We start from the raw sequence: 228,343 nt of genomic DNA, 5'->3' as shown, positions 1-228,343 counted from the left end.
TCCTCCAGGACTATCACCTGGGCGACGGCAAGAAAAACGGCCAGCAGGTGCTCGAAGACCTGATGCTGGAAAAGCTCATCAGCCATGAGAGCGTGTTCCTCATGGTCACCGCCGAGAGCAGCCAGGCCATGGTGCTCAGTGCCCTGGAGCATGAGCCCGATGCCTACCTGACCAAGCCTTTCAACCGCTCCGGTCTGGCCCAGCGCCTGGAGCGCCTGCAGCAGCGCAAGACGTTGCTCAAACCCATTCTCCAGGCCCTTGACCGGGGCAAGCCGGTGGAGGTGCTCAACGCCTGCATCGCCCTGTGCAAGCAGGACCCGCGTTATGCGCCGTTGTGCCTGCGCTACCGCGCCGATGCCCTGCGCGACATGCATCAGAACGAGGCCCTGGAGCGCCTGTACAACAGCATCCTGGCGGACCGGCCACTGCCCTGGGCCTACGTCGGGCTGGGGCGCCTGCTGTTCAAGCGCGGGCAGGTTGGCGAGGCCAAGGCGGTCTATGAAAAGGCCTTGAAGGCCTTTCCGATGATGCCGGGCCTCTACGACGGGCTGGCAGAGGTGCTGGTAGCCGAAGGCGATACCCAGCGGGCCCAGAACGTGCTGGAAGAGGCGGTGCGCCTTTCTCCCCTGGCCGTGCGGCGCCAGGCATTGCTGGGCAAGCTGGCCATGGCCAACGAAGACTTTGACAGCGCCTCCCGGGCCTATCGCCAAGCGGTGTCCCAGGGCGCGCAGTCGCGTTTCAAGGACCCGGAAAGCAACCTCGGGCTGGCCCATGCCCTGATCAGCAAGGGCAGCGAGAGGGGCCTGGACACGCGCACCCGGCTGGAAATCAACCAGACCCTGAGTGCGGTGGCCAAGGAGAATCCCACTGACCCGGGCCTGCAGATTCGCGCGCGGCTGATGAAGGCCACGAGTCTGTTGCTCAATGATGCCGAGACCGCGGAAAAACTCACCGAGCAGGCGTTGCTGCGCCTGGACGGCATGGAGCAGTTCATGAGCCCCGAAGCGGCGCTGCTGGTGGCCAAGCAACTGCAGATGCTGGGGCAGGCCAGTGCCGGTGCTTCGATGCTCAAGAACTGTGCGGAGATCTATGGTGATGATCCGAAGGTCATGCAGAACATCGCCAAGCTGACCGACGACCCGACTATCCTCAGTTCTTCCAATGCCGCCGCCGATATCAACCGTCAGGGCGTGCGCAGCTACAAGGGCGGCAACCTCGCGGAAGCGCGGGAGTTGTTCCGCAAGGCCCTGGCCATGCAACCGAAGAACATCAGTATTGCCCTGAACATGGCCCAGTCGCTGCTGCACGGCGCCGACGCCAATCCGGACGCGGCACTCCTGGAAGAATGCCGGGCGTGCCTTAAATTGGTGGGCATGATGCCCGATACCGACGCGCGTTATCCGCGCTATCAGAAGCTGCGAAGCAAGGCGTTTGGCCAATGATCGAAAAGCAACAGGCGCTCGACTTTTCCACGGTGATCGCCTCCACCGTACATGACATGAAGAACTCCCTGGCCATGCTGATGCAGGCTCACGCCCAGTGGCTGGCGCGCTTGCCCGAGCAGCAGAATGCGCCAGAGCAGGGGGTGATCGACTATCAGTTCGCCCACCTCAACGGCATGCTGGTGCAACTGCTGGGGCTGTACAAGCTGGGGATCAACCAGCTGCCGTTGCAGCCGGCCTACCACGAACTGGATGACTTCATCGAAGCGCAACTGGTGAGCCACCAGGACGTGTTCAAGAGCCGTGGCATTTCCGCCGCCTATGAAGTCGATCCGCTGAGCCCCCTGGGGTTCTTCGATCGTGAGCTGATCGCCTCGGTATTGGCCAATTGCATCAACAATTCCATTCGCCATGCACGTCATGCCCTGCTGATCAGCGTCAGTGATGAGGAAGGGCAGGTGGTGCTGTCCATCAACGACGATGGCGAAGGCTATCCCCAAGGGATGATCGAGCGTCAGGCCGACTATGTGCAGGGCATCAATCAAAGCAGCGGCAGCACCGGGCTGGGCCTGTACTTTGCCGGGCGCATTGCCGAATTGCATCAGCGCAATGGCGTGTGCGGCCACACTCGGATCAGCAACGGCGGCCCATTGGGCGGCGGGTTGTTCAAGCTCTACTTGCCCTGAGCCGCGAGTGGTTGAAGGTGTGCCTCGCCCAGTTGCCGCCCGGCCAGGGCCAGGCATTCCAGAAAGGTTGCCAGTGCGACCTTGGGTTCCTGGCCCTGGCGGGTGATGCAGTGAAAGTGCGAGCGGTAGGCCAGGCGCTCGGGTAGCAAGGCGCGCAGTTGGCCCTTGGCCACCCAGGCCGCCGCATAGTGGCTGGGCAGGTAACCCAGGTAGGTGCCGGAGAAAATCAGCGTGGCGATGGCCTCCATGGCGTAGGCGCTGACGCTCTGGTTGAAGTGCAGGTCATGGGGGCGCTGGTGCTCCGCCATGTAGCCCCGGCTCACATAATCGGCGGCGCAGATCTCTTCCAGGGTCAGTGTTTCGTCGGTGCGCGGGAACAGTGGATGGCCATTGGCGCAGTAGAGGTTCTGTTCCTCCTCGAACAGGTGCTGATAGTGCAACCCCGACAGTTGATGGTGGAAAGCGCCGATGGCCAGGTGCAGGCGTTCGTCGAGCACGGCCTGTTCCAGTTCGTCGGGGCGCATCAGGTGCAGGTTCGGCCGTACCTGGGGCAGGCGCCGGCGCAGATGGCCCAGGGCCAGGGACAGGGGGGCATAGGGCAGGCTGATCAGGCTGTCGACACTGCCGATCTGCAACTGCTCGCGGGTGATGGGGCCGAGGCGGTTGGCGTGCTGGCGAAAGCGCTCGATGTCGGCGAACAGCAACTGTGCTGCCTCGAACAGCTCCTGGCCCTGATCGGTCAGCTGAAATCCGCTGCTGCCGCGCCTGCACAGGGAGTAGCCCAGGCGCTCCTCAAGGTCCCGGACCACCACGCTCAGTCGCGACAGGCTGGTGTTGAGCCGTGCCTGGGCTGCGGTGAACCCGCCGGCATCAACGATGGCGCAGAACACCCGCAGCATCCGCAAATCAATATCGGCAAGGCTTCCCAGCATGGGCGCTCCCTCAAGTTGGCGTAGGCGACTTGTCGAGCCTACTCCCTTGTCCTGATTGATGGACACCATGGACCTGTAACAAGGCTGGCGGCCTGCTTGCCCCGCCAGTGGGGGCAGGGCCGGGGATTTTACTCACGCCTGCTTGAAATCCTGAACGGGTGGTGCGTATTTTGTACGGGTCGCCGTTCGCGGCTCGTATAACAACAAGGATTGAGTCATGACAACCGATGGCCACAGTTCACTCGCCGAGCGATTGACGGGCATTGATGAGATCGAATGTGTCACCGCGGATCTCAATGGCGTGCCGCGGGGCAAGGTAATGACCGCCGAGGGGTTCCTCGAAGGGCGGCGCTTGCAGATGGCGCGGGGGGTGCTGCTGCAATGCATCATGGGCGGTTATCCGCCAGCACGTTTCTACGGCAGCGACGACGGCGACCTGGCGCTCAATGCCGACCCCCGGCAGATCTACCGCCTGCCCTGGAGCGAAACGCCCAGAGCGCTGGCCATCTGTGACGCCGATGAGCTCAGCGGCGAGAGTTCGCGGCTCTCCACTCGTGGGCAGCTCAAGCAGGTAATCGCCCGTTATGCCGCCCTGGGCCTGGCGCCGGTGGTGGCCACCGAGCTCGAGTTCTTCGTGTTCGCGGCCAATGACGATCCAGCGCAGCCCTTCCGGCCGCCGGTCGGCCTGGATGGGCGCCGGGAGGAAGGCTATTCGGCGTTCAGCGTGAGTTCCAACAATGGTCTGCGGCCATTCTTCAAGGAGGTCTACGAAGGCATGGCCGCCCTGGGCCTGCCCCGCGATACCTTCATGCACGAGATGGGCGTCAGCCAGTTCGAAATCAACCTGTTGCACGGTGACCCGCTGTTGTTGGCGGACCAGACCTTCCTGTTCAAGCACCTGCTCAAGGAGGTGGCGCTCAAGCACGGCCTGATCGTGGTCTGCATGGCCAAGCCCTTGGCTCACACGCCGGGCAGCTCGATGCATATACACCAGAGCCTGGTGGAGATGGGTAACGGCCGTAACGTTTTCAGTGACGACGCCGGGCAACCTACGGCGATTTTCCGGCATTTCATTGGCGGCCTGCAGGCCGGCCTCGCCGACTTCACTGCCTTGTTCGCCCCCAATGTGAACTCCTATCAGCGCTTGTGTCATCCTTACGCTTCGCCGAACAATGCGTGCTGGTCCCACGACAATCGGGCCGCTGGCCTGCGGATTCCGGCCAGTTCACCGGTGGCGCGACGGGTGGAAAATCGTCTGCCGGGGGCGGACGCCAATCCTTATCTGGCGATCGCCGCGAGCCTGGCAGCAGGTTTGCATGGCATCGAGAACGAGTTGGAGCCAACCGCTGCCATCCAGGGTGAGTTCGAAGTGCCGGACAATCTTTCGTTGCCCTGTACCTTGCATGCGGCCCTGGAGCGTCTGAAACGTAGCCAGTTGGCCAGGGAACTGTTCGGCAACGAGTTCATCGAAGGCTACATCGCTTCGAAGACCATGGAGTTGACCAGTTTCTTTGATGAAATTACTCCCTGGGAGCGGCGTGTGTTAGCGGCCCAGGCATAACCGAACCGTCGCTGGTCGGGCCCCGGTTTGCCGGGGCTCGATACCTCATTCAAGGAGCCGCTCGGAACGCCGATGCGCCAAATCTGGAAATCCTTTCGAGCGCTTTATTTCGCGTCGCTGATGATGCTGATTGGCTCTGGCCTGCTCAGCACTTATCTGGCCCTGCGCCTGGCCGCCGATCATGTCGACGGGCTATGGGTGGGGGCCTTGATGGCGGCCAACTATTTCGGCCTGGTTTTGGGGGGCAAGCTGGGGCACCGACTGATTGCCCGGGTCGGGCATATCCGTGCCTACGCCACCTGTGCCGGGATTGTCGGCGCAGCAGTGCTGGGCCACGGCCTGGTGGACTGGTTGCCGGCCTGGCTGGTGCTGCGGATGATCGTGGGCCTGGGGATGATGTGCCAGTACATGGTCATCGAAAGCTGGCTCAATGAGCAGGCCGACGCCAAGCAGCGCGGGCTGGTGTTCAGCGGCTACATGATTGCCTCTTACCTGGGCCTGGTGCTGGGGCAGTTGATACTGGTCATGCACCCGGCCCTGGGCCTGGAGCTGCTGATGCTGGTGGCGCTGTGCTTTGCCCTGTGCCTGGTGCCGGTGGCCATGACCCGGCGCATTCACCCGGCACCCTTGCGCCCTGCACCCATGGAGCCGCGCTTCTTTATCAAGCGTGTACCGCAATCGCTGAGCACGGTATTGGGTTCGGGGCTGATCGTCGGTTCGTTCTACGGTCTGGCGCCGCTCTATGCCTCGCAACAGGGCTTGAGCACCGAGCAGGTGGGTCTGTTCATGGGTAGCTGCATTTTCGCCGGGCTGGTGGTGCAGTGGCCGCTGGGCTGGCTGTCCGACCGCTATGACCGGGCGCTGCTGATCCGCTGTTTTGCCTTGTTCCTGGCGGTGGTGGCCTTGCCCCTGGCGATCCTGCCTTCGGTGCCGCTGGAGGTCCTGTTTGTTCTGGGCTTCCTGTGTTCCCTGGTTCAGTTCTGTCTCTATCCACTGGCGGTGGCGTTCTCCAATGACCATGTGGAAGGGGATCGACGGGTCTCGCTGACGGCGATGCTGCTGGTGACCTATGGCGTGGGTGCGAGTATTGGTCCGTTGGCGGCAGGCGTGCTGATGAAGTTGTTCGGTAGCCAAATGCTCTACGCCTTCTTCAGTTTCTTTGCCCTGGTGCTGGTCTGGCGGATTCGGCCGAAGGCCGTGACCAATCTGCATCAGGTCGACGATGCGCCACTGCATCACGTGGCGATGCCGGACAGCATGTCCAGTTCACCGTTGGTGGCGGCTCTGGACCCGCGGGTTGACGAACAGGTGGTTCAGGACCAGATGCAGAGCGCGCCCGCGCCGGAAGCTGCGCCTGATGAGCCTGCAGCGGATACCCCGCAGGCTGCGGACGAACCGCCTGCCGAGGAGTGCGCCCGGGAACACCTCAGCGGGGCCAGGCCTTAGCAGCAAAAAAAACGGGCAGTTGCCGCAAGGCACTGCCCGTTTTCATTGATACTTTTGAGTCAGAGGTCGTCTTTATCGAAGCGCCGCGCTTCACGCTGCAGTTGATAGACGAAGCGTTCGACCTGGCGCTGTACCAGGCCGCTCATGTTGTGGAAGCGTACGCCGGCAAAGGTGGTGTCGATACGTTCTTCGTGGTGCAGGTAACGCAGTTCCACCGGGGCCGTCATGCTGCCGAAGGGCAGGGCGGCGATAAAGCGCTCGTAAACCTGGCCCAGTTGCAGGCGTGAGGAAATATCGCCGTCGAAACGCAATTTGCAGCCGGTGGCGGAAATGTCCAGCAGCTTGCCGCTGAGGGGCGACTTGAGTTTCTCGCCGCTCAGTTCGATGTCTACCAGTTGTGCCAGCTTGAGGGCGGCACGAAAGGCGTTGCGGCGCTGGTGGTAGACCACTTCGTCCGGCAGGGTGGTGCGATAGCAGCGGCCACCGTTGGATTCGTCGAGGGTGGGCAAGCCGTTGCTTTCCCAGGCGATGCGTACGCCTTCATGAAAGCCTTCAACGCGAAACGGTTCGCCTGCGAGCAGGAAGCGTTCACCGTCGCGGGGGATCATTTCGTCGAGGGCGATCATGTTGCTATCGCGGTCCACTTCCACCAGATAGCTTTGGAAGCGCTGGCTACGCTCGTGGAAAGTGATGATCAGCGGGTCATGGCTCTCTTGCAGCAACCGCAGGTTGGAAGAGATCTCCAACGCAGTGGTGAGCACCTTGGGTGGCTGCGGAGTATCTTCCGCATTTGAGGCGTTGAACACGGTTCATCAATCTCCAGACAAAATACAACTACACGCAGGAGCCAGCATTTTGCCAGCATGTTTCACGGCTTGGTAGCGCGCGCTCATTTTTTGGGTTTAAGCCTGACTGAGTGGGCGTGGCTTCGCAAGCATTGAGGTAGAGCCGCGGGCGTCGTATAGGGCAGGAGGTTCGCCACCATTGAGGATTTTCAGCTGGTTGGCGGTGGTGGCCTGTTGGATCTGGATCGAGCGACCATTGAGCTCGTTGGCAGCTTGGCACTCGGCAAGCAATTGGGTCAGGACATTGCTCTGTTCGAGCAATTGCGCGCCCAGGCTGGAGTGGCTGGCCAGTTGCTCGAGCCCCTCGCGGTTGGTCGGCAGGTTCAGGCTGGCAAGAATTTGCGTGCGCTTACGGCCATGCTGTTCCAGCAAGATGACCAAGGCTTGCTTCTGCGCCAGGATATCTTCCAGCAGCGGCATGTCGCGGCCGTGGAGGGCGATAGACTCGGCGCGTAGCAGCTCCAGCAAGTGTTGCGCTGGAGCAAGGTCATCGTTGATCAATTGCAGTAGGTTGGTGTCGTGCATGGCTGGCCTTGGGGATTAAGCGTCCAAAAGCCTGGCGCAAGCCTGGGGCTAGCGCTGGGCTTCGAAGTTAAGCAGTTTGCTGGCTACGCGGTTGCTGTCGACCTTATAGCTGCCATCGGCAATCGCTTGCTTCAACTCGGCCACCCGGGCTTTGTCGACGGCAGGCTGATCACGCAGCTTGTCAGTGACTTTCTGCAACTGTTGAGCCTCATTGCTCAGGTGTACCGATTCCCCGCTTTTGCTGGTCTCGGCGGCGGTTGTCAGCGGCGTGGATTTGCCGGCATCACCGGTTTCCTTGCTGGTGCTGGTACGCGTACTGCCTGTCAGTGAAGGGGAGCTGTTTAAACGGCTGAAGTCGATGACCATGATGAAGTAAACCTCTGGGTATTTGGACGCTTGCCATGTTTTCGGCCATACCCTGAAAAACTTTAGGCTCGATTGTCGACAAACCAGGTCAGGTATCTGCGACCCTTTATCGGCCACAGTTTAGGGAACGCACGGCTTGAGCGCCAGCTATCTACATGGCCACTTCCACTTGCCCTGGCGCCGTGATGCGGGCCTTGATCACCCGTTGCGAATTGAGGTTCTTGACCCGGATCTGTTCGCTCATGCCGCCGTTGGACAGCGCCTCGCCCGGCATCCGTACATTCAACGTGCCGCTGCGTGCCGATATCACCACTTGATCGCCCTTGCGCACGACTTCCGCCTGCTCCAGATGGGCCAGGGTAACGAGCTGGTCGGCGACCATTGGTCGGACAAGTTTCTGACCAATGGCTTGGTCCACTGAGGTGAGGTAGCCCTGATTGTTCTGGCTGATGTCCCGTTCGCGCAGCACCACGTCTTCCGGTTCGATGATGCCGGCGCGCTTGAGCGGGCGTGCAGTGGTGACCACCTCGCGAAACAGCTTGACCTGCGCCGGCACGAATACCGTCCATGGCGAGGCGCCTTCGCAGCGCACTTTGACGGTGACCCGCCCCAGCGGTTGGGCCGGGCTTTCCAGGTTGGCTGTCAATTCCTTGTCGCAATTGGGCATGCGCATGCGCGGGTCCAGCTGGTTGACCTGGATTTCATAGCGACCTTCCGTTTGACTGGTGGCCAGGTAGTCTTCTACCGTGAATTCAAGAAACCCTTGAGTGACGCCGATAAGAAGATCAGGCAGGGTGACCGAATCAGCAACGGCAGGGTTGCCGGGGTTTAAAATGCACAGAGCCGACAGCCCGCACAGCAAAGTGCGGTAGCGGGATGTCAGGCGTCGGAAAAATGTCGTTTTGGCGTTCATAACAGTTAAAAAGCAAGCGCCGTGCCGTTTAGCAATGAGCGTGCGTCGGATCTTAAAGCTTTGGGGAGTCTGGGCATGGCTGGTGTAATGGATTCGGTGAACCAGCGCACGCAATTGGTTGGGCAGAATCGACTAGAGTTGTTGCTGTTCCGTCTGGACGGTGGGCAGCTCTACGGGATCAACGTATTCAAGGTTCGCGAGGTGCTGCAATGCCCTAAGCTGACCCTGATGCCCAAATCCAGTCCTGTGGTGTGCGGTGTCGCGAATATACGAGGGGCAACCATTCCGATCCTGGATCTGGCAATGGCTACGGGTTCTGGTGGCCTGCAGGACCAGAGCAATCCGTTCGTCATCATCACTGAGTACAACACCAAGACCCAGGGTTTCCTGGTGCGCTCGGTGGAGCGCATCGTCAACATGAACTGGGAAGAGATCCATCCGCCGCCCAAGGGGACCGGACGCGATCACTACCTGACGGCGGTCACTCGGGTGGACAACCAGTTGGTGGAAATCATCGACGTGGAGAAGATCCTGGCGGAAGTCGCGCCGACCTCGGAGGCGATCTCGGCAGGAGTGGTGGATGTCGAAACCCAGCACAAGGCTGTTTCCCTGCGGGTGCTGACCGTCGATGACTCGTCGGTGGCACGCAAGCAGGTCACCCGTTGCCTGCAAACCGTAGGTGTCGAGGTAGTGGCATTGAATGATGGCCGGCAAGCGCTGGATTACTTGCGCAAACTGGTGGACGAGGGCAAGAAGCCGGAAGAGGAATTCCTCATGATGATTTCCGACATCGAGATGCCCGAAATGGACGGTTACACCCTCACGGCCGAGATACGTAATGATCCACGCATGCAAAAGCTGCATATCATCCTGCATACTTCGTTGTCAGGGGTGTTCAATCAGGCGATGGTGAAGAAGGTCGGTGCCGATGACTTCCTTGCCAAGTTCCGCCCTGATGACCTGGCATCCCGGGTAGTCGACCGGATCAAAGCAGCAGATCACAGCTAAGGGCACTCGCCCTGGCGGACATAAGATTTAAGAGGCGGCAGCATTGTCTACGGGTAATTTGGATTTTGAACAGTTCCGGGTCTTCCTGGAAAAAGCCTGTGGTATTTTGCTCGGGGAAAATAAGCAATATCTAGTCTCGAGCCGTCTCAACAAACTGATGGAGCAGCAAGGGATAAAAACCTTGGGTGAGCTGGTCCAGCGGATTCAGACCCAGCCCCGCAGTGGTTTGCGCGAGATGGTCGTGGATGCCATGACGACCAACGAAACCTTGTGGTTTCGCGACACCTACCCTTTCGAGGTGTTGAAGAACAAGGTGCTTCCCGAAGCCATCAAGGCCAGCCCCAACCAACGCTTGCGCATCTGGTCGGCGGCCTGTTCGTCGGGGCAGGAGCCCTACTCGCTGTCGATGTCCATCGATGAGTTCGAGCGTAGCAACATGGGGCAGTTGAAGATGGGGGTGCAGATCGTTGCCACTGATCTGTCCGGGACCATGCTCAACAACTGCAAGACCGGTGAATATGACAGCCTGGCAATTGGACGTGGCCTGTCGGCCGAGCGCCTGCAGCGTTACTTCGACCCCAAGGGGCCGGGGCGCTGGGTGGTCAAGGCGCCGATCAAGAGCCGCGTGGAGTTCCGCTCGTTCAACCTGCTGGACAGCTACGCCAGTCTCGGCAAGTTCGACATCGTGTTCTGTCGCAATGTGTTGATCTACTTCTCGGCGGAGGTCAAGAAGGACATCCTGATGCGCATTCACAGCACCCTGAAGCCTGGCGGCTACCTGTTCCTGGGGGCTTCCGAAGCCCTCAATGGGCTGCCGGATCATTATCAGATGGTGCAATGCAGTCCGGGCATCATCTACCAGGCCAAGTAGCCAGCAGATCGTCGTACCGAAAAAGGAGGCCATTGGGCCTCCTTTTTTGTGCCTGCAATTATCTGACGCGCCGGCTGAAAACGGCAGGGTGGTTGCCGCTTTGCCGGTGTTTCGCGGAAATCCGTTGCCGCTTTTCTGGCATTGCCGCCTTGCCGTCGCCGGCAAACCCTTGAAATACGGGGTTTGATGACTTGGCACGCAGCTTGCTATATCCGAGTTACGAAAAATCAGGTCACCCAAAGGTTTCCGCCATGAGCATCAGCTTCGATAAAGCGCTCGGTATCCACGAACAGGCCCTTGGCTTTCGCGCCAAGCGTGCCGAAGTTCTGGCCAACAACATCGCCAACGCCGATACCCCGAACTACAAGGCTCGGGACCTGGACTTCTCTGCCGTGCTTGCCGAGCAGAATCAGAAGGCCCAGAACGGTACCTTCGCGTTGAACATGACCAACAACCGGCATATCGAAGCCCAGGGCTTGAGCAGTGGTGATGAATCGCTGCTGTATCGCACCCCGATGCAACCTTCGATCGACCAGAACACCGTGGACGCCCAGCTGGAGCAATCGAGCTACGCGCAGAACTCGGTGGATTTCCAGGCCAGCTTCACGCTGCTCAACAGCAAATTCAAAGGGCTGGTAGCAGCCCTGCGCGGAGAGTAATCCATGTCCCTCGCCAGTGTTTTCAATATTGCCGGTAGTGGCATGAGCGCCCAGACCACCCGTCTGAACACCGTCGCCAGTAACATCGCCAACGCCGAGAGCGTCTCGTCGAGCATCGACCAGACCTACCGCGCTCGTCACCCGGTGTTTGCCACCATGTTCCAGGGTGCGCAAAGCGGCGGCAGCGACTCGCTGTTCCAGAACCAGGACGCTGCCGGCCAGGGCGTGCAGGTACTGGGTGTGGTCGAAGACCAGAGCAACCTCGAAGCTCGTTACGAGCCGAACCATCCCGCCGCTGATGCCAAGGGTTATGTCTACTACCCCAACGTCAACGTGGTGGAAGAAATGGCCGACATGATTTCTGCCAGCCGTTCGTTCCAGACCAACGCTGAAATGATGAACACCGCCAAAACCATGATGCAGAAGGTCCTGACCCTGGGTCAGTGATAAGGGGCGAAGACCATGAGCGTTACTGATACCACCAACGCCCCATCCCTCAAGGATATCCTGGCGAATTCGTCGAAAACGACGAGCAATACCAGCGCCGACGGCCTGGCCGCGGCGACCAACAGCGCCACCGGCAAACAGAGCCTGGGCAAGGACGCATTCCTCAAGCTGCTGGTAACCCAGCTGAACAACCAGAACCCGCTGGATCCGCAGGACAACAGTGCGTTCGTTGCGCAGTTGGCGCAGTTCTCCACCCTGGAAGGCATCACCACCCTCAACTCCTCGGTGAATGCGATCACGGGTAACTACAAGTCTTCCCAGGCCTTGCAGGCTTCGTCCCTGGTGGGGCGCTCGGTCATCGTGCAGACCGGCACTACCCAGGTCGACACCAGCAAGAGCATGACCGGCTCGGTCACCGTGCCATCCAGCGTGAACTCGGTCACCGTGACCGTCACCGACAAGGACGGCAATACCGTCAAGACCATCGACATGGGCAGCCAGAAGGCCGGCAACGCCAGCTTTGTCTGGGATGGCACCAAGACTGACGGCACCAAGGCGGATCCGGGCAACTACACCTTCAAGGCCAGCACCACCATCGATGGCAAGGGCACTGATCTGATCACCTACCTGCCGGCCACGGTCAATAGCGTGACCATCAGCCAGACCGGCGGCGAGTTGATGTTGAACCTCGCCGGCATGAGCAGCCCGATTGCCCTGTCCAAAGTACAAACCATTGGTATCTAGAGCCGACTAACCGGCACAAGGAGTGGAATATGTCTTTCAATATCGGCCTTAGCGGTCTCTACGCTGCCAACAAACAGCTGGACGTTACCGGCAACAACATCGCCAACGTCGCTACCACCGGCTTCAAATCCTCCCGTGCGGAGTTCGCCGACGTCTATTCGGCCACCAAGCTGGGCAGCGGCACCCAGGTGATTGGTAACGGTGTGCGCCTGGCCAACGTTTCCCAGCAGTTCACCAACGGTGATATCAACAACACCGGTAATGTGCTGGACATGGGCATCCAGGGCCAGGGCTTCTTCGTGCTGAGCACCAACGGCTCCCTGACCTACACCCGTGCCGGTACCTTCAAGACCGACAAGGAAGGCTACATCACCAACAGTGACGGCACTGCCCGCCTGCAAGGTTATGCGGTCGATGCCAACGGCAAGATCATCAACGGTGTGCTGACCGACCTGCGGATCGATACTTCGAACCTGGCGCCAAAGCCAACCGACTCGATCTCCTCGACGATCAACCTGAACTCCGATTCGACGCCGATCGATGTGGGTGCGACCACTCCGGCCTATGTGTTCAATCCGACCGACAACACCACCTACACCAAGCAGTTCAGCACGCCTGTGTATGACACCCAGGGCAACAAGCACGTCATGGATCAGTACATGATCAAGACGCCGAACGCCAATGAGTGGCAAACCTACACGCTGATTGATGGTCGCAACCCGGACGGTACTGCATTCACCATGGCCAACCAGTCGCCGATCACCATGAAGTTCGACTCGTCGGGCAAGCTCAGCAGCATGACCCCGCCAGCTGCGCCTGGGACCACGCCGTATACCATTACCGGTAACAGCATTGTCATGTCGGCTGCGGCCTGGACCCCGGGTACCGTCACTAACGGCGTGTTCACTCCCAATGGCGCCAAGCCTGCACCTAACGGTGTCAGCATCGACATGACCAAAACCGGTTCGGTGTTTGGCGAAAGCACCCGCTCGGTGATCGCGCAGAACGGCTACTCCACTGGCCAGATCAGCAGCCTGACCATCGATGGCACCGGTGTGATGCTGGCCAACTTCAGCAACGAGCAGACCAAGCCGATCGGTCAGATCTCCCTGGCCAGCTTCACCAACGAGCAGGGCCTGCAGCCGGTAGGCGGCACTCAGTGGAAAGAGACCTACTCGTCCGGTATTCCAGGTTATGACGCGCCGAAGACTGGCACCCTGGGGGCGATTCAGTCCAACTCCCTGGAAGAGTCCAACGTCAACCTGACCAACGAACTGGTAAACCTGATCAAGGCCCAGAGCAACTATCAGGCGAACGCCAAGACCATCTCCACCCAGAGCACCATCATGCAGACCATCATCCAGATGACCTGATGCAGGTTGGCTGAAACGCTTTACGAAAAGCCCCTCCTCGAGGGGCTTTTTTGTGCCTGTTCGATAGTGCTGTTCGCTCTGCAAGAACCGCTGCCGCAGGGGCTGGCTTGCCAGCGAAGGCGCTCTCGGTGCAGTGCAAGGCTTCGGGCCTCTTCGCTGGCAAGCAGGCTCCTGCAGCTTTGTTGCGGGCAAAAGAAAACCCCCGATAAACCGGAGGTCTATCGGGGGGTGGGGCAGGTGCCCGCAGGCACCTGTCGGCTCAGCTTATTGGCAAGCTTCGCAATCCGGCTCGTCGATGGCGCAAGCCTTAGGTACAGGAGCTGGGCCGGCTGGAGCCGCGAGGACCGAGTCGTCACCGTGGTTGCCGCCGCTGGAAACAGCGTTCAGCTTGCCGGTGTTGATGGTGGACTTCTCGGTGCTGGTGGCGGCCAGGGCGCGGAGGTAGTAGGTGGTTTTCAGGCCACGGTACCAAGCCATGCGGTAGGTCACGTCCAGCTTCTTGCCCGAAGCGCCGGCGATGTACAGGTTCAGCGACTGAGCCTGGTCGATCCACTTCTGGCGACGGCTGGCGGCGTCGACGATCCACTTGGTTTCCACTTCGAAGGCAGTCGCGTAGAGCTCCTTGAGCTCCTGCGGGATGCGCTCGATCTGCTGTACCGAACCGTCGTAGTACTTCAGGTCGTTGATCATGACCGAGTCCCACAGACCGCGAGCCTTCAGGTCGCGAACCAGGTACGGGTTGATCACGGTGAATTCGCCCGACAGGTTGGATTTCACATAGAGGTTCTGATAGGTCGGTTCGATCGACTGCGACACGCCGGTGATGTTGGCGATGGTGGCGGTCGGTGCGATGGCCATGATGTTGGAGTTACGAATGCCTTTCTGTACACGGGCGCGAACCGGTGCCCAGTCCAGGGATTCGTTGAGGTCCACATCGATGTACTTCTGGCCACGGGCTTCGATCAGGATCTGTTGCGAATCCAGCGGCAGGATGCCCTTGGACCACAGCGAACCCTGGAAGGTCTCGTAGGCGCCGCGCTCGTCGGCCAGGTCGCAGGAAGCCTGGATTGCGTAGTAGCTGACCGCTTCCATGGACTTGTCGGCGAACTCGACGGCTGCGTCGGAACCGTAGGCGATGTGCTGCAGGTACAGCGCATCCTGGAAGCCCATGATGCCCAGGCCGACCGGACGGTGCTTGAAGTTGGAGTTCTTCGCTTGCGGCACCGAGTAGTAGTTGATGTCGATCACGTTGTCGAGCATGCGCACGGCAGTGTTCACGGTGCGTTGCAGCTTGGCGGTATCCAGCTTGCCGTCGACGATGTGGTTCGGCAGGTTGATCGAGCCCAGGTTGCAGACTGCGATCTCGTCCTTGTTGGTGTTCAGGGTGATCTCGGTGCACAGGTTCGAGCTGTGGACCACGCCCACGTGCTGCTGCGGGCTGCGCAGGTTGCACGGGTCCTTGAAGGTCAGCCATGGGTGGCCGGTCTCGAAGAGCATGGACAGCATCTTGCGCCACAGGTCTTTGGCCTGGACGGTCTTGAACAGCTTGATCTTGTTGTACTCGGTCAGGGCTTCGTAGTACTCGTAGCGCTCTTCGAAGGCCTTGCCGGTCAGGTCGTGCAGATCAGGCACTTCCGATGGCGAGAACAGGGTCCACTTGCCGTCGTCGAAGACGCGCTTCATGAACAGGTCGGGGATCCAGTTGGCGGTGTTCATGTCGTGGGTACGACGGCGGTCATCACCGGTGTTCTTGCGCAGCTCGATGAACTCTTCGATGTCCATGTGCCAGGTTTCCAGGTAGGCACAGACAGCGCCCTTGCGCTTGCCACCCTGGTTCACGGCTACCGCGGTGTCGTTGACCACTTTCAGGAAGGGCACGACGCCCTGGGACTTGCCGTTGGTGCCCTTGATGTAGGAGCCCAGTGCACGTACCGGAGTCCAGTCGTTGCCCAGGCCGCCGGCGAATTTCGACAGCATGGCGTTGTCGTGGATGGCGCCGTAGATGCCTGACAGGTCGTCCGGAACGGTGGTCAGGTAGCAGCTCGACAGCTGTGGACGCAGGGTGCCGGCGTTGAACAGGGTCGGGGTCGAAGCCATGTAGTCGAAGGACGACAACAGGTTGTAGAACTCGATGGCGCGGTCTTCACGTTGTTTCTCTTCGATTGCCAGGCCCATGGCCACGCGCATGAAGAAGATCTGTGGCAGTTCGAAACGCACGCCATCCTTGTGGATGAAGTAGCGGTCGTACAGGGTCTGCAGGCCCAGGTAGGTGAACTGCTGGTCGCGCTCGTGGTTGATCGCCTTGCCGAGTTTTTCCAGATCGAACTCGGCCAGTACCGGGTTCAGCAATTCGAACTCGATACCCTTGGCGACGTAAGCCGGCAGCGCCTTGGCGTACAGGTCGGCCATTTCGTGGTGGGTGGCGCTTTCGGCTACTTCGAGGAAGCCCAAGCCTTCGGCACGCAGGGTGTCCATCAGCAGGCGGGCAGTCACGAACGAGTAGTTCGGCTCGCGCTCGACCAGGGTGCGGGCAGTCATCACCAGAGCGGTGTTGACGTCTTTGAGTGCCACGCCGTCGTAGAGGTTCTTCAGAGTTTCGCGCTGGATCAGGTCGCCGTCGACTTCTTCCAGGCCTTCGCAGGCTTCGCTGACGATAGTGTTCAGGCGGCCCATGTCCAGGGGCGCGAAGCTGCCATCGGTGCGGGTGATGCGGATCGAAGGGTGGGCTTGTACCGGCTCTTCGCTGGTGGAGCGGGTGGCCCGTTCCTTGGCGCGGGAGTCACGGTAGATCACGTAGTCGCGGGCGACTTTCTGCTCGCCGGCGCGCATCAGGGCCAGTTCTACCTGGTCCTGGATCTCTTCGATGTGGATGGTGCCGCCCGAAGGCATGCGACGCTTGAAGGTTGCGGTGACCTGTTCGGTCAGGCGCGCCACGGTGTCGTGGATTCGCGACGAGGCAGCGGCGGTGCCGCCTTCAACTGCGAGGAACGCTTTGGTGATCGCGACGGTGATCTTGTCATCGGTATAAGGAACGACAGTGCCGTTACGCTTGATCACGCGCAATTGGCCAGGTGCGGTAGCAGACAGATCCTGAGTGGAATCGGCGGCCTGCGGCGCATTGGCCTGCGAGTTCTCGCGAGTTGTGTCGGTTTGCATGGGTGTCTCCACGTTCTCTATGTTTGTTTGGGCACCGTTTGGGTGCCCACCGTTCCGTCCTGAAGCACTACAGCCGGCATAGGCCGGGCATAACGACTTCGGGACAGTTCAGGAAGGGGGCTATAGGCGCCGCTTCCATGCCGAAGTCATGGGTGCCGAGCCGGGGCTCGGCACCTTATTCCTGGTGGGTGACAGTCTTGTTGCTGCAACACCCGTACCGCTTTCTCCTGGACAGGGTGGAAAACGATGCCATCCGCACGCGCGGTCTTGGTCTTCTGAAACAGCGATTGGTTCCACCAAACGGGGCAAGAAAAGGGCTTGAGTTTCTTGGCTGAATTGTGTTTGGTTTTTTGCGCAAAACCCTAGATATAGGGATTTTTAGCCGCCGGGCTACAAGATAATGCGTTTGGGGGGCTGATTGCAACGTACTGCCTGTGGATAAGGTTGTGCGTAAATTGTGTATGGACTGGGTAAAACTCACGCAGCCCGCAGTCCCAGTGGATGGAACCGTTTGTCACTGTTTTTTACCGTCGAAAATTGCCTTGGGCGGATTTTTGCGGGCGCGAACCCTATCACAAAAAAACGCCCTGACCGAGTCGTTTTAGCCGCTTGTGTCGGCGCCTGTGCCGGTTGCTACAATCGGCAGCGATCGACCGGGGTTTCCCGGCCTTTCCCATGGCAAACCAGCCACCTTTCCCAGAGCGTGTTATCCGCCTTTTTCATGACAGAAAGACGGGGGCTTTCCTGCTCAAGGTGGACTGGCAATAGAACAAGAAGAGGTCGTGCGTGGAACAGGAAGCCTGGCAGGTACTGATTGTCGAGGATGACCAGCGTCTGGCTGAGTTGACCCGTGAATATCTCGAAAGCAATGGCCTGCAGGTGGCGATCGAGGGCAACGGTGCCCGGGCCGCGGCCAGGACCATTGCCGAGCAGCCGGATCTGGTGATCCTCGACCTGATGCTGCCCGGTGAAGACGGCCTGAGCATCTGCCGCAAGGTTCGGGATCGTTATGACGGAGTGATCCTCATGCTCACCGCCCGTACCGATGACATGGACCAGATCATGGGCCTGGACCTGGGTGCCGACGACTATGTCTGCAAGCCGGTGCGCCCGCGGTTGCTGCTGGCGCGCATCCAGGCCCTGCTGCGCCGTAGCGAAGCGCCGGAGCCGGCGGTGGAGAAAACCCGCCGCCTGCAGTTCGGCCCGCTGGTGGTGGACAATGCCCTGCGCGAGGCCTGGCTGAGCGATGCCGGGATCGAATTGACCAGTGCCGAGTTCGACCTGCTGTGGCTGCTGGTGGCCAATGCCGGGCGGATCCTGTCCCGGGAAGAAATCTTCACCGCCCTGCGCGGCATCGGCTATGACGGCCAGGACCGCTCCATCGATGTGCGGATCTCGCGCATCCGCCCGAAGATCGGTGACGATCCGGAGCACCCGCGGCTGATCAAGACCATTCGCAGCAAGGGTTACCTGTTCGTCCCCGAAGCTGCCGCCGACATGCGCTCGTGAACTCGATCTTCCTGCGGATCTACGGCGGTATGTGCGCCGCGCTGATCCTCGTGGCGTTGCTTGGAGTCCTGGCCCTGCATCTGTTGAACCAGGTGCGCAGCGAGCAGTACCGCGAGCGGCTGGCCCACGGCACTTTTTCGCTGATGGCGGACAACCTGCAGCCGATGAGCGAGATCGAGCGTCGCCGGGCGCTGGCGGTGTGGGAGCGCTTGCTGGGCATTCCCCTGAGTCTCAAGACCTTCAGCCAGACCGACCTGGACAGTAGCCAGCGCGGTCGGGTGCTGCGCGGCCAGGCGCTGGTGGAGCAGACCGGCCCCTTCGCCGCCCGGGTCTATCGCCTGGTCAGCGAGAAGGAACAGCTGCTGCTCAGTGCCGAGGTCCAGCAGATCAGCGAGCAGTTGGCCCGGGCCACTATCTACCTGCTGGCGGATGAGCTGGTGCGTTATCCGGTGGCAGAGCAACCCCAGCGCCTGGCTGCACTCAAGGAAGCCAAGGGGTTTGGCTTCGATATGCAGTTGTCGACTCTGGACGCCGCCGACATGGACGAGGATCAGCGGCGCCGGGTGGCCGAGGGCGACACGGTGATGGCCTTGGGCAAGGGTGGCGATTCGATCCGGGTCTTCGCCGGCCTGGTGGGCACGCCCTGGGTGCTGGAGATCGGCCCGCTGTATCAGATGAATCCCTATCCGCCGCAATGGCTGGTGCTGATTGCCGTGCTGGGCCTGAGCCTGATCGGCCTGATCGTCTATCTATTGGTGCGCCAGCTGGAGCGGCGCCTCAGCGGCCTGGAGTCGGCGGCCACGCGAATCGCCAAGGGCAGCCTGGAAACCCGCGTGCCGGCCCGTGGCGCGGACTCGGTGGGGCGCCTGGCGGCGGCCTTCAATGGCATGGCCGAGCACTTGCAGCGCCTGCTGGCGATTCAGCGCGAGCTGGTACGTGCGGTGTCCCATGAGTTGCGCACACCCGTGGCGCGGCTGCGTTTCGGCCTGGAGATGATTGCTTCGGCGAGCACCGATCAGGCCCGGCAGAAGTACCTGGACGGCATGGACAACGACATTCAGGACCTCGACCGGCTGGTGGACGAAATGCTGACCTACGCCCGTCTGGAGCAGGGCTCGCCGGCCCTGAATTTCCAGCGTATCGACCTGGATGCGCTGATCAACCAGGTGATCAGCGAACTGGCGCCGTTGCGGGCCAATCTCAAGGTCCGGCGTGGCCTGTGCCTGTCTGCCGCCGAGTGTGACGGTGCGTGGGTCGAGGCCGAGCCGCGCTACCTGCACCGGGCCTTGCAGAACCTGGTGGGCAACGCCATGCGTCATGCCGAGTCCCAGGTGACGGTCAGCTATCAGGTAGGGCAGTTGCGCTGCCGGGTGGATGTGGAAGATGACGGTCCCGGCGTGCCGGAGCATGCCTGGGAAAAGATCTTCACCCCATTCCTGCGCCTGGATGACAGCCGCACCCGGGCTTCCGGCGGGCATGGGCTGGGGCTGTCGATTGTGCGGCGGATCATCCATTGGCACGAGGGCCGTGCCCTGATCAGCAAGAGCAAGAACCTGGGCGGTGCCTGCTTCAGCCTGAGCTGGCCACGGCATCAGGAACCCCGTTGAGGGCGGCCCCGGTTCAGGCCTTGATGGCCACCAGGCTCAGCAGATGATCGTCTTGCACGGCGAACTGCCCTTGCAGTTCGCGGCCGTGCTGCCATTCCTCGGACAGATCGGTCAGCAGGCGCATCCGCACCGGCCCTTCGGCAGACCATTCCAGGACTTCGGCGTGTTCGAAATAGAAGCGTTTGTGCACCAGCGGGTACAGGGCCTTGAACAGGCTTTCCTTGATCGAGAAGGTCAGGGTTACCGCCAGTGCATGCAGCTCGGCCGGCAACTGGTCGCGGCGCTGCAGTTCGGCCGGGGTCAGGATCTGCTCCGCCAGTTTGGCCGCACGTTCTGCACTGAGCAGGTGTTCCAGGTCCATTCCCAGGCCACGCCAGTGTTGCTTGTCGGCGACGATGGCCGCGGCGCGTCCGCTGCTGTGGGTGATCGAACCGCAGATGTGTTCGGGCCAGATCGGCGCTCGGTCATCGCCAATGGGCGGTACCCAGTCCAGTCGTTGCAGTTGCTGCAAGGCGGCTCGGGCACACAGGCGTCCAGCGAGAAATTCGGCCTGACGCTTGGCCACCGAACGCTGGATGCTCGGCGGTGCCTCAATGCCGCTGCGCTGAAAATCATCCGCGGCAAGTTGCCCGGGATCGAATCGGGTACTTAGCCAGAGGGCTTGGGGCAGGACGTTCGGCAGCGGCCAGGCAGCGTCCAGAGGGGTGCAGCAAGCGGGGAGGGGGGGAGAGCATTCATGGCCGCTAGTGTGCCGGGTTGCTGCGTTTGAGGGTAGTCGGGTGAAGCGCAAAGGGTTGCCGCAGCGCACTGACCGCAACCCAGGTACGGCGGCTAGCCAAACAGTTTTTTGAAGAATGCCTGCATGTCTGCCCAGGAACGCTCATCGGCGGCCTTGTTGTAGCCGATGTCCGGCCCGCCGTGTTCGCCATGGCTCAGGCGGTCGGCATCGGGATTGCTGAAGCCATGCTTGGCTCCCTCCAGGCTGACGAAGCGGTAGTCGGCGCCGGCCTTGTCCATTTCCGTTTTGAAGGTGGTGACGTTGTCCGCCGTCACCATGCTGTCCTGGGCCCCATGTTCCACCAGGATCTTGGCCTTGACGCTGCCGGGGGTAGCCGGTGTGGCGGTGGCCAGGGCACCGTGGAAACTCACCACGCCGGCCAGGGGCAGGCCCTGGCGCGCGGCGTCCAGGACAATCTTGCCGCCAAAGCAGTAGCCGATGGCGGCGAGTTTCTGCGGATCGGTCTGCGGTTGCTGTTTCAACAGCTCAAGGCCGGCGTTGAAACGTGCACTGGCAGCGGTACTGTCCTTCAGCGCGGCCTGCATGAAGGCCATGGCGTCCGCCGGGTGTTCGGTGTGCTTGCCCTGGCCGTACATGTCGATGGCCAGGGCACTGTAGCCAAGGGCGGCAAGGTCCCGGGCCCGGCGCTTGGCGTAGTCGTTGAGGCCCCACCATTCATGCACCACCACGATGCCCGGGCGCGGGCCCTGTAGGGCGTCGTCGTAGGCGTAGTAGCCGATCAACTGAGTGCCGTCGGTGCTGCGATAGGGAATTTCCTGAGTCTTGATGGCGGCCTGGCTGAGGCTGCCGAGGGTTAACAGGACCAATGCGACGAGCATGCGCATGAGGGGAACTCCGGTTGAAAAGGTGTCAGCACAGCCTAGTCGATCTGGTTCAGGCGAGGTTAAGGGTGTGTTCAGGGGGAGTTCAGGGCGGGCTGTTTACTCTAGCCCCGTACCCAAAAAGCCAATAGCGCAAAGGAAACTTCCTATGACTTCATTGAAAAAACTGTTCCTGGCCTTTACCGTCTTCGGCGCCAGCGCCGCTGCCCAAGCCGCTGACAGCAACTTCGTTGGGTTGTCCTTCGGCCAGACCAGCGACAAGATCAACAAGTCCAGCCAGCTCAACAGCAACCTGGGCCACCCGAACGCCGATGGCGTGATCGGCAAGGACAACACCTGGGGCATACGCGCCGGTCAACAGAATGACCAGGGTCGTTACTACGCTACCTACGATTATGTGTCTGGCTCCCACAACGGCATTAAACTGCGCCAGCAGAACCTGCTGGGCAGCTACGATATGTTCCTGCCGGTGACCAGCAGCACCAAACTCTTTGGCGGCGGCACGGCCGGCCTGACCAAGCTGACTCAGGAGTCTCCGGGCTTCAGCCGTGACAGCGACATTGGTTACGCGGTGGGCGTACAGGCCGGCGTCCTGCAACAGGTTTCACAGAACACCTCGGTGGAGCTCGGCTACCGTTACCTGCGCAGCAATGCCGGAACCGAGATGAGCGAGCGCGGTGGCAGCAAGCAGGGTTCGCTGAGCCTTACCAGCAGCGCCCAGACCTACCTGTCGGCCAACTACGCTTTCTGATAAGCGGCCTGGCCTGGACCGCGCCGGATCGTGCCTTGGGCACGGTCCGGCGTTGGCGCATTAATCATCAGGGCGCAGGGGCGCCCCTGGAGATGTCGAATTTTGCCTGGGAGAGCGTTATGAAGTTGCTGGTCGTCGAAGATGAGGCGCTGTTGCGTCATCATTTGCAAACCCGCCTCACCGACAGCGGTCATGTCGTCGAGTCCGTGGCCAACGCCGAGGAGGCGCTGTATCAGACCGAGCAGTTCAACCACGATCTGGCGGTGATCGACCTGGGCCTGCCCGGCATGGGCGGGCTGGACCTGATCCGCCAGTTGCGCAACCGTGGCAAGACGTTCCCGATCCTCATCCTCACGGCCCGTGGCAACTGGCAGGACAAGGTCGAGGGCCTGGCGGCCGGTGCGGACGACTATGTGGTCAAGCCATTCCAGTTCGAAGAGCTGGATGCGCGCCTGAATGCGCTGCTGCGGCGCTCCAGTGGCTTTACCCAGTCCACCATCATTGCCGGGCCGCTGCTGCTGGACCTGAATCGCAAGCAGGCCTCCCTGGATGAGCAGCCCCTGGCCCTGACGGCCTATGAGTACCGGATTCTCGAATACCTGATGCGTCATCATCAGCAAGTGGTGGCCAAGGACCGGCTCATGGAGCAGTTGTACCCGGACGACGACGAGCGCGATCCGAATGTCATCGAAGTGCTGGTGGGCCGCTTGCGGCGCAAGCTTGAGGGGCCGTCGGGCTTCAAGCCGATCGATACGGTGCGTGGCCTGGGCTACCTGTTCAACGAGCGTTGCCGATGATTCGATCGCTGCGCCTGCGCCTGATGCTGGCCGCCACGACCCTGGCGGTGCTGTTCATGCTGGCCCTGCTGCCAGCCATGCAGGGGGCGTTCAGCCTGGCGTTGCAGGACTCTATCGAGCAGCGCCTGGCTTCCGATGTCACCACCCTGATCAGTGCGGCGCGGATCGAGAACAACCGCCTGCAGATGCCGGCGCAATTGCCCGACGAGCGCTTCAACCTCGCCGACAGCCGCCTGCTGGGCTACATCTACGATCGCGAAGGGCACCTGGTCTGGCGCTCGCGGGCGACCCAGGAAGAGAACATCAACTACCGGCCGCGGTACGACGGGCGTGGCAATGAGTTCGCCAGGATCCGTGAAGCCAACGGCCAGGAGTTCTTTGTCTACGACGTCGAGATCAAGCTGCTGGGGGGCAAGAGCGCGGCCTTCAGTATCGTCGCGCTGCAGCCGGTGCGTGAGTACCAGCAAACCCTGGAAGGCGTTCGGGAAAACCTCTACCTGGGGTTCGGCGCGGCCTTGCTGGTGCTCCTGGCACTGCTCTGGCTCGGCCTGACCTGGGGTTTGCAAGCCTTGCGACGCTTGAGCCAGGAGCTGGACCAGATCGAAAGCGGCACCCGCCAGAGCCTCAGTGAGGAGCACCCGCGCGAGCTGTTGCGCCTGACGGGCTCGTTGAACCGCCTGCTGCAAAGCGAGCGTGAGCAGCGCAGCCGCTATCGTGACTCCCTGGATGACCTGGCCCACAGCCTGAAAACCCCGTTGACGGTGTTGCAGGGCGTGAGCGAGGACATGGCGCAACGCCCCCAGGATCGTGAGCAGGCCTGGGTGCTGCAGGCGCAGATCGAGCGCATGAGCCAGCAGATCAGTTACCAGTTGCAGCGCGCCAGCCTGCGCAAGAGCGGCCTGGTGCGCCACCAGGTGCGGCTGCGGCCGGTGCTGCAAAGCCTCTGCGACACCCTGGACAAGGTCTATCGCGACAAGCAGGTACGGGTGTCCTTCGACTTGCCGGAACGCTGCTACCTGCCGATCGAGCACGGCGCGTTGCTGGAGTTGCTCGGCAACCTGTTGGAGAACGCTTATCGCCTGTGCCTGAGCTCAGTGCGCATCAGCGTGCGCGAGACCCTGGAAGGCTCCGAGTTGTGTGTGGAAGACGACGGCCCCGGCGTGCCACCCGATCAGCGGGCGCGGATTCTGCAGCGCGGTGAGCGCCTGGATCGCCAGCACCCGGGGCAGGGCATCGGCCTGGCGGTGGTCAAGGACATCATCGAGAGCTACGGCGCGCAACTGACCCTGGGGGATTCGGCCCTGGGGGGGCGGCCTTCCGGATTCACTTTCCGGCCCTGTAGGGGGCTACTGTTCCCGGGCGCGGTAGGCGCCCGGGGTCAGGCCGGTCCATTTCTTGAACGCCCGGTGAAAGGCCGAGGGCTCGGAAAAACCCAGTTGTTCGGCGATCTGTTGCAATGACAGGTCGGCCCGGCCGAGGTGGTAGATGGCAATGTCGCGGCGCAGCTCATCCTTCAGCTCCTGAAAGCTCGAACCTTCTTCGCGTAGATGCCGGCGCAGGGTCTGCGGGCTGACGTGCAGGTGCTGGGCGACGCTTTCCAGGTCGGGCCAGTGCTCGCGGTCGCGACTGAGCAGGCGGCGCAGCTGGCTGCTGAGGCTGTCGCCTTCATCCGGGCGCGACAACAGGTCGGCGGGAGAGCGTTCGAGGAAGTGCTTGAGGGTGCGTTCGTCCTGCAGCAGCGGCATGCCCAGGTAGCGACTGTGGAACAGCAGGCTGCTGCGCTCCTGGGTGAATTGCAGCGGGCAAGGGAAAAGCAGGTCGTATTCCGCGCCGTGATCGGGCTTGGGGTAGCTGAAGCAGGCCTGCTCCAGGCGGATGCGCTGGCCGATCAACCAACTGCCGAGGCGATGCCAGATCACCAGCAGGCTCTCGCTGAGAAAGTGCTCGGGATCCCATAGCTCGGAATCATCCAGGCTCAGCCGGGCCATTTCTCCTTCACGCGTCAGACTCAGACGCGGGGCTTCCGGAAACAGGCTATAAAATAATAAGCCGCGATTGAGTGCTTTTTCCAAGGTACGGCAGTGGATCAGCGCGTGGCACATCATGGCGAAGGTCCCGCGCTTGCTGGGGCCATGGCCGAACCCGAGGTACTCGTCATCCAGCTCCAGCCACAGTTGCTGCAATAGACGGGTGAATTGCTCGGGGGCGATACGGGCCTTGGGTTGGTTCAGCAGTTCGGGGCTGATGCCCAACTGATGCAGCAGGGGCGCGTAGTCATAGCCGTGCCGGCGTGCTCCGCCCAAGGCGGCACGGGCAAAGTGGCTGGCGATGGTGCGTTCGCGCATGCAGGCAGGTCCGTCCATTGAGTGGCGGATCTTAGCCAGCCCCCAGGAAGGGAACAAGGCGGATATCCGCCAAATTGTAGGACGAGAGAGGGTGAGTGGGCGGAAATCCGCCAGCTTCAGCCTGCGCAACGGATGCAAGGATCAGCCCGCACCCCTGATGTCTAAAGGCCTGCAAGGCTTTTTCACAAGGTGGCACGGGCTTTGCGATAGAGCCGGAAGATCTGCCAGCACGCAGCTCGACACAACAAATCCCTCCAGCGCAGGAGGGTTCGCACTTTAGGCACCGCATGCATCGACGGAAAGTGCATGCCGGGGCTCTTGAGGAAACTTGCAATGACGACTCGTCAGCCACTGTACAAATCCCTGTATTTCCAGGTGATCGTTGCCATCGCCATCGGCATCCTGCTCGGCCACTTCTACCCTCAGACCGGCGTGGCTCTCAAGCCCCTGGGTGACGGCTTCATCAAACTGATCAAGATGGTCATCGCTCCGATCATTTTCTGTACCGTGGTGAGTGGTATCGCCGGCATGCAGAACATGAAGTCGGTGGGCAAGACCGGCGGCTATGCGCTGCTGTACTTCGAAGTCGTCTCCACCATCGCCCTGCTGATCGGCCTGATCGTGGTCAACGTGGTGCAGCCGGGGGCCGGCATGCACATCGACGCTTCGACCCTGGACGCCTCGAAAGTTGCAGCCTACGTGACTGCCGGTAATGACCAGAGCATCGTCGGCTTCATCCTCAACATCATCCCGGCCACCATCGTCGGCGCCTTCGCCAATGGCGATATCCTGCAGGTGCTGATGTTCTCCGTGGTGTTCGGTTTCGCCCTGCATCGCCTGGGCGCCTACGGCAAGCCGGTGCTGGATTTCATCGACCGTTTCGCCCATGTGATGTTCAACATCATCAACATGATCATGAAGCTCGCGCCCCTGGGTGCGCTGGGCGCCATGGCGTTCACCATTGGTGCCTACGGTGTGGGTTCCCTGGTGCAACTGGGTCAACTGATGATCTGCTTCTACATCACCTGCGTGGTGTTCGTGCTGGTGGTCCTGGGGGCAATCTGCCGCGCCCACGGCTTCAGCGTGATCAAGCTGATCCGCTACATCCGTGAAGAACTGCTGATCGTGCTGGGGACTTCCTCCTCGGAATCGGCCCTGCCGCGCATGCTGATCAAGATGGAACGCCTGGGCGCCAAGAAGTCGGTGGTCGGCCTGGTGATCCCTACCGGTTATTCGTTCAACCTCGACGGTACTTCGATCTACCTGACCATGGCTGCGGTGTTCATCGCCCAGGCCACTGATACCCACATGGACATCACTCACCAGATCACCCTGCTGCTGGTGCTGCTGCTGTCTTCCAAAGGCGCTGCCGGTGTGACGGGCAGTGGCTTCATCGTCCTGGCCGCGACCCTGTCGGCCGTGGGTCACCTGCCGGTGGCCGGCCTGGCGCTGATCCTGGGTATCGACCGCTTCATGTCCGAAGCTCGCGCCCTGACCAACCTGGTGGGCAACGCCGTGGCTACCGTAGTGGTTGCCAAGTGGGTCAAGGAGCTGGACGAAGACAAGCTGCAATCCGAGCTGGCTTCCGGTGGCCGGCCGATTACCGACACCCGTGAAACCGATGACCTGGGTGTGGCCGAAGGCCCGGCACCGAGCATCAAGTAAGCCTTGAGCTATATAAGGAACCCGCTTCGGCGGGTTTTTTATTGCCTGGCGATTGAGCGCAACGGTCAGCCCGGCTGACTGTTGCGGTGATTGTTGCGGGCGTCGCGGCTGCCTACTCTGTGGGCTGCCGATCAAGAGGAGAGGGCTATGCAAGGGCCGTTGGCGTCACTCAAGGTACTGGATTTCTCCACCCTGCTGCCGGGGCCCTTCGCCTCGTTGCTGCTGGCGGACATGGGCGCCGAGGTCCTGCGCATCGAGTCGCCGACCCGCATGGATCTGTTGCGGGTGTTGCCGCCCCACGATGCCGGGGTTTCCGCCAGCCACGCTTATCTCAACCGCAACAAGCGCAGCCTGGCCCTGGACCTCAAGCGTCCCGAAGCGCTGGAGGTGGTGCGGCAACTGGTGCAGGACTACGACATTGTTCTCGAACAGTTCCGCCCGGGCGTGATGGAGCGCCTGGGGCTGGGTTACCAGGCCTTGAAGGCGATCAACCCGCGACTGATCTACGTCTCCATTACCGGCTATGGCCAGACCGGCCCCTACCGGGACCGCGCCGGGCATGACATCAACTACCTGGCCCTGGCCGGGCTGGCCAGCCAGACCGGCCGCCGCGATCAGGGACCATTACCCCTGGGCATCCAGGCCGCGGATATCGCGGGGGGCTCGCTGCATGGGGTGATCGGCCTGTTGGCGGCGGTGATCGCGCGCCAGCACAGCGGCCAGGGACAGTACCTGGACGTGAGCATGACCGACTGCGTGTTCAGCCTGAACGCCATGGCCGGTGCCGGCTACCTGGCCTGTGGGGTCGAGCCCGGAATGGAGCAGCAGGTGCTCAATGGTGGCAGCTTTTATGACTACTACCGCAGCCGGGACGGGCGCTGGCTGTCGGTGGGCAGTCTGGAGCCGGTGTTCATGCAGCAGTTGTGTCAGGCCCTGGGCCGCCCGGAACTGGCGGCCCAGGGCCTGTCTCCCTTGCCCGAACAGCAACAGGCACTGAAGCAGGCCTTGCAGGTCGAATTCGAGAAACACGATTTCGCCGAGTTGTGCCAGCTGTTCGCTGGTTTCGATGCCTGCGTCGAGCCGGTGCTGAGCCTGGGCGAGGCCCTGGAACATCCGCAGTTGCAGGCCAGGCAACTGGTCAGCCAGGTGCCCCGTGAAGACGGCAGCCGGCAGGCGCAGATGGCCTGCCCGTTGAAGTTTTCCGAGGGGCTGCCAGAGCCGCGGCATATTGGCGCCAGGTTGGGGGCGCATTCCGATCAGGTGCTGGAGGAACTGGGCTACAGCCTCGAGCGCATCGAGGCACTGCGGCGCGAGCGGGTCATCGTGTAGCTGCGGGTTTGCCGAGGCAGTGCTTTAAAACTGTCACTCGACCCTGGTTTCCCCGCTGTAGACCAGGGTTTGCCGACAACGCCGGCACAGATAGCGACGCCCCTGGGCCACCAGTTTGTGGCGTTGGGCGGAGAACGGGAAATCGCTCTCGGCGCAGGGGCAGCGGTAGATATAACGGGTCACGCTGCGACGCTTGACGTCGTAGGTATGACAACGATTGGGCGGCAGTTCGTACACCCCGCGCATGATCAGTTGCCACTCTTCACCGTGGGGCTGGATACGTTCGCCAAACAGTTGGTGGGCGATCAGGTGTGCCACTTCGTGGGCCACGGTCTGCTTGAGGAAGTCCTCGGTGTTTTCCCGGTACAGCTGCGGGTTGAAGCGCAGCAGGTTCTCGTGCAAATGGGCGACACCGGCTTTCTGGCCACGCAACTTGAGGCTGACCACCGGGCGTTTGAAAGGACGTTTGAAAAAGGATTCAGCGAGTTGGAAACAATCTTCGACGCGGGTATTGAGTTGCTCGGGCATGCTTAACGGCTCTCCAGAGGGAGTGAGTATGCCGCAAACAGGGGGGATTCCGAATCGCCCAGGCGCCGAATGGTCATCCATCCCGCGCCCATAAGAAGGCCGCCTTGCGGCGGCCTGTGCTGGCAGACAGAGGATTATTATTGGTGCGGCGTCAGTTGGTATACACGGGGCCGACGCCCAGGCCCCAGACAATCACGGTGAAGGCCATGATCGCGACCAGTACCACCAGGCCTACTGCCAGCACCGAGCTGGAAAACAGGAACCCCTCGTCCGACGGGATATTCATGAAGGTCGGCAGCCCGACATACAGCAGGTAGACCGTGTAGCAGATGGCGGCAGTGCCGACGATCATGCCCAGCCACATGTGCGGGTACAGCGCCGCCAGGCCACCGACGAACAGCGGTGTGGCGGTGTAGGTGGCAAAGGCCACGCAACGTGCCAGGCTCGGGCTGGCGTCATAGGTCCGGGCCATCCAGTGGATGAACGCGCCCATCACCGCCACGCCGCCGAGCATGGCCAGGTACGACATGATGGTCATCCACAGGGCGCTTTCCATGGTCAGCATCACCGGCGCGCGATTGCCGATGACCCAGCCGACCTGGGTGGTGCCGATAAAAGCCGAAATGGCGGGGATTGCCGCGAGGATCAGCGTATGGGTGAGGTACATGTGGCTGATGCTTTCCTCGGCATCGCCACGGATGTCTCGCCATTCCTGATCGGGGTGGGTGAAGAGTCCTACGACATGATGAATCATGGTCAGTCACTCCTTTATTGTTGCCATCGCCCCCAACGGAGCGCTTACAGCCAAGTGGCACAGTCAGTATAGGTCTATATGTGCATGCGACCTTATGTCGCAGTATAGGGAGGAGTTTTCCGCAGATGTGCGCACCTTTAGAGCAAATTGCGCTGTAAACCCCCGGGCTAATCGCTGCTGCATCTGTCATTGCAGCCCCGGCACCGCTGCTCTGCGGCGCTTTCACGGGGCTGGGGTTTTTGCGTAAAATGTCCGGCTTTTCGTCACATACCTCGCGGATTTCAAGAGCCATGGGCACTCTTACGGTCAACCAGAACAAACTGCAGAAACGTCTTCGCCGCCAGGCGGGCGAGGCGGTCGCCGATTTCAACATGATCGAAGAGGGCGACAAGGTCATGGTCTGCCTGTCCGGCGGCAAGGACAGCTACACCATGCTCGACGTGCTGCTGCACCTGCAGAAGGTGGCGCCGATCAAGTTCGAGATCGTCGCGGTGAACATGGACCAGAAACAGCCAGGCTTTCCCGAGCACGTGCTGCCGGCCTACCTCAAGGAACTGGGGATCGAGTACCACATTGTCGAGAAGGACACCTATTCGGTGGTCAAGGAGCTGATCCCGGAAGGCAAGACCACCTGCTCGCTATGCTCGCGCCTGCGTCGCGGCACCCTGTACACCTTCGCCGACGAAATCGGCGCCACCAAGATGGCCTTGGGTCACCACCGCGACGATATCGTCGAGACCTTCTTCCTCAACATGTTCTACAACGGTTCGCTCAAGGCCATGCCGCCCAAGCTGCTGGCCGATGACGGGCGCAACGTGGTAATCCGCCCGCTGGCCTATTGCAGCGAGAAGGACATCCAGGCCTATTCCGACCTCAAGCAGTTCCCGATCATCCCGTGCAACCTCTGCGGTTCCCAGGAGAACCTGCAACGCCAGGTGGTCAAGGAGATGCTTCAGGAATGGGAGCGCAAGACTCCAGGGCGTACCGAAAGCATCTTCCGCGGCCTGCAGAACGTGATCCCCTCGCAACTGGCGGACCGCAATCTGTTCGACTTCACCAGCCTGCGCATCGACGACAGCGCCACGCCGCGTTTCGTCAATGTGGTGAACCTCTGATCCGATCCTGGTGAATCCGTGCTGCGCTTGCGCAGCACGGTCATTCAGCTCCCCGGCATGCGGGGAATGAAGGCCACGCTGCCTTGCGCCGGTTTCTTGGCCAGGCGCTCACCGTTGGTCGGGGTGGTGCGGACCAGTTGATGATCCTCGCCCAGATACCCCAGCATCAGCGGCTCATCGTGCCTCTGCTGGACGAAGATCAGGGTGCGCTGCGGGTCCCAGTGCTGGCCACTGGTCTTGTCCAGCCAGGCCATGAAGTCCGCGCTGCTGCCGTTACGCGGGAAATCCGCAGTTTCTGCCACGTAGTAGAAGGGTGCGCCCTGGTTCTGCAGGTACATCGGCAGTTTGTTATCGATTTCCACCATGACCATCCGCCATTGATTCCAGGGAGCGATCCGGCTCGCGGCGGCCCGGGTATCGGCGCTGAACTGCATCACCCCCCCGCCGCTGTTGCTCCAGGGGTAGGCAACCCCCAGCACCAGCAGCATGACCAGGGCCGCACAGGAGAAGCCGAGGGGCCAGCCACGGGAAATGGGTTTGCCTGCGGCCTGGCGTAGCTGCAGCCGACGGTTGAGCCACCAGGCACCGAGCAACTGAGCGAAGGGCACCAGGGGCAGAACGTAATAGCTGCGCCGGCTGCCACTGGCGGTGAAGAACAGGAACAGCAGCCCCAGGGCCCACACCAGCCAGCGTTCATTAGGTTGCAACTGGCGCCAGTGCCGGGCCGCCAGCCATAGGCCGAGGATCCAGCAGGGCGCCCAGGGCAAGGTATAGGCCGGCAGGTAGATCAGGTAGGTGTAGATCGGCCCGACATGGTCGAAGGGGTTGAAGAAACGCACCACATTCTCGCGAAACACCAGGCTCAGGCCGCTTTCCCCGTAGCTGGGAGCGCCGTACAGGTGCGAGAGAACGAAGGGCACCATGTAGAACAGCGCGGCGATGCTCAAGGCCAGCAACAGGCGCAGGTTCAGGTGGCGTTTCCAGCGCCCCTGGCTCAGCAGGTGTGGCAACAGGATCAGCCCCGGCAGGACGAAGCCGATCAGCCCCTTGAGCAGCGAGGTCGCCGCCAGTATCAGGAAGAACACCGTATAGCGGCCCAGGCGGGTATCTTCCGGGCCGCGCCAGTACCACCACACTGCAGCCAATACGCCACAGACGGTCAGGATGTCGGCCGTGGCCACCCGCGCCCAGAAGGCGAAATAGAAGGTGGTGGCCAGCATCCAGCCGGCGATCAGCCCAGTGCCTTTGTGGAACAGCCGCTCGCCGATCAGGTAAACCAGCCAGATGCTCAGCCATGCGGCGATCACCGAGGACAGGCGCAGCGACCAGTGCCCCAGGCCCCCCATCAGCCAGGCGCTGGCGGTAATCAGCCAGTAGGAGGGCAGGGGCTTGTCGTAGTAGGGAGCGCCCTTGAGGTAAGGGTCGAAATAGTCGCCACTCTGCAACATCTGCAAGGCGATGTTGGCCCAGCGGGTCTCCGGCCCCCAGAGTTCACGGGAGCCCAGGCCCAGCAGCAGGATCAAGGCAGACACGCCGAGCAGCAGGGCCAGGGCCCCGCGTTCGCTGCGAAACAGATTCATAGATGGATTTCCAGAGCGGCGGTGGGAAAAGTCGCAGCCATCCAGGGCATCGAAGCGTGAAGAAAAGCCAGCGCCAACCGTGGTCGGCGCTGTCGTTACAAGGGTACCCAGGGTCAGGGTTGGCTTTGTGGCAGGATCAGGACCAGCATATTGCCTTCCTCATAGCGCTTGCCTCCGGGCGGCAGCAGCGCCACTTCCTCGCTTTCCACCACGTCCTTGACCCGCATCACCACACCCACCGAACCCTGTTTGCGGGCCTCGCTGACCCACTGCCCGACCTCGGCCATGCTTACCTTGCGCTGCGCCGAATCAGCATAAGCTAGGCCATATTTCAATTCGCCCTCGGTGTTGTACAGCGTCACCTCCGGGCGTTGCAGGCGCCAGGCCAGGGCCGAGGCGGCGCCCAGGTCATTGCTCAGCAGCGTCTTGGTCTGCCTGAGCTCCTCGATATGTTCCTTGATGAACTGGTCCGGCATCTGGTTATGCACGATGAACCCCGGCATGCCCGCCGGCAGCAGGGCCACCAGCAACCAGATGCCCAGGGCCGGGGCCGCCCAGTACTGCAGCGGACGGGCGGCCGGCAGCAGGTTGGCGATGATCCAGCCCATCAGCATGATGAACACCAGGGACAGGCTGAGCATCTCGTTGTGGCCGTAGACCGGCCGGGTGAGCTGGATGTACAGCAGGGCCACCATGGCCGCCACGCCGATCAGCAGGTTGAGCAGGCTGTTGATGCGGATGCTCCGGCCCTGGCTGGCGTTGATACGGTCGATCAGGGCGCTGCCCATGAGCACGGCCAGCGGCAGCAGGCACGGCATGATGTAGGTTGGCAGCTTGCCGCGGCTCAGGCTGAAGAACGCCAGGGGCAGCAGGAACCACAGCAGCAGGAATCCGGTCGGAGCCTGGCGCTTGTCTTTCCAGGCTTGCATGAATGTGCCCGGCAACAGGGCTGCCCAGGGCAGGCTGGAGGCCACCAGCAGCGGCAGGTAGAACCACCAGGGGCGGGTATGTTGGGCGTTGTCGGCGGCGAAGCGGCGAATGTGCTCGTGCCAGAAGAAGAAGCGCCAGAAGTCGGGCTCGTGGGCGTGAATGCTCAGTACCCAGGGCAGGCTGATGCCGATCGCTACCAGCACGGCCACCAGCCCGTAGCGCAGCAGTTCGCCCAGACGGCGTTGCCAGATCATGTAGGGCAGGGCGATGAGTACCGGCAACAGCCAGGCCAGGAAACCCTTGGTCATGAAGCCCATGCCACAGGCGACGCCCAGCCCGGCCCATGCCAGCAGGCGTTCGCGGGTGGTTCGGCCGTCCAGGGCGAACCACAGGGCTACCAGACTCAGGTTGACCCACAAGGTGAACTGCGGATCAAGGTTGGAGTATCCGGCTTGGCCGGCAATCAGGCCGAAGCTCATATAAAGCAGGGCGGCGGCGAAGCTCTTGCGCGGGTCGTTCCACATGCGGCGGGTGATCAGGTAGGCCAGCAGTACGCTCAGGCCGGTGCTCAGGGCCGAGGCAATGCGCACGCCGAACAGGTTGTCGCCAAAGACCGCCTGGCCGATGGCGATCAACCAATAGCCGGCGATGGGCTTCTCGAAGTAGCGGATGCCCATGAAGTGTGGCGCCACCCAGTCGCCACTGAGCAGCATTTCCTGGCTGATCTGGGCGTAGCGGGTCTCGTCGGGAATCCACAGGCCGTGGCTGGTCAGAGGTAGCAGGTAGAACAGGCCGAAGGCCACGAGCAACAGAGGAAGTGCCCAGCGCTGGAGAGTGCTGGTTGTACTTGCGCCGAGGGTAAAGCCGGACGGCGGGGCGCTTGTTCCATAAGCGGGGGGCGGCGAAGTGCGGTGCATTTTTATCCTCGAAGTCATTGGCCGATAGCGATTTCGTTATTTGCTGGGGGTTGCTGACAAAGCGTCAATTTTGTCGACCTGCTGGCTTTTCCAAGTTCGCGAAGTTTCAGCGGGCAGCATTCATTTGTTTGAGAATTTTTTTATAAATGCGGCTGTCCGTTTCTTATTAGTACAGAAACTTGTTAAGTCAATTAATTAGCCGGCAAGTGTGTCGCTTCCCCTAATAAAGTCTGTTGGCATGTTGTTAAAAATAGTTACAAGTTACTCAAGGGGTTGATCAAGTACGTGCTGCCAGCTGCCCGCATCCAGGGTTCCCAGTACTTGCATGTGGCCTTGCGGATCCAGGGTGATAAACAGCGAGCTGGTATATTCGCTGGCCAGGGCGTGCGGGTAGCCCAGCTGGCGTTCCAGGCTGCTGATGCAGTCGCTGTGGGTTATCAGGATCAGATTGCGCTTGAGTGACTTGTGCGCCTTGATCGTCTGCTGGAAATGCTCGTCACAGGTGGCCAGCCAGTCCTGGGTCTGCGCCGCACCGTTGAACATGAATTCCGTCGTTTGCCGGGTGCGGGTTGCGGGGCTGCTGATGACATCGGTGGCGGCCATGCCCAGGGTGCGAAAGGCTCGTCCCAGGTCGCTGGCGCTGTGGCTTCCGAGCTGGGTAATGCCATCGGCGGGCCCCAGGCAGGGGTTGGCGGAGCGGTCACAACGCTCGGCATGGCGGACCAGGACTATCACTTCGCCCCCTTGCCAGTGACGGTAGATGTTGGCCTGCTGCATCTGGTTGCCGACCCCCAGGTCGCGAGGCGTGATGGGCCACAGGACAAAGCCGCTGACCAGGATTGCCAGGGCCGCCGCACAGACGCCACCGACGATTCGCCAGGTTCGGGGGGGCTTGTTGCCAGTGCCGGATTCAGCGGTGTTGAGCACGTGGTGTACCTGAGTAGGTTTTTGCCGAGTGTTGGGTATTCGGGTTGGAACTGGTGCGTTGAAGACGAACGACATGCAGTCACTGGAACCCGCACTGCAACTGGGGCCAATTTAGGTCGGGCCAGGTGGGCGAAGAGTGAAAGCAATGTGAAAAAAACGAATGGACGACGGCAGTTCTTTTAAAACCGGACAGCCTTTGTTCAGGTTGTTGGCCCGAACGCTGCTTTGTTATCCGGTTATGCACGTCAGATGGCTTCGGGAGGTTATTCCCGGAGTTTCGTTTTTATCGTTGAGGCAAGTGCGAGGCGAACTTTATCCGATAAAAAACAGCGGATGAAAAATCCTCGCGTTTAGTTCAGCTTATTGTCAGCTTGGGCTGGAGGGCGGGCATGAGAAGGGAGGTTTTCCTGCCCGTTGTTTCGGGCAGGAAGTGATGCCGGGGAGCGGGCGGCTCAGTGATTGACGGTGTAGGCCAGCATTGCCGACAGCTGGCACAGTGGCCGGCCGCTCTCCTGCTGCCATTGGTTGAATACTTCCTGCACCAGGGCCTGGTCGCGTTTGCTGCTGGGCACCTTGTCGATGATGTTCTGGGCATTGAGGGCCGCGACCACGTCCCAGGTGGGGATAAAGGTGTCCTTGCCCACCATGCGCAGGAAGCGCGGGGCAGACAGCCCGCCCATCTGGTTGCCATGTTTGGCCAGGTACTGCCAGAGCCCGGTGATGTCCTGCACCGGCCAGTCGGCGATGAAGGCGCCAAAGCTGCCGTGCTGCTTTTGCACATCGAGGATCATCTGCGCGTTGCGCGGCACGCTCTTGAGCTTGCCCAAGTGGCGGATGATCCGCGTGTCCTGCATCAGCCGCTCCAGGTGCTCGGCGCCCATCAGCACCACCTTGTCCGGATCGAAGCCGAAAAACACCTGCTCGAACGCCGGCCATTTGGCGTCCACCAGGCTGTGTTTGAGGCCGGCGCGGAAAACCCGCAGGGCCAGGGTCGAGAGGTAGCGGTCGGCGCTCAATGCGCGCAGGTAGTCGTCGCTGGCCGGGGTGGGCAACTGGGCTTCCAGGGCCGCAGCGGAACCGAAGCGGTTGAGACAGTATTCATTCAGCCATTTGTAATCGTGCATGCCTGCTCCGGGACGGTCGGGAGGGTCGGAAAGTCTGTTGACCAAGGTTGGGGCCTTTGGCGGCATTACAAGTTCCCCGGGGGCCGGGGAACCTGGGGCGTATTCAGGCCGGGCTGGCGCCTTCGCCCGCGAGCCGGCGATTAAGCTGGAAGCGCCAGCGCACGTAGAGCAACGCCGAAGTGAACACGGCCAGGCTGGCGAACATCTCCAGCAGGCCGAACATTTGGCGGTTCGGGTCGTAGGCCGCCAGGGCGCCCTTGATGAAGTACAGGTTGACCACGAAGCACATCCACGAATGGCCACGGGCACTGCCGCTGAGCATGCCGGGGGCCATCAGCAGCAGCGGCACCAGCTCGATCAGCAGGATGACCCAGGGGCGGGCACCGTGCAGATCGGCCACCAGCAGGTAATACCCGCAAAGCAGCCCCACCAGGCCGAAGAAGCAGACCAGGCTGAGGATTCGCATCAGGCGGACCCGGGGCTCCAGCCATTCCACCGGGGGCAGGATCTTCGGCTTCTTAGCCACGGCCGTTCTCCAGTCGCAGGGCGGTTTTCGCCAGACGCAGGCCCAGGGCCCGGCACAGTGCAATCTCGTGTTCGTCCAGTGGGCTCTTGCCATCTGCTCCGGCATGGTGGCTGGCGCCATACGGGGTGCCGCCACCGCGGGTTTCCAGCAGGGCCGACTCGCTGTAGGGCAGGCCGGTGATCAGCATGCCGTGATGCAGCAATGGCAGCATCATCGATAGCAGGGTGGCTTCCTGGCCGCCATGCAGGCTGGCGGTCGAGGTGAACACGCCGGCAGGCTTGCCCACCAAGGCACCGGTCAGCCAGAGGTTGCTGGTACCGTCGAGAAAATACTTCAGCGGCGCTGCCATGTTGCCGAAGCGGGTCGGGCTGCCCAGGGCCAGGCCTGAGCAGTGCTTCAGATCGTCGAGGCTGGCGTACAGGGCGCCGCTGTCGGGGATGTCCGGGGTGACCGCCTCGCATTCCGCGGAGATCGCCGGGACAGTGCGCAGACGAGCCTCCAGGCCGGCCTGCTCGACGCCGCGGGCGATCTGCCGGGCCATCTCGTTGGTCGAGCCGTTGCGGCTGTAGTACAGGACCAGGATATAGGGCGCGCTCAAGGCAGGATCTCCAGCACGTTCTCCGGCGGCCGGCCAATGATGGCCTTGTCGCCGGCTTCGAGAATCGGCCGCTCCATGAGTTTCGGGTGCTGGGCAATGGCGGCGACCAGTTGCTCTTCGCTGAGGCTCGGGTCGGCCAGGTTGAGGGTCTTGTACTCGTCCTCGCCGGTGCGCAATAGCTGGCGCGCGCTGAGGCCGAGCTTGGCCAGAAGGCTGCGCAACTGGGCGGCATCCAGTGGGGTTTCCAGGTAGCGGACCACGGTCGGGGCCAGGCCGCGTTGTTCCAGAAGTTCCAGCGCACCGCGGGATTTCGAGCAGCGCGGGTTGTGATAAAGCGTCAGATCGGTCATGTGCGGGTCGCATCTTGCGTAAGGTGGCGGCTATTCTACCCGCGCGACGGGCACTCCTGAACCTTGGGAGTCGTTAGGTCGCAGCGACCCTGGGTCGACGGTTATTTTTCAAGACATCTTTCAAGACAGGAAACAGCGCATGGCAAGGCAATTGGCGGCGGTATTGGCGATCATCACAACCCTGCTGCTGGGCGGCTGTGGCAATGACTACGGGGTCGACCAGTATGGCCAGAAAGTCGCCGCCGAGCGTATCGACAAGCAGTGGCTGGTGCTCAACTACTGGGCCGAGTGGTGCGGGCCTTGCCGTACCGAGATCCCGGAACTCAACGCCCTGAACGAGCAGCTCAAGGGGCAGTCGGCATCGGTGATGGGGGTCAACTTCGACAATGTGCAGGGTGAAGAGCTAAAGAGCGCCAGCGAGAAGCTGGGGATCAAGTTCACCGTGCTGGCACGGAACCCCGCGGAGCTCTTCGATCTGCCACGCAGCGAGGCGCTGCCGGTGACCTACATCATCGACGACAAGGGCAAGGTACGTGAGCAGATGATGGGCGAGCAGACTGCAGCCGGCGTGCTGGCGAAACTGCGGGCCTTGCGCGGGCATTGAGGGCGCTAGGTTCTGGAGCCGCTGCCGCGCAGTGCGAGCGCCCTCAAGTGACGCAGGGGGCCTGAAACTCGCCAGAGATTCATCCAGGAACATCCTGGAGTCCCGTTCGCAGCCTCGCGGGCTCGGCAGCGGCTAGCGCACTATCAGCCTTCTTCCAGCCACCAGCGCAACGGCTTGCCCTCGGCAGGCCAGAACCGCACCTGCTCGATCGGCGAGATGTCCCAGCGCTCAACGGTTTCCAGCGCCTGAAGGAAGCGCCGCTCCTGCTCCATTAACGCCGGTGCACAGAGTTTGCGGGTGCTGCCGACCTTGCCGAAGCTGAGTTTTTCGCCGTCCAGGGTGTAGGGCGCGAACCAGTGGTTGCAGCCGCCATTGCCATAGGCCCGACCGTCCTCGCCGAGGGTGATGGTCAGGTGGCTGTAATCGATCAGCGGACGCTCGCCAATCCATTCCAGGACGTAACTGCGGTCCTGCTGCAGCTTCAGCGGCTCGGCGGCGCAGCCCAGCAGGCCGGCCCCCAGCGCCGCAGCCAGCATCAGGCGTTTCATTGGCCGGCCTGCTGGCATTTCGGGCAGCGGTGATGCTCACCCTCGCTACGCCAGCCGAGCTCGGCAATGCGCGCGCTGGCGGCAGGCTTCTGGGCCTTGCTGCCCAGCTTGGCATCCACTGCGAACTCGAAGTCCAGGGTGGCGTCGCAGCTGTCGCAATTGACCTGCCACTGGTGGATCGCCAGTTCGCCGAATACCGGGCCACGCGCCACGGCGACCCACTGGCCGACGGGGTTGATCAAGTGGCGCACGGTGTCCACGGTCAGGCGCATGGAGAGATCCTTGCTGCCCTTGAGGGTGACCAGAAGCACGTCGTCGGTACGGATCGAGCCACCGTTGCCGGTGACTTGATAGCGGCCGGGCACCAGGGCACGGCATTCGATCAGGGTGTGTTGCGGGTTCATCAGGTTGTAGCGGAAATCGTGTTCGACCATGGGTCCTCCAAATCTGCCGCGTATGCTAGCACGGGCCCCTGCGGCGCAGGTTGCGGGCAGGTGACCTTCGATCAGCCCGTGGCGCGGATTTCAGCCGTGGACCCGGTTCTGCGGCTGGCCAGCTGCCCAGCTGGCGATGTTGTGCAAGGTGGTCTCGGCGATGGCCGCCAGGGCTTCGCGGGTCAGGAACGCCTGGTGCGCAGTGACTATCACGTTGGGAAAGGTCAGCAGCCGCGCCAGCACGTCATCCTGCAGGGGTAGATCGGAGCGGTCCTCGAAGAACAGTTGCGCCTCTTCTTCATAGACATCCAGCCCCAGGTAGCCCAGTTGGCCACTCTTGAGCGCCTCGATCAGCGCCGGGGTGTCCACCAGGCCGCCACGCCCGGTGTTGATCAGCATTGCTCCCGGTTGCATGTGGGCCAGGCTCTGCTGGTTGATCAGGTAACGACTGTCCTCGGTCAGCGGGCAGTGCAGGCTGATGATCTGCGACTGGGCCAGCAGCTCGGGCAGGTCCAGGTAACGGGCACCGAGGGCTTCTACAGCGGGATTGGGGAAGGGGTCGTACGCCAGCAGCTGGCAGCCGAAGCCGGCCATGATCCGGGCGAAGGTGGCGCCGATCTGGCCGGTGCCGACAATGCCCACGGTCTTGCCCACCAGGTCGAAGCCGGTCAGGCCGTGCAGGGTGAAGTCGCCTTCGCGGGTGCGGTTGTAGGCCCGGTGCAGGCGGCGGTTGAGCGCCAGGATCAGGGCCACGGCATGTTCGGCGACCGCATGGGGGGAATAGGCCGGGACCCGTACCACATCCAGCCCCAGGCGCTGGGCCGCGCTCAGGTCGACGTGGTTGTAGCCGGCCGAGCGCAGAGCGATCAGGCGGGTGCCACCGGCAGCCAGCTGTTCCTGTACCGGGGCACTGAGGTCGTCGTTGATAAAGGCACAGACCACTTCATGGCGTTCAGCCAGGGCGGCGGTATCCAGGCTCAGGCGGGCGGCCTGGAATTGCAGTTCGATGCCTGCTGGCAGTTGAGCGCCGAGGAAACTCTCGCGGTCGTAGTTCTGGCTGCTGAAAAGAATCGTACGCATGGCTGCATCCTTGTTCGGGGCGCCCAGCATGGCGGCTGGGCGCCGGGCAGGTCTTGCCCTGGGTCAGGCGTTGGTCCGCGCTTCGGCAGCCAGGCGGCCGATGGCGTGGTCCAGTTCATCCAGGGCGGCAAAGGCTTTGGCATCTTCCTGCTTGAGCAGGGTCTCGCTGCGCTGGCAGGCGGCGCGCAATTGCGGCACACCGCAGTAGCGGGTGGCACCGTGCAGGCGGTGGACCCGTTCGATCAGGGCGTTCTGGTCATTGGCGGCCCGCGCTGCCTTGATGGCTTCGCGGTCGGCGTCCAGGGACGCCAGCAACATGGCCAACATGTCCGCCGCCAGATCGGCCTTGCCGGCGGCCAGGCGCAGGCCTTCGTCCTGATCCAGTACCTGCAGTTCCAGCCCCAGTTCCGGGCGCTCGCTGGCCCGCTCCGGCCCCTGGTTGCGCAGGGCCAGGCCGGTCCATTTCAGCACCACCTGGGCCAGTTGGCGCTCACTGATGGGCTTGGTCAGGTAGTCGTCCATGCCGCTTTGCAGCAGGGCGCGCTTCTCGTTGGCCATGGCGTGGGCGGTAAGGGCGACGATGGGCAGCGGCGTACCGTGTCGCTCGCTTTCCCACTGGCGGATCGCCTCGGTACTCTGCCGGCCGTCCATGCCGGGCATCTGCACGTCCATCATTACCAGGTCGAAGGGTTCGGTCTGGATCGCGTTCAGCGCGGCGTAACCGTTGTCCACCGCCAGCACCTTGGCGCCCATGTCCTCCAGCAGGGTCTGGATCAGCAGCAGGTTGGCCGGGTTGTCATCGACACACAGCACTCGCGGCGCGCGGCTGGAAAGGGTTTCCTCCGGTTCGCTGCGAGCCCGGCGCGGGGTCACCAGGTCGGACAGGGCCCGGCGCAACTTGCGGGTGCACGCGGGCTTGGCCTGCAACTGGCTGTGAGGGTTGGGCACCGACAGATGGAACAGTGTCTGTTCGGTGGTCGGGCACAGTACCAGGACCTTGCAGCCCAGGTGTTCGAGGTCCCAGATATGCTGGCTCAGGCGTTCCGGCGCCATGTCGTTGGTGGTGATGCCCAATACCGCCAGGTCGATGGCCTGTTCGCTCTGGTGCACGCCGGTAATGCCGTTGGTCAGGGCCTCCAGGGTATTGAACGGGGTCACCTCCAGGCCGCAGTCCTCCAACTGGTGTTGCAAGGCCTGGCGCGCCAGCTCGTGGTTTTCCAATACCGCCACGCGCCGCCCCAGCAGCGGCGGGCCGGGCAGGTCCTCGGCGTCGTCGCGGGTTTTCGGCAGGTTGAGGCTGATCCAGAACTCCGAACCTTCGCCCGGGGTGCTGTCGACACCGATCTCGCCGCCCATCTGTTCGATCAGGCGCTTGGAAATCACCAGCCCAAGCCCCGTGCCGCCGGGTTGCCGCGACAGCGAGTTGTCAGCCTGGCTGAAGGCCTGGAACAGGGCGCGCACATCCTGGTTCGACAGGCCGATACCGGTGTCCTGGATGCTGATGCGCAGTTGCACGCTGTCTTCGTGTTCTTCTTCCAGCATGGCCCGGGCGACGATAGTGCCTTCGCGGGTGAACTTGATGGCGTTGCTCACCAGGTTGGTAAGAATCTGCTTGAGCCGCAGCGGGTCGCCCACCAGCGACAGCGGCGTATCGCGATAGACCAGGCTCACCAGTTCCAGCTGCTTGGCGTGGGCGGCCGGGGCGAGGATGGTCAGGGTGTCTTGCAGCAAGTCCCGCAGGTTGAACGGGATGCTGTCGAGCACCAGTTTGCCGGCTTCGATTTTCGAGAAGTCGAGGATCTCGTTGATGATGCCTAACAGGCTGTCGGCGGATTTCTCGATGGTGCCCAGGTAGTCCAGCTGGCGTGGTGTCAGCTCGCTTTTCTGCAACAGGTGGGTGAAGCCGAGAATGCCGTTGAGCGGTGTACGGATTTCATGGCTCATGTTGGCCAGGAATTCCGACTTGATCCGGCTGGCCTCCAGGGCCTCCTTGCGCGCCAGGTCCAGCTCGATGTTCTGGATCTCGATGGTTTCCAGGTTCTGGCGCACGTCTTCGGTGGCCTGGTCGATGCTGTGCTGCAATTCTTCCTGGGCATTCTGCAGGGTGCTGGCCATGCGGTTGATGCCCGAGGCCAGCTCATCCAGCTCCTGGCTGCCCAGGGGTGGCAGGCGGGTTTCCAGGTTGCCGTCCTTGAGTTGCGCCACGGCCTGCTTGATCTGGGTCAGCGGGTTGTTGATTGTGCGGCCCATGCGCACTGCCAGTAGGGCGGTGCCGGCCAGCCCGGCGGCAATCAACAGCAGGCTGGCGAACAGGCTGCGATAGCCGCGCAGCAGCATGCCACTGTGGGACAGCTCCAGTTCCACCCAGCCCAGCAGGCGGTCGGACTCATCGGGAATCAGGTCGCCGGCCAGGTTGCGGTGCCGGCCGAAGACCGGCAGTTGATAGCGGGTCGCGTCGCTGCCGGAGCGTTGCATCATGTGGCTGCTGTTACCGGCGGGAGGCGGGTTGAGCATGCTGGGGCCGGCATGGGCCAGCAGGCTGCGATCCGGGGCAAGGAGCGATACGGCGCGCACGTCTTGCTGTTCCAGCGCCTGGGTGGCAATGCGCTCGAGCATCTGGGTGTTGTGGTTGCCCATGGCCGGGGCCACCAGGGAGGCCAGTTGTTCCGCGATCATCTCGCCACGCTGCAGGAGCTGGGTCTGCAGGTCCGAGAGCTGCATCCAGGTGAAGTAGCCGCCCAGCACCAAAGCCATCAGGCTGGTTGGCAACAAGGTCAGCAACAGTACGCGGCCTTTGATTCCCAGTTTCTTGAGCACGCAACTCTCCTGCTTCCACGCTGTTTTGAAAGGTCTACGGGCACGTCCGTGATGCGCCACCTGCGCAGTGTAACGATTTGTCGGGGGCTGATCTTGGCAAATTGCGCCAGGGCGGCCGTCGCCTGAAATGCCTGAAGCCGGGCTGTGACCAAGGCACTGGTTGCCGCGATCCGGGCAATCTTGAATAATCGCCCAACTGAGAATCACTTGCAGAAGTCAATGACTCCCGTATCTGTTGAGCCACCACGTATTCTGACCATTGAAGATGACCCGGTGCTGGGTGCCTATGTGCGCGAGCAACTGGAGCATTGTGGCTTTGCCGTGACCTGGTGCCAGAACGGCCCGGAAGGGCTGGGCATTGCCCGGCGCCGACCTTTCGATGTGGTGCTGCTGGATATCCTGTTGCCCGGAATGGATGGCCTGGAAGTGCTCACGCACTTTCGCCAGAGCCATTCCACGCCGGTGCTGCTGATGTCCGCCCTGGGAGCGGAAGCCGACCGAATCAGCGGTTTCCGCCTGGGGGCCGACGATTACCTGCCCAAGCCATTCAGCATGGCCGAGCTGCGTGTGCGCATCGAGGCCATCCTGCGCCGGGTCGCCCTGGACCGGCGACCGATGCCACCGGTACCCGTCAGCCTGGCCCAGAGCCTGCGCTTCGACGATGAGCGCAGCGACGTGTTCTTTGCCGAGCAATGGGCCGGCCTGACCCGCAGTGAATACCGCCTGCTGGATACCTTGCACCGCAATGGCGACGAGGTGTTGAGCAAGGCCTTCCTTTATCAGCATGTACTGCAACGCGGTTATGCGGCTCACGACCGCAGCCTGGACATGCATGTCAGCCAGATCCGCCGCAAGCTCAAGGCGCTGGGCTACAGCGAGCGTGAGCTGCGAACCGTGTGGGGCAAGGGTTATGTGCTGAGCGCCTTAGATGAACTGGTCTGATCTGCCGGGGCGGCATTCGCTGTTCTGGAAGCTGGCGTGCCTGTTGGTAGCTTTCTGCCTGTTGATGATCTGGCTGAGCTGGTCCTGGGGGCGTTATGTGGAGCAGAAGAACCTCTACCTCTCCGATGAGGCCAGAGCCACCTTGGGCAGCTACGCCCGCGAGGCCGAGCAGGCCTGGAAGGGCGGCCAGAGTGCCGGTGTCGATGCCTGGATCCAGCAGATCGCCAGCCGCGAGAAAACCTGGATCGGCGTGATTGGCAGTGACCTGCAATCCCTGAGCAGCTACCCGTTGACGCCGGCGGAGGCCCAGCGTCTGACCTTCCTGCGCGGTGCCGACTGGCCGGTGAGCCGGCATTCCCGGGGCCTGCCGTGGCTGAAAGTACCCTTTCCCGAGGATCCGTCCCTGGGCAGCCTGGTGATCGAGTTGCCACAACGTTTCATGCCGGGGCGCTACCGGGTGTTCTGGCAGGTGATCACCAATGGGGTGATTCCCGGGCTGTTCACCTTGTTGCTGTGTGTCGGCCTGTATCGCTTGCTGGTGGTGCCGCTGAACCAGTTGCGCGAGCAAGCCAACGCCTGGCGGGCGGAGCAGTTGAACGTGCGGCTGTCCAGTGAAACCACCCAGCGTCGGGACGAGCTGGGCGAACTGGGACGGGCGTTCGATCAGATGTCCGAACGTCTGCAGAGTACCGTGGCGGTGCAGCAGCAGTTGTTGCGGGACCTGTCCCACGAGTTGCGCACCCCCCTGAGCCGCCTGCGCGTGGCCTGCGATGGCGAGCGTGATCTTGCCGCGCTGCGCGAACGCTTGGCGCGGGAGGTCGACGGCATGCAGCGGCTGGTGGAGGACAGCCTGCAACTGGCCTGGCTGGACACCGAGCGTGCGCCACTGCCGCAAGAGCAGATCCAGGTCCAGGCGTTGTGGGAGATGCTCAGCGAGAATGCCTGCTTCGAGAGTGGCTGGTCCGCGCAGCAGCTGCGTTGCGAGCTGGAGGCCGATTGCTGGGTTCGCGGGCACCTCAATACCCTGGCCCAGGCCCTGGAAAACATCCTGCGCAACGCTATTCGGCATTCGCCGGCCGGAGCACGGGTCAGCCTCGGAGGCCAGCGCGACGGCAAGTACTGGCACCTGTGGCTGGATGACGAAGGGCCGGGGGTGGCTGAAGAGGATCTGGAAAGGATCTTCGCCCCCTTCACTCGTCTGGATGGGTCGCGACCGGGGGATGGCGGTTTCGGCCTGGGCCTGAGCATCGCCCGCAATGCCGTAGGGCGTCAGGGTGGGCAGTTGTGGGCGCAGAACCTGGCCCAGGGCTTGCGCATCCACGTGCGCCTGCTGGCGGCCTGAGGCTTGCCCTGGGCTGCCTTATTCCAATAAGCCATAAGGCTCGCACTTTGCGTGATATGGCGCTCGGTCGTTTGCCGGTATGATAGGCGCCCCCGCAGTCTGGATTGCGAATACGCCATGACCTTGCAGTACCCAACCATCGCCGATTGCGTCGGCAACACCCCCCTGGTCCGCCTGCAGCGCCTGCCCGGCGCCACCAGCAATACCCTGCTGCTAAAGCTCGAGGGCAACAACCCGGCGGGTTCGGTCAAGGACCGTCCGGCACTGTCGATGATCACCCGCGCCGAGTTGCGCGGGCAGATCCAGGCCGGCGATACCCTGATCGAAGCGACCTCGGGCAATACCGGCATCGCCCTGGCCATGGCTGCAGCGATCAAGGGCTACAAGATGATCCTGATCATGCCCGACAACTCCAGCGCCGAGCGCAAGGCGGCCATGACCGCCTACGGCGCCGAGCTGATCCTGGTCAGCCAGGAAGAAGGCATGGAAGGCGCCCGTGACCTGGCCGAGCGGATGCAGGCCGAAGGCCGCGGCAAGGTGCTCGACCAGTTCGCCAACGGCGACAACCCTGAGGCCCACTACAGCGGCACCGGCCCGGAAATCTGGCGCCAGACCCAGGGCAGCATTACTCACTTCATCAGCTCGATGGGCACCACCGGCACCATCATGGGCACCTCGCGTTACCTGAAGGAGCAGAACCCGGCGGTGCAGATCGTCGGTCTGCAGCCGATGGAAGGCTCGGCCATTCCCGGCATTCGCCGCTGGCCCGAGCAATACCTGCCGAAGATCTACCAGGCCAGTCGGGTCGACCGGATCGTCGACATGGCCCAGAGCGAGGCCGAAGACGTGACTCGGCGCCTGGCCCGTGAAGAAGGGATCTTCTGTGGCGTCTCTTCCGGCGGTGCGGTGGCAGCGATGCTGCGCCTGTCCCGGGAAGTGGAAAACGCAGTCATGGTCGCGATCATCTGCGACCGTGGCGATCGTTACCTGTCGACCGGCATTTTCGATGCGCCCAATTGATGGCTAAGCACGATAGAGGCCTGCGCTTCCAGCCGGCGGGCGGTAGCCGGGCGCCGCAGATTCCAGTGGGCAAGAAACAGCGTTTGACGATTCAGCGTCTGGCCAACGACGGCCGTGGCATTGCCTTTGTCGAAGGGCGTACCTGGTTTGTCAGCGGTGCCCTGGCCGGTGAAGAAGTCGAAGCTCGGGTGTTGGGCAGCCACGGCAAAGTGGTAGAGGCCCGTGCCGAGCGCATCTTCAACGCCAGTGATCTGCGTCGCCCGGCAGCTTGTGCCCATGCCGGGCGTTGCGGCGGTTGCAGTGTCCAGCACTTGCCCCATGACGAACAGCTTGCCCTGAAACAGCGCATGCTCGCCGAGCAGTTGTCCAAGGTCGCGGGTGTCGAGCCCGAGGCCTGGGCCGCCCCCTTGAGCGGTCCCGAGTTCGGCTATCGGCGCCGCGCCCGGGTGGCGGTGCGCTGGGACGCCAAGGGCAAGCAACTTGAGGTGGGTTTTCGCGCTGCCGGTAGCCAGGACATTGTCGCCATCGACGATTGCCCGGTGCTGGTACAGGCCTTGCAACCTGTCATGAACCGTTTGCCCTCCATGCTGCGACGCTTGAGCAAGCCTCAGGCACTGGGGCATGTGGAGTTGTTCAGCGGTTCGGCCCTGGCGGTGCTGTTGCGCCACATGGCGCCGTTGTCCGACAGCGACCTGACGATCCTCAAGGACTTCTGCGATTTCCATCAGGCGCAATTGTGGCTGCACGGTGAAGGCGAGCCGCAACCCTTTGATCCATCGCAGGCTCTGGGCTACCGCCTGGAGACCTGGGACCTGCACCTGGCGTATCGGCCGGGTGACTTCATCCAGGTCAATGCGGGAGTCAATGAAGCGATGGTCGCCCAGGCCCTGGAGTGGCTGGCGCCGCAAGCTGATGAGCGGGTGCTGGACCTGTTTTGCGGCCTGGGCAACTTCGCCTTGCCGTTGGCCCGACAGGTGCGGGAAGTGGTGGCGGTAGAGGGCGTGGCGACCATGGTGGCGCGCGCCGCGGAGAATGCCGCCAGCAACAATTTGCATAACACGCGCTTTTTTCAAGCCGATTTATCCCAACCTCTGAGCGCTGCCGAGTGGGCTGATGAAGGCTTTTCTGCGGTACTCTTGGACCCACCCCGCGACGGTGCTTTCGAGGTGGTCCGCCAGTTGGCGACCCTGGGTGCCAAGCGGTTGGTGTACGTGTCATGCAATCCGGCAACTTTGGCTCGTGACACGGTCGAACTGATCAAGCAGGGCTATAGATTAAAACGTGCCGGGATCCTCGATATGTTTCCTCAGACGGCGCATGTCGAGGCCATGGCGTTATTTGAAGCGAGCTAGGATGGCTTGTCTAATCCGACTGGTCTTTCGGGAGTGGCGCGCTGGCCCTGCGAGCCGCACCCGAGCGTTGAAGGTCAGCGATTTGACGCATTGAATGTGCGTCGTAGGGAAGGTAAAGCAAGATGGTACAGGTGAGAGCGCACCAGCCGATCAACACCGACGGCAGTATCAATCTCGAGGCATGGCTCGATCATACGGTCAGCGTCGACATGGCACTGGACCGTGAAGCCTTGAAAGAAGCCTGCGAGTTCGCTCGCGAGGCGGAACTGCAGCACATAGCAACGAAGAATCTCAGCCCCGAGGACGTGTCGAGTTTCAGCACGGGCCTGGAGATCGCCGAGATCCTCGCCGATCTTAAGCTGGATCAGGACTCCCTGGTTGCCGCGGTGCTCTACCGGGGTGTCCGCGAGGGCCAGATCCAGTTGCCGGCGGTCAGCCAGCGGTTTGGTCCGGTGGTCACCAAGCTGATCGATGGCGTCTTGCGCATGGCGGCCATTACCGCCAGCCTCAGCCCCCGCCAGTCCCTGGTGCTGGGCACCCAGGCCCAGGTGGAAAACCTGCGCAAGATGCTGGTGGCCATGGTAGATGACGTGCGGGTTGCACTGATCAAGCTGGCCGAGCGTACCTGTGCGATTCGAGCGGTAAAAAGCGCCGACGAAGAGAAGCGCAACCGGGTTGCCCGGGAAGTCTTCGACATCTACGCACCCCTGGCTCACCGCCTGGGTATCGGGCATATCAAGTGGGAGCTGGAAGACCTGTCCTTCCGTTACCTGGAGCCCGAGCAGTACAAGCAGATCGCCAAGCTGCTGCATGAGCGGCGCCTGGATCGCGAGCGTTTCATCAGCGACGTGATGAACCAGCTGCAGAACGAACTGAAGGCCACCGGGGTCAACGCCGACATCAGTGGGCGGGCCAAGCACATCTATTCCATCTGGCGCAAAATGCAGCGCAAGGGCCTGGAATTCAGCCAGATATACGACGTGCGCGCGGTGCGGGTGCTGGTGCCGGAAATGCGCGATTGCTACACCGCGCTGGGCATCGTGCATACCCTGTGGCGGCACATCCCCAAAGAGTTCGACGACTACATCGCCAACCCCAAGGAGAACGGCTACCGCTCGTTGCACACGGCGGTGATCGGCCCTGAGGGCAAGGTGCTGGAAGTGCAGATCCGTACCCACGCCATGCACGAAGAGGCGGAGCTGGGGGTTTGCGCGCACTGGAAGTACAAGGGCACCGACGTCAAGTCCGGCTCCAACCATTACGAAGAGAAAATCTCCTGGTTGCGCCAGGTGCTCGAATGGCACGAGGAACTGGGGGATATCGGCGGTCTGGCCGAACAGCTGCGGGTGGATATCGAACCGGACCGGGTGTACATCTTCACCCCCGACGGTCACGCCATCGACCTGCCCAAGGGCGCCACGCCGCTGGATTTCGCCTACCGGGTGCACACCGAGATCGGCCACAACTGCCGGGGCGCGAAGATCAACGGGCGCATCGTGCCGCTCAATTACAGCCTGCAGACCGGCGAGCAGGTGGAGATCATCACCAGCAAGCACGGCACGCCGAGCCGCGACTGGCTGAACCCGAACCTGGGCTATGTCACCACGTCCCGGGCGCGGGCGAAGATCGTCCACTGGTTCAAGCTCCAGGCCCGCGATCAGAACGTCGCCGCCGGCAAGACCCTGCTGGAACGCGAACTGAGCCGACTCGGCCTGCCACAGGTGGATTTCGACAAGCTGGCCGAGAAGGCCAACATGAAGATCGCCGAGGACATGTTCGCCGCCCTGGGCGCGGGGGACCTGCGCCTGGCGCAACTGGTCAACCTGGCCCAGCAATTGGTGGAGCCGGAGCGGGGCAACGAGCAACTGGAGTTGATTCCGCGCAAGGCTGCCGGCTACAAGCCGGGCAAGCGTGGCGACATCCAGATCCAGGGCGTGGGCAACCTGATGACCCAGATGGCCGGCTGCTGCCAGCCATTGCCGGGGGATGCGATCGTCGGCTACATCACCCAGGGCCGCGGCGTGAGCATTCACCGCCAGGACTGCGCCTCGGTGCTGCAACTGGCCGGGCGCGAGCCGGAGCGGATCATCCAGGTCAGCTGGGGGCCGGTGCCGGTGCTGACCTATCCGGTGGATATCATCATCCGCGCCTACGACCGTTCCGGCCTGCTGCGTGATGTGTCCCAGGTGCTGCTCAACGAGCGGATCAACGTGCTGGCGGTCAACACCCGCTCGAACAAGGAGGACAACACCGCGTTGATGTCCCTGACTATCGAGATCCCGGGGCTGGACGCGTTGGGTCGCCTGTTGGGGCGGATTTCCCAGTTGCCTAACATCATCGAGACCCGGCGCAACCGGACCCCCTGATGCCTGTATGAAATGGATGAACTGATGTACAGCCTTGAAGACCTGCTCCACCTCATGGCGCGCCTGCGCGACCCGCAGTATGGCTGCCCGTGGGACATCAAGCAGAACTACGCCAGCATCGTCCCCCATACCCTGGAAGAGGCCTATGAAGTGGCCGACGCCATCGAGCGCGGCGACTTCGACCACTTGCAGGGCGAGCTGGGGGACCTGCTGTTCCAGGTGGTGTACTACAGCCAGCTGGCCCGGGAGGAGGGGCGTTTCGAGTTCGACGCGGTGGTGGACGGCATCACGCGCAAGCTGATCCGCCGGCATCCCCATGTATTTCCCACCGGGGACCTGTACGCGCCGCTGGACATCCCGCGGCTCGATGAAGACCAGGTCAAGGAGCGTTGGGAGCAGATCAAGGCCGAGGAGCGCGCGGAGAAGTCCGAGGCTCCCCAGCAGTTGTCCCTGCTCGATGATGTGCCGGTGGCCTTGCCGGCCTTGTCCCGCGCCGCCAAGTTGCAAAAGCGTGCGGCCCAGGTCGGTTTCGACTGGCCCGAAGCCCTGCCGGTGGTGGACAAGGTTCGTGAAGAACTGGATGAAGTGCTGGAAGCCATGGCCGACAACGATGCGGCGGCGATCACCGATGAAATCGGTGACTTGCTGTTTGTCGTGGTCAACCTGGCCCGGCACCTCAAGGTCGACCCGGAAACCGCCCTGCGCGGTGCCAACGCCAAGTTCGACCGACGCTTCCGATTTATCGAGCAGGCATTGCGCGACACTGCCCGTCCCATGGAAGATTGCACCCTCGAAGAGTTGGATGCCCTGTGGGGCGAAGCCAAACGTCAGGAAAAGAATTTGCCCAGCTGCGGCTGAGGCCGTTGCCTAAGTGAGTAAGCACCATGAGCCTTTCCCTTCGCGACCAGTTGCTCAAAGCAGGGCTGGTCAACCAAAAGCAGGCCAAGCAGGTCAGCAAAGACAAGCAGAAGCAGCAGCGCCTGGCCCACAAAGGCCAGATCGAACTCGATGACTCCCAGCAGCGTGCGGCCCAGGAAGCCATGGCCGAGAAGGTCAAGCGCGACCAGGAGCTCAACCGTCAGCAACAGGAAAAGGCCGAGCAGAAAGCCCGCGCGGCGCAGGTCAAGCAACTGATCGAAGTGTCGCGGCTGCCCAAGCTGAACACCGAGGACTACTACAACTTCGTCGACGACAAGAAGGTCAAGCGCCTGTCGGTGAATACCCTCATGCGCAACAAGCTGAGCAGCGGCTCCCTGGCCATCGTCCACCATGGCGGCGGCTACGAGGTGATTCCGCGGGAAGCCGCGCTGAAGATCCAGGAGCGCGACCCGCGCCGAATCGTGCAGCTCAATACGCCCACCGAGGCGCCGGATGAAGATGATCCGTACGCGGCCTACCAGATCCCCGACGATCTGATGTGGTAAGCCTTGAATAACGACAAACCCCGCTCATGGCGGGGTTTGTCGTTTGTGGGGGAGACCGTTGATCCGCGTGGAGATCCCGGCACTCCGGCACTGAGGTCGAGTCAGGAGCTCTGGGGCGCGCGGTTCTGCTCGAGTTTTTCCAATTCAGCCTTGTAGCTGTGGGCGTCGCTCTCGGAGTGGAACATGCCCACCAGCATGTCTTGTTGATGTACATCCCAGATCCGTACACCCGCGGCTACGCCTTCATGGGACATATGTGAATCGTCGCGTTCAGTTACTTTTACAGTCATCTGCTAGCTCCAATCTCTGTTGATCTGCAGCAAGGCGTGTGCAGGACTCTGTTATATATTTTGTTAGCTTGCTAAGTAAATTGCCTGGCGCTGCAACAAACCTTTGCAGAATCGAAGAAAATCCTGCAGCCCGCGTAAACCGTGACATTTCGCCGCAGGGCGTACCGCTTCATGACAAAAGTTTCATCTTCGAGGGCTTGTGCCGGGGCTTGCTGTGCGGGCGAGGAACCAAATCCCGGGCAAAAAAAGCCCCGCTTTCGCGAGGCTTCGTGACTGCTGCGGCTCAGCTGCCTTTGACCGTCTTGCCGTCAACGGTGCCGTTGAGGAGCATGATGTTGTACTCCTTGCCGTCGGTTTCCACCTGTTGCAGGCGCACCAGCAGGTAATCCCAGTCCTTGGCGAACCACATCACGGTGATGCGTTTGCTCTGTGTCGGGTCGCGAACGCGCTCGACCTTGATCGCATCGATCTGGCCAGCCTTGGTGTCAACCTTCTCCGAGCCCAGGACACGGAAGTCATAGGTGTCGACTTCACCGCCGTCGACCACTTGATAGCTCATGGTCTTCTTGCCGGCTGCCACATCGTGCTGCAGGGCCAGCTGGTAGGTGGATTTATCCACCATGCCGGTGTTCAGCGGCAGCTTGACCGCATCACCACGGTCGGTGCCGGTGACCATCTTGGCTTTCCAGTCGAAATCCAGGTCGGCTTTCTTGGCTTTGCCCAGACCACCACGCTCGAAGCGATAGGACTGGGGCACCAGGGTGTCCTTGTCCAGGGTCAGGGTGCTTTCCTCGCTCAGGCTGGCAATCATCATCGATGCCTTGAAGCTGAGTTTCCACGCACCATTGGCGGTTTTTTCCAGGCTGCGTTCAGCAGTGCCGCTCATGGGCAGTTGCTTCCAGTCGGCGGTGTAGCTGGCGGAGAACGGGTGAAGGTCTGCCGCCTGCACAGCCGGCATGGCGAACAGAGCGCAAGCGAAGAGCAGGGCGCGACGCATAAAATCTCCTAGGTTCGAATCAAATAGCCGCTGGCGGCCAGTAATTGACCATCCAGTAAAGCACCCTGATCGCCGAGCGTCAGCCGACCTTCGGCAAACCAGCGTACGGCCATGGGGTAAATCCGGTGTTCCTGGACGTGCACTCGCTGCGCCAGGCTCTGCGGCGAGTCGTGCAACTCTACCGGGATCACAGCCTGTACGACCAGAGGGCCGCCATCGAGTTCCTCGGTGACGAAGTGCACGCTGCAGCCATGCTCCGTATCTCCGGCCTCCAGCGCCCGCTGATGAGTGTGTAACCCTTTGTATTTCGGGAGCAGCGAGGGGTGGATATTCAGCAGCCGGCCCTGGTAGTGGCGGACGAACCCGGCGCTGAGAATGCGCATGAATCCGGCCAGGACCACCAGTTTGGGTTGGAAGGTATCGATCAGCTCGATCAGCCCCTGATCGAAGGCCTCCCGGCCTTCGAAGGCGGTGTGATCGAGGAAGCGGGTAGCGATACCCGCGTCCTTGGCGCGCTGCAGGCCATAGGCGTCAGCGCGGTTGGAGATCACGGCGGCGATGCGCACCGGGCTGTCGCCGGTGTGCACGCTGTCGATCAAGGCTTGCAGGTTACTGCCGGTGCCGGACAACAGCACCACAACATCACAGGTCGGCGACATCCGCTCTTGCATCAGTGAGCCTTGAGGTTCTTCAGCTCGACCTGGGCCGCGCCTTCGGCTGCGGTGGCGATCTGGCCGATGACCCATGGCTGCTCGCCCGCCTCGCGCAGGACCTTCAGGGCGTTCTCGACCTGATCCTGGGCCACGCAGATGACCATGCCCACGCCGCAGTTCAGCACGCGGTGCATTTCGTGCTCGTCGACGTTGCCTTTTTCCTGCAGCCAGTCGAAGACCGCCGGGCGCTGCCAGCTCGCCACGTCGACCACGGCCTGGGCGCCTTTAGGCAGCACACGCGGGATGTTGTCCAGCAGGCCGCCACCGGTGATGTGGGCCATGGCCTTGACCGCGCCGGTGTCCTTGATCAGCTTCAGCAGTGGCTTGACGTAGATGCGGGTCGGCGCCATCAGCAGGTCGGTCAGTGGTTTGCCGTCCAGCTGGATGCTTTCGATGTCGGCGCCGGAGACTTCGATGATCTTGCGGATCAGCGAGTAGCCATTGGAGTGCGGGCCGGAGGAGGGCAGGGCCAGCAGGGCATCGCCGGCGGCAACTTTCGAGCCGTCGATGATCTCGGCCTTTTCCACCACGCCTACGCAGAAGCCGGCCAGGTCGTAGTCTTCGCCTTCGTACATGCCGGGCATTTCAGCGGTTTCGCCGCCCACCAGGGAGCAGCCGGACAGCTCGCAGCCAGCGCCGATGCCGGTTACCACTTGGGCTGCGGTATCGACGTTGAGCTTGCCGGTGGCGTAGTAGTCGAGGAAGAACAGCGGTTCGGCGCCGCAGACCACCAGGTCGTTGACGCACATGGCCACCAGGTCGATGCCGATGCTGTCGTGCTTGTTCAGGTTCAGGGCCAGGCGCAGCTTGGTGCCGACGCCGTCAGTGCCGGAGACCAGCACCGGTTGCTTGTAGCCGGCCGGGATTTCGCAGAGGGCGCCGAAACCGCCCAGGCCGCCCATGACTTCCGGGCGCGCAGTGCGCTTGGCGACGCTCTTGATGCGTTCGACCAATGCTTCACCGGCGTCGATGTCTACACCGGCGTCTTTGTAGCTCAGGGAGGGTTGCTTGCTCATGATCCAGGCCTTTAGGGGGGATTCAGGGGTATCGACCGAACCAGTGAGACTGCCGGAAACACAGGAAAAGCGTTTCAGGGTGCCCAGCTGATGCCGGTCTGCGAAGGCGCGCGATTTTATCAGGCTTGAGGGGCAGCGGCCATCCTCGGGCCGACGGGGAGAGGCATATCCTGTTAAAAAAACCGCGATTGGTCGTGTTGGTGCTCCTGCCCATGCCTGTATAAGGTATAGCGCTCAAGTGGCTATCGTTATGACAGCGCGAAAACTATCGGGCGCCGGGTGAATGTTTTGCCCAGGCTTGTGGTCACAGCCTTGCTCGCCGCGGTTCAAGTGCGCTGTTTCAATCGTTTTCTGTCGTCGGGAATCTTCCATGCGTCTGGGTAAATTTCTGTTTGTGGGCTGTTTGTCATTGGTCAGCCTGGCGAGTCATGCCGAAACCCTCAATGGCCTGTATCAAGTGCGTGAGCCTGTGAGCAGCCAGTCGCCCGAAGAGCGCGACCAGGCCACGCAGCGGGCCCTGGAAACCCTGGTGCTGCGCCTCACTGGCGACGCCAAGGCCGCCCAGGGGCCAGGGCTGGCGGCGATCCGCAAGGACCCGCAGCAGATCATCAGTCAGTACGGCTACGACGCCGGCCCGCCGGAAAGCCTGCAGGTGGATTTCGATCCGGTCACCACCGATCGCGCCCTGCGTCAGGCCGGGCTATCGCTCTGGGGCAACAACCGGCCGTCGATCATCGGCTGGTGGTTGAGTGATTCCACCGAAGGCTCGAGCCTGGTGGGTGATGGCCAGGCCAGCGCGGCGCCCTTGCGGCGTGCGGCTCAACATCGTGGCTTACCCCTGCGCCTGCCGCTGGGGGATCTGAACGAGCAGATCGTCGCCACGGCGCCGAATCTTGAAGGTTCCGATCCGGCGCCGCTGCGTGAAGCCTCCGAGCGTTACGGTGCTGATGCGTTGCTGGCGGTACATGCCCGGGAAGAAGGTGGCCAATGGCAAGCCAAGTGGCGGCTGTGGCTGGGCGATCAGAAGGAGCAGGGCACTGTCCAGGGCGCCGATACCGCGGCCCTGGCCGATGGGGTGTTGCTGGCGGTGAGCCAGCGTCTGGCGCCCCGTTTCGTCACTCGTCCTGGTGCTTCCAGCGAGCAGTTGCTGGAAGTGCAGGGCATGACTCTGGAGCATTACGCGGCCCTTGGGCACTTGCTGGAGCCTTTTGGTGCGCAGTTGCAGAGCGTTGACGGTGATCGGATCGTCTATCGCGTCAACGGCAGTGCTGAGCAGCTGCGGGCGCAACTGTCGCTGGCCAAGCTGCAAGAGATTCCGGCGGGTGAAGCGCCTGCGCCGCATGCTCCTGTACAAGGCGCTGAAGGGGCCGCGCCGCCGGCGCCGCAGGCCCAACTGCGTTTTCGTTGGTAGCAGGTTGTTTCCTTCTATATAGAAGCTGGAGAGGTATATGGCTGATACGCGTCGTTGGGTCTGGTTGGGTGTCGTGCTCCTGGCCTGCGGGTTCGTCTACCTGCTGCACCCGATCCTCAGTCCGTTCCTGGTGGCGCTGTTGCTGGCCTACCTGTTCGATCCGCTGGTGGACCGGCTGGAGCAATGGGGGTTGTCGCGGACCTGGGGCGTGGTGGCGGTATTCGCCCTGTTCACCCTGATCGTCATGACCCTGCTGCTGGTGCTGGTGCCCATGCTGGCCAAGCAGTTGGTGCGGCTCTATGAACTGGCGCCGCAGATGCTCGATTGGGTCCAGCACAGCGCCATGCCCTGGGTGCAGTCCAAGCTCGGTCTGGCGGACGGCTTCTGGAAGTTCGACAAGGTCAAGGCGGCCATCAGCGAGCACATGGGCCAGACCACCGATATCGTCGGCGTGGTGCTGAGCCAGGCAACGGCTTCGGGCCTGGCGCTGATTGGCTGGCTGGCCAATCTGGTGCTGATCCCGGTGGTCAGCTTCTATCTGCTGCGGGACTGGGACTTGATGATGGCCAAGATCCGCAGCCTGTTGCCACGCAGCCGCGAAGAGCAGGTGGTGTCTCTGGCCGGGGAGTGCCATGAAGTGCTGGGGGCTTTTGTTCGCGGGCAATTGCTGGTGATGCTGGCTCTCGGGGTGATCTACGCCGCGGGCCTGATGCTGGTGGGGCTGGAGCTGGGGCTGTTGATCGGTCTGATTGCCGGTCTGGCGGCAATCGTGCCGTATATGGGCTTTGTCATCGGCATTGGCGCGGCGCTGATTGCCGGGCTGTTCCAGTTCGGTGGCGACCTCTATCCGATGATCGGCATTGTCGCGGTATTCATGGTGGGGCAAGCCCTTGAGGGCATGGTGCTGACGCCGTTGCTGGTGGGCGATCGCATCGGCCTGCACCCGGTGGCGGTGATCTTTGCCATTCTTGCCGGCGGCGAACTGTTCGGTTTTACCGGGGTGCTGCTGGCGCTGCCGGTGGCAGCGGTGATCATGGTGCTGGTGCGCCATGTGCATGATCTGTACAAGGATTCGGATCTCTACAGCGGTGCTGAAGACCCCGAGTTGTAAAGGGGCGCGCGGGCCTTCGTGACGGTTGGCGGCGCTTGGCCGGCCGTCACGGTAGCTGTCAAGGAGCGCCCTTCGATTGCGTTTGGCTGTCGCAAACCTTTGATTTTGCTTGTGGTCTGCTGCATTGTGCGCTCGGCGTCACGGGTATAAACTTTGCAAACTTTACACAGAGGCCACTAACGGTTCCTTTGGAACTGTTCAGTCAGCATGAAACCGATTCAGCTGCCCCTAGGTGTGCGTCTGCGTGATGACGCCACCTTCATCAACTACTACCCAGGCGCCAATGCCGCAGCACTCGGCTACGTCGAGCGCCTCTGCGAAGCCGACGCCGGCTGGACCGAAAGCCTGATCTACCTCTGGGGCAAGGATGGCGTGGGCCGCACGCACTTGCTGCAGGCCGCGTGCCTGCGTTTCGAGCAGTTGGGGGAGCCGGCGGTGTATCTGCCGCTGGCGGAGCTTCTGGATCGCGGTATCGAGATTCTCGACAACCTGGAACAGTATGAGCTGGTCTGCCTGGATGACCTGCAGGCTGTGGCTGGCAAGGCGGATTGGGAAGAAGCGCTGTTTCATCTGTTCAACCGCTTGCGCGACAGTGGCCGGCGCCTGTTGATCGCGGCCTCGACCTCGCCTCGCGAGTTGCCGGTGAAGCTGGCGGATTTGAAGTCTCGCCTGACCCTGGCACTGATCTTTCAGATGCGCCCGCTCTCCGACGAAGACAAATTGCGTGCCTTGCAGCTAAGGGCATCCCGCCGGGGGCTGCATCTGACCGACGAGGTCGGGCATTTCATCCTGACCCGCGGTACCCGCAGCATGAGTGCCCTGTTCGAGCTTCTCGAGCGCCTCGACCAGGCTTCGTTGCAGGCCCAGCGCAAGCTGACCATCCCTTTTCTGAAAGAGACTCTGGGCTGGTAAAGACAAGGCTTCCAGGGCTTTCGGGGGCGACCTTCGGCATATTCCAGGCGCCAGAAAACGCACCTTTGGAAGGGTTTCCAGAGGTGGGCGGACTTAAAATGGGCTTAAAGCCTTAGATGTACGGAAGAAACTCATAAGTCACATTCTGATCGATTGAATTTGCAAATGAGGGCGATAGAAGGCATAGTCGCGTCTTCTTTTATTTCAAGCCACGGTCGTGCCCATGCTAAATCGCTTCGCACCCCTCGTGCCTCTCGCACTCGTCACCCTGTTGTTTGGTTGCGCCTCCCACACTCCGGTGTCCCAGCAGCAACCTGTCCAGCAGGCTCAAGTCTCCGTCAAAAACCAGTCTTCCGCTGTTTATCAGGAAGAGCTGGCAACTGAAAAGGAACTGGCAGAGTTCTCTGACAGCAAGCCTTACCAGTTGCCAGTTCTGGCTGACAGCATCCTCGAGCGCGGCATGTCCCTGATCGGTACCCGTTACCGTTTCGGCGGTACCTCGGAAGCCGGCTTCGATTGCAGCGGTTTCATCGGTTATCTGTTTCGTGAAGAGGCGGGCATGAACCTGCCGCGTTCCACTCGCGAAATGATCAACGTGAAAGCGCCTCTGGTAGCGCGCAACAATCTCAAACCGGGTGATCTGCTGTTCTTCAGCACCAACGGCCGTGGGCGCGTCAGCCACGCAGGTATCTACCTGGGCGATGACCAGTTCATCCACTCCAGCAGCCGTCGCAGTGGCGGTGTGCGGGTCGACAGCCTGGGCGATAGCTACTGGAGCAAGACCTTCATCGAAGCCAAGCGCGCACTTGCCATGGCTCCAACCGTGGTCACTGCACGCAAATAAGCGGACTATTTGTAGGGCGAAGTTAAAGTCTTACTTGAAGTTTGGCGTGTAGGCGCTAGAATCCTGATCTATTGTTGAAACTAACCGCGTAAGCCTTGCTTACGCGGTTTTGTTTTCAGTGCCACGGCAGAGAAAGCCGCATCCCGATCAGGATTGTCCAGCTTATGTCGACCTCAGCCCGTTTTGCTCTTATTGCCCTCGCAGCGCTGCTCAGCGCCTGTGCCAGCCGTACCCCGCCGCCTGCGCCTGTGGTGCGTGCTCCGGTGTTCAACTCCTCCCAAACCTTCTCTCCGGTTGCCGAAGACGTGCTGTTCCGCGCCCTTGGGCTGGTGGGCACGCCTTATCGCTGGGGCGGCAACACCCCGGATTCCGGTTTCGACTGCAGTGGCCTGATCGGTTACGTCTACCGCGATGCGGCGGGTATTTCCCTGCCGCGTTCAACCCGGGAAATGATCGGCATGCAGGCGCCGGATGTGGGCAAGAACGCGCTGCAGACCGGCGATCTGATCTTCTTCGCCACCAATGGCGGCTCCCAGGTCAGCCATGCGGGCATCTACGTGGGGGAAGGGCGCTTCGTGCATGCGCCGGCTACCGGCGGCACGGTGAAGCTCGACAGCCTGTCCAAGGCCTATTGGCAGAAGGCCTACCTGAGCGCGAAGCGCGTCCTGCAGCCAGAACACCTGGCGCGCAATCCCTAATCTTCTCTGGTCGAGGTGCCTGTGACCGCTCGGACGCTGAACCTCGACGATGCCCTCTACCATTACCTGCTGGACGTTTCCCTGCGTGAAACGCCCCTGCTGCGTCGTCTGCGGGATGAAACCCAGGCAATGCCCACCGCCCGTTGGCAGGTGGCGCCCGAGCAGGGCCAGTTCCTCGCGTTGCTGGTGAAGTTGACCGGCGCCCGTCGCGTGCTGGAGGTCGGCACCTTCACCGGCTACAGCGCCCTGTGCATGGCCCAGGCGCTGCCTGAAGACGGTTCTCTGATCTGCTGCGACATTCCCGGCGACTACAACGCTACGGCCCTGCGCTACTGGCAGGAGGCGGGGGTGGGCCAGCGCATCGAACTGCGCCTGGCCCCGGCCCTGGATACCCTGGCCAGCCTGGAGCGAGCGGGGCAGCTTGGCTGTTTCGACCTGATCTTCATCGATGCCGACAAGGCCAACTACCCGGCCTACCTGGAGGTCGCGCTGGGCCTGCTGCGCGTTGGCGGGCTGCTGGTGTTCGATAACACCCTGTGGAGCGGGCGCGTGCTGGAGACCGATTCCCTGAGCGAGGATACCCGAGCCATCCAGGCGCTCAATCGCGCCTTGAAGGATGACTCGCGTATCGATCTGTCGCTGCTGCCGCTGGGAGATGGTCTGACGCTGTGCCGCAAGCGTTGAGCCTAGGGGGCTTTGGCGGCGGAGACTCGCCAGATCTTGTTGCCGACATCGTCGGCCACCAATAACCCGCCTTGCTGGTCGATCACCACTCCGACCGGGCGTCCCATGGCCTTCTCGTCGGCATTGAGAAAGCCGCTAAGCACATCGATCGGCGCTCCATTGGGCTTGCCGGCGCTGAATGGCACGAAAATCACCTTGTAGCCGCTATGGGGTTTGCGGTTCCAGGAACCGTGCTGGCCGATGAAGGCGCCTTCGGTGAAGGGGGCGGGGAGCTTGCTGCCGTCGGCGAAGGTCAGCCCCAGCGACGCGGTGTGCGGGCCTACCGCGTAGTCCGGGGCGATGGCCTTGGCCACCAGGTCGAGGTTCTGCGGCTCGACCCGTACATCCACATGTTGCCCGTAGTAGCTGAAGGGCCAGCCATAGAACGCGCCATCCTTGACCGAGGTGATGTAGTCCGGCACTAGGTCGCTGCCGATTTCGTCCCGCTCGTTGACTGCGGTCCAGAGTGCGCCGCTGGCCGGCTCCCAGGCCAGGCCATTGGGGTTGCGCAGGCCGGTGGCGAACAGGCGGTGCTGGCCGCTTTCACGGTCCACCTCCCAGATCGCCGCTCGGCCTTGCTCCTTGTCCAGGCCGTTTTCGCCGACGTTGCTGTTGGAGCCCACGGTGACGTAGAGCTTGCTGCCGTCCTTGCTGGCGCTAACGTTCTTGGTCCAGTGATGGTTGAGGGTGCCGCCGGGCAGGTCGACCACCTTGGTGGCGGCTGCGCTGATCTGGGTGTCGCCGCTCTGATAGGGAAAGCGCAGTAGCTTGTCGGTATCGGCCACATACAGGTCATTGCCCACCAGGGTCATGCCAAAGGGCGAATTGAGGTTCTCCAGAAACACTGTGCGGGTCTCCGCCACACCATCGTGATCCTGGTCCCTTAGCAGGGTGATGCGGTTGGCGCTGGGCACGGCCGCCCCGGCACGGCCCATGATCTTGCCGGCGATCCAGCCGCGAATGCCCTGGCTGTCATCCGGTTTGGGCGGGGCGTTGGTTTCCGCCACCAGCACATCGCCATTGGGCAGGACGTAGAGCCAGCGTGGATGGTCGAGGTTCTCGGCGAAAGCCTTGACTTGGGTGCCGGCCGCGGCCTGGGGTTTTGCACCTTGCGGCCAGCCGATGGCGGGGGCGATGTTGACCGTGGGGATCAGCGTCGGGTTAGGTTCTGGCAGCTTGGGGTTGGGGCCGGTGCCGTCGGATACCTGCAGGCTGGAAGTTTCGCCGCAGGCGGCGAGGCCGGCGGCGATGGCGATCAGTAGGCTGTGCTGAAGCTTGAGCATGCGAATTTCCCTATGAGTGCACGGACGTCGTAGTCATAGAGAAGCATAGCCAGTCGATGGTTCCGCCCGATCAGCGGGCCTCCTTGAAGAGCACGGCGACGCCCGGGTGGTAGTGGCCGGCCTCGTTGTGCAGCTTGCGATAGGCATAGGGGAAGTACCAGGCCACGGCGCAGCAGTGCTCCTTCTGCAGTTCGTCGAGCATGTCCTGGAGCTCTTCCGGCGTAGCGCTGTGCTGGGATTTTTGTGGGGCAACGAACAGGCAACCCAGTCTCAGGTCGCTGGCGTAGCTGATCTTTCTTGCATCCTGGGCAACGTCCAGCAGTGCCTGGGTCAGGTTCAGGCTGTTGACCCTTGGCCAGCGCTGGGTGGCGTGTATGTAGGCGCGCTCTTCCTTGGTGGCCAGGTACAGGTCGGTGCGGGCGTTGCGCGCACCTTCTTCCTGCTGTTTCCTGCTGGGGCTGTGTTCCAGGCTGACCATCTCGGCCATCCAGGCCGCCGCGCTGAGCAGCCCGAGATTGGCCTGCTCGTCGAACCAGTAGGGCGTTTCGTTATCGCCGCGAACCGCGTTGTAGCGATCGATGCAATCGAACCAGCGTTCCAGCATCGGGCGCAGGAATTCCAGCTTCGGATTGCTGATGATCATGCCTTGCATCGAACTTACCCCTTATTGTTGTGTGGTTGGCGCCGGGGGCGCTGAAAAGTGGCTATTTGATATCATTGCTCTGAGTGTGGCACAAGATTGGCGTCAGTTTATTGATGCAGTGCAGTTTTGTGCCGGGGGCGACGGCCGGCTTTAATTGACGCTCCACCCCCAACCCTCTAACCTTCGCGACTTGTTTCAGGTGCTCTGTGGCCGGTGGCCGACAGAGTGAAACAGGGAAGCCGGTCAGGGTCTGTTCCAATGATGGAGCCGACGACGATTCCGGCGCTGCCCCCGCAACGGTAGATGAGTCAAGACTGCGCCTGACGCCACTGTGTCAATGACACGGGAAGGCGCGCAGTCCGGCAGCCATGCCGCTCATGAGCCCGGAGACCGGCCTGATCCATCCAACGGCATCACGGTGGGCGATGCCAGGCTAGCGCCGTCTGTTCCTTTTCCCTGCCCCCCGTTCCCCAGCCCCAACGGAGAGCTGCCCCATGAGTGAATCCCCCGATCGTGACGAGCGCCATCTGGCGCGCATGTTGCGCAAAAAAGCCGTGATCGATGAACGCATTGCCAACTCGCCCAACGAATGCGGCCTGCTGCTGGTATTGACCGGCAACGGCAAGGGCAAGAGCAGCTCGGCCTTCGGCATGCTGGCGCGGTCCATGGGCCACGGTATGCAGTGTGGCGTGGTGCAGTTCATCAAGGGGCGTAACAGCACCGGCGAAGAACTGTTCTTCCGGCGTTTCCCCGAGCAGGTGCGCTTTCACGTGATGGGCGAAGGCTTTACCTGGGAAACCCAGGATCGCCAGCGCGATATTGCTGCGGCTGAAGCCGCCTGGGCGGTTTCCAGGGAGTTGCTGAGCAACCCGGATATTGGCCTGGTGGTGCTCGACGAACTGAACATTGCCCTCAAGCACGGCTACCTGGATCTGGATCAGGTGCTCAGTGACCTGCAGGCACGTCCGCCCATGCAGCATGTGGTAGTGACCGGTCGCGGCGCCAAGCCGGAGATGATCGAGCTGGCCGATACCGTGACCGAGATGGGCATGGTCAAGCACGCCTTCCAGGCCGGGATCAAGGCGCAGAAAGGTGTCGAGCTGTGAGCGTGAATTCATGACTGATGTTCGTCATTGCCCGGCAGTGTTGATCGCCGCACCGGCTTCCGGCCAGGGCAAGACCACGGTGACCGCGGCCCTGGCCCGCTTGCACCGAAACCGGGGGCGCAAGGTCCGGGTTTTCAAGTGCGGCCCGGATTTCCTCGACCCGATGATTCTTGAGCGCGCCAGTGGTGCCGCCGTGTACCAGTTGGACATGTGGATGGTGGGCGAGCAGGAAAGCCGCCGTCTGCTCTGGGAGGCGGCGGGAGAGGCCGACCTGATTCTGATCGAAGGGGTCATGGGCCTGTTCGATGGCACCCCTTCCAGCGCCGATCTGGCGCGGCATTTCGGCGTGCCGGTGCTGGGGGTGATCGATGGCACCGCCATGGCCCAGACCTTCGGCGCCCTGGCTCTGGGCCTGGCGCGCTACCAGCCGGACCTGCCGTTTGCCGGGGTGCTGGCCAACCGGGTTGGTACCCTGCGCCATGCGCAGTTGCTGGAAGGCAGCCTGACGGAAGGCTTGCGCTGGTATGGCGCCTTGTCCCGGGAAACCGATATCGAGCTGCCCAGCCGCCATCTGGGGCTGGTGCAGGCCAGCGAGCTGAATGATCTGGACCTGCGCCTGGATGCCGCCGCCGAGGCCCTGGCCAGCAGTTGCCAGGTGGAACTGCCGCCAGCGGTGAGTTTTGCTTCACCCACGCCGGTGGATTGCGCGCCGCTGCTGAAGGGCGTGCGGATTGCCGTGGCGCGGGACGAGGCGTTTGCCTTCACCTATGGCGCCAGCCTCGATCTGTTGCGAGCCATGGGGGCGCACTTGAGCTTCTTCTCGCCGATCCACGATACCCAACTGCCCGACGCGGACAGCCTGTACCTGCCCGGCGGCTATCCCGAGTTGCACCATCAGGCCCTGGCCCGCAACAGCCGCATGCTGCAGGCCATTCGTGCCCATCACGCGGCCGGCAAGCCGCTGCTCGCCGAGTGCGGCGGCATGCTCTACCTGCTGGACTCCCTGACCGATGTCGAAGGCCAGCGTGCCGAGCTCCTGGGCCTGCTGCCCGGAGATGCGGTAATGCAGAAGCGCCTGGCGGCACTGGCCTTGCAAGCGGTGGAGTTGCCCGAAGGCAATCTGCGCGGCCACACCTATCACCATTCCCTGACCAGCACCGAGCTGCTGCCCATCGCCCGTGGGCTCAGCCCCAACGGCGGGCGCGGCGCGGAAGCGGTGTATCGCCAGGGACGGATGACGGCCTCTTATGTGCACTTCTATTTCCCGTCCAATCCGGCGGCGGTGGCGGCGTTGTTTGCGCCGGGCGCGCCTGTTCAGCCGGTTTTAGCCGAGGGCGTGGCGGGTGAGTGAGCAGGGGTTCTCTGAGGCGCAGCGCGAGGGGGTCTATCGGGCCATCGCTGAGCGCCGCGACATGCGTCATTTCGCGGGTGGCAGTGTCGAGCCGGCAGTGCTGCGGCGCTTGCTGGAAGCAGCGCATCAGGCGCCCAGTGTCGGGTTGATGCAGCCCTGGCGTTTTATTCGCATCAGCGACCGCCTGTTGCGCAAGCACATCCAGCAGTTGGTGGAGGCGGAGCGGGTGCGCACCGCCCAAGCCCTGGGTGAGCGTTCCGACGAGTTCATGAAGCTCAAGGTCGAAGGCATCAGCGATTGTGCCGAGGTGCTGGTGGCCGCCTTGATGGATGACCGCGAACGACACATCTTCGGCCGTCGGACCCTGCCGGAGATGGACCTGGCGTCCCTGTCCTGCGCCATCCAGAACCTGTGGCTGGCGGCCCGCAGCGAAGGCCTGGGAATGGGGTGGGTGTCTTTGTTCGATCCTCAGGCCCTGGCCGATCTGCTGGGGCTGCCGGCAGGTGCCAAGCCCGTGGCCGTGCTGTGCCTGGGCCCGGTCACCGAATTCTACCCGGCGCCGATGCTGGCACTGGAAGGCTGGGCGCAACCGCGGCCGCTGAGTGAGTTGTTGTATGAGAATTACTGGGGAGTGAGTCAATGAGTGTGGCCTTGCTGAGTGTCGCCGGGGTCGCGCTGGATGCGCTGCTGGGCGAACCCAGGCGCTGGCATCCGCTGGTGGCGTTCGGCCGTGTGGCCGATCGTATCGAGCAACGTTTCAACTCCGCCGGCCGTGGCTGGCGCAGCCATGGCGTCACCGCCTGGGTGCTGGCGGTGGTGCCCCTGACCCTGGTGGCCACAGCGCTGTCCTGGTTGCCCTACGTCGGCTGGCTGGTGGAAATCCTGGCGTTGTACTGCGCCTTGGGCCTGCGCAGCCTCGGCGAGCATGTGGAGCCGGTGGCCCAGGCGTTGCGCAGTGACGATCTGGAAGAAGCGCGCCGCCGGGTGGGGTTTCTGGTGAGTCGCCAGACCAGCGAGCTGGACGCCACCGAAGTGGCCCGCGCGGCCACCGAATCGGTGCTGGAAAACGGCAGCGACGCGGTGTTCGCCGCGCTGTTCTGGTTTGCCGTGGCCGGCGCGCCCGGGGTGGTGCTCTACCGTCTGAGCAATACCCTGGATGCGATGTGGGGCTACCGCAACGAGCGCTTCGAACGTTTTGGCTGGGCTGCGGCGAAGATTGACGACCTGCTCAATTACATTCCCGCGCGCCTGGTGGCCCTGACTTACGCCTTGCTGGGCAAGACCCGGCTGGCACTCAAGTGCTGGCACCGCCAGGGCCCGACCTGGGACAGCCCGAATGCTGGCCCGGTGATGGCGGCCGGGGCGGGCGCCCTGGGAGTGGAACTGGGTGGCGCAGCGATTTATCACGGTGAGCTGCATCAGCGCCCGCAACTGGGTGAAGGCGAGCCGGCCAGTGCCGGTTCCATTGATCGTGGCTGGCAGCTGGTGCAGCGGGGTGTCTGGCTGTGGCTGCTGATTCTTTGCCTGGGGGCTGAATTCTATGCTTGAGCACGGCGGACGACTGCGCAAGGCGGCCGAGCAATACGGGATTGCCGAAGATGCCTGGCTGGACTTGTCCAGCGGGTTGGCGCCCTGGCCGTTTCCCCTGCCGCCCATTGCGCTGCGTGCCTGGGCGCGCCTGCCGGAAACCGATGACGGACTGGAACAGGCGGCCCGCGAATACTATGGCGCCAGTGAAGTGCTGCCGGTGGCCGGCTCCCAGGCAGCAATCCAGTTGCTTCCGCGCTTGCGTCGAGCGGGCAAGGTCGGTGTGCTGTCGCCCTGTTATGCCGAGCATGCCGAAGCCTGGCGCCGCAGCGGCTACCGGGTACGCGAAGTGCTGGAGCAGGAAGTGGATTTCTTCCTCGACAGCCTCGATGTGCTGGTGGTGGTCAACCCGAACAACCCTACCGGACTGAGCCTGACCCCGGAGCGCCTGCTGGACTGGCACGCGCGCCTGGCTCAGCGTGGTGGCTGGCTGGTGGTGGATGAAGCCTTCATGGACAACACCCCGCACCTGAGCCTGGCCCGCCACGCCCATCAGGTGGGGCTGATTGTGTTGCGTTCGTTCGGCAAGTTCTTTGGCCTGGCCGGAGTACGCCTGGGTTTTGTCCTGGCCGAGCGCCGGCTGCTCAAACTGCTGGCGGAGCAGGTCGGACCCTGGGCAGTCAGCGGGCCGACCCGGGTGGTGGGGCAGGCCTGCCTGCGCGATACCCAGGGGCACGCCCGGCAAAGGTTGCGCAGCGAAGCGGCGAGCGAGCGTCTGGTTGAAGTCCTCGAGCGCCATGGTCTCAAGCCCCAGGGCGGTTGCGCGCTGTTTCAGTGGCTGATCAGTGCCGAGGCCGAATCGCTTTATCACTTCATGGCGCGCCGCGGCATTCTCCTGCGGCTGTTCACTCATAACAGCAGCCTGCGCTTCGGCCTGCCCGCCGAGGAGGCCGATTGGGATCGCCTGGAACAGGCGCTGCAGGCCTATCGCAAGGAATATCCATGAGCACTCTGATGGTTCAAGGCACCACCTCGGATGCCGGCAAGAGCACCCTGGTGACGGCCCTGTGCCGTTGGCTGCGGCGCCAGGGTGTCAGCGTGGTGCCGTTCAAGCCCCAGAACATGGCCCTCAACAGTGCGGTGACTGCCGATGGCGGCGAGATCGGCAGGGCCCAGGCCGTCCAGGCCCAGGCGGCCAATCTGGCGCCCCACACCGACATGAACCCGGTGCTGCTCAAGCCCAACAGCGATACCGGCTCTCAGGTAATCATTCACGGCCGCGCCGTGACCAGCATGAACGCCGTGGCCTATCACGACTACAAGGCCATCGCCATGCAGGCCGTACTGGCTTCCCATGAGCGCCTGAAAAGCGCTTATCAGGTGGTGATGGTGGAAGGCGCCGGCTCGCCGGCGGAGATCAACCTGCGGGCCGGCGATATTGCCAACATGGGCTTTGCCGAGGCGGTGGACTGCCCGGTGCTGCTGATCGCCGACATCAACCGCGGTGGGGTCTTCGCCCATTTGGTGGGCACCCTGGAACTGCTGTCTCCCAGTGAGCAGGCTCGGGTAAAGGGCTTCATCATCAACCGCTTTCGTGGCGACCTGGCGTTGCTGCAACCGGGCCTGGACTGGCTGGAGGCCCGCACCGGCAAGCCGGTGATCGGCGTGCTGCCCTATGTCCTGGACCTGCACCTGGAAGCCGAGGACGGTATCGACCAACGCCAGGTGGGCAAGGTCGAACAGTTGCTCAAGGTGGTGGTGCCGGTGCTGCCGCGCATCAGCAATCACACGGATTTCGATCCGTTGCGCCTGCATCCTCAGGTCGACTTGCAATTCATCGGCCCCGGCCAGGCGATTCCTGCTGCCGATCTGATCATCCTCCCCGGCTCGAAAAGCGTACGGGGCGATCTGGCCTACCTGCGCAGCAACGGCTGGGATCGGGCGATTGCCCGCCACCTGCGCTACGGCGGCAAAGTGCTGGGCATCTGCGGTGGCCTGCAAATGCTTGGCGAGCAGGTGCATGACCCGCTCGGGCTCGAAGGCGCTGCGGGCTCCAGCCCCGGCCTGGGCCTGCTGGCATTTGAAACCGTGCTCGAAGAAGAGAAACAGCTGCGTAACGTCAGCGGTCGCCTGAGCCTGGAGAATGCCGCGGTCAGTGGTTATGAAATTCACGCCGGGGTCACTCGCGGGCCGGCCCTGGAGCTGGCCGCCGTGCAACTGGACGACGGTCGCAGCGATGGCGCCTGCAGCGCCGACGGGCAGATCCTCGGGACTTACCTGCACGGTCTGTTCGAAACCCCTGCGGCCTGCAGTGCGCTGCTGCGCTGGGCCGGGCTCGAAGCGGTGCAGGAGGTGGATTACCACGCCTTGCGTGAACGCGATATCGAGCGTCTGGCGGACCTGGTGGAGCATCACCTGGACACCGCTGCACTGCGTCGGCTCTGTGGCCTTTGAGCGCTCAACCCAGGCCGTCTTCCCTATCAGAGGTGCCCAAGCATGTTGCAACTGATCCTCGGCGGTGCCCGGTCCGGCAAGAGCCGCCTCGCTGAAAAGCTCGCCGGTGACAGCGCCCTGGCGGTGACCTACATCGCCACCAGCCAGCCCCTGGATGGCGAGATGAATCAACGCATTGCCCATCATCGCGAGCGGCGTCCGGCCCATTGGGGCTTGATCGAGGAGCCGCTGGAGCTGGCCCGGGTGCTGCAGGAATCTGCCGGCGAAGGGCGCTGCCTGCTGGTGGACTGCCTGACCCTGTGGCTGACGAACCTGCTGATGCTTGAGGACCCCGAGCGTCTGGCCGCCGAACGCGAGGCCTTGTTGCATTGCCTGGCGAACTTGCCGGGGGAGATCATTTTTGTCAGCAACGAAACCGGAATGGGTGTCGTGCCGCTGGGCGAATTGACTCGCCGCTATGTGGATGAAGCCGGTTGGCTGCATCAAGCCCTGGCCGAGCGTTGTCAGCGAGTGGTGCTGACGGTCGCCGGCCTGCCCCTGACTTTGAAAGGAACTGCGTTATGAGTAACTCCTGGTGGCTGGAACCGTGCAAGGCAATCGACACCCAGATGGTCGAGCAGGCCCTGGCGCGTCAGCAGCAACTGACCAAGCCGGCCGGCTCTCTCGGGCGCCTGGAGCCACTGGCGGTACGCCTGGCGGGCCTGCAAGGACGGCTCAAGCCCGGCATCGAGCGGCTATGGATCGCCATCTTCGCCGGTGACCATGGGGTGGTGGCCGAGGGCGTTTCCGCCTACCCGCAGGAAGTCACCGGGCAGATGTTGTTGAACTTCGTCAGCGGCGGAGCGGCCATCAGCGTGCTGGCCCGGCAACTGCAGGCGCAACTGGAGGTGGTGGATCTGGGCACAGTGACGCCAGGCTTGAACCTGCCGGGGGTGCGCCACCTGAACCTGGGGGCTGGCACGCAGAATTTTGTCCAGGGGCCGGCCATGACCCATGCACAAGGCGAGCAGGCCCTGCAAGCCGGCCGCGACAGCGCGCTGCGGGCTCATGCCGACGGCGCCCAGCTGTTTATCGGCGGTGAAATGGGTATCGGCAATACCACCGCAGCCAGTGCCATTGCCTGTGCCCTGCTGGGGATTCCAGTGGCACAACTGGCCGGGCCGGGCACCGGCCTGAATGCCGAGGGGGTCAATCACAAGGCGCAGGTTATCGAGCGTGCCCTGGCGCTGCACGATGCCTCTCGCGGCGATGCCTTGCAGACCCTGTTCAACCTGGGTGGCTTTGAAGTGGCGGCGCTGGTGGGGGCTTACCTGGCGTGTGCCCAGGAGGGCATTGCGGTGCTGGTGGACGGTTTCATCTGCAGCGTCGCCGCGTTGGTGGCGGTGCGTCTGAATCCGGCCTGCGCGCCCTGGTTGCTGTTCGCCCACCAGGGCGCCGAGCCCGGGCACCGGCATGTGCTGCAGACCCTGCAAGCCGAACCCTTGCTGGACCTGGGCCTGCGCCTGGGTGAAGGCAGCGGCGCCGCCCTGGCAGTGCCGTTGCTGCGGCTGGCCTGTGACCTGCACGGGCAGATGGCGACTTTCGCCGAAGCAGCGGTGGCGGATCGTCCGGTATGACCTTGCGCCTGGACCTGTTGCGCCACGGTGAAACCGAACTGGGTGGTGGCCTGCGCGGCAGCCTGGACGATGCGTTGACTGCAACGGGCTGGCAACAGATGCGCGAAGCTGTCCAGGGGCGGGGTCCCTGGGACCGGGTACTGAGTTCGCCATTGCAGCGCTGTGCGCGTTTCGCCCAAGAAATGGCGGAGCAGCTGCAGTTGCCGCTGAGCCTCGAGCCTGATCTTCAGGAACTGCACTTTGGCGCCTGGGAAGGGCAGAGCGCGGCGGCGCTGATGGAAACCGACGCCGATGATCTGGGGCGTTTCTGGGCCGATCCCTATGCATTCACCCCGCCTGGGGGCGAGCCGGTAGAGCTGTTCTCCCTGCGGGTGCTGGGGGCGATAGAGCGCTTGTACCAGGCCTGCGCCGGGCAGCGTGTGCTGCTGGTCAGCCATGGCGGGGTCATGCGCTTGCTGCTGGCCCGGGCTCGAGGGCTGCCGCGCCAGCAGTTGTTGAACGTTGAAGTGGGTCATGGCGCGCTGTTTCGTCTGCAGGTCGCCAGCGAAGGCCGGATGAGCGAGGAGGGCTGAGATGTTGCCGTTCTGGATTGCCTTGCAGTTTCTCAGCAGCCTGCCGGTCCGCCTGCCGGGCATGCCTCGGCCTGAAGAGCTGGGCCGCTCGCTGTTGTTCTATCCGTTGGTGGGGCTGCTGTTCGGCGTGCTGTTGTGGGTGCTGAATGCCATGCTGGGCGGTATTCCCCTGTTGCTGCATGCGGCCTTGCTGCTGACCGCCTGGGTCCTGCTCAGCGGTGGTCTGCACCTGGATGGCCTGGCGGACAGTGCCGATGCCTGGCTGGGGGGCTTTGGCGATCGAGAGCGGACCCTGAGCATCATGAAGGACCCCCGTAGTGGTCCGATCGCCGTGGTGACCCTGGTGCTGGTGCTGCTGCTCAAGTTCACCGCCCTGGTGGCGCTGATCGAACAGCAGCAGGGCTTTGCCTTGTTGCTGGCGCCGCTGATCGGCCGCGGGGCATTGCTGGGCCTGTTTCTCTGCACGCCTTATGTGCGTGCCGGTGGGCTGGGGCAGGCGCTGGCTGACCACCTGCCACGTGTGGCCGGGCGGCAAGTGCTGGGCTTGAGCGTACTGGCCTGTTTGCTGCTGGGAGGCTACAGCGGGTTATGGGCAGTGCTGCTGGCCACTGTGCTGTTCTTCTGGCTGCGGCAAGTGATGATGCGGCGCCTGGGTGGTACCACTGGAGACACTGCCGGGGCTGTGCTTGAACTGTTGGAAACTGCCGTATTGCTCGGGGTGGCGCTGTTTTGAGTGGAGCACGGGATTGACGATTTTCATGAAAAATCTTGCCTTGGAATAATCACGGGTATATACACGCATCATGCTTCCCTCTCAGTGTTTGTGCACCAACCTGCGTCGCGCCGCCCGTGGCGTCAGCAGGTACTACGACGGCGCCCTTGATGGCTTCGGGATCAACGTTGCCCAGTATTCTCTGCTGAACAACCTGTTGCGCCTTGATCAGCCAAGCATTTCCAGCCTGGCGGAAGCCATGGGGCTGGATCGCAGCACGCTCGGGCGCAATGTGCGGGTCCTGGAAGCTGCAGGGCTGGTGCGCCTGCAGGAAGGCGACGATCAGCGAAACCGGCTGGTGCTGTTGACCGAGGCCGGGCATGAGCGGCTGGTGGCGGCCTTGCCTGCGTGGGAAGCGGCTCAGCAGCGGTTGATCGATCGCCTGGGTGTGGAAAAGCGTGAAACCTTGTTGGCCTTGCTGAACGAACTGTCTTGAGCGCCTTTCGTTCGACTATAAGCGGGTATATACCCGTAACTGGAGAATAAAAATGTCATCGATTTGGCGTACCAGCGGATGGGTGCTTCTCGGCAGCGCATTGATCCTGGCCTTGTCGCTGGGGATCAGGCATGGCTTCGGCCTGTTCCTGCCGCCCATGAGCGCGCAGTTTGGCTGGGGGCGCGAAGTCTTCGCCTTCGCCATTGCCCTGCAGAACCTGATCTGGGGGCTGGCCCAGCCTTTTACCGGAGCCTTGGCCGATCGTTTTGGTGCGGCGAAAGTGGTGCTGGTGGGTGGCGTGCTGTACGCGGTCGGGCTGGTGTTCATGGGGCTGTCGGATTCGGCCCTGACCCTGTCCCTGAGTGCCGGGCTGCTGATCGGCATAGGTCTGTCGGGTACGTCCTTCTCGGTAATTCTCGGTGTTGTCGGCCGCGCCTTGCCGCCGGAAAAACGCAGCATGGGCATGGGGATTGCCAGTGCGGCAGGTTCCTTCGGCCAATTTGCCATGCTCCCCGGAACCCTGGGGCTGATCGGCTGGCTGGGCTGGTCTACGGCGCTGCTGGTGCTGGGCTTGCTGGTGGCCTTGATCGTGCCATTGGTGAGCATGCTCAAGGACAAACCGCTGCCGGCGCTGGGACATGAGCAGAGCCTCATGGAGGCCTTGCGTGAAGCCTGTTCCCATTCAGGGTTCTGGCTGTTGGCATTCGGCTTTTTCGTCTGTGGCTTCCAGGTGGTGTTCATCGGCGTGCACTTGCCGGCGTATCTGGTGGACCAGCACTTGCCGGCGACCGTGGGCACCACGGTGCTGGCCCTGATTGGCCTGTTCAATATCTTTGGTACCTATACCGCCGGCTGGCTGGGTGGGCGGATGTCCAAGCCGCGCCTGCTGACGGGCCTGTATATGCTACGGGCGGTGGTGATCGGGCTGTTCCTGTGGTTGCCGGTGACTCAGGCCAGCGCCTATCTGTTCGGCATGGCCATGGGCTTTCTCTGGCTGTCCACCGTGCCTTTGACCAACGGCACCGTGGCCACCTTGTTTGGCGTGCGCAACCTGTCCATGCTCGGCGGCATTGTGTTCCTGTTCCACCAATTGGGGTCTTTCCTTGGTGGTTGGCTGGGGGGCGTGGTGTATGACCGTACCGGGAGCTACGACTTGATCTGGCAGGTGGCGATTCTCCTTAGTCTGTTGGCTGCGGCACTGAACTGGCCGGTGCGCGAGCGGCCGGTGGCGCGTTTGCAGGCCAGCGCGGCATGAACCGCTGGCTGCTGCGCGGTGCCGGCCTGGGCCTCGGCATTCTATTGTTGCTGCTGGCCTGGTGGGGCTGGCACCGGGGCGGCCTGGCGCTGATGCAGCTGGGCATGGGCGCTTGCTAGGGGAGCGAGGGGGCGAGTAACGTCGTAGCCCGACACTTTGACAAGGATTCTGGACATGGCTATGCGCTGGTTTGCGGTTCCAGCTTTACTCGCGACCTTGGCCGGCTCGGCATGGGCGGCGGACTGTCCGCCCCTGTTGCAGGGTTCCTTGCCCAAATTGCACGCCAAGGAATCCATCGACTTGTGCCAGCGCTTTGCCGGCAAGCCGCTGGTGGTGGTCAATACGGCGAGCTTCTGCGGGTTTGCTCCGCAATTCAAAGGCCTTGAGGCGCTGTACCAGCGTTACAAGGATCAAGGGCTGGAAGTGGTGGGCGTGCCCTCCAATGACTTCAAGCAAGAGTCCAAGGATGGCGCGGAGACTGCCAAGGTCTGCTACGTCAATTACGGCGTGACCTTCACCATGACCGAGCCACAGAAGGTTCGGGGGGCGGATGCGGTGCACCTGTTCAAGGTGCTGGCGCAGCAGAGTAGCGCGCCGAAGTGGAATTTCTATAAATACGTGGTGGATCGCCAGGGCAATGTGATTGCCAACTTTTCCAGCCTGACCAAACCGGACAATCCGGAATTCATCGAAGCGGTGGAGAAGGCATTGGCGTCGAAATCCTGAGAAAGCCTATTCATTAGCCAATAAAAAACCCGCATCTGCGGGTTTTTTATTGGTTTGAAACTGCGCGGCCTAGAGTTCGTTAGAACTTGTAGGTGGCGCCCAGGCCGTAGCCCCATGCGCTGTTCTGGTAAGTAGCGCTGTAGGCATTGCCTTTGCCGGTTCTGTTGACGTTGACGTCTTCTTCCTTCAGGTAGGAAACCGCCAGGTCCAGAGTCAGGTCTTCAGTCGGGCTGTAGCCGGCACCGAAGCTGATGGCCTTACGGTCACCGGTAGGGATACGTACGGAACGGTCGGTGTTGTTGGTTGGCGCCTGGTCAACCGAGAGGCCGCTGCGCAGAACCCACTCTTTGTTGACCTTGTAGGAAACACCAACAGCCGAGGCCCAGGTGTCGTGCCAGTTCTGTGGCTCGGTGATGGTGCCGATCGGGCCCCTGGAACCGCCAAGCAGGGCAGGAACACCTTCGTTGTTCACGGTGATGTCTTTCAGGCGGCTCCAGCGAGTCCAGGTGCTACCTGCGTAGACGGTCCACTGGTCATCCAGTTTCTGGGTGACAGAGAAGTCGACGACTTCCGGAGTAGTGATGTCCAGCGAGGCGTCGTAACGGCCGCCATTGAACGGACCGAAGCCCGGGCCGGCGATGTTGGTGTGGCCTTCCAGCTTGTACTTGACCTTCGAGTGGTAGGTCAGGCCCAGGCGAGTAGTGTCGGTAGGCTGGACGATGATGCCGACGTTGTAGCCGATGGCGGTATCGTCACCCTTGATCTTCACGCTGCCATCATTGCGGCCGAAGAGCGCAGGGTTTGGAAACGGAGTCGCGGAAGTCAGTTCACCGCTCAGGCGGTTGATGGTCGGGCCGAAGCCGATCGACACCATGTCATTGAAGGCATAGCTGACGGTCGGTTGCAGGGTGACGACCTTGACTACGCTCTTGTCGCCGTAATAGCGGCTGGCAGAAGTGGACTCATAGTTGGTAACCAGGCCGAAGGGGGCATAGGCGCCCAGACCCAATGCCCAGCCGTTGCCCAGTTGTTTGACGAAGAACCCCATAGGAACGCTGGTGAACGGAACCATGTCGCCGTCGCTGGTGCCGCCGGGTGGGCCTCCCTTGACGTTTTTCAGGTTGGTCTTGGCATCGATTGCCGCTACGCCGACAGTTACCTGGTCACGTTGCAGCAGGGACATGCCGGCAGGGTTACCGTAAACGGTGCTGGCATCTTCGGCAGAAGAGGAACGACCCGCGAAGCCGGTACCCATGCCGCTGATGCTTTGTTCGTTAAGAGCAAAACCGCTGGCGAAAAGTTGGGTAGAGGCAAGTGCAACCGCGAGACTTATGGTGGATTTGAGCATTACTTTTTTCATTATTAGAACTCCTGGTGATCACCGAGGCGAAAATTACCAACATTTCGATCTCGGCGCTATAGGCTGCAACAGTTGATTTAGAGCGGTTTTGTAGGACAATCCGACCAAAATCGGCTTCTTTCTCCGATTTTGCAAAAGTCGTTGTCAGCAGGCGACCTGGTTTAACGGTGCAATGCAGGTCTGCCAGGCGCAGGCGAAATCTCTTAAACGTCCTTGTGGTTGAAAGGTCTTCCTCCAGATGCGGGCCATGCCGAGCAGGTCGTCGGCAGCGGGGAGCGGCGTGTGTTGTTCTTCCACCAGCAACCAGGCAATGGCGGTGGCGTAACGCAGGTTGACGGTCAGTTCCAGGTGCGGCCCGCTGAGGAACGCATGCTGGCTGGCGAGCCCGCGAACCAGGCTGGCCCGTTCCGGATCCAGTGCCAGGTACTGGTCCCAGAGGGCTTGATGGCGCAATTCGGTGATGCGGTAGAGGCCGTGGCCACGACGATCGTGCAGGGCTGAGCCCAGCGCCGATTGGCTGGCGGCAATGCCCAGCAGCAGGACTTCAGCGGTTTTGCTATGGCTGCCCAGGTACATCAGCGTCGGGCGGATCACATAGCGGCACAACTCGCTGGCGGCGATACCCATAAAGCCCTCGAAGTGTGAAATGGCCGGCGAAACCTGAAGGGCGCTTGGCAGCAAAAAAGGATCAGGTTTGCCGGAAGCGGTTCAGGCCGCTTGAGTTGAAGTGTAGTGTCATATCTGTGCTGTAAAGGACTGTTTTTAAAATATTTCCGTCCTCTTGTTATAAGCCTTATATCGATTGGTACTTTGCTCTGTAGGGTAAATGGGCGAATTGCAGGCAATAAAAAGCCCCGCGATCAGGCGAGGCTTTTCAGGGTTTTCAGCAGTTCGGCGTATCAGGCAACCAGGGCCTGGCGCGCACGTTCGATCACTGCCTGCAGCGGTTCGGCGCTGGAATACTGGTCGGGATACAGGCGTTCGCTGTGACGGGCGATCCCATGTTCGTTGACCAGAGTGAAGCTGAAGCAACCTTTGCGAGCGGCCATGATCAGGCAGTTCAACGGTGCAAAGGCGTGGGTTAGGGTGCGAATGGCATCCTGAGTCTGGATTTGAGTAGACATAATTATTAGGTGTTCCTACAAATGACACGGTTAAGAACCGTGCAACGTTAAAACGTTCCAGTAAACGTCGACCAGCATTGGTCAAACGAAGAACCTGACTGGAACAAAGCAGCCAGTTGCAGCGCGTTGATTGGTTGCGCTAGGGCTGGCAGGTAGGTACTTAGGAGGGCAGGCAACACAGCAAGGGCAAAGGTTCGGGGCCCAGGGTGGAGATCCTGATCAATTTGCAGGTTGGTTCGGTCAGAGTAAATGGCTCGAGCACTGCCGTTGAATTCGTATCAAGGGCGATAGGGTGAGCTTTACCTGGAAACCATCGAGGTGGTCGGTCCTTGGTGTTCGACGTTGTGCTCGGTTGGAGACGCTGTCGATGGGACTTGTTCGACCAGAATTGACTTTCAGCTTGGTACTAACGGCGAGGATTCTATTGGGTTGAACGACATAATGCAAGTGTGCTAGGAAAAAACTTTCAGAAGAGGCCAGAGGCTCAAGCATCAGCTGTGTAACCGTTGCTGTTGTGGCGTGTACGAAAACAGTGCGTTACCGGCGTTAATCTGCGCAAGGTTGTGCACACTTGTTGCGCAGCGTGTCACCCCGTTGTCACCTTCCCCAACGCCCGCCCCTTAGCCTGTCTCGAGAATTTAAGTCAATGATAAACATCGCTTTTTTTTACTGGTGAAAAAATCGTCAGTTTGACTGCAAGGCCCGTCTCATGGGGCTTTGGGAGGGTTGTGGAGGGGTTGTCCACTGAGTTATCCACAGCTTCTGTGGATTGTCCCAAGCGCTTGCTCTAGGACGGGCGTGCTGGCTCTTTTAGGCTTTACCCGGGCGAAAAAAGGAGTAGAGTGGCGCGCCTTCCGATCTGCCCCACAGTGCTTTATGAAGTTTCGCTCCGTATCACCTTCTGTTACCGCGACCCCTGCCAGTGTTACCGAACCCAAGCGGTTTTCCCTGCGCGTTGCTCTCTGGCTGTTGGACAGCCCGCGCCTTGGTCACAACCCCAACGTCAAGCATTTTGCTGGACGCCTGCTCAAGCAGCCGGCCCGGGAAGGCGTGGTCGCGGCGCAGAGTCGCCTGGGCCAGTTGATGTGCCGCGAATGCGGCAACGCCCGTGATCGTCGCATCGGCCATGACCTGTTGCGCCAGGCTGCCCGTGCCGGCGACCGCCGTGCGCAACTGGAGCTGGGCCGGATCGAAGACTGAGCTGTCCAACACTCGGACGCTTGGTTAACCTTCATTTCTTCTTTCTACGGCAGGAATCGCTATGGCTATGGACGTGACCAGCTTGCTGCTTGGCCTGGCGGGAGCGGCGCTGCCGCTACTGGTTCTGGCCTGGCAACTGCAACGTCGGGCCAGTTCCAGCCAGACTGAGCTGAGCCTGCTGGAAGAGCGCCTGGCCACGGCCCAATTGGCCCAGGAGGGGTTGGCAGCACAGTTGGATGCCAGCCGCGATGAAGTCAGCGACCTGAGCCAGGCCAATGCTCTGAAGCAGGCGGACCTGGCAGCCCTGCGCCGCGAGGTCGAATTGCTGCAGATCGAGCGCGATAACGCCCGTGATGCCGCCCACGCCTGGAACCTGGAACGAGCCGCCAAAGAAAACGAATTGCGCCGGCTGGATGCCCTGGCGGCGTCCTTGAATGCCGAGCTTCGTGAGCAGCAGGACAGCCACCAGCAGCGCCTGACCGATCTGCAAGGCTCGCGGGATGAGTTGCGCGCCCAGTTCGCCGAGCTGGCGGGGAAGATCTTCGATGAGCGCGAACAGCGTTTCGCCGAGACCAGCCAGCAGCGCCTTGGGCAGTTGCTGGACCCGCTCAAGGAGCGTATCCAGTCCTTCGAGAAGCGGGTCGAGGAAAGCTATCAGGCCGAAGCCCGGGAGCGCTTCTCCCTGGCCAAGGAGCTGGAGCGCCTGCAACAGCTGAACCTGCGCCTGAGCGATGAGGCCACCAACCTGACCCGTGCCCTCAAGGGCCAGAAGACTCAGGGCAACTGGGGCGAGCTGATTCTGGAGCGAGTGCTGGAGCACGCCGGCCTGGAAAAGGGCCGCGAGTATCAGACTCAGGTCAGCCTCAAGGGCCCGGATGGCGAGCGCTTCCAGCCTGACGTGCTGATCATGTTGCCGGGTGACAAGCAGGTGGTAGTGGATTCCAAGGTCAGCCTCACGGCTTACCAGCAATACGTCGGTAGCGACGATCCGCAGGTCGCCCAGGCGGCCCTGAAACAGCACGTGCTGTCCTTGCGCAATCACGTCAAAGGTCTGGCCGGCAAGGATTACAAGCGCCTTGAAGGCTTGCACAGCCTCGATTTCGTGCTGCTGTTCGTGCCCATCGAGGCAGCGTTTTCCGCGGCTCTGCAGGCCGAGCCGAATCTGTTCCAGGAAGCCTTTGACCGGCATATCGTGATCGTCAGCCCAACCACGTTGCTGGCCACCTTGCGGGTGATCGACAGCTTGTGGAAGCAGGAACGCCAGAGCCAGAATGCCCGGGAGATCGCTGAGCGCGCCGGCTGGCTGTACGACAAGTTCGTGCTGTTTATCCAGGACCTGGATGAAGTGGGCAATCGCCTGCAACAACTGGACAAGGCCTACGCCGCTGCGCGTAACAAGCTGACTGAAGGGCGTGGCAACCTGGTCAGCCGTAGCGAGCAGCTCAAGCTGCTTGGCGCCCGGGCCAGCAAGAGCTTGCCGGCGGACTTGCTGGAGCGGGCCATGACCGACGCCGAAGGACGCGAGCTGGAATTGCCGGAGTAATCCGCCAAAGGCCCGTCAGCCCAGGGGCAGGTGCCGGCTCAGCAGGGCGCGCAAGGCCGCCGGCTTCACCGGCTTGGCCAGATAGTCCAGGCCCGCTGCATGGACCTGGGCGACCATTTCAGGGCGCCCATCGGCACTGATCACGACCCCCGGTACCGGCTCGCCCAGTTGCGTGCGCAGCCAGGCCATGACCTCGGTTCCGGTCTCGCCGTTATCCAGGTGGTAGTCCACCAGGGCCAGTTGCGGGCGGATGCCTTCTTTGAGCAGCGCCGCGCATTCCTCGCGGTTGCGGGCGGTCCAGACCTGGCAGCCCCAGCGGGTGAGCAGGCTGTTCATGCCGATCAGAATGCTGTCTTCATTATCGACGCAGAGCACTTGCCCGCCATTGAGGGACTGGCCGTTGAGCTCGGCTGCCTTGCCTGGAGCCACCACGCTGCTGCGGGCCAGGGGCACGCTGACGCTGAATACGCTGCCTTTGCCGGGCCAGGAACGTACCTGCAACGGATGGCCGAGCACCCGGCACAGGCCATCGGCAATCGCCAGGCCCAGGCCCAGGCCTTTCTCGGCGCGGGTCTGGTGGCTGTCCAGGCGCTTGAACTCCTCGAAGATCACCTGCTGTTTGTCCTGGGGAATACCCGGCCCCCGGTCCCAGACTTCCAGGCTCAACGTTTCACCACGGCGGCGCACTCCCAGCAAAACGGGGCCCTTGGCGTAACGGAAGGCATTGGTCAGAAAGTTCTGCAGCACCCGACGTAGCAGCTTGCTGTCGCTGTCGATGCGCAGATGGCTGCCGCGCACCCGGAACTGCAAGCCCTGTTCCTGGGCCAGGGCCTTGAATTCGGCTCCCAGGGTGTCGAACAGTTCGTTGAGGGCAAAGGGCTTGCGATCAGGGGTGATCTTGCCGTTTTCCAGGCGCGAGATGTCCAGCAGGTCGCTGATCAGGTCCTCGGCGGAGCGCAACGAACTGTCCAGATGCTGCACCAGTTGCTGGGCTTCGGCGGACAGGCCGTCGTCCTGGTGGGACAGTGCCGCGGAGAACAGGCGCGCGGCGTTCAGCGGTTGCATCAGATCGTGGCTGACCGCGGCCAGAAAACGCGTCTTCGACTGGTTGGCCGCTTCCGCCGTGCCCTTGGCCTCAGTCAGTGCTGCGTTGAGTTGCGACAGTTCGTGGGTACGCTCAGCCACTCTTTGTTCCAGCCCTTCATTGGCCTCGGTGAGGGCCTGCTCGGCTTCGCGGAACGGGGTGATGTCGGTGAAGCTCATGACAAAGCCGCCGCCGGGCATGGGGTTGCCGATCAGTTCGATGACCCGGCCATTGGGGAACAGCCGCTCGGAAGTATGAGCTCGACCCTGGCGCATCCAGTGCAGGCGCCGGGCCACATGGACTTCTGCCTCGCCAGGTCCGCACAGGCCGCGCTCGGCATTGTGACGAATGATGTCGGCAATTGGCCGGCCCACGCTGATCAGCCCATCGGGGTAGTTGAACAGCTCCAGATAGCGGCGGTTCCAGGCCACCAGCTTCAGCGACTGATCGACCACGCTGATGCCCTGGGTAATGTTTTCAATCGCCCCTTGCAGCAGGGCCCGGTTGAACTGCAGCACCTCGGAGGCTTCGTCGGCGATGCGCACCACGTCTTCGAGCTGCATCTCCCGGCCTTCAATGGCGGCCTTGACCACCGCGCGGGTGGAAGAGGCGCCGAGCACACCGGCCAGCAGGCGCTCGGTATGGGCGATCCACTCGCCGTCGGCATTCTGGTTCGGGTTGAAGCCTTTGCCCTGACGATAGGCGAAGCGGATGAAGCTCTGGCGCGCACGTTCCTCACCGACAAAACGCGCGGCCAGTTTCAGCAGATCGTCGATCTGTACCGCCAGCATCGAGCGGGAGCTGAGGCGGCCGCTGATTTCCTGGCCGATGAAGCGTCCGGCCTGCCAGTGCTCGGAGACTCGGGTGCGCGAGAGCACCGAAACCCAGGCGAACAGGGTGAAGTTGCCCGCCAGGGACAGCACTACGCCTTGGGTCAGCGGGGTGATCGGCAGGTTCAGCGGATTGCCGTGCAGCCAGGCCAGGCCGGGGAAACTGCTCAGGGACCAGCCCAGGCTGTGGGCGGCGATGGGCAGGATCAGGGTGTAGAACCAGATGAAGGTGCCGGCAGCCAGGCCGGCGAATACACCGCGGCGGTTGGCCTGTTTCCAGTACAGCGCGCCGAGCATGGCCGGTGCCAGTTGGGTCACGGCGGCGAAGGCGATCTGGCCGATGGTGGCCAGGCTGGCGGTGGAGCCCAGCAGGCGATAGCTGACGTAGGCCAGCAACAGGATGACCACGATGCTCACCCGGCGCACCGAGAGCATCCAGTGGCGGAAGACTTCGAACGGCCGCTCGGCATTCTTGTGGCGCAACAGCCAGGGCAGCAGCATGTCGTTGGAGACCATGGTGGACAGCGCCACGCTGGCGACGATCACCATGCCGGTGGCCGCCGAGGCACCGCCGATGAATGCCAGCAGAGCCAGGGCGGGGTGGGCCTGGGCCAGGGGCAGGCTGATGACGAAGGAGTCCGGCAATACGCTGCTGGGCAGGAGCATCTGCCCGGCGAGGGCGATGGGCACCACGAACAGCGCGGCGAGGGCCAGGTACGCCGGGAACACCCATTTGGCCAGGCGCAGATCCTGGGGTTCGATGTTTTCCACCACGGTGACGTGGAACTGCCGCGGCAGGCAGATGATCGCCATCATCGCCACCCCGGTCTGCACCACCATCGACGGCCAGTTGATGGTTTCCTTCCAGTACTGCTCCAGGCGCGGAGCCAGCATGGCCTGGTTGAACAGGTCGTCGAAGCCGTCATAGAGGCCGAAGGTGACGAAGGCGCCGACGGCGAGAAAGGCAAACAGCTTGACCAGGGATTCGAAGGCAATCGCCAGTACCATGCCGCGGTGGTGCTCGGTGGCATCGAGGTTGCGGGTCCCGAAGACGATGGTGAACAGGGCCAGGATCAGCGACACGATCAGCGCCGTGTCCTGGGCGCGGGTGCCCATGGCGTCTGCACCGGCACCGATCAGCAGGTTGACCCCAAGCACGATGCCCTTGAGCTGCAGGGCGATGTAGGGCAGTACCCCCACCAGGCAGATCAGTGCCACCACCACCGCCAGCGACTGGGATTTGCCATAGCGGGCAGCAATGAAGTCGGCGATCGAGGTGATGTTCTCCTGCTTGCTGATCATCACCATCTTCTGCAGCACCCAGGGGGCGAACACCAGCAGCAGGATGGGGCCGAGGTAGATCGGCAGGAAGGCCCAGAGCTGCTCGGCCGCCTGGCCCACCGCGCCAAAGAAGGTCCAGCTGGTGCAGTAGACCGCCAGCGACAGGCTGTATACCCAGGCCCGCACCCGCGGCGGAAGTGGCGCGCTGCGGCGGTCACCGTAGAAGGCGATGGCGAACATGATGGCCATATAGGCCAGGGCAACGGCGGCGATCAGCCCGCTGGACAACGACATGGAAACTCCGGAACAAAGACACCGGGCACCTCAGCCCGGCCAGACAGTCTGGCACGATGTTGGATTGGCGTCAGTGTCGACCAAGGTATCAGCGCGGCCTGATGTCGCAGGGCTGAGCCGAGGCGGGGAAGGGCTACGGCTGCAGAGCGATCTCGATCAGTTCATGGAGTTCCTGAACCGGCAGTGGCGTGGCGGAGAACAGGATGCGAAACACTGTCGGTGCTACCAGCAGGTTCAGCAGGCGGTCGATGTCCGGCAGGTGTTCCGTGTGGCCCTGATAGCGCTCGAGGATGCACTGCAACTGCCCGCTGAGGATGGTCACGCAATAGCCCGGGGTCGCGCTGCATTGCACATCGCGCATCATGTTGCGCCCGGGCTCCGAGCTCATTTCGTCCAGATACTGTTCGGCCCAGGCCCGCAGGTCGCCGCGCAGGCTGCCGGTATTGGCCGGTTCGCTGTCCGGACGCATTCGTTCCAGGGCGACATCGGCCAGCAGGGCCGACAGGTCGCCCCAGCGCCGGTAGATGGTCGACGGAGTGACGCCTGCTCGGGCGGCGATCTGCGGCACGGTGAGGGACGAGCGATCCTGCTCTTCAAGGAGCTCGCGGACCGCGGTGTGAATGGATTCCTGGACCCGGGCGCTACGGCCGCCGGGGCGCAAACCTTCTTTGATAGCCATGGGGCGGCACCTTAACACAAAGAATTTGCTTTAAGCATTGGCGGGTAGCACACTGCACAAAAGCAAAATATTAGCTTTAGTGGAGCGAGCTTATGTCTGGTGCTATCGACACTTGCGTGTCCAACCGTCGCAGTCTGGTGTTTCTGGCTATTACCCTGTTGAGTTTTCTGGCTGCCTCCAGCGTACCGACCCCGCTGTACCACCTGTATCAGGAAAACCTGCACTTTTCCCCGGCGGTGCTGACCCTGATATTCGGGGTCTACGCGATGAGCCTGCTGGCGGCTCTGCTGACCGTAGGGTCGCTGTCGGATCACCTGGGGCGGCGACCGGTGATTTTTGTCGCCTTACTGCTCAATATCCTGGCGATGTTGCTGTTCATCAATGAAAGCGGAGTGCAGTGGCTGATTGCCGCGCGGGTGATGCAAGGCTTTGCCACCGGCATGGCCACCAGTGTGCTGGGGGCGGCCCTGCTGGATACCGATCGCCAGCAGGGGCCGTTGGTCAGTAGCGTTGCTCCGCTATTGGGCATGGCCTGTGGAGCCATGGGGGCCAGCCTGTTGGTGGAGTTTGCGCCCTGGCCGCTGCAATTGAGCTACTGGCTGCTGCTCGGGGTGTTCGTGCTCCAGGCCGGGTATGTCTGGCGCTTGCCGGAAAGTGTCAGCCCGCAACCCGGTGCCTGGGCGTCGCTGAAACCCACGCTGCATGTGCCGGTGCAAGCGCGGCGCGCGTTATGGCTGGCCTTGCCGGTGGACGTGGCGGTGTGGGCGGTGGGCGGCTTTTATCTGTCGCTGGCGCCTTCGCTGGTCCGTGCGGCGACCGGCTCTACCTCGAACCTGATCGGCGGTGGCCTGGTGGCGGTGCTGACACTCAGCGGCGCGCTGATGATCTATTCCCTGCGTCAGCATCCTGCAGACAGGGTGCTGCGCCTGGGCGCCGGGATGCTGGCGGCGGGAGTGATGTTGATCCTTGCTGCGGTGCATAGCGCCAGCCTGCTGTTGTTCTTCTTTGGCACCTTGGTGCTGGGCAGCGGCTTTGGCGCCGGTTTTCTCGGTGCGCTGCGCAGTGTGGTACCACTGGCCCTGCCTCATGAGCGTGCGGGCCTGATGTCGGCGTTTTATGTGCTGAGCTACCTGGCCTTTTGCCTGCCGGCGTTGTTGGCTGGCAACCTGACCCGCAGCTTCGGCCTGATCGCTACTACTGACGGCTATGGTGCGGTACTGGTTCTCTTGTCCCTCGGGGCGCTGCTGGCCCTGATACGCCAGCGCCCGGTGGCGGCGTGTGGGGCGTCGGGGCTTTGAGCCCCAGGCGTCAAGGGCTGCGGGATTGTGCCTGGGAAGCCGCAGGGGAGAGGTGCTGTACGCCAATCAGATACGGGCGTGGTCCGATTGCGGTGATCGCTCCTGGGGCCGTGCATAGATGTTTATCTGCAAAATAGATAACAGATAGAGAGATTACCCGTTATATAGATATTCGATTAGGTTCTACCATGTTTCCTACCTCATCGGAGGACAGGAGACACGACCATGACATGCCCCAATAGCGTTAAAACCGGCCACTGGCCATTGAGCCATCTGCCGCATCCCCTCGAAGCCATTCGCCAATTCACCCCCAACTGGTTCGCCGCCACCATGGGTACCGGGGTTCTGGCCTTGGCGCTGGCCCAGTGGCCGGCCGAGGTTCCCGGCTTGCACCAGGTGGCAGAGGGTTTCTGGTGGCTGACCATCGCCCTGTTCCTGTTGTTTACCGCGATGTATACCGCGCGCTGGGTGCTGTTCTTCGACGAGGCGCGGCGGATTTTCGGGCACTCCACGGTCTCGATGTTCTTCGGCACCATCCCCATGGGCCTGGCGACCATCATCAATGGCTTGCTGGTGTTCGGCATGCCTCGCTGGGGCGATGGTGTGGTGGAGGTGGCGCAACTGCTGTGGTGGCTGGATGTGGCCATGTCCCTGGCCTGCGGGATCCTGATTCCCTACATGATGTTCACCCGCCAGGAACACAGCATCGACCAGATGACCGCGGTCTGGCTGCTGCCGGTGGTGGCGGCCGAAGTGGCGGCGGCCAGTGGCGGCCTGCTTGCGCCTCATCTGCTGGATGCCCACGGGCAGTTGGTAATGCTCAGCACCAGCTACGTGCTGTGGGCCTTTTCGCTGCCGGTGGCGTTCAGCATCCTGACCATCCTGCTGTTGCGCATGGCGCTGCACAAACTGCCCCATGAAAGCATGGCGGCGTCGAGCTGGCTGGCCCTGGGGCCAATCGGCACCGGTGCCTTGGGGATGCTGGTGCTGGGCGCCGATGCACCGGCGATCTTCGCCGCCAATGGCTTGCCCGGCGTCGGTGAGATTGCCGCCGGCCTGGGCCTGGTGGCGGGGCTCACACTGTGGGGGTTCGGTCTGTGGTGGATGTTGATGGCCGTGCTCATCACCCGCCGTTACCTGCGCGAAGGCATACCCTTCAATCTTGGCTGGTGGGGCTTTACCTTTCCTCTGGGCGTGTATTCGCTGGCCACCCTTAAACTGGGCAGCACCTTGCACCTGGGTTTTTTCAGTGTGTTTGGCGCGGTACTGGTGGCGGCGCTGGCGGTGATGTGGCTGATCGTGGCCAAGCGCACGGTGCAGGGGGCTTATAAAGGAGAGCTGTTTGTCTCGCCGTGCATTGCGGGGTTACGGAAATAATCGGCAAAGATAGGTAAGGTTGTGGCCTGGATCGATATTCGACATTCCAATAACAGTATCCACGCCACTCAGGGACATGGAAGATGAGTCACCCTTCGCAGTTCACCTTGCTTCGCAAGCGGCGGTTCCTGCCGTTTTTCATCACGCAATCCCTCGGTGCCTTCAACGACAACATCTTCAAGCAGTCGCTGATCCTGGCCATTCTCTACAAGCTGAGCATCGAGGGTGACCGGTCGATCTGGGTCAACCTCTGTGCCTTGCTGTTCATCCTGCCGTTCTTCCTGTTTTCCGCCCTGGCCGGGCAGTTTGGCGAGAAGTTCGCCAAGGACTCGCTGATCCGCCTGATCAAACTGGGGGAGATCGCGATCATGGTGGTGGGGGCGGTGGGCTTCGCCTTCGATCACCTGTCGCTGATGCTGGTGGCCCTGTTCGCCATGGGCACCCACTCGGCGCTGTTCGGCCCGGTGAAGTATTCGATCCTGCCCCAGGCCTTGCGTGAAGAGGAATTGGTGGGAGGCAACGGCCTGGTGGAAATGGGCACGTTCCTGGCGATCCTGGCCGGCACTATCGGCGCTGGGGTCATGATGTCCTCGGAGCATTACGCGCCGATAGTCTCCAGCGCCATGATCGGTGTGGCGGTACTGGGCTACCTGGCCAGCCGCGCCATTCCCCGGGCTGCCGCGGCGACCCCGGAGATGCGCCTGAACTGGAATATCTTCAGCCAGTCCTGGGCCACCTTGCGCCTGGGGCTGGGGCAGACCCCGGCGGTGTCGCGCTCGATTGTCGGCAACTCCTGGTTCTGGTTCGTCGGCGCCATCTACCTGACCCAGATTCCGGCCTATGCCAAGGAATGGATGCACGGCGACGAGACCGTGGTAACCCTGATCCTGACGGTGTTCTCGGTGGGGATTGCCGTAGGCTCGATGCTGTGCGAGAAGCTGTCGGGGCGCAAAGTTGAGATCGGCCTGGTACCGTTCGGCTCCTTTGGCCTGACGGTGTTCGGCCTGCTGCTGTGGTGGCATTCCGGTGGTATCCCGGAAAGCGCCACGGGTCATGACTGGATTGAAGTGCTGGGTTTTGCCCATGCCTGGTGGGTGCTGTTCGATGTCCTTGGCCTGGGGATCTTCGGCGGCTTCTATATAGTGCCGCTGTATGCCCTGATCCAGTCCCGTACCCCGGAAAACGAGCGGGCCCGGGTGATAGCCGCCAACAACATTCTCAATGCGCTGTTCATGGTGGTGTCGGCGATTGTCTCTATCGTGATGCTGAGCATGGTCCAGCTGACCATTCCCCACCTGTTCCTGGTGGTGTCGCTGCTCAACATTGCGGTCAACGTCTACATCTTCAAGGTGGTGCCCGAGTTCAGCATGCGTTTCATGATCTGGCTGCTCAGCCATTCCATGTACCGCGTCGAGCATCGCAACCTGGAGTTGATCCCTGATGAAGGCGCTGCCCTGCTGGTGTGCAACCACGTGTCTTTCGTCGATGCCTTGCTGATTGGCGGTGCGGTGCGTCGGCCGATTCGCTTCGTCATGTACTACAAGATCTACAACCTCCCAGTGCTGAACTTCATCTTCCGTACCGCTGGAACCATTCCCATCGCCGGTCGGCATGAAGATCTGCAGATCTATGAAAAAGCCTTCCAGCGCATTGCCCAGTATCTGCGCGATGGCGAACTGGTGTGCATTTTTCCCGAGGGCAAGCTGACTGCCGATGGCCAGATCAACGAGTTCAAGGGCGGGCTGACACGGATTCTCGAGGAAACCCCGGTGCCGGTGATTCCCATGGCTCTGCAAGGCTTGTGGGGCAGCTTCTTCAGTCGCGATCCGAGCAAGGGTTTCTTCCACCGCTTCTGGTCGCGAGTGACCCTGGTGGCCGGGCCATCGGTGGCGGTGGACGCAGCCGAACCGGCGCAGTTGCAGGCCATGGTGGCGCAGTTGCGGGGCCCACGGCGCTAGCTGCCGGATACGAAAACGCCCGCACATTTGCGGGCGTTTTCATTTCTGCCTGGGCTTTTCAGCTGGCGCTGACTTTCAGGCCCACTAGGCCGGCGATGATCAGCGCCACGCTGACCAGGCGCACCAGAGCCATGGATTCGCCAAACAGGATGATACCGGCGATCACCGTGCCGACGGCGCCGACTCCGGTCCAGATGGCATAGGCCGTGCCCAGGGGCAGTTCCTTCATCGCTAGGCCCAGCAGGCCGAGGCTGATGGCCATGGCAATGATGGTCAGGGCGGTGGGCAGCGGGCGGCTGAAGCCATCGGTGTATTTCAGGCCGACGGCCCAGCCCACTTCAAACAAACCGGCAAAAAACAGAATGATCCAGGACATGCCTACCTCATCGGTTGATGGGGTCGTCCCCGGAATTGATCGCTCGAATGAGTCGCGAGGTCGTCCTCGCGATGCGCAGTATACTGCCCACTCTCACGTGGGCGAGTATTTTTTTCCTCAGTCATGGCCTCGCTGTATTTCCAGCTTTTGTTCGGCTGGATCTTCCATTCGCCGGAAATAGGTCGAGAGCAGGGCCCCGGAAATGTTGTGCCAGACGCTGAACAAGGCGCTGGGTACCGCCGCCAGTGGCGAGAAATGAGCGCTGGCCAGGGCCGCGCCCAGGCCGGAGTTCTGCATGCCGACTTCCAGGGCCAGGGATTTTCGCTGCGCCAGTGGCAGCTTGAACAGACGCCCCGTGAAGTAGCCCAGCAGGTAGCCGAAGCTGTTGTGCAGCATCACCACGGCCATGATCAGCAGGCCCGACTCGGCGATTTTCGCCTGGCTGGCGGCCACCACCGCGGTGACGATGATGACGATGCTCACCACGGAAACCAGCGGCAGTACTTCCACCGCGTGCTGCACCCGCTGGCCCAGCAGGCGCTGGGCCAGCACTCCCAGCACGATCGGTAGCAGCACCACTTGCAGGATCGACCAGAACAGCTCCATGAACGAGACCGGTAGCCAGGCCGAGGCCAGCAACCAGATCAGCGCCGTGGTCAGCAGTGGGGCCAGTAGAGTGGTAACCGCTGCAATGGCCACCGACAGCGCCAGGTCGCCGCGGGCCAGCCAGGTCATCACGTTGGAAGAGGTGCCGCTTGGGCAGCAGCCGACCAGGATCACCCCGACGGCGATTTCCGGCGGCAGGTGAAATGCCTGGCAGAGCACCCAGGCTACCCCGGGCATGATCACGAAATGGGCCACCACTCCCAGGGCCACGCGCCATGGGTGGCGGGCCACTTCGGCGAAATCTTCGAGTTTCAGGGTCAGGCCCATGCCGAACATCACCAGGCCCAGCAGCGGCACGATGGCGCCCTTGAGACCGACGAACCAGCCAGGCTGGAAGAATGCCAGGACGGCGAAGATCAGTACCCAGTATGCGAAGGTGTTGCCGACAAAGCGGCTCAGTGCAGCCAGTGCGCGCATGACCTGTTCCTTATTATGTGAAAACGCCACCGAAGGCGGTGGCGTCTAGTGCGTAGCGGTTATCCGGGCAAGGCGTCAGATGCCCTGCGGAATCTCCTCGCCGCCCAGGGCTTCGAACAGCGCCGGCAGGAAGTCGCCGAAGGTCAGCATCATCAGGGTGAAGCTGGCATCCTGCTGGCCGAGGGCTTCATCACCGCCGTCCTGTTCCGCCTGATCCTGCAGCAGATCCTCGAACTTCAGGCGCTTGACCACCATTTTGTCGTCGAGCATGAAGGACAGTTTGTCCTGCCAGGCCAGGGACAGTTGGGTGACCACCTTGCCGGTGCTCAGGTGCAGCTGGATTTCCTCGCCGGTCAGGTCCTGGCGCTTGCAACGCACGATGCCGCCGTCCTCGTGGGTGTCGCGTAGTTCGCACTCGTCGAGTACGAAGAAGTCGTCGGCGGCTTTCTGGGTCTTGACCCAGTCGGTCATGATCGCGGTGGGGGCGATCTTCACGGTCAGCGGGCGAACCGGCAGGGTGCCGAGGACTTCGCGCAGGGTGGAGAGCAGGTCTTCGGCGCGCTTCGGGCTGGCCGAGTTGACCAGGATCAGGCCCTGTTTCGGGGCAATGGCGGCGAAGGTCGAGGAGCGACGGATAAACGCACGGGGCAGGAAGGCCTGGATGATTTCATCCTTGATCTGGTCGCGTTCCTTCTTGTAGACCTTGCGCATCTGTTCGGCTTCGATCTCTTCGACCTTTTCCTTCACCGCATCGCGCACCACGCTGCCAGGCAGGATGCGTTCCTCCTTGCGCGCGGCTACCAGCATGAAGTCCTGGCTGACGTGAACCAGCGGGGCGTCTTCACCTTTGCCGAAAGGGGCGACGAAACCGTAAGTGGTCAACTCCTGGCTTGCACAGGGGCGCGCCAGTTTGGTCGCCAGTGCAGTTTCCAGCGCCTCAGCATCAAAAGGCAGATCTTGGGTCAGGCGATAGATCAGCAGGTTTTTGAACCACATGGGGTGAATCTCTCCTTTATACAAAGGAGGGCATTATTCTCTTCGCTGCTGCTCAGGCCAACCCTTCGCTAAGCCTTTGGAAGGCCTGAAAAAATTATTATAAAAAGTGCTTGCCAGAGTGGGGGCTGCTCCGTAGAATGCGCGCCACACCGAACGTGAAGGGTGATTAGCTCAGCTGGGAGAGCGTCTGCCTTACAAGCAGAATGTCGGCGGTTCGATCCCGTCATCACCCACCATTCGCATTCAGTGTTACGCGCAGCGGTAGTTCAGTCGGTTAGAATACCGGCCTGTCACGCCGGGGGTCGCGGGTTCGAGTCCCGTCCGCTGCGCCATATTCGGTAACCTGGAACACTGAACGCCAGGTCACCACAGAAAGCCCGCTAACGCGGGCTTTTTGCTGTAAAGAGTTACGTGGGTTGTGTTGCTGTACATGGAAATTTGGTTTTTTTAATAAAATTATTAATTAAATCAACACTTTAAGAATTTCTGTGGCATAATGCGCCCCGCAACGAAGGTAAAGGGTGATTAGCTCAGCTGGGAGAGCGTCTGCCTTACAAGCAGAATGTCGGCGGTTCGATCCCGTCATCACCCACCACTTACTTTCAACGCTACGCGCAGCGGTAGTTCAGTCGGTTAGAATACCGGCCTGTCACGCCGGGGGTCGCGGGTTCGAGTCCCGTCCGCTGCGCCATATTCGGCAACCTGGAACACTGAACGCCAGGTCGCCACACAAAGCCCGCTCAATGCGGGCTTTTTGCTGTCTGGGATTTGTATCGGTTCGAATCCTGCGCATGAAAAAAGCGGCCCTCGGGCCGCTTTTTGCGTTTTTGCCTACTGCTCGGCGTTACGGCTGTGCCGGTAGTCGCTGACGGCTTCATACACCGCCTTGCGCAGACGGTTGATGCCGCCGATGGGGCGATGGGCTTCCAGGCCGAACCAGGGGTTGAAGGACTGGTTGTCGCAAGCCAGGTTCTGCGCCGGGGTATCGAAGTCCTGGGCGGGAAGGGTTACCCGCGCCACCGTTTCAAAGGGGGCGTCACTTTCTTTCCATTCAATGCTGGTGTCTTCGATCGGCATGAAACGGTTCGGGTCCTGGCGCTGGACCTGCAGTACGAAACAGGCGCCAACCCGATCGGTGGAGAGTTGCTGGGTAAGGGCGCTGCGCAGGAAGTTGGGCAGATCCTGGTTCTGTGCTGGCAGGCTGTAGGCCGGGCAACTCTCGGGGTCCGGCATGACCCGGAATTTGGCGTTGGCATTGCCGAACTTGTAGGGCGAGACCGAGTAGTAGGTGGTCTGGGTCGGGCTGGCCGGGGCCGGTGACAGGGTCGCCAGGGCGATGAACAGATGCCGTACCTGCCAGGTGCGCGGATCCCACCCGGGGAAGAATGCGCCGACTTTCTTGCCGTCCGCCTGGGCGGCGATGTTCTGCTGATATTCGGCTACGTCGCTGACGAAGAAATTCGGATGATTGAACATCACGAAGTCCTGTTCACGGCGTTGTGATTCCGACGCCATCAGTTGTTGCCCGGGAACATCCAGTAGCTTGATCGCCATGCCGCGGGCGTCGCGAATACTGTCGAACTGCGGGTAGGCGTTGCCGTTGGACAGGCGTACGACGGCCTGCCAGGTCTGGCCAGGGGTGGCAAATACTCCCTGGCGCAGTGGCGGGCTCAAGTCGTTGAGGACCTGGACCTGCGCCTTCACGCAACCGTGGGCCTTGGCATGGGCATCGCGCAGGTAGCGGGTGCCTTCGCGGTGCTGGTCAACGATGCGCACCGCGGTCTGGATGATGTCCTGGGTGCGGGCTGCCTCATCGGCAGGAACCTGCTCCTGCACCGCTACCGGGCCTCGGTGGTGCCAGGCGAACCAGGCACTGGACAGTGCCCAGCCCAGCAGGCCGATGACCAATAGCAATAACAGGGTCCTGCCCAGCAAGGCGCCGAGGCGCAGCCACAGTCGGGCCAGCAGGGACGGTCGTTTTCTGGCGAGATCGAGTTTCATGGCAATTGCGACTCCAATGGTCCGCCCAGCACTTTCAGGTATTCCAGCAAGGCCCAGCGTTCTTCTGGCTGCAGCAGTGGGCCGATAACGCCATTGCCACGCTGGCCGGCGCGGAATTCGTGGCCGCTGTTGTGGTTGCCGCTGATGCGGGTATCGAATTCAAAACCGTTCTTGAAGGCTTCCGGGCGATAGCCCAGGTGCTTGGGATCGTACTCGAAGGTGCCGCGGTAGAAGGTTGTCGAGCGCTCTGATTGCGGAGACAGCAGTTGATAGAGGTTGGGTACCGAGCCGTTGTGCAGGTACGGCGGTGTGGCCCAGACCCCGGCCAGCGGGCGGGCCTTGTAGGCGCGCAACTCGCGTACGCCGATCGGCAGCCCGTAGCCGTCCAGCCGCGGGCGTTCCTCGGGGGTGACCTTGGCGTCGCGATAGGCGCGCTCTTCGACAAAGGCCGTGATGTAGGCCAGGCCCTTGGCAGCCGAGAGTTGACGCAGGTCCAGCGGTTCGCTGGGTGTCGGGTGCAGCTCGACGTTGGACCTGGCCAGTTCGGCGGTATCCCACTGCAAGGAGCTCAGGTCATAGCGCAGGTCGGCGATATTGCTCGCCGAATTCGGGTCGGTGCCAATCACCGCTACCGGAAGCATTTTCAACTGCTGCACGGGGCGGCCGTTGTTGTCGCTGACCGAGGGTACATGGCAGCCGGCACAGTTGCTGGCGAACAGCTCGCGGCCCTTGGCGGCCAGCGGCTTGTCGATCGTGCCCAGCAAGGCTTCCGGCCAGGCCGGTGGCTTGAGGCGCTGTAAGGTTTCCTCGATCAGGTTGAGATCGCGGACACGTACGCTGGAAGGGTAGCGGGCCTCGCCGGTGAGGGGTTGGCCGTTGGCGTCGAACAGGTTCAGGGTGGCGCCAACCCCCAGGGCTTCGCCGATATTGCGCGCCATGGGTTGCTGCGCCGAGCCGTTCCACTGGACCCAGTCGAAGGTCCAGATATCCCAGAGTTGCGGGTAGTCCACCGGGGCATTGGCAATCCGATAGTTCTCAGGGGAAATGGCGTCGCCGAAGCTGGCATTGGCGATGCGGCCAAAGGCGTCGGTACGGCCCGGACCCTCTTCGGTTGGATAGAGGCCGCGATGGATATCGTTCCAGGCCACCCGCAGGAAGTTATCCAGTGAGACCTTGAAGTCCTTGCGCAGTTGTTCGTGCCTGGCTTCGTAGTCGGCACCCAGCACCTTGCGGGCGAAGCGCTCGAATTTCCAGGGGTTGTAGTAGGTGCTGGTGAGGCTGGCCACGAGGGCCTGGCCGAAGCTGCCACCACGCAGGGTCGGTACGCTGGACGGCAGTACGTGCTGCGCCGAGCCGCCATCAATGCGCAGGGCTTGATGGTTGAAACGCAGCTCGCCGGTGTGGCAGGCAGCACAGGTGATGTCCAGGTATTGTTCCGCGCTGCCCGGATTCTGATGGCGGGCGAAGCCCACGGGCAGGTTGCCGGGATTCTGCGCTGTGGCTTTCTGTCCCGGCTCCACCAGGAAGCCGAAGCGGGCCAGGTACTCGGGAGCGGCAAAGGACTGCTCGGAGAACGGTAGCTCCAGAGCGCTGAACCATTCATAGCGCAGGCCTTTGACCTGGGTGCCCTGGGGAGTGAAATAGTAGGTCTGGCGATCCTTGGCATCCCATTGGTCCAGGTAGTGCACCTGTTCAACGGGTACATAGTCGGGGAGTTTCGGATTGGCCACGTAGTATAGGACCACTGCCAGGACAATGCCGATCAGCACGGCAATCAACAGCAACACACGATAGATGAGGCGCAAGATGTACTTCCTTGTCGAATTTCGTTTCCTTATGCCTGAGCTCATCTGACGCGGCAAGTAGCCATTACTTGAGCTATGGTTATTCGCGCCCGTTCAAGCGCCTCGGTAAGCGGCCTGGGCAGGGTGTACCCCAGAGCATGAAAACGCGTTTAAAGACGTGAACTTATCGGCCATTTACTACTCTTACGCCGGTAGCCATTGGTCGTGGTCGCCTGATAAGCTCGCGGCTTTATTCGATTGCCCTTTAGGCGCATGAACAAGGAAATAGCATGAAACAGCATCGGTTGGCGGCGGCGGTGGCCCTGGTTAGCCTGGTACTTGCGGGTTGTGATTCGCAGACCAGCGTAGAGCTGAAAACCCCGGCGCAAAAAGCTTCCTACGGTATCGGCCTGAACATGGGCAAGAGTCTGGCTCAGGAAGGCATGGATGACCTGGATTCCAAAGCGGTCGCCCAGGGCATCGAAGATGCCGTCGGCAAGAAAGAACAGAAGCTGAAGGATGAAGAGTTGGTCGAAGCCTTCGCCGCGCTGCAAAAGCGTGCCGAAGAGCGCATGGCCAAGATGAGCGAAGAGTCGGCGGCTGCCGGCAAGAAATTCCTCGAAGAGAACGGCAAGAAAACCGGTGTGACCACCACCGCTTCCGGTCTGCAGTACGAAGTATTGAAAAAGGCTGACGGTCCTCAGCCCAAGCCGACTGATGTCGTGACTGTTCACTACACCGGCACCCTGACCAACGGCACTGTGTTCGACAGCTCGGTAGAGCGTGGCAGCCCGATCGATCTGCCGGTCAGCGGCGTGATCCCGGGTTGGGTCGAAGGCCTGCAACTGATGCACGTGGGCGAGAAGTACAAGCTGTACATCCCGAGCGACCTGGCCTACGGCGCCCAGAGCCCGAGCCCGGCGATTCCAGCCAACTCGGTGCTGGTCTTCGAACTGGAGCTGCTGGGTATCAAGGATCCAGCCAAGCAGGACGCCGCCAAGTAACCTGCGTCAGCGCCTGAAGCAACGCCCCGTTCTTACGGGGCGTTGTCGTTTCTGCAGGTTGCTGCTGGCAAATTATCCGAACCGACGGCAGTGCGGGTGGTCTGAACAGGGTATGAGCGGTAGGTAGTCGCTGGAGGCTGCCAAGTCAATGAAATTATGGGTTTTTTTATGTGAGTAAAAAACGCCCGATCTGAGCTCAGCCCTTATGAAACGGGGCTTTCAGCCGTGAAAAATAGCTCTGTTCACAAGGTTATCCACAATTTGTGTGGATAACATTTCAGTGGGAGTGATGATGAAAGCACCCTGGAATTTTGCTCGTTTCCTGCCGCTGGCGGGGCGCTTGCTGAGCCGCGGCCGTTTGCCCACGCTGCTGTTCGCCGTGGCGAGCAAAGGCGCCAGCCAGGGCGGACGCCTGGGCAAGGTCAAACAGGACCTGCGCTTGTTGCAGGCACTGTGCCTGGCGTACTGGCGTGGCGAGTACCGGGCCATCAGCCCCAAGGCGCTGCTGTCGGTGGTGGCAGGCTTGATGTATTTCCTCAGCCCTGTGGATGCCATTCCCGACTTTATTCCGGTGTTCGGCATGCTTGACGATATCGCCGTTCTGGCTTGGCTGATGAAAACCCTGGATGACGAACTCAACGCCTTCCGAACCTGGCGCAATCGGCAAATGCCGGAAAAACTCGCGGTTGTCGAGCGCTTGCCGGACACTGCGGAGCAATTGCTGCTGGAAGGACCGCAGAAAAACTAAGGGTATTCACCGCCTCCCACAACAATCATGCTCCCCGCGACCATTGCCGCTGTTAGGATTACACTTCAAGGGAAAAGTCCGACTCGCTAAGTGTCGTTGTCCTACGGGGTAGTAATGGATATTCAGATTATTGAACGCGATGGCGAGCCCGAATATGCGGTTCTGCCGTGGGCTCAGTATCAAGCTTTATTGTCAGCCGCAGGTCTTACCGAACAACCACCGCACGCTGCCGCAACTTCTCAGGCAGCGCCACCAGCCCAGAATCTTCCGGGCCTGGATCAATTACGCAGTCTGCGCGAAGGGAAGGGCATCGCCATCGAGGCGCTGGCCCGCAAAGTTGGTATCAGTCCGTCTTACCTGGCCCTGATTGAAAGTGGCGAGCGTCAACCCGACGCTGCGATTCGCCGCAGCCTGGCCTGGGAGTTGACGGTGCCGGGGTGGAGGGAGCAATCGTGAGTGTAAGGATCAGTCGTCAGCACTGGGATGGGCTGTTGGGTGAGCTGGATCAGGCCCGTCGTCAGCGGCATCTTTTAACCTATCGAGCCTTGTTGGAGCGCTTGCAACTGCCCAGCCCGGCCATGCAGACCCTGACAGCGGCGCTGGAGCATCTGGCAGCGCTGGATGCACGGGCCGAACAGCCTTTGCGCAGTTCCCTGGTGATCAGCCAGGGGGCCAGCCGCTTGCCGCGTACCGGCTTCTTCGAGTGCGTGGAGCGTCTGGGGCGTTTTTCCGGCCCTTCCGACGGTGTTGCCGCGGCTTCATGGCATGCCTCGGAAGTGGTGCGGGTCTTCGAGTACGAGTATCCCGAATCAGCGGAGGCTTGAATGTTCCTGGCACTCAAGGCGCGACTCGGCTATTGGCTGGCGCGCCGTTTGTTTCATTGGCCGTGGTTTGTCCGCCAACCCCGTGTCTGGCGTTGGATGGAAGGTCAGTTCGCGCGCATGGCCAATCTTGGCAATGTCGGTGCGCTGAGCTTTTATGGGCACATCCTGACTTTTCGTGGGCAGGGGCTTGGCGCCCGTCAAGAAGGTCAACGCCTGCTGCGTCTGGCTGCACTGGCGGGGGATGGCAAGGCAGCCTATCAGTTGGGCGTGATCAGCCTGGCCGGCTCGCCCAGCAAGGCTCCCGACGCTGTCGAAGCGGCGCGCTGGTGGACGCTTTCGGCTCAGGCCGGGCATCCTCTTGCGGCGCTCAAACTGACGCAGCTCGATCAGCCGACTGATCCCGCAGCGGCTCACTGAGGTTTTGCGCTCCCAGGCTGGCTGCCGCTTCCAGGCTGTCGATCACATGGATGCTGTAGCCCTGGATATTCTTGGCGTGATGCTTGGCCTGGGAGGCCAGCTCCGCCAGTTGGCTGGAGTCCAGTTGGCCACAGGCCTGTGGATACAGGTGCACTACGCCGATGGACAGTGACAGCAAGGGAAATTCCTGACGGATACCTTGCCGATTGGGGGCGACAAAGTAGCCAGCCTCCAGGTGTTCGCTGCGGTAGAAGCGCCGGCACTGGCTGTGGAAGTCATCCAGCAACTGGTTGAGCCGTCGGCGCCAGTCTTCCGGCCCCAGCACCAGCAGAAAGTCATCCCCACCGATATGTCCGACGAAGTCGCGGCTCGGGTCTACCCGGTCGTTCAGGCATTGGGCCAGGCACAGCAGCACCTCATCGCCGCGGCCATAGCCATAGATATCGTTGAAGGGTTTGAAACTGTCGATGTCGACGTAGCAGATCACCGATTCCCGAGCTTGCTGCAGCAGGCGGCTCAGGCACTGCTGGATCGGCACATTGCCGGGCAGCAGAGTCAGCGGGTTGGCGTAGCGGGCTTGCTGGATCTTCAGCTCCGTAATCAGCTTGAGCACATCGATGACCCGCCCCAGCCCCAGATAATGGCCATTCAAGGTGATGATGAAATCTTCCTCGATGCGTTGGCGGGCGCGGCTGGTGATCAGGCGGCTGACCTGCTGCAGGGACTGGCTGAGTTCGACCGCGAGAAAGTCATCGTTCATCAGGCGGCTGATGGGCTTGCGGGCGAACAGGTCGGTGGCAAAGGGCTTGAGCAGGGCGTCGGAGAGCGAGTGCCGATGGACGATGCCGCAAGGCTGCCCCTGTTCGTCCAGCACCGCCAGGGAGTTGAGGTTGGCTTGCCGGCGAAAGGCTTCCAGGACGTTGGCGGTGGGCGTATTGCGGGCAACGGCCGGTTGCTCGTTGAGCAGCGCACTGAGGTCGCTGCCATCATCGTTGAGGGCCACGCTGGTGTGATCATGCTTGGGCATCATTGCCCGAGCGTCCCTCGGCGGCTGTTCCTGGGGGCGACACAACAGGTAGCCCTGGACCAGGTCGACGCCCATCTCGGTCAGCACTGCCAGTTCTTCGGTCAGTTCGATCCCTTCGGCGATCACCTGGGCGCGGGAGGCTTTTGCGATTTGCAGAATCGAGCCGACGAACTCGCGCTTGAGGGCATCCTGGTGAATGCCGTCGATAAAGTGCCGGTCGATTTTCACGTAGTCCGGGCGCAGCTCCGACCACAGGCGCAGGCTCGAATAACCGGCGCCCAGGTCGTCCAGGGCGATGGAGAAACCCATGTCGCGGTAATGGTGCAGGGCGTTCTGCAGCAACTGGAAATCGTCGATCGGGGTCTGTTCGGTAAGCTCGATCACCACCTGGCTGGGGGGGATGCCGAAGTCCTCAAGCAGCTGCAAGGTACGCCCTGGTTGGTGGGCGGCCTCCAGCAGGGATTCCGGTGAGACGTTGAGGAACAGCTTGCCGGGCAGTTGCTGTTCGCTGAAGCGTTTGCAGGCGCTTTGCCGACAGGCAATCTCCAGCTCGCTCAGGCGCCCGGCCTGGCGCGCGACGGCGAACAGCGCGACAGGGGAGTGCAGAGGGCTGTTTGAGGGGCCGCGACTCAGGGCCTCATAACCCAGGATGCGCCGCTCGGACAGAGAAATGATCGGTTGGAACAGGCTGTGCAAACCGCTTTGAGCCAGGATTGAACTCAATGCACTGAGCTGTTCGGTCGTGGTCATGGCGATCTCTGTCGATAAAAAAAGGACCGGGCGCGGCTCTGGCTAGAGAGCGGCGCCCGGTCCTTTATTTCACGACAGAATGATGACTGTTTAATGACGATCCGAGGAGCGATCGAATTAAATTGCCATCATCCTCAGTGCTTGGCCACCGAGGTGTTGAGCTTCAGATAGTCCAGCAGGATGCGCCCGGTTTCACTCAGGTAGGCGTCGTCTTCCGGCTTGGTCTTGTCCGGCTCGGCAGCAGCCAGTGCATCTTCGTCTTCTTTCTTCAGCTCTTTGAGCGGCTCCTCGCCCTTGGCTTTGCGACGGGCGTTTTCCAGGGCCAGTTGCTGGGCTTCGATATCGGCATGTTGCGCCCGACGATCGGCTTCATTGAGGCTGACGGTTTTTTCCGCCATCAGTTTCTGTGCCAGGGCCAGCTTGTCGCGGATGAACACAAACTCCGGATCTTTCGCCGAGCGGCTTTCGTGTTCGGCCTTGAGCTGAGCCAGGAACGGTTTGAACGGGTCTACCGCAGGCTTGATGGCCGGGCGGATGGTGTCCCATGGCATGGCTTCAGGCAGGGCGCTTTCGCCGATTTCCTTGGTGTCGATGATCGACGGATAGCCGATATCCGGCAGCACGCCCTGGTGCTGGGTGCTCTGCCCGGAAACCCGGTAGAACTTGGCCAGGGTCAGCTTCAGCTCGCCGTGGTTCAGCGGCTGGATGGTCTGCACGGTGCCTTTGCCGAAGGTCTGGCCGCCGATGATCAAGGCGCGGTGGTAGTCCTGCATGGCACCGGCGAAGATCTCCGAAGCCGAAGCCGAGAGACGGTTGACCAGCAGTGCCATCGGGCCTTTGTAGAAGGCGCCGGGGTTTTCATCTTCCAGTACATCCACCCGGCCGTCGGCGTTGCGCACCAGCACGGTTGGCCCCTTGTCGATGAACAGGCTGGTCAGCTCGGTGGCTTCCTGGAGGGAGCCGCCGCCGTTGTTGCGCAGGTCGATGACCACACCGTCGACCTTGTCTTTCTGCAACTCGGTCAGCAGTTTCTTCACGTCGCGGGTAGTGCTCTTGTAATCCGGATCACCAGCGCGGAAGGCCTTGAAGTCCAGGTAGAAGGCCGGGATCTCGATCACCCCGAGCTTGTAGTCCTTGCCGTCCTGCTTGAGGTTGAGGACCGACTTCTTCACCGCCTGGTCTTCGAGCTTCACCGCTTCGCGGGTGATCGGCACGATCTTGCTGGTCTGGTCGTTTGGCGCATTGCTGGCCGGGATCACCTCCAGGCGTACCAGGGTGCCTTTCGGACCACGGATCAGCTTGACCACTTCGTCCAGGCGCCAGCCCACCACGTCGACCATTTCCTTGTCGCCCTGGGCCACACCGATGATCTTGTCCGCAGGGGCTACCTGCTTGGTCTTGTCGGCAGGACCTGCCGGCACCAGGCGCACGACCTTGACCTGATCATTGTCGCTCTGCAACACGGCGCCGATGCCTTCCAGCGACAGGCTCATGTTGATGTCGAAGTTTTCCGCGTTATCCGGCGACAGATAGTTGGTGTGCGGGTCGTAGGACATGGCGAAGGTGTTGATGTAGGCCTGGAAGATATCTTCGGCACGGGTCTGGTCCAGGCGCGCCAGCTGGTTCTTGTAGCGCTTGGTCAGGGTTTCCTGGATCTGCTTGGGATCCTTGCCGGCGATCTTCATCCGCAGCACTTCGTCCTTGACGCGCTTGCGCCACAGGTCGTCGAGTTCGGCGGTGGTCTTGAGCCAAGGAGCATCCTTGCGATCGATCAGCAAGGTTTCCTTGGTGGTGAAGTCGATCTTGTCGACGCCCTTGTTAAGCTCGGCCAGGGCGAAGTCCAGGCGGGATTTGACCCGGTCCAGATAGCGCTTGTAGATGGTGAACCCGGCGTTCAGGTCGCCGCTCTTGAGGAAGTCGTCAAACTGGGTTTTCCATTTGTCGAACTCCGCGATGTCGCTGGCCATGAAGTAGCTGCGCGACGGATCCAGCAGCTTCAGGTAGCTGTCGTAGATGATCACCGAGCGCGCATCATCCAGCGGCGGTTTGCTGTAGTGATGACGTTTGAGCAGTTCAACGACATTGAGGCTGGCAATTACCTCATCGCGATCGGGCTGAAGATTGTCCCAGCTATTGGCTGCGAACGTATTGGTCGACATCGGCAGCAGGCCGAAACCAATGAAAAGAGCGAGGGCGGTGCTGGGGAACAAATGCTTCATGCTGATTCGACGCGGGGGCAATTGATAACGCATATTAGGCCGTCTTTGAAGTCGCCGGTTCCATAAGGACCGGTCGCATAATGCAAAAAGCCCGGTGCTACCGCTCCGGGCTCAGTCCAGACTCACTATGGAGGCACTGTGAAAGCATTGCAAGGCGTTGAAGGTCATGTGGAGTGGGTGGAAGAGCCAAGTCCGGCCTGTGATGTGGGGCAAGTTCGCATTCGGGTGGCGGCTGCTGGCCTCAATCGGGCCGATCTGTTGCAGCGTGCGGGGCTCTATCCCCCGCCTCCCGGAGCCAGCAAGGCCCTTGGCCTGGAATGCTCCGGGGTAGTCAGTGAAGTGGGCCCGGGTTCGTCCTGGCAAGTGGGTGATCGGGTCTGTGCCCTGCTGGCGGGCGGAGGCATGGCTGAAGAGGTGGTGGTAGATGCCCGCCATGTACTGCCAGTACCCGAAGGGTTGTCCCTGGCCGAGGCCGCGGCGCTGCCCGAGGTCTACAGCACAGCCTGGCTGAATCTGTTCCAGCTGGCAGCGCTCAAGCCGGGCGAGAAGGTCCTGCTGCACGCTGGCGCCAGTGGCGTCGGCTCGGCGGCTATCCAGCTGTGCAAGGCGTTCGGCAACCCGTGCTGGGTGAGCGTTGGTTCAGCCGATCGCCTGGCCTACTGCGAGAGCCTCGGTGCCCAGGGCGGTGTGGTGCGTACCGATGGCATTGAGGCGCTGCGGGACTTTGGGCCTTTTGATGTGATTCTCGACCCGGTGGGCGCCAATTATGTGGCCAACAACCTCAAGCTGCTGGCCCTGGATGGACGTTGGGTACTGATCGGCTTGATGGGCGGGCGCGAAGCGCAGCTGGACCTGGCCCAGGTGCTGGGCAAGCGGATCCAGTTTCTGGGGTCGACCCTGCGCAGCCGGAATGACCAGTTCAAGGCCGACCTGTTGAGCGACCTTGGGCAGAATGTCTGGCCGTTGTTCAGCGAAGGGCGTCTGAGCCCGCAATTGGCCAGGACCTTTGCGATCCAGGATGCAGAAGCCGCTTTTGCGGAGCTGGCGACCAATCAGGTCTCGGGCAAGCTGGTGCTGGTGATCGACCCCAGCCTGACCTGAGCCCTGCAGGAGCCGGCTTGCCGGCGAAGGGGGCGCCAGGCCTGGCGGTCTGTTCGCTGGCAAGCCAGCTCCTACACAAGCCAGCTCCGGGGATCTCTGGGGCTGGTCACTTCCAGTGGTGGATCGGCCAGCCGGCCTTCTGCGCATGTTCACGCAGCACCGGATCCGGGTTCACCACCTGCGGGTGGTCCACGCGCAGCAGCAACGGCAGGTCATTGCGCGAGTCGGAGTAGAAGGTTGCGCCTTCCAGGTTTTCTTCCTCGGCATCCAGCCATTGCAGCAGGCGGGTGATCTTGCCCTCGCGGTAGGTCAGGGTGCCAACGGTGCGGCCGCTGTAGACCCCATGCTGCACCTCCAGCTCGATTCCCAGGACTTCGTCGATACCCAGGCGCGCGGCAATCGGCTTCACCAGGTGGGTGCCCGAGGCCGAGATCACCAGGATCCGGTCGCCGGCCTGGCGGTGGGCGGCAATGGCCTTGCAGGCGTCGCTGAAGATGATCGGCTCGATCACCTCTTCGACCCAGGGCTCGACCAGGTGCGCGACCTCTTCCGGGGTGCGTCCGCTCATGGGTTCCAGGCTGAAGTCCATGAACTCCTCCATGGCCAGCTTGCCATGGCTGTAGGCGTCCATCAGCTCATGGTTGCGACGCATGAACGACTCGCTGTCGACCCAGCCCAGGCGGCCCATCTGTTCGCTCCAGAGGGTGGCGCAGTCGCCGTGAATCAGGGTTTCGTCCAGATCAAAAATTGCCAAGGCCATCAGTGCCGCTCTCTCTTCAGGATCAATTGCGTGAATGCCATCAGGCTACCTCACACAGGGCTGTCGGATCGATGCTCAATGCCAGACGCTGGCCGTCGGCGTGCAGATCATCGGCCGAGCGGTTGAGTACATCCACCACCAGCTCCACGCCTCGGGCCTCGACCCGATAGCGGATCACGTTGCCCAGCAGACTGTGGCTGCGTACCAGCGCATCCAGTGGGCCTTCCTTGCGCAGTTCGATGGCTTCCGGGCGGATGGCGATGCGGCCGCTGACCGGCCGCTGCAGCAGCTTGCTGGCGCTGTCGGCATCCAGCAGGTTGTAGTTGCCGATAAAGCCCGCGGCGAAGGCGTCCACCGGGGCGGTGTAGAGGGTTTCGGCATCGCCGCTCTGGACGATCCGGCCCTGGTTCATCAGGAAGATCCGGTCGGACATGGTCAGGGCTTCTTCCTGGTCGTGGGTGACGAAGATCGTCGTCAGGCCCAGTTCCCGCTGGATGTTGCGGATCTGTTCGCGCAAGTGCTTGCGGATCCGTGCATCCAGGGCCGACAGCGGTTCGTCCAGCAACAGCAGGCGCGGGCGGGTCACCAGGGAGCGGGCCAGGGCCACGCGCTGGCACTGGCCACCGGACAGCTGGTGCGGGTAGCGGCTGGCGAAGTCGTTGAGCTCCACCAGTTGCAAGGCTTCCTGGACCCGCTTGCGGCTGTCTTCGGCGCCGACCTTCTGCATGCGCAGGCCAAAGGCGACGTTCTGTTCCACGGTCATGTTAGGAAACAGCGCGTAGCTCTGGAACACCATGCCGATCCCGCGTTTCTGCGGGCTCAGGGGCACGATGTCCTGGCCGTCGAGGAGGATCTTGCCGCCGTCCACCGGGGTCAGGCCGGCGATGCAGCGCAGCAGGGTCGACTTGCCGCAGCCGGAAGGGCCGAGCAGGGTAACGAACTCGCCCTTGCGGATTTCGCAATTGATGTCGCTGAATACCGTGGTGCCCGCATAGTTCTTTTGCAGGTGTTGGACGCTGACGAAGCTCATTGGCTTTTGTCCTTGTTCAAGATGTTGGCGGCCCAGGTCAGAAGCAGCACGAAGAAGAAGTAGGAAATCACCAGGGCGCTGGTGAAGTGGCCGCTGCTGTTACGCATGTTGTTCAGGTAGACCTGCAGGGTTTCATAGCGGGTGCCCACCAGGATGTTGGCGAACACGAACTCGCCGAACAGGAACGAGAAGGACAGCAGCAGCGCCACCATCAGGCCCTTGCGCAGGTTCGGCAGGACCACCAGGAAGGCCGCCTGCCAGGTACTGGCGCCCAGCAGTTGGGCCGCGTCCATCAGGTCCCGCAGGTTGATCGCCTGCAAGTTGTTGGTGATGGCCCGGTACATGAACGGCAGTGCCACGGTGAAGTAACAGCCGATGAGGATCCAGGGCGTGCCGACCATGGCGAAGGGCCCCGAACCATAGAGTTGCAGCAGGCCCACCGAGGACACCACCGGCGGCACCGCGAAGGGCAGCAGGATCAGGATGTTCATCAGCGCATCGAGCTTGGGGAAGTGGTAGTGCACCACGAACAGCAGCGGCAGGATCAGCACCACTGAAAGCACCAGCGCACCCACGCAGACCAGCAATGACTGGCCGAAGGCATTGAGAAAACGTGGGTCGCTCCACAGCTGCAGGTACCACTTGAAGGTGAAGCCGCTGGGCAGGATGGTCGCCGACCAGCTGCTGGCAATCGAGTAGACGAAGGTCCCCAGCAGCGGCAGCAGAAGGATGGCAAACAGCAGGTAGACCATCACTCGGTGGTAGAGCGCGGCGGAGCCGGGTTCAGCGCGAGACATGGTAGCTCCTCTTCAACAGCAGTTGATGGACGATGGTCACCAGGGTCATCAGCGCCACCAGCACCACGGCCAGGGCGCTGGCCATGTTCGGATCCAGGGAGATGTCCCCGGAGACCATGGCTGCGATGCGGATCGGCAGGACGTTGAAGTTGCCGGTGGTCAGCGCGTAGACCGTGGCGTAGGCGCCCAGGGCGTTGGCCAGCAGGATGACGAAGGTGCCCAGCAGCGCCGGGGTCAGCACCGGCAGGCCGATATGCCGCCAGAACTGCCAGCCGTTGGCCCCCAGCAAGGCGGCGGATTCACGCCAGTCCTCGCGCAGGGCGTCGAAGGCCGGGTAGAGCAGCAGCACGCCAAGGGGGATCTGGAAGTAGGTGTAGAGAATGATCAACCCGGTCTTGGAGTACAGGTTGAAGTCCTGAATGATCCCCGACTGCTTGAGCATGATGGTGATGGTGCCGTTGAAGCCCAGCAGGATGATGAAGGCGAAAGCCAGGGGCACCCCGGCGAAGTTGCTGGTCATGTTGGCGAAGGCATTGACGAAGTTGCGCAGGCGCGAATCCACCCGGCGCAGCGAGTAGCTGCCCAGCACCGCGATGATGATGCCGAACACGCTGGACCAGAAACTGATCTCCAGGCTGTACTGGATGGCCTGCAGGTAGAACTTCGAGCTGAAGATCCTGGTGAAGTTGGCCAGGCCCCAGCCGAACTCTTCCGATTGCAGGCTGTTGATCAGCACCCACACTAGGGGGGCAATCTGGAACACGATGAAGAACAGGGCGAAGGGCACCAGGCACAGGGCCGCCAGCCATTTACCACGGGTGACTGAATTCACTTCAACAGCTCCCGGCAGAAAGGTTTGTCATGGGGCGCGCCCAGCAATTGGCAGACGGTGCCGCACAGTTCGGTCTGTTTCGGCGCGGCAGCGGGGTCGAGGCTGAAAGCGTCGCCGAGAACGAACAGCGGGACCTCTCGCTCCTCGGCCAGCAGGCCATTGTGCGAGCGGTCGTTGTTCATGCCGTGGTCGGCCGTCACCAGCACCTGGTAGCCGGCGTCGAGCCAGCCTTGCAGGTAGTCGGCGAGAATGATGTCCGCCGAGCGCGCGCTGTTGCGGTACTGCGAACTGTCCAGGCCGTGCTTGTGTCCGGCGTCGTCGATGTTCATCGGATGCACCAGCAGCAGGTTGGGCTGATGGCGCAGGCGCAGGTCCTCGGCGTCGGCGAACAGATGGGAATCGGGGTAATGATCGCTCCAGTAGAAGTGGCCGTACTGGATCGGCAGTTCAGGGTTTGCGGTGTGCCGGTCTTGCGGGGCGTTGAAGGGCGAACGGTTGTACAGCTCGCTGACCCAGTGATAGGCCGCGGCGGCAGTGCTCAGGCCGGCCTCGCGGGCGTAGTGGAACAGGCTGCGCTGGTTGGAGAGGCGCGAGACTTGGTTGTGCACGATACCGCTGTCGATCGGCCGCACGCCGGTGAATATGCATTCGTACAGCGGGCGGGAGAGGGCAGGTAGTTCGCATTGCAGTTTGTACAGGGCGGCGCGGCCAGCACCGACGTAGGCTTGCAGGTGCCCCATGGCGTGTCGGGCAACTTCGTGGTTGAGGCCGTCGAGCACCACAAGGATGACGTTGTGCTTCATGAGGTGGAGGACTCCGGGATCGGGTGTGCAGGCGCCAGCTTGTCGGCGAGTGGCCTGTGTGCGCTTGTCTGTGCAGCGCCTTTGAGCCATTCGCCGGCAAGCCGGCTCCTACAGGGATGCAGCCTTACTGCATGTTGATGATCACTTCTTCCTGCCACTTCTGCGGCAGGCCCTTGGAGGTTTTCTCCCAGGCATCGGCGTCCTTGATCGGTGTTACGTGCTTGTACTGCTCGTTGGGCAGCAGGTTGGCCTGTACGTCCGCTGGCAGGGTCAGGTGCTCGGCACGGATCGGCCGCGCATTGCCGCGGGCCAGGTTGGTCTGGCCGGCGTCGCTGAAGATGTACTCGCGGGTCAGCTTGGCGGCGTTGGGATGCTTGGCGTACTTGTTGATGATGGTGGTGTAGCCGGAGATCACCGAGCCGTCCGACGGGATCAGCACGATGTAGTCGTCCTTGTTGACCATCTTGTTGCGGTAGCTCAGGCCGTTGAAGTCCCAGACCACGCCCACTTCCACTTCACCCTTTTCCATGGTGGCGATGGTCGGGTTGGCCAGGGACAGGCGCCCCTGCTTGGCGATCTCGGCGAACATCAGCAGCGCCGGCTGGATGTTCTTCTCGTCACCACCCTTGGCAATGGCGGCGGCCAGTACGCCGTTGGCGGCCTGGGCGGCGGTGCTCACGTCACCGATGGAAACCTTGTACTTGCCCTTTTCCAGGTCGGCCCAGCTCTTCGGCGCTTCGGAGCCGTGCAGCAGCTTCTTGTTGATGATGAAGGCGATGGTGCCGGTGTAGGCCAGCGCCCAGTTGCCGTCCTTGTCCTTGGCCCAATCCGGGACCTGGGCCCAGGTGCTCGGCTTGTAAGGCTGGGCCACGCCCTGCTTGACCGCGATCGGGCCGAAGGCCGCGCCAACGTCGCCGATATCGGCGCTGGCATTGTCTTTCTCGGCGGCGAACTTGGCGATCTCCTGGGCCGAGCTCATGTCGGTGTCGATGTGCTTGAGGCCATAGGTCTTGGCCAGGTCTTCCCAGGTGCCTTTCCAGTTGGCCCAGTCATCGGGCATGCCGACGCTGTTGACCGCGCCTTCTGCTTTCGCAGCGGCTTCCAGGGTTTTCAAATCGTTATCAGCAGCCATGGCGGCGGTGCACAGGGCAATGGTCGAGCCTAACAGTGATGCCAGGAAAAGCTGTTTCATCCGAAGCTCCTTTGGGCGTGTTCAACGCTGCGTTTTATCGACAGTCTTGCGGTGGGTTGGTCTAGGTCAGCAATACCTGAGCCAATTTAGGCGGGTTGGATGACACTTTGATGTCGGTGCCAACGATCGACGCATGGATTAGGGCGCAGGTCCGGGGCTGCGAAATAAGCGTAGACCATGGCCAAACGCCCGCAGAACAAGGATCTGGCGGGTAATTTGCAAGTTGGTGGCAGGCCCGCTGAGCGCCTTTGTCATCTGTCAGTCATATGCATTGCCTAGGCTTTGGGCACGGATGCAGAGCACTGCCCCGGCCATTGCGCTGCCCTGAAACAGTGCTGGTCTAGTCCAGATAGGTAACGTTGATGCGTATTGATGCAACCAAAGCGGTGACAGCCATCGGCCAGGTCCTGCAGGAGCAGATCGCCCACGGGCTGTTGGCGCCCGGTAGCAAGCTGCCGGCCGAACGCAAGCTCAGCGAGCTATTCGCCACCACCCGCATCACTGTGCGTGAGGCCCTGCTGCAACTGGAGGCCCAGGGCCAGATCTACCGTGAAGAGCGTCGTGGCTGGTTTGTCTCGCCGCCGCGCTTGGCCTACAACCTGATGCAGCGCAGCCACTTCCACGCCATGGTCAGCGCCCAGGGGCGGGTGCCCTCCACCGAGGTGATTTCCGCGCGCCTGCAACCGGCATCGGCGGCGGTCTGCGCCTGGCTGCAATTGCCGGCACTGTCCAGCGTGATCCAGATCTGCCGCGCACGACGCATCGATGAGCGGCTGGTGCTGTATGTCGAGCACTACCTGAACCCCAAGTATTTTCCGAAGATTCTCGATCTGGACCTGAACCAGTCGATCACCGAACTCTATGCCCGGCATTACGACCTGCACTACGGACGGGTGCGCTTTGAAATTGTGCCCACCTCACTGCAGCCGGAAGCGGCGGCGGCCTTGAAGGTCTCGGTGGGCAGCCCGGGGCTGCGGATTGCCCGGGTGAACTATGACCAGCACGAGCGGCTGATCGATTGCGACCTGGAGTTCTGGCGCCATGACGCGATTCATGTCGGTGTTGACGTTCTTTAGGCGCCAGTGTCGTTCGCCGGCAAGCCGGCTCCTACAGGATCACTCCTTTTCCGCGCCGCCGCCTGCGGTGATCACCTGGATGCTCATGCGCGGCGTAGCCAGGTCCAGCCCGGCTTCGTCGAGGTGACGCTTGAGGGACAGGTTGAACGCCCGGGACACTTCCCACTGCTTGATTGGTGCAGTCTTGAAACGGGCACGGAGGATGGCGCTGCCGGACTCGAAACTCTCCACCCCCTGGATTTCCAGCGGCGACCAGATATTGCGGCGCTGCAGGGGGTCGGTGCGCATCTTCTGGCCGACATCGCGCATCAGCTTGATTGCGTCGTCGATTTCCATGTTGTACGGGATCGCCACGCGGAAGATCGCGTAGCCGAACTCCCGGGAGTAGTTCTTGATGCTCTTGATTTCGCTGAACGGGATGGTGTGCACGATGCCGTCGATGTCCCGCAGGCGCACGGTACGGATAGTCAGGCCCTCGACGGTGCCCAGGTGGCCGCCGACATCGACGTAGTCGTCGATGGCCAGGGAGTCCTCGATGATGATGAACAGGCCGGTGATCAAGTCCGCTACCAGGGACTGGGCGCCGAAACCGATGGCCAGGCCGATGACACCGGCACCGGCCAGCAGCGGCGTGACGTTCATGCCCATGTTCGCCAGGGCAACGATGGTGGCAATGATGAAGATCGCCACGAACAGCACGTTGCGGATCAGCGGCATCATGGTTTGCGCGCGCGCGTTGGCCAGGCCCTTGCGCGAGCGGGTCAGGGCGTGATGCACCGCGGTGTCGCTGAGAATCCAGATCAGCCAGGCAAAGATCAGGGTGCCGCCGAGGCTGAACAGCTTGACGCTGACTTCATGGCCATCGCCTTCGGTGAAGCGGATCAGCGACATGCCCCAGACCCGCAGGCCGAGCTCGATGAATGCCAGCCAGACCGCCAGGTGAGCCAGGGTGTAGAAGAAGCTTTTCAGCCGCTCGGAGTACAGCGCATGGCGTTTGTGCCCGCGCTGGGGCTTGAGGGCATGGCGGCGTACCAGGCCGTTGATCACCATGCACAGCACCAGCAGTACCGTGCACAGCAACGACTGGCGCAGGGCGGTGCTGGTGTCGCCGGCGGAAACGAAGGTGGCGAACAGCGAGATACCTACCAGCACCAGGGCCGGCAGGTACCAGAAGGTGCCGATGATCTCGATGGTGTCGCTCAGGGCCCGGCGGGTCAGGCGCCGTGACAGCGGCTGGTTGCGGATCAGGTGGGCGATGGGGCGGCGGAAACGCAGGATGAACACGCCGGTGGACAGCGCCGCCATGACATTGGCGAAGGTCGCCGCGGTATGGGCCAGGTGCTGGCCCAGGCTGGCCACCATGCGTGGGTCGCTCAGGGCCTCGCCAAAGGCGGCGAAGCTGCCGATCCACCACAGCGGGCGGAAGGCCTGGCGCCGCAGGATGTACAGGGCGCGATGGCGGTGCGGGCCGTCGAGTACGGAGAACGCCACCACGCAGATCGCCGAGAAACAGGTGCCGACCACCAGGGCGTAGGCCAGGACCATGGCCAGGTCCTTGCCCAGGGAAGAGGGCAGGGAGTAGGTCATGTAGACCGTGATCAACAGGGCGATCAGCCAGGGGCCGAGCTTGCGCAGGGCAAAGCGCAGCAGGTCCCAGGTCTTGGGATGCTGGGGCAGGTCTTCGGTCAGGCCGAAGCGCAGGCGCACCCGGTGGCTGAGCCAGATCAGCGCTGCTGCCAGTAGGCTCCAGACCATGAGGATCAGGGCAAAGGCAAAGATGATCGGCAGCCACTGGCTGGCTGGCAGCATCAGTGCCGAGAGTTCTTCCTTGGCCAGGTCGAACTCGTCGGACCAGCGGGTAACCGGGCTGTCGGCCCCGGAGAATTGCTTTTCCAGGTTCGACAGGGTGCCGCCGATCAGGCCCAGTACGCCTTCTTCTGGAGTGGGCTGGGCTTTTTTCGTGGCATCCCGCAGTTTCTTCAGGTCCGCCAGCAGCTTGGCCCGTTGCTGGTCGTTCTCCAGGGACTTGATCACCTCGTCCAGGGATTGCCCCAGGGGTTCCTCAGCCTGGGGCTGCGCCTTGGTCTGGTTGCCCAGCAAGCCAGGCAAGCCCACCGCCTGCGCGCTCCCTAGGGGCAGCAGGGTCAGCAGGCAGACGAGCACATAGCAGGGCAGGGCAAAAAGACGAGCGAACACTGGGCGGTCAACCTCGGGAAAAATGGATCGACCGAGTGTACGAGGCCGCCAAATTCAATGCGAGGGTGAGTGCTGCATTTATTCCGCGAGCTTGGCCAGGATCTTGTAGACCACGGTGCCGAGAATCAGCAGCATGCCGATCCACATGCTGAACACACCGAGGTTCTTGTCCCGGAAGTTGAAGCCGATGGCCAGCAGGATCATGCCCGTGAGAATGGGGATGAGCATGGAGTGGAACGAAGACATCGAGATCATGGCGACAGCCTTGTCAGGAGGAGTAACTGTAAGTCTAGGTCGCTTTGTCGCGGCCCGGGTTGATGTGCATCAGAAACAGGCGGGCGTGTGTCCACGCGCCCGCCCTCTGCCTCATGGCAGTTCGTGGCTAGCGTAGAAGGCGCTCAGCACTTTCACCAGATGAGCCAGGTCATGGCTGCCACAGAGCTCGCGGATCGAGTGCATGGCGAAGGTCGGCAGGCCTATGTCCACAGTGCGTACCCCCAGATGGCTGGCGGTGATCGGGCCGATGGTCGAGCCGCAACCCATGTCGCTGCGCACCACGAAGCTCTGTACCGGCACTTCTTCGGCCATGCACAGGTGGCGGAAGAAGCCGGCGGTTTCGCTGTTGGTGGCGTAGCGCTGGTTGCTGTTGACCTTGATCACCGGGCCGGCATTGAGTTTCGGGCCGTGATTGGCGTCATGCTTGTCGGCGTAGTTGGGGTGTACGCCGTGGGCATTGTCTGCGGAAATCAGCAGCGACCTCTGGATGGTGCGGACGAACTCGTCGCCTTCGGGCAGCAGGCGGCGCAGGGTCTGTTCGAGCATCGGACCATCAGCGCCGCAAGCCGAGCAGGAGCCGACTTCTTCATGGTCGTTGCACACCAGTACGCAGGTTTCCTCGCTGTCGGCCGTCAACAGGGCCTGCAGCCCGGCGTAACAGGACAGCAGGTTGTCCAGGCGCGCGCCGGCAATGAAGTCACCGTGCAGGCCGATCACGGCAGCACTCTGGGTGTCGTAGAAGCTCAACTCGTAGTCCAGCACCACATCGGCGTTCAGGCCGTGTTCGCGGGCCAGTTGGTCGGTCAGGACCGCTCGGAAATCCACCCGCTCATCGCCGGCGAACTGGGCCAGGATCGGCGGCAATTCGTTCTGCGCGTTGATCGCCCAGCCCTGATTGGCTTCACGGTTGAGGTGGATGGCCAGGTTGGGAATGATCGCGATCGGCGCCTTGAAGTCGATCAGCTGGCTTTCCACCTTGCCGTCGCGGCGGAAGGTCACGCGGCCGGCCAGGGACAGGTCGCGGTCGAACCACGGAGCCAGCAATGCGCCGCCATAGACTTCGACGCCCAGTTGCCAGAAGCCCTGGCGTTGCAGTTCCGGCTGGGGCTTGACCCGCAGGCAGGGGCTGTCGGTGTGGGCGCCTACCAGGCGGATGCCGCCTTGCAGTGGCGAATGCCGGCCCAGTTTGAAGGCGACGATGGAGGAGTCGTTACGGGTGACGTAGTAGCGGCCGTTGGCTTCGGTGGTCCATGGCTCGCGCTCGTCGAGGCGCTGGTAACCCGCCGCTTCCAGGCGTTGAACGAGGCTGGCAGTGGCATGGAAAGGGGTAGGGGAGGCCTTGAGAAAGTCGATCAGGCCTTGGTTCAACTCTTCGCGCATAAGTAGCTCCAGACAGCAGTGGCGCGAGTTTAACGTATAGGCGGGCCTTGTAGGAGCCGGCTTGCCGGCGAAGAACAGGCGCCGGGGCGACATCGCCGGCAAGCCGGCTCCTGCAGTGGGGGGGTCAGAACGGCGCGGGGCACTCGAAGCGCAGGCGCTCGCCTGTCTGCGGGTGAGTGAAGCTGAGCATGCTGGCATGCAGGCATAGGCGGGGCCAGGCCGCCAGTGCTTGTGGATGGGCATAAAGGCCGTCACCCAGCAGCGGATGGCCGATGGAAAGCATGTGTACCCGCAACTGATGGGAGCGGCCGGTGATGGGGGTCAATTCGACCCGGCACCAGTCGCCGCAGCGCTCCAGCACTCGCCAGAAGGTCAGGGCGTGCTTGCCGAATTCGTGGTCCACCACATGCCGGGGTTTGGTTGGCGGATCATAACGCAAGGGCAGATCGATGCTGCCGCTGTCCAGTTCCGGCTGGCCCCAGCACAGGGCGGTGTAGGCCTTTTCGGTTTCGCGGTCATGAAACTGTCGCGACAGTTCGCGATGGGTATCAGCGTCCCGGGCCAGGAGAATGATGCCCGAGGTTTCCCAATCCAGCCGGTGGACGATACGGGCTTCGGGGTAGCCGTTTTCCTGCAGGCGGGTAATCAGGCAGTCCTTGTTGTCGTCGGCGCGGCCGGGGACGGAGAGCAGCAGGGTGGGTTTGTTCACCACCAGGACGGCGGGGTCCTGATGCAGGATGTGGATATTCGACAACGGCATTGAAACAGCCTCGTAACAAACGCCAACGGCGGCTCGCCGACCTCGATGCAATGCATGAGGCCCGCGAGCCGCCGTGGCTCCCGTCGGATCAATCAGCGATCAGGCAGGGTGATATTGAGTTCCAGGATCGAGCAGCTGCCCTGGTTTTCCAGAGCGACGTGCACGTCGTCGGACCCGATATTGACGTACTTGCGGATCACTTCCACCAGTTCCTTCTGCAAGGCGGGCAAGTAATCAGGGGTGCTGCGCTGGCCGCGTTCATGCGCCACGATGATCTGTAGACGCTCTTTCGCTACCGACGCGGTGCTGACCTTTTTGCTGGCACGAAAGAAGTCAAAAAGATTCATTATCTACCTCCAAACAGGCGCTCGAAGAATCCCTTCTTCTCGACATCAAGGAACCGGTGCTCCACGGTTTTGCCCAGCAGGCGGTCAACCGCATCGCTGTAGGCCTGGCCAGCATCACTCTGGTCGTCGAGAATCACCGGCACGCCCTGGTTGGAAGCCTTGAGCACTGCCTGGGATTCCGGAATGACGCCGAGCAGGGTCACTGCCAGAATTTCTTTGACGTCTTCAACACCGAGCATTTCGCCATTGCTGACACGCTCCGGGTTGTAGCGGGTCAACAGCAGGTGTTCCTTGATCGCGTCTTCGCCCTTTTCGGCGCGACGGGATTTGCTGGCCAGCAGGCCGAGCATGCGGTCGGAGTCACGCACCGAAGACACTTCAGGGTTGGTCACGACAATCGCTTCGTCGGCGAAGTACATGGCCAGGTGCGCGCCTTTCTCGATACCGGCCGGAGAGTCGCAGACCACGAACTCGAAGGTTTCCTTGAGTTCCATCAGGACCTTTTCCACGCCTTCCAGGGTCAGCGCGTCTTTGTCGCGGGTCTGGCTGGCGGCCAGTACGTAGAGGTTTTCCAGGCGCTTGTCTTTGATCAGGGCTTGCTGCAGGTTGGCTTCGCCGTTGACCACGTTGACGAAGTCATACACCACGCGACGCTCGCAGCCCATGATCAGGTCGAGGTTACGCAGGCCGACGTCGAAGTCGACGATCACTGTTTTGTGGCCGCGCAGAGCGAGGCCGGTACCGATAGCGGCGCTGGTGGTGGTTTTACCCACACCACCCTTGCCGGATGTAACCACGAGAATCTTGGCCAAGGTGTTTCACCCCTAAGGAAAAAGGACTTTTAGCCCCTGAAAAACATCTCTTGAAAACTACTGCAGTCGGACAGCCTTGGCTGGAGCTCGGTCAGCGGCAGGGTTTATCGTCGATAAACACTGCTGATTGCCAATTTCCTACTTCGTTTGAGCCGTTTTCGCTACGTTTTAGAGATGCTTGGAAAATGCGGCAGTATCCGTTAAAGACGTGTGATGTTCAACACGTCACCCGACAGGCTGACCTGGACTCCGGAGCCCCACAGCGGGTCGCGTCGCAGGTCCTCGGAAACCTTGTACTGGCCTGCGATGGAGATCAGTTCAGCGCTCAATTGCTGACAGAAAATCCGCGCCTTGGTGTCACCCTTGACTCCAGCCAGGGCGCGACCGCGCATGGGGCCGTATACATGGATATTGCCATCGGCGAGAAGTTCCGCACCGGGGCTGACCGAGGACACCACTACCAGATCGCCACCCTGGGCATAGATCTGCTGCCCGCCGCGTACGGGCGAGGTGATGATGCGAGTCGGTTTGATGGTGGGTTCCGGCGGTTTTTCCGGCTTCTTGATTTCACTTTCCGGTGGCTCCAGCGGCCGCTCCCGGGCGCCGGAAGGTGGCAGCACCGGCAGGTCGACGGCAATCGCCGCGGCAATGTCTTCGATGCGGCTGGCGCGGATCGCCAGGGTCCGCAGGCCGTGCTGGCGGCAGACGCGCATCAGCCCGGGCAGATCCACCGAGCCTTCGCCAGCAGGCAGCTTGTCCAGGGCCAGTACCAGCGGGGCGTTGCTGAAGAAGTTCGGCGCCTGGGCGACTTTCGCGGCCAGTTGGCGATCGAGGCCTTCTAGGTCATTGCGGGCCAGTTCCAGCACGGTGATGGCGAGCATGCTGCCCTTTAACTGGAACACAGGATCTTGGTCTAGCGATTCGGTTTGGCTCATGGTCTGCAGAAGGCGGCTTGTCACTAAAAGTGCCGAGACTTATAACGAGATCGCCCGCGCCCCGCAAGCCAGGTCGAACCGATGTAGAATGCGCGACCTTGTTGTCTGTCCCGGAATCTGTAATGGATCGCCCGCGTTTTCGAGCTGCATTCTTGTCTCCACGTTTCTGGCCGCTGTGGCTGGGGCTTGGTGTGTTATGGCTGATCGTCCAGTTGCCCTATGCCGCACTGCTGCACATCGGTCGCGCCCTCGGGGCGCTGATGTACCGGGTGGCCGGTGAGCGCCGGCGGATTGCCAAGCGCAACCTGGAACTGTGTTTCCCGGAAAAGTCCGCCGAGGAACGCAAACGCCTGCTCAAGGAGAACTTCGCCTCCACCGGGATCGCCTTCTTCGAGATGGCCATGAGCTGGTGGTGGTCCAAGCCGCGGCTGGCTCGGCTGGCCCATGTCGAAGGGCTGGACTACCTCAAGCAGGCCCAGCGCGACGGTCATGGGGTGATTCTCATGGCCCTGCACTTCACCACCCTGGAGATCGGCGCGGCGCTGCTGGGCCAGCAACACACCATCGATGGCATGTACCGCGAACACAAGAACCCACTGTTCGACTTCATCCAGCGCCGCGGGCGCGAGCGCCACAACCTCGATTCCCTAGCGGTGGAGCGCGACGACGTGCGCGGCATGCTCAAGCTGCTGCGGTCCGGACGGGCGATCTGGTATGCGCCGGACCAGGACTATGGCGCCAAGCAGAGCGTTTTCGTGCCGCTGTTCGGTATCCAGGCTGCGACGGTCACCGCTACCAGCAAGTTCGCCCGCCTGGGCAAGGCGCTGGTGGTGCCTTTCACCCAGGAACGCCTGGCCGATGGCAGTGGGTACCGTCTGGTGATCCATGCCCCCCTGGCGGATTTTCCCGGCGCCACCGAAGAGGAGGATTGCCTGCGGATCAATCAGTGGGTGGAAACCGCCTTGCGCGCCTGCCCCGAGCAGTACCTCTGGGCTCACCGTCGCTTCAAGAGCCGGCCGCCAGGCGAGCCCAAGCTCTATAAGAAGCGCGGTTGACCCTCTGGCCTTGATGAGCGGCCCTGGTACGCCATGGATGGAGTGAAGCAATGAGTGCTGGACCGGTAACAGGTTTGATTCTTTCCGGCGGTGGTGCCCGGGCCGCTTATCAAGTCGGCGTGCTGGCGGCGATTGCCGAGTTGCTGGGCCCGGGGGCGCGCAACCCGTTCCCGGTGATCGTCGGCACTTCAGCGGGGGCCATCAATGCCGTCAGCCTGGCCAGTGGCGCCGTGGACTTTTCTGCGGCGATCCAGCGCCTCACGGCGTTCTGGCGCAACTTTCGCAGTGATCAGGTAATGCGCAGCGACTGGCCCGGGGTCATTCGCCAGGCCAGCCGCTTTGTCGGCCACAGCCTGCTGGGGCTGGGTGCCCAGGTGCCGGTGGCGCTGATCAACAACTCGCCGCTGCGCGAGCTGCTCAACGAACACATGCACCTGTCGGGCATCAACGACGCGATTGCCCAGGGCCAATTGCACGCTGTGGCGGTAACCGCGTTCGGCTACGAATCCGGCCAGGCGGTGACCTTCTATCAAGGGGGCGGGGTGATCGATCCCTGGCTGCGGCATCGACGGATCGGCATTCCCACCCATCTGACGGTGGATCACTTGCTGGCCAGTTCGGCGATCCCCTTGCTGTTCGCGCCGGTGAAGCTCGACCAGGAGTATTTCGGCGATGGGGCGGTGCGCCAGTCGGCGCCCATCAGCCCGGCCCTGCACCTGGGGGCCAGCCGTGTGCTGGTGGTGGGCGTCAGCGGCAACCCGCGGGGCAACGATCCGGAGAGTGCCGGGCAGCGGACCTATACCGGTCAGGAGCCGACCCTGGCGCAGATTGGCGGGCACATGCTCAACAGCACCTTCATTGACAGCCTGGAAAGCGATATCGAATTGCTGGAGCGGCTCAATCACTTCAGCCGGTTGCTGCCCGGCAGTGCGGCCGACCGCGCCCTGGGCATTGCTCCAGTGGAAGTACTGGTGATTGCCCCCAGCCAGCCCATCGACGAGATTGCCGCTCGTCATCGGCATGAGCTGCCGGCAGCGTTGCGTGTATTCCTGCGTGGGCCCGGGGCGACCCGCACCAGCGGCGCAGGGGTCTTGAGCTATCTGCTGTTCGAAGCGCCCTACTGCAACGAGCTGATCGAGCTGGGCCGCAGTGACGCCCTGGCCAAGCGCGAGGAGCTGGCGCGCTTCCTTGGGCTGGCGCGCGCGCCACGGGCCTGAATCCGCTTGGGAGCATGCACGCGCCTGCGTGCGGAACAATGCGCGCAGCCCTTCCTGCTCTCTATTGCCGGCGCTGCCGAGGGCCGGTGCAGTCTTTTGAGATCAATCTGATTACAAAGGTTCGGGATCGCTTGGATGATGGTGGTGATCAATGTCGATCATCATCGCGGTTCCTCCTGCTTTCTACGGCCATTTGCTGTCAATTGTGGACATTGTCTTGAGGAGCCTGCGACGCAAATGTGGTAGGTAGTCTCATGCAACGATTGGTCCGCTCGACGCTGTCGGGCCTTTTTACGATGTCCCTCGTGGCTGTGTCGATCCAGGCGCGAGCTGCTGAGTACGGCCAGATTGATCTCTCCAATCCGGCTGGCGGTGATTCGATGAACCTGCATCCGGGCGACTCCGTGATCTATGACGGCCCGGGGGCGGCGATCAACATTTCGGCCAAGGGCAATAACCTGAATGCCGAAGGGGTTGATATCCAGGCCGGTTCCCCGGGCGGCAACTTCACGGTCGGGGTCAGCGCCAGCGATGGTGGACACGTGACTCTGGTGGATAGCCAGGTACTGAGCCACCGCACTTACGCGCTCGAGGCCCGTGGTCCTGGCAGTGAAATCGTCGCCACCGGCACCTCGCTCACTTCCCGGCAATCATTTGGTGCCTACGCGTACGGTGGTGGCCGTATCACGCTTGACGGTGGCAGCATTACCACCCTCGGCATCTATGGCCATGGCGTGGTCGCCTCGGATGCGGGAACGGCCCTGGACGCTCGTAACCTGAGCATCTCTACCAGTAATGCCAACGGATATGGCGCCGAGGTGTCCCAGCGCGCCTCAATGACGCTGGAGGCGGTCACCATCGATACGGCGGGCGAGAACGCTTCGGTTCTGTATGTCAGGGGGGCGGGTTCAAGCCTGGCCTTCATCGACAGCCATGGCACTTCTGCCAGTTACTCCGGCGCCCGACTTTATGGTGGCAAATTCTCGATGCTTGGCGGCAGCCTCACCGCCCACGAGGACGCAGTATTTCTGGGTTACGACTTCGACGGCGTTGGCTCGTCAGCCGATATTCGCGATGCAACGCTGAGCTCCAGCAATGGCTATGGGCTCAACCTCAATGGCGACGCCGCCAGCGCCACGTTGAATAACGTCCGCATCAGCTCCTCTGGAGCTCAAGCAGGCGGAATATGGATGTTCATGCCCGAGACGAAGCTGGTGGCCGATCGCTTCAGCATCGACACCTACGGCGCCCAGTTTGCCCACGGGCTGGATAACCGGGCCGGCCAGGCGACGCTGAGCAACGGCAGCATCACCACTCATGGTGCGAATTCGCTGGGTTTGTACCTGTACAACCAGTTCGACAGCGATGCCAGCATTGAGGCGAGCAATATCAGGATTGAAACCTTTGGCGCCGGATCCTTCGGCGCCCTGGCACAAACTACGGGAGCCGACCTGCGCCTCGCACAGTCTGAGGTCGTCACCCATGGGCAAGCGGCCCATGGTCTGTTCGTGCGGGCGGACGATGCGCGTCTGGCCGTCAGTAGCACCGAGGTCATCACCAACGGCAACGGTGCGTCCGCCCTGGCACTGGGCAATGGTGCGGTGGCAACTTTGGAGAACTCCCGGCTGGCCACTCACGGGGACCTGGCGTCTGGCGTCTGGAGTTATGTCAACAGCGGGACGGCGAGCAATAGCCTTTCGCTGACCGGCAGTCAGATCAGTACCCAGGATGGCGCAGGCTTGCTGGCCAGTGGCGGCGATCATCAGTTCACCCTGATGAACTCGAGCATTGTTGCGCGTGCCGATGGGCAGGAGGCCCAGGGCATCTTTCTGCAGACCCGCCAGGCAGTGTTGAACAATGTTCCCGTCGATACCGGCCAGGTCAGTGTCGAGGCCAGCGGCTCGACGCTGGTGGGCGATGTCCTTGCCCAGAACGGCAGTGTGGACCTGAGCCTCAGCGCCGGCTCGGAATTGACGGGGGCTCTGCGGGCCGAGAGCGGGGGGCGGATCAACAGCTTGCTGCTCGATGACAGCAGCCGCTGGAACATACGCAGTGACTCGACACTGGGCACCTTGACCAACAACGGTACGCTGGTGTTCGGCGCAGCCGGTTTCCAGACCCTGACCGTTAACGACTACATCGGTAATGGCACGATGGTATTCAGCACCCACCTGGGCGGCGACACGTCCCCCAGCGACCGGCTGGTCATCGATGGTGGAACGGCAAGTGGTCGAACCGCAGTGCGAGTGCTCAACGCTGGCGGTAAGGGGGGGCTGACGCAGGAGGGGATCCCCCTGGTGCAGGCGATCAATGGCGGAACCATCGCAGCCGACGCCTTCTACCTGGACACGGGCTCCAGCGGTTATCGTTGGAGCGTCGGCAGCCTTTCGATCAATGGCTATGAGTACAGCCTGGTGCAAGGTGGCATCTCGGGCAACACGAATGACTGGTACCTGACCTCAGAAGCCAGCCAGGTGGCACCGGAAGGCGGGGCATATATCGGCACCCAGCAGGCCACCAGGACAATGTTCGACCATGGCCTGCAGGACCGTGCAAGCAAGCGCAGCCTGGGGGCCGACCGCCAGGATTCGGGACTCTGGATGCGGGCCCAGGGGCGGCATGACAAGGGCATGCGTATGGCCGAAGGCAAGGTCGATATCGATTCCAGCAGCGATGTGGTGCAGATGGGCGGGGCGTTGCTGCGCCGGCCGGTGGGCGCGCAAGGTGCGCTCTATGCCGGGCTCATGGCGGGCTATGGCGACGCGCGCATCGACTCGACCTCCACATTGATGCGCCGCGACACCAATACTGCTGTTCGCGCGAAGGCCCATGGCAAGGTCTCGGGTTATTCGGCGGGCGTGTATGGCACTTTCTATGCGGATGACGTGAACCGGCTGGGCGCCTATGTCGACACCTGGTTGCAGTATGGTCGCTATACCAACCGGCTGAGCAGTGAACTGGGGTCCGCCGATTATGATTCGAACCTATGGTCGGCCTCCCTGGAGTCCGGCTATGCATTGGCGCCATTTGCCGCTGATTCTCCCTTCCGGGCCTGGGTGGTGGAGCCTCGCGGGCAGCTGATCTATAGCCGTTATACCGCCAGGGCCGCAGACTTGCGGGATACGCGGTTGCGCAATGGCACTGCCGATGCCTGGCGCTCCAGTATTGGCGTGCGGCTCTACCAGCAGCCTGGTCAGGCAGCCGATGAATCGGTGCTGCGACCCTTTGTCGAAACCAACTGGCTGCATAGCGAGGCGGTGCCGTCGGTACGGATGGGGAGTAACAGCTTCGATGCCAGGCCATCGCGGGATGCTCTGGAGTTGAAGGTAGGAGCCCAGTTGCGGGTCGCTCGGGATGTGGAGCTATCCAGTCATCTATTCGGCCATTCGGGAAGCGCCAGCGAGTACGGTTACGGCGGGCAGTTGAACCTGAGCTACAGCTGGTAGTGCTTGCAGGTCTTGTGGCAAACCCAGCGAGGACGGCCTCCAGCTCAAGGAGGCCATCCTGGGGGCGGTCCGTTGTTCAACGATGCAGATAATCCCTGATGAACTGTCGGATCACGCTGGCAAAGTCCGGGTCCGCGGTGAAGCCCAGTTGGTTTGCATACGGTGTGCTGAACGCTCCCGGCCAAGAGCCGACGATGCGCTCGATGGCTGCATCCGGCCGCAATTGAACCTGCCGGGCCACCGCGTCACCGGCCACCTCGCGCAGCGCATCGATCATCTGCTCCACTGTCTGTGACAAACCGGGCATGTTGATCACCCGGCCCTGGCTCAAGCGCTCGGCGGCCAGCTCATGACCGTGAACCAGGTTGGCAATGGCCTGTGCCGGTGACATCAGCCATAGCCGGGTGTTCAAGGGCACCGGGCAGACACTGGCCTGACCGTTGAGGGGCTCACGGATGATGCCGCTGGCAAAGCTTGATGCCGCCAGATTCGGCTTGCCCGGGCGCACGACGATGGTGGGCATGCGCAGGCTGCGGCCATCGACGAAGCCGCGCCGGCTATAGTCGGCCAGCAGCAGGTCGTTCATGGCTTTCTGGGTGCCATAGGAACTCTGGGGTGACCAGACTTGATCATCGCCGACGGTGTCCGGCAGTTGTCCACCGAAGACGGCCACCGAGCTGGTCATCACCCACTTCGGGCAAGTACCCAACTGTCGCGCGCGTTCCAGCAGTCCCTGGGTGGCGCTGAAGTTGACGCGCATGCCCAGATCGAAATCGCTTTCTGCCTGGCTGGAGACCACTGCTGCCAGGTGAAAGATGCTCTGGGTGTCGGCGTTGATCAGGTTCGCCAGGACCTGGGGATCGGTGATATCTCCACCCTTGACCAGGACCCGAGGGTCGTCGAGGCCTTGCACGGGTTCACGGTCGAACGCGGTAATCCGCTGAATGGGGTGCAACTGGCCGTGACGGTCGGTGAGTGAGCCGCGCTCGAGCAGGGCCTGGATCAGGCGGCGTCCGAGAAACCCGGCGGCGCCGGTGACAAGAATATTCATGAGTGACTCCAACTATCAGCGATTGACCAGTTTTCCGGGGATCTTGAAGACCAGCAGGGCTCCGACGAACAGCGCACTGGCCATCACGTACATGCCGATGGTGGTGCTCTGGGTCAGGTCCTTGAGAAAGCCCATCAGGTAGGGTGAAACGAACCCGGCGAGGTTGCCCCAGGAGTTGATCAGGGCAATCCCGGCTGCCGCTGCGGTGCCGCCGAGAAAGGCAGTGGGCAGGCTCCAGAACAGTGGCAGGGTGCTGAAGGCGCCCATGGCCCCCAGGGTCAGGCCGATCATCGACACTGTGAAGTTGTCGCTCCAGGTGGCGGAAATCATCAGCCCCACCCCACCCAGCACCGCGGTCAGCGCCAGGTGCCAGCGACGTTCGCGCAGGCGGTCGGCACTGCGGGATATCAGCACCATGGTCAGCGCCGCTGCGGCATAGGGAATCGCGGTGAGCATGCCGACCTGGAAGACGTCGCTGACGCCTGCCTGGCGAATCAAGGAGGGCAGCCAGAAACCGACGGTGTAGAAGCCGGCGATCATGCAGAAGTAGATGGCGGTCAGCAGCCAGATCCGCGGCTGACCGAACACTTGGCGCACGCTGTGTACCTGGTGGCCGTCGGTTTCGGCTTCGATCCTGCTCTGCAGCAGGGTCTTCTGTTCCCGGGTCAGCCAGCCGGCGTCGGCGATCCGGTCGCTGAGGCAGTAGATCACCAGGCCGCCCACCAGAATCGAGGGCAGGCCTTCGAGAAAGAACATCCACTGCCAGCCGGCGAAACCGTGATGGCCATTGAGGGCGCTCATGATCCACCCGGATAGCGGTGCGCCGATCAGCCCCGAAAGCGGCACGGCGGTAGCGAACAGTGCGTACATCTTGCCGCGGCGGTTGGAGGGGAACCAGTACGACAGGTAGAGGATCACCCCCGGGTAGAACCCGGCCTCGGCGATGCCCAGCAGAAAGCGCATGACATAGAAAGAAGTGGGGGTGCTGACGAAGGCCATGCACGAGGAAATGAGGCCCCAGCTGATCATGATGCGCGCGATCCACAGCCGCGCGCCGACTCGATGCAGGATCAGGTTGCTGGGGATCTCCACCAGAAAGTAGGCAATGAAGAAGATCCCGGCGCCCAGGCCATAGACCGCTTCGGAAAACTGCAGGTCTTCGGACATCTGCAGCTTGGCGAAGCCGACGTTGACCCGGTCCAGATAGGCCACCAGGTAGCACAGCAACAGTAGCGGCAGGATGCGCCAGGCGACTTTACGGTAGGCCAGGTCCTCGAAGGAGGCGGTGACCGGGGCCGAGGCGGTTTGCGACAGTGATTCAGGCATGTCTTTACCCATCCTTGTTTCTTGTATTTGGGTGATTTTGTTTTTATCGGACTTGCTGACATGGCTTAGATAACATAATACATCATACGAATTCAATGGCGGGCTTCGGGCAGGACGGCGTGCCTGAAATGCAGTACCGTTAGCCAATTTGACTACCGAGATGCCCATGTCCAAGCCTGATAACGCTTTCCCCGCCGCCGATTCCCTGGCGACGCTCAAGGATTCGGCCAAGGGCACGCTGGCGGACCAGGTGACTGCGGCGCTCAAGGCACACATCGCCAATGGCGAAGTCCTGCCGGGAGCGCGCCTGCCCACCGAACCGGTTCTGTGCGAGCGTTTCGGCGTCAGCCGCACCGTCATCCGCGAGGCCATATCGCGCTTGAAGTCGGCGGGCCTGGTGGAGGTGCGCCAAGGCAGCGGCACCGTGGTGTGCGAGGGCGCCCATATCAAGGCGTTCACTATCGACCTGGACGTACGTGGCTCGATCGAGGCGGTGCTCAGGGTCACCGAACTGCGTCGTGGTATCGAAGGCGAGGCGGCGGCCCTGGCGGCCCAGCGCCATACCCCTTCGCAGTTAGAGGCGATTCATCAAGCGCTGCTGGCTATCGATAGCGCCGAGCAGGCGGGTCAGGATGGGGTGGAGCAGGACCTGGCGTTCCACCTGTCGATTTCCCAGGCCACCGGTAACCCGCTGTACCCCTCCTTGCATGAATTCATTGCGCAATTCATCAAGGAAGCGATTCGTATCACCCGCTCCAATGAGGAACGGCGCAAGGATCTGGCGCGCACGGTGCGTGCCGAGCATCTGGCGGTCTATCGGGCGATTGCGGCGCGGGATGTCGAAGGGGCGAGGCAAGCGGCGCTGAGCCACATCCACAACGCGGTGGAGCGGCTCAAGAGTGCCGATCCGGCATTCTGGCGGGATTCCGGTTCACGCATTGCCTGATGGCAAATACCGCCTGCGCCCCTCCATGGAGGGGCGCAGGCGGCATCAGCCAAGCATCAGAAGTGGTACTTGACCAGCAGGCTGGCGGTGTCCTGGTTGGTCTCGAAGTTGCGCGAGTCCTCGATACCGTACTTGTTCTTCCAGTAGTCGTACTCGAAGCCGACGTACAGCTGCTTGGCGCCCCAATTCAGCGCCTTGCCCAGGTCGTACTTGATCTGCGGGTTGAAGTGCAGGTTGGCGTGGTAGGTACCCTTGGCGTTCTGGTCGTTGTCCACCACCCAGTCCATGTAGCCGTCGATCAGGATGTCCGAACGGCCCACGGGAATGGTGTAGGACCACACTGGCGTGATCTGCCAGACGTTGTCGCCCGGGCGGCTGCCCTCGGTGTGGCGCTGGTAGAAGTTCAGCTGGAAATAGTCGAAGCCAGGGACTGCCAGGTCGAAGCCCGGGCCGATCAGGTAGGACTCGTTGTCACCTTCGCCAAACTCGTAGGTGAACGCCAGGAGCACGTCCTTGATCGGGCCGAATTCAAGTTTCTGGTCGAAGATCTTGCCGAACGACAGGCGTGGCGTGAACTCGCCGTAGTAAGTGTCCGGGCCGACGTTGCCGTCTTCCTTGCCGTTATAGAAGATGCGGTCGAGGAAGAAAAAGTTATCCCCGTACTTCCAGGCATCGGCATGTTCGAAAGTGACCGTCTGTTGAATCTGCGGGTTAACTTCGAAGTTCTTGCCATACAAGTAAGTCAGGCTGTTGTTTTGCCATTGCAACAGGTCGCCAGCCACGGCCTGCCCCCCGGCCAGCAAGCTGGCGGCCAACATCAGGCTCTTGCACATCGGTTTCATTCGGTTGCTCCCAAGTAGGTAGTTCCACGTTTTTTTTGGCTTGGCGCTCTGGTTTGGCGCCTTTTTTCGTTGCTGCAAAAAACCATCCGATCGGTCAGCTTTGTTGCTGTTAGCAAGAGCTGAGCCAAGGCCGAAAAAAAGCAAAAAACTCCCGTCCGGCTGTAGCGATACCGCCGGGCGAGAGTGTTTTCCGCGATGTTTTCTTGCGCCTTGTTACCTGTCCAGGTCGGGATAAGTTGGCTCTTGGGTCAGGTTTTTCATCCGGGCTTTTTTTTAGACCAGACTTGCGCGGCCGCGGAGAATACTGGCTCTCACGGCAGGGCTCAAGTGCTCCGCAACGGCGCACTTGCAACCACTTTGGGGCGGGTATGCGGGCCATCTCAGGCAAGCATCCGCATTGAAGGGCAATAGAGTGCCAATGACTGGCGGCCGTCAGGGGGATTGCATGGCGCTAATGGCCGTCCAGCGGCCACCGCCAGGAAAGCCTGGGCAGGCTGCATAGGTGTTGCTCCCTGTTTGTTCTTATTTTCAAGGCGCAGCGTCTAATGGGCAGCGCTCGATCCTGAGTGGGCGAGCGCTGCGGTCAAGCATGAACGGTGAAACAAGGTCAGGGCGCCGAACCGGCACCCTGCTGGTGACTCAGTGCTGATGGGCGTGATCCGCATTGCTGGCCGCGCGCTCGCTGCCCCCGAGAATGTTGAACAGCAGGTTCAGCACCAGCGCACTCAAGGTCGCCATGGCGATGCCACTGTGGGTGATGGGGCTCATCCACAGGGGCAGGTGGGCGAAGAACTCGGGGCGCACCACGGGAATCAGGCCCATGCCGATGCTCACGGCCACCAGCAACTGATTGCGCCGGTCGGCGATGTCGGCTTCCTGGAGGATCTTGATCCCGGTCGCAGCCACCATGCCGAACATGGCGATGGCCGCGCCCCCCAGCACCGCCGGTGGAATCGACGCCACCAGGAACGCCGCCTTGGGCAGCAGGCTGAGGACGATCAGCAGGCCGCCGGCGACCATGGTCACGGAACGGCAGCGCACGCCGGTCATCTGCACCAGGCCGATGTTCTGGGCAAAGGAGGAGTGGGTGAAGGTGTTGAGGAAGCCAGCGAAGAACGATGCCCCGGCATCACACAGCAAGCCGCGACGCAGCATGCGTGGGGTGACCTCCTGGCCGGTGATCTTGCCCAGGGCCAGGAACATCCCGGTGGACTCGACGAAGATGATCACCACCACCAGGCACATGGAGAGGATCGGGGCCAGGTGGAACTGCGGCATGCCGAAGTGCAGCGGTGTGACCACCTGCAGCCAGGGCGCCTGGGCCATGCCGCTGAGGTCGACCATACCGATCAGGCCGCAGAGGATGTAGCCCAGGCCCATGCCGATCAGTACCGAGATGTTCACCCAGAAGCCGCGCATGAAGCGGTGGATCAGCAGGATGGTACCCAGCACCAGAGCGGCGATGGTCAGGTAGATGGGCGAGCCGAACTGGGCTGCGCTACTGCCGCCGCCTGCCCAGTTCACCGCCACGGGAAACAGCGAGAGACCGATCGAGGTGATGACCGTGCCAGTGACCAGCGGCGGGAAGAAGCGCACCACCTTGGACATGAACGGCGCGATCAGCATGCCGAAGAAACCGGCGGCGATGGTTGCGCCGAAAATTCCCTGCATGCCGATGCCGGGCATGCCGGCCATGGCCACCATGCTGCCCACCGCGGCGAAGCTGGCCCCCATCATCACCGGCATGCGAATGCCCATGGGGCCGATGCCCATTGACTGGACGATGGTGGCGATCCCGGCAACCAGCAGGTCGGCATTGATCAGGAAGGCGATTTCTTCACGACTCAGGCCAGCGGCCTGTCCGATGATCAGCGGTACCGCGATTGCACCGCCATACATCAGCAGGACGTGCTGCAGGCCGACCAGGATCAGTTGCAGGAAGGGCAAGCGCTGAATGGCGGGCGCATCGGGGACGCACTGTTCGGATGAATCGGACATGCAACACCTCGGATCTTTTTATTCTTGTGATTTAACCGCTGCGTCTTTACGCGCAACGTGTTTGCAACAGGCGAATCTTCTGACTGATGGCAAGAAAGCCCGCTCCTACAGACAATTGCGGTTCTGTAGGAGCGAGCTTGCTCGCGAATCAGCCGGGTACCAGGCTGATCAGTTGGTCTGGGCTCCCTGGGTAATCCAGGCACCGACCAGCTCGCGTTCCTGCTGGGTCATCTGGGTGATGTTGCCCAGCGGCATGATCTGGCTGGCGACGGCCTGGGCCTGGATCCGCGCGGCTTGCAGGCGGATCTGCTCAGGAGTGTCGAACATCACCCCGGCTGGTGCTGCGCTGAACAGGGGGCTGGTGGGCTTGGCCGAATGGCAGACCGCGCAACGCTCCTGGATCACGCTATGCACCTTGTCGAAGGACGGGCCGGCATTGGCCGCCTGCGCCGGGGCACTGGCCGGAGCCGTTGCCGCAGCGGCTGGAGCGGCCGGTGCCTCTGTCGCAGCCGAGGTTGCCGGCTTGCCGCCCAGGGCGGTTTCCGGCAATGGCTGGTACTGGGTCTGGGCCTTGGCCACTTCCGGAGCGCTTGGCGCTGGGGTCGGGCCGGTCACGTAGGCCAGGCAGATCATGCCCAGTGCCGCGACGGGCAGGGTCCAGGCGAACTTGTGGCTGTCATGACGGGTGTTGAAGTAATGACGCACCAATACCGCCAGGACCGCGATCCCGGCCAGGATCAACCAGTTGTACTGGCTGCCGTAGGTGCTCGGGAAATGGTTGCTGATCATGATGAACAGCACGGGCAGGGTGAAGTAGTTGTTGTGACGCGAGCGCAGCAGGCCCTTGGCCGGCAGGGTCGGGTCGGGGGTGCGGTTTTCCGCGATCGCTGCCACCAGCGCGCGCTGGGCCGGCATGATGATGCGGAACACGTTGCCCACCATGATGGTGCCGATGATGGCGCCCACATGCAGGTACGCGCCACGGCCACTGAACACCTTGCTGAAGCCATAGGCAGCGCCGATCAGCAGGAGGAACAGGATGAAGCCGAGCAGGGCGGGTTTCTTGCCCAGTGGCGAATCGCAGAGGAAGTCATAGACGAACCAGCCGGCGATCAACGCACCGATACCGATGGCCACGCCTTCAGGGCCGGTCAGGCCGCTGCCGGGGGCAACCAGGTAGAGCATCGGGTTGAAGTAGAACACCAGGCACAGCAGGGCAATCCCGGACATCCAGGTGAAGTAGGCTTCCCATTTGAACCAGTGCAGGTTCTCCGGCATCGAGGGCGGTGCCAGCTTGTATTTTTCCAGGTGATAGATACCACCGCCGTGAATCGCCCAGAGGTCGCCGGACAGGCCGTCCTTGGGGTTGACGCGGTTGAGGTTGTTCTCCAGCCAGACGAAATAGAACGATGCGCCGATCCAGGCCACACCAGTGATCATATGTACCCAACGCACGCTCAGGTTGAGCCATTCCAACAGATGTGCTTCCACAGTCTTTACCTCTTGCCTGCCACCCTTGTTGTCGGGTGATCAGACCTTCTCTTATTGGTGGGGGGCGAGGATCAAACGCTCATCCTCTTTGAAGAAATGCTCATCGCAGTTATTGCCAGTGCCACTGCGATCAACCACCAGGAAGTCATCCCGCTTTTCGATCGTCAGCACCGGGTGGTGCCAGACGCCGCGATGGTAATTAATGCCCTGCCTGCCATTACTGACAAAGGCACGGACCAAGCCCGATACAGGTTCATCGCCAAGTGGCGCGACCACGATCAGAAAGGGATTGCCGAGCAGCGGGATGAAAGCCTGGCTGCCCAGCGGATGGCGTTCCAGCATGCGGATGGTCAGCGGCATGTCCAGCGCGTCGGCGCGGAAGATGCTGATGATGGCCTGGTCTTCCGGCTGAGCGGTCTCGACCGTTGCCAGGCGGTGGAAGCGCATGGTCGAACCGTTGTTGATCATGAAGTGATCGCTGCCGTCGGTCTCGATTACGTCACCGAAAGGGGCGAAGGCTTCTTTGCTCAGGGGCTCAATCACTAATGTGCGCATGCTGTTCTTCTTATCTCGAGTTCGTTGTTGTCTGGTCCGTGGCTACTGCGGGCAAACCGGTCGCCCGCGCGCTGCGCGACCCTTTATTTTTTGACCTTGCCCAGCAGTCGCAGGCGGCTGACGCCACCGTCCGGGAATACATTCAGGCGCACGTGGGTAATAGCCCCCAGTGCCCTGATCTGTTCGACGAAACTGTGTTCGGCGTGCATTTCCAACTTCTGGCTGGGTAGCAGTTCACGCCAGAACAGGCTCTGGGTTTCGATCTGGCTGTCGGTGCCACCCTTGACGAAGGCGCCCTGGATCGAACAGCTGTCCGGGTAGTTGCCCTTGAAGTGCAGGGTGTCGACGATGATCTTTTCGATTTCACCGGCATGGCCCAGGGCGATGATCACCCAGTCGTTGCCGGGAGTACGGCGCCGGGCGGTTTCCCAACCGTCACCCATGTTGATGCCGCGGCCGGGGTTGAGGAGGTTGCCCATGCGCCCGAAGTGCTCGTCGGAGCAGGCCAGGGCGCGGCCGCCGTTGAGGGCGGCAGCCAGGTCGACCTGTTCGTCGTCGCCGATGGCCGACCAGTCGCGGTAGGGAATGCCGTAGACCCGCAGCCGTGCTACGCCGCCATCGGGGTAGATGTTGAAGCGCAGGTGGCTGAACGGCTGGTGGTTGTGGATCTCGTGGTAGTGGTGGCTGTTGCCCTGCAACTCCACCGCCGACAGCACTTCGGTCCACTGGGTGTTTTCATCCGGTTCGCCTGCGGCCAGGAAGCAGGCTTCCAGGGAGGCCGAGGGCGGGAAGTTGCCGGTGAAGAATGAAGTGTCGATGTCCACGCCCTTGATCGAGCCGGCCACGCCGAGGCGGATGACCGCAGTGTCGTAGCCTTCGAAGCGCTTGCGGCGTGATTCCCAGCCATCCATCCACTTGCCGTTGTCATCGAATACGCCTTCCTTCCACACCGCCGGAGTCGGTTGGAACAGGCGGTTGGCGTCGGCGAACCAGTCATCGGTGACCGAGATGATCTTGGTCCCCAGCCGGGCATCGGCCAGGTTGACGAACTTCTCGAAAGCTACGGCGTTGGTTTTCATTCTTCTTGTCTGCCTTGAATTCAGTGGCCGGGGTGCTCGCGAGGCCCTGGGAAATGCATCGATGCAGGTGCTTTCTCGGGCCAGGCGGGCAATCGCTACAGGGTCAGCAAGCGGAACAGGGCGATCTTGTTGATTTCTGCCAGTGCGCATTTGAACTCGGTGTCCACCGAGTTGTGGATGCGGGTTTCGAATGCGGCGAGGATCTGGTGCCGATTGCTGCCCTTCACCGCCATGATGAAGGGAAACTTGAACTTGGCCTTGTAGGCGTCGTTGAGCTCGGTGAAGCGCTGGAACTCTTCGGCGGTGCATTGGTGAATGCCAGCGCCGGCCTGCTCATTGGTACTGGCTTCGGTCAACTGGCCCTGGACGGCGGCTTTGCCGGCCAGGTCCGGGTGAGCGTTGATCAGTGCCAGCTGGCTGGCGTGATCGGCGCTCAACAGGATGTCGCTCATGCGCTGGTGCAGGGTCTCGATCTGGTCGACGGAGGCGTCGAGCCCCAGTTCGTAGGCCTTTTCGGCAACCCACGGCGAGTGTTCGTAGATGTCGGCGAAGGCCTTGACGAAATCTTCGCGGCTCAGGGTCGAGGGCTTGAGGCTCTGGAAGGCAGTCATTTCGCCGCTCCCTGGTAAGGGTGGGTCTGTTGCCAGTGACGGGCGATGTCCACCCGGCGGCTGAACCACACCTGCTCGTGGCCCTTGACGTATTCGAGGAAGCGCTTGAGTGAGGCCAGGCGCGCCGGGCGGCCGATCAGGCGGCAGTGCAGGCCGATGGAAAGCATCTTCGGCGCTTCGGCACCTTCGGCGTAGAGCACGTCGAAGGCGTCCTTCAGGTACTGGAAGAAGTCGTCGCCCTTGTTGAAGCCCTGCACCTGGGTAAAGCGCATGTCGTTGGTGTCCAGGGTGTAGGGGATCACCAGGTGCGGCTTGCCGGTGGGGTTGTTGGGTTCCCAGTAGGGCAGGTCGTCGTCGTAGGTGTCGCAGTCATAGAGGAAGCCGCCTTCCTCCATCACCAGGCGCCGGGTGTTCGGGCCGGTGCGGCCGGTGTACCAGCCCAGTGGGCGTTCGCCGGTGATTTCGGTGAGGATGCGGATCGCTTCGAGCATGTGCTCGCGTTCCTGGGCCTCGTCCATGTACTGGTAGTCGATCCAGCGGTAGCCGTGGCTGCAGATCTCGTGGCCGGCTTCGACCATGGCGCGGATCACGTCCGGGTGACGCTGGGCGGCCATGGCCACGGCGAAGATGGTCAGTGGAATGTCGAATTCCTTGAACAGCTTGAGAATCCGCCAGACGCCGGCACGGCTGCCATACTCGTACAGCGATTCCATGCTCATGTTGCGCTCGCCCTGCAGCGGTTGCGCCGAGACCATTTCCGAGAGGAAGGCTTCCGATTCCTTGTCGCCATGAAGGATGTTGCGCTCGCCGCCCTCTTCGTAATTGAGCACGAAGGACAGGGCGACGCGGGCATTGCCCGGCCAGTGAGGGTGAGGAGGGTTGGAGCCGTAACCGATCAGGTCGCGAGGGTAGTCAGCGCTCACTGCAGTCTTCCTTCTTATTCGTGATAACGGTGGCGTGGCGGAACCTGAAGCCGGAAAGCCAGGTGGGCGTCACTGCGATGGAATGATTGTATACAAGTTTGTCTTCACTTTGTAAGCCTGATTTTTTGCATTTTTCCGCTTTCATCGCTATGGCTGTCACCTGCAAGAAACTTGCCTGGATGGTCAGCTAATGGATGACAAGTCGTCTGTCGCTATGGCGTACAGGCAAATCCGCTGATGCATTCGAAGGGTCGCGGGGCCGGGAATATTTGCGATTATTATTGTGTACAATTTTTTTGAAAAATGTCTTAATCTTGCTCTCGCCGCAGCTTTTCACCGGTCGAAACGCTGCGGTCTCCTTCAATTACTGACTCCGGGAGGCGCGAGGCCTGAACGCTTGAAGGCGCCAGGCACGCAGAATCAATGGGACGTTTGACTACACACGTTTTGGATGCCGCACATGGCTGCCCTGGCAGCGCTATCAAGGTCGAGCTGTATCGAGTGGAAGGGGCCCAGCTGGAATTGGTCGCCAGCACCCTGACCAACAGCGATGGCCGTTGCGATGCGCCGCTGCTGCAGGGTGATGACTACCGTTCCGGGGTGTACCAGCTGCACTTCCATGCCGGTGACTACTACCGTGCCCGTGGTGTGCAACTGCCGCAGCCGGCGTTCCTGGATGTGGTGGTACTGCGGTTCGGCATCAGCGCCGAGCAGGACCACTATCACGTACCGCTACTGATCTCGCCTTACAGCTATTCGACCTACAGAGGAAGCTAGGACTTTCCCCCCAAGAATCCTGCGCAAATAGCTTCTTTGGTCCTTGCCCGCCCACACTGCGGGCTTTTTTTCGTCTGGCATAAAGCCTTCACTGGTCATCGGCTCCACTAGATCCCGCAGGAGCCGGCTCGCCGCCGAAAGGGCCCTGTGACCGCCCCGGACCTGCTGGCCACAGCCGATCATCGGCAACGAAAAAGCCCCATCCAGCGGGATGGGGCCTGGGTGGAGCAGGGCGTCCTAGAGGAAAATGAACTTGGCGATGAAAATCGCGCACAGCACATACAGGCTGATGGAGATTTCCTTGTACTTGCCGGTGCCGGCCTTCAGCACCACATAGGTGATGAAGCCCAGGGCAATGCCATCGGCGACGGAAAAGGTCAGGGGCATCATGATCGCGGTGACGATGGCCGGAATGCTGTCGGTGGCCTCGTCCCAGTTGATGTGGGCCATGCCGCCCATCATCAGCATCGCCACATAGATCAGCGCGCCGGCGGTGGCATAGGCGGGGATCATGCCTGCCAGGGGAGCGAAGAACATTGCGGCAATGAACAGCACGCCCACGGTGACCGCGGTCAGCCCGGTGCGGCCACCAGCGGCGACCCCGGCGGCACTTTCCACATAGCTGGTGACTGGTGGTACACCGACCACGGCACCGAACACGCTGGAGGCACTGTCCGCCTTGAGTGCGCGGGAAAGGTTCTCGATCTTGCCATCGGCGTTCACCAGGCCGGCGCGCTGGGCCACGCCCATCAGGGTGCCGGCGGTGTCGAACATGTGCACGAAGAGGAACGCCAGGACCACGCTGATCATGCTGACGTTGAACACGCCGGCGATGTCCATGGCCATCCAGGTCGGCGCCAGGCTCGGCGGAGTGGACATGATCCCGTTGTAGTGCACCAGGTCCAGGCCCCAGCCGGCCAGGGTCACGGCGATGATACTGATGAGAATCGCGCCGAAGACCCGGTGATAGCTGAGCACTGCGATCATCAAGAAGCAGACGGCCGCCAGCAGTGGGCCGGGGTCTCGCAGGTTGCCGAGCTTGATCAGGGTGGCCGGGCTGTCGACGATGATGTTGGCCGTCTTCAGGCCGATCAGGCCGAGAAACAGCCCGACCCCGGCACCCATGGCGAACCGCAGGCTCACCGGAATGCTGTTGAGCAGCCATTCACGTACCCGCGACAGGGTCAGGATCATGAACAGCACACCGGAAATGAACACCGCGCCAAGGGCGGTTTCCCAGTGGTAGCCCATGGTGCCGACCACGGTGTAGGTGAAGAAGGCGTTGAGCCCCATGCCCGGTGCGAGGCCCACCGGCCAGTTGGCGTACAGGCCCATCAACAGGCAGCCCAGGGCGGCGGCGATGCAGGTGGCGACGAAGGCTGCGCCGTGATCGATGCCGGCGTCGGCCATGATGTTGGGGTTGACGAAGATGATGTAGGCCATGGTGATGAAGGTTGTCAGACCGGCAATCAACTCGGTCTTCACCGTGGTGCCATGCAACCTGAGTTTGAAGATGCGCTCCAGCCAGCCGCTGTTCAGCGACGGCGAGAGATCGAGCGTAGAGGCTTCGGATTTGCGGCTTTCCACAGCGAGTACTCCTCAAGAGTTTTATTGTTTTTTCCAGAGCCGGACACGCAAGGGTGGGCAGCGGCTCTTTGAGGCAGGTAAGGCGTGCGGGTTTTGTTGACCTGTGGGTCAAGAACTCGTCGGGCGAATTATGCGTTTGTATACAAAGAAAGCAAATAATGTTTTTGGGGTTGTGTGCGAAAAATCCGCGAACATGGCTATATCGCGGCCCCGACGTTGCGCCGGGGTGTGCAAGGGTTTGGGGCAAGGCCGGGGCCGGCGCACCAATGAATGGCGCCCGCAGGGGCTCAGTCTTCGACGGGTTTGCCGGCCAGCGCCTGGTTCACCGCCAGCCAGCCATTGACCGCACTCTCGCCAGCTTCGCTGAAGGCCCGTTGCAGGAGTTTGACCTGCTCGCGGCGCAGGGATTGCTCGAAGCCTGTGCCATCGGCGGTCAACTGCAACAGGCGCTTACGCTTGTCGCTGTCCGGTGCGACGCTGTCCACCAGGTGCATTTCCATCAATTGGCGCAACGGTGTGTTCAATGCCTGCTTGCTCACCCCCAGCAGATTGAGCAGTTCCTTGACGCTGAGCCCGGGATAGCGGGCGATGAAAAACACGATGCGCTGGTGCACCCGGCTCAGGCCCCGGCGTTCGAGCATTTCGTCGGCCTTGGCGGTAAACGCCTGATAGCCGAAGAAGAAGGCTTCCATGGCCGCTTGCTGCGAAGCCTGGTTTTTAAGGTCAAGCATATTGACGTATCTGCAAAGGTCGGCGTAATTTCGGTCAAGCAGTTTGACGTATTTTCCTCAGCCTTCGCTAGCGGTGATCTCCATGGCCTTCTCCGAACGTGTATCGCGTCTCAAAAGCTCTCTGATCCGTGAAATCCTTGCCGCGGCCCAGCGCCCGGAAGTGATGTCGTTCGCCGGGGGCCTGCCGGCCGAAGTGATGCTGCCCAAGGTGCAATGGCAGGACATGCCGTTGGCCATGGGCCAATACGGCATGAGCGAAGGCGAGCCGCAATTGCGTGAAGCCCTGGCGGCCCAGGCGCGCCAGCTCGGGGTGCCTTGCGAGGCGAGCCAGGTGCTGGTGGTCAGTGGTTCCCAGCAGACCCTCGATCTGACAGCCAAGCTGTACATCGACAAGGGCACCCAGATCATGCTGGAAGCGCCGACCTACCTGGCCGCCCTGCAGATTTTCCAGCTGTTCGGCGCCGACTGCCTGACCGTACCGCTGCAGGCCGATGGGCCGGACCTGGTGCAGATGCGTGCGCGCCTGGAGCAGCACCGGCCGGCGTTCATCTACCTGATCCCGACGTTCCAGAACCCCTCGGCGGTGCGCTACAGCGAAGCCAAGCGTGATGCCGTGGCGGCTTTGCTGGACGAGTTCGGCGTGACCCTGATCGAGGACGAGCCCTACCGTGAGCTGACGTTCGATGGTGGCAGTGCCACGCCTATTGTCGGCCGCCTGGAAAAAGCCAGTTGGATCTACACCGGCACCGTGTCTAAAACCCTGTTGCCGGGCCTGCGGGTGGGTTACCTGATTGCCAGCCCGGACCTGTTTCCGCACCTGCTGCGGCTGAAGCAGTCGGCGGACCTGCACACCAATCGGGTTGGCCAGTGGCAGGCCATGCAGTGGATCGGCAGCGAGCAGTATCAGGCGCACCTGGATCAGTTGCGCAGTTTCTATCGCCAGCGCCGGGATGAATTCCAGGGCGCCTTGCTCACCCATTTCGCCGATCTGGCGGATTGGCAGGTGCCCCAGGGCGGATTGTTTTTCTGGCTGAGCTTGAAACAGCCCCTGGATACCCGCACTTTGCTCAAGTCGGCGTTGGAGCACGACGTCACATTCATGCCCGGTGAGCCGTTCTTTGCCGATCCGGAACGCAACCCTGGGCATCTGCGGTTGAATTTCAGCCATATCGATCCGGCGCGGCTGGACGAAGGCCTCAAGCGGCTGGCCACCGTGATACGTCAAGCACAGGCTGCACAGGCAGCCTAAGGGGAGGGCCATGTACAAGGTTTATGGCGATTACCGTTCGGGCAACTGCTACAAGATCAAGTTGATGCTCAATCTGCTGGGGCTGCCTTATGAATGGCAGGCGGTGGATATTCTCGGGGGCGATACCCAGACCGAGGCCTTCCTGGCAAAGAACCCCAACGGCAAGATTCCGGTTCTGGAACTGGAAGACGGCACCTGCCTGTGGGAGTCCAACGCGATTCTCAACTTCCTCGCCGACGGCAGTCAGTTCCTGCCCAGCGAACCGCGCTTGCGCACCCAGGTTCTGCAATGGCAGTTCTTCGAGCAGTACAGCCATGAGCCCTACATCGCGGTGGCGCGTTTCATCCAGCTTTACGAAGGGCTGCCCGAGGAGCGCCGCGAGGAATACCTGAAGTTGCACAAGCGTGGCTACAAGGCGCTGGACGTGATGGAGAAACAATTGAGCCGCACCCCGTACCTGGTGGGCGAGCACTATTCGATCGCCGACATTGCGCTCTATGCCTACACCCACGTGGCCGATGAGGGCGGTTTCGACCTGAGCCGCTACCCGGGCATCCAGGCCTGGATGCAGCGGGTGCAAAGCCATCCGCGACACGTGCCGATGCTCGACTGAGCGGGTGCTTTTATCCCCACTGGACCGGCCTTGTGCCGGTTCGGTGCGTTGTGGGGCCCGCTAACGATGTTTGCCGGCCAGGTTCTGGCGTAGCAACTCATAACAGCGCTGCGCCGCTGGGCTCAGTTGCTGGCCACTGCGGCGGATCAGGCCGATCTCGCGGCTGACCCCCGGGTGTTTGATGGCAATTCGGCGCAGGCCCTCACGGCCGTCATCGGCGGATTCCGGCAGCAGGGTAATGCCCAGCCCCTGGCGTACCAGCGCCAGCACCGTGCTCATGTAGTTGGCTTCCATGGCTGGAAGCAGGGACAGTCGGCTGTCGTCGAACAGCGCTTCGACCTGCTCGCGCACGCTGCTGTCGCGGCCGGTGAGAATGATCGGCTGGCGGGCCAGGTCCTTCAGCGTCACTGACTGGCGCTGGGCCAGGGGATGATCGGTGGCCACGAACAGGCACAGGCGATCCTCCAGCAGAGGTTGGAAATCCAGCCCGTGGCTGAGCCGGGCGCGCCCGCCGATACCGAAATCCACCTCGCCGGCCCGGACCTGGGCATGAATGCGGTGAGCCACCAGGTCCTGCAGGCGTACCTCGATTCCGGCAAATTGCTCGCGAAACTGGCGCAAGGCCGGCGGCAGCACCCCGGCGCAGACCGACGGCAGCGCGGCGAGGGTGACCACGCCCCGACGCAGGGCGGCCAGGTCCCGGGAGCCACTGACGATGTTGTCCAGGTCCAGCAGCAGTTTCTCCATCGGTCCCCGGGCCTGCAGCCCAGCAGCGGTCAGGCTGACATGGCGCGGGCTGCGATCGAGCAGGGCGACCCCTAGCCATTCCTCCAGTTGCTGGACCTGCACGGTAAGGGCTGATGGCGACAGGTGCAGCTCGGCGGCGGCTTTGCTGAAGTTGCCGCTGCGGGCCACGGCGAGGAAGGCCTGGATATGCTGGATCGAGTTCTTCATTTTGTTTTTCCGAATGCAAGGCGCCGAATATTCCAATTTACAAAGACTAGCGCGATTTCAATACTCCAGAAAAACAATAACCGTCCGCCTTCCGGCCCCGGCTTGAAGAGGCGGCACACTGGAGTTGCTCCATGCTCGCCACCCTGGGTGTCATCACCATTCTCTGCCTGCTCGCGGCCGTCATGAGCAAGCGCCTGTCGCCTCTGGTCGCGCTGATTGCGCTGCCGATCATCGCCGCGCTGATCGGCGGCTTCGGTCTGCAGACCAGCGCCTTCATCGTCACCGGGATCAAGAACGTCGCCCCCGTGGTAGGCATGTTCGTGTTCGCTATCCTGTTCTTCGGCATCATGACCGACGCCGGCATGCTCGACCCGATCATCGACCGCATCCTGCGTACCGTCGGCACCCGGCCGACGCGGATCGTGGTCGGTACGGCGCTTCTGGCGCTGCTGGTGCACCTGGACGGTTCCGGCGCGGTGACCTTCCTGGTGACGGTGCCGGCAATGCTGCCGCTGTATACCCGGCTGGGCATCGATCGACGGATTCTGGCCTGTGTCGCGGCGATGGCCGCGGGGGCAATTTCCTGCCCTGGACCGGCCCGGTACTGCGCTCATCAGCGGCCCTGCATGTGCCGGTGGCGGATCTGTTCCAGCCGCTGATCCCGGTGCAGATCGTCGGCCTGCTGTTCGTCTTCGCCAGCGCCTGGTGGCTCGGCCGCCGGGAGGAGCGCCGCCTGGGGCTCGGTGCCGATGCCACGGCCGGTGCAGGCATCCCGACCCGGGTATTGAGCCCCGCCGAAGAGGCGCTACGCCGTCCCGGGCGCTTCTGGATCAACCTGCTGCTTACGGTGCTGGTGATGCTGGTGATGATTGCCGGCTGGGTCGATCCGGTGGTGATGTTCATGGTCGGCACGGTGCTGGCGCTGTGCATCAACTATCCGGATGTCGAGGCCCAGCGGGCACGCATCGATGCTCATGCCAAGACGGCCCTGACCATGGCCAGCATTCTCCTGGCGGCCGGTGTGTTCACCGGCATCATGCAGGGCAGCGGCATGCTCAAGGCGATTGCCGAAGTGGCGGTGGCGCAGATTCCTGCCGGTCACGGCAAGCTGATTCCGACTGTGGTGGGGTTCCTGTCCATGCCCCTGAGCATGCTGTTCGACCCTGACTCCTACTACTTCGGGGTGATGCCGGTGATTGCCGAAGTGGGCAAGGCCCTGGGTGTCGACCCGCTGCAAGTGGCCCAGGCTTCGTTGCTCGGCGTGCACACCACCGGTTTCCCGGTAAGCCCGCTGACCCCGGCGACCTTCCTGCTGGTGGGCCTGTGCAAGATCGAACTGGCCGACCACCAGCGTTTCACCATCCCCTTTCTATTCGCTGTGTCAGTGTTGATGACCCTGACCGCGCTGCTGCTGGGAGTTTTTTAAGATGAAAAGCCTACGTATCGGCTCCGGCGCCGGTTACTCCGGTGACCGTATCGAGCCCGCCATCGAGTTGGCGCAACAGGGCGACCTGGATTACCTGGTGTTCGAATGCCTGGCCGAGCGCACCATCGCCCTGGCGCAGCAGGCGCGCCTGGCCGACCCGCACAGCGGCTACGACCCGTTGCTGGGGGCACGGATGCGCGGGGTGCTGCCCTTTGTCGGCGCCACGGCCTCGGGGCGGCGTTTGCGCATCATCAGCAACATGGGGGCGGCCAATCCGTTGGCGGCGGTGGCCGAGGTGCAACGGATCGCGGCCGAGCTGGGCTTGCCAGGGCTCAAGGTGATCGCGGTGCTGGGGGACGATGTGCTCGAGACTCTGCGGGCCCGGCCGGAGTGGGTGCTGGACAACGGGCAGACCCTGGGCTCGCTGGGGCAGCGGCTGATTTCCGCCAATGCTTATCTGGGCGCCCAGGGCATCGTCGACGCGCTGCGGGCTGATGCCGACGTAGTGATCACTGGGCGGGTGGCCGACCCCTCGTTGTTCCTGGCGCCGCAGATCTTCGAGTTCGGCTGGGCCGAGGATGACTGGCTGCGTCTGGGGCGCGGGACCCTGGTGGGGCATCTGCTGGAGTGCGCAGGGCAGGTCAGCGGCGGCTACTTTGCCGATCCGGGGGTCAAGAATGTGGCCGGTCTGGCGCGCCTGGGGTTCCCCCTGGCCGAAGTGGATGCACAGGGCGCGGCGCTGATCACCAAGGTCAAGGGCTCCGGGGGCAGGTCAGCAGCGCTACCTGTACCGAGCAGTTGATCTACGAAGTGCATGACCCGGCGGCCTACCTGACGCCGGATGTCTGTGCCGACTTTTCCGCGGTGGGCTTTGTCGAGGAGGCACCGGACCGGGTGCGGCTGCAAGGGGCGGCAGGCAGCCCACGGCCTGAGCGGCTCAAGGTCAGCGTCGGCTACCTGGATGGCTGGATCGGCGAAGGGCAGATTTCCTATGGCGGCCCTGGGGCTGTGGCCAGGGCGCGGCTGGCCCGGGATATCGTGCTCGAACGCCTGGCCCTGACCGGGGTACAGATGCAGGAAGTGCGCGCGGAGCTGATCGGCATCGATGCCTTGCACGGTGTTGAACTGGGCCAGCGAGCGCCTGCCGAACCCTGGGAAGTGCGCCTGCGGGTGGCGGCTCGCTGCACGGACAAGGCCGAAGCGGTGCGCGTCGGCAATGAGGTGGAAACCCTCTATACCAATGGGCCCGCTGGTGGCGGCGGGGCCAGTAAAAGCCTGCGGCAGGTGGTGGCGGTGGCTTCGCTGTTACTGCCCCGGGAGGCCGTCAGGGTCACCTTGCATCAGGAGGTACGGGCATGAATGAGGTCAAATTGCGTGACTTGGCGCACTCGCGTACCGGGGACAAGGGCGACACTTCGAATATTTCGGTGATTGCCTACCGCGCCGAGGACTTTGCCTTTCTTTGCGAGCAGCTTACCGCCGAGCGCGTGGCGCAATATTTCGCCGGCTTGCTGGGGAGCGATGCGGCGCCGGTACAGCGCTATGTCCTGGAGAATGTGCGGGCCTTGAACTTTGTCTTGCCGGGCATCCTGCGCGGCGGAGTGACCCGCTCCCTGGCGCTGGATGCCCACGGCAAGTGCCTGGGCGCGGCCTTGCTTGACTTGCAGTTGGCCCGGGAATGAAGAGCCCCGGGGGAGGGCGTCAGACGGTCGCGAAGCGCTGGTTCAGGTAACCGATGATCACCTTGGATTCATACATCCAGGTGGTCTGGCCGTTCTCTTCGATGCGCAGGCACGGCACCTTGATCTTGCCGCCCTGCTCCAACAGGGCCTGGCGGTCCTGCTCGTTGTTTTTTGCGTCGCGCAGGGCCACCGGCACATTCAGGCGATGCAGGGTACGGCGGGTCTTCACGCAGAACGGGCAGGCGTGAAACTGGTACAGGGTCAGGCCCTTGGCGGCTTCCACGACTTGCGCCTGAGCGGCGGCGTCCCGCTGCTGCTTGCGTGGGCGGGTGATGAAGTCGATGAAAATGATGAGTTGGCCCAGGCCGACTCGCAGCGCTTTGACGATCACGGTTATTGCCTCTTGCCCATGAATGAAGGGGCGGCAGCTTACCTGATTTTTCCCGGGCGAAAAAAAACCGGCGATCAACGCCGGTTTTTTCGCCTGCAGCCTGTTACTTGATCAGGCTGAGGAATTCGCTGCGGGTCGCGGCATTCTCGCGGAACTCGCCCAGCATCACCGAGGTGATCATCGACGAATTCTGTTTCTCCACACCGCGCATCATCATGCACATGTGCTTGGCCTCGATCACCACGGCCACCCCGAGGGCGCCGGTCACTTGTTGGACGGCGTCGGCGATCTGCCGGCTGAGGTTTTCCTGGATCTGCAGGCGGCGGGCATACATATCGACGATGCGCGCGACTTTCGACAGCCCCAGGACCTTGCCGCTGGGAATGTAGGCGACATGGGCCTTGCCGATGAACGGCAGCAGGTGGTGTTCGCACAACGAATAGAGCTCGATGTCCTTGACCAGGACCATTTCGCTGTTGTCGGAGCTGAACAAGGCACCGTTGGTGACCTCTTCCAGGGTTTGGGCATAACCGCGGCAGAGGTACTGCATGGCTTTGGCGGCACGCTTGGGCGTGTCGAGCAGGCCCTCGCGGGAGACGTCCTCGCCCAGCTGGCCGAGGATCGCGGTGTAATTCTGTTCCAGGGACATGAAACTACCTGTGGGATTTTACGCAAAGGGCAAGGGTACGGTGGCGGACACGACGCTGCAAGCGTGATGCAGCGGCTTTATTCGTCACGGCCTTCCATCATGGTGCGCTTGAGCATGACGTACAGCGCCCCGGTACCGCCATGCCTGGCCTGGCAGGAAGTGAAGCCCAGCACCTGCGGATGCTGGCGCAGCCAGGTGTTGACGTGGCTCTTGATCATCGGTCGCTTGCCGTCCAGGCGCACGGCCTTGCCGTGGGTGACGCGCACGCAGCGGATTTCGAACTGGGTGGCTTCAGCGAGAAAGGCCCAGAGGGTTTCCCGGGCCTTTTCCACGGTCATGCCATGCAGGTCGAGGCTGCCTTCAAAGGGGATCTGGCCGATCTTCAGCTTGCGCATCTGGCTTTCCTGGACCCCGTCGCGGGCCCACATCAGCTCATCTTCCGGCCCCACGTCGATGACGAACTGGTCGGACAGCCCGTCCACCGTGGTGGTCTCGCTGCGTACGGTGGCCGCCTGGCGCAACTTGGCGATCTGCGCCCGGTCGCTCTTGGGTTTGCCTGTATCGGCACGATCGTGCTTGATCGGCTTGACGCCGCGGATCTCGTTTTTGAACAGGGAAAAATCGTCGTCTTGCATGTCAGCCTCCGCGAAGGGCGGCTAGTTTACCCAACTCGGAACACCTTAAGGCGCGCAAATCGCGCCTCGGGAATGTCAGTCGTGTTTTTTCATCAGGTGCGGCGCCATGTTCAGCGCCAGGGGCTGGCGCATGCGCCGCCGGCAGCGCCGCCACAAGCGCACGCCGACATACAGCAGCAACAGGCCGACCACCAGGATCACCGCCGAGCCCGCCGGGCTGGCATTCATTTCCCCCAGCGCCGGGGCACGGCCCAGCAGGCTCGCAGTACCGGCCATCGCCAGCAGCACGCCAAATGTCGCCAGTAGCGCGGAGAATCCCGCACCCAGGCGCAACCGCCAGTTTCGCGGGCTTTTGGGCCGCAATCGGCGTGCGTCAAAACCATCGGATATCTTCATTCCGACCTTCCTCAATGGGTATCGGCCCTTCGACCGGAAGTTGACCGGGTGGTTCCTGAGGCTAAGGCAATTGCTGCAAAGGCGAGGGGTTTATGGATGAGCGGCCCGCCAGCCGCTCACCAGGGCTGATCAGATCAGGCTTGCGGTCTGGGCGAGGGTGGCGAAGTTGTCGGCCATGATTGCCATTTCGGTTTGCTGAACGTGCTCGGCGCTGAGGATGCCACCCTTGTAGGGCAGGTCGCGGGTGGCGCAGGCGTCTTCTACCAGGGTGCAGCGAAAGCCCAGGTTCTTGGCCGCGCGCACGGTGGTGCTGACGCTGGAGTGGCTCATGAAACCGGCGACGATCAGGTCCAGGGAACCGAGGTCCTGCAGGCGCTTTTCCAGTTCGGTGCCGTGGAACGCGCTGGGCAGCAGTTTGCCGATGATGGTTTCGTCGCCTTGGGGTTCAAGGCCGGGAATGAACTCGCCGCGCTCGCCTTGTGGGTCGAACAGGCCGCCGACGGTACCGAGGTGGCGTACGTGCACCACTGGGCGACCGGCAGCCCGGGCCGCGGCCAGCAGTTGGCGGATGTTGGCCACTGCCGCGTCCATGCCGGACAGGGCCAGCGGGCCGCTGAGGTATTCTTTCTGGGCGTCGATGATCACAAGGGTCGCGTGGCTCAAATTGGCCGCTGCATAACCACGACCGCTGAGTTGAAACATCGTCTTTGGAACGGACATTCTGGGGCTCCTGTGAGTGGGGCTTTTGCGCCATTGTCCTCTGGCGGAGCGCTTCTGTGAATCGCTACTAACGTAAGGTGCGCCGTTGCTGGCCTGCAGCCTTGTCAAGTGGGGCAAGGTATGCAGCCTTCCCGAGAAAAAAACGCTTGAACACCATTGCCCGTCGCTGGTTTTTCATTCGTCGTCGGCAAGCGTTTTGGCTGTTAGAATCGCCGGTCGTTTTGTCAGGAGTCTGTCCCGTGATCACTTCCCGCCTGCGCACCTTGCGCGACCATATCCGCTGGGCTGTCAGCCGCTTTCATGGGGAGGATCTGTTCTTCGGCCATGGTACCGACAATGCCTGGGACGAGGCCCGTCAACTGGTGCTCGGCGCCTTGCACCTGCCTTGGGAAATTGCCGACAGCTACCTTGATTGCGCGTTGGAAGACGACGAGCTGGTCCATGTGCAGCACCTGCTCAAGCGTCGTATCCAGGAGCGCGTGCCTACCGCCTACCTGCTGGGCGAGGCCTGGTTCTGCGGCATGTCGTTCATTGTCGATGAGCGCGTGCTGATTCCCCGTTCGCCGATTGGCGAGCTGATCGAAAAACGTTTCGAGCCCTGGCTGGGCAGCGAGCCGGCACGGATTCTCGACCTGTGTACCGGTTCCGGCTGCATCGGTATCGCTTGTGCCTATGAATTCCGTGATGCCGAGGTGGTGTTGGCGGACCTGTCCTTCGAAGCCCTCGAAGTGGCCAACCAGAACATCGAGCGCCATGGCGTCGATGAGCGGGTGTTCACGGTCCAGGGCGACGGCTTCGATGGCCTGCCCGGGCAGCGCTTCGACCTGATCGTGTCCAACCCGCCCTATGTCGATGCCGAAGACTTCGCCGACATGCCGGATGAATACCAGCACGAGCCCGAGCTGGGCCTGGCCTGTGGCGAGGACGGCCTGAACCTGGTGCGGCGGATGCTGGCCGAGGCGGCGGACCACCTGACCGAGAAGGGCTTGCTGATTGTCGAGGTGGGCAACAGCCAGGTGCATGTCGAGGCGCTGTACCCGGAGGTCGACTTCGCCTGGCTGGACTTCGAGCGCGGTGGCCACGGTGTGTTCATGCTGACCGCGGAGCAGTGCCGCGAACATCAGGCGTTGTTCGCGTCCCGGGTCTGAGCCGATTGCCGGCCCGCGCAACGCGGGCCTCTGGCGGTCAGGCGTTACGGCTCAGCGATGAGTCGCAATCCAGATCAGCAGCCCGGCCTGGAACACCGCAAAGGCCACCAGGCAGGTGATGGTGAAGCGCAGACCGGTGTCCTCGCGCTTGTACTTGGTGACTTTCTCTTCCTGCTTGCGCAGCTTCACTTCCAGTTCTTCAAGATTCTGTTCGGCCTGCTGGAGCATCTGCGCCGCTTCCAGAATCTCCACGAACTGCAGCTTTTCGCTATTCCACTGGCCCAGCAGTTCACCCACCTGGACATCCTTGACGCTGCCCTTGAGGTACTGGGCATCGGCATACACCACATCGAAACCCTGGGTGCGCAGCACGTGGTCACGACGCAGGCGCGTGTCTTCGTTGAGGGCATCCTTGTTCGCCAGGTCGAAGCCGTCGATCCGGTAGTGCGGCCACTTCTTCTGGGCCCACTGCGCTGCCTGGGCCAGCAGGAAACGGCCGATTCCGCGGTTCAACGGTTCGACCTGCAGGCCGCCTTCGGGCTCGAAGTGCACCCGGCGAGTGTCGTGCTCGACCCACACATCCAGGTGATTCTGTTCCTTGCGTACCCGTTGGCCGGGGAGGCTGATGGTCATGCGCAGCAGGCTGTGCTCTTTGTTGTTGCGTTCGGCATAACCGAACTCGACAAAGCGCAGAGGCCGTCCGCCCGTGGCGCGATCGGTCTGCAAGGGGGCCAGGCGCAGCATCTTGTGGTGCTCGGCCTGCACATCGGCCCACGGCAGCGGCGGCGCTTCCGGGGCGGCGGCTTCCTGCTCGGTGGTGGGTGAATTCGGGGTATCAGTCATAACGGCGAGATCCTGTCCAATCGCTGCGCGCCGACAGCAATTGAACGGCCGGCAAAGGCTTATCGGCCGTTTTTTTCAGGACTGGAGGGCAAAAACAGCCTAACGGGTGTGAAGTCCGTCAATAAAATCGATGATCGCGCTGCCCAGTTCCGCTGCCAGCGGCAATTGCGGGTCCTTGTAGGAGGCCAGCTGGCGCTTGAGGTCATTGGGCACGATGCGCATCACATGGTTCATGCCTTCGATCAGTGCCAGTTGCGCATCCGGTTTGGCGGCCTTGAGGACCCTGGCGTCATCGACGCTGACCTGGATGTCGTTGCTGCCCTGGATGATCAGCGCCGGCATCTTCAGGCGGGCGAAGGCCGCCGCCGGGTCTTCGCGAAACAGGGTGATCAGGTAAGGCTGCACGCTGGGGCGAAAGATGACTTGCAGGGCAGGGGGCACATCCGGGTCGACCTTGCCGGCCTTGAGGCTGTCCAGCAGCTCATTGCTGCGCAGCATCAGCGCCGGTGGCAGGCGGTAGCTCAACTGCTGGCGCAGGATCTGGTCCACCGGGCGGGCGGTTCCGGAGATCGAGATAACGCCTGCGGCATTCAGCTGCGGTGCCGCCAGCGTGGCGATCAGTGCGCCTTCGCTATGCCCCAGGACTATCAGTTGGCCCAGGCGTGGATCGGCCTTGAGCTTGTTGCCCCAGGCCACGGCATCCGCCACATAGGCGTCCAGGGTCAGGTTACGTTCGTCCGGGGTCGCGGCGAGGCTGGCGGCCACGCCGCGCTTGTCATAACGCACGCTGGCGATGTTGTGCTTGGCCAGTACCCAGGCCAGGCGCTTGAGGCTGTCATTGCGCCCGCCATCGGGGTTGTTGCCGTCGCGGTCAGTGGGACCGGAGCCGGAAATGATCAGCACCACCGGCACCGGCTGCTCGGACTTGGGTAGCAGCAGCGAGCCGTACAGCTCACCGTGCCCGGTGTCCAGGCTCACGGGGCGTTGCAGGACGGCCGCATGAACCAGGCCGGTGAACAGGGAAAGGCTCAAGAGAAGAACTCGCAGCATCATCGCGCCATCATGGATAAGGTGCCGGTTTGACTCGGTAACAGGCAGAAGGTTCGAGGATGAACTAGTTGGGTAGCCTGCGTATACTGGCGCACGCGCTAATCCAGATTGAGTTATTTCGGCTGATTTCACGGAGCTCCCTGCATGTCCGGCAATACCTACGGCAAGCTGTTCACTGTCACCACCGCGGGCGAAAGCCATGGTCCGGCGTTGGTCGCCATTGTCGACGGCTGCCCGCCGGGCCTGGAACTGACGCTGGAGGACTTGCAGCGTGACCTGGACCGGCGCAAGCCTGGCACCAGCCGCCACACCACCCAGCGCCAGGAACCCGACGAGGTCGAGATCCTCTCCGGGGTGTTCGAAGGCAAGACCACCGGCTGTTCCATCGGCTTGTTGATCCGCAACACCGATCAGAAGTCCAAGGACTATTCGGCGATCAAGGACCTGTTCCGCCCGGCTCACGCCGACTACAGCTACCACCACAAGTACGGCATCCGCGACTACCGTGGTGGCGGCCGCAGCTCGGCCCGGGAAACCGCCATGCGCGTGGCGGCCGGGGCCATTGCCAAGAAGTACCTGGCCAGCCAGGGCATCGTGATTCGCGGCTACATGAGCCAGCTGGGCCCGATCGAGATTCCCTTCAAGACCTGGGATTCGGTAGAGAACAACGCCTTCTTCAGCCCTGATCCGGACAAGGTTGCGGAACTGGAAGCCTATATGGACCAGTTGCGTCGAGACCAGGATTCGGTCGGAGCGAAGATCACTGTGGTGGCCGAAGGGGTGATGCCGGGCCTGGGCGAGCCGATTTTCGATCGCCTGGACGCCGAGCTGGCCCATGCGCTGATGAGCATCAACGCGGTCAAGGGCGTGGAGATCGGCGCCGGTTTCGCCTGCGTTGCCCAGCGCGGCACCGAGCACCGTGACGAACTGACCCCGCAAGGTTTCCTCAGCAATAACGCCGGCGGCATTCTGGGCGGCATCTCCTCGGGGCAGCCGATCGTCGCTCACCTGGCGCTCAAGCCGACCTCCAGCATTACCACCCCCGGGCGCTCCATCGATATCGACGGCAACCCGGTGGACGTGATCACCAAGGGGCGCCACGACCCGTGCGTGGGCATTCGCGCCACGCCGATCGCCGAGGCGATGATGGCCATCGTGCTGATGGATCACCTGCTGCGCCACCGCGGCCAGAATGCCGACGTGCGCGTCAGCACGCCGGTGCTGGGCCAGCTGTAATGCCGGTCCTGCCAGTCGCCACGGTCTGAAGGCCGTGGCGGCACTTCCCTACTGGCGGCTTTCCAGTTTCTACCTGTTCTATTTCGCGCTGCTGGGCTCGACCGCGCCATTCCTGGCGCTGTATTTCGATCACCTGGGGTTCTCCAGTGCGCGCATCGGCGAACTGGTGGCCATTCCCATGCTCATGCGCTGCGTGGCGCCCAACCTTTGGGGCTGGCTGGGGGACTACACCGGGCGGCGCCTGGCGATCGTGCGTTTTGGTGCGTTCTGCACCCTGGTCTGTTTCTCCCTGATCTTCGTCGACAAGAGCTATGCCTGGCTGGCCATGGTCATGGCCCTGCATGCTTTTTTCTGGCACGCGGTGCTGCCGCAGTTCGAAGTGATCACCCTGGCGCACCTGCAAGGCCAGGCCTCGCGCTACAGCCAGATCCGCCTCTGGGGCTCCATCGGCTTCATTCTTACCGTGGTGGTCCTGGGGCGTTTGTTCGAGTGGTTGAGCCTGGACATCTACCCGGTAGCGCTGGTGGTGATCATGGCGGGCATCGTCCTCAGCAGCCTGTGGGTGCCTAACGCCCAGCCTCGGGTGCAGGGGCCGCGGCACGCCGGGGAGGGCTTTGTCAGGCAACTGCGCAGCCCCGGTGTGCTGGCTTTCTACCTGTGCGTGGCACTGATGCAGATGAGCCACGGCCCCTATTACACCTTCCTGACTCTGCACCTGGAGCGCCTGGGCTATCCCCGCGGGGTGATCGGCATGCTCTGGGCCCTGGGTGTGGTGGCCGAAGTGTTGATGTTTCTGGCGATGAGCTGGCTCCTGGCGCGCTTTTCCGTGCGGCGGGTGCTGCTGGCGAGCTTCCTGCTGGCGGCTCTGCGCTGGTTGCTGCTGGGCAGCCTGGCGGAACACCTCGGGGTGCTGTTGTTGGCTCAGGTGCTGCACGCGGCGACCTTCGGCAGTTTCCACGCCGCCGCCATTCATTTTGTGCAGCGCAGTTTCGGTGCCCGCCAGCAAGGCCAGGGCCAGGCGTTGTACGCGGCCCTGGCGGGAACCGGGGGCGCCCTGGGGCCCTGTATTCGGGTTATAGCTGGAATGCCCTGGGCCCCACATTGACCTTTAGTATTGCCAGCGTCGCAGCCTTGGCCGCAGCCGTTATCATTGCCACCCGCATGCAAGAGGAGTTGCCGTAATGAGCAGCCTGTCCGTCTACCACGTATCCAGTCCGGACCTGCCGAACAAGGTCCTGACCCACTTCGACGATATCGCTGCAACCCTGGCCGAGCAGGGGATTCGTTTCGACCGCTGGCCTGCCACCAGGCGTGTTGCACCGGGCACCAGCCAGCAAGAAGTGATAAGCGCCTATCAGGAGCAGGTCGATCGCCTGATGACCGAGGGTGGCTACGCCAGCGTGGATGTCATCAGCCTCGATGAAGACCATCCGCAGAAGGCCGAACTGCGCGCCAGCTTTCTCGATGAGCACCGCCTCAGTGAGGATGAAGTACGTTTCTTCGTTGCGGGCCGGGGCCTGTTCAACCTGCACATCGATGACTATGTGTACGCCGTACTGTGCGAGAGGAATGACCTGATCTCGGTGCCAGCGGGCACCGCCCATTGGTTCGACATGGGCGAGCGGCCGAACCTGGTGGCCATCCGCATGTTCAACAACCCCCAGGGCTGGAACGCCAGCCTGACCGGCGACGCGATCGCCAGCCAGTTCCCGCGCCTGGACGATTGAGCGGGGAGCACAACGTCAACGGGCCGGACCCACGCAAGGTGGGGCCGGCCCGGACAGGTGCAGCGCAAGCGGCTTACGCGCAGTGGTAAGTCGGCAGGGCAAAGCGGTTCTGGCTTTGCAGCATGGAGATCTGTGGCAACTCACTGGCCTGTTCGGCCAAGTCCCGACGAATTGCGCTGATGACCCACGACAGTTGGTCGGCGGCGTGCAACTGTGCGTAGGAGATCGAACGCTTGAACTGTTTGCCTTCGCTGTTGCGCAGGGTCAACAGGATGCCACCGTCAGGGCGTGGTTGGGTGGTCACTTCGAAGTTGGAGAACAGGGAAGAAAATTTTTCTTGGATCAGGCTCATGTCTATCAGCTCCGTTAGCTCTTGAAGGGCAAGCGTGGAGTGATAGGTGCAGCGATTGTGCCAGTATCGTTTTTTTAAAATATCCTTTAAAAACAATAGCTTATAAAAATCCAAAAAGCGCCTGTTCGTGCAAATTGCATGAATGGCCATCGTGCATCCTGCATTTTGCAGGTCCGCAGGGGGTGTTGGCGGGTGCCGTGGCAGTGTTGTGACCGCGGGCCAGGGTGGAAAATTCAATCGTTGAAGCGGGGACAAGTACGCTGCGTGGGGAGACCGAGGGTAGATACAAAAGTTTGCAAAAACCCCGTGTACAGCGTCGCGAGAGCTGACGTATTTTCCAGCCAGTCACGTTGGTTCAACCTGGCCTCGACGGCCCCGCGAAAGCGGCTTGAACGGCGTTTCTGCGACATGGAATGTGTTGTGGCGCGATCTTGCGATCCCGCCCGACCAATAATAAGAACATAGGACGCTCTCCATGAACCTTTCCTGCGCCTCATCGCCGGTGCTCTTTGCAGCCCTGCGCTTGTCCTGCCTTCATCCCTTGGCGAGAGATATCCACAGCTCCCGCGTGCCGCTCGCCGCACCCTGGATCGCTACCCCCGGTTGAGCCTTGCGCCGCTGTTGCCAACGCCCGGCCGGCCAGGCCCGGGCCCAGATCCTTGCTGTGCAACCGGAGCAAACATGAACAAGCACAAGAGCGACATGATCACCTGGGGCATGATGCTGCGTAAGGTGCCCTCCATTGCCAGGGCACTGCCGCGGGTGGTGCGGGGCATGAAGGCGGGCAATATCGACAACCCGGACCAGCCCTGCGGCCTGGGCTGGAGCTTTGAGCAGGCGACCCTGCGCAACCCCGAGGGGCCGGCCTTGCTGTACGGTGATCGGGTGCTCAGTTATGCACAGGTCAATCAATGGGCCAACCGCATTGCTGCCTACCTGCAGGAGCAGGGCATCGGCAAGGGTGATGTGCTGGCGATCTTCATCGAGAACCGCCCGGAATTGCTGGTCACGGTGCTGGCGGTGGCCAAGCTCGGAGGCATTTGCGCGATGCTCAACACCGCGCAGACCCAGGGCGTGCTGGCGCACAGCCTGGCGTTGGTGAAACCGGCGGCGATCATCCTCGGCGGCGAGCTGCAGGCCGCTTACTCGGCGGTACGCGAGCAGGTGGGCATCGATCCGCAGCGCACCTGGTTCGTGGCCGATCAGGACACCTTTGCCGACCCCGGGCCGACCCCCGAGGGAATGCGCAACCTGATGGCCGAGAGCGCCGGTTACCCATCGGACAACCTGGCGCAGACCCAGCGCATCTTCCTCAACGACCCCTGCTTCTACATCTATACCTCCGGCACCACGGGGCTCCCCAAGGCCGGGATCTTCAAGCATGGGCGCTGGATGCGCACCTCTGCCGGCTTCGGCACCATCGCCCTGGATATGCAGCCCGGCGACGTGGTGTATTGCACCTTGCCGCTGTACCACGCCACCGGTCTGTGCGTGTGCTGGGGTTCGGCGATTACCGGCGCCTCGGGCTTTGCCATCCGCCGCAAATTCAGCGCCAGCCAGTTCTGGGATGACGTGCGCCGCTACAAGGCCACGACCGTGGGTTATGTCGGGGAGTTGTGCCGCTACCTGATCGACCAGCCGGCTTGCGCACGGGATACCGAGCACGGGGTCTCGAAGATGATCGGCAACGGGCTGCGCCCGGGCGTCTGGAGCGAGTTCAAGCAACGTTTCGGCGTCGGTCATATCTGTGAGTTGTATGCCGCCAGCGACGGCAATATCGGTTTCAGCAACATCCTCAACTTCGACAATACCGTGGGCTTTTCCCTGATCCCCTGGGCGCTGGTGGAATACGCCCACGACACCGGTGCGCCACTGCGCAACAGCCAGGGCTTCATGCAGAAGGTGGCCAAGGGCGGCCAGGGGCTGCTGCTGGCGAAGATCGACGACAAGGCGCCCCTGGATGGCTACACCGACCCGGAAAAGAACCTCAAGGTGATTCTCAAGGACGTATTCGAGAAGGGCGACTGCTACTTCAACACCGGCGATCTGCTGCGCGATATCGGCTTTGGCCATGTGCAGTTCGTCGACCGGCTGGGAGATACCTATCGCTGGAAGGGCGAGAACGTTTCCACCACCGAGGTGGAGAACGTCCTCCTGGGGCACCCGCAGGTTGCCGAGGTGGTGGCCTATGGGGTCGAGATCCACAACACCAACGGTCGGGCCGGGATGGTGGCGATCACTCCGGCAGAATCCCTGGCGACCCTGGATTTCAGCGAGTTGCTGCAGTTCGCCCGGCAGCAGTTGCCGGCCTACGCAGTGCCGCTGTTCCTGCGGATCAAAGTGAAGATGGACACCACAGGCACCTTCAAGTACCAGAAGAGTCGCCTCAAGGAGCAGGCATTCGATCTGCAGCAAATCGGTGACGAGCCGGTGTATGCCTGGTTGCCGGGCTCGGATACCTACGTGCGGCTGACCCCGCAGATTCTCGCGGACATTCAGGGCGGGCGCCTGCGTTATTGATTCTGCCTATGGTGGCTCTCGGGAAAAAAGGGATGACAGGCTGGCGCCGGCTTGGGGAAACTAGCGCCTTTCCGAATTGCCGAACCTGGAGTTTCCGATGACCGACAAAAGCCGCCAGATGACTGAAGAAGAGGCCGCCCAGTTTGTCGAACAGGTGTTCAACGTGGCCCGCCAGGGCGACGCACAGATGCTCGACAAACTGGCTGCCAGTGGCCTGCCGGTCAACCTGCGCAATCACAAGGGCGACACGCTGCTGATGCTCGCCGCCTATCACGGCCATGTGGACGCGGTGCAGGTGCTGCTCAAGCACCAGGCCGACCCCGAGATCCGCAACGACAATGGCCAGAGCCCGATTGCCGGGGCTGCCTTCAAGGGCGACCTGGCGGTGGTCAAGGCGCTGGTGGAGGGGGGCGCCCAGGTGGAAGGCTCGTCCTTCGACGGACGTACCGCGCTGATGATGGCGGCGATGTTCAACCGCACGGAAATCGTCACCTACCTGATCAGCCAGGGCGCCGACCCCAAGGCCCGCGACAGCAATGGCGTGAGTGCCCTGGAAGCGGCCAAGACCATGGGCGCCATGGATACCACGGCGCAGCTCGAAAAACTCCTGGCCTGAGCCGGCGATGATCGGGGCGCGCGGGCGTCAGGTACTGCCTGGCGTGATAGCTCGGGCACTTTAGGCTATCCTTCGCGCCCCTTGATTTCCTCGCTTCCAGGATGTGCCCATGAAAACCGCCCTTATCGAACTCATTAGCAAGATCAGCTCCGGGTGCATGGGCGATGCCGAGATCCAGCAGATCGCCGAGGAGGCGAGCCAGGCCTACGCCGACCCTCAGGGATTCCTGGCAGCCAACCCGGATATCAACTACGACGACAGCTTCCCCATTCCCCTGGGGGAATGGGTGGTGGTCGGCAGCCTGCCGGAAACCGTGTTGTTTCAGGCCGATACCTATGTCGACCTGTTCGCCCAGATCGTCGCCTCGTTCGGCAAGGACGTGGCTTTCAACATCAAGCCCAAGCAGTTGGCCAAGATCGAAGCCCTGACGGCCTTGAACCGCATCCAGATCCAGATGGGCAGCATGAACCCGGAAAACGGTGGCTATGTGTTGATGAACTTCAGCCAGTTGCTGGATGACGAGTTGCAGATGGTACTGGTCTACGGCAACGACGTGCCGCGGGTGCTGGAGCTGTGCGCTGAGGTCGGGATCGCCGCAGCGCCGGCCCTGGAGGCCTTGAAGGTCGCCGTTCATGTCTGAAGCCCGAGCGGCTGTGGAATAAAACGGAACCCTGATCCAGCACGGCTATCCTAAAGAGGCACGCCATCATTTAGGGAGCGACACCATGGGTTCCACCTTCAATGGCCTGGTTGGCCTGATCATTCTGGCCCTGGATATCTGGGCCATCATCAACGTACTCAAAAGCGGCGCCGAAACCGGGATGAAGGTCCTCTGGGTGCTCTTGATCATTCTCCTGCCGGTGCTGGGGCTGATCATCTGGGCGATCGCCGGGCCGCGAGGCAATGTGCGGCTCTGAAGCGGGAGACGCAGGTTGCACAGGGAAAAGGGCCGTCAGGCCCTTTTTTGTGTGACTAAACATGCGTTGAACGAAATTTTCACAAACGCTCTAAGACAATTCGCCGGCGCTTTTTCCCCGGTATAACTCTCTGTAATCTCTTGTCCCAGAGCCGTTGGCAGTGGGTTTTTCGGTGCTGCCCACTAATCAATGGCAATGCCTTGAGTGATCGTGCAACATTTGCGCACCGCGAATTCCCCCGTCGCCCTGGCGGCAACAAGAGGGCAGAACGCAGCTTTATCTTTGCAACTTAAACTTCCAATGGGTCCTAAAACCACATGGCAAACTCGGATGCCCTGAGTCAGCAGCGATCCTCGAATCGCCTGCTGCAACCGACCGTTAAATCCCATCTGGCCTACACGCTGTTGTGCGCCCTGGTCATGATGGTGATGCTTTCCCTGTTGCGCGTCGCGCTGCTGATCTACAACCGCGAGATGATTCTCGACACTCCGGCCTCGACCTTCCTCGAAGCGTTTGCCAACGGGCTGCGTTTTGACCTGCGGCTGGTGGTCTACCTCAGCGTACCGCTGCTGCTGGCGCTGTTCAGCGCCCGGGCCATGGCGGCTCGCGGGGTGTTGCGCTTCTGGCTGACAGTCACCTCCAGCATCGCGCTGTTCCTCGGCCTGATGGAGATGGACTTCTACCGAGAGTTCCACCAGCGCCTCAACGGCCTGGTCTTCCAGTATGTGAAGGAAGATCCGAAAACCGTGATGAGCATGCTCTGGTACGGCTTCCCGGTGGTCCGCTACCTGCTGGCCTGGGCCGTGGGCACCTGGATCCTGAGCCTGGCATTCAAGGGGGCCGACCGCGCCACCCGACCCCGCGGCCCGTTCAGCGGCGGCAATGTCGGCACCCGGCAGATTGCCCCCTGGTATGCGCGCATTGCGGTGTTCGTGGTGTGTCTGCTGATCTGCGTGGTTGCAGCCCGTGGCACTCTGCGCCAGGGCCCGCCGATGCGTTGGGGTGACGTCTACACCACCGAATCCAACTTCGCCAACCAGTTGGGCCTCAATGGCACGCTGCAACTGATGGCGGCGGCCAAGGATCGTCTGTCCGAGGACCGCACCAATATCTGGAAGGCCACCTTGCCTCAGCCTCTGGCGCAGCAGACCGTGCGCGACATGCTGCTGGTGCCGAGTGACAAGCTGGTGGATGCCGACATCGCCGCTGTACGCCGCACCTACACGCCGGATGGGGAAAAGACCCTGCCGATCAAGAACGTCGTGGTGATCCTGATGGAAAGCTTCGCCGGGCATTCGGTGGGCGCCCTGGGACGTCCGGGGGAGATCACTCCGTACTTCGACAAACTGTCCAAGGAAGGTCTGCTGTTCGACCGCTTCTTCTCCAACGGCACCCACACCCATCAGGGCATGTTCGCCACCATGGCGTGCTTCCCCAACCTGCCTGGCTTCGAATACCTGATGCAGACCCCGGAAGGCAGCCACAAGCTGTCCGGCCTGCCGCAACTGCTCAGTGCTCGCAACTACGATGACGTGTATGTCTACAACGGCGATTTCGCCTGGGACAACCAGTCGGGGTTCTTCAGCAACCAGGGCATGACCAACTTCATCGGCCGTAACGACTTCGTCAATCCGGTGTTCTCCGACCCGACCTGGGGCGTGTCCGACCAGGACATGTTCAACCGCGGCCTGGAAGAGTTGAAGGCCCGGGAAGGCAAGGGGCCGTTCTATGCCCTGCTGCAGACCCTGTCCAACCACACGCCGTATGCCCTGCCCACGCCTTTGCCGGTGGACAAGGTGACCGACCGCGGCAGCCTCAACGAACACCTGACGGCCATGCGCTACTCCGACTGGGCCCTGGGCCAGTTCTTCGAGAAAGCGCGCAAGGAGCCTTACTTCAAGGAAACCCTGTTCGTGGTGGTGGGCGACCATGGCTTCGGCAACGAGCAGCAGATCACCGAAATGGACCTGGGGCGCTTCAACGTGCCCATGCTGATGATCGCTCCGGGCATCCAGGAAAAGTTCGGCCAGCGTGACCACACCGTGGGCACCCAGATCGACATCGTGCCCACCATCATGGGTCGCCTGGGTGGCGACGTACTGCACCAGTGCTGGGGGCGCGACCTGCTCAACCTGCCGGAAGGCGACAAGGGCTTCGGCGTGATCAAGCCTTCGGGCAGTGACCAGACCGTAGCGCTGCTGACGGCGGACCGGGTGCTGGTACTGCCCAAGGAAATGCCGCCACGGCTGTACAAGTACGAACTGGGTTCGGCACCGGGAGGCGAACTGATCCCGGATTCTGCCGATGAGGCGCAGCTCAAGCAGAAGCTGGAATCCTTCCTGCAGACGGCGACCAAGAGCTTGCTCGACAACACCGCAGGCGTGGTCAACGGGAAACCGGACTAAACGCTGTAGCGCCGGCCCTGTCATGCGGGGTTGGCGCAAGTTGCCCGCGTGAATAAAACACCCCACAAGTGGGGTGTTTTTTATTCGGGCTAATAAAAAGGCGCCGGTGAAGACCGGCGCCTTTTTACGTTCAAACATGCTCTGGGGCGAGCAATAAGGGCGTTATATCCTGCCCAGCAGCAAGAGTACCAACAGCACCACCAGCACGACGCCAATGATTCCTGAAGGCCCATAACCCCAGCTTCTGGAGTGCGGGAATACTGGCAGGCCGCCAATCAGCAGCAGAATCAGAATAACGATCAGAATGGTGCCCATGGCTGTTTCCTTATTGGAATAGAGTTGAACAACGCAGTTATTCAAGGACAAGTTCGTTTTAGGGATAAAGCGAACCGCTTAATAAATCCGACTCTGCGCCCTTCCAGAAAATTCCAAGTATTTTTAAAGCTTTCCGCTTTCGGTCTTATTTCCTTTGCGCCTGCCCGGAGCAGGGGGGGCGGATGACAGGTCGGGGGCACCGGGCCGGCGGTTTGCCCGGGGCATTCAGCACCCTGATGGTGCGTGGGTGGCGCAGGGGCCTTCGCTACACTGCGGCTCATCTTCCCCGGAACAACAAGGCAACTCTTATGCAAAATCGCATGATGATCACTGGCGCCGGCTCCGGCCTGGGTCGCGAAATCGCTTTGCGCTGGGCCCGCGAGGGCTGGCGGCTGGCCTTGTCCGATGTCAGCGAGGCGGGCCTGCAGGAAACCCTGAAACTGGTGCGTGCAGCCGGTGGTGACGGTTTTGTGCAGCGTTGCGATGTGCGTGACTACAGCCAGTTGACCGCCTTCGCTCAGGCCTGCGAGGTGAAGTTCGGCGGCATCGACATCATCGTCAACAACGCCGGCGTGGCCTCTGGCGGGTTCTTCAGCGAACTGTCGCTGGAAGATTGGGACTGGCAGATCGCGATCAACCTGATGGGGGTGGTCAAGGGCTGCAAGGCCTTCCTGCCGCTGCTGGAGCAGAGCAAGGGCAAGATCATCAATATCGCTTCCATGGCGGCCTTGATGCAGGGCCCGGCCATGAGCAACTACAACGTGGCCAAGGCCGGAGTGGTGGCGCTTTCCGAGAGCCTGTTGATCGAGCTCGCGCAGCAGGAAATCGGCGTGCATGTGGTCTGCCCGTCGTTCTTCCAGACCAACCTGCTGGACTCCTTCCGGGGGCCGACCCCGGCCATGAAGGCCCAGGTGGGCAAGTTGCTGGAAAACTCGCCGATCACCGCCGCCGAGATCGCCGACTACATCCATGCCCAGGTCGATGCCGGCCAGTTCATGATCCTGCCCCATGAGCAGGGCCGTATGGCCTGGGCCCTGAAGCAGAAAAATCCCCAGGCGCTGTACGACGAAATGACCCTGATGGCCGACAAGATGCGCGCCAAGGCCAAGCAAAGCGCCAGTTGAGCTTGCCCAATCCCCCTGGGCGTCGTTAGGGTTGCCGGCATCCGACAATCCTGACGAGTTCCTGCATGCTCAATTACCTGTGGTTCTTCCTCGCCGCGCTGTTTGAAATCGCCGGCTGCTATGCGTTCTGGATGTGGCTGCGTCAGGGCAAGAGTGCCTTGTGGGTGATTCCCGCGCTGGTCAGCCTGACCCTGTTCGCCCTGTTGCTGACCAAGGTCGAGGCCACCTACGCCGGGCGCGCCTATGCCGCCTACGGAGGCATCTATATCGTCGCTTCGATTGGCTGGCTGGCAGTGGTGGAGCGGGTACGGCCCCTGGGTTCGGATTGGCTGGGGCTGGCGCTGTGCGTGATCGGGGCCAGTGTGATTCTGTTCGGCCCGCGCTTTTCCAATGGCTGAATAACCCGGCCCAGAGAAGCTGGGCCGGGGGTAGGGTCAGTCGAACAGCTCCTTGGGCACATCGTGCTTGAGCATCAGTTGGCACTGTTCGCTGTCCGGATCGAAGACGATTACCGCCTGGCCCTTGGTCAAGGCCTGGCGCACCCGCAGCACACGGGTCTCCAGGGGCGTTTCATCACCGTTGTCGGTGCCCTCGCGGGTTACGAAGTCCTCGATCAGGCGGGTCAGGGTGTCGACTTCAAGTTGGTCGTGGGGAATCAGCATGGGGGCCTCCGGCAAACAATCCGGGATCCTACTGCGCCCGGGGCCGTGCCGCCAGCCAGGGCGTGCACAAACGCCGGGGCGGGTTCAGGATTTCTGCCCCACCAGGCTGTCCACCGAGGGCACCCGGGTATCGCTTTCCATTTGTGCATCGTGCTCCAGTTGATGGCTGAAGCGGTCCAGTGAGCCCTGGGCCGGTTGCGCGTCGCTGGCAAATACCGGCGGGCTGAGGATGTAGGCCCCCAGCAGGCGGCTGAGTGCCGCCAGGCTGTCGATATGGGTGCGCTCATAGCCGTGGGTGGCGTCGCAACCGAAGGCCAGCAGCGCAGTGCGGATGTCGTGGCCGGCGGTGACCGCCGAATGGGCGTCGCTGAAGTAGTAGCGGAACAGGTCGCGACGTACCGGCAACTCGTGTTCGCCGGCCAGGCGCAGCAGGTGGCGGGACAAGTGATAGTCGTAGGGGCCGCCGGAGTCCTGCATGGCCACGCTCACCGCATGCTCGCTGGAGTGCTGGCCCGGGGCGACCGGGGCAATGTCGATGCCGACGAACTCGCTGACGTCCCAGGGCAGGGCCGCTGCTGCACCACTGCCGGTTTCTTCGGTGATGGTGAATAGCGGATGGCAGTCGATCATCAGCGGCTCGCCGCTGTCGACTATGGCCTTGAGCGCGGCCAGCAGCGCGGCGACACCGGCCTTGTCGTCCAGGTGCCGGGCGCTGATATGGCCGCTTTCGGTGAACTCGGGCAAGGGGTCGAAGGCAACAAAGTCACCCACGCCTATCCCCAGGGATTCGCAGTCGGCGCGGGTGGTGCAGTAGGCATCCAGGCGCAGCTCGATGTGGTCCCAACTGATGGGCAGTTCGTCCACCGCGGTGTTGAAGGCGTGCCCGGAGGCCATCAGCGGCAGGACGCTGCCGCGCAATACGCCGTTGTCGGTGAACAGGCTGACCCGGCTGCCCTCGGCAAAGCGGCTGGACCAGCAGCCCACCGGGGCCAGGGTCAGGCGGCCGTTGTCCTTCACCGCGCGCACGCTGGCGCCAATGGTGTCCAGGTGCGCCGAGACGGCCCGGTCCGGGCTGTTCTTCTGGCCCTTGAGGGTGGCGCGAATGGTGCCGCGACGGGTCAGCTCGAAGGGGATGCCCAGTTCTTCAAGGCGTTCGGCGACATAGCGCACGATGGTGTCGGTAAAGCCGGTGGGGCTGGGAATGGCGAGCATTTCCAGGAGGACTTTCTGCAGGTAGGCGAGGTCGGGTTCGGGAATCTTGCGGGTCATGGAAACTCCTGATGAGAAACGGCCATCGATGGTTTCGATGAGGGCATGGATGGAGGGCCAGGGGGCGCCTTCGCTGCCAAGCCAGCTCCTACCAGTGAGGGTAGGAGCCGGCTTGCCGGCGAAGGATCACGGCGCCGGTTGGCTGTGGGGAAACAGCAGGTCGACAAAACGTTCGGCGGTGGGTTGCGGTTCGTGATTGGCCAACCCGGCGCGTTCGTTGGCTTCGATGAACACGTACTCGGGCTGATCCGCCGCCGGCACCATCAGGTCCAGGCCCACCACGGGAATGTCCAGGGCACGGGCTGCGCGGATGGCGGCGTCGGCCAGGGTCGGATGAAGGATGCCGGTGACGTCTTCCAGAGTGCCGCCGGTGTGCAGGTTGGCGGTGCGCCGTACAAACAGCCGCTCCCCGGCGGCCAGTACGCTGTTGTAGTCGTAGCCGGCGGCGTGCAGGGTGCGCTGGGTCTCCTGGTCCAGGGGGATTTTGCTCTCGCCGCCGGTGGCCGCCTGGCGGCGACGGCTGCGGGCTTCGATCAGCGCGCCGATGGAGTGCTGACCATCACCGATGATTTCCGCGGGACGGCGGATAGCCGCTGCCACCACTTCAAAGCCGATCACCAGGATGCGCAGGTCCAGGCCTTCGTGGAAGCTTTCCAGCAATACCCGGCTGTCAAAGCGGCGGGCGTGGTCGATGGCCTTTTGCACCTCTTCGATGGTCCGCAGGTCCACCGCCACGCCTTGTCCCTGCTCGCCATCCAGGGGCTTGACCACCACCCGCTGGTGCTCGTCGAGAAAGCCCAGGTTGTCATCGGCGTTGCCCGCCAGTTGCTGCGCCGGCAGGTTCAAGCCAGCACCCTTGAGCACCTTGTGGGTCAGGCTCTTGTCCTGGCACAGGCTCATGCTGATGGCGCTGGTGAGATCGCTCAGTGATTCCCGGCAGCGTACCCGGCGCCCGCCGTGGCTGAGGGTGAACAGCCCGGCGTCGGCGTCATCCACCTGAACATCGATGCCCCGGCGATGTGCTTCCTCGACGATGATCCGCGCATAGGGGTTGAACTCCGCCTGGGGCCCGGGGCCGAGGAACAGCGGCTGGTTGATACCGTTCTTGCGCTTGATGGCGAAGGTCGACAGGGTGCGAAACCCGAGTTTGGCGTAGAGGTTCTTGGCCTGGCGGTTGTCGTGCAGCACCGACAGGTCGAGGTAGCTCAGGCCGCGGCTCATGAAGTGTTCGATCAGGTGGCGCACCAGCACTTCGCCGACGCCCGGGCGACTGCAGTCGGGGTCCACTGCCAGGCACCAGAGGCTGCTGCCGTGTTCCGGGTCCTGGTAGGCCTTGTGGTGATTGAGGCCCATGACGCTGCCGATCACCGCGCCGCTGTCTTCGTCCTCGGCCAGCCAGTACACCGGCCCGCCCTGATGGCGCGGGGTCAGCAGTTGCGGGTCGATGGGCAGCATGCCGCGGGCCTGGTACAGATGGTTGATGGCTTGCCAGTCGGCTTCGCTCTGGGCACGACGGATGCGGAAACCGCGAAATACCCGAGTGGCCTGGCGGTAATCGCTGAACCACAGGCGCAGGGTATCGGAAGGGTCGAGGAACAGTTGCGCCGGTTCCAGCCCCAGCACTTGTTGTGGCGCCGCCACATACAGAGCGATATCGCGCTCGCCAGGTCGCTCGTTGAGCAACTCCCCGGCCAGGCTGGTGGGGTCGGGAAAGGTATGGCCGATCAGCAGGCGGCCCCAACCGCAATGTACCGCGATCGGTTCGCACCCGGGTTCGCTGCCGTCTTCGGCGAAGCGCGCCTGCAGGCGTTCATAGGACGGCGCCTGGCCGCGCAGCAGGCGTTGGCTGTAAGCCGTGGCGTGAGCTTTCATCGGTCAGATTCCTTGTTCGCTGAGCCACAGGTTCAATGCCGCCAGTTGCCACAGCTTGGAGCCGCGCAAGGGCGTCAACTGGCCCTGGGGATCGGTCAGCAGGCGGTCGAGCATGGCCGGCTTGAACAGGCCGCGATCCTGGCTCGGGTCCAGCAGCAGTTCGCGTACCCAGTCCAGGGTCGCGCCCTGCAAGTGCTTGAGGCCCGGCACCGGGAAGTAGCCTTTCTTGCGGTCGATCACCTCGCTGGGGATCACCAGCCGCGCAGCTTCCTTGAGCACCTGCTTGCCGCCGTCCGGTAACTTGAAGCGCGCCGGCACCCGGGCCGAAAGCTCCACCAGGCGGTAGTCGAGGAACGGCGTGCGCGCCTCCAGGCCCCAGGCCATGGTCATGTTATCCACACGCTTGACCGGGTCATCCACCAGCATCACCGTGCTGTCCAGGCGCAGGGCCTTATCCACAGCTGCGTCGGCGCCGGGCTGGGCGAAATGCTCGCGGACAAAATCCCCGGCGGCATCGTTGGCGGTCAGCCACTGCGGTTGTACGGTGGCCGCGTAGTCGTCGTAGCTGCGGTCGAAGAAGGCCGCACGGTAGGCCGCGTAGGGGTCGCTGGCGCCGTCCACCTGCGGGTACCAGTGGTAGCCGGCAAAGAGTTCGTCGGCGCCCTGGCCGCTTTGCACTACCTTGCAGTGCTTGGCCACTTCCCGGGACAGCAGGTAGAAAGCGATGCAGTCGTGGCTGACCATCGGCTCGCTCATGGCCCGAAAGGCCGCGGGCAACTGTTCGATGATTTCACGTTCATCGATGCGCAACTGGTGATGCCGGGTGCCGTAGTGCCGGGCAATCAGGTCGGAGTACTGGAACTCGTCGCCCCGCTCGCCACCGGCGTCCTCGAAGCCGATGGAGAAGGTCGACAGGTTGTCCACCCCGACCTCTCGCAGCAGGCCCACCAGCAAGCTGGAGTCGACACCGCCGGACAGCAGCACGCCCACATCCACTGCTGCCCGTTGGCGGATGGCCACCGCTTCGCGGGTGCTGTCCAGCACCCGGTCACGCCAGTCTTCCAGCGTCAGGTTGGTTTCGTCGGCACGGGGGCCGTAGGGCAGGGTCCACCAGGTCTGCTGCTCGGTGCGGCCGTCGGCCTCGATACGCATCCAGGTGGCCGGCGGCAGTTTTTCGATGCCTGCCAGCAGGGTTCGCGGTGCTGGCACCACGGCATGGAAGTTCAGGTAGTGGTTGAGCGCCACGGGGTCGAGCAACGGGTTGATGTCGCCACCTTTGAGCAACGCCGGCAGGGCCGAGGCGAAGCGCAGGCGCTGGCCGGTGCGCGACAGGTACAGCGGCTTGACCCCGAGGCGGTCGCGGGCGATGAACAGGCGCTGGGCATCGCGCTCCCAGATGGCGAAGGCGAACATGCCGTTGAGCTTGGGCAGCAGGTCCGCGCCCCAGGCGTGGTAACCCTTGAGCAACACCTCAGTGTCGCCGCCGGAATAGAAGGCATAACCCTTGGCTTCCAGTTCGGCGCGCAGTTCGGGGAAGTTGTAGATCGCGCCATTGAAGGCCAGGGACAGGCCCAGTTGGTTGTCGACCATGGGCTGCGCCGAGCCGTCCGAAAGGTCCATGATTTTCAACCGTCGATGGCCGAGGGCAATCGGGCCCTGGCTGTGAAAGCCCCAGGCGTCCGGGCCGCGAGGGGCCAGGTGGTGGGTGATTCGTTCAACCGCTGCCAGGTCGGCAGGTTGATGATCAAAGCGTAATTCGCCAGCTAGTCCGCACATAAGTCCTTACCGGTTTTTCCGTTGGGGAGAGTCAATCTGCCGCCGTCAAAAGGGCGGCTACCTGGAAACTGACCTGTGCGTAACTCGGGAGTTTTAGATCGATCGGTTATAAGCAGTTGAGTGGAGGCAGACGGTTGGATGTAGCGCTTGGTGCTGGCCAGCGGCCATTGGCGGCGCTGGAAAATCAGCGCCGCCGCTCTGCTTCAGGCCTTGCCGCGAATCAGGCGACGCAGGGCAAAACGGTTCGGATGGCAGGCTTCGGCCACGCTTCTGGGCAGGGGCAGGGGCTCGTTTTCCAGCCAGGCGGCCAGCAGCTCGCCGGACAGCGGCGCGGTGATCAGCCCACGGGAACCGTGGCCACTGTTGATGTACAGGCCGTCGAGCCAGGGGCAGGGCAGGTCCGGCACCTGGCGCGCATCCTTGCCCAGGGCGGCGTAGGTTTCGGCAAAGGCAAGCGGGTCCGCCAGGGGGCCGACGATGGGCAGGTAGTCCGGGCTGGTGCAGCGAAAGGCCGCGCGGCCTTGCAGGCTGTCCAGGGGCAGTTGCTCGGCACCCAGGCGCTGCAGCAGGTCGCTGGAGATTTCCCGCAGCATCTCCAGGTTGCCGGCATGCTCGGCGCTGGTGGGGGTCAGGTCCTGGCTCTTGAAGTCGAAACTGGCGCCCAGGGTGTGTTCCCCCAGGCGCGCGGGGGCGACGTAGCCTTCGGCGCAGACCACCGTGGCCAGGCTCTGGCTTTGTGCGGTCTGGGGCAGGCGGGTGATCTGCCCGCGAATGCGCTTGAGGGGGAGGTCGGCGCTGGCCGGGAAGCGCTTGATCTCGGCCGCACCGGCGAGGATCACCACCGCGGCGCTGGCCAGCATCCGGTCGCCGTCCCAGGCTTGCCATTGCTCATCGACCCGGCGCAGTTCCAGGACTTCCCGGTGTGTCAGGACCTGGATCCGCGGGTGGCTGGCCTGCCATTGGCACAGGGCCGGCGGATGCACCCAGCCACCTTCGGGGTAGAACAGGCCTCCGTGCTCAAGGCCGATACCGGCCCGGGCCTGGGCTTGGGGTTGGTCCAGCAAGTGCAGCAGGTCGGCGGGAAAAGCCGCGGCCAGTTGGGCCTGGCGCTCGGCTTCCTTGGCGTTGAAGGCCAGTTGCAGCACGCCGCAGCCATCCCAGTCCTGGCCGCGCTGCAGGTGCTCCAGTTGGCGCCGGGTATAGCCGAAGCCGCTGAGGATCATCTGCGACAGAGCGGTGCCGTGGGCCGAGAGCTTGAGGTAGAGCACGCCCTGGGGATTGCCCGAGGCCTCCCGGGCCAGCTCTGCATGACGCTCCAGCAATTGCACCTGCCAGCCGCGGGCGGCCAGGCTGGCGGCGCTGGCACAACCGGCCAGCCCGCCGCCGATCACCAGGGCGGTCTTCTCTTGCCGCGGGGGGCGGGCGAACCAGGGCCTGGCCCTGGCCGGCGCCGGCGCATCCTCCGGCCAGCCGAGGAACTCGCCTCGCAGTACCTCCCATTTGTGGCCGATGCCCGGGGTACGTTTCATCTTGAAGCCGGCACTGTTCAGCAGCCGGCGCACCCAGCCGGTGCTGGTGAAGGTACTGATAGTGGAACCCGGGGCGGCCAGGCGCGCCAGTTCGGCGAAGAGCTCGGCGGTCCACATGTCGGGGTTCTTGGCCGGTGCGAAACCGTCGAGAAACCAGGCATCGACCTGGGCGTCCAGTTGCGGCAGTTGCTCCAGGGCATCGCCGATCAGCAGGGTCAGGGTCACTCGCCCGCCCTCCAGCACGATGCGCTGGAAGCCGCCATGCACTGCCACGTACTGCTGCAGCAGCGGTGCACAGAGGCTCGCCAGTTCCGGCCACAGGGCCAGGGCCCGTTGCAGGTCGGCAGGGCTCAAGGGGTACTTTTCCACACTGACGAAATGCAGCCGGGCACCGGTCGGGGCCTGTTGCTGGAACAACTGCCAGGCGCAGAGAAAGTTCAGCCCGGTGCCGAAGCCGGTTTCACCGATAACGAAGCGTTTGCCATCGGCCAGGGCGGCAAAGCGCTGGCCCAGGCGGTTCTGTTCGATGAACACGTGGCGGGTTTCATCCAGGCCCGATTCGCTGGAGAAGTACACATCGTCGAAGACCCGCGAGCGCGGGCGTCCTTGGTCGTCCCAGTCGAGCTGGGCGTGGGGCAGTTCAGGGATCATGTTCGGCTCATGTTGCGCAAGGCGGCCATTCTAGCCCATCGCGCCGGCGGCGCTTGATCCATGGCAAGGCGCTGCAGGTTCGGGGATTTGTTTTCCCTGGCCGAGGTCGATCCGCTAGTCTTGGAAAATTCTTGGAAGGGAGCCACCCATGTTCGAATCCGCTGAAATCGGTCACGCCATCGACAAAGAAACCTACGATGCCGAGGTGCCGGCGTTGCGCGAGGCCTTGCTCGAAGCCCAGTTCGAACTGCGCCAGAAGGCGAACTTTCCGGTGATCGTGCTGATCAACGGGATCGAGGGCGCGGGCAAGGGCGAGACGGTCAAGCTGCTCAACGAATGGATGGACCCGCGGCTGATCGAGGTGCGCACCTTCGACCAGCAGACCGACGAGGAACTGTCGCGGCCACCGGCCTGGCGCTACTGGCGGATGCTTCCGGCCAAGGGGCGCATGGGGGTGTTCTTCGGCAACTGGTACAGCCAGATGCTGCAGAGCCGGGTCCATGGCGAGATCAAGGACCCACGCCTGGACCAGGCGATCAACGGCGCCGAGCGCCTGGAGAAGATGCTCTGCGATGAGGGCGCACTGATCTTCAAGTTCTGGTTCCACCTGTCCAAGAAACAGATGAAGGCCCGCCTCAAGGCGTTGCAGGACGACCCGCTGCACAGCTGGCGCATCAGCCCGCTGGACTGGCAGCAGTCAGAAACCTACGACAAGTTCGTCAAGTACGGCGAGCGCGTGCTGCGCCGCACCAGCCGCGACTATGCGCCCTGGCACGTGATCGAGGGCGTCGATCCGCATTACCGCAGCCTTACCGTGGGGCGGATTCTCCTGGAAGGGCTGCAAAGCGCGCTGAACCGCCAGCCCCTGCGAGCCACCCAGGTCAACGCGGCGCCGCTGCCTCCGGCGGTGGATCAGCTCAGCCTGCTGGACAGCCTGGACATGACCCAGCACCTGGACAAGGACGACTACGAAGAACAACTGATTACCGAACAGGCGCGCCTGGCCGGCCTGCTGCGGGACAAGCGCATGCGCAAGCACGCCCTGGTGGCGGTGTTCGAAGGCAACGACGCGGCGGGCAAGGGCGGGGCCATCCGCCGGGTCGCGGCGGCCCTGGACCCGCGCCAGTACAGCATCGTGCCGATTGCCGCGCCCACGGAAGAGGAGCGCGCCCAGCCCTATCTCTGGCGTTTCTGGCGGCATATCCCGGCCCGGGGCAAGTTCACCATCTTCGATCGTTCCTGGTACGGCCGGGTGCTGGTGGAGCGCATCGAGGGCTTCTGCAGCCCCGCCGACTGGTTGCGGGCCTACAGCGAGATCAACGACTTCGAGGAGCAGTTGGCTGATGCCCGGGTGATCGTCGTCAAGTTCTGGCTGGCCATCGACAAGGACACCCAGCTGGAGCGCTTCCAGGCCCGGGAGGAGATTCCCTTCAAGCGTTTCAAGATCACCGAGGACGACTGGCGCAACCGCGACAAGTGGGACGATTACCGCGCTGCCGTCGGCGACATGGTCGACCGCACCAGCACCGAGGTGTCGCCCTGGACTCTGGTGGAGGCCAACGACAAGCGCTGGGCCCGGGTCAAGGTTCTGCGCACCATCAACCGCGCCCTGGAAGCCGCGTTCGAGCGCTCGGACAAGCACGACAAGAAAGACAAGAAGTAGGTCGATGGTCGCGCATACGCCCAGTGAATGATTGTCGCGGCGGGACAGGAGGGGGATCTATGCTCGATGCTCTTCCTGCCGCCAACAATAATGAGGTGCGTCATGCGTGAAGTGGTGATCGTCGACAGCGTACGGACTGGCCTGGCCAAGTCCTTTCGGGGCAAGTTCAACCAGACCCGTCCGGATGACATGGCCGCCCACTGCGTCAATGCGCTGCTCGCCCGCAACGGCATCGACCCGGCCAGTGTCGAGGACTGCATCGTCGGCGCCGGCTCCAATGAAGGGGCCCAGGGTTTCAACATAGGGCGCAACGTCGCGGTGCTCTCGGCCCTGGGCACCGGCACCGCGGGGATGACCCTCAACCGCTTCTGTTCCTCGGGCCTGCAGGCGATCGCCATCGCCGCCAACCAGATCGCCTCCGGCTGCAGCGACATCATCGTGGCCGGTGGCGTCGAATCCATCAGCCTGACCATGAAGAGCGTCAACACCGAAAACCTGGTCAACCCGCTGCTCAAGGAGCAGGTACCGGGCATCTACTTCCCCATGGGCCAGACCGCCGAAGTGGTGGCCCGGCGCTACGGTGTCAGCCGCGAAGCCCAGGACCGCTACTCCCTGCAAAGCCAGCAGCGTACCGCCCAGGCCCAGGCCGCCGGCCTTTTCAGCGACGAGATCGTGCCGATGACGGTCAAGTACAAGGTCGAGGACAAGAACACCGGCGAGGTGCAGATCCTTGATGGCGTGGTGGACCGCGACGATTGCAACCGCCCCGACACCACCCTGGAAAACCTAGCGGCGTTGAAGCCGGTGTTTGCCGACGACGGTTCGGTGACGGCGGGCAATTCCTCGCAGCTGTCCGACGGTGCTTCGATGACCCTGGTGATGAGCCTGGAGCGGGCCCTGGCCCTGGGGCTCAAGCCCAAGGCATTCTTCCGCGGCTTTACCGTGGCCGGCTGCGAGCCGGACGAGATGGGTATCGGCCCGGTGTTCTCGGTGCCCAAGTTGCTCAAGGCCAAGGGCCTGAGCGTGGCTGACATCGATCTTTGGGAGCTCAATGAAGCGTTCGCTTCCCAGTGCCTGTATGCCCGCGACCGCCTGGAGATCGACAACGCCCGTTACAACGTCAATGGCGGCTCGATCTCCATCGGCCACCCGTTCGGCATGACCGGTTCGCGTCAGGTCGGGCATCTGGTGCGCGAGCTGCAGCGGCGCAACCTGCGCTATGGCATCGTCACCATGTGCGTGGGTGGCGGCATGGGGGCCACGGGGTTGTTCGAGGCGGTACGCTAGGTTTCGCTTCGTCGGCAAGCCGGCTCCCGTGGGGCCGGTTTGCGACCTGCACAATCCTGTTTGCGCTTTGTCGCCAACTGTCTCTGTGTCGGCTGCCGGCGCGGGCCTAGTATGTGAGCCTTGCTCGTAAGGCCTTGTGGGGTTCGCATGCACGTCTCGTCCGGTCGCTGGGTCTATGGTCTGTTCCTGGCCTTATTGACCGCGCTGTTGTGGGGCATCCTGCCCATCAAGCTCAAGCAGGTACTGCAAGTGATGGACCCGGTTACCGTGACCTGGTTTCGCCTGACGGTGTCCGGTGGCTGCCTGCTGGCCTACCTGGCGGCGGTGGGGCGCCTGCCGCGCTGGCGAGTGCTGGGCCCCAAGGGTATCTGGCTGGTGCCGATCTCGGTCTGTGGCCTGGTAGGCAATTACGTGCTGTACCTCATGGGCCTCAATCTGTTGAGCCCGGGCACCGCGCAACTGGTGGTGCAGATGGGGCCTATCCTGCTGTTGATCGCCAGCCTGTTCGTATTCAAGGAGCGGTTCAGCCTCGGCCAGGGCCTGGGGCTTCTGGTGCTGCTGATCGGCTTTGGGCTGTTCTTCAATCAGCGCCTGAGCGAACTGCTGACTTCCCTGAGCGACTACACCGCGGGGGTCCTGACCATTCTTGCCGCTTCCGCGGTCTGGACCTTCTACGCCCTGGGCCAGAAGCAACTGCTGAGCGTGTGGAATTCCCTGCAGGTAATGATGGTGATCTACCTGTTCTGCGCCTTGTTGCTCACCCCTTGGGCTCATCCGCTGGAGGCGCTGGAATTGAACCCGTTGCAGGGTTGGCTGTTGCTGGCGTGCTGCCTCAATACCCTGATTGCCTATGGCGCCTTTGCCGAGGCTCTGGCCCATTGGGAAGCGTCGCGGGTCAGCGCGACCCTGGCCATTACGCCGCTGGTGACCTTTGTCGCGGTGGCTTGGGCAGCCTGGCTCTGGCCCGAGTATGTGCAGGCCGAGCAGATCAATGGCCTGGGCTATGGCGGGGCGCTGCTGGTGGTGCTGGGGTCGGCGCTGACGGCACTGGGTCCGTCGTTGATGGCGGGGTTGCGAGCGCGGCGGCAGCGGATTGCGGCGGGCTGAGCTTCGCTGGCGAGCCAGCTCCTGCAGTCGGGTTGTGGCAGGAGCTGGCTCGCTAGCGAAGGCGACTGCGGTCTTACCCCTGCTTCCCGGCCTCCAGCATGTTTTCCGGGCGGACCCAGGCATCGAACTGTTCATCGGTCAGGTACCCGAGTTCCAGCGCCGCCTCGCGCAGGGTCAGGTTCTCGGCATAGGCCTTCTTGGCGATCTCGGCGGCCTTGTCGTAGCCGATATGGGTATTGAGCGCGGTCACCAGCATCAGCCCGCGCTCCAGGTGCGCGGCCATCTGTTGCGGGTCAGGCTCCAGCCCGGCGATGCAATGGTGCTGGAAGTTGCTGCAGCCATCGGCCAGCAGGCGGATCGATTGCAGCAGGTTGTGGATGATCACCGGCTTGAACACGTTCAGTTGCAGGTGGCCCTGGCTGGCGGCAAAGCCGATGGTCACATCGTTGCCCATGACCTGGCAGGCCAGCATCGACAGGGCTTCGCACTGGGTCGGGTTGACCTTGCCGGGCATGATCGAGCTGCCGGGCTCGTTGGCGGGGAGCTTGACCTCGGCCAGGCCCGCCCGTGGCCCGGAGCCCAGCAGGCGCAGGTCGTTGGCGATTTTCATCAGGCACACGGCGAGGGTCTTCAGGGCGCCGGAAAGGCTGGTCAGCGGTTCATGGCCGGCCAGGGCGGCGAACTTGTTCGACGCCGTGACGAAGGGCAGGCCCGAGAGCGCCGCCAACTCGGCGGCGATGGCCTCGCCGAAACCGTGGGGTGAGTTGAGCCCGGTGCCTACCGCGGTGCCGCCCTGGGCCAGTTCGCAGACGGCCGGCAAAGCGCTGCGGATGGCGCGCTCGGCGTACCCCAGTTGGGCGATGAAGGCCGAGATTTCCTGGCCAAAGGTAATGGGGGTGGCGTCCATCATGTGGGTGCGACCGGTCTTCACCAGCTTCATGTGCCGCGCCGACAGCTCGGCCAGGCCGCCGGAGAGCTCGGTGATCGCTGGCAGCAACTGGAACTGCACCGCCTGGGCCGCCGCAATGTGCATGGCAGTGGGGAAGCAGTCGTTGGAGCTCTGCGAGCGATTGACGTGGTCATTGGGGTGCACCGGGGTCTTGCCGCCCGAGGGTTGCCCGCCAGCTCGTTGGCCCGTCCAGCCAGCACTTCGTTGACGTTCATGTTGCTTTGGGTACCGCTGCCGGTCTGCCACACCACCAGAGGGAACTGGTCGTCATGCTCGCCCGCGAGCACTTCGTCGGCGGCCTGTTCGATCAGGCGGGCGATATCGGCAGGGATGTCGCCGTTGCGGTCGTTGACCCGCGCCGCGGCTTTCTTGATCAGGGCCAGGGCATGCAGCACCGCCAAGGGCATGCGTTCGTTGCCGATGGCGAAGTTGACCAGCGAACGTTGGGTCTGCGCGCCCCAGTAGGCTTCTTGCGGGACTTCAACCTGGCCCAGGCTGTCGGTTTCGATTCGGTTCATCGTGGCAATCCTCCTAGTCTGACAGGCCAGTTTAGGCCGTGATCCGCGGCTCGGGTTCCATGCCGGGGGTTTTTCCCCGCCATGGCCGAGCAAAACCGGGGGCCGGTCGGCGTGGGGTTGAGGGACGCGGATTAATAGGCGCAGAATGGGCGCCCTTGGGGTTCTACCTCGCCTGCTAGATAAAGGAAACTCGATGACCCGTTTTCGTGCCATCTGTACCGCGGTTGTTCTGGTGTGTGCCAGCGGCCAGGTTCTTGCCGATACCGCCAGCCACAACGCCAGTGCCGAGGCCTTCCTGACCCTGGCCCATGCGGACAAGCTCGGTACCCCGGTGTACATGCAAGTTCAGCAAATGTTCGCCCAGCGCTTCGAGCAGACCAAAGCCCCGGAATCCAAGCGTGCCCTGCTGGAAACCTACCAGGCCAAGGCCAATGCCGCCCTGGACCAGGCCATTGGCTGGAACAAGCTGAAGCCGGACATGGTCAAGCTCTATACCAGCAATTTCAGCGAATCGGAGCTCAAGGAACTGGTGGCTTTCTATCAGTCGCCACTGGGCAAGAAAGTCCTGGAAAAAATGCCCCAGCTGACCCAGCAGTCGGCGCAGATGACCCAGGCCAAGCTGGAAAGCGCGGTACCGGTGGTGAACAAGCTGCTGGCCGACATGACCGCCGAGCTCGAGCCCAAGGCTGCCCCGGCGAAGAAGAAGTAAGCGGAGCCCGCAATGACCATGCAACAACGTATCGAAGCGGCGCTCGGGGCATTACAGCCCGAGCACCTGCAAGTGCTGGATGAAAGCCACATGCACAGCCGTGGCCTGGAAACCCACTTCAAGGCGGTACTGGTCAGCGAGCAGTTCGCCGGCCTCAACAGCGTCAAGCGCCATCAGAAGGTCTACGCCACCCTGGGTGAGCTGATGGGCCAGTTCCATGCGTTGGCGCTGCACACTTATACGCCTGAGGAATGGTCGAAGATCGGTGTGGCTCCGGCTTCGCCGACCTGTGCCGGTGGCAGTCAGCATTAACCGCGGTTTTTTTGTTAGAATCCGCAACGCGCCGCTTATGCCGGCGCGTTTTTTTTTGCATCCGGTTCACCCTTTACGAGGGTAGCCACCTGGAGATTACCCATGGCACAACCTATTGTCGTGGCGGCACTGTACAAGTTCGTCACCCTCGAAGATTACGTCAACCTGCGTGAGCCCCTGTTGCAGGCAATGCTCGACAACGGCATCAAGGGCACCTTGCTAATTGCCGAAGAAGGCATCAACGGCACGGTTTCCGGCAGCCGCGAAGGCATCGACGGGCTGTTGGCCTGGCTGAAGAACGACCCGCGCATGGTGGATATCGATCACAAGGAATCCTACTGCGACGAGCAGCCGTTCTACCGCACCAAGGTCAAGCTCAAGAAAGAGATCGTTACCCTGGGCGTGCCCGGCGTCGATCCCAACAAGAAGGTCGGGACCTACGTCGAGCCACAGGACTGGAACGCCCTGATCAGCGATCCGGAAGTGCTGCTGATCGATACCCGCAACGACTATGAAGTGTCCATTGGCACCTTCGAAGGCGCCATCGACCCCAAGACCACCAGCTTCCGCGAATTCCCGGACTACATCAAAGCCCACTTCGACCCGAGCAAGCACAAGAAGGTGGCGATGTTCTGCACCGGCGGCATCCGTTGCGAGAAGGCCTCGAGCTACATGCTCAGCGAAGGCTTCGACGAGGTGTTCCACCTCAAGGGCGGGATCCTCAAGTACCTCGAAGAGGTGCCGCAGCAAGAGAGCAAATGGCAGGGCGACTGCTTCGTGTTCGATAACCGGGTCACCGTGCGCCACGACCTGAGCGAAGGCGACTACGATCAATGTCATGCCTGCCGTACTCCAGTGAGCGTCGAGGATCGTGCATCCGAGCACTATGTGCCTGGTATCAGCTGCCCGCACTGCTGGGACAAGCTGAGCGAGAAGACCCGCCGCAGCGCCATCGACCGGCAGAAGCAGATCGAATTGGCCAAGGCTCGCAACATGCCGCACCCGATTGGTTACAACTACAAGCAATCTTCTTCCGAGGCTTGAGCCATGTCTGCCCGCCTGCTCTATGTGATGGACCCGATGTGTTCATGGTGCTGGGGCTTTGCGCCCGTGGCCCAGGCCCTGGCGGAGCAGGCCCGGGCCGCCGGGGTCGAGGTGCACCTGGTGGTGGGGGGCTTGCGTACCGGTAGCGGTGCGGCCCTGGAACCCAATACCCGGCGCTACATCCTCGAGCACTGGCAGGCGGTGCACCAGGCCACCGGCCAACCGTTCGGCTTCGAGGGCGCCTTGCCCGATGGCTTTGTCTATGACACCGAACCGGCCTGTCGCGCCATCGTCACCGCACGTGGCCTGGCGGCGGACTGCGCCTGGACCCTGCTGGGGCTGATCCAGCAGGCGTTCTATGTCGAAGGCCGGGATGTCACCCTGGCCAGTGTGCTGGTGGAGCTGGCGGAGCGGGCAGGGGTGCCGCGCATCGAATTCGCCGAGGCCTTCGACCGGGCCGAGCAGCATGTGGCTACCGCGGCGGACTTCACCTGGGTCCAGGACCTGGGAATCGCCGGCTTTCCTACCTTGCTGGCCGAGCGTAATGGCCAGTTGGCATTGCTGACCAACGGCTATCAGCCGCTGAGCGAGCTGTCCCCTCTGTTGGGGCGCTGGCTGGAGCGCGCCGCCTGTGCCTGAACCGGTGGATTCAAGCGTCAGCGGTAAGCCGATCGATCGCCTGAGCTGGGCGCATATCCGTCGCCTGGCTCTTGAGCACAAGAAATCTCTGTGGATCGCCAACGGCGTCGCCGTGCTGGCGACCCTGTGCAGTGTGCCGATCCCGCTGCTGCTGCCCTTGCTGGTGGATGAGGTGCTGTTGGGGCACGGCGATGCCGCTCTGCAGGTGATGAACCGCTTCCTGCCCCAGGGATGGCAGAGTGCCGCTGGCTATATCGGCCTGATGCTCATGGTGACGCTGATCCTGCGCTGCTCGGCGCTGGTGTTCAACGTGATTCAGGCGCGGCTGTTTGCCGGGCTGGCCAAGGACATCGTCTACCGCATCCGCGTGCGGCTGATCGAGCGGCTCAAGCGCATTTCCCTGGGGGAATACGAAAGCCTGGGGGGCGGTACGGTCACCACTCACCTGGTCACCGACCTGGACACTGTGGACAAGTTCGTCGGTGAGACCCTCAGCCGCTTCCTGGTGGCCATGCTGACCCTGGTGGGCACGGCGGGCATCCTGATGTGGATGCACTGGAAACTGGCCTTGCTGATCCTGCTGTTCAACCCGCTGGTGATCTTCGCCACGGTGCAGTTGGGCAAGCGGGTCAAGCACCTGAAGAAGCTGGAAAACGACAGCACTTCGCGCTTTACCCAGGCCCTGACCGAGACCCTGGAGGCTATCCAGGAAATTCGCGCGAGCAATCGCCAGGGCTACTTTCTCGGGCGCCTGGGGCGGCGTGCCGAGGAAGTGCGGGACTACGCTGTGGCCTCGCAATGGAAAAGCGATGCCTCGGGCCGCGCCAGCGGGCTGCTGTTCCAGTTCGGCATCGATATCTTCCGTGCGGCGGCGATGCTGACCGTGTTGTTCTCCGACCTGTCCATCGGCCAGATGCTGGCGGTATTCAGTTACCTGTGGTTCATGATCGGGCCGGTGGAACAGTTGCTGAACCTGCAATACGCCTACTACGCCGCGGGCGGCGCACTGACCCGGATCAACGAGCTGCTGGCGCGGGCCGACGAACCGCAGTACGGCCCGGGTGCGGACCCGTTCGTGGGGCGCGAGACCGTCGGCATCGAGGTCCGCGGCTTAAGCTTCGGCTACGGTGACGAGCGGGTGCTGGACAATATGGACCTGTCCATCGCTCCCGGTGAAAAGGTAGCCATTGTCGGTGCCAGCGGTGGCGGCAAGAGCACCCTGGTGCAGTTGCTGCTGGGGCTGTACACACCGCAGACCGGGGTGATCCGCTTTGGTGGTTCGACCCAGCAGGAAATCGGCCTGGAGACGGTGCGGGAGAACGTGGCGGTGGTGTTGCAGCATCCCGCGCTGTTCAACGACACCATCCGCGCCAACCTGGCCATGGGGCGCGAGCGCAGTGACGAAGCCTGCTGGCAGGCCCTGGAAATTGCCCAGTTGGACGCTACCGTCAGGGCCTTGCCGCAGGGGCTGGACAGCGTGGTGGGGCGTTCCGGCGTGCGTTTGTCCGGGGGCCAGCGTCAGCGCCTGGCGATTGCGCGGATGGTTCTGGCCGAGCCCAAGGTGGTGATCCTCGATGAGGCCACTTCCGCCCTGGATGCTGCCACCGAGTACAACCTGCATCAGGCCTTGACGCGTTTTCTGCGTGGGCGGACTACGCTGATCATTGCCCATCGCTTGTCAGCGGTAAAACAGGCGGACCGGGTTTTGGTGTTCGATGGCGGGCAGATTGCCGAAGATGGCGACCATCAGCAGCTGATTGCCGATGGCGGCCTTTACGCCAAGCTGTACGGGCATTTGCAGCAGGTTCGATAGCCTTGAGTTTTATCCGTCTTTCTGTGCTTAGTGCTTGAATTTCCTGGTGGAACAACCGTTTCGACTTTAGTGCGGCGGCCCGTTTCTCCAGCCAGCCTGCGTCAACGGCGGTCTGCCCTGCGCCGGTTCTGTGGAAATTGGCCTAACCTGTGCTGTCTGAGGCGCAACTACTGGGTGTTCATTTGGCTGTGCGCAAGCAAGGACCCTCATGAAGCAAAAGCGGACTTTCGCAACGCCGCGCTTGTTGGGCATCGTCTGGCCCTTCATCGCCGTGGTGTTATTTCAAGCGCTGTTGGGCGGCCTCAGCCTGTACGTACTGTCGGCGGTACGGGGCTATGTGGCTGGTGAAAGCCTGTGGTCCAAAGGCCAGAAAGACGCCATCTACTACCTCAATCTGTATGCCGACAGCCGCGACGAAGGCACTTTCCTCAAGTACCAGAACGCAATTGCCGTGCCCCAGGGCGGGCATGAGTTGCGGGTTGCCCTGGATCACCAGCCACCGGATCTGGAGGCCGCACGCCTGGGCATCCTCAAGGGCGGCAATCACCCGGACGATGTCTCCAGCCTGATCTGGCTGTACCTCAACTTCCGTCATTTCAGCTACCTGGAAAAGGCCATCGATCTGTGGACCGTGGGGGACGGATACCTGTTGCAACTGGACACCGTGGCCCGGGAGATGCACCAGAGGATCGGCAGCAACAGCGCCAGCGAAGGCGACGTGCAGCGCTGGAAGAGTCAGATTTTCGCCATCAATGATGGCGTCACTCCCGCTGCCAAGGCCTTCAGCGATGCCTTGGGCGAGGGTTCGCGGGTGATCTTGCGGCTGTTGCTGGTGACCAATCTGGCAACCGCGCTGGTGCTGATTGCCCTGGCCCTGCTGCGCACGCACAAGCTGCTGGCCCAGCGCCATGCCTTTGCCGACGCCCTGCAACTGGAAAAGGAGCGGGCGCAGATCACCCTGCAGTCCATCGGCGACGGGGTGATCACCACCGACGTCGAAGGTGCCATCGCCTACATGAACCCGGCGGCAGAGGACCTGACTCGCTGGAAGGCCGAGCAGGCAGTGGGGTTGCCCCTGGCAGCCTTGTTCAACCTGCTGGATGAAAATGCCCAGGCTGACGGTTTTACCCTTATCGAACACATCCTCAGCGGTCAGCTCAGCGGCGGCAGCGAGCATTCCAAACTGATCCAGCGTCTGGATGGCAGCACGGTCTCGGTGACCCTGGTGGGGGCGCCGATCCGCAATGCCGGCAAGGTCAGCGGCACGGTGCTGGTGCTGCACGACATGACCCAGGAGCGGCAATACATCGCCAACCTCTCCTGGCAGGCGACCCATGACGCCCTGACCGGGCTGGCCAATCGGCGGGAGTTCGAGTTCCGCCTGGAGCAGGCCCTGCACAGCCTGATTCGCCAGCCGGCACGGCATGCGCTGATGTTCCTCGATCTGGATCAGTTCAAGCTGGTCAATGACACCTGTGGCCATGCTGCCGGGGACGAGCTGCTGCGGCATATCTGCGCGCTGCTGCAGTCGGGCCTGCGCGAAGGCGACACCCTGGCACGGCTGGGTGGGGACGAGTTCGGCATCCTCCTGGAGAATTGCTCGCCCGAGGCCGCGGAGAAGATTGCCGAGGGGCTGCGCCAGACCGTGCAGAATCTGCATTTCGTCTGGAAAGGCCGGCCCTTCGTGACCACCGTGAGTATCGGCCTGGTGCACATCGCCCAGACCCCGACCACCCTCGAAGCCTCGCTGAGAGCGGCGGACATGGCCTGCTACATGGCCAAGGAAAAGGGGCGTAACCGGGTGCAGGTCTACCATGCCGACGATTCCGAGCTGTCGCTGCGCTTTGGCGAGATGGCCTGGGTCCAGCGTCTGCACATGGCGCTGGAGGAAAACCGCTTCTGCCTCTATTCGCAGGAGATCACCGCCCTGGGGCATGTCGAGCGTGGCGGCGGGCATGTGGAGATTCTGTTGCGCCTGCATGACGAGGCGGGTCGGATGATTCTGCCGGACAGCTTCATTCCGGCGGCGGAGCGCTACGGCCTGATGACCTCTCTGGACCGTTGGGTGGTACAGAACGTATTCAAGATCATTGCCCAATGCATTGCCGAAGGCCGGGAAGGGCCAATGGCAATGTGCGCCATCAACCTGTCGGGTATCACCATCGGTGATGATGCGTTTCTCGACTTCTTGCGCGAGCAGTTTGTCGTCTATGGCGTACCGCCAAAGTTGATCTGTTTTGAAATTACTGAAACCAGTGCGATTGCCAATTTGGGCAGTGCCATTCGTTTCATAAATGAACTCAAGGGCTTAGGCTGCCATTTTTCCCTGGATGATTTTTGTGCGGGAATGTCGTCGTTCGCTTATCTCAAACATTTGCCTGTAGACTTCCTCAAGATCGATGGAAGTTTCGTAAAGGATATGCTGGACGACCCGATTAACCGCGCCATGGTCGAAGTGATCAACCACATCGGGCATGTCATGGGTAAGCGCACGATTGCCGAGTTTGTTGAAACACCGCAGATCGAGCAGGCATTGCTTGAGATCGGCGTGGATTATGCTCAAGGCTACATTATTGAACGCCCGCAATTGTTCACCTGTGACAGCCTGCAGTGTCGACCCGTGAGACCACAGCCACTGTTGTTCAAGGCGCCCGGTACGTTCCGTTGAAACCTCTTTTGGATCCGTACATCACAATCAAAAGGAGCCCGACAGTGATCGACACATTCAGCCGAACCGGCCCGCTCATGGAAGCTGCCAGTTACCCCGCCTGGACCCAGCAATTGATCCAGGACTGCAGCGAGAGCAAGCGCCGCGTCGTGGAGCATGAGCTGTACCAGCGCATGCGCGATAACAAACTCAGTGCCAAAGTCATGCGTCAGTATCTGATTGGCGGCTGGCCGGTGGTTGAACAGTTCGCCCTGTACATGGCGCAAAACCTGACCAAGACCCGTTTTGCCCGCCATCCCGGCGAAGACATGGCGCGTCGCTGGCTGATGCGCAATATCCGGGTCGAGCTCAATCATGCCGATTACTGGGTGCACTGGAGCCGGGCCCATGGCGTGACCCTGGAAGACCTGCAGGCCCAGCAAGTACCGCCAGAGCTGCATGCCTTGAGCCATTGGTGCTGGCATACCAGTTCTGCCGATTCCCTGATCGTGGCCATTGCCGCCACCAACTACGCCATTGAAGGGGCCACGGGCGAGTGGTCGGCGCTGGTGTGTTCCAACGGCATCTATGCCGCGGCGTTCCCGGAAGAGGATCGCAAACGTGCCATGAAGTGGCTGAAGATGCATGCCCAGTACGACGACGCCCATCCCTGGGAAGCGCTGGAAATCATCGTCACCCTGGCAGGGCTGAACCCGACCAAGGCCCTGCAGGCCGAGCTGCGTCAGGCCATCTGCAAGAGCTATGACTATATGTACCTGTTCCTGGAACGCTGCATGCAGCAGGAAAAGACTGCGGTGACCCGCGAGCGCCTGGCACTGGCCGAAGGCTGAGTCAGGGAATGTCGGGCGCTTCGATTGCCGCGCACGCTGGGCGTATGGGGTGATGAAGTTGCCCGTGCATCAACGGGGCAGGGCGCTACCTTGTGCTCAGCCCGCCATTGCCAGGCGGTTGCGCCCTTCGCGCTTGGCCACGTACAGCGCGCTGTCGGCGCGTCGCAACAGGCTTTCTGCGGATTCTCCCGGTAGCAGAGTCGAACACCCCAGGCTTACGGTAAGTTCGATCGGCTGACCATCGGCCCGGTAGTCCTGGGCCTGGGCGGCATGGCGCAGACGCTCGCCCACCATCGCCGCGGCTTCGCGCCCGGTGTTGGACAGCAGGATCAAGAACTCTTCCCCGCCAAAGCGAAACACCATGTCGACATTGCGCAATTGCCCCTTGATTGCCGCGGCAACGGCCTTGAGAACTTGATCGCCGGCGCTGTGGCCGTGGTTGTCGTTGATGCGCTTGAAGTGATCGATGTCCAGCATCAGCAGCGACAGTGGAAGCAGGTGACGACGGGCCATTTCGATTTCCCGTTGCAGGGTCTGGTCCATGGCGATGCGATTGCCGGTATCAGTCAGCGGATCCCGCAGGGCACTGCGAGTGGCGGCGCGATACAGCAGGGCATTGCGCATCGGGTACAGCAGGGTCGAGAGCAGCGATTCCAGGGAGCCCTGTTCTGATTCGCTGAAGCGCTGGTTGCGGCGAAAGATCAGCTCGCCCATCGGTTCGCCTTCGTGGCTCAGGCTGTAGCTGATGGAGTGATGGCCGCGCTGGCCGAACTCCAGGCGCAGGTCGCTCGGAGTGTGCTGGTACTGCAGGGCATCCAGGGGGACCAGGCGCTGAACCTCACGAAAGAACAGGCCCAGGATGCGTTGCGGTTCAAGGCTGGTCTGCAGCTGCAGGCCCAGTTGCTGGCGCAACTGGGCGAGGCTGATGGGCTGCTTGATCAGTGGCGACTGCTGGCCAAAGCCCAGGCGTTGCAATTTGGCGCTATCGAAGTCAATTGCGTTGGTCTGGGTCGGTGTTTTCATCTGAGCTTGAGCCCCCTGAGCACTGTGTACGGTCTAACTGCCTGGGTGAGAGCGGCTCAGAGCTGCGCGTCATACTGTTCCATCAGTCCCGTAGGACAACGCGCATATTTTAGGCCGTCTCGCCTGTGGCTATAAAGCCCTCAGCGCAAGCCGTTTTCCACAGCGTCAATGCACTGTGTATTGAGTGTCGTTAGAGCGAAACTCGTGCCATTCGGTTCATATTGGGAAAACTTGTTTGGATTCAGCAGCTTGGGTTTCGGCGTAAAAAGGCTGTCGTCAAAAATGACATTTGTTTGGCTTGAAACCTACGCGGGGTAGGCATTGCCGAGGCGTCGCGACGGTATTCCGTCGCGACGAACGGGAGGGGGTATTACTGCGCGTCGAAGGCTTGACCGTTGATCCCGGTGCTGTCCGGCCCCATCAGGTACAGATAGACCGGCATGATTTCTTCCGGGGTCGGATTGTTGCTGGGGTTTTCTCCCGGGTAGGCCTGGGCCCGCATGCTGGTGCGGGTGGCGCCTGGGTTGATGCTGTTGGCACGCACCGGAGCCACGGTGTCCAGCTCGTCGGCCAGGGTCTGCATCAAGCCTTCGGTGGCGAATTTCGACACGCCGTAGGCGCCCCAGTAAGCCCGGCCCTTGCGGCCAACGCTGCTGGAGGTGAAGACCACCGAAGCATCCTGGGACAGCTTGAGCAGGGGCAGCAGGGTGCTGGTAAGCATGAACATGGCGTTGACGTTGACCTGCATCACACGCATGAAGTTCTCCCCGGAGAGCTGCTCCAGAGGCGTGCGCGGGCCGATGATCGAGGCGTTGTGCAACAGGCCGTCGAGGTGGCCGAACTCGGTTTCGATCATGGCCGCCAATTCGTCGTACTGGTGCGGCAGGGCGGTTTCCAGGTTGAACGGGATTACCGCCGGCTGCGGATGGCCGGCCGCCTCGATGGCGTCGTAGACCTCGGTCAGGTTGGCTTCGGTCTTGCCCAGCAGCAGCACGGTGGCGCCATGAGCGGCAAAGGTCTTGGCGGCGGCGGCGCCGATGCCACGACCGGCGCCGGTGACCAGAATGACCCGGTCCTTGAGCAGTTCTGGGCGAGCGGAATAATCAAACATAAAAGGCCTCAACAGAAATTGGATCGTCCCCGGCGCTTAGCCGGGCATGCCGCTGCTCAGCAGCTGCACAGCGCGTTGTCCAGAACCTGGCGCAGTTCCAGCGGGTGACTGACCACCACGTCGGCGCCCCAGTGCCGTGGGTTGTCGTCCGGATGGATATAGCCATAGGTCACCGCAGCGGTCCTGGTGCCCGCATCGCGGCCGGATTCGATATCGCGCAGGTCGTCGCCGACAAACAGCACGCTGGACGGGGCCAGGTCGAGCATCTTGCACGCCAGGATCAGCGGTTCGGGGTCGGGCTTGCTGTTCTTCACGTGGTCAGGGCAGATCAGCAGTGCCGAGCGCTCGGCCAGCCCCAGTTGCTGCATGATCGGCTCGGCGAAGCGCAGCGGCTTGTTGGTGACCACGCCCCAGACCAAGTGGGCCTTTTCGATATCTGCCAGCAGCTCGGCCATGCCGTCGAAGAGCTTGCTGTGCACGGCGCAATGCTTGAGGTAGCGCTCGAGAAACTCCAGGCGCAGTTCTTCGAAGCCCGGGGATTCGGGGTCCATGGAGAAGGTCACCGCCACCATGGCGCGGGCGCCGCCGGAGATCTCGTCGCGAATGTGCTGGTCGGCGATGGGCGGCAGGCCGCGATCACGGCGCATGCCCTGGCACACCGCGATGAAGTCCGGAGCGGTATCGAGCAGGGTGCCATCCATGTCGAAGAGAACGGCTCTGATAGCCATGTCTTACTCCTCTCGCAGGGTCTGGATCATGTAGTTGACGTCCACGTCCGGGGCCAGCTTGTAGTGCTTGGTCAGCGGGTTGTAGGTCAGGCCGATGATGTCCTTGACGGTGAGGCCGGCAGAGCGGCTCCAGGCACCGAGCTCGGATGGGCGGATGAACTTCTTGAAGTCGTGGGTGCCGCGCGGCAGCAGCTTCATGATGTATTCAGCGCCGATGATGGCGAACAGGTAGGCCTTGGGGTTGCGGTTGATGGTGGAGAAGAACACCTGGCCACCGGGCTTGACCATGCGGAAGCAGGCGCGAATCACCGACGAAGGGTCCGGCACGTGCTCGAGCATTTCCAGGCAGGTGACCACGTCGAATTGCTCGGGCATTTCCTCGGCCAGGGCCTCGGCAGTGATCTGCCGGTACTCGACGTTGACGCCGGATTCCAGCTGGTGCAATTGCGCCACGGCCAGCGGGGCCTCGCCCATGTCGATGCCGGTCACGGTAGCGCCGCGCTGGGCCATGGCTTCGCTGAGGATGCCGCCGCCGCAGCCGACGTCGAGGACTTTCTTGCCCGCCAGGCCGACCCGTTCGTCGATCCAGTTTACCCGCAGGGGGTTGATGTCGTGCAGGGGCTTGAACTCGCTTTCACGGTCCCACCAGCGATGGGCCAGGGCTTCGAATTTGGCGATTTCAGCGTGGTCGACGTTGCTCATGGGTAGTGCTCCAAAGCTAGAAAATTCTCTGTCGGGCCTCGAGCCTGTGCTCAAGGCCCGGGTTATGGGTGGTGGCCGCTGATGCGCCGGGCCCAGTCGCGGGCGGTAGCGCCCAGCTGATGCTCGTCCAGGCGGGTCAGGCGTCGGTCATCCAGCAGTTGCTTGCCGGCGACCCATACATGTTTCACGCAGTCTCGGCCGGTGGCGTAGATCAGTTGCGACACCGGGTCGTAGATCGGCTGCTGGGCCAGGCCGGACAGGTCGAAGGCTGTCAGGTCTGCGGCCTTGCCGATTTCCAGGGAGCCCACTTGGCTTTCCAGGCCCATGGCCCTGGCGCCGTTGAGGGTAGCCATGCGCAGTGCGCGATGGGCATCCAGGGCGGTAGCCGACCCGGCCACGGCCTTGGCCAGCAGCGCGGCGGTACGGGTTTCCCCCAGCAGGTCCAGGTCGTTGTTGCTGGCGGCGCCATCGGTGCCTACCGCCACGTTGACTCCGGCCTGCCACAGACGTTCTACAGGGCAGAAGCCGCTGGCCAGTTTCAGGTTGGATTCCGGGCAGTGAATGACGCTGGTGTTGGTTTCTACCAGTAAAGCCAGGTCGTCATCGCTGATTTGGGTCATATGAACGGCCTGGAAGCGTGGTCCCAGCAGGCCCAGGCGAGCCAGGCGCGCCAGCGGTCGCTCACCGTGCTGTTCCACGGATTGCTGCACCTCATGGGCGGTCTCATGTACATGCATGTGGATCGCAGCGTCGAGTTCTTCGGCAATGATCCGGATTTTTTCCAGGTTCTCGTCGCCAACGGTGTAGGGTGCATGAGGGCCGAAGGTGATGTTGATCCGCGGATGATGCTTGAGATCGCCGAACAGCTCTACGCCCTGGCGGATGGCTTCGTCGGCATTCTGGGCACCGGGAATCGGGAAGTCGAGAATGGGGATGGCGACCTGTGCTCGCATGCCGCTGTTGTGCACCCGCTCACTGGCAACCTTCGGGAAGAAGTACATGTCCGAGAAACAGGTGATCCCACCCTTGATCTGCTCGGCGATGGCCAGGTCGGTGCCGTCGCGGACGAAGGCTTCATCCACCCACTTGGCTTCGGCGGGCCAGATGTGCTTTTCCAGCCAGGTCATCAGCGGCAGGTCATCGGCCAGGCCGCGAAACAGGGTCATGGCGGCGTGCCCGTGGGCGTTGATCAGGCCCGGGGTGAGCAGCGTGTCGGGCAGTTCGCGGATTTCCGTGGCGCGATACTTCAAGGCCTCGGCGCGTGGGCCGATGAACACGATGTGCCCGTCGCGGATGCCCAGGCCGTGTTCCCTGAGGACGACGCCGGCCGGCTCCACCGGCACCAGCCAGGTCGGGAGCAGCAGCAGGTCGAGCGCAATGTCGCGGTTCGGCATCGAGTATCGGTCCAAGGCTTTATATAAAAGGATGGCGAAGTATACCCGAGCGTCCTGGCAGGGGGATCGCTATAATCGGCGGCTTTTGTTCATGAGTGCGGGGTGAGGGATGCGCGATCGTCTGTTGGCTGCGGAGAAAGTCAGGGCCATTGAATGGCGGGATAGCACTCTGTACCTGCTCGATCAGCGGGCCTTGCCTTTCGAGGAGTCCTGGATTGCCTATGACAGCGCCGCTGGAGTGGCCGAGGCGATTCGCTCGATGGTGGTCTGTGGGGCGCCGGCCATTGGCATCAGTGCTGCCTACGGCCTGGTTCTGGCAGCACGTGGACGATCTGTCGCAGGTGGCGACTGGTTTACGGCGCTGGAAGAGGATTTCACCTTGCTGGCGGATGCCGCTCCTGCGGCGGTGAATCTGTCCTGGGCGCTCAATCGCATGCGCGAGCGCCTGGAGCGGGTCAGGGAACATGCTGATCCGTTGGCAGCGCTGGAAGCTGAAGCCCTGGCCATTCATGAGAGCGATCGCGAAGCCAACCTGACCATGGCTCAGCTGGGTGTGGACCTGATCCGGCGGCATCAGGGCAACCCCCAGGCCCTGTTGACTCACAGCAATACCGGCGCCCTGGCCACCGGTGGCTTCGGCACGGCCCTGGGGGTGATTCGCGCGGCCTGGCTGGAAGGTATGGTGGAGCGGGTCTACGCCGATGAAACCCGGCCCTGGCTGCAGGGTTCGCGCCTGACGGCCTGGGAGCTGGCCAGCGAAGGCATTCCGGTAACGGTAAATGTCGATGCAGCCGCCGCGCACATCATGAAGACCAAGGGCGTGACCTGGGTCGTGGTGGGGGCGGACCGTATCACTGCCAATGGCGATGTAGCGAACCAGGTTGGCACTTACCAGCTGGCGGTCAATGCCATGCACCACGGTGTTCGCTTCATGGTGGTGGCGCCCAGTTCGAGCATCGACATGAGCCTTGCCAGCGGTGATGACATTCCCTTGGCAGAGCGGGCGGGCGAGGAGTTGCTGGAGATCGCGGGCAAGCGCATGGGGGAGGGGGTAGAGGGCTTCAATCCGTTGTTCGATGTCACGCCAGCGGACCTGATCGATGCCATCGTCACCGAGAAGGGCGTTGTCGAGCGGCCGGACACGGCCAAGATGGCGCAATTGATGTGCCGCAAGCGCTTGCACTGACGAGTGTCCGGGCAAGTCGTTGGTGCCAGCTTCCCGGGAAAGCTGTCAGCTCAGTAAAAAGCGCTTAATTATGTGCGAATTTGGCCTCTGAGCCCCTCTCGTCTCTTATCAGGCTGTCACCGGTCAACTAACTATGCTCCATGCGCGTCAGAGGGATAGGTGCGTGGCGGCGATTGTGATAACATCCGGCGGTTTCCAAGGTGGTCCGACGCGGCTGCCTTCACTGCGCAAATCCATGGCATAACTTGTTGATTTGTCGTAAGTCGGTGCATGGCACTAGGCCTGCAGCGGCGAGCTTCGTTCGTCCCATATGGATGTGACGAAGTTTCACCAGAAAAAGGAATCAGGCTTCTCATGGGCGAACTGGCCAAAGAAATCCTCCCGGTCAATATCGAAGACGAGCTGAAACAGTCCTACCTCGACTACGCGATGAGCGTAATCGTCGGGCGGGCACTGCCTGATGCGCGCGATGGCTTGAAGCCCGTGCACCGGCGTGTGCTGTACGCGATGAGCGAGCTCGGTAACGACTGGAACAAGCCGTACAAGAAATCTGCCCGTGTTGTCGGTGACGTGATCGGTAAGTATCACCCGCACGGTGATACCGCGGTGTACGACACCATCGTTCGTATGGCCCAGCCATTCTCCCTGCGCTACCTGCTGGTAGACGGCCAGGGTAACTTCGGTTCGGTCGACGGCGACAACGCGGCGGCCATGCGATACACCGAAGTTCGCATGACCAAGCTGGCGCACGAGCTGCTGGCCGACCTGCACAAGGAAACCGTGGACTGGGTGCCGAACTACGACGGCACCGAGATGATCCCGGCGGTCATGCCGACCAAGATCCCCAACCTGCTGGTCAACGGTTCCAGCGGTATCGCCGTGGGCATGGCGACCAACATTCCTCCGCACAACCTCGGTGAAGTCATCGATGGTTGCCTGGCGCTGATCGACAATCCCGAGCTGACTGTCGACGAGCTGATGCAGTACATCCCCGGCCCGGATTTCCCGACCGCGGCGATCATCAACGGTCGCGAAGGCATCATCGAGGCCTATCGCACCGGCCGTGGCCGCATCTATATGCGTGCCCGCTCGATCATCGAAGACATCGACAAGGTTGGCGGCCGCCAGCAGATCGTCATCACCGAGCTGCCTTACCAACTGAACAAGGCGCGGTTGATCGAGAAGATCGCCGAGCTGGTGAAAGAGAAGAAACTCGAAGGCATCACTGAACTGCGCGATGAGTCCGACAAGGACGGTATGCGCGTCGTGATCGAGCTGCGTCGTGGCGAAGTGCCTGAGGTGATCCTCAATAACCTCTACGCCCAGACCCAGCTGCAAGCGGTGTTCGGCATCAACATCGTGGCGCTGATCGACGGCCGTCCGCGGATCCTCAATCTCAAGGATCTGCTGGAAGCCTTCGTTCGTCACCGTCGTGAAGTCGTTACCCGGCGTACCGTGTTCGAGCTGCGCAAGGCTCGTGAGCGTGGCCACATCCTTGAAGGCCAGGCCGTTGCCCTGTCCAACATCGATCCGGTGATCGCCCTGATCAAGGCCTCGCCGACGCCGTCGGAAGCCAAGGAAGCGCTGATCAGCACCCCTTGGGAGTCCAGCGCGGTCATGACCATGGTCGAGCGTGCCGGTGCGGATTCCTGCCGTCCGGAAAACCTTGATCCGCAATACGGTCTGCGCGACGGCAAGTACTTCCTGTCCCCGGAACAGGCACAAGCCATTCTGGAGTTGCGCCTGCACCGCCTGACTGGCCTGGAGCACGAAAAGCTGCTGGCCGAGTACCAGGAGATCCTCAACCAGATCGGCGAGCTGATCCGCATCCTCAATAGCGCCACGCGCCTGATGGAAGTGATCCGCGAAGAGCTGGAAGTGATCCGCGCTGAATACGGCGACGTGCGCCGCACCGAGATTCTCGATGCCCGCCTCGACCTGACCCTGGGTGACATGATCCCGGAAGAAGAGCGTGTGGTGACCATTTCCCACGGCGGCTACGCCAAGACCCAGCCGCTGGCAGCCTACCAGGCCCAGCGTCGTGGCGGTAAAGGCAAGTCGGCCACAGGCGTCAAGGATGAGGACTACATCGCTCACCTGCTGGTTGCCAACAGCCACACCACGCTGCTGCTGTTCTCCAGCAAGGGCAAGGTGTACTGGCTGAAGACTTATGAAATTCCTGAAGCATCCCGTGCCGCACGCGGTCGTCCGCTGGTCAACCTGCTACCGCTGGATGAGGGTGAATACATCACCACCATGCTGCCGGTAGAGGAGTACACCGAAGGTCACTACATCTTCATGGCGACCGCCAACGGCACCGTGAAGAAGACCCCGCTGGAGTCCTTCAGCCGCCAGCGCAGCGTGGGCCTGATCGCTCTGGAGCTGGACGAAGGCGACGTGCTGATCAGTGCCGCCATCACCGATGGCGAGCGTGAAGTCATGCTGTTCTCCGACGGAGGCAAGGTCACTCGCTTCAAGGAGTCCGACGTGCGCGCCATGGGCCGTACCGCTCGCGGTGTGCGCGGCATGCGCCTGGCGGAAGGTCAGAAGCTGATTTCCATGCTGATTCCGGAAGAAGGCAGCCAGATCCTCACCGCCTCCGAGCGTGGTTTCGGCAAGCGTACCGCCATTGGCGAGTTCCCCGAGTACAAGCGTGGCGGCCAGGGCGTTATCGCCATGGTCAGCAACGAGCGTAACGGTCGCCTGGTTGGCGCGGTGCAGGTGCTGGATGGTGAGGAGATCATGCTGATTTCCGATCAGGGCACCCTGGTGCGTACCCGTGTCGACGAAGTGTCGAGCCTGGGCCGTAACACTCAAGGCGTGACTCTGATCAAGCTGGCCAGCGATGAAACCCTGGTGGGCCTGGAGCGGGTGCAGGAGCCATCGGAAATCGAGGGCGAAGAGTTCGAAGGTGAAGAGGGTGCTGAATTCGAGGGAGCCGTGCTGGATGCGGTTGCCGATACCGATGAGGCAGCCGAAGGCCAACAGGCAGACGCCGCAGGCGAAGAAGAGTCGCAAGACTAAATAAATCGTAGCAGGGCAGAGTGTTTGCTCTGTCCGCTACCGTGAATGCATAGCGAGAGTGGATGTGAGCAAACGAGCCTATAACTTCTGCGCAGGTCCCGCTGCGCTACCTGAAGCTGTCCTGTTGCGTGCCCAGGCCGAATTGCTGGATTGGCATGGCAAGGGCCTGTCGGTCATGGAAATGAGCCATCGCAGCGATGAGTTCGTTTCCATTGCCACCAAGGCCGAGCAGGATCTGCGTGATCTGCTGAATATCCCCTCGAACTATAAAGTGCTGTTTCTGCAAGGCGGCGCCAGCCAGCAATTTGCCCAGATCCCACTGAACCTGCTGCCCGAGGGTGGCAAGGCCGACTATGTCGACACCGGTATCTGGTCGCAGAAAGCCATTGAAGAAGCCTCCCGCTACGGGCAGGTGAATGTGGCGGCCACTGCCAAGCCTTACGACTATTTCGCAATTCCCGGCCAGAACGAATGGCAGCTGTCGCCAGATGCGGCCTACGTGCACTACGCGCCGAACGAAACCATTGGCGGCCTGGAATTCAACTGGATCCCGGAAACCGGCGACGTTCCCCTGGTGGCCGACATGTCGTCCGACATCCTCTCGCGCCCTGCGGATATCTCCCGTTTCGGCATGATCTACGCTGGCGCGCAGAAGAATATCGGCCCCAGCGGCATCCTGGTGAACATCATTCGCGAAGACCTGCTGGGGCGTGCCCGTTCGCTGTGCCCGACCATGCTCGACTACAAGGTCGCGGCGGACAACGGCTCGATGTACAACACGCCGCCGACCCTGGCCTGGTATCTGTCCGGCCTGGTGTTCGAATGGCTCAAGGAGCAGGGCGGGGTTGAAGCCATCGCCAAGCTCAATGAGGCCAAGCAGCGCACCCTGTACGATTTCATCGACGCCAGCGGCCTGTACAGCAACCCGATCAACAAGACCGACCGCTCCTGGATGAACGTGCCGTTCCGTCTGGCCGACGATCGCCTGGACAAACCGTTCCTGGTGGGCGCCGAGGCTCGCGGCCTGTTGAACCTCAAGGGCCACCGCTCGGTGGGTGGCATGCGCGCTTCCATCTACAACGCCGTGGACATCAACGCAGTCAATGCGCTGGTGGCCTACATGGCGGAGTTCGAGAAGGAACACGGCTGATGTCTGAGCAAGAACTCAAGGCCCTGCGCCTGCGTATTGACGCCCTGGACGAGAAGGTCCTGGAGCTGATCAGTGAGCGCGCGCGCTGTGCCCAGGAAGTGGCGCGGGTCAAGATGGGCTCTCTCGCCGAAGGCGAAGTGCCGGTATTCTATCGTCCCGAGCGTGAAGCCCAGGTGCTCAAGCGGGTGATGGAGCGCAACCAGGGGCCGCTGGGCAATGAAGAGATGGCGCGCTTGTTCCGCGAAATCATGTCTTCGTGCCTGGCCCTGGAGCAGCCATTGAAAGTGGCCTACCTCGGTCCTGAAGGTACCTTCACCCAAGCTGCGGCCATGAAGCACTTCGGTCATGCGGTGATCAGCAAGCCGATGGCGGCGATCGACGAGGTGTTCCGTGAAGTGGCGGCCGGCGCCGTGAACTTCGGCGTGGTGCCGGTGGAAAACTCCACCGAGGGTGCGGTGAACCACACTCTCGACAGCTTCCTCGAGCACGACATGGTGATCTGCGGTGAAGTCGAACTGCGTATTCACCATCATCTGCTGGTGGGCGAGAACACCAAGACCGACAGCATCAGTCGCATCTATTCCCATGCCCAGTCGCTGGCCCAGTGCCGCAAGTGGCTGGACGCCCATTACCCGAATGTCGAGCGCGTGGCGGTGTCCAGCAACGCCGAGGCGGCCAAGCGGGTCAAGGGCGAGTGGAATTCGGCGGCGATCGCCGGCGACATGGCGGCAGGCCTGTATGGCCTGACGCGCCTGGCAGAGAAAATCGAGGATCGTCCGGACAACTCCACGCGCTTTTTGATGATCGGTAATCAGGAAGTGCCGCCGACCGGCGACGACAAGACCTCGATCATCGTGTCCATGAGCAACAAGCCCGGTGCCTTGCACGAGCTGTTGGTGCCATTCCACGACAATGGCATCGACCTGACGCGAATCGAGACCCGACCTTCGCGCAGTGGTAAATGGACCTATGTGTTCTTCATCGACTTCGTCGGCCACCACCGTGATCCGTTGGTCAAGGGTGTGCTGGAAAAGATCAGTCAGGAAGCAGTAGCACTCAAGGTGCTGGGTTCCTACCCGAAAGCGGTTCTCTGAGGCTTTAACAATGAGTGGCGACTTCCTCGCACTGGCACAACCAGGCGTGCAACAACTTTCGCCTTACGTTCCGGGCAAGCCCGTGGACGAACTGGCCCGTGAGCTGGACATCGATCCGGCCACCATCGTCAAGCTGGCGAGCAATGAAAACCCGCTGGGCGCCAGCCCCAAGGCCCTGGCGGCGATTCGTGACGAGCTTGCCGAGCTGACCCGTTATCCGGATGGCAATGGTTTTGCCCTCAAGTCCCTGCTGGCCGAGCGCTGCGGCGTGGAAATCGACCAGGTGACCCTGGGCAACGGTTCCAACGACATTCTGGAGCTGGTGGCTCGTGCCTACCTGGCGCCTGGCTTGAGTGCGGTGTTCAGCGAGCACGCATTTGCCGTCTACCCCATCGTTACCCAGGCTGTCGGAGCCCAGGCTCGCGTGGTTCCGGCCAAGAACTGGGGGCATGACCTGCCAGCCATGCTCAAGGCGATCGATGATCGGACCCGCGTGGTGTTCATCGCCAACCCGAACAACCCGACCGGTACCTGGTTCGGTGCCGGGGAGCTGGACGAGTTTTTGCAAGATGTACCGGCCCACGTACTGGTGGTGCTGGACGAGGCCTATATCGAGTACGCCGAAGGCAGCGACCTGCCGGATGGCCTGGACTTCCTGGCGGCCTACCCCAACCTGCTGGTTTCGCGAACCTTCTCCAAGGCCTATGGCCTGGCAGCCCTGCGGGTCGGTTATGGGCTGTCGACCCCGGTGGTGGCGGATGTGCTGAACCGTGTGCGCCAGCCTTTCAACGTCAACAGCCTGGCCTTGGCTGCGGCTTGCGCCGCACTTGAGGATGTGGACTACCTGGCCGAGAGTCGTCGTCTGAACGAGGCCGGCATGCAGCAGTTGGAGGCGGGGTTCGGTGATCTGGGCCTGAGCTGGATTCCTTCCAAGGGCAATTTCATTGCCGTGGACCTGGGGCGTGAGGCTGCGCCGATCTTCCAGGGGTTGTTGCGCGAGGGGGTGATCGTGCGTCCGGTGGCCAACTACGGCATGCCAAATCATTTGCGCATCACCATCGGCCTGCCGGCGGAAAATACTCGTTTCCTTGAGGCCTTGGCCAAGGTTCTGGCCCGTGCTTGATGTCATTCCAATGCAATCTGCTGTGCCTATGATCGGTCGCCTGGTGGTGATCGGCCTGGGGTTGATTGGCGGTTCCTTTGCCAAGGGTTTGCGTGAAAGTGGCCTGTGTCGTGAGGTAGTCGGTGTCGATCTGGATCCGCAGTCCCGCCAGTTGGCGGTCGAACTGGGGGTGGTGGATCGCTGTGAAGAAGATCTGGTCCTGGCTTGCCAGGGCGCCGATGTGATTCAACTGGCGGTGCCGATCCTGGCTATGGAAAAGCTGCTGGCTCTGCTTGCCGGCATGGATCTGGGCCAAGCGGTGCTGACCGATGTCGGCAGCGCCAAAGGCAATGTGGTGCGCGCTGCACAAGAAGCTTTTGGCGGCATGCCTGCACGCTTTGTCCCGGGGCACCCCATTGCGGGCTCCGAGCAGAGTGGTGTGGAAGCCTCCAACGCGCAGCTGTTTCGTCGGCACAAGGTGATCCTGACGCCTCTGGAGCAGACTGATGCCGCGGCGCTGGACCTGGTCGACAGGCTTTGGCGTGAGCTGGGGGCGGATGTCGAGCACATGCAGGTCGAGCGTCACGATGAAGTCCTGGCGGCGACCAGCCATTTGCCGCACCTGCTGGCGTTCGGTCTGGTCGATTCCCTGGCCAAGCGCAGTGAAAATCTCGATATCTTCCGTTACGCTGCGGGCGGGTTCCGCGATTTCACGAGAATCGCCGGCAGCGACCCGGTCATGTGGCACGACATCTTCCTTGCCAATCGCGAGGCGGTACTGCGCACACTCGATACATTTCGCAACGACCTCGACGCTCTGCGTGATGCGGTCGATGCAGGGGACGGGCATCAATTGTTGGGCGTATTCACTCGCGCCCGGGTTGCCCGCGAGCATTTCGGTAAAATCCTGGCCCGCCGGGCCTATGTGGACGCTATGAACTCCAACGATCTGATTTTCCTGGCAAATCCTGGTGGCCGCCTGTCTGGGCGGATTCGTGTACCGGGCGACAAGTCGATTTCTCACCGCTCGATCATGCTTGGCTCGCTGGCTGAGGGCACCACTGAAGTGGAAGGTTTCCTCGAGGGCGAAGATGCTCTGGCAACCTTGCAGGCTTTCCGCGACATGGGCGTGGTCATCGAAGGGCCGCATCATGGTCGTGTGACCATTCATGGTGTTGGCTTGCACGGCTTGAAGCCGGCTCCAGGGCCGATCTACCTGGGGAACTCCGGTACCTCGATGCGCCTGTTGTCGGGCTTGCTGGCTGCACAAAGCTTCGACAGCACGTTGACTGGCGATCCGTCCCTGTCCAAGCGTCCGATGAATCGTGTGGCGAACCCGCTGCGGGAAATGGGCGCGGTCATTGAGACGGCTGCCGAGGGTCGCCCGCCGATGGTGATTCGTGGCGGTCACAAGCTCAAGGGGCTGACCTACACCTTGCCGATGGCCAGTGCGCAGGTTAAGTCCTGCCTGTTGTTGGCAGGTTTATATGCCGAAGGGAAAACCACGGTCACCGAGCCGGCTCCGACCCGTGACCATACCGAGCGCATGCTGCGTGGCTTCGGCTACTCCGTGAGTGTCGATGGCGCCACGGCTTCGGTCGAGTCCGGCGGCAAGCTCAAGGCAACCCATATTGAGGTGCCTGCGGACATTTCTTCCGCGGCGTTCTTCCTGGTGGCTGCATCCATTGCCGAAGGTTCCGAACTGGTGCTGGAGCACGTGGGGATCAACCCGACCCGTACAGGTGTGATCGATATCCTGCGGTTGATGGGCGCTGACATTCGCCTGGAAAACCAGCGCGAAGTGGGTGGCGAGCCGGTTGCCGATCTGCATGTGCGCGCCGCCAAGCTCAAGGGGATCGAGATTCCCGAAGAGTTGGTACCGCTGGCAATCGATGAGTTCCCTGTGTTGTTCGTCGCGGCCGCTTGCGCCGAAGGGCGCACGGTGCTGCGTGGCGCTGAAGAACTACGGGTCAAGGAGTCTGACCGTATCCAGGTGATGGCTGATGGCCTGCTGACCCTGGGGGTCAAGTGCGAACCGACCCCGGACGGCATCATCATCGAGGGTGGCCAGATCGGTGGCGGGGAGGTTCATGGGCATGGTGACCACCGTATCGCCATGGCGTTCAGTGTTGCCTCGCTGCGCGCCAACGCGCCGATCCGCATTCATGACTGTGCCAACGTCGCGACCTCGTTCCCGAACTTCCTTGCGCTGTGCGCGCAGGTGGGGATCCGTGTCACGCAAGAGGCTCAGTCGTGAATATCAAGGCGCCGGTGATCACCATCGATGGGCCGAGTGGTTCGGGTAAGGGCACCATTGCTGGCAAGCTGGCCAAGCATCTGGGCTGGTGTCTGCTGGACTCCGGAGCGCTGTACCGGCTGCTGGCGTTCGCTGCGCGCAATCATGGCGTCGATCTGACCAATGAAGAGTCGCTGAAATTGTTGGCGGCTCACTTGGATGTGCAGTTTCTCGGAGCTACTGAGAACCATCCGCAGCGGATCATTCTTGAGGGTGATGACGTGACGGATGACCTGCGCAACGAGCAGGTCGGGGCCTGGGCTTCTCAGGTTGCGGCGTTGCCTGCTGTGCGAGACGCCCTGCTGCAGCGTCAGCGTGCCTTTCAGGAGCCGCCGGGGTTGGTTGCCGATGGCCGCGACATGGGAACCGTGGTGTTTCCCGACGCTCCGTTGAAGATTTTCCTGACTGCCAGTGCCGAGGAGCGTGCTCGTCGCCGTTACTTGCAGTTGAAGGGAAAGGTCGATGGTGTTAGTCTGTCGAGTCTGCTAGATGAGATCCGTGCGCGTGATGAGCGCGATACCCAGCGAGCGGTGGCCCCGCTCAAGCCGGCGGCTGACGCTATACAGCTGGATTCCACGGAGTTGTCCATCGATCAGGTGTTGCAACGCATCTTGAGTGAAATCACCATTCGCGATATCGCCGGGTGAACAAGAAGGATTGCAGGGGACCAGTCATAGTCCTGCGATCGTTCTTTTATATGAACGTAACCCACATCGTCTGGGATGTGGCAGATGGGCGGATTCTTCGCCCTTATCAACAGGAATTAAAATGAGCGAAAGCTTTGCGGAACTCTTTGAAGAAAGCCTAAAAACCCTGAACCTTCAGGCAGGCTCCATCATCACCGGTGTTATCGTCGACATCGACTACCAAGCGCGTTGGGTAACCGTTCACGCTGGTCTGAAGTCTGAAGCGCTGATCCCGCTTGAGCAGTTCTACAACGATGCTGGCGAACTGTCCATCAATGTTGGTGATGAAGTTCACGTTGCTCTGGATTCGGTTGAAGACGGCTTTGGTGAAACCAAGCTCTCCCGTGAAAAAGCCAAGCGCGCTGAATGCTGGATCGTTCTGGAAGCAGCCTTCGCAGCCGAAGAAGTGGTCAAGGGCGTTATCAACGGTAAGGTTAAAGGCGGCTTCACTGTCGACGTTAACGGCATCCGTGCGTTCCTGCCAGGTTCTCTGGTTGACGTCCGTCCAGTGCGCGACACCACGCACCTGGAAGGCAAAGAGCTCGAGTTTAAAGTCATCAAACTCGACCAGAAGCGCAACAACGTTGTCGTTTCCCGCCGCAGCGTCCTCGAAGCCGAGAACTCCGCTGAGCGTGAAGCTCTGCTGGAATCCCTGCAGGAAGGTCAGCAAGTCAAAGGTATCGTCAAGAACCTCACCGATTACGGCGCATTCGTCGATCTGGGTGGCGTCGATGGCCTGCTGCACATCACCGACATGGCTTGGAAGCGTATCAAGCATCCTTCCGAAATCGTCAACGTTGGCGACGAGATCGATGTCAAGGTTCTGAAGTACGATCGCGAGCGCAATCGTGTTTCCCTGGGCCTGAAGCAACTGGGCGAAGATCCATGGGTTGCTATCAAGGCTCGTTACCCAGAAAGCACCCGCGTTACCGCTCGTGTAACCAACCTGACCGACTACGGCTGCTTCGCTGAGCTGGAAGAAGGCGTGGAAGGCCTGGTACACGTTTCGGAAATGGACTGGACCAACAAGAACATCCATCCTTCGAAAGTCGTACAAGTCGGCGACGAAGTGGAAGTTATGGTTCTGGACATCGACGAAGAGCGTCGTCGTATCTCCCTCGGCATCAAGCAGTGCAAGTCCAACCCATGGGAAGACTTCTCTGGCCAGTTCAACAAGGGCGATAAGATCTCCGGCACCATCAAGTCGATCACCGATTTCGGTATCTTCATTGGTCTGGACGGCGGCATCGACGGTCTGGTTCACCTGTCCGACATCTCCTGGAACGAAGTGGGCGAAGAAGCCGTACGCCGTTTCAAGAAGGGCGACGAGCTGGACACCGTTATCCTGTCGGTTGACCCAGAGCGCGAGCGTATCTCCCTGGGTATCAAGCAACTGGAAAGCGATCCGTTCTCCGAGTACGTTCAAGAGAACGACAAAGGCGCAATCGTTAAGGGTGTTGTAAAAGAAGTTGACGCCAAAGGCGCCATCATCACCCTGGCTAACGATATCGAAGCTACTCTGAAAGCCTCCGAAATCAGCCGTGACCGCATCGAAGATGCGCGTAACGTTCTGAAAGAAGGCGAAGAAGTTGAAGCCAAGATCATCAGCGTTGACCGTAAGAGCCGTGTAATCCAGCTCTCGATCAAGTCGAAAGACGTTGAAGACGAGAAAGAAGCTATCCAGAGCCTGCGCGACAAGCCAGCTGCTTCGGATATCGCTGCTGGTCCTACCACTCTGGGTGACCTGCTGCGTGCACAAATGGAAAAGCAGAACTAAGTTCTGTCAGACCATAAAAAGGGCGACTTCGGTCGCCCTTTTTTATGCCTGAAATTCGAGAAGCTCAGCGGAGTGCTGGGGAAACCAATCTGTGCAATGAGTTGTCTCTTTCTTAGGTGGGTTGGCTGCCGTGTCAGGGTCTAGGTACCCAATGGGTGCATTATTCAAGCAGCATAAGCTGCCTTAAGGAAGAGTATGAGCAGGTTGGGTGTAGTGGTTTTGATTCTTCTTTTGGCAGGGTGTACGACCAGTGTAAAGACCCACGCGGTGCGCGGGGTCAGTGGCATAGAGATCGACTGTTCGGGGCTGGGGTCGGATTGGGACAAATGCTACAAGCGTGCTGCACGTGAGTGTAAGGCCAATGGCTACAAGGTCATTACAAAATCCAGTGATGCCAAGGATGAGGAGGGGGATTATCCTTTCGGTTGGAATCCGGCGGGTTATCTGACTCGAACGATGTTGGTCATGTGTCGATAGGGCCGCTTTGTGTTTTTGTCACTGCATCTTCTGCAAAAAAAGGAGTTTGTATCAGTGTGGTAGATGGGCTGTTCAAAACCCTCAGAGCATGCTAAAACCTTTGAAGCACTGACCTAGCTGCTTGAAAAAGAAGGGAAAAATATGACGAAGTCGGAGTTGATCGAACGAATTGTCACCCATCAAGGGCTGCTCTCATCCAAGGATGTCGAGTTGGCGATAAAGACCATGCTTGAACAGATGTCACAGTGTCTGGCTACCGGTGATCGAATTGAGATTCGAGGATTTGGTAGTTTCTCTCTTCACTATCGTGCTCCTCGCGTAGGCAGAAATCCAAAAACTGGTCAATCAGTCAGTCTGGATGGCAAGTTTGTACCTCATTTCAAACCGGGTAAAGAGTTGAGAGATCGTGTCAATGAAGAAGAAATTTAAATAATGGAAGTTGCACTTAAAGTTATATGTCGCTCATTTTGAATTCTGTTTTTTGAAGTTGCGGATATATATTTTAAAATTCTAAGATAAATATTAAAGTTATCTCTGCTTGAATGTTGGTTAAGGGGGAGTATTCTATATATCTATAAGTGAATCTTGGTCCGGGAATGGCTAGTTATTATCAATGTGCTGCTCAGAGTCTTTAAATGGCTATAGAAACAGATCATTTTGAGGTTTTCTCCCCTATTCGAATAAAGCTCTTCACCTTGCTAAGGATTTTATGGTTTGAACGGTTGCTGTTTTTATTCAGTATATTAGTTGTGACGTTTATTTTTACTGTTTTCGCTTTTATTATCAAGCCCGCTTACGAAGCTCGAATTTTATTGTACCCACCAGGGGTTAGGGACGTTTCGATTATCGGTTATAGCTTTCTGAAAGATGAAGATACTATACGTGAAGCGATCGCTAAAATTTACTCTACATTTATTCGTAACGCTCGATCTGATAACTATCTTAGAGAGTTTTCTGGGAGCATATTCTGAGGTCGTCTAAAGTGAGCAAAAATATAAAATTAACTCAAGCATAAATAGCTATGAGGAGTTCTCAGAGAGAATCTCGTTTAATGAACTATTTATAAAGCGAGCTGCAGGAAATGATTCTAAAGATAATGAGACTCCTAAACCGGTTCTTGTGACTTTTAGAGGTCCTGAGGGAGAAGACTTGGTGTTTTTGCTGGGGGGTCATATGATCTTGTTATGAGGAAGACTGCAAGTGAGGTTGCGTCTAATATAAATGCAGATGCTGCTATGCGAGCTGGTTATTAGGCAAAACAAATTGATATTCGGCGAGAGGTTGAAGGGGAGGAAGCTGTAGATGATCTTAGGAGGGCGCTAGATGTCTCAAGTATATTTGCGTTGGGCTCTACACTAAATGGTACAGGGGCTTCGGTTTCGCTTAAGAAGAAAACTAATGAAGCAGGAAATGAAGAAAATAGAGACAAGGGTTTATTTGCTGACGAGCTTCGATATCTACTAGTTCAAAAAATATTTTATAGTTCAGTGGTTGTTGAGTCTGATGAATTATCAGTTTGTTTGAAAGACGGACCTATGGTCAGCATAGGTAATCCCATACACCCATAAAAAATGTTCATCATCCTGATTGAGGTTCTCGTAGGGGCGGGGTTAGGGGGGGGGCTCTGTCTGTTACTCTTTATCATTATAAGAAGTCGCTTTCGTGTGCATGATGAAGGGGCATCTCTCGCGCGATGAGCTTTTGCAGAGAGGAAGGGAGCGTGGAATTTTGACCATCCAAGGCTAAAAATAGTCCGTAAAGGTTAAGATTTTCCGATAGTTGTGTATAATTTAAATGTTATTGAGTGCAAGCCACATGTTGTGAAACTGGCGTAAGCTAGCTAACAGTTGCAGGATGCTGAAAAACTATTCGTATATGCTACGGAATCAAGATGATTTTATACTTTATGTGAAATATCTTTATTGTTGGGTGGTAACTTTTAAGTTATATGCTTGTAATGAGTTATAGATTGGTTAACTATTTTAAATAAATGTAAAAGTATTTTGGCTAAAGGATGTAAACGAAAAATGAATATCCCATTCAACAAGCCACCATATACTGGAAGTGAAGATCAGTATGTGATATCAGCTATGCGCAGTGATAAGATGTCCGGTGATGGAAAATTCACCATCCTTTGCCAAAAATGGTTTGAAGAAAGTTTGGGTTGCAAAAGAGCTCTATTAACCCCTTCCTGCACTCAAGCTTTAGAAATGGCTGCTTTGTTAATCGACATTCAGCCGGGTGATGAAGTAATTATGCCTAGCTATACTTTCGTAAGTACGGCGAATGCGTTTGCTCTTAGGGGGGCAAAAATTGTTTTTGTAGATATTCGTCCAGATACGATGAATATTGATGAGACGCTTATTGAAGCGGCTATCTCAAAGAATACCAAAGCCATAGTTCCAGTTCATTATGCCGGTGTTGCTTGTGAAATGGATACAATAATGGGTATAGCAAATCATTATGGGTTGTATGTGATTGAAGATGCCGCCCAGGGAATGACATCTTTCTATAAAGGAAGACCCTTAGGGACAATAGGGCATATGGCAGCTTATAGTTTTCATGAAACAAAAAACTATACAAGTGGTGGCGAAGGCGGCTTATTAATTATAAATGATGAAAGTTTTATACTCAGGGCTGAAGTCATTCGAGAGAAAGGGACGAATAGAAATCTATTTTTTCGAGGAATGATTGATAAGTATACTTGGGTGGATTTGGGCAGTAGTTACCTTCCTGGGGAACTTCAAGCAGCTTATCTGTATGGCCAGCTTGAAAAAGTTGAAGAAATAAAAGAGTCTAGGATTAAAACATGGAGATTTTTTTATGAAAATCTCAGTGAGCTTTCAGCTAATGGGAAGCTAGAGCTGCCTATAATTCCCGCAGAATGTATAAGTAATGCTCATATGTTTTACGTTAAGCTTCCTGATATTGGTATTAGGACAAAGGTCTTAGAGTATTTAAAGAATAATGGGATTGGTGCGGTATTCCACTATATTCCATTGCACTCTGCTCCAGCGGGTATTCGACTTGGTGCTTTTGTTGGTAAGGATAAATTTACAACATCTGAGAGCGAGCGTTTAATCAGACTTCCAATTTGGTATGGAATGACTGATCTCGAGAGAACTACTGTAGTGGATGCTGTCGTCGAGGCTGTCAATGCATGTTGCTAGTAATGCAAGTCGAATTTTAGTTAGTCGAAAACATGCATTACAGAGTGCTGCTTTAACTGTCGCCTCTCAAACATCTAAAATCGCAGTTGGTTTTATTTTGATAAAACTGATTGCGGTTTATTTAGGTGCTGGTGGTATGGGGTTGCTGGGTAACTTTATGAGTCTCGTTGCTATGCTATCTCTGATGGCCGGTGGCGGCATATCTAATGGAGTGATCAAATATGTAGCAGAGTATAAAAAACAACCTCGACGGTTGGCTGAGTTTATTGGTTCAGCAAAATTATACTCTCTTTTGTTTTGTACTTTTTTTTGTATAGTTGGAGTTTGTTTTTCGCAAGATATCTCGGGTTATATTTTTAAGAGCGAGGAATATTATAAAATAATAGTTTTTTTATTTTTTGCTCAGTTTGGTTTTGCATTTGTTAATCTAGTGTGCGGTGTCGCTAATGGGCTGCGTGATACTAAAACATATGCACTTATTCAGATATCAGGAAATGTTCTAGTTGTACCGATCAGCTGGTTCCTAATTGGATTTTATCAGCTGGTAGGTGCCGCAATTTCAATGGTTTTGATGTTTCTTATTTATTCAATTCCAGCATGTTTTTTTTATCGTAGGTCTTTTTTCTTTAGAGCCAAAATTAAAACAAAGATTAATGCGCTAGCTATAAGAAGGCTATCCGTTTTTACTTCCATGGCCCTGGTGGGAGCAGTGAGCGTACCTCTGATAGAAATACTAGTTCGGCAACAGATTATCAATCACATAGGCTATGCGTCAGCTGGAATATGGCAAGGGGCGATTAAAGTTTCAAGTGCATATATGGGTTTTTTTACCATATTCCTTGCAGTCTATTTTATGCCTACAATCTCAGGAAGTAATAATAGAAAAGAAATCGCAAGTTTAGTGTTGAGGTTCATGGCAGTCGTGATGTTTGTTTTTCTTTTTGGGGCGAGCATTTTCTTTTTATTAAGAGTGCAAATTATACCAATAATATTATCGAGTGATTTTGAGTCATTAGAGTCATTGATTAAGTATCAATTAATTGCGGATTTTTTTCGTGTTTCGACTTATGTTATCGGTTTTGTAGTTATAGCCAAGGCTGCACTGAAAATCTATATCGTAAGCGAATTGCTGCAGGGGATATTCTTTTTTAGTGCCAGCTCTATTTTTCTTAATTTGGGGCTCGGTCTAAAAGGTGTATTCCTAGCTACTTTGTTGATGAATATTGTATATTTTGTGGTTGCCGTATCAGGTTTTTTTCTCTATAGGAGAAGGGAAGTATAATGTTATCAGCTACTGTCGTCGTATCTTGCTACAATCAAGAGCGCTATATTGTAGAGTGTCTTGATAGTATCCTGTCGCAAGAAATAAATTTCGAGTGTGAAGTTATAGTCTCTGATGATTGTTCTACTGATAGAACTCAAGAGGTTCTTCTTGAGTACTCTCGTTTGCATGAGGGAAGACTCAAACTAAACCTCCGCTCAGAAAATGTAGGGCCTGCCTTAAACTATCTTGGTTTACACTCAATGGCTTCAGGCGACATCGTTTTCCATTTTGATGGTGATGATGTAATGCTCCCTGGAAAGTTAGCTCTTCAATATAAGGAGTTTCAGGAAGATGCTCAAGTCAATGTCGTCTTCCATAAAGCAGTATACTTTTCTGATGATGATAAATACTTGTCTGATACACAATTTCCAGACTCTGCCGAAAGATCAATAGATGTTTCGGGGGAGGAGCTTGCTCGTTGGGGGTCAGTTGCTGTCCATAGTTCGTATGCATATAGAAGAAGTTCAAGGAAAACGGTTATAAATCGTGAGTTTATGGAGTGGTTTTTTGCTATGGACTCTTTAATTCCCGAAGGAAAGGCTGTTTATATAAACCAAACTTTGGTTAAGTATAGATGCAATCCATCTGCGGGTTCGTATCTATCCACACAATCAGGAAAGTTAAAGGCATACTCTATCTATTTTGATGATATTGAGCGTTATTTTGATAGCTATAAAGTTTTACGATGTGATCTATATGCAAACTACTTTGTTACGTTTTTGGCTATGCTAAGGTCTACTAATAGATTTTCGCTGAAGCGTTCATTGTTCTTGCTGCGCAATATATATTGCCTCCGGCCCAAAAAAGTACTCAACACACTTGGTGTGCGAAGGCTGGTTGGTCCTAAATTGAAAAATCGATAATTTGGAGAAGAGATGACTTATCTAAATCTCTATGGTTTGGATGTTTATATAGTTATCTCTTTTTTTGTTTTTTAGCATTCTAAATGCTTTTGGCGAAATCAAGGTCTCTTAAAGAGGTATTGTGTTTAGCTGAGTTTTTTGTGGTGCTGCGGGCCATAGGATTTGTTTCTCAGAGTATTGCTGTACGTTAATTTTATACAGATGGCGATACTTGGTTTTATATAAAGTTATATGACTATCTGGATGCGGGGTTGATAATCCTTTTCAAACAATAGAAACTTCATTCGTTTTGCTGATGAGGTTTTTTGTTTTTTGGGGGGGCATCAAGCACTATTTTTTCTAATAACATTTTCTTTTGCTATTTCTTATTACTAACTGGCGATGGGGCTTTTGGATGTATTCCTCGCTGCTGGTAGCTTTAATTCTGATCCTCAGGTTATTCAATCTATCAAATGGGTCTGGGCTTTATCTTTTTCATGTGTGCACCTTGGTTTCTTTTTTATAGTGATCGGATTGGTCTTTGTTTTTGGATATTTTATCCAATTTTAATTTTGTATACTTCGTGCGAGTTCTCGAAAGTTGGTTTTTTGAGTATTTAAAATAATTGATGCTAATTAAGTACTTGTCCTTGTTCGTAGGTATCACCCTGTTCGGTGACTTTTTTTCATAAATATGCTATTTTCTCGCCGTTGGATAAGGTTGGGGTTTATGAGTGGCGACGTTATTTTTTGGTTTGAGTTTTAATCGGGCGAGGGCTTAGTGGGTGACAAAAGAAGCAATCAGGGTTGCTAGGGTTTCCACAGTTTCGTTTTTCATAGTGACGCAACTAGAGACTCAATTTGAGCAGTTGGCAATGTCTGGCGTTGATTTGACGGCCATTTCAAGTGCTGATGAATCGGTTGGTAGGTTGCTCGAAAATAAGAGATTTAATTTTTTACCAATTAATATTGAACGTAAAATTAATATTAAAAAAGATATTTTAAGTTTGTTTCTTTTGATAAAGGCTTTTCGAAAATATAATTTTGATATAATTCACTCAACTACACCGAAAGCAGGATTGTTATGTTCTATTGCGGGTCTGTTTGCTAGACGGTCCGTTCGATTGCATACATTTACTGGGCAGCCATGGGTAACTATGTCTGGTTTAAAACGCTCACTTCTAAGAGCGTGCGATAAGCTTGTCGGTATACTCAATACGCACTGTTATGCAGATAGCCATAGCCAAATGAAATTTCTAATTTCGAATGGTATTATTAAGCCAGAGAGAATATCAGTTCTGGGGGCTGGGTCGCTCGCGGGTATAGATTTAGAAAGATTCAATAAGAAATACTTTCCAGAAAGTACATGCTTGGATTTGAGGTCAAAACTTGGTATTTCAGAAAGTAGCAAGGTGGTTCTATATGTTGGCCGAATAACACCGGATAAAGGGATTAGTGAGTTAGTTCAGGCTTTCGAGAGGATATCTGCGAAAGACAGTGATGTATTTCTTGTGCTGGTTGGGCCTTCTGAGCCTGAAGGTCAACTAATTATTGATAGCATTCCTGAATATATAAAGTCGCATGTTAAAGTTGTCGGTTACGACCGCGAGCCTGAACGATATATGGCCGTCGCAGACTTGCTATGTTTGCCTAGTTACCGTGAAGGATTTGGCACGGTTATCATTGAAGCGGGGGCGATGGGGATCCCTTCAGTAGGGACCGATATCTATGGTTTGTCTGATGCGATTTTAGACGGGCTGACAGGTTTGCTAGTTAAAGTTGCAGATCCCGTATCTCTGGAAGAAGGGATCTGGACGCTATTGTCTAATCCATCGATGAGATACTCTATGGGCGCTGAGGCACACCGTCGAGCCTCGGAAAATTTTAGTTCTTCCAGATGCTCGGAGTTGCTGCTGAAAGAGTATAAGGCGTTTATAAGTTGATGGACGAAGTCTTTGAGGAAAAACAGCGCGTCATGGTAACGGGGGCAGCAGGGTTTGTCGGGGGCTGCTTAGTTCGTGCACTTACTTTACATGAGGCTTATATTCCCATATCAGTTTTTCGCTCTGAAGGTGATTTGCAGCTTATATCAAATAATGTATATGCTGCCAATGTATCCCCGGAAACGGACTGGGCTGTAGCTTTGGCCGGCGTATCTATAGTTGTTCACGCTGCTGCACGAGTGCATGTGATGAACGAAAGTTCCGCTACTGCTCTAGACGAATATAGAAGAGTAAACTTTCATGGTACTTTGAAGTTGGCGCGTCAAGCCGCTGAGGCCGGTGTGCGTCGCTTTGTTTTTATTAGCTCCATAAAAGTTAATGGAGAGGCTACTAGCCTTGCACGACCTTATTGTGCAGATGATCCAGTTAACCCAGTTGATCCATATGGTGTATCCAAACATGAGGCTGAAGTTGCTCTCCGCCAGCTCGCTTTGAAAACTGGTATGGAGGTGGTAATTATTCGTCCTACACTGGTTTATGGACCAGGAGTAAAAGCAAATTTTGAGGCTATGCTTGCGTGGGTTAAGCGAGGGGTCCCCTTGCCTTTAGGGTCGATTAACAATAAGCGTAGTCTGGTTTTTATTGAAAATTTAATTGATCTAGTTATTCTGTCTATGCATCATGAGAGTGCTGCAAATCAAACTTTTCTTGTTAGTGATGATGAAGATCTCTCTACAAGTGAGTTATTGGCGAAAGCAGCAAATGCATTGGGTGTAAAAAGCCGAGTTTTTCCATTTCCAAGTAGTATGCTTAGATTATTTTTAACTCTCTTAGGACGTAAGGCAATTTCGCAACGCCTATGTGGAAGCTTGCAGGTTGATATAAGTAAGACCTGCCTTCTCTTAGGTTGGCGTCCCGCAGTAAACGTTAACGAGGCGTTAAAAAGAACCGCGGCAGTCTTTGTGGAAAAAAGCGTATGAGCAATGTGTACTGGGTGATGTTCTTTTCGTTTGTTGGTTCCTTGATGGGGACTGCAGTTTTACGCAGATACGCTTTATCTAATAGCCTTATTGATATACCTAACTCTCGAAGCTCTCATACTGTTCCCACTCCTAGGGGCGGAGGGGTGGCTATCGTTGTTGTTTTTATAATCAGTGCCATCGTTTTAGAGATTACCAGTAATTTGCAATTTTTTACTATGTTAGCTCTTACAGTTACAGGGGGGATGGTTGCCGTTATCGGGTTTCTCGATGACCATGGGCATATTCCCGCTCGCTGGAGATTATTGGGGCACTTTACAGCCGCAATTTTGGGGGTGGCATTATTGGGTGGGATGCCATCTATGCTTATACTTAATGTATATGTTGAATTGGCATGGGCAGGACATATCTTTGCAGTTTTTTACTTAGTATGGATGCTTAATTTATATAATTTTATGGATGGTATTGACGGTCTGGCTGCCATTGAGGCGGTGTTTGTTTGTTTAGCTGGCGCAGGCTTATATTGGATAGTTGGTAGCTATGACTTAGCTTGGGCTCCTTTGGGCCTGGCTCTTGCGGTCTTGGGTTTTTTGTACTGGAACTTTCCCCCTGCTCGAATTTTTATGGGCGATGCAGGTAGCGGATTTCTTGGATTAGTTCTTGGTTTGCTTGCCCTGCAGGCTGCTTGGACTAATCCATCGTTATTTTGGAGTTGGTTGATTTTTCTAGGTGTTTTCATTGTCGACGCGACGTTTACTCTTTTCTGTCGGCTATTAAGAGGGGAGAAACTGTACGAGGCGCATCGCAGCCATGCTTATCAATTTGCAGCGAGGCGTTACGGTAGGCATTTTCCGGTAACGTTGGCAGTGTTGTTTGTAAATATAATTTGGCTACTACCACTAGGCTTTCTTGTGGGTACAGAAAAGCTCGAAGGAGTTATTGGTCTTATAATAGCTTATGTACCTTTGATTCTTCTTGCAGTGTTCTACAAAGCCGGCGCAAGAGAGAACTGAGATGCGGGTTCTGGTTTACGTCTGTGGCGTTTTTATTTAAGAAGGGTATTAGTATGTTTCGTCAGTGGTTGCTTGAGCTTCCGAGGCGCCAAAAACGCTTGATCCAAGTCGCAGTAGATACTGTGCTTGTCTGGCTTGCGTTGTGGTTAGCGTTCCTTGTACGTCTTGGCATTGATGAAATTGCCAATCCATTAGAGGCGCACCCATGGCTTTTCCTGTTTGCACCTTTAGTTTCTATTCCACTATTCATCCATTTCGGTCTATATCGAGCAGTTTTACGTTATTTTGGTACCGATGCACTCATCGCTATTACTAAGGCTGTGACGTTGTCTGCGTTGGTAATGGGGGTTATTGTTTATGTTTATAGTAATCATAAGTTTGTAGTTCCTCGTTCTATTGTTTTTAATTTCTGGTGGTTGAGTCTCATCATGATTGGAGGCTTGCGCTTAGCAATGCGTCAATACTTCCTTGATGATTGGTTTTCTACAACACAACACATGCCTTTCTCCAATACAGATAATAATCTTCCTAAAGTTGCTATTTATGGAGCAGGCGCTGCTGGTAATCAACTGGTTGCGGCGTTGAGGATGGGGCGAGCAATGCGTCCTGTTGCTTTTATTGACGATGATAAGAGCATTGCAGACAGGGTAATCGCCGGACTACATGTTTATCAGCCCAAAAATATTCAACGAATGATTGATGCAACTGGAGCGCAGGAAGTTCTTTTGGCCATTCCTTCTTCAAGCCGTGGGCGTCGTCGTGAGATCTTGAGCTTTCTTGAAAACTATCCTCTTCATGTTCGAAGTGTTCCCGGGTTTATGGATCTCGCCAGTGGCCGAGTGAAAGTTGATGATATTCAGGCTGTTGATATTGCTGATTTGCTAGGACGTGACGCAGTTCCGGCTCAAGAGGATTTGCTTGAACGCTGTGTGACGAAGAAGGTAGTTCTTGTAACTGGCGCCGGAGGATCCATTGGCTCCGAGCTATGTCGGCAAATACTGCTTCTTCGTCCTACTGTATTGTTGTTGTTCGAGCATAGCGAGTTTAATCTCTATAGTATTTTTTCCGAGCTAGAAGGGCGTGTTGCTCGTGAGTCACTTTCCGTAAAGGTATTACCTATTCTTGGCACTATAAAAAGTCATGAAAAGCTCGTTGATATAATGACTACCTGGAAAGTTAATACAGTTTACCATGCTGCGGCTTATAAGCATGTCCCAATGGTAGAACATAATATTTCCGAAGGCTTTTTTAATAATGTAATCGGCACGCTTAATACAGCCCAGGCAGCATTGATGTCTGGTGTTACAGATTTTGTCTTGATATCTACAGATAAGGCAGTTCGTCCCACCAATATAATGGGAAGCACTAAACGCTTGGCTGAGCTGACGTTACAAGCACTTAGTCGAGAAAAAGATCCAGTTTTATTTGATGTGGCTGGTTGTGAACAGATAAGAAACAACACTCGATTTACAATGGTTCGTTTCGGTAATGTTCTGGGCTCTTCAGGTTCTGTAATTCCATTGTTTCATAAACAAATACAGTCTGGTGGCCCCTTGACTGTTACTCACCCTAAAATTACTCGATATTTCATGACCATTCCTGAAGCTGCACAGCTAGTTATTCAAGCGGGGTCGATGGGCTTGGGCGGGGATGTATTTGTATTGGATATGGGAGAACCGGTAAAAATTGTAGAACTGGCTGAGAAAATGATTCATCTCTCAGGTCTGACTGTTCGCTCGGAAAAAATGCCTCATGGTGATATTGCTATCGAATTTACCGGGTTGAGGCCCGGTGAGAAACTTTACGAAGAGCTATTAATAGGTGATAACGTTTCTATCACTCCACACCCGATGATTATGACAGCTAATGAAGATTATTTGCCTTGGGGTGTGTTGAAAACCAACCTAGCTAAGATGCTTGAGTCTGTTCATCAAGATGATTACGTCACATTCCGCCAATTGTTGCGTGAAACAGTGAGTGGCTATACGCCAGACGGTGAAATTGTCGATTGGATTTATCAACAACGCCGTTTACAACCATAAGTTTACATAAACAGTAACCATCTACATTTTGACTTGTCCCCTGCATCACCTAGGTTTGGAAGGCAGCTTTGGAAAGCTGCTTTCCTTACTCGATGTCATGGAGCGTCACTATGCGTAACTCTTTTTTCACCTCATTGATCTTTGCTTTTCTCGCCAGCTTTGCACTTGTCACTCAAGCAGCGCCGGGGCCCAAGACCCAGCCCGGTTCTGCGCAAGTGGCGGAGCAGGCGCCGATTCAAGCGAGCAAGGTCAACCTCAATACGGCGGATGAGGCTCTGCTGCAACGCGAGCTTTTTGGGGTGGGGGCTGCCAAGGCCAAGGCAATTGTCGCTTATCGGGAAGAAAATGGGCCCTTTGCTTCGGTAGACGAGTTGCTGGAGGTCAAGGGGATTGGCAGGGCAATCTTGGAACGAAATCTGGATAAGCTCGAAGTCAATTGAGTTCTCCCGCATAACGTTTGAAGGCCGGTCTCTGACCGGCTTTTTGCATTTCATGAGTGGGGTAGCTGACAGTGAATCTCTATCGCCTGGATTAATCATTTTCAGGCGCCAAATGCTTCTGGCCGAAGGCGCTCATTACTTTCATGCATTGTCAGGAGTCCAGCTATGAGTTCGATTCAATCCCAAGGTACAGCATTGGTCACTGGGGCCTCATCCGGTATTGGAGCGGTTTATGCCGAGCGATTGGCGGCGCGAGGTTTCGATTTGTTGCTGGTTGCTCGAGATGAGGGACGTTTGAAGGTGGCAGCCAATGCGTTGAGCGATAAATATAACGTGCAAGTGGAGGTGTTGAAGGCGGATTTGACGCTCAAGAAGGACTTACTGAATGTCGAGCAACGTTTGCGCGACGACTCCCGTATCAGCTTGCTGCTGAACAATGCGGGAGTAGCTGCCAACGGGGCTTTGGCTGGCGCCGACCTGGATCAGATGGAGCACATGATTCAGCTCAATGTAGTGGCACTGACCCGGCTGGCCGGGGTGGCTGCAACGAGTTTCTCTGCGACTGGGCGTGGGGCGATTATCAATATTGCCTCGGTGGTGGCCTTGATTCCTGAGCGTTTCAACGCGACTTATAGTGCAACCAAGGCATATGTACTCAGTTTGACTCAGTCGCTGCAGGCTGAGTTGAAGGGCAGCGGGGTTCGTGTACAGGCTGTCTTGCCGGGTGTCACTCGTACCGAAATCTGGGAGCGTTCAGGGCTCGATGCCAAGGCCATTCCGGCGGAAATGGTGATGGAGGTACAGGAGATGGTCGATGCGGCGTTGAGCGGCTTGGATCAGGGTGAGTTGATTACATTGCCTTCGCTACCCGATCCTGCGGATTGGCAGGCTTTGGTGGCGGCGCGCTTGGCTCTTGGCCCCAATCTGTCCAGGAGCAGTGCGGCCGCTCGCTATAAATAAGAAGAGTAGGTTGGAGCGGATCGCTTCAGCGCCGCTCCTGTTGCTTCAGGCCCTCGCGAACCACCTCCAGTATCCGAGTTCCCAACTCCGGGTTTTCCACGCTACGAGAAAGCATGAGTGCACCGACCAAGGTGGACATGAGCATCAGGCTTCGCTCGGCTTTCTGTTCGCCTTCCAGCACCGATTCTAGTTGTTCGAGCCTGGTGTTGAGCACCTCATCTGTAGTCGCACTGGGTTGCCCGCGCTGGCCGAGTTCCGAGCTCATGGTCGGTAGCGGGCAGCCTTGATGAGGGGACTTCTGGTGCCACTCGCAGAGGTAGTTATCGATAAAGGCTGGCAGTGGATGCTCTTGTGCGAACAGTGCAGCGCAATGGGCGTCCAGCTCCTGGGCGGCGGCGCGCAGGGCTTCTTCTACCAGTTCATCCTTGGACTTGAAGTGGGAATAGAAGCCGCCATGGGTCAACCCCAGGGCTTTCATCAGGGGCTGTAGACCTGTTGCACCTATCCCGTCACGTCGAAAACGTTCTGAAGCTTCCTTGATAATGCGTTGATGAGTCTGGGCTTTATGGTCTGGCGAGTAACGCATTTGAGAAACCTCCGCAACTAGAAGGCCATTTTAACCAAGGATTATCAGATCATGCCCCTACTTCTAGGCAGGGATTGTCAGCGTTGACAGCTTCCCGACAGCTTTTCGTGAGGGCATAAGGGGGTGATTGAAGTTGGCACGATAAGTGATTACCTGCTGTTCATGAATTGTTGAACAATCGTGAGGTGCCCCCATGAGCGACGGACTATCCCTGGCGGACCACATTACTGTGGAACTGCGGGCTGACATCATCGGTGGTCGTTTATTGCCCGGAATGGCGCTGGTGGAAAGCGAGCTGGTCAGTGCCTATAACGCCTCACGCAATACCATCCGTGAAGCCCTGCACCGCCTGGGGCAGGAAGGGCTGACCTGGTACGTGCGGCACAAAGGCGTGGTGGTCCGTCGCCTTGGTGCTGATGACGTGCGGGATCTGTTCCGAGTGCGCCGTACCCTGGAGTTGCAGGCCATCGCCAATGCTCGCCCGCTACGCGAGTACCAGTCCGATCGCATGCTCGATGCCATCGAAGCGGCGGAGCTTGCCCGGGAGCGCGAGGACTGGCGCGCCGTGGGAACCCATGGCCTGCGTTTTCACCAGCATGTGGTGGGGTTGCTGGGCTCGCCACTATTCGATGAGTTCTTCACCAACGTGGTGGCGCAGTTGCGCCTGGTGTTTTGTACGGCGCCGGATGAGGCGCGGTTTCAGGCGCCCTGGCTGGTCCGCGACCGACAGATCCATGAATGGCTTCTGGAGGGTGACAAGGCGGCCGCCATCGAGGCCATGGAGTTGTACCTGGACGACTCGGAGCGCCTGCTGTTGGACATGCTCGACCAATCCCTGTGTCACTGAATGAGGGCGATACCCATGTACAAAGACTATCCAGCGGCTTATCAGGTCAGCAAAGGTTCGGCGCTACAGGTGGACAAGGCGTTTTACGAACGCATTCGGCACAATCAGGGCCAACGCCATCTGATTGAGCAGTTCGAGGTTCCGATCCGTACCGGACGCGCCTGGAAGGTGCCCGCCGGGCACGTATTTCGGGTGACCACCCCGGTAGGGCCGCAGGTGGGCGACTTCAACGTATGGAATGCCAACGATCCGCGTGAGCGCCTCTGGGCTGCGCGCACCCGGCAGTTGCAGGGGGCGCATGTCAGTACCCACGACCGGCTCTGGTCGAACCTGCCTTTTCTGCGGCCGCTGGTGACCATCACCGATGACAGCCTGGCCCATTACGGCATCGACGAGCATGGTGGCCGCCTGCACGATCTACTGGGTACCCGTTGCGACCCCTATGTGAATCGCATGCTTACCGGCGAGGACTTTCACCATCACTGCCATTCCAACCTGACGCGGGCAGTGCTGCCTCATGGCCTGACCGAGTTCGATGTGCATGATGTGTTGAACATCTTCCAGTGCACGGGCCTGAACCATGACGACATGTACTTCATGAAGGCCTGCCCGGCGCAGAAGGGGGATTATCTGGAGTTCTTCGCCGAAATCGACCTGCTCTGTGCATTGTCGACCTGTCCGGGCGGAGATCTGTCCTTGCCGATGTGGGGGCCTGAAGCCCAGGACCCGTTAAGCGTGTGCCGTCCACTGGGAGTGGAAATCTATCGTCTGGACGAATCGCTGCTCGAAGGCTGGAGCCAGCCGCAACGTGCAGCCTATAAGGGCCAGCACGGGTTGCACATTGCCAAGGCCGAATGGGAGCGCTGAGCTTCCAGGCAGCCCCTGCACGTTAGGGTGAAGGGGCTGTAGGCTTAACGATCCTGCGCTTCCTTGGCATCCATTTGTGCGTTGCGCTCGGCCACGCGCTTGCGTTGCTCATCGGTCAGCTCGACCTTGTTGGCGGTGTCGCGCAGCATCATCAAGCCGCCAACGATAGAACCGATAGCAACCACCAGAATCAACCAGGCATACCAGGGCATAGGGCTCTCCTTAATGGGCAGTAGCCCGCAGGCGAAGGTTCGCCTTCGGGCCTGCCTATAACGCTTTGAGTTAAAGCGCTTCGCAGTGGTTCCATTGTATGCCTGATCCGCCTGGTGCGAGCAGAGCGCGGTTCAACGGCCGGTGAGCATGGCGTCCACCGGCGCGTCGGCCCGCAGTTGCCCGGTCAGCAGGAAGTAGATGAAGCCCAGGGCCATGAACACCAGAAATATCAGGCCGATCAGGGCATTGAACCAGGCCATGGCCACCAGGCAGACCGCGGCCAGTGCCAGGGCGATGGCCGGCACCAGCGGGTAGCCCGGGGCGCGGAAGCTGCGTGGCAGATTCGGTTCCGCCCTGCGCAGTTTGAACAGGCTGAGCATGCTCATGATGTACATCACGATGGCACCGAACACCGCCATGGTGATCATGGCGGCAGTGAGGGTCATGCCGCCAAGGTTGATCAGACCATCGCTGTAGATGGCGGCGATGCCGATCAGGCCGCCGGCGATGATCGCCCGATGTGGCGTCTGAAAGCGCGACAGCCTGGCCAGGGAGGCAGGCAGGTAACCGGCCCGGGCCAGGGCGAAGAACTGGCGCGAGTAGCCGAGAATGATCCCGTGGAAACTTGCCACCAGGCCGAACAGGCCGATCCATACCAGCATGTGCAGCCAGCCGGAACTGTCACCCACAACGGTCTTCATCGCCTGGGGCAGCGGGTCGTTGATGTTCGACAAGCTGCGCCAGTCCCCCACGCCGCCGGCGAAGAACATCACCCCCATGGCCAGCAGCACCAGGGTCAGGATGCCGCTGATATAGGCTTTGGGAATGGTGCGCTTGGGGTCCTTGGCTTCTTCGGCAGCCATGGCCGCGCCTTCGATGGCCAGGAAGAACCAGATGGCGAAGGGAATGGCGGCGAACATCCCGGCAATTGCCGGGGCGCCGAAGGCGTCGGCGCCTGCCCAGCCGTTGAGGGCGAAGTTGCTGAAGCTGAAGGCCGGGGCCACCACGCCCATGAACACCAGGAGTTCGGCCACCGCCAGCACGCAGACCACCAGTTCAAAGGTGGCTGCCAGTTTCACCCCGAGAATGTTCAGGCCCATGAATACGATGTAGGCGCCAACCGCGGCATGTTTCGGATCCAGGGCCGGGAATTGCACGTTCAGGTAAGCGCCGATGGCCAGGGCGATGGCGGGAGGGGCGAAGACGAATTCGATCAGGGTGGCCAGCCCCGCGATCAAGCCGCCTTTTTCACCAAAGGCGCGACGGCTGTAGGCAAACGGGCCGCCGGCGTGGGGAATCGCCGTGGTCAGCTCGGTGAAACTGAATATAAAGCAGGTATACATGGTCGCCACCATCAGCGAGGTCACGAGAAACCCCAGGGTTCCTGCCACGCCCCAGCCATAGCTCCAGCCGAAGTACTCCCCGGAAATCACCAGTCCGACTGCGATGCCCCATAAATGCAGAGTGCCCAAGGTGGGCTTGAGTTGTGTGTTCATCGGTTGCTCCCTGAACGATTAGGACGTGCTCGCGGCTGTTCTGTGCAGTGCCCATGCCAGTTCCTGGAACACCGTCGTAAAGCACGAAAAGCTGTCGTATCGAGGATGTTTCGCCGATTTTTAGCACTATTGACCTTCAGTGCATGGGGGCGTGATGCCTCGCATCGGGGCAGCCGCGCTCCAGAGGCGAGCGATGCGCTTCATCGCCCCTCGTAAAGGCTGGATGACGCCAGTCTTTACGCTTTCTTTATGCGCTGCCCGCCCCGTCGATCTCGTTCCTTTACAGGCACCCTGCGGACAATGCCTGCATTCGCGGCAATCGCCGTACCACGGAGACATTCAATGAACATTCTGGACGCGGTGTCGCTGCTGCTGGCAGTGGGCCTGTTCATTTATCTATTGGTTGCGCTGCTGCGCGCGGATCGGAACTAGGAGCTGCGGTTATGCACAGTTATGACTATTGGCTGATCCTCGCCTTCTTCGCTCTGGTGCTGTTGCCCGCACCTTGGCTGGGGCGCTTCTACTACCGGGTGATGGAGGGCCAGCGCACCTGGCTGACCCCCGTTCTGGGCCCGGTGGAGCGTGTCTGCTATCGAATCTCCGGGGTCGATCCACAGGTTGAGCAGAGCTGGCAGAAATACACCCTGGCTCTGCTGGCCTTCAACCTGGCCGGGTTTGTCCTGCTGTTTGCCATCTTGCTGTTTCAGGATCACCTGCCGCTCAATCCGCAGCATCTTCCGGGGCAGGAATGGACGCTGGCGTTCAACACCGCAGTCAGTTTCATGACCAACACCAACTGGCAGTCCTACAGCGGCGAAGCCTCCCTGAGCTACCTCAGCCAGATGGTCGGCCTTACCGTGCAGAACTTCGTCAGCGCTGCCACCGGGCTGGCGGTGCTGGTTGCCTTGTGCCGTGGCATTGGCCGGCGTTCGGTGCGCACCCTGGGCAACTTCTGGGCCGATATGACCCGCGCCACCCTCTACGGCCTGCTGCCGCTGTGCCTGCTGCTGGCGCTGTTCCTGGTCTGGCAGGGCGTACCCCAGACCTTTGCCCATTACGTGGATGCCCTGACCCTGCAGGGCAATGACCAGGTCATTCCGCTGGGCCCGGCCGCCAGTCAGATTGCCATCAAACAGTTGGGCACCAACGGTGGCGGTTTCTTCGGCGTCAACTCGGCGCACCCGTTCGAGAACCCCACGGCCTGGAGCAATCTGTTCGAACTGGTATCGATCATCCTGATTCCGGTGGCCCTGGTGTTCACCTTCGGCCATTACGTCAAGGACCTGCGTCAGAGCCGGGCGATCATCGCCTGCATGTTCGCCTTGTTCCTGATCGGCGGTGCTACCTCGCTGTGGGCGGAGTATCAACCCAACCCGGCGTTGCAGAACGCAGCGGTAGAGCAGGCTGCGCCCCTGGAAGGCAAGGAAGCCCGCTTCGGCACCACTGCCACGGTGCTCTGGTCGGTGACCACCACTGCGGCCTCCAACGGTTCGGTGAATGGCATGCACGACAGCCTCAACCCGCTGAGCGGTATGGTGGCGCTGATCAACATGATGGTCGGCGAAGTGATCTTCGGCGGCGTCGGCGCGGGCCTCTACGGCATGTTGCTGAACGTGTTGATCGCAGTGTTCCTGGCCGGGCTGATGATCGGTCGCACCCCGGAATACCTGGGCAAGAAGCTACAGGCCAAGGAGGTGCAGTTGCTGGTAGTGACCCTGATGGTGATGCCCATCGGCGTCCTGGTGCTGGGCGCCCTGGCCGCCAGCTTGCCGGGGCCGGCAGCAGCCATCAGCAACCCGGGGCCCCATGGCTTCAGTCAACTGCTCTACGCCTACACCTCGGCCAGCGCCAACAACGGCTCGGCGTTCGGTGGCTTCAGCGCCAATACCCCGTTCCATAACCTGATGCTGGGTCTGGGCATGCTGATCGGTCGCTTTGGCTACATCCTGCCGGTGCTGGCCCTGGCCGGCAGCCTGGCGATGAAGAAGACCGCACCCATCGGCCAGAACAGTTTTCCCACCCATGGCCCGCTGTTCGTGGCCTTGCTGACCGTGACCATCTTGCTGGTGGGCGGCCTGACCTTCCTGCCGACCCTGGCGCTGGGCCCAATCGCCGAACACCTGAGCATGGGCTTCTGAGGACCTGATGATGAATATGCATGTTCCTGCCTCGAACAAAGCCGCCGATGCGCTCGCCAAGAGCCAGCCGGCCAAGGCCGAAGTGGCGAGTACCGCAATCTCTGCCCTGTGGCGCCCGGCGCTGATCCAGGCTTTCGTCAAGCTTGACCCGCGCCAGTTGCAGCGCTCGCCAGTGATGCTGGTGGTGGAACTGACAGCGATCCTGACCACCGTGCTGTGTTTCATTCCGGACCCCGCAGTGCCGACCTTCGTCGCCGCCCAGATTGCTCTCTGGCTGTGGTTCACGGTGCTCTTTGCCAACTTCGCCGAGGCCCTGGCGGAAGGCCGCGGCAAGGCTCGTGCCGACAGCCTCAAGGCCGGTAGCGAGGGCTTGAGCGCCCGCCGCCGGGCCAGCGACGGCAGCTATCAGCTGGTGCCGGCGGTCAATCTGCGCAAAGGCGACGTGGTACGGGTCGAAGCCGGCGAAATGATTCCCGGCGATGGCGAGGTGATCGAAGGTATCGCCGCGGTCAACGAAGCGGCAATCACCGGTGAATCGGCTCCGGTGATCCGGGAATCCGGCGGTGACCGTTCGGCGGTGACCGGCAATACCCGGCTGGTCTCCGACTGGCTGCTGGTGCGCATTACCAGCAACCCCGGCGAGTCGACCCTGGACCGCATGATCGCTCTGGTGGAAGGCGCCAAGCGGCAGAAGACACCGAACGAAGTGGCCCTGGATATCCTGCTGATCGGCCTGACCCTGATCTTCCTGCTGGTGGTGGTGACTCTGCAGCCCTTCGCCCACTTTGCCAATGGCAGCCTGCCGCTGGTGTTCCTGGTGGCGCTGCTGGTGACCCTGATCCCCACCACCATCGGCGGCCTGCTCTCGGCCATCGGGATCGCCGGGATGGACCGCCTGGTGCGCTTGAACGTGATCGCCAAGTCCGGGCGTGCGGTGGAGGCGGCGGGTGACGTGCACGTGTTGCTGCTGGACAAGACCGGCACCATCACTTTCGGTAACCGCCGTTGCAGCGCCATCTACCCGGCGCCGGGCGTCAGTGCCCAGGTACTGGCCGAAGCGGCCTTGATGGCCTCCCTGGCGGACGACACCGCTGAAGGCAAGTCCATCGTCGAGTACCTGCGGGAGCTTTATCCACAGCCCGAGCCGGGCAGCGATCTGCTGACGGCAGTGCCTTTCAGCGCTGAAACCCGGCTGTCCGGGGTCGATTACCAGGGCCGGGTCTATCGCAAGGGGGCAGTGGATTCGGTGTTGAGTTTCGTCGGCCTCAAACGCAGCGAGCTGGCACCGGCCCTGTCCCGGGAGATCGACAAGATCGCTCAGAGCGGCGGCACCCCGCTGCTGGTCTGTGCCGAGGGCCGGATGCTCGGCGCCATTCACCTCAAGGACGTGGTCAAGCCCGGCATTCGCGAGCGTTTCGCCGAGTTGCGCAAGCTGGGTATCCGTACCGTGATGGTGACCGGCGACAACCCGCTGACCGCCGCGGCCATTGCCGCCGAAGCCGGAGTCGACGATGTGCTGGCCGAGGCCACGCCGGAGAAGAAGCTGGCGCGCATTCGCCACGAGCAAAACGACGGGCGTCTGGTGGCCATGTGCGGTGATGGCGCCAACGACGCACCGGCATTGGCCCAGGCCGATGTCGGCATGGCCATGAACGACGGCACCCAGGCGGCGCGCGAGGCGGCCAACATGGTCGACCTGGACAGCGACCCGACCAAGCTGCTGGATGTGGTGCAGATCGGCAAGGAGCTGCTGGTGACCCGGGGTGCCCTGACCACCTTCTCCATCGCCAACGATGTGGCCAAGTACTTCGCCATCCTGCCGGCGCTGTTCGCGGCGATTTATCCACAGCTGGGGGTGCTCAACATCATGGGGCTGGTCAGCCCGCAGAGCGCAATCCTTTCGGCCATCGTGTTCAACGCCCTGATCATCGTGGTGCTGATCCCCCTGGCATTGCGTGGGGTGCGGGTACAGGCGGCCAGTGCCGCGCACCTGCTGCGGCGCAACCTGTTGATCTACGGCGTGGGTGGCATTGTCGTGCCCTTTGTCGGGATCAAGCTGATCGACATGCTGTTGACCGCGCTGCACCTGGTGTAACCGGCCTGCAGATCTGAGCGAATCGAGGAGTGAGAAATGACTAGCGTAGTGCGTCCGGCCTTGAGCCTGATTGTGTTGATGACCCTGATCACCGGTGTGGCCTATCCCCTGGTGGTGACCGGCGTGGCCCAGTTGGCCTTCCCGGAGCAGGCCAATGGCAGCCTGGTGCGCGATGCCGACGGCAGGGTGCGGGGTTCGGCCCTGATCGCCCAGGATTTCGTCGGTGATGCCTGGTTCCATCCGCGCCCTTCGGCGGGGGCCTTTGCCACGGTATCCAGCTCTGCCAGCAACCTGGCGCCGAGCAACCCGGCCCTGGCCACGCGGGTGATCGAGGATGCCGGCAAGCTCCTGGTACCGGGGCAGGGGCCGGTGCCCCTGGCATTGCTGACCACTTCGGGCAGCGGCCTCGATCCACACTTGCCACCGCAGGCAATTGACTATCAACTGGCGCGGGTCGCGGCGGCGCGCAACCTGTCGCCAGCCAAGTTGCAGGCCCTGGTGGACGCCCATATAGAGCAGCCGCTGGTGGGGCCGCCGGTGGTCAATGTACTGGCCCTGAACCTGGCCCTGGAACAGCTGTAGCCGCTGCCGAACCTGCGAGGCTGCAAAATGCCCAGCAGGGGCTTCCAGCCCCAGGGAGCGCTGGCAAACGCAACTGAAGTGAGCGCAGATTGAACCGAATGTCTTGTCGCAGAGAGATAACCCATGAGTGATTCCGGTCGAGCCGACGCGCTGCTAGCCGAGCTGCCACGGGACGGCCGCGGCCGGCTCAAGGTGTTCCTGGGCGCCGCCCCGGGGTTGGCAAGACCTACGCCATGCTCCAGGCGGCCCATAGCCAACTGCGCCAAGGGGTCAAGGTGCTTGCCGGGGTGGTGGAGACCCACGGCCGCGCCGAGACCGAAGCCTTGTTGAGCGGGCTGCCCCAGCAGCCCTTGGTGCGTTCGGAATACCGTGGCGTATTGCTGGAGGAAATGGACCTCGACGGCCTGCTCAAGGCCAAGCCCAAGCTGGTACTGGTGGACGAACTGGCCCACAGCAATGCCCCGGGCAGCCGGCACGCCAAGCGCTGGCAGGACATTCAGGAGTTGCTGGCGGCCGGGATCGACGTCTTCACCACGGTCAATGTCCAGCACCTGGAAAGCCTCAATGACCAGGTGCGCGGCATTACCGGGGTCCAGGTGCGCGAAACCCTGCCTGACTGGGTGTTGCAAGAGGCCTATGAGTTGCTGCTGGTGGACTTGCCGCCCCGAGAGCTGCTGGAGCGTCTGCGGGACGGCAAGGTCTACGTGCCGGAGCAGGCGCGGGCGGCCATCGATGCATTTTTCACCCAGACCAACCTCACCGCCCTGCGCGAACTGGCGATGCAGACCGCCGCCGCCCAGGTGGACAACGACCTGGCCCAGGGCTATCGCCAGTTGGGGCAGGCGGCACCGGCGGTGCGCGGGCGGCTGCTGGTGGGTATCGACGGCGATGCCCAGGCCGAGCGGCTGGTACGTCACGCCAGCCGTGTGGCTCAGCGTCGCCACCTGCCCTGGAGCCTGGTGCATGTGGATAACGGCCGGTTGCGCGACGAGCAGGCACGCTTGCGCTTGCAGGCCGCTCAACAACTGGCCGAGCGCCTGGGCGGGGAAGTGGTCCTGTTGCGTGCCGGCGAGGTGGCCAAGACCCTGATCCAGCACGCCGCGGAGCGTCGCGCCAGCCTGCTGCTGGTGGGGCAGTCCAGGCGCCGCTGGCGCCGGCGCTGGTTCGGTGGCGGCCTGGCGGCGCGCTTGCTGCGCAATGCCGATGGCCTGGAGATCAATGTCCTGGACAGCGAGCCCCAGCCCCATCAGCCGGGCCTGCGGGTCAAGCATTCGCTGATCTGGTTCGACTACGTCCTGGCAGTCCTGGCCACCCTCCTGGCCAGCGCCCTGGCCTGGGGGGTGGCCAGTGTCCTGCCGTTGCCGAACATCTCCCTGGTGTTCCTCGCCGCGGTGCTGCTGGTGGCGGTGCGCAGCAGCCTGGGGCCGGCCCTGGCTTGCGCGGCGCTGTCCTTTCTCAGTTATGACTTCCTGTTCATTCCGCCGAACTTCTCCCTGGCCATCCAGCGGGAAGAGGATGTGCTGACCCTGCTGTTCTTCCTGCTCATGGCCGCGCTGACCGGCAATCTGGCGGCCCGCCAGCGCCGGCAGTTGCAGGCCTTGCGCGATACCCAGGAGGAAACCGGCGAGCTCCTGGACCTGTCGCGCAAGTTGACTGCCGCCACTGACCGGCAAGCGGTGATCAGCGCCGCGGCCCAGCATTTGAATGGTCGCGACGAGTTGCGTGTCTGCCTGATCAACCGCGACGGGCAGGGTGGATGGAAAGTCGAGACCGGTGGTTCGCCGCAGTTCTCCGAGGCCGAGCGCGCGGCGGCCGACTGGGCCTGGCAGCATGACCAGCCGGCGGGGCTGGGCACCGGGACCTTGCCCTTTGGTCGATGGTGGTGGTGGCCGCTGTCGGTGGATGACGGGCCCCTGGGGTTGCTCGGTGTCTGCCCCCGTGAGGGCGAGGAGTTCAGCGGCCAGCGCCGGCGCCTGCTCACTGCGCTCAGCCAGCCACTGGCCCAGGCCCTGGCACGGGCGCGGCTGGCCGAGGACTTGGAAGCGGCGAGGCTGCACGGGGAGACCGAACAGTTGCGCAGCGCCTTGCTGGCTTCGGTATCCCATGACCTGCGCACACCGCTGACCTCAATGCGCGGCAGTATCGACAGCCTGCTGGCCCTGGGGGAAGCGATCCCCCTGGAAGATCGGCGAGAGCTGCTGGAGGGCACGCGGGATGAGGCCGAGCGCCTGGACCGCTATATACAGAACCTGCTGGACATGACCCGGCTCGGCCATGGGGCCCTGAAGCTGGCCCGGGACTGGGTCGCGCCGGGGGATATCGTCGGCAGTGCCCTGAACCGCCTGCGGGCGGTGCTGGCGCCGTTGCAAGTGGCCACCGAACTGCCAGCGGACTTGCCCTTGCTTTATGTCCATGCGGCGCTGATCGAGCAGGCGCTGGTCAATGTGCTGGAGAATGCTGCCCGCTTCTCGCCACCCCAGGGCCATCTGCAGTTGAAAGTCAGTGCCAGCGAGCAGGAATTGAGCTTCGCCGTCAGTGATGAGGGCCCGGGGATTCCCGAGGATGAGCGGGCAAAGATCTTCGACATGTTCTACACCGCTGCCCGTGGCGACCGCGGCGGGCAAGGCACCGGCCTGGGCCTGGCGATCTGCCAGGGCATGGTCGGCGCCCATGGCGGGCATATCAGTGTCGCCGAGGGCATTGGCGGCAAGGGGACATGCATCACCTTGCACCTGCCGTTGCAGACCCAGCCGGAGCTTGAGTCCGACCTGTGAATACCTGTAGAACGCGCTGCGGCCTTGCCGCGTCAGCGCCACACGGATGCGGCATGCCTTGCGCTACGCTTTTGCCTCTTAATTTGTCTTGAACTGAAACCATGAGCCAGACCGCGACCATCCTGGTCATCGACGACGAGCCGCAGATTCGCAAGTTCCTGCGCATCAGCCTGGCGTCCCAGGGATACAAAGTGATTGAAGCCGGGACCGGCACCGAAGGCCTGGCCCAGGCCGCCTTGAACAAGCCGGACCTGCTGGTACTTGATTTGGGGCTGCCGGACATGGATGGGCAGCAGGTGCTGCGCGAGTTTCGCGAGTGGTCGGCGGTGCCGGTGCTGGTGCTTTCGGTGCGTGCCAGCGAGCTGCAGAAGGTCGAGGCGCTGGATGGTGGTGCCAACGACTATGTGACCAAGCCTTTCGGTATCCAGGAGTTCCTGGCGCGGATTCGCGCCCTGTTGCGCCAGGCGCCGAGCGGGGAAGTGCAGGAGGCGGCGTTGCAAGTGGGGCCGCTGACGGTCGACCTGGCTTATCGGCGGGTGCTGCTGGACGGTGTCGAAGTGGCCCTGACCCGCAAGGAATATGCGGTGCTGGCCCAGCTGGCGCGGCACCCGGGGCGGGTGATTACCCAGCAGCAACTGCTCAAGGACATCTGGGGCCCGACCCACACCGAGGACAGTCATTACCTGCGGATCGTGGTCGGGCACTTGCGCCAGAAGCTGGCGGACGATCCGACCCGGCCACGCTTCATCGTCACCGAGGCGGGGGTCGGCTACCGCTTGCTGGGCGCCGATTCCTGAGTTTGCGGCCTTTCGCTACTGGTCCTGCTCGTAGCGGTCCAGGGTATCGCTGGCAATCTCACGGCCCAGGGCGATCAGCTCCGGCGCCTTGTAGAACTCGAAGAAGCGGCAGACGCGCTTGGGCACGTTGATGAGGATATCCGGCGGGTAACCGGCGATCTTGTACTGCGCCAGGGAGGTCTGCATGACCTCGAAGCTCTGGTTGACCAGGTCCAGCAATGACGCCGGGCCGACGTTGTCGATGATGAAGGAGCCGCTGGCGGATTTCGGCGCGCCGTCGGTTTGCGGCGCGGCGGCCGGTTGCTGGGCTTCCGGTTCGGCGCCCTCGACCCATGGATTGATCTCCGCGGCTTCGCTCTTGAAGGCTTCCTGCTCGAGCAGTAGCAGTTGTTCGGCCTGCTTGCGGCGAAACGGCAGGTGTGAGCCCAGGGAGTTGATCAGGCTGTCAAAGCGGCTCTTGAACGCGGGTGGGCGCTGGATTACCGGTAACTGGTAGTGGCGCTGGTTGGTGGAGTTGAGGTTCACCGCAATGATCAGGTCGCAGTGGCTGGAAACCACCGGAACGATGGGCAGCGGGTTGAGCAGGCCGCCGTCCACCAGCATGCGGTTGCCCTGCATGACCGGGGTGAACAGGCTGGGGATCGCGGCGGAAGCACGCATGGCCTGATGCAGGCAGCCTTCCTGGAACCAGATTTCCTGCTGGTTGGTCAGGTCGGTGGCGACGGCGGTATAGGGGATGCGCAGGTCTTCGATGTTCACTTCGCCGACGATCTTGCGGATCTGGCCGAAGACTTTCTCGCCGCGAATCGCCCCCAGCCGAAAGCTCACGTCCACCAGGCGCAGCACGTCGAGGTAGTCCAGGCTTTCGATCCATTCCCGGTACTCGGCGAGCTTACCTGCGGCGTAGATGCCGCCGACCACCGCGCCCATCGAGCAGCCGGCAATGCAGGCGATGTCATAACCGCGTTTTTCGATTTCCTCGATGACGCCGATATGGGCGTAACCGCGAGCGCCCCCCGACCCAAGGACCAATGCGACACGTTTGCTCATGATTCGTCCCTTCGACAAACAGGCTGCAACAATGCACCCATAGCGCCTCGTGGTTCAATTGCTGATGCGCTGCGGGGCCTGTGAGTTTTTTTCTAGGGCCGCCGGGGCCGCGAGGCTATGCTCCTGCAGCTATATTTTCCAAGGGGTGGGACTGGCACTTTTTCCTGCGGCCATCGTCTTAACCTGTACGACTGTTTTCCCTATCTTGAGGTGTCATCGATGAAAGCCTGGATCTGCCTGCCCCTGATTGCGTTGGTATTGACCGGTTGTGCAGGCAAGACTGCCTACCGTGACAGTTGCGGCACGCAGCTGGACGCTGCCTGGCACGAGCTGGACCTGGCCAAGGCCGAAGGTTTCGCTGGCACCGTGAGTTACTCCAAGGCGTTGTCGCTGCTGACCGGCGCCAAGACCCAGCAGCAGTTCGAAGCCTTCGAAGGCTGCACCAACAAGGCCGAGAAGGCGCGTTTCTACATTCGTGAATCCCGGGCCGGGCGCTGAGCCGCGACAGCCGCTAAGCTGGTCCGACAATCATCACCGCGAACCTGAATGATCTGGCGCAATGCCTGTCGCCGGTTCGCGGTGCCATTCTTGGAACTGGATAAGCCGAAGTCAGGCTTTTGACTCGTGTTGGGGAAGCCTTGATGTCTGCCTTGGTTGATCGTTTGGTGGCTCAGGTTCTGGGCCTGGAAGTGAGTTTGCTGGCTTGTCAGGCCCGCTTGTCGGCCGCCACGGATGCCGAGGCCTTGCATGATCTGCGCATCAGCGTGCGACGCTTGCGCAGCCTGTTGCGCCCGTTGCGTGGCCTGCCCGGAGTGGAGCAACTGGAAGCCGCGGCCAGCGAAGTGGGGCGGGTGACCACGCCGATTCGTGATCGTGAAGTATTGGCGGCCTATCTGCATCAGCATGGCCAGCATGCTGCTGCCGACCGTCGTACCTCACAACTGTTGCATGAGTACTCGGCAGTGGCCGCGGGGGCGGAATTGGCGCAGTTGTTTCTGGTGCTGGATGTCTTCCCCAGGTTCCTCCGGGCCTCTGAGCGCCAAGGTTTGCTGCGGGGCCTGCGCGACAGTATCGAAAAACGCCTGGCCAAGCAGTGGAAAGCCTTGGGCCAGGCGCTGCTGGACCCTGCCCACGACCGTCATCGCCTGCGTCTGCTGATCAAGCGGGTGCGTTACGCCGCCGATGCCTATCCCGAGCTGGATCGCTTGCCCTCCCAGGCGATGAAGCGCCTCAAGGCGGCTCAGAGCGCCCTGGGCGATTGGCATGATTGCTGGCAATGGCTGGCCCAGGCCGAACAGCAACTGGATTTACTGCCCTGTGTGGCGGTCTGGCGCAGAACCATGCTCAAGGCCGAGGCCCGCTCCGATCAGGTGCTGGAGCAACTGCATCGCGATTGCTTCAAGCGGTGAAGGCCAAAGGGCGGCTTATCTGTCCGCTGCTTTGGCCGGAATAATGGCTGTGTGGCTCTGCGACGCTGGTTAAGATCCCTCAGTCTATTTTTTGTCCCCCGAGGTTTTCATGCGTTTCTACGATTTGCTCGAAGCCGTTCGCGGCCAGCCCCAGGCGCTGACCATTCCGGCGGAATGGGCCCAGGGGCGCGCCAGTTTCGGTGGCCTGGTGGTTGCTCTGCAGTATGAAGCGATGCGGGCCAAGGTTGCGGCGGACCGCCCCGTGCGGTCGCTGGCGGTCACCTTTGTCGGCCCGGTGGCGCCAGATGTGCCGGTCAGTTTCGAGGTGGATGTGCTGCGCGAAGGCAAGGCCGTCAGCCAGGTACTGGGGCGGGTCATGCAGGAGGGGCAGGTGGTGACTCTGGTGCAGGGCAGTTTTGGCGCTTCCCGTGAATCGTCCGTCAGTGTGGCCGCCGAGCCAGCGCCCGAAATGAAACACTGGGATGACTGCCAGGAGCTGCCTTATATCCAGGGTGTGACGCCGGAGTTCATGCGTCATCTGGCAATGCGCTGGAGCATCGGTGGCCTGCCATTCACCGGCAATCGCTCCCGCGACATGGGCGGTTGGGTGCGCTTGCGTGGGGATGTGAAGGAAGAGCCGGTCACCGAGGCGCATATCCTGGCGCTGGTGGATGCCTGGCCGCCGGCGCTGTTGCCGCACCTGACCAAGCCCGCTGCGGGCAGCACCCTGACCTGGACCATCGAGTTCGTCCAGCCGTTGCTGGAACTGAGCACTCTGGACTGGTGCAAGTACCGGGTGGAAATCGAACACGCGCGTGACGGCTACGGGCATGCGGCAGCGGCCTTGTGGAATGCTGAGGGCCAATTGATCGCCCTGAGCCGCCAGACGGTGACCATCTTCGCCTGAGCCATCAGTGCCGGTGGCGCTGCAACCAGGCACGCCACCAGGCACCGCTCAGGACAAAGCGTGGAAAGGTCACGAACTGTTCCACCAGCAGCCGTTGCACGGCATCCTTGCGATCACTGAAGGGCTCGGCGGCCTGGACCTCCAGGCTGTGTCCGTGGCGCTGCAGGCCCAGGGCTGCGAGGATGCCGACCACACCGATGGCCAGGCTCAGGAAGCTCAAGGAAAACACGCCCGAAACAATCAGCAGAAAGCCGATGATGAATAGCGGTACGGCAATCAGGTGCAATACCAGATTGGCAGGGTGCTGGTGATTCTGCGGGTAGACGCGCCATTGCCAGGCGGGGAGGTTGGGGTGACGTTTGCCCATGATGATCATCCTTAGTTCTTGAAGACTCATGAACCAAGGATAGGGGCCAGTTGGGATGGCGGCGAATCAAGGCTGGCTATCGGTCCGATAGCCAGTAGAGGGGGGTAGAGGCACTCGGATCAGAGTTTCAGCTGGCCTATGGCTTTGCTCAACTCACCGGCCAGGGTCGCCAGTTCACTGCTGGTGGTGGCCGAGGCAACGGTCTGTTGCACGGTGTTCTCGGTGACATCGCGAATGCTCACCACCGCCCGGTTCATTTCTTCCGCTACCTGGCTCTGCTGTTCCGCTGCGACAGCGATCTGCGTGTTGCTTTCGCGCATCTGGGCTACGGCGCCGGTGATTTCCGCCAGTGCCGCGCCGGCTTCCTGGGCCTGTTGCACGCAGTCATCGGCCTTGAACGAGCTTTCCTGCATGAAATCCACAGCATCCCGGGTGCCGGCCTGCAGGGCCGAGACCATGCTGGTGATCTCGTCGGTGGAGGTCTGCACACGCTTGGCCAGGTTGCGCACTTCATCCGCTACCACGGCAAAACCGCGGCCCATTTCCCCTGCTCGAGCGGCTTCGATGGCGGCATTGAGTGCCAGCAGGTTGGTCTGCTCGGCGATGCTGTGGATAACGTTGACCACGCCATTGATCTTCTGGCTGTCCTCGGCGAGCTTCTGAATCATCTCGGCGGTCTGCTGCACGCCATTGGAAAGCCCGGCGATGGATTTCTGCACCCGGCCCACCACTTCATGGCCGGTACCGGCCAGGGTGTCGGCGGTCTGCGACAGGTCCCGGGTGGCACCGGCATGCTGGGCGATGTGATAGACGGTGGCGGACATCTCGTTGATGGCCGTGGCGGCCTGATCGGTTTCGCTCTGCTGGCCGAGCATGCCGTGGCGTACATCGTTCATGCTCGAGGCCAGGCGTGCGGCGCCCTGGTCCAGCTGCCGGGCGGTATTGGCCACGGTATTGACTACCCGCTGGTATCCGGCCTGCATGGCATTGAAGGCGCTGGCCATCTGACCCACCTCGTCCTTGCAGGACAGCGGCACGCGAGCAGACAGGTCGCCGGTCTTCTCCACGTGCAGCATGACGTCCTTGAGGGTGTTGAGTTGGCTGAGGAGAAAACGGATCAGCAACTGCGAGGCGCAGAGCATGGCGAACATCAGGATGAACACTGCGACGGCGTAATTGGTGAAACGATCGCTGAAGACCTGGGCCAGGCTCGGGGCGTAGGCCAGTACGGCGACCTGCTGGCCGTCGGCACGCTGGATCACGTCAGCGCCCAGTAGCGGATTTTCACCGAACAGCGGCATCGGGTTGAGCTCGACCCAGCCGTTGGCGCCGTTGAGTTCGCTGAGAGTCTGCTCGTTGAGGCTGGGGGTCTGTCCCCGGGAGAAATACAGCAGGTGTTCGGCGCTGGGCAGCGCCTGTCCTTCGGGCCAGGCGCCGAGCAGCTTCGCCTCGGCCTGGGCGGCAGCCTGGGCTGTCTGGCTGCGAGCCTGTTGCTCCAGTTGCACGGCGTACAGCACCAATAACAAGGTGGTGACGAAGGCGACTGCATTGACCGCCCAGAATTTGTACTTCAGCGAGATATTGCTAAGCCAGGCACCCATGGAAGGTCTTCTCTGATTGAGCGAAACAGTATTGGCAAGGTGCCATTATTGTGCCGCCATGATCTCGGAAAAATCTTGATGTGGGTCAAGCAATCTCTGGCAAGCGAAAAAACGCCCGAGAGCAGGCGGTACTGTGGCTTGCAAGGTCTTCCAGGGTTTCACCGCGGTGCAACGCAACTTCTCGTAAAACCTCGGTCAGATAGGCCGGTTCGTTACGACCATTTTTCGGCTTTGGCCGCAAGCTGCGGGGTAGCAGGTAGGGGGCATCGCTTTCCAGCATCAGGCGCCCGCGGGGGATGTCGCGTACCAGCGGGTGCAGGTGGGTGCCGCGGCGTTCGTCGCAGATCCAGCCTGTGATGCCGATG

General features: G+C 61.2%; 205 protein-coding genes, 4 tRNA genes, 6 pseudogenes and 1 riboswitch (2 of these 216 cut by a window edge). Of the genes and pseudogenes, 123 read left to right on the top strand and 92 right to left on the bottom strand.

Annotated features, from left to right (window positions below):
* Together KI242_RS23440 and KI242_RS23435 are read left to right on the top strand one after the other, a co-directional pair.
* Positions 1-1,442: the 3' portion of a tetratricopeptide repeat-containing response regulator gene (locus KI242_RS23440; protein ID WP_015636670.1), read on the top strand. 163 nt of this gene lie to the left of the window's left edge; only the last 1,442 of its 1,605 coding nucleotides appear in the window; its start codon lies off the left edge, out of view; its stop codon occupies positions 1,440-1,442.
* Entirely contained in the window at positions 1,439-2,128 is a 690-nt protein-coding gene (locus tag KI242_RS23435) for a HAMP domain-containing sensor histidine kinase (protein ID WP_011062753.1), read from the top strand. Before KI242_RS23440 ends, KI242_RS23435 begins: the two co-directional genes overlap by 4 nt.
* Here the strand turns inward: KI242_RS23435 and KI242_RS23430 are convergent.
* A complete protein-coding gene (locus KI242_RS23430) occupies positions 2,116-3,060 on the bottom strand; it encodes a LysR family transcriptional regulator (protein WP_015636669.1) in 945 nt (314 codons plus the stop codon). The genes KI242_RS23435 and KI242_RS23430 overlap by 13 nt on opposite strands.
* A gap of 319 nt (positions 3,061-3,379) precedes the next feature.
* On the opposite strand from KI242_RS23430, the gene KI242_RS23425 reads away from it, so the two are divergent.
* A complete protein-coding gene (locus KI242_RS23425) occupies positions 3,380-4,621 on the top strand; it encodes a glutamine synthetase family protein (RefSeq protein ID WP_212806399.1) in 1,242 nt (413 codons plus the stop codon).
* Between the two features lie 72 nt (positions 4,622-4,693).
* Positions 4,694-6,067: an MFS transporter gene (locus KI242_RS23420; protein WP_019092800.1), complete on the top strand. Its 1,374-nt coding sequence runs from the start codon at positions 4,694-4,696 to the stop codon at positions 6,065-6,067.
* Between the two features lie 59 nt (positions 6,068-6,126).
* On the opposite strand, the gene KI242_RS23415 is transcribed toward KI242_RS23420, so the two are convergent.
* The 4 genes from KI242_RS23415 to flgA all read right to left on the bottom strand — a co-directional run bounded on the left by KI242_RS23415 (position 6,127) and on the right by flgA (position 8,716).
* Positions 6,127-6,873, bottom strand: a complete 747-nt coding sequence (locus KI242_RS23415; protein ID WP_011062749.1) for a flagellar brake protein — start codon at positions 6,871-6,873, stop codon at positions 6,127-6,129.
* A gap of 96 nt (positions 6,874-6,969) precedes the next feature.
* Positions 6,970-7,437, bottom strand: coding sequence for a flagellar protein FlgN (locus KI242_RS23410; RefSeq protein ID WP_011062748.1), 468 nt, complete (start codon positions 7,435-7,437; stop codon positions 6,970-6,972).
* Between the two features lie 48 nt (positions 7,438-7,485).
* Positions 7,486-7,803, bottom strand: coding sequence for a flagellar biosynthesis anti-sigma factor FlgM (gene flgM, locus KI242_RS23405; protein ID WP_011062747.1), 318 nt, complete (start codon positions 7,801-7,803; stop codon positions 7,486-7,488).
* A gap of 151 nt (positions 7,804-7,954) precedes the next feature.
* Complete coding sequence (gene flgA, locus KI242_RS23400) at positions 7,955-8,716, bottom strand: flagellar basal body P-ring formation chaperone FlgA (RefSeq protein WP_011062746.1); 762 nt, start codon at positions 8,714-8,716, stop codon at positions 7,955-7,957.
* A 75-nt stretch (positions 8,717-8,791) separates the two neighbouring features.
* Between flgA and KI242_RS23395 the strand changes: the two genes are divergently transcribed.
* From KI242_RS23395 to flgE, 6 genes are all read left to right on the top strand, one after another.
* On the top strand, positions 8,792-9,724 hold the full coding sequence (locus tag KI242_RS23395) for a chemotaxis protein CheV (protein ID WP_011062745.1): 933 nt from the start codon (positions 8,792-8,794) through the stop codon (positions 9,722-9,724).
* A gap of 43 nt (positions 9,725-9,767) precedes the next feature.
* Positions 9,768-10,595: a protein-glutamate O-methyltransferase CheR gene (cheR, locus tag KI242_RS23390; RefSeq protein WP_011062744.1), complete on the top strand. Its 828-nt coding sequence runs from the start codon at positions 9,768-9,770 to the stop codon at positions 10,593-10,595.
* Positions 10,596-10,846: 251 nt separating this feature from the next.
* Positions 10,847-11,254, top strand: a complete 408-nt coding sequence (flgB, locus tag KI242_RS23385; protein WP_011062743.1) for a flagellar basal body rod protein FlgB — start codon at positions 10,847-10,849, stop codon at positions 11,252-11,254.
* Between the two features lie 3 nt (positions 11,255-11,257).
* Positions 11,258-11,701: a flagellar basal body rod protein FlgC gene (gene flgC / locus KI242_RS23380; protein ID WP_011062742.1), complete on the top strand. Its 444-nt coding sequence runs from the start codon at positions 11,258-11,260 to the stop codon at positions 11,699-11,701.
* 15 nt (positions 11,702-11,716) lie between these two features.
* Positions 11,717-12,445: a flagellar hook assembly protein FlgD gene (flgD, locus tag KI242_RS23375; protein WP_011062741.1), complete on the top strand. Its 729-nt coding sequence runs from the start codon at positions 11,717-11,719 to the stop codon at positions 12,443-12,445.
* Between the two features lie 29 nt (positions 12,446-12,474).
* Entirely contained in the window at positions 12,475-13,818 is a 1,344-nt protein-coding gene (gene flgE, locus KI242_RS23370) for a flagellar hook protein FlgE (protein WP_011062740.1), read from the top strand.
* Positions 13,819-14,082: 264 nt separating this feature from the next.
* Here the strand turns inward: flgE and KI242_RS23365 are convergent, their stop codons facing one another.
* Positions 14,083-16,974: a ribonucleoside-diphosphate reductase subunit alpha gene (locus KI242_RS23365; RefSeq protein WP_015636664.1), complete on the bottom strand. Its 2,892-nt coding sequence runs from the start codon at positions 16,972-16,974 to the stop codon at positions 14,083-14,085.
* Positions 16,975-17,760: 786 nt separating this feature from the next.
* Between KI242_RS23365 and KI242_RS23360 the strand changes: the two genes are divergently transcribed.
* Positions 17,761-18,483 (top strand): response regulator, encoded by a 723-nt coding sequence (locus tag KI242_RS23360; protein WP_212805597.1) that lies wholly within the window; start codon positions 17,761-17,763, stop codon positions 18,481-18,483.
* Complete coding sequence (locus tag KI242_RS23355; RefSeq protein WP_011062737.1) at positions 18,480-20,090, top strand: ATP-binding protein; 1,611 nt, start codon at positions 18,480-18,482, stop codon at positions 20,088-20,090. Before KI242_RS23360 ends, KI242_RS23355 begins: the two co-directional genes overlap by 4 nt.
* A 13-nt stretch (positions 20,091-20,103) precedes the next feature.
* On the opposite strand, the gene KI242_RS23350 is transcribed toward KI242_RS23355, so the two are convergent.
* Entirely contained in the window at positions 20,104-20,790 is a 687-nt protein-coding gene (locus KI242_RS23350; RefSeq protein ID WP_212806398.1) for a 4'-phosphopantetheinyl transferase superfamily protein, read from the bottom strand.
* A gap of 131 nt (positions 20,791-20,921) precedes the next feature.
* Entirely contained in the window at positions 20,922-21,713 is a 792-nt protein-coding gene (locus KI242_RS23345) for a dienelactone hydrolase family protein (protein ID WP_015636662.1), read from the bottom strand.
* 145 nt (positions 21,714-21,858) lie between these two features.
* Here KI242_RS23345 and KI242_RS23340 point away from each other — a divergent pair, with 145 nt between their 5' ends.
* The 3 genes and pseudogenes from KI242_RS23340 (at position 21,859) to KI242_RS23330 (ending at position 24,600) form a co-directional block, all read left to right on the top strand.
* Positions 21,859-22,461 (top strand): outer membrane beta-barrel protein, encoded by a 603-nt coding sequence (locus tag KI242_RS23340; protein WP_015636661.1) that lies wholly within the window; start codon positions 21,859-21,861, stop codon positions 22,459-22,461.
* Positions 22,462-22,580: 119 nt separating this feature from the next.
* Complete coding sequence (locus tag KI242_RS23335; RefSeq protein ID WP_011062733.1) at positions 22,581-23,258, top strand: response regulator; 678 nt, start codon at positions 22,581-22,583, stop codon at positions 23,256-23,258.
* Positions 23,255-24,600 (top strand): annotated as a pseudogene (locus tag KI242_RS23330) (ATP-binding protein). Before KI242_RS23335 ends, KI242_RS23330 begins: the two are co-directional and overlap by 4 nt.
* Before the next feature lie 4 nt (positions 24,601-24,604).
* Here the strand turns inward: KI242_RS23330 and KI242_RS23325 are convergent.
* Positions 24,605-25,603, bottom strand: coding sequence for an AraC family transcriptional regulator (locus KI242_RS23325; RefSeq protein ID WP_041752486.1), 999 nt, complete (start codon positions 25,601-25,603; stop codon positions 24,605-24,607).
* Between the two features lie 333 nt (positions 25,604-25,936).
* Here KI242_RS23325 and KI242_RS23320 point away from each other — a divergent pair, with 333 nt between their 5' ends.
* Complete coding sequence (locus KI242_RS23320; RefSeq protein WP_212805595.1) at positions 25,937-27,268, top strand: dicarboxylate/amino acid:cation symporter; 1,332 nt, start codon at positions 25,937-25,939, stop codon at positions 27,266-27,268.
* 147 nt (positions 27,269-27,415) lie between these two features.
* Complete coding sequence (locus tag KI242_RS23315) at positions 27,416-28,597, top strand: CaiB/BaiF CoA-transferase family protein (RefSeq protein WP_077934635.1); 1,182 nt, start codon at positions 27,416-27,418, stop codon at positions 28,595-28,597.
* A 33-nt stretch (positions 28,598-28,630) separates the two neighbouring features.
* Here KI242_RS23315 and KI242_RS23310 read toward each other — a convergent pair whose 3' ends face one another.
* Positions 28,631-29,125 carry a SprT family zinc-dependent metalloprotease gene (locus KI242_RS23310; protein ID WP_011062728.1) on the bottom strand — a complete coding sequence of 165 codons (495 nt, stop codon included), beginning with the start codon at positions 29,123-29,125 and terminating at the stop codon, positions 28,631-28,633.
* A 151-nt stretch (positions 29,126-29,276) separates the two neighbouring features.
* Entirely contained in the window at positions 29,277-29,879 is a 603-nt protein-coding gene (locus KI242_RS23305; protein ID WP_011062727.1) for a Yip1 family protein, read from the bottom strand.
* A 290-nt stretch (positions 29,880-30,169) separates the two neighbouring features.
* Here KI242_RS23305 and ttcA point away from each other — a divergent pair, with 290 nt between their 5' ends.
* Positions 30,170-30,994 carry a tRNA 2-thiocytidine(32) synthetase TtcA gene (ttcA, locus tag KI242_RS23300; RefSeq protein WP_011062726.1) on the top strand — a complete coding sequence of 275 codons (825 nt, stop codon included), beginning with the start codon at positions 30,170-30,172 and terminating at the stop codon, positions 30,992-30,994.
* Between the two features lie 44 nt (positions 30,995-31,038).
* Here ttcA and KI242_RS23295 read toward each other — a convergent pair whose 3' ends face one another.
* The 7 genes from KI242_RS23295 to arsC form a co-directional block, all read right to left on the bottom strand.
* A complete protein-coding gene (locus KI242_RS23295) occupies positions 31,039-32,574 on the bottom strand; it encodes a glycosyltransferase family 39 protein (protein WP_077934634.1) in 1,536 nt (511 codons plus the stop codon).
* A gap of 113 nt (positions 32,575-32,687) precedes the next feature.
* Positions 32,688-34,439, bottom strand: coding sequence for a lipid IV(A) 4-amino-4-deoxy-L-arabinosyltransferase (gene arnT / locus KI242_RS23290; protein WP_077934633.1), 1,752 nt, complete (start codon positions 34,437-34,439; stop codon positions 32,688-32,690).
* Positions 34,440-34,682: 243 nt separating this feature from the next.
* Entirely contained in the window at positions 34,683-35,348 is a 666-nt protein-coding gene (locus tag KI242_RS23285; protein WP_053159789.1) for a histidine phosphatase family protein, read from the bottom strand.
* A gap of 452 nt (positions 35,349-35,800) precedes the next feature.
* Positions 35,801-36,472 (bottom strand): DNA-3-methyladenine glycosylase I, encoded by a 672-nt coding sequence (locus tag KI242_RS23280; RefSeq protein WP_011062722.1) that lies wholly within the window; start codon positions 36,470-36,472, stop codon positions 35,801-35,803.
* Positions 36,473-36,575: 103 nt separating this feature from the next.
* Positions 36,576-36,998, bottom strand: a complete 423-nt coding sequence (locus KI242_RS23275) for a DUF2069 domain-containing protein (RefSeq protein WP_077934632.1) — start codon at positions 36,996-36,998, stop codon at positions 36,576-36,578.
* A complete protein-coding gene (gene wrbA, locus KI242_RS23270; protein WP_041752480.1) occupies positions 36,991-37,596 on the bottom strand; it encodes an NAD(P)H:quinone oxidoreductase in 606 nt (201 codons plus the stop codon). Before wrbA ends, KI242_RS23275 begins: the two co-directional genes overlap by 8 nt.
* Positions 37,593-37,946: an arsenate reductase (glutaredoxin) gene (arsC, locus tag KI242_RS23265; protein ID WP_041119496.1), complete on the bottom strand. Its 354-nt coding sequence runs from the start codon at positions 37,944-37,946 to the stop codon at positions 37,593-37,595. Before arsC ends, wrbA begins: the two co-directional genes overlap by 4 nt.
* 139 nt (positions 37,947-38,085) lie before the next feature.
* On the opposite strand from arsC, the gene KI242_RS23260 reads away from it, so the two are divergent.
* Positions 38,086-38,550 carry a TlpA disulfide reductase family protein gene (locus tag KI242_RS23260; protein WP_077934631.1) on the top strand — a complete coding sequence of 155 codons (465 nt, stop codon included), beginning with the start codon at positions 38,086-38,088 and terminating at the stop codon, positions 38,548-38,550.
* A 143-nt stretch (positions 38,551-38,693) separates the two neighbouring features.
* Here the strand turns inward: KI242_RS23260 and KI242_RS23255 are convergent, their stop codons facing one another.
* The 4 genes from KI242_RS23255 to KI242_RS23240 form a co-directional block, all read right to left on the bottom strand.
* Complete coding sequence (locus KI242_RS23255; protein WP_011062717.1) at positions 38,694-39,098, bottom strand: META domain-containing protein; 405 nt, start codon at positions 39,096-39,098, stop codon at positions 38,694-38,696.
* The gene (locus KI242_RS23250) at positions 39,095-39,532 is read right to left on the bottom strand and encodes a hypothetical protein (protein WP_011062716.1); all 438 of its coding nucleotides are present in this window, start codon (positions 39,530-39,532) and stop codon (positions 39,095-39,097) included. Before KI242_RS23250 ends, KI242_RS23255 begins: the two co-directional genes overlap by 4 nt.
* A gap of 90 nt (positions 39,533-39,622) precedes the next feature.
* On the bottom strand, positions 39,623-40,612 hold the full coding sequence (locus KI242_RS23245; RefSeq protein WP_169892121.1) for a 2-hydroxyacid dehydrogenase: 990 nt from the start codon (positions 40,610-40,612) through the stop codon (positions 39,623-39,625).
* A 63-nt stretch (positions 40,613-40,675) separates the two neighbouring features.
* The gene (locus KI242_RS23240) at positions 40,676-43,429 is read right to left on the bottom strand and encodes a response regulator (protein ID WP_053153270.1); all 2,754 of its coding nucleotides are present in this window, start codon (positions 43,427-43,429) and stop codon (positions 40,676-40,678) included.
* 219 nt (positions 43,430-43,648) lie between these two features.
* On the opposite strand from KI242_RS23240, the gene KI242_RS23235 reads away from it, so the two are divergent.
* The 7 genes from KI242_RS23235 to KI242_RS23205 all read left to right on the top strand — a co-directional run bounded on the left by KI242_RS23235 (position 43,649) and on the right by KI242_RS23205 (position 51,875).
* The gene (locus KI242_RS23235; RefSeq protein WP_011062713.1) at positions 43,649-44,371 is read left to right on the top strand and encodes a response regulator transcription factor; all 723 of its coding nucleotides are present in this window, start codon (positions 43,649-43,651) and stop codon (positions 44,369-44,371) included.
* Positions 44,358-45,713, top strand: a complete 1,356-nt coding sequence (locus KI242_RS23230; protein WP_053159783.1) for a sensor histidine kinase — start codon at positions 44,358-44,360, stop codon at positions 45,711-45,713. Before KI242_RS23235 ends, KI242_RS23230 begins: the two co-directional genes overlap by 14 nt.
* Before the next feature lie 117 nt (positions 45,714-45,830).
* Positions 45,831-46,733, top strand: a complete 903-nt coding sequence (gene cysM / locus KI242_RS23225) for a cysteine synthase CysM (RefSeq protein ID WP_011062711.1) — start codon at positions 45,831-45,833, stop codon at positions 46,731-46,733.
* The gene (gene rlmD, locus KI242_RS23220; protein WP_077934629.1) at positions 46,733-48,085 is read left to right on the top strand and encodes a 23S rRNA (uracil(1939)-C(5))-methyltransferase RlmD; all 1,353 of its coding nucleotides are present in this window, start codon (positions 46,733-46,735) and stop codon (positions 48,083-48,085) included. The genes cysM and rlmD overlap by 1 nt, the downstream gene beginning before the upstream one ends.
* 122 nt (positions 48,086-48,207) lie before the next feature.
* Positions 48,208-50,451, top strand: a complete 2,244-nt coding sequence (gene relA, locus KI242_RS23215; protein WP_011062709.1) for a GTP diphosphokinase — start codon at positions 48,208-48,210, stop codon at positions 50,449-50,451.
* 24 nt (positions 50,452-50,475) lie between these two features.
* The gene (mazG, locus tag KI242_RS23210) at positions 50,476-51,309 is read left to right on the top strand and encodes a nucleoside triphosphate pyrophosphohydrolase (RefSeq protein WP_011062708.1); all 834 of its coding nucleotides are present in this window, start codon (positions 50,476-50,478) and stop codon (positions 51,307-51,309) included.
* A gap of 26 nt (positions 51,310-51,335) precedes the next feature.
* On the top strand, positions 51,336-51,875 hold the full coding sequence (locus KI242_RS23205; RefSeq protein ID WP_011062707.1) for a DUF2058 domain-containing protein: 540 nt from the start codon (positions 51,336-51,338) through the stop codon (positions 51,873-51,875).
* Between the two features lie 101 nt (positions 51,876-51,976).
* Here KI242_RS23205 and KI242_RS23200 read toward each other — a convergent pair whose 3' ends face one another.
* From KI242_RS23200 to purM, 4 genes are all read right to left on the bottom strand, one after another.
* Positions 51,977-52,165 (bottom strand): hypothetical protein, encoded by a 189-nt coding sequence (locus KI242_RS23200; protein WP_011062706.1) that lies wholly within the window; start codon positions 52,163-52,165, stop codon positions 51,977-51,979.
* A 283-nt stretch (positions 52,166-52,448) separates the two neighbouring features.
* Positions 52,449-53,162, bottom strand: a complete 714-nt coding sequence (locus KI242_RS23195) for a DUF3108 domain-containing protein (RefSeq protein ID WP_212805594.1) — start codon at positions 53,160-53,162, stop codon at positions 52,449-52,451.
* Positions 53,163-53,170: 8 nt separating this feature from the next.
* On the bottom strand, positions 53,171-53,821 hold the full coding sequence (purN, locus tag KI242_RS23190; RefSeq protein WP_011062704.1) for a phosphoribosylglycinamide formyltransferase: 651 nt from the start codon (positions 53,819-53,821) through the stop codon (positions 53,171-53,173).
* Positions 53,822-53,832: 11 nt separating this feature from the next.
* A complete protein-coding gene (gene purM, locus KI242_RS23185) occupies positions 53,833-54,891 on the bottom strand; it encodes a phosphoribosylformylglycinamidine cyclo-ligase (RefSeq protein WP_011062703.1) in 1,059 nt (352 codons plus the stop codon).
* 370 nt (positions 54,892-55,261) lie between these two features.
* On the opposite strand from purM, the gene KI242_RS23180 reads away from it, so the two are divergent.
* The 6 genes from KI242_RS23180 (at position 55,262) to KI242_RS23155 (ending at position 60,551) form a co-directional block, all read left to right on the top strand.
* The gene (locus KI242_RS23180; protein WP_015636645.1) at positions 55,262-56,302 is read left to right on the top strand and encodes a DUF2066 domain-containing protein; all 1,041 of its coding nucleotides are present in this window, start codon (positions 55,262-55,264) and stop codon (positions 56,300-56,302) included.
* Positions 56,303-56,339: 37 nt separating this feature from the next.
* A complete protein-coding gene (locus KI242_RS23175; protein WP_011062701.1) occupies positions 56,340-57,413 on the top strand; it encodes an AI-2E family transporter in 1,074 nt (357 codons plus the stop codon).
* A 207-nt stretch (positions 57,414-57,620) separates the two neighbouring features.
* The gene (gene hda, locus KI242_RS23170) at positions 57,621-58,325 is read left to right on the top strand and encodes a DnaA regulatory inactivator Hda (RefSeq protein WP_007898944.1); all 705 of its coding nucleotides are present in this window, start codon (positions 57,621-57,623) and stop codon (positions 58,323-58,325) included.
* 223 nt (positions 58,326-58,548) lie between these two features.
* Entirely contained in the window at positions 58,549-59,169 is a 621-nt protein-coding gene (locus KI242_RS23165; protein WP_015636644.1) for an NlpC/P60 family protein, read from the top strand.
* A 164-nt stretch (positions 59,170-59,333) separates the two neighbouring features.
* On the top strand, positions 59,334-59,867 hold the full coding sequence (locus KI242_RS23160; RefSeq protein ID WP_011062699.1) for a C40 family peptidase: 534 nt from the start codon (positions 59,334-59,336) through the stop codon (positions 59,865-59,867).
* A 21-nt stretch (positions 59,868-59,888) separates the two neighbouring features.
* Complete coding sequence (locus tag KI242_RS23155) at positions 59,889-60,551, top strand: class I SAM-dependent methyltransferase (RefSeq protein ID WP_041752473.1); 663 nt, start codon at positions 59,889-59,891, stop codon at positions 60,549-60,551.
* Positions 60,552-60,553: 2 nt separating this feature from the next.
* On the opposite strand, the gene KI242_RS23150 is transcribed toward KI242_RS23155, so the two are convergent.
* Together KI242_RS23150 and KI242_RS23145 are read right to left on the bottom strand one after the other, a co-directional pair.
* A complete protein-coding gene (locus tag KI242_RS23150; protein WP_123472873.1) occupies positions 60,554-61,873 on the bottom strand; it encodes a sorbosone dehydrogenase family protein in 1,320 nt (439 codons plus the stop codon).
* Positions 61,874-61,943: 70 nt separating this feature from the next.
* Positions 61,944-62,525: a hypothetical protein gene (locus tag KI242_RS23145; protein WP_047288455.1), complete on the bottom strand. Its 582-nt coding sequence runs from the start codon at positions 62,523-62,525 to the stop codon at positions 61,944-61,946.
* A 171-nt stretch (positions 62,526-62,696) separates the two neighbouring features.
* Positions 62,697-62,930: riboswitch (cobalamin riboswitch) on the top strand.
* A gap of 80 nt (positions 62,931-63,010) precedes the next feature.
* On the opposite strand from KI242_RS23145, the gene cobO reads away from it, so the two are divergent.
* The 14 genes from cobO to KI242_RS23080 all read left to right on the top strand — a co-directional run bounded on the left by cobO (position 63,011) and on the right by KI242_RS23080 (position 74,331).
* Positions 63,011-63,622: a cob(I)yrinic acid a,c-diamide adenosyltransferase gene (gene cobO / locus KI242_RS23140; protein ID WP_015636640.1), complete on the top strand. Its 612-nt coding sequence runs from the start codon at positions 63,011-63,013 to the stop codon at positions 63,620-63,622.
* Between the two features lie 10 nt (positions 63,623-63,632).
* Complete coding sequence (locus KI242_RS23135) at positions 63,633-64,973, top strand: cobyrinate a,c-diamide synthase (RefSeq protein WP_077934625.1); 1,341 nt, start codon at positions 63,633-63,635, stop codon at positions 64,971-64,973.
* Positions 64,966-65,616 carry a 5,6-dimethylbenzimidazole synthase gene (bluB, locus tag KI242_RS23130; RefSeq protein ID WP_011062693.1) on the top strand — a complete coding sequence of 217 codons (651 nt, stop codon included), beginning with the start codon at positions 64,966-64,968 and terminating at the stop codon, positions 65,614-65,616. The genes KI242_RS23135 and bluB overlap by 8 nt, the downstream gene beginning before the upstream one ends.
* Entirely contained in the window at positions 65,613-66,521 is a 909-nt protein-coding gene (cbiB, locus tag KI242_RS23125) for an adenosylcobinamide-phosphate synthase CbiB (RefSeq protein ID WP_015636637.1), read from the top strand. The genes bluB and cbiB overlap by 4 nt, the downstream gene beginning before the upstream one ends.
* Positions 66,514-67,506 carry a threonine-phosphate decarboxylase CobD gene (gene cobD, locus KI242_RS23120; RefSeq protein ID WP_011062691.1) on the top strand — a complete coding sequence of 331 codons (993 nt, stop codon included), beginning with the start codon at positions 66,514-66,516 and terminating at the stop codon, positions 67,504-67,506. Before cbiB ends, cobD begins: the two co-directional genes overlap by 8 nt.
* Positions 67,503-68,954, top strand: coding sequence for a cobyric acid synthase (locus KI242_RS23115; RefSeq protein ID WP_053153254.1), 1,452 nt, complete (start codon positions 67,503-67,505; stop codon positions 68,952-68,954). Before cobD ends, KI242_RS23115 begins: the two co-directional genes overlap by 4 nt.
* A gap of 42 nt (positions 68,955-68,996) precedes the next feature.
* Positions 68,997-69,518, top strand: a complete 522-nt coding sequence (gene cobU, locus KI242_RS23110) for a bifunctional adenosylcobinamide kinase/adenosylcobinamide-phosphate guanylyltransferase (protein WP_041119473.1) — start codon at positions 68,997-68,999, stop codon at positions 69,516-69,518.
* Positions 69,515-70,570: a nicotinate-nucleotide--dimethylbenzimidazole phosphoribosyltransferase gene (gene cobT, locus KI242_RS23105; RefSeq protein ID WP_077934624.1), complete on the top strand. Its 1,056-nt coding sequence runs from the start codon at positions 69,515-69,517 to the stop codon at positions 70,568-70,570. The genes cobU and cobT overlap by 4 nt, the downstream gene beginning before the upstream one ends.
* Positions 70,567-71,142: an alpha-ribazole phosphatase family protein gene (gene cobC, locus KI242_RS23100; protein ID WP_077934623.1), complete on the top strand. Its 576-nt coding sequence runs from the start codon at positions 70,567-70,569 to the stop codon at positions 71,140-71,142. The genes cobT and cobC overlap by 4 nt, the downstream gene beginning before the upstream one ends.
* Before the next feature lies 1 nt (position 71,143).
* A complete protein-coding gene (locus tag KI242_RS23095; protein ID WP_077934622.1) occupies positions 71,144-71,875 on the top strand; it encodes an adenosylcobinamide-GDP ribazoletransferase in 732 nt (243 codons plus the stop codon).
* Positions 71,876-71,945: 70 nt separating this feature from the next.
* Positions 71,946-72,350 carry a MarR family winged helix-turn-helix transcriptional regulator gene (locus KI242_RS23090; protein WP_015636631.1) on the top strand — a complete coding sequence of 135 codons (405 nt, stop codon included), beginning with the start codon at positions 71,946-71,948 and terminating at the stop codon, positions 72,348-72,350.
* Positions 72,351-72,411: 61 nt separating this feature from the next.
* Entirely contained in the window at positions 72,412-73,605 is a 1,194-nt protein-coding gene (locus KI242_RS23085; protein ID WP_185057806.1) for an MFS transporter, read from the top strand.
* Positions 73,602-73,724 carry a hypothetical protein gene (locus tag KI242_RS32020; protein WP_015636629.1) on the top strand — a complete coding sequence of 41 codons (123 nt, stop codon included), beginning with the start codon at positions 73,602-73,604 and terminating at the stop codon, positions 73,722-73,724. Before KI242_RS23085 ends, KI242_RS32020 begins: the two co-directional genes overlap by 4 nt.
* Before the next feature lie 55 nt (positions 73,725-73,779).
* The gene (locus KI242_RS23080; RefSeq protein WP_015636628.1) at positions 73,780-74,331 is read left to right on the top strand and encodes a redoxin domain-containing protein; all 552 of its coding nucleotides are present in this window, start codon (positions 73,780-73,782) and stop codon (positions 74,329-74,331) included.
* A 79-nt stretch (positions 74,332-74,410) separates the two neighbouring features.
* Here the strand turns inward: KI242_RS23080 and KI242_RS23075 are convergent, their stop codons facing one another.
* The 3 genes from KI242_RS23075 to KI242_RS23065 all read right to left on the bottom strand — a co-directional run bounded on the left by KI242_RS23075 (position 74,411) and on the right by KI242_RS23065 (position 76,815).
* Entirely contained in the window at positions 74,411-75,691 is a 1,281-nt protein-coding gene (locus KI242_RS23075; RefSeq protein ID WP_011062682.1) for an outer membrane protein transport protein, read from the bottom strand.
* Between the two features lie 144 nt (positions 75,692-75,835).
* Positions 75,836-76,318 carry a hypothetical protein gene (locus tag KI242_RS23070; protein WP_015636627.1) on the bottom strand — a complete coding sequence of 161 codons (483 nt, stop codon included), beginning with the start codon at positions 76,316-76,318 and terminating at the stop codon, positions 75,836-75,838.
* 272 nt (positions 76,319-76,590) lie between these two features.
* On the bottom strand, positions 76,591-76,815 hold the full coding sequence (locus KI242_RS23065; protein WP_011062680.1) for a hypothetical protein: 225 nt from the start codon (positions 76,813-76,815) through the stop codon (positions 76,591-76,593).
* 876 nt (positions 76,816-77,691) lie between these two features.
* Between KI242_RS23065 and KI242_RS23060 the strand changes: the two genes are divergently transcribed.
* Both KI242_RS23060 and rmuC read left to right on the top strand, forming a co-directional pair.
* Positions 77,692-78,015, top strand: a complete 324-nt coding sequence (locus KI242_RS23060) for a sel1 repeat family protein (RefSeq protein ID WP_011062679.1) — start codon at positions 77,692-77,694, stop codon at positions 78,013-78,015.
* Between the two features lie 175 nt (positions 78,016-78,190).
* A complete protein-coding gene (gene rmuC / locus KI242_RS23055) occupies positions 78,191-79,558 on the top strand; it encodes a DNA recombination protein RmuC (protein WP_162865008.1) in 1,368 nt (455 codons plus the stop codon).
* A 15-nt stretch (positions 79,559-79,573) separates the two neighbouring features.
* On the opposite strand, the gene KI242_RS23050 is transcribed toward rmuC, so the two are convergent.
* Both KI242_RS23050 and KI242_RS23045 read right to left on the bottom strand, forming a co-directional pair.
* Complete coding sequence (locus KI242_RS23050) at positions 79,574-83,047, bottom strand: PAS domain-containing hybrid sensor histidine kinase/response regulator (RefSeq protein ID WP_011062677.1); 3,474 nt, start codon at positions 83,045-83,047, stop codon at positions 79,574-79,576.
* A gap of 133 nt (positions 83,048-83,180) precedes the next feature.
* Complete coding sequence (locus KI242_RS23045) at positions 83,181-83,726, bottom strand: TetR/AcrR family transcriptional regulator (RefSeq protein ID WP_015636625.1); 546 nt, start codon at positions 83,724-83,726, stop codon at positions 83,181-83,183.
* Between the two features lie 92 nt (positions 83,727-83,818).
* On the opposite strand from KI242_RS23045, the gene KI242_RS23040 reads away from it, so the two are divergent.
* The 3 genes from KI242_RS23040 to KI242_RS23030 all read left to right on the top strand — a co-directional run bounded on the left by KI242_RS23040 (position 83,819) and on the right by KI242_RS23030 (position 88,359).
* On the top strand, positions 83,819-85,024 hold the full coding sequence (locus tag KI242_RS23040) for an MFS transporter (RefSeq protein WP_041119467.1): 1,206 nt from the start codon (positions 83,819-83,821) through the stop codon (positions 85,022-85,024).
* Between the two features lie 225 nt (positions 85,025-85,249).
* The gene (locus KI242_RS23035) at positions 85,250-86,401 is read left to right on the top strand and encodes a TDT family transporter (RefSeq protein ID WP_077934619.1); all 1,152 of its coding nucleotides are present in this window, start codon (positions 85,250-85,252) and stop codon (positions 86,399-86,401) included.
* Positions 86,402-86,484: 83 nt separating this feature from the next.
* Positions 86,485-88,359 (top strand): MFS transporter, encoded by a 1,875-nt coding sequence (locus tag KI242_RS23030; protein ID WP_123472869.1) that lies wholly within the window; start codon positions 86,485-86,487, stop codon positions 88,357-88,359.
* A gap of 58 nt (positions 88,360-88,417) precedes the next feature.
* On the opposite strand, the gene sugE is transcribed toward KI242_RS23030, so the two are convergent.
* The 3 genes from sugE to rdgC all read right to left on the bottom strand — a co-directional run bounded on the left by sugE (position 88,418) and on the right by rdgC (position 90,814).
* A complete protein-coding gene (sugE, locus tag KI242_RS23025; RefSeq protein WP_011062672.1) occupies positions 88,418-88,735 on the bottom strand; it encodes a quaternary ammonium compound efflux SMR transporter SugE in 318 nt (105 codons plus the stop codon).
* Between the two features lie 117 nt (positions 88,736-88,852).
* On the bottom strand, positions 88,853-89,818 hold the full coding sequence (locus KI242_RS23020; RefSeq protein WP_212805593.1) for a bile acid:sodium symporter family protein: 966 nt from the start codon (positions 89,816-89,818) through the stop codon (positions 88,853-88,855).
* Positions 89,819-89,893: 75 nt separating this feature from the next.
* Positions 89,894-90,814 (bottom strand): recombination-associated protein RdgC, encoded by a 921-nt coding sequence (gene rdgC / locus KI242_RS23015; protein ID WP_011062670.1) that lies wholly within the window; start codon positions 90,812-90,814, stop codon positions 89,894-89,896.
* A gap of 160 nt (positions 90,815-90,974) precedes the next feature.
* Here rdgC and KI242_RS23010 point away from each other — a divergent pair.
* The 4 genes from KI242_RS23010 (at position 90,975) to KI242_RS22995 (ending at position 91,505) form a co-directional block, all read left to right on the top strand.
* Positions 90,975-91,050: transfer RNA gene (locus tag KI242_RS23010), tRNA-Val, on the top strand.
* 19 nt (positions 91,051-91,069) lie between these two features.
* Positions 91,070-91,146: transfer RNA gene (locus KI242_RS23005), tRNA-Asp, on the top strand.
* Positions 91,147-91,333: 187 nt separating this feature from the next.
* Positions 91,334-91,409 (top strand) — tRNA-Val (locus KI242_RS23000).
* 19 nt (positions 91,410-91,428) lie between these two features.
* A tRNA-Asp gene (locus KI242_RS22995) sits at positions 91,429-91,505 on the top strand.
* Positions 91,506-91,645: 140 nt separating this feature from the next.
* On the opposite strand, the gene KI242_RS22990 is transcribed toward KI242_RS22995, so the two are convergent.
* Together KI242_RS22990 and KI242_RS22985 are read right to left on the bottom strand one after the other, a co-directional pair.
* Positions 91,646-92,815 carry a catalase family protein gene (locus tag KI242_RS22990; RefSeq protein WP_011062669.1) on the bottom strand — a complete coding sequence of 390 codons (1,170 nt, stop codon included), beginning with the start codon at positions 92,813-92,815 and terminating at the stop codon, positions 91,646-91,648.
* A complete protein-coding gene (locus tag KI242_RS22985) occupies positions 92,812-94,620 on the bottom strand; it encodes a di-heme-cytochrome C peroxidase (RefSeq protein WP_212805592.1) in 1,809 nt (602 codons plus the stop codon). The genes KI242_RS22990 and KI242_RS22985 overlap by 4 nt, the downstream gene beginning before the upstream one ends.
* Positions 94,621-94,889: 269 nt before the next feature.
* On the opposite strand from KI242_RS22985, the gene KI242_RS22980 reads away from it, so the two are divergent.
* From KI242_RS22980 to KI242_RS22960, 5 genes are all read left to right on the top strand, one after another.
* Positions 94,890-95,603 carry an FKBP-type peptidyl-prolyl cis-trans isomerase gene (locus tag KI242_RS22980; RefSeq protein ID WP_011062667.1) on the top strand — a complete coding sequence of 238 codons (714 nt, stop codon included), beginning with the start codon at positions 94,890-94,892 and terminating at the stop codon, positions 95,601-95,603.
* 292 nt (positions 95,604-95,895) lie between these two features.
* Positions 95,896-96,351, top strand: coding sequence for a YkvA family protein (locus KI242_RS22975; protein WP_011062666.1), 456 nt, complete (start codon positions 95,896-95,898; stop codon positions 96,349-96,351).
* A 114-nt stretch (positions 96,352-96,465) separates the two neighbouring features.
* A complete protein-coding gene (locus KI242_RS22970; protein WP_015636619.1) occupies positions 96,466-96,807 on the top strand; it encodes a helix-turn-helix transcriptional regulator in 342 nt (113 codons plus the stop codon).
* Positions 96,804-97,175: a hypothetical protein gene (locus KI242_RS22965; protein ID WP_003179080.1), complete on the top strand. Its 372-nt coding sequence runs from the start codon at positions 96,804-96,806 to the stop codon at positions 97,173-97,175. Before KI242_RS22970 ends, KI242_RS22965 begins: the two co-directional genes overlap by 4 nt.
* Entirely contained in the window at positions 97,176-97,592 is a 417-nt protein-coding gene (locus KI242_RS22960) for a hypothetical protein (protein ID WP_011062665.1), read from the top strand.
* Here KI242_RS22960 and KI242_RS22955 read toward each other — a convergent pair.
* Together KI242_RS22955 and KI242_RS22950 are read right to left on the bottom strand one after the other, a co-directional pair.
* Positions 97,543-99,369, bottom strand: coding sequence for a bifunctional diguanylate cyclase/phosphodiesterase (locus KI242_RS22955; protein ID WP_212805591.1), 1,827 nt, complete (start codon positions 99,367-99,369; stop codon positions 97,543-97,545). The genes KI242_RS22960 and KI242_RS22955 overlap by 50 nt on opposite strands.
* Before the next feature lie 134 nt (positions 99,370-99,503).
* The gene (locus tag KI242_RS22950) at positions 99,504-101,588 is read right to left on the bottom strand and encodes a carboxy terminal-processing peptidase (protein ID WP_212805590.1); all 2,085 of its coding nucleotides are present in this window, start codon (positions 101,586-101,588) and stop codon (positions 99,504-99,506) included.
* 138 nt (positions 101,589-101,726) lie between these two features.
* Between KI242_RS22950 and KI242_RS22945 the strand changes: the two genes are divergently transcribed.
* The gene (locus tag KI242_RS22945; protein WP_015636616.1) at positions 101,727-102,689 is read left to right on the top strand and encodes an NAD(P)H-quinone oxidoreductase; all 963 of its coding nucleotides are present in this window, start codon (positions 101,727-101,729) and stop codon (positions 102,687-102,689) included.
* A 106-nt stretch (positions 102,690-102,795) separates the two neighbouring features.
* Here KI242_RS22945 and KI242_RS22940 read toward each other — a convergent pair whose 3' ends face one another.
* From KI242_RS22940 to KI242_RS22915, 6 genes are all read right to left on the bottom strand, one after another.
* Positions 102,796-103,449 carry an HAD family hydrolase gene (locus tag KI242_RS22940; protein WP_011062661.1) on the bottom strand — a complete coding sequence of 218 codons (654 nt, stop codon included), beginning with the start codon at positions 103,447-103,449 and terminating at the stop codon, positions 102,796-102,798.
* A gap of 40 nt (positions 103,450-103,489) precedes the next feature.
* Positions 103,490-104,479 carry an ABC transporter ATP-binding protein gene (locus tag KI242_RS22935; protein WP_011062660.1) on the bottom strand — a complete coding sequence of 330 codons (990 nt, stop codon included), beginning with the start codon at positions 104,477-104,479 and terminating at the stop codon, positions 103,490-103,492.
* The gene (locus KI242_RS22930) at positions 104,476-105,276 is read right to left on the bottom strand and encodes an ABC transporter permease (protein ID WP_011062659.1); all 801 of its coding nucleotides are present in this window, start codon (positions 105,274-105,276) and stop codon (positions 104,476-104,478) included. Before KI242_RS22930 ends, KI242_RS22935 begins: the two co-directional genes overlap by 4 nt.
* Positions 105,263-106,108 (bottom strand): ABC transporter permease subunit, encoded by an 846-nt coding sequence (locus KI242_RS22925; RefSeq protein WP_011062658.1) that lies wholly within the window; start codon positions 106,106-106,108, stop codon positions 105,263-105,265. Before KI242_RS22925 ends, KI242_RS22930 begins: the two co-directional genes overlap by 14 nt.
* Positions 106,105-106,911, bottom strand: a complete 807-nt coding sequence (locus tag KI242_RS22920) for an alkaline phosphatase family protein (protein ID WP_212805589.1) — start codon at positions 106,909-106,911, stop codon at positions 106,105-106,107. Before KI242_RS22920 ends, KI242_RS22925 begins: the two co-directional genes overlap by 4 nt.
* Positions 106,912-107,035: 124 nt before the next feature.
* Complete coding sequence (locus tag KI242_RS22915; protein ID WP_015636612.1) at positions 107,036-108,103, bottom strand: ABC transporter substrate-binding protein; 1,068 nt, start codon at positions 108,101-108,103, stop codon at positions 107,036-107,038.
* Between the two features lie 362 nt (positions 108,104-108,465).
* On the opposite strand from KI242_RS22915, the gene KI242_RS22910 reads away from it, so the two are divergent.
* Entirely contained in the window at positions 108,466-109,179 is a 714-nt protein-coding gene (locus KI242_RS22910) for a UTRA domain-containing protein (RefSeq protein ID WP_011062655.1), read from the top strand.
* 39 nt (positions 109,180-109,218) lie between these two features.
* Here KI242_RS22910 and KI242_RS22905 read toward each other — a convergent pair whose 3' ends face one another.
* The 7 genes from KI242_RS22905 to minC form a co-directional block, all read right to left on the bottom strand.
* Complete coding sequence (locus KI242_RS22905; protein ID WP_041119455.1) at positions 109,219-111,375, bottom strand: mechanosensitive ion channel domain-containing protein; 2,157 nt, start codon at positions 111,373-111,375, stop codon at positions 109,219-109,221.
* Between the two features lie 78 nt (positions 111,376-111,453).
* Positions 111,454-111,630 (bottom strand): hypothetical protein, encoded by a 177-nt coding sequence (locus tag KI242_RS22900; protein ID WP_011062653.1) that lies wholly within the window; start codon positions 111,628-111,630, stop codon positions 111,454-111,456.
* A 111-nt stretch (positions 111,631-111,741) separates the two neighbouring features.
* The gene (locus tag KI242_RS22895) at positions 111,742-113,031 is read right to left on the bottom strand and encodes a M18 family aminopeptidase (protein WP_011062652.1); all 1,290 of its coding nucleotides are present in this window, start codon (positions 113,029-113,031) and stop codon (positions 111,742-111,744) included.
* Positions 113,032-113,155: 124 nt separating this feature from the next.
* Positions 113,156-113,791: an RluA family pseudouridine synthase gene (locus KI242_RS22890; RefSeq protein ID WP_015636609.1), complete on the bottom strand. Its 636-nt coding sequence runs from the start codon at positions 113,789-113,791 to the stop codon at positions 113,156-113,158.
* A gap of 92 nt (positions 113,792-113,883) precedes the next feature.
* Positions 113,884-114,138 (bottom strand): cell division topological specificity factor MinE, encoded by a 255-nt coding sequence (minE, locus tag KI242_RS22885; RefSeq protein ID WP_007898843.1) that lies wholly within the window; start codon positions 114,136-114,138, stop codon positions 113,884-113,886.
* Positions 114,138-114,950 carry a septum site-determining protein MinD gene (gene minD / locus KI242_RS22880; RefSeq protein ID WP_011062650.1) on the bottom strand — a complete coding sequence of 271 codons (813 nt, stop codon included), beginning with the start codon at positions 114,948-114,950 and terminating at the stop codon, positions 114,138-114,140. Before minD ends, minE begins: the two co-directional genes overlap by 1 nt.
* 200 nt (positions 114,951-115,150) lie before the next feature.
* Positions 115,151-115,885: a septum site-determining protein MinC gene (gene minC, locus KI242_RS22875; RefSeq protein WP_011062649.1), complete on the bottom strand. Its 735-nt coding sequence runs from the start codon at positions 115,883-115,885 to the stop codon at positions 115,151-115,153.
* A 122-nt stretch (positions 115,886-116,007) separates the two neighbouring features.
* On the opposite strand from minC, the gene KI242_RS22870 reads away from it, so the two are divergent.
* From KI242_RS22870 to KI242_RS22860, 3 genes are all read left to right on the top strand, one after another.
* On the top strand, positions 116,008-116,940 hold the full coding sequence (locus tag KI242_RS22870; RefSeq protein WP_041119452.1) for a lipid A biosynthesis lauroyl acyltransferase: 933 nt from the start codon (positions 116,008-116,010) through the stop codon (positions 116,938-116,940).
* A gap of 50 nt (positions 116,941-116,990) precedes the next feature.
* Positions 116,991-118,157, top strand: a complete 1,167-nt coding sequence (locus KI242_RS22865) for a patatin-like phospholipase family protein (RefSeq protein WP_053159753.1) — start codon at positions 116,991-116,993, stop codon at positions 118,155-118,157.
* 254 nt (positions 118,158-118,411) lie between these two features.
* Complete coding sequence (locus KI242_RS22860; RefSeq protein ID WP_244868152.1) at positions 118,412-121,603, top strand: autotransporter outer membrane beta-barrel domain-containing protein; 3,192 nt, start codon at positions 118,412-118,414, stop codon at positions 121,601-121,603.
* A 76-nt stretch (positions 121,604-121,679) separates the two neighbouring features.
* Here KI242_RS22860 and denD read toward each other — a convergent pair whose 3' ends face one another.
* Together denD and KI242_RS22850 are read right to left on the bottom strand one after the other, a co-directional pair.
* Positions 121,680-122,654 (bottom strand): D-erythronate dehydrogenase, encoded by a 975-nt coding sequence (gene denD, locus KI242_RS22855; protein ID WP_053159749.1) that lies wholly within the window; start codon positions 122,652-122,654, stop codon positions 121,680-121,682.
* Positions 122,655-122,669: 15 nt separating this feature from the next.
* Positions 122,670-123,980 (bottom strand): MFS transporter, encoded by a 1,311-nt coding sequence (locus KI242_RS22850; RefSeq protein ID WP_011062644.1) that lies wholly within the window; start codon positions 123,978-123,980, stop codon positions 122,670-122,672.
* A gap of 160 nt (positions 123,981-124,140) precedes the next feature.
* Here KI242_RS22850 and KI242_RS22845 point away from each other — a divergent pair, with 160 nt between their 5' ends.
* Positions 124,141-124,926, top strand: coding sequence for a FadR/GntR family transcriptional regulator (locus KI242_RS22845; protein ID WP_019093447.1), 786 nt, complete (start codon positions 124,141-124,143; stop codon positions 124,924-124,926).
* A 56-nt stretch (positions 124,927-124,982) separates the two neighbouring features.
* Here the strand turns inward: KI242_RS22845 and KI242_RS22840 are convergent, their stop codons facing one another.
* From KI242_RS22840 to puuE, 7 genes are all read right to left on the bottom strand, one after another.
* The gene (locus KI242_RS22840) at positions 124,983-125,768 is read right to left on the bottom strand and encodes an outer membrane protein OmpK (RefSeq protein ID WP_011062642.1); all 786 of its coding nucleotides are present in this window, start codon (positions 125,766-125,768) and stop codon (positions 124,983-124,985) included.
* Between the two features lie 639 nt (positions 125,769-126,407).
* Positions 126,408-127,766 carry a nucleobase:cation symporter-2 family protein gene (locus KI242_RS22835; protein WP_053153204.1) on the bottom strand — a complete coding sequence of 453 codons (1,359 nt, stop codon included), beginning with the start codon at positions 127,764-127,766 and terminating at the stop codon, positions 126,408-126,410.
* Between the two features lie 168 nt (positions 127,767-127,934).
* Positions 127,935-129,257 carry a urate hydroxylase PuuD gene (locus tag KI242_RS22830; RefSeq protein WP_015636602.1) on the bottom strand — a complete coding sequence of 441 codons (1,323 nt, stop codon included), beginning with the start codon at positions 129,255-129,257 and terminating at the stop codon, positions 127,935-127,937.
* A 51-nt stretch (positions 129,258-129,308) separates the two neighbouring features.
* On the bottom strand, positions 129,309-129,812 hold the full coding sequence (locus tag KI242_RS22825; RefSeq protein ID WP_011062639.1) for an ureidoglycolate lyase: 504 nt from the start codon (positions 129,810-129,812) through the stop codon (positions 129,309-129,311).
* Positions 129,813-129,895: 83 nt separating this feature from the next.
* Positions 129,896-130,891 (bottom strand): allantoicase, encoded by a 996-nt coding sequence (alc, locus tag KI242_RS22820; protein ID WP_041752465.1) that lies wholly within the window; start codon positions 130,889-130,891, stop codon positions 129,896-129,898.
* Between the two features lie 95 nt (positions 130,892-130,986).
* A complete protein-coding gene (uraD, locus tag KI242_RS22815; RefSeq protein ID WP_011062637.1) occupies positions 130,987-131,502 on the bottom strand; it encodes a 2-oxo-4-hydroxy-4-carboxy-5-ureidoimidazoline decarboxylase in 516 nt (171 codons plus the stop codon).
* Positions 131,499-132,425 carry an allantoinase PuuE gene (puuE, locus tag KI242_RS22810; RefSeq protein WP_011062636.1) on the bottom strand — a complete coding sequence of 309 codons (927 nt, stop codon included), beginning with the start codon at positions 132,423-132,425 and terminating at the stop codon, positions 131,499-131,501. Before puuE ends, uraD begins: the two co-directional genes overlap by 4 nt.
* A gap of 423 nt (positions 132,426-132,848) precedes the next feature.
* On the opposite strand from puuE, the gene uraH reads away from it, so the two are divergent.
* Positions 132,849-133,202, top strand: coding sequence for a hydroxyisourate hydrolase (gene uraH, locus KI242_RS22805; protein ID WP_011062635.1), 354 nt, complete (start codon positions 132,849-132,851; stop codon positions 133,200-133,202).
* A gap of 237 nt (positions 133,203-133,439) precedes the next feature.
* Here the strand turns inward: uraH and KI242_RS22800 are convergent, their stop codons facing one another.
* On the bottom strand, positions 133,440-134,789 hold the full coding sequence (locus KI242_RS22800; protein ID WP_015636600.1) for an NCS2 family permease: 1,350 nt from the start codon (positions 134,787-134,789) through the stop codon (positions 133,440-133,442).
* Between the two features lie 287 nt (positions 134,790-135,076).
* Entirely contained in the window at positions 135,077-135,520 is a 444-nt protein-coding gene (locus tag KI242_RS22795) for a MarR family transcriptional regulator (RefSeq protein ID WP_011062633.1), read from the bottom strand.
* An 82-nt stretch (positions 135,521-135,602) separates the two neighbouring features.
* Here KI242_RS22795 and KI242_RS22790 point away from each other — a divergent pair, with 82 nt between their 5' ends.
* Together KI242_RS22790 and KI242_RS22785 are read left to right on the top strand one after the other, a co-directional pair.
* On the top strand, positions 135,603-136,769 hold the full coding sequence (locus tag KI242_RS22790; RefSeq protein WP_015636598.1) for a PLP-dependent aminotransferase family protein: 1,167 nt from the start codon (positions 135,603-135,605) through the stop codon (positions 136,767-136,769).
* A 10-nt stretch (positions 136,770-136,779) separates the two neighbouring features.
* The gene (locus KI242_RS22785; RefSeq protein WP_011062631.1) at positions 136,780-137,382 is read left to right on the top strand and encodes a glutathione S-transferase family protein; all 603 of its coding nucleotides are present in this window, start codon (positions 136,780-136,782) and stop codon (positions 137,380-137,382) included.
* A gap of 60 nt (positions 137,383-137,442) precedes the next feature.
* On the opposite strand, the gene KI242_RS22780 is transcribed toward KI242_RS22785, so the two are convergent.
* Positions 137,443-138,336 carry a LysR family transcriptional regulator gene (locus tag KI242_RS22780; RefSeq protein ID WP_011062630.1) on the bottom strand — a complete coding sequence of 298 codons (894 nt, stop codon included), beginning with the start codon at positions 138,334-138,336 and terminating at the stop codon, positions 137,443-137,445.
* A 131-nt stretch (positions 138,337-138,467) separates the two neighbouring features.
* On the opposite strand from KI242_RS22780, the pseudogene KI242_RS22775 reads away from it, so the two are divergent.
* The 3 genes and pseudogenes from KI242_RS22775 (at position 138,468) to KI242_RS22765 (ending at position 141,444) form a co-directional block, all read left to right on the top strand.
* Positions 138,468-139,762, top strand: a pseudogene (locus KI242_RS22775) (SLC13 family permease).
* A gap of 1 nt (position 139,763) precedes the next feature.
* A pseudogene (locus KI242_RS22770) lies at positions 139,764-141,121 on the top strand (acyclic terpene utilization AtuA family protein).
* Positions 141,118-141,444 (top strand): hypothetical protein, encoded by a 327-nt coding sequence (locus tag KI242_RS22765; protein ID WP_015636596.1) that lies wholly within the window; start codon positions 141,118-141,120, stop codon positions 141,442-141,444. The pseudogene KI242_RS22770 and the gene KI242_RS22765 overlap by 4 nt, the downstream one beginning before the upstream one ends.
* Before the next feature lie 19 nt (positions 141,445-141,463).
* Here the strand turns inward: KI242_RS22765 and KI242_RS22760 are convergent, their stop codons facing one another.
* From KI242_RS22760 to KI242_RS22740, 5 genes are all read right to left on the bottom strand, one after another.
* Entirely contained in the window at positions 141,464-141,835 is a 372-nt protein-coding gene (locus KI242_RS22760; RefSeq protein WP_015636595.1) for a glutathione S-transferase N-terminal domain-containing protein, read from the bottom strand.
* Positions 141,836-141,938: 103 nt separating this feature from the next.
* Positions 141,939-142,484, bottom strand: a complete 546-nt coding sequence (gene folE, locus KI242_RS22755; RefSeq protein ID WP_011062625.1) for a GTP cyclohydrolase I FolE — start codon at positions 142,482-142,484, stop codon at positions 141,939-141,941.
* A gap of 77 nt (positions 142,485-142,561) precedes the next feature.
* Entirely contained in the window at positions 142,562-143,119 is a 558-nt protein-coding gene (locus KI242_RS22750; protein ID WP_011062624.1) for a Smr/MutS family protein, read from the bottom strand.
* 75 nt (positions 143,120-143,194) lie between these two features.
* Positions 143,195-143,515 (bottom strand): hypothetical protein, encoded by a 321-nt coding sequence (locus tag KI242_RS22745; RefSeq protein ID WP_011062623.1) that lies wholly within the window; start codon positions 143,513-143,515, stop codon positions 143,195-143,197.
* Between the two features lie 129 nt (positions 143,516-143,644).
* On the bottom strand, positions 143,645-144,235 hold the full coding sequence (locus KI242_RS22740; RefSeq protein ID WP_011062622.1) for a cysteine hydrolase family protein: 591 nt from the start codon (positions 144,233-144,235) through the stop codon (positions 143,645-143,647).
* Between the two features lie 239 nt (positions 144,236-144,474).
* On the opposite strand from KI242_RS22740, the gene prmB reads away from it, so the two are divergent.
* Positions 144,475-145,383: a 50S ribosomal protein L3 N(5)-glutamine methyltransferase gene (gene prmB, locus KI242_RS22735; protein ID WP_011062621.1), complete on the top strand. Its 909-nt coding sequence runs from the start codon at positions 144,475-144,477 to the stop codon at positions 145,381-145,383.
* 51 nt (positions 145,384-145,434) lie between these two features.
* Here prmB and KI242_RS22730 read toward each other — a convergent pair whose 3' ends face one another.
* Together KI242_RS22730 and KI242_RS22725 are read right to left on the bottom strand one after the other, a co-directional pair.
* On the bottom strand, positions 145,435-146,226 hold the full coding sequence (locus KI242_RS22730; protein ID WP_212805588.1) for a hypothetical protein: 792 nt from the start codon (positions 146,224-146,226) through the stop codon (positions 145,435-145,437).
* Between the two features lie 99 nt (positions 146,227-146,325).
* Positions 146,326-147,279 (bottom strand): alpha/beta fold hydrolase, encoded by a 954-nt coding sequence (locus KI242_RS22725; protein WP_015636592.1) that lies wholly within the window; start codon positions 147,277-147,279, stop codon positions 146,326-146,328.
* Positions 147,280-147,420: 141 nt separating this feature from the next.
* Between KI242_RS22725 and aroC the strand changes: the two genes are divergently transcribed.
* The 3 genes and pseudogenes from aroC (at position 147,421) to KI242_RS22710 (ending at position 150,239) form a co-directional block, all read left to right on the top strand.
* Entirely contained in the window at positions 147,421-148,512 is a 1,092-nt protein-coding gene (aroC, locus tag KI242_RS22720) for a chorismate synthase (RefSeq protein ID WP_011062618.1), read from the top strand.
* A gap of 34 nt (positions 148,513-148,546) precedes the next feature.
* A pseudogene (locus tag KI242_RS22715) lies at positions 148,547-149,694 on the top strand (MFS transporter).
* Positions 149,694-150,239 (top strand): acireductone dioxygenase, encoded by a 546-nt coding sequence (locus KI242_RS22710; RefSeq protein WP_174395899.1) that lies wholly within the window; start codon positions 149,694-149,696, stop codon positions 150,237-150,239. The pseudogene KI242_RS22715 and the gene KI242_RS22710 overlap by 1 nt, the downstream one beginning before the upstream one ends.
* A 73-nt stretch (positions 150,240-150,312) precedes the next feature.
* Here KI242_RS22710 and KI242_RS22705 read toward each other — a convergent pair whose 3' ends face one another.
* Entirely contained in the window at positions 150,313-150,591 is a 279-nt protein-coding gene (locus KI242_RS22705; RefSeq protein WP_015636588.1) for a DUF3509 domain-containing protein, read from the bottom strand.
* Between the two features lie 681 nt (positions 150,592-151,272).
* Between KI242_RS22705 and KI242_RS22700 the strand changes: the two genes are divergently transcribed.
* The 5 genes from KI242_RS22700 to KI242_RS22680 all read left to right on the top strand — a co-directional run bounded on the left by KI242_RS22700 (position 151,273) and on the right by KI242_RS22680 (position 157,049).
* Positions 151,273-153,111, top strand: coding sequence for a long-chain-acyl-CoA synthetase (locus tag KI242_RS22700; protein WP_015636587.1), 1,839 nt, complete (start codon positions 151,273-151,275; stop codon positions 153,109-153,111).
* Positions 153,112-153,208: 97 nt separating this feature from the next.
* Positions 153,209-153,727 carry an ankyrin repeat domain-containing protein gene (locus KI242_RS22695; protein WP_011062613.1) on the top strand — a complete coding sequence of 173 codons (519 nt, stop codon included), beginning with the start codon at positions 153,209-153,211 and terminating at the stop codon, positions 153,725-153,727.
* Between the two features lie 109 nt (positions 153,728-153,836).
* On the top strand, positions 153,837-154,367 hold the full coding sequence (locus KI242_RS22690; RefSeq protein ID WP_011062612.1) for a hypothetical protein: 531 nt from the start codon (positions 153,837-153,839) through the stop codon (positions 154,365-154,367).
* Positions 154,368-154,452: 85 nt separating this feature from the next.
* Entirely contained in the window at positions 154,453-154,644 is a 192-nt protein-coding gene (locus tag KI242_RS22685; RefSeq protein WP_015636585.1) for a PLDc N-terminal domain-containing protein, read from the top strand.
* A 317-nt stretch (positions 154,645-154,961) separates the two neighbouring features.
* The gene (locus tag KI242_RS22680; protein WP_011062610.1) at positions 154,962-157,049 is read left to right on the top strand and encodes an LTA synthase family protein; all 2,088 of its coding nucleotides are present in this window, start codon (positions 154,962-154,964) and stop codon (positions 157,047-157,049) included.
* A gap of 162 nt (positions 157,050-157,211) precedes the next feature.
* Here KI242_RS22680 and KI242_RS22675 read toward each other — a convergent pair whose 3' ends face one another.
* Positions 157,212-157,364, bottom strand: a complete 153-nt coding sequence (locus KI242_RS22675; protein ID WP_007945780.1) for a DUF3309 family protein — start codon at positions 157,362-157,364, stop codon at positions 157,212-157,214.
* Between the two features lie 308 nt (positions 157,365-157,672).
* On the opposite strand from KI242_RS22675, the gene KI242_RS22670 reads away from it, so the two are divergent.
* Together KI242_RS22670 and KI242_RS22665 are read left to right on the top strand one after the other, a co-directional pair.
* Positions 157,673-158,488 (top strand): SDR family oxidoreductase, encoded by an 816-nt coding sequence (locus KI242_RS22670; RefSeq protein ID WP_011062608.1) that lies wholly within the window; start codon positions 157,673-157,675, stop codon positions 158,486-158,488.
* 65 nt (positions 158,489-158,553) lie between these two features.
* Positions 158,554-158,886 (top strand): YnfA family protein, encoded by a 333-nt coding sequence (locus KI242_RS22665; RefSeq protein ID WP_011062607.1) that lies wholly within the window; start codon positions 158,554-158,556, stop codon positions 158,884-158,886.
* Positions 158,887-158,922: 36 nt separating this feature from the next.
* Here the strand turns inward: KI242_RS22665 and KI242_RS22660 are convergent, their stop codons facing one another.
* From KI242_RS22660 to mnmC, 5 genes are all read right to left on the bottom strand, one after another.
* Complete coding sequence (locus KI242_RS22660) at positions 158,923-159,150, bottom strand: YheU family protein (protein ID WP_011062606.1); 228 nt, start codon at positions 159,148-159,150, stop codon at positions 158,923-158,925.
* Between the two features lie 84 nt (positions 159,151-159,234).
* Complete coding sequence (locus KI242_RS22655; RefSeq protein ID WP_015636583.1) at positions 159,235-160,419, bottom strand: osmoprotectant NAGGN system M42 family peptidase; 1,185 nt, start codon at positions 160,417-160,419, stop codon at positions 159,235-159,237.
* A gap of 126 nt (positions 160,420-160,545) precedes the next feature.
* Positions 160,546-162,291, bottom strand: a complete 1,746-nt coding sequence (gene ngg / locus KI242_RS22650; RefSeq protein WP_065365447.1) for an N-acetylglutaminylglutamine synthetase — start codon at positions 162,289-162,291, stop codon at positions 160,546-160,548.
* Between the two features lie 3 nt (positions 162,292-162,294).
* Positions 162,295-164,067 (bottom strand): N-acetylglutaminylglutamine amidotransferase, encoded by a 1,773-nt coding sequence (locus tag KI242_RS22645; protein ID WP_011062603.1) that lies wholly within the window; start codon positions 164,065-164,067, stop codon positions 162,295-162,297.
* Between the two features lie 203 nt (positions 164,068-164,270).
* The gene (gene mnmC / locus KI242_RS22640; protein ID WP_212805587.1) at positions 164,271-166,247 is read right to left on the bottom strand and encodes a bifunctional tRNA (5-methylaminomethyl-2-thiouridine)(34)-methyltransferase MnmD/FAD-dependent 5-carboxymethylaminomethyl-2-thiouridine(34) oxidoreductase MnmC; all 1,977 of its coding nucleotides are present in this window, start codon (positions 166,245-166,247) and stop codon (positions 164,271-164,273) included.
* Between the two features lie 148 nt (positions 166,248-166,395).
* Here mnmC and pap point away from each other — a divergent pair, with 148 nt between their 5' ends.
* The 3 genes from pap (at position 166,396) to KI242_RS22625 (ending at position 170,304) form a co-directional block, all read left to right on the top strand.
* Positions 166,396-167,910, top strand: coding sequence for a polyphosphate:AMP phosphotransferase (gene pap / locus KI242_RS22635; protein ID WP_011062601.1), 1,515 nt, complete (start codon positions 166,396-166,398; stop codon positions 167,908-167,910).
* A gap of 102 nt (positions 167,911-168,012) precedes the next feature.
* Positions 168,013-169,197: a thiolase family protein gene (locus KI242_RS22630; protein ID WP_011062600.1), complete on the top strand. Its 1,185-nt coding sequence runs from the start codon at positions 168,013-168,015 to the stop codon at positions 169,195-169,197.
* Between the two features lie 147 nt (positions 169,198-169,344).
* Entirely contained in the window at positions 169,345-170,304 is a 960-nt protein-coding gene (locus KI242_RS22625; RefSeq protein ID WP_019093385.1) for a DMT family transporter, read from the top strand.
* Positions 170,305-170,377: 73 nt separating this feature from the next.
* Here the strand turns inward: KI242_RS22625 and KI242_RS22620 are convergent.
* Positions 170,378-171,771 (bottom strand): annotated as a pseudogene (locus KI242_RS22620) (class II fumarate hydratase).
* A gap of 193 nt (positions 171,772-171,964) precedes the next feature.
* On the opposite strand from KI242_RS22620, the gene KI242_RS22615 reads away from it, so the two are divergent.
* The 7 genes from KI242_RS22615 to KI242_RS22585 all read left to right on the top strand — a co-directional run bounded on the left by KI242_RS22615 (position 171,965) and on the right by KI242_RS22585 (position 179,786).
* Positions 171,965-172,480, top strand: a complete 516-nt coding sequence (locus KI242_RS22615; protein ID WP_015636579.1) for a DUF2059 domain-containing protein — start codon at positions 171,965-171,967, stop codon at positions 172,478-172,480.
* Positions 172,481-172,492: 12 nt separating this feature from the next.
* Positions 172,493-172,792 carry a BolA family protein gene (locus tag KI242_RS22610; RefSeq protein WP_011062596.1) on the top strand — a complete coding sequence of 100 codons (300 nt, stop codon included), beginning with the start codon at positions 172,493-172,495 and terminating at the stop codon, positions 172,790-172,792.
* 102 nt (positions 172,793-172,894) lie between these two features.
* Positions 172,895-173,836 carry a rhodanese-related sulfurtransferase gene (locus KI242_RS22605; RefSeq protein ID WP_011062595.1) on the top strand — a complete coding sequence of 314 codons (942 nt, stop codon included), beginning with the start codon at positions 172,895-172,897 and terminating at the stop codon, positions 173,834-173,836.
* Between the two features lie 36 nt (positions 173,837-173,872).
* Positions 173,873-174,475 carry a DsbA family protein gene (locus KI242_RS22600; RefSeq protein WP_169892285.1) on the top strand — a complete coding sequence of 201 codons (603 nt, stop codon included), beginning with the start codon at positions 173,873-173,875 and terminating at the stop codon, positions 174,473-174,475.
* 31 nt (positions 174,476-174,506) lie between these two features.
* On the top strand, positions 174,507-176,288 hold the full coding sequence (locus KI242_RS22595; RefSeq protein WP_169892275.1) for an ABC transporter ATP-binding protein: 1,782 nt from the start codon (positions 174,507-174,509) through the stop codon (positions 176,286-176,288).
* A 208-nt stretch (positions 176,289-176,496) separates the two neighbouring features.
* Positions 176,497-178,956, top strand: a complete 2,460-nt coding sequence (locus tag KI242_RS22590; RefSeq protein ID WP_011062592.1) for an EAL domain-containing protein — start codon at positions 176,497-176,499, stop codon at positions 178,954-178,956.
* A 44-nt stretch (positions 178,957-179,000) separates the two neighbouring features.
* Entirely contained in the window at positions 179,001-179,786 is a 786-nt protein-coding gene (locus KI242_RS22585) for an iron-containing redox enzyme family protein (RefSeq protein ID WP_011062591.1), read from the top strand.
* Positions 179,787-179,882: 96 nt separating this feature from the next.
* Here KI242_RS22585 and KI242_RS22580 read toward each other — a convergent pair whose 3' ends face one another.
* From KI242_RS22580 to KI242_RS22560, 5 genes are all read right to left on the bottom strand, one after another.
* On the bottom strand, positions 179,883-180,809 hold the full coding sequence (locus KI242_RS22580; RefSeq protein ID WP_152686355.1) for a GGDEF domain-containing protein: 927 nt from the start codon (positions 180,807-180,809) through the stop codon (positions 179,883-179,885).
* Between the two features lie 370 nt (positions 180,810-181,179).
* Positions 181,180-181,920 (bottom strand): YciK family oxidoreductase, encoded by a 741-nt coding sequence (locus tag KI242_RS22575; protein ID WP_015636577.1) that lies wholly within the window; start codon positions 181,918-181,920, stop codon positions 181,180-181,182.
* Between the two features lie 56 nt (positions 181,921-181,976).
* Positions 181,977-182,648, bottom strand: a complete 672-nt coding sequence (gene mupP / locus KI242_RS22570) for an N-acetylmuramic acid 6-phosphate phosphatase MupP (protein ID WP_011062589.1) — start codon at positions 182,646-182,648, stop codon at positions 181,977-181,979.
* Between the two features lie 3 nt (positions 182,649-182,651).
* Complete coding sequence (ubiG, locus tag KI242_RS22565; protein WP_011062588.1) at positions 182,652-183,350, bottom strand: bifunctional 2-polyprenyl-6-hydroxyphenol methylase/3-demethylubiquinol 3-O-methyltransferase UbiG; 699 nt, start codon at positions 183,348-183,350, stop codon at positions 182,652-182,654.
* A gap of 62 nt (positions 183,351-183,412) precedes the next feature.
* Positions 183,413-184,744, bottom strand: a complete 1,332-nt coding sequence (locus tag KI242_RS22560) for a TRZ/ATZ family hydrolase (RefSeq protein ID WP_065365452.1) — start codon at positions 184,742-184,744, stop codon at positions 183,413-183,415.
* Between the two features lie 109 nt (positions 184,745-184,853).
* Here KI242_RS22560 and mtnA point away from each other — a divergent pair, with 109 nt between their 5' ends.
* From mtnA to KI242_RS22465, 19 genes are all read left to right on the top strand, one after another.
* Positions 184,854-185,930, top strand: coding sequence for an S-methyl-5-thioribose-1-phosphate isomerase (gene mtnA / locus KI242_RS22555; RefSeq protein ID WP_123431300.1), 1,077 nt, complete (start codon positions 184,854-184,856; stop codon positions 185,928-185,930).
* A 354-nt stretch (positions 185,931-186,284) separates the two neighbouring features.
* Positions 186,285-188,954: a DNA gyrase subunit A gene (gyrA, locus tag KI242_RS22550; RefSeq protein ID WP_011062585.1), complete on the top strand. Its 2,670-nt coding sequence runs from the start codon at positions 186,285-186,287 to the stop codon at positions 188,952-188,954.
* Between the two features lie 64 nt (positions 188,955-189,018).
* Positions 189,019-190,104, top strand: coding sequence for a 3-phosphoserine/phosphohydroxythreonine transaminase (gene serC / locus KI242_RS22545; RefSeq protein ID WP_123472980.1), 1,086 nt, complete (start codon positions 189,019-189,021; stop codon positions 190,102-190,104).
* Complete coding sequence (pheA, locus tag KI242_RS22540) at positions 190,104-191,198, top strand: prephenate dehydratase (RefSeq protein ID WP_011062583.1); 1,095 nt, start codon at positions 190,104-190,106, stop codon at positions 191,196-191,198. Before serC ends, pheA begins: the two co-directional genes overlap by 1 nt.
* A 10-nt stretch (positions 191,199-191,208) precedes the next feature.
* Complete coding sequence (gene hisC, locus KI242_RS22535) at positions 191,209-192,321, top strand: histidinol-phosphate transaminase (protein WP_174395663.1); 1,113 nt, start codon at positions 191,209-191,211, stop codon at positions 192,319-192,321.
* A 28-nt stretch (positions 192,322-192,349) separates the two neighbouring features.
* Positions 192,350-194,557 carry a bifunctional prephenate dehydrogenase/3-phosphoshikimate 1-carboxyvinyltransferase gene (locus KI242_RS22530; RefSeq protein WP_053153150.1) on the top strand — a complete coding sequence of 736 codons (2,208 nt, stop codon included), beginning with the start codon at positions 192,350-192,352 and terminating at the stop codon, positions 194,555-194,557.
* The gene (gene cmk / locus KI242_RS22525; protein ID WP_053159726.1) at positions 194,554-195,243 is read left to right on the top strand and encodes a (d)CMP kinase; all 690 of its coding nucleotides are present in this window, start codon (positions 194,554-194,556) and stop codon (positions 195,241-195,243) included. The genes KI242_RS22530 and cmk overlap by 4 nt, the downstream gene beginning before the upstream one ends.
* Positions 195,244-195,364: 121 nt before the next feature.
* Positions 195,365-197,059: a 30S ribosomal protein S1 gene (rpsA, locus tag KI242_RS22520; protein WP_007931318.1), complete on the top strand. Its 1,695-nt coding sequence runs from the start codon at positions 195,365-195,367 to the stop codon at positions 197,057-197,059.
* Positions 197,060-197,254: 195 nt separating this feature from the next.
* Positions 197,255-197,536 (top strand): hypothetical protein, encoded by a 282-nt coding sequence (locus KI242_RS31900; RefSeq protein WP_015636571.1) that lies wholly within the window; start codon positions 197,255-197,257, stop codon positions 197,534-197,536.
* A gap of 141 nt (positions 197,537-197,677) precedes the next feature.
* Entirely contained in the window at positions 197,678-197,965 is a 288-nt protein-coding gene (ihfB, locus tag KI242_RS22515) for an integration host factor subunit beta (RefSeq protein ID WP_015636570.1), read from the top strand.
* Between the two features lie 1,598 nt (positions 197,966-199,563).
* Positions 199,564-200,706 carry a dTDP-4-amino-4,6-dideoxygalactose transaminase gene (rffA, locus tag KI242_RS22505; RefSeq protein WP_081002139.1) on the top strand — a complete coding sequence of 381 codons (1,143 nt, stop codon included), beginning with the start codon at positions 199,564-199,566 and terminating at the stop codon, positions 200,704-200,706.
* Positions 200,693-201,988: an O-antigen translocase gene (locus tag KI242_RS22500; RefSeq protein WP_212805585.1), complete on the top strand. Its 1,296-nt coding sequence runs from the start codon at positions 200,693-200,695 to the stop codon at positions 201,986-201,988. Before rffA ends, KI242_RS22500 begins: the two co-directional genes overlap by 14 nt.
* Complete coding sequence (locus KI242_RS22495) at positions 201,988-202,893, top strand: glycosyltransferase (protein ID WP_052470425.1); 906 nt, start codon at positions 201,988-201,990, stop codon at positions 202,891-202,893. Before KI242_RS22500 ends, KI242_RS22495 begins: the two co-directional genes overlap by 1 nt.
* A 763-nt stretch (positions 202,894-203,656) precedes the next feature.
* The gene (locus tag KI242_RS22490; RefSeq protein WP_041119416.1) at positions 203,657-204,814 is read left to right on the top strand and encodes a glycosyltransferase family 4 protein; all 1,158 of its coding nucleotides are present in this window, start codon (positions 203,657-203,659) and stop codon (positions 204,812-204,814) included.
* Positions 204,814-205,794, top strand: coding sequence for an SDR family oxidoreductase (locus KI242_RS22485; protein WP_015636565.1), 981 nt, complete (start codon positions 204,814-204,816; stop codon positions 205,792-205,794). The genes KI242_RS22490 and KI242_RS22485 overlap by 1 nt, the downstream gene beginning before the upstream one ends.
* A complete protein-coding gene (locus KI242_RS22480; protein ID WP_052470424.1) occupies positions 205,791-206,807 on the top strand; it encodes a glycosyltransferase family 4 protein in 1,017 nt (338 codons plus the stop codon). Before KI242_RS22485 ends, KI242_RS22480 begins: the two co-directional genes overlap by 4 nt.
* A gap of 53 nt (positions 206,808-206,860) precedes the next feature.
* Positions 206,861-208,849, top strand: a complete 1,989-nt coding sequence (locus tag KI242_RS22475) for a nucleoside-diphosphate sugar epimerase/dehydratase (protein WP_041119415.1) — start codon at positions 206,861-206,863, stop codon at positions 208,847-208,849.
* Between the two features lie 110 nt (positions 208,850-208,959).
* Positions 208,960-209,289, top strand: a complete 330-nt coding sequence (locus KI242_RS22470) for a helix-hairpin-helix domain-containing protein (RefSeq protein WP_053153131.1) — start codon at positions 208,960-208,962, stop codon at positions 209,287-209,289.
* Between the two features lie 165 nt (positions 209,290-209,454).
* On the top strand, positions 209,455-210,249 hold the full coding sequence (locus KI242_RS22465; RefSeq protein WP_103289558.1) for an SDR family oxidoreductase: 795 nt from the start codon (positions 209,455-209,457) through the stop codon (positions 210,247-210,249).
* Positions 210,250-210,274: 25 nt separating this feature from the next.
* Here the strand turns inward: KI242_RS22465 and KI242_RS22460 are convergent, their stop codons facing one another.
* Complete coding sequence (locus KI242_RS22460; RefSeq protein ID WP_011062574.1) at positions 210,275-210,835, bottom strand: TetR/AcrR family transcriptional regulator; 561 nt, start codon at positions 210,833-210,835, stop codon at positions 210,275-210,277.
* A 193-nt stretch (positions 210,836-211,028) separates the two neighbouring features.
* Between KI242_RS22460 and KI242_RS22455 the strand changes: the two genes are divergently transcribed.
* Complete coding sequence (locus KI242_RS22455) at positions 211,029-211,682, top strand: GntR family transcriptional regulator (protein ID WP_041119412.1); 654 nt, start codon at positions 211,029-211,031, stop codon at positions 211,680-211,682.
* A 15-nt stretch (positions 211,683-211,697) separates the two neighbouring features.
* On the top strand, positions 211,698-212,549 hold the full coding sequence (locus KI242_RS22450) for a DUF1989 domain-containing protein (RefSeq protein ID WP_011062572.1): 852 nt from the start codon (positions 211,698-211,700) through the stop codon (positions 212,547-212,549).
* 44 nt (positions 212,550-212,593) lie between these two features.
* Here the strand turns inward: KI242_RS22450 and KI242_RS22445 are convergent, their stop codons facing one another.
* Both KI242_RS22445 and eat read right to left on the bottom strand, forming a co-directional pair.
* Positions 212,594-212,761, bottom strand: a complete 168-nt coding sequence (locus KI242_RS22445) for a DUF2897 family protein (protein WP_011062571.1) — start codon at positions 212,759-212,761, stop codon at positions 212,594-212,596.
* 132 nt (positions 212,762-212,893) lie between these two features.
* On the bottom strand, positions 212,894-214,258 hold the full coding sequence (gene eat / locus KI242_RS22440; RefSeq protein ID WP_011062570.1) for an ethanolamine permease: 1,365 nt from the start codon (positions 214,256-214,258) through the stop codon (positions 212,894-212,896).
* A 342-nt stretch (positions 214,259-214,600) separates the two neighbouring features.
* Here eat and kdpF point away from each other — a divergent pair, with 342 nt between their 5' ends.
* The 6 genes and pseudogenes from kdpF to KI242_RS22410 all read left to right on the top strand — a co-directional run bounded on the left by kdpF (position 214,601) and on the right by KI242_RS22410 (position 222,644).
* A complete protein-coding gene (gene kdpF, locus KI242_RS22435) occupies positions 214,601-214,690 on the top strand; it encodes a K(+)-transporting ATPase subunit F (protein ID WP_019092894.1) in 90 nt (29 codons plus the stop codon).
* An 11-nt stretch (positions 214,691-214,701) separates the two neighbouring features.
* Positions 214,702-216,396, top strand: coding sequence for a potassium-transporting ATPase subunit KdpA (gene kdpA, locus KI242_RS22430; RefSeq protein ID WP_077934596.1), 1,695 nt, complete (start codon positions 214,702-214,704; stop codon positions 216,394-216,396).
* A 10-nt stretch (positions 216,397-216,406) separates the two neighbouring features.
* Entirely contained in the window at positions 216,407-218,491 is a 2,085-nt protein-coding gene (kdpB, locus tag KI242_RS22425; protein ID WP_212805584.1) for a potassium-transporting ATPase subunit KdpB, read from the top strand.
* Between the two features lie 36 nt (positions 218,492-218,527).
* Positions 218,528-219,073 (top strand): potassium-transporting ATPase subunit KdpC, encoded by a 546-nt coding sequence (gene kdpC, locus KI242_RS22420; RefSeq protein WP_011062567.1) that lies wholly within the window; start codon positions 218,528-218,530, stop codon positions 219,071-219,073.
* 123 nt (positions 219,074-219,196) lie between these two features.
* Positions 219,197-221,847: pseudogene (locus KI242_RS22415) on the top strand (sensor histidine kinase KdpD).
* Positions 221,848-221,948: 101 nt separating this feature from the next.
* A complete protein-coding gene (locus KI242_RS22410; protein ID WP_011062565.1) occupies positions 221,949-222,644 on the top strand; it encodes a response regulator in 696 nt (231 codons plus the stop codon).
* Positions 222,645-222,659: 15 nt separating this feature from the next.
* Here the strand turns inward: KI242_RS22410 and KI242_RS22405 are convergent, their stop codons facing one another.
* The gene (locus KI242_RS22405; protein WP_011062564.1) at positions 222,660-223,694 is read right to left on the bottom strand and encodes a patatin-like phospholipase family protein; all 1,035 of its coding nucleotides are present in this window, start codon (positions 223,692-223,694) and stop codon (positions 222,660-222,662) included.
* A 219-nt stretch (positions 223,695-223,913) separates the two neighbouring features.
* Between KI242_RS22405 and KI242_RS22400 the strand changes: the two genes are divergently transcribed.
* From KI242_RS22400 to KI242_RS22390, 3 genes are all read left to right on the top strand, one after another.
* Positions 223,914-224,192: a hypothetical protein gene (locus KI242_RS22400; RefSeq protein WP_011062563.1), complete on the top strand. Its 279-nt coding sequence runs from the start codon at positions 223,914-223,916 to the stop codon at positions 224,190-224,192.
* Between the two features lie 143 nt (positions 224,193-224,335).
* A complete protein-coding gene (locus KI242_RS22395; RefSeq protein ID WP_053153114.1) occupies positions 224,336-225,103 on the top strand; it encodes a CHAD domain-containing protein in 768 nt (255 codons plus the stop codon).
* Positions 225,104-225,212: 109 nt separating this feature from the next.
* Entirely contained in the window at positions 225,213-226,010 is a 798-nt protein-coding gene (locus KI242_RS22390; RefSeq protein ID WP_011062561.1) for a thioesterase family protein, read from the top strand.
* A gap of 4 nt (positions 226,011-226,014) precedes the next feature.
* On the opposite strand, the gene KI242_RS22385 is transcribed toward KI242_RS22390, so the two are convergent.
* From KI242_RS22385 to KI242_RS22375, 3 genes are all read right to left on the bottom strand, one after another.
* Positions 226,015-226,377 carry a hypothetical protein gene (locus KI242_RS22385; protein WP_015636551.1) on the bottom strand — a complete coding sequence of 121 codons (363 nt, stop codon included), beginning with the start codon at positions 226,375-226,377 and terminating at the stop codon, positions 226,015-226,017.
* 119 nt (positions 226,378-226,496) lie between these two features.
* Positions 226,497-227,978, bottom strand: a complete 1,482-nt coding sequence (locus KI242_RS22380) for a methyl-accepting chemotaxis protein (protein WP_011062559.1) — start codon at positions 227,976-227,978, stop codon at positions 226,497-226,499.
* Between the two features lie 85 nt (positions 227,979-228,063).
* Positions 228,064-228,343: the 3' end of a TatD family hydrolase gene (locus tag KI242_RS22375; RefSeq protein ID WP_015636549.1), read on the bottom strand. The gene runs 527 nt beyond the window's last position; 280 of the gene's 807 nt are visible here — the last part of the coding sequence; its start codon lies beyond the right edge, outside the window — the gene reads right to left on this strand; the stop codon is at positions 228,064-228,066.

The organism is Pseudomonas sp. Eqa60 (assembly GCF_018326405.1).
Lineage (GTDB): Bacteria > Pseudomonadota > Gammaproteobacteria > Pseudomonadales > Pseudomonadaceae > Aquipseudomonas > Aquipseudomonas protegens.
Note: the sequence above shows the minus strand (reverse complement) of the source record. Positions and strands in the feature narration are given on the sequence as shown.

Coding starts and splice junctions, on each gene's coding strand:
- KI242_RS23435 (WP_011062753.1), top strand. CDS start 1,439: ATGATCGAAAAGCAACAGGCGCTCGACTTTTCCACGGTGATCGCCTCC.
- KI242_RS23430 (WP_015636669.1), bottom strand. CDS start 3,060: ATGCTGGGAAGCCTTGCCGATATTGATTTGCGGATGCTGCGGGTGTTC.
- KI242_RS23425 (WP_212806399.1), top strand. CDS start 3,380: ATGACCGCCGAGGGGTTCCTCGAAGGGCGGCGCTTGCAGATGGCGCGG.
- KI242_RS23420 (WP_019092800.1), top strand. CDS start 4,694: ATGCGCCAAATCTGGAAATCCTTTCGAGCGCTTTATTTCGCGTCGCTG.
- KI242_RS23410 (WP_011062748.1), bottom strand. CDS start 7,437: ATGCACGACACCAACCTACTGCAATTGATCAACGATGACCTTGCTCCA.
- flgM (WP_011062747.1), bottom strand. CDS start 7,803: ATGGTCATCGACTTCAGCCGTTTAAACAGCTCCCCTTCACTGACAGGC.
- flgA (WP_011062746.1), bottom strand. CDS start 8,716: ATGAACGCCAAAACGACATTTTTCCGACGCCTGACATCCCGCTACCGC.
- KI242_RS23395 (WP_011062745.1), top strand. CDS start 8,792: ATGGCTGGTGTAATGGATTCGGTGAACCAGCGCACGCAATTGGTTGGG.
- flgB (WP_011062743.1), top strand. CDS start 10,847: ATGAGCATCAGCTTCGATAAAGCGCTCGGTATCCACGAACAGGCCCTT.
- flgC (WP_011062742.1), top strand. CDS start 11,258: ATGTCCCTCGCCAGTGTTTTCAATATTGCCGGTAGTGGCATGAGCGCC.
- flgD (WP_011062741.1), top strand. CDS start 11,717: ATGAGCGTTACTGATACCACCAACGCCCCATCCCTCAAGGATATCCTG.
- flgE (WP_011062740.1), top strand. CDS start 12,475: ATGTCTTTCAATATCGGCCTTAGCGGTCTCTACGCTGCCAACAAACAG.
- KI242_RS23365 (WP_015636664.1), bottom strand. CDS start 16,974: ATGCAAACCGACACAACTCGCGAGAACTCGCAGGCCAATGCGCCGCAG.
- KI242_RS23345 (WP_015636662.1), bottom strand. CDS start 21,713: ATGCGCATGCTCGTCGCATTGGTCCTGTTAACCCTCGGCAGCCTCAGC.
- KI242_RS23340 (WP_015636661.1), top strand. CDS start 21,859: ATGACTTCATTGAAAAAACTGTTCCTGGCCTTTACCGTCTTCGGCGCC.
- KI242_RS23335 (WP_011062733.1), top strand. CDS start 22,581: ATGAAGTTGCTGGTCGTCGAAGATGAGGCGCTGTTGCGTCATCATTTG.
- KI242_RS23325 (WP_041752486.1), bottom strand. CDS start 25,603: ATGCGCGAACGCACCATCGCCAGCCACTTTGCCCGTGCCGCCTTGGGC.
- KI242_RS23320 (WP_212805595.1), top strand. CDS start 25,937: ATGACGACTCGTCAGCCACTGTACAAATCCCTGTATTTCCAGGTGATC.
- KI242_RS23315 (WP_077934635.1), top strand. CDS start 27,416: ATGCAAGGGCCGTTGGCGTCACTCAAGGTACTGGATTTCTCCACCCTG.
- KI242_RS23310 (WP_011062728.1), bottom strand. CDS start 29,125: ATGCCCGAGCAACTCAATACCCGCGTCGAAGATTGTTTCCAACTCGCT.
- KI242_RS23305 (WP_011062727.1), bottom strand. CDS start 29,879: ATGATTCATCATGTCGTAGGACTCTTCACCCACCCCGATCAGGAATGG.
- ttcA (WP_011062726.1), top strand. CDS start 30,170: ATGGGCACTCTTACGGTCAACCAGAACAAACTGCAGAAACGTCTTCGC.
- KI242_RS23295 (WP_077934634.1), bottom strand. CDS start 32,574: ATGAATCTGTTTCGCAGCGAACGCGGGGCCCTGGCCCTGCTGCTCGGC.
- arnT (WP_077934633.1), bottom strand. CDS start 34,439: ATGACTTCGAGGATAAAAATGCACCGCACTTCGCCGCCCCCCGCTTAT.
- KI242_RS23280 (WP_011062722.1), bottom strand. CDS start 36,472: ATGCACGATTACAAATGGCTGAATGAATACTGTCTCAACCGCTTCGGT.
- arsC (WP_041119496.1), bottom strand. CDS start 37,946: ATGACCGATCTGACGCTTTATCACAACCCGCGCTGCTCGAAATCCCGC.
- KI242_RS23260 (WP_077934631.1), top strand. CDS start 38,086: ATGGCAAGGCAATTGGCGGCGGTATTGGCGATCATCACAACCCTGCTG.
- KI242_RS23255 (WP_011062717.1), bottom strand. CDS start 39,098: ATGAAACGCCTGATGCTGGCTGCGGCGCTGGGGGCCGGCCTGCTGGGC.
- KI242_RS23250 (WP_011062716.1), bottom strand. CDS start 39,532: ATGGTCGAACACGATTTCCGCTACAACCTGATGAACCCGCAACACACC.
- KI242_RS23245 (WP_169892121.1), bottom strand. CDS start 40,612: ATGCGTACGATTCTTTTCAGCAGCCAGAACTACGACCGCGAGAGTTTC.
- KI242_RS23235 (WP_011062713.1), top strand. CDS start 43,649: ATGACTCCCGTATCTGTTGAGCCACCACGTATTCTGACCATTGAAGAT.
- KI242_RS23230 (WP_053159783.1), top strand. CDS start 44,358: ATGAACTGGTCTGATCTGCCGGGGCGGCATTCGCTGTTCTGGAAGCTG.
- cysM (WP_011062711.1), top strand. CDS start 45,831: ATGACCTTGCAGTACCCAACCATCGCCGATTGCGTCGGCAACACCCCC.
- rlmD (WP_077934629.1), top strand. CDS start 46,733: ATGGCTAAGCACGATAGAGGCCTGCGCTTCCAGCCGGCGGGCGGTAGC.
- relA (WP_011062709.1), top strand. CDS start 48,208: ATGGTACAGGTGAGAGCGCACCAGCCGATCAACACCGACGGCAGTATC.
- mazG (WP_011062708.1), top strand. CDS start 50,476: ATGTACAGCCTTGAAGACCTGCTCCACCTCATGGCGCGCCTGCGCGAC.
- KI242_RS23205 (WP_011062707.1), top strand. CDS start 51,336: ATGAGCCTTTCCCTTCGCGACCAGTTGCTCAAAGCAGGGCTGGTCAAC.
- KI242_RS23200 (WP_011062706.1), bottom strand. CDS start 52,165: ATGACTGTAAAAGTAACTGAACGCGACGATTCACATATGTCCCATGAA.
- KI242_RS23195 (WP_212805594.1), bottom strand. CDS start 53,162: ATGCGTCGCGCCCTGCTCTTCGCTTGCGCTCTGTTCGCCATGCCGGCT.
- purN (WP_011062704.1), bottom strand. CDS start 53,821: ATGTCGCCGACCTGTGATGTTGTGGTGCTGTTGTCCGGCACCGGCAGT.
- purM (WP_011062703.1), bottom strand. CDS start 54,891: ATGAGCAAGCAACCCTCCCTGAGCTACAAAGACGCCGGTGTAGACATC.
- KI242_RS23180 (WP_015636645.1), top strand. CDS start 55,262: ATGCGTCTGGGTAAATTTCTGTTTGTGGGCTGTTTGTCATTGGTCAGC.
- KI242_RS23175 (WP_011062701.1), top strand. CDS start 56,340: ATGGCTGATACGCGTCGTTGGGTCTGGTTGGGTGTCGTGCTCCTGGCC.
- hda (WP_007898944.1), top strand. CDS start 57,621: ATGAAACCGATTCAGCTGCCCCTAGGTGTGCGTCTGCGTGATGACGCC.
- KI242_RS23165 (WP_015636644.1), top strand. CDS start 58,549: ATGCTAAATCGCTTCGCACCCCTCGTGCCTCTCGCACTCGTCACCCTG.
- KI242_RS23160 (WP_011062699.1), top strand. CDS start 59,334: ATGTCGACCTCAGCCCGTTTTGCTCTTATTGCCCTCGCAGCGCTGCTC.
- KI242_RS23150 (WP_123472873.1), bottom strand. CDS start 61,873: ATGCTCAAGCTTCAGCACAGCCTACTGATCGCCATCGCCGCCGGCCTC.
- KI242_RS23145 (WP_047288455.1), bottom strand. CDS start 62,525: ATGCAAGGCATGATCATCAGCAATCCGAAGCTGGAATTCCTGCGCCCG.
- cobO (WP_015636640.1), top strand. CDS start 63,011: ATGAGTGAATCCCCCGATCGTGACGAGCGCCATCTGGCGCGCATGTTG.
- KI242_RS23135 (WP_077934625.1), top strand. CDS start 63,633: ATGACTGATGTTCGTCATTGCCCGGCAGTGTTGATCGCCGCACCGGCT.
- cbiB (WP_015636637.1), top strand. CDS start 65,613: ATGAGTGTGGCCTTGCTGAGTGTCGCCGGGGTCGCGCTGGATGCGCTG.
- cobD (WP_011062691.1), top strand. CDS start 66,514: ATGCTTGAGCACGGCGGACGACTGCGCAAGGCGGCCGAGCAATACGGG.
- KI242_RS23115 (WP_053153254.1), top strand. CDS start 67,503: ATGAGCACTCTGATGGTTCAAGGCACCACCTCGGATGCCGGCAAGAGC.
- cobU (WP_041119473.1), top strand. CDS start 68,997: ATGTTGCAACTGATCCTCGGCGGTGCCCGGTCCGGCAAGAGCCGCCTC.
- cobT (WP_077934624.1), top strand. CDS start 69,515: ATGAGTAACTCCTGGTGGCTGGAACCGTGCAAGGCAATCGACACCCAG.
- cobC (WP_077934623.1), top strand. CDS start 70,567: ATGACCTTGCGCCTGGACCTGTTGCGCCACGGTGAAACCGAACTGGGT.
- KI242_RS23095 (WP_077934622.1), top strand. CDS start 71,144: ATGTTGCCGTTCTGGATTGCCTTGCAGTTTCTCAGCAGCCTGCCGGTC.
- KI242_RS23090 (WP_015636631.1), top strand. CDS start 71,946: ATGCTTCCCTCTCAGTGTTTGTGCACCAACCTGCGTCGCGCCGCCCGT.
- KI242_RS32020 (WP_015636629.1), top strand. CDS start 73,602: ATGAACCGCTGGCTGCTGCGCGGTGCCGGCCTGGGCCTCGGCATTCTA.
- KI242_RS23080 (WP_015636628.1), top strand. CDS start 73,780: ATGGCTATGCGCTGGTTTGCGGTTCCAGCTTTACTCGCGACCTTGGCC.
- KI242_RS23075 (WP_011062682.1), bottom strand. CDS start 75,691: ATGAAAAAAGTAATGCTCAAATCCACCATAAGTCTCGCGGTTGCACTT.
- KI242_RS23070 (WP_015636627.1), bottom strand. CDS start 76,318: ATGGGTATCGCCGCCAGCGAGTTGTGCCGCTATGTGATCCGCCCGACG.
- KI242_RS23065 (WP_011062680.1), bottom strand. CDS start 76,815: ATGTCTACTCAAATCCAGACTCAGGATGCCATTCGCACCCTAACCCAC.
- KI242_RS23060 (WP_011062679.1), top strand. CDS start 77,692: ATGAAGTTTCGCTCCGTATCACCTTCTGTTACCGCGACCCCTGCCAGT.
- KI242_RS23050 (WP_011062677.1), bottom strand. CDS start 83,047: ATGTCGTTGTCCAGCGGGCTGATCGCCGCCGTTGCCCTGGCCTATATG.
- KI242_RS23045 (WP_015636625.1), bottom strand. CDS start 83,726: ATGGCTATCAAAGAAGGTTTGCGCCCCGGCGGCCGTAGCGCCCGGGTC.
- KI242_RS23040 (WP_041119467.1), top strand. CDS start 83,819: ATGTCTGGTGCTATCGACACTTGCGTGTCCAACCGTCGCAGTCTGGTG.
- KI242_RS23035 (WP_077934619.1), top strand. CDS start 85,250: ATGACATGCCCCAATAGCGTTAAAACCGGCCACTGGCCATTGAGCCAT.
- KI242_RS23030 (WP_123472869.1), top strand. CDS start 86,485: ATGAGTCACCCTTCGCAGTTCACCTTGCTTCGCAAGCGGCGGTTCCTG.
- sugE (WP_011062672.1), bottom strand. CDS start 88,735: ATGTCCTGGATCATTCTGTTTTTTGCCGGTTTGTTTGAAGTGGGCTGG.
- KI242_RS23020 (WP_212805593.1), bottom strand. CDS start 89,818: ATGCGCGCACTGGCTGCACTGAGCCGCTTTGTCGGCAACACCTTCGCA.
- rdgC (WP_011062670.1), bottom strand. CDS start 90,814: ATGTGGTTCAAAAACCTGCTGATCTATCGCCTGACCCAAGATCTGCCT.
- KI242_RS22990 (WP_011062669.1), bottom strand. CDS start 92,815: ATGAAACTCGATCTCGCCAGAAAACGACCGTCCCTGCTGGCCCGACTG.
- KI242_RS22980 (WP_011062667.1), top strand. CDS start 94,890: ATGAAACAGCATCGGTTGGCGGCGGCGGTGGCCCTGGTTAGCCTGGTA.
- KI242_RS22975 (WP_011062666.1), top strand. CDS start 95,896: ATGAAAGCACCCTGGAATTTTGCTCGTTTCCTGCCGCTGGCGGGGCGC.
- KI242_RS22970 (WP_015636619.1), top strand. CDS start 96,466: ATGGATATTCAGATTATTGAACGCGATGGCGAGCCCGAATATGCGGTT.
- KI242_RS22960 (WP_011062665.1), top strand. CDS start 97,176: ATGTTCCTGGCACTCAAGGCGCGACTCGGCTATTGGCTGGCGCGCCGT.
- KI242_RS22955 (WP_212805591.1), bottom strand. CDS start 99,369: ATGACCACGACCGAACAGCTCAGTGCATTGAGTTCAATCCTGGCTCAA.
- KI242_RS22950 (WP_212805590.1), bottom strand. CDS start 101,588: ATGAAGCATTTGTTCCCCAGCACCGCCCTCGCTCTTTTCATTGGTTTC.
- KI242_RS22940 (WP_011062661.1), bottom strand. CDS start 103,449: ATGGCCTTGGCAATTTTTGATCTGGACGAAACCCTGATTCACGGCGAC.
- KI242_RS22935 (WP_011062660.1), bottom strand. CDS start 104,479: ATGAGCTTCGTCAGCGTCCAACACCTGCAAAAGAACTATGCGGGCACC.
- KI242_RS22930 (WP_011062659.1), bottom strand. CDS start 105,276: ATGTCTCGCGCTGAACCCGGCTCCGCCGCGCTCTACCACCGAGTGATG.
- KI242_RS22920 (WP_212805589.1), bottom strand. CDS start 106,911: ATGAAGCACAACGTCATCCTTGTGGTGCTCGACGGCCTCAACCACGAA.
- KI242_RS22915 (WP_015636612.1), bottom strand. CDS start 108,103: ATGAAACAGCTTTTCCTGGCATCACTGTTAGGCTCGACCATTGCCCTG.
- KI242_RS22910 (WP_011062655.1), top strand. CDS start 108,466: ATGCGTATTGATGCAACCAAAGCGGTGACAGCCATCGGCCAGGTCCTG.
- KI242_RS22900 (WP_011062653.1), bottom strand. CDS start 111,630: ATGATCTCGATGTCTTCGTTCCACTCCATGCTCATCCCCATTCTCACG.
- KI242_RS22895 (WP_011062652.1), bottom strand. CDS start 113,031: ATGCGCGAAGAGTTGAACCAAGGCCTGATCGACTTTCTCAAGGCCTCC.
- KI242_RS22890 (WP_015636609.1), bottom strand. CDS start 113,791: ATGCCGTTGTCGAATATCCACATCCTGCATCAGGACCCCGCCGTCCTG.
- minE (WP_007898843.1), bottom strand. CDS start 114,138: ATGAATCTTTTTGACTTCTTTCGTGCCAGCAAAAAGGTCAGCACCGCG.
- minC (WP_011062649.1), bottom strand. CDS start 115,885: ATGAGCCAAACCGAATCGCTAGACCAAGATCCTGTGTTCCAGTTAAAG.
- KI242_RS22870 (WP_041119452.1), top strand. CDS start 116,008: ATGGATCGCCCGCGTTTTCGAGCTGCATTCTTGTCTCCACGTTTCTGG.
- KI242_RS22865 (WP_053159753.1), top strand. CDS start 116,991: ATGAGTGCTGGACCGGTAACAGGTTTGATTCTTTCCGGCGGTGGTGCC.
- KI242_RS22860 (WP_244868152.1), top strand. CDS start 118,412: ATGCAACGATTGGTCCGCTCGACGCTGTCGGGCCTTTTTACGATGTCC.
- denD (WP_053159749.1), bottom strand. CDS start 122,654: ATGAATATTCTTGTCACCGGCGCCGCCGGGTTTCTCGGACGCCGCCTG.
- KI242_RS22850 (WP_011062644.1), bottom strand. CDS start 123,980: ATGCCTGAATCACTGTCGCAAACCGCCTCGGCCCCGGTCACCGCCTCC.
- KI242_RS22845 (WP_019093447.1), top strand. CDS start 124,141: ATGCCCATGTCCAAGCCTGATAACGCTTTCCCCGCCGCCGATTCCCTG.
- KI242_RS22840 (WP_011062642.1), bottom strand. CDS start 125,768: ATGAAACCGATGTGCAAGAGCCTGATGTTGGCCGCCAGCTTGCTGGCC.
- KI242_RS22835 (WP_053153204.1), bottom strand. CDS start 127,766: ATGTCCGATTCATCCGAACAGTGCGTCCCCGATGCGCCCGCCATTCAG.
- KI242_RS22825 (WP_011062639.1), bottom strand. CDS start 129,812: ATGCGCACATTAGTGATTGAGCCCCTGAGCAAAGAAGCCTTCGCCCCT.
- alc (WP_041752465.1), bottom strand. CDS start 130,891: ATGAAAACCAACGCCGTAGCTTTCGAGAAGTTCGTCAACCTGGCCGAT.
- uraD (WP_011062637.1), bottom strand. CDS start 131,502: ATGACTGCCTTCCAGAGCCTCAAGCCCTCGACCCTGAGCCGCGAAGAT.
- uraH (WP_011062635.1), top strand. CDS start 132,849: ATGGGACGTTTGACTACACACGTTTTGGATGCCGCACATGGCTGCCCT.
- KI242_RS22795 (WP_011062633.1), bottom strand. CDS start 135,520: ATGCTTGACCTTAAAAACCAGGCTTCGCAGCAAGCGGCCATGGAAGCC.
- KI242_RS22790 (WP_015636598.1), top strand. CDS start 135,603: ATGGCCTTCTCCGAACGTGTATCGCGTCTCAAAAGCTCTCTGATCCGT.
- KI242_RS22785 (WP_011062631.1), top strand. CDS start 136,780: ATGTACAAGGTTTATGGCGATTACCGTTCGGGCAACTGCTACAAGATC.
- KI242_RS22780 (WP_011062630.1), bottom strand. CDS start 138,336: ATGAAGAACTCGATCCAGCATATCCAGGCCTTCCTCGCCGTGGCCCGC.
- KI242_RS22765 (WP_015636596.1), top strand. CDS start 141,118: ATGAATGAGGTCAAATTGCGTGACTTGGCGCACTCGCGTACCGGGGAC.
- folE (WP_011062625.1), bottom strand. CDS start 142,484: ATGTCCCTGGAACAGAATTACACCGCGATCCTCGGCCAGCTGGGCGAG.
- KI242_RS22750 (WP_011062624.1), bottom strand. CDS start 143,119: ATGCAAGACGACGATTTTTCCCTGTTCAAAAACGAGATCCGCGGCGTC.
- KI242_RS22745 (WP_011062623.1), bottom strand. CDS start 143,515: ATGAAGATATCCGATGGTTTTGACGCACGCCGATTGCGGCCCAAAAGC.
- KI242_RS22740 (WP_011062622.1), bottom strand. CDS start 144,235: ATGTCCGTTCCAAAGACGATGTTTCAACTCAGCGGTCGTGGTTATGCA.
- KI242_RS22730 (WP_212805588.1), bottom strand. CDS start 146,226: ATGACTGATACCCCGAATTCACCCACCACCGAGCAGGAAGCCGCCGCC.
- KI242_RS22725 (WP_015636592.1), bottom strand. CDS start 147,279: ATGATGCTGCGAGTTCTTCTCTTGAGCCTTTCCCTGTTCACCGGCCTG.
- aroC (WP_011062618.1), top strand. CDS start 147,421: ATGTCCGGCAATACCTACGGCAAGCTGTTCACTGTCACCACCGCGGGC.
- KI242_RS22710 (WP_174395899.1), top strand. CDS start 149,694: ATGAGCAGCCTGTCCGTCTACCACGTATCCAGTCCGGACCTGCCGAAC.
- KI242_RS22705 (WP_015636588.1), bottom strand. CDS start 150,591: ATGAGCCTGATCCAAGAAAAATTTTCTTCCCTGTTCTCCAACTTCGAA.
- KI242_RS22700 (WP_015636587.1), top strand. CDS start 151,273: ATGAACAAGCACAAGAGCGACATGATCACCTGGGGCATGATGCTGCGT.
- KI242_RS22695 (WP_011062613.1), top strand. CDS start 153,209: ATGACCGACAAAAGCCGCCAGATGACTGAAGAAGAGGCCGCCCAGTTT.
- KI242_RS22690 (WP_011062612.1), top strand. CDS start 153,837: ATGAAAACCGCCCTTATCGAACTCATTAGCAAGATCAGCTCCGGGTGC.
- KI242_RS22685 (WP_015636585.1), top strand. CDS start 154,453: ATGGGTTCCACCTTCAATGGCCTGGTTGGCCTGATCATTCTGGCCCTG.
- KI242_RS22680 (WP_011062610.1), top strand. CDS start 154,962: ATGGCAAACTCGGATGCCCTGAGTCAGCAGCGATCCTCGAATCGCCTG.
- KI242_RS22675 (WP_007945780.1), bottom strand. CDS start 157,364: ATGGGCACCATTCTGATCGTTATTCTGATTCTGCTGCTGATTGGCGGC.
- KI242_RS22670 (WP_011062608.1), top strand. CDS start 157,673: ATGCAAAATCGCATGATGATCACTGGCGCCGGCTCCGGCCTGGGTCGC.
- KI242_RS22665 (WP_011062607.1), top strand. CDS start 158,554: ATGCTCAATTACCTGTGGTTCTTCCTCGCCGCGCTGTTTGAAATCGCC.
- KI242_RS22660 (WP_011062606.1), bottom strand. CDS start 159,150: ATGCTGATTCCCCACGACCAACTTGAAGTCGACACCCTGACCCGCCTG.
- KI242_RS22655 (WP_015636583.1), bottom strand. CDS start 160,419: ATGACCCGCAAGATTCCCGAACCCGACCTCGCCTACCTGCAGAAAGTC.
- ngg (WP_065365447.1), bottom strand. CDS start 162,291: ATGAAAGCTCACGCCACGGCTTACAGCCAACGCCTGCTGCGCGGCCAG.
- KI242_RS22645 (WP_011062603.1), bottom strand. CDS start 164,067: ATGTGCGGACTAGCTGGCGAATTACGCTTTGATCATCAACCTGCCGAC.
- mnmC (WP_212805587.1), bottom strand. CDS start 166,247: ATGATCCCTGAACTGCCCCACGCCCAGCTCGACTGGGACGACCAAGGA.
- pap (WP_011062601.1), top strand. CDS start 166,396: ATGTTCGAATCCGCTGAAATCGGTCACGCCATCGACAAAGAAACCTAC.
- KI242_RS22630 (WP_011062600.1), top strand. CDS start 168,013: ATGCGTGAAGTGGTGATCGTCGACAGCGTACGGACTGGCCTGGCCAAG.
- KI242_RS22625 (WP_019093385.1), top strand. CDS start 169,345: ATGCACGTCTCGTCCGGTCGCTGGGTCTATGGTCTGTTCCTGGCCTTA.
- KI242_RS22615 (WP_015636579.1), top strand. CDS start 171,965: ATGACCCGTTTTCGTGCCATCTGTACCGCGGTTGTTCTGGTGTGTGCC.
- KI242_RS22610 (WP_011062596.1), top strand. CDS start 172,493: ATGACCATGCAACAACGTATCGAAGCGGCGCTCGGGGCATTACAGCCC.
- KI242_RS22605 (WP_011062595.1), top strand. CDS start 172,895: ATGGCACAACCTATTGTCGTGGCGGCACTGTACAAGTTCGTCACCCTC.
- KI242_RS22600 (WP_169892285.1), top strand. CDS start 173,873: ATGTGTTCATGGTGCTGGGGCTTTGCGCCCGTGGCCCAGGCCCTGGCG.
- KI242_RS22590 (WP_011062592.1), top strand. CDS start 176,497: ATGAAGCAAAAGCGGACTTTCGCAACGCCGCGCTTGTTGGGCATCGTC.
- KI242_RS22580 (WP_152686355.1), bottom strand. CDS start 180,809: ATGAAAACACCGACCCAGACCAACGCAATTGACTTCGATAGCGCCAAA.
- KI242_RS22575 (WP_015636577.1), bottom strand. CDS start 181,920: ATGTTTGATTATTCCGCTCGCCCAGAACTGCTCAAGGACCGGGTCATT.
- mupP (WP_011062589.1), bottom strand. CDS start 182,648: ATGGCTATCAGAGCCGTTCTCTTCGACATGGATGGCACCCTGCTCGAT.
- ubiG (WP_011062588.1), bottom strand. CDS start 183,350: ATGAGCAACGTCGACCACGCTGAAATCGCCAAATTCGAAGCCCTGGCC.
- KI242_RS22560 (WP_065365452.1), bottom strand. CDS start 184,744: ATGCCGAACCGCGACATTGCGCTCGACCTGCTGCTGCTCCCGACCTGG.
- mtnA (WP_123431300.1), top strand. CDS start 184,854: ATGCGCGATCGTCTGTTGGCTGCGGAGAAAGTCAGGGCCATTGAATGG.
- gyrA (WP_011062585.1), top strand. CDS start 186,285: ATGGGCGAACTGGCCAAAGAAATCCTCCCGGTCAATATCGAAGACGAG.
- pheA (WP_011062583.1), top strand. CDS start 190,104: ATGTCTGAGCAAGAACTCAAGGCCCTGCGCCTGCGTATTGACGCCCTG.
- hisC (WP_174395663.1), top strand. CDS start 191,209: ATGAGTGGCGACTTCCTCGCACTGGCACAACCAGGCGTGCAACAACTT.
- KI242_RS22530 (WP_053153150.1), top strand. CDS start 192,350: ATGATCGGTCGCCTGGTGGTGATCGGCCTGGGGTTGATTGGCGGTTCC.
- rpsA (WP_007931318.1), top strand. CDS start 195,365: ATGAGCGAAAGCTTTGCGGAACTCTTTGAAGAAAGCCTAAAAACCCTG.
- KI242_RS31900 (WP_015636571.1), top strand. CDS start 197,255: ATGAGCAGGTTGGGTGTAGTGGTTTTGATTCTTCTTTTGGCAGGGTGT.
- ihfB (WP_015636570.1), top strand. CDS start 197,678: ATGACGAAGTCGGAGTTGATCGAACGAATTGTCACCCATCAAGGGCTG.
- rffA (WP_081002139.1), top strand. CDS start 199,564: ATGAATATCCCATTCAACAAGCCACCATATACTGGAAGTGAAGATCAG.
- KI242_RS22500 (WP_212805585.1), top strand. CDS start 200,693: ATGCATGTTGCTAGTAATGCAAGTCGAATTTTAGTTAGTCGAAAACAT.
- KI242_RS22495 (WP_052470425.1), top strand. CDS start 201,988: ATGTTATCAGCTACTGTCGTCGTATCTTGCTACAATCAAGAGCGCTAT.
- KI242_RS22485 (WP_015636565.1), top strand. CDS start 204,814: ATGGACGAAGTCTTTGAGGAAAAACAGCGCGTCATGGTAACGGGGGCA.
- KI242_RS22480 (WP_052470424.1), top strand. CDS start 205,791: ATGAGCAATGTGTACTGGGTGATGTTCTTTTCGTTTGTTGGTTCCTTG.
- KI242_RS22475 (WP_041119415.1), top strand. CDS start 206,861: ATGTTTCGTCAGTGGTTGCTTGAGCTTCCGAGGCGCCAAAAACGCTTG.
- KI242_RS22470 (WP_053153131.1), top strand. CDS start 208,960: ATGCGTAACTCTTTTTTCACCTCATTGATCTTTGCTTTTCTCGCCAGC.
- KI242_RS22465 (WP_103289558.1), top strand. CDS start 209,455: ATGAGTTCGATTCAATCCCAAGGTACAGCATTGGTCACTGGGGCCTCA.
- KI242_RS22460 (WP_011062574.1), bottom strand. CDS start 210,835: ATGCGTTACTCGCCAGACCATAAAGCCCAGACTCATCAACGCATTATC.
- KI242_RS22455 (WP_041119412.1), top strand. CDS start 211,029: ATGAGCGACGGACTATCCCTGGCGGACCACATTACTGTGGAACTGCGG.
- KI242_RS22450 (WP_011062572.1), top strand. CDS start 211,698: ATGTACAAAGACTATCCAGCGGCTTATCAGGTCAGCAAAGGTTCGGCG.
- KI242_RS22445 (WP_011062571.1), bottom strand. CDS start 212,761: ATGCCCTGGTATGCCTGGTTGATTCTGGTGGTTGCTATCGGTTCTATC.
- eat (WP_011062570.1), bottom strand. CDS start 214,258: ATGAACACACAACTCAAGCCCACCTTGGGCACTCTGCATTTATGGGGC.
- kdpF (WP_019092894.1), top strand. CDS start 214,601: ATGAACATTCTGGACGCGGTGTCGCTGCTGCTGGCAGTGGGCCTGTTC.
- kdpA (WP_077934596.1), top strand. CDS start 214,702: ATGCACAGTTATGACTATTGGCTGATCCTCGCCTTCTTCGCTCTGGTG.
- kdpB (WP_212805584.1), top strand. CDS start 216,407: ATGAATATGCATGTTCCTGCCTCGAACAAAGCCGCCGATGCGCTCGCC.
- kdpC (WP_011062567.1), top strand. CDS start 218,528: ATGACTAGCGTAGTGCGTCCGGCCTTGAGCCTGATTGTGTTGATGACC.
- KI242_RS22410 (WP_011062565.1), top strand. CDS start 221,949: ATGAGCCAGACCGCGACCATCCTGGTCATCGACGACGAGCCGCAGATT.
- KI242_RS22405 (WP_011062564.1), bottom strand. CDS start 223,694: ATGAGCAAACGTGTCGCATTGGTCCTTGGGTCGGGGGGCGCTCGCGGT.
- KI242_RS22400 (WP_011062563.1), top strand. CDS start 223,914: ATGAAAGCCTGGATCTGCCTGCCCCTGATTGCGTTGGTATTGACCGGT.
- KI242_RS22395 (WP_053153114.1), top strand. CDS start 224,336: ATGTCTGCCTTGGTTGATCGTTTGGTGGCTCAGGTTCTGGGCCTGGAA.
- KI242_RS22390 (WP_011062561.1), top strand. CDS start 225,213: ATGCGTTTCTACGATTTGCTCGAAGCCGTTCGCGGCCAGCCCCAGGCG.
- KI242_RS22385 (WP_015636551.1), bottom strand. CDS start 226,377: ATGGGCAAACGTCACCCCAACCTCCCCGCCTGGCAATGGCGCGTCTAC.
- KI242_RS22380 (WP_011062559.1), bottom strand. CDS start 227,978: ATGGGTGCCTGGCTTAGCAATATCTCGCTGAAGTACAAATTCTGGGCG.